At 41.0% G+C, this 205,267-nt stretch carries 190 protein-coding genes, 1 tRNA gene, 1 pseudogene and 1 riboswitch; of the genes and pseudogenes, 108 read left to right on the top strand and 84 right to left on the bottom strand.

Going from position 1 to position 205,267, the window contains the following annotated elements; all coding sequences use genetic code 11:
• Nucleotides 1-301: 301 nt before the first annotated feature.
• The 18 genes from PSE69_RS04720 to PSE69_RS04640 all read left to right on the top strand — a co-directional run bounded on the left by PSE69_RS04720 (nucleotide 302) and on the right by PSE69_RS04640 (nucleotide 13,330).
• Nucleotides 302-643, top strand: a complete 342-nt coding sequence (locus tag PSE69_RS04720) for a phage holin family protein (protein ID WP_014656238.1) — start codon at nucleotides 302-304, stop codon at nucleotides 641-643.
• Nucleotides 643-1,038, top strand: a complete 396-nt coding sequence (locus PSE69_RS04715; RefSeq protein WP_004921025.1) for a M15 family metallopeptidase — start codon at nucleotides 643-645, stop codon at nucleotides 1,036-1,038. The genes PSE69_RS04720 and PSE69_RS04715 overlap by 1 nt, the downstream gene beginning before the upstream one ends.
• A 62-nt stretch (nucleotides 1,039-1,100) precedes the next feature.
• Complete coding sequence (locus tag PSE69_RS04710; RefSeq protein WP_014656237.1) at nucleotides 1,101-1,412, top strand: hypothetical protein; 312 nt, start codon at nucleotides 1,101-1,103, stop codon at nucleotides 1,410-1,412.
• A complete protein-coding gene (gene lysC / locus PSE69_RS19840; protein ID WP_282551551.1) occupies nucleotides 1,330-1,563 on the top strand; it encodes an Rz1-like lysis system protein LysC in 234 nt (77 codons plus the stop codon). The genes PSE69_RS04710 and lysC overlap by 83 nt, the downstream gene beginning before the upstream one ends.
• A 98-nt stretch (nucleotides 1,564-1,661) precedes the next feature.
• Entirely contained in the window at nucleotides 1,662-2,162 is a 501-nt protein-coding gene (locus PSE69_RS04705) for a phage neck terminator protein (protein WP_014656235.1), read from the top strand.
• Nucleotides 2,159-3,670 (top strand): DUF3383 domain-containing protein, encoded by a 1,512-nt coding sequence (locus PSE69_RS04700; RefSeq protein WP_004921017.1) that lies wholly within the window; start codon nucleotides 2,159-2,161, stop codon nucleotides 3,668-3,670. The genes PSE69_RS04705 and PSE69_RS04700 overlap by 4 nt, the downstream gene beginning before the upstream one ends.
• 9 nt (nucleotides 3,671-3,679) lie before the next feature.
• The gene (locus PSE69_RS04695) at nucleotides 3,680-4,114 is read left to right on the top strand and encodes a phage protein (protein WP_004921015.1); all 435 of its coding nucleotides are present in this window, start codon (nucleotides 3,680-3,682) and stop codon (nucleotides 4,112-4,114) included.
• The gene (locus tag PSE69_RS04690; RefSeq protein WP_014656233.1) at nucleotides 4,114-4,506 is read left to right on the top strand and encodes a phage tail assembly chaperone; all 393 of its coding nucleotides are present in this window, start codon (nucleotides 4,114-4,116) and stop codon (nucleotides 4,504-4,506) included. The genes PSE69_RS04695 and PSE69_RS04690 overlap by 1 nt, the downstream gene beginning before the upstream one ends.
• A gap of 144 nt (nucleotides 4,507-4,650) precedes the next feature.
• Nucleotides 4,651-6,435: a hypothetical protein gene (locus PSE69_RS04685; RefSeq protein ID WP_121874917.1), complete on the top strand. Its 1,785-nt coding sequence runs from the start codon at nucleotides 4,651-4,653 to the stop codon at nucleotides 6,433-6,435.
• A gap of 82 nt (nucleotides 6,436-6,517) precedes the next feature.
• Complete coding sequence (locus PSE69_RS04680; protein ID WP_121874916.1) at nucleotides 6,518-7,249, top strand: phage baseplate protein; 732 nt, start codon at nucleotides 6,518-6,520, stop codon at nucleotides 7,247-7,249.
• The gene (locus PSE69_RS04675; RefSeq protein ID WP_036940883.1) at nucleotides 7,246-7,584 is read left to right on the top strand and encodes a phage baseplate plug family protein; all 339 of its coding nucleotides are present in this window, start codon (nucleotides 7,246-7,248) and stop codon (nucleotides 7,582-7,584) included. Before PSE69_RS04680 ends, PSE69_RS04675 begins: the two co-directional genes overlap by 4 nt.
• Nucleotides 7,559-8,383, top strand: coding sequence for a phage protein (locus tag PSE69_RS04670; RefSeq protein WP_004921005.1), 825 nt, complete (start codon nucleotides 7,559-7,561; stop codon nucleotides 8,381-8,383). Before PSE69_RS04675 ends, PSE69_RS04670 begins: the two co-directional genes overlap by 26 nt.
• Nucleotides 8,380-9,036 carry a Gp138 family membrane-puncturing spike protein gene (locus PSE69_RS04665; RefSeq protein ID WP_014656228.1) on the top strand — a complete coding sequence of 219 codons (657 nt, stop codon included), beginning with the start codon at nucleotides 8,380-8,382 and terminating at the stop codon, nucleotides 9,034-9,036. Before PSE69_RS04670 ends, PSE69_RS04665 begins: the two co-directional genes overlap by 4 nt.
• Nucleotides 9,036-9,398 carry a hypothetical protein gene (locus PSE69_RS04660; RefSeq protein ID WP_121874915.1) on the top strand — a complete coding sequence of 121 codons (363 nt, stop codon included), beginning with the start codon at nucleotides 9,036-9,038 and terminating at the stop codon, nucleotides 9,396-9,398. Before PSE69_RS04665 ends, PSE69_RS04660 begins: the two co-directional genes overlap by 1 nt.
• A complete protein-coding gene (locus PSE69_RS04655) occupies nucleotides 9,382-10,506 on the top strand; it encodes a baseplate J/gp47 family protein (protein WP_004920993.1) in 1,125 nt (374 codons plus the stop codon). The genes PSE69_RS04660 and PSE69_RS04655 overlap by 17 nt, the downstream gene beginning before the upstream one ends.
• Nucleotides 10,499-11,155 carry a DUF2612 domain-containing protein gene (locus PSE69_RS04650; protein WP_004920991.1) on the top strand — a complete coding sequence of 219 codons (657 nt, stop codon included), beginning with the start codon at nucleotides 10,499-10,501 and terminating at the stop codon, nucleotides 11,153-11,155. The genes PSE69_RS04655 and PSE69_RS04650 overlap by 8 nt, the downstream gene beginning before the upstream one ends.
• Nucleotides 11,142-12,713, top strand: a complete 1,572-nt coding sequence (locus PSE69_RS04645; RefSeq protein WP_121874914.1) for a tail fiber protein — start codon at nucleotides 11,142-11,144, stop codon at nucleotides 12,711-12,713. Before PSE69_RS04650 ends, PSE69_RS04645 begins: the two co-directional genes overlap by 14 nt.
• Nucleotides 12,713-13,330: a tail fiber assembly protein gene (locus PSE69_RS04640; protein WP_121874913.1), complete on the top strand. Its 618-nt coding sequence runs from the start codon at nucleotides 12,713-12,715 to the stop codon at nucleotides 13,328-13,330. Before PSE69_RS04645 ends, PSE69_RS04640 begins: the two co-directional genes overlap by 1 nt.
• A 367-nt stretch (nucleotides 13,331-13,697) precedes the next feature.
• Here the strand turns inward: PSE69_RS04640 and PSE69_RS04635 are convergent, their stop codons facing one another.
• On the bottom strand, nucleotides 13,698-14,171 hold the full coding sequence (locus PSE69_RS04635) for a hypothetical protein (RefSeq protein WP_121874912.1): 474 nt from the start codon (nucleotides 14,169-14,171) through the stop codon (nucleotides 13,698-13,700).
• Between the two features lie 434 nt (nucleotides 14,172-14,605).
• On the opposite strand from PSE69_RS04635, the gene PSE69_RS04630 reads away from it, so the two are divergent.
• The gene (locus PSE69_RS04630; RefSeq protein ID WP_121874911.1) at nucleotides 14,606-15,271 is read left to right on the top strand and encodes a DUF7822 domain-containing protein; all 666 of its coding nucleotides are present in this window, start codon (nucleotides 14,606-14,608) and stop codon (nucleotides 15,269-15,271) included.
• Nucleotides 15,272-15,834: 563 nt separating this feature from the next.
• On the opposite strand, the gene PSE69_RS04625 is transcribed toward PSE69_RS04630, so the two are convergent.
• Both PSE69_RS04625 and gltP read right to left on the bottom strand, forming a co-directional pair.
• Complete coding sequence (locus tag PSE69_RS04625; RefSeq protein ID WP_036940870.1) at nucleotides 15,835-16,788, bottom strand: glycoside hydrolase family 6 protein; 954 nt, start codon at nucleotides 16,786-16,788, stop codon at nucleotides 15,835-15,837.
• Nucleotides 16,789-17,229: 441 nt separating this feature from the next.
• Nucleotides 17,230-18,537, bottom strand: coding sequence for a glutamate/aspartate:proton symporter GltP (gltP, locus tag PSE69_RS04620; RefSeq protein ID WP_004920976.1), 1,308 nt, complete (start codon nucleotides 18,535-18,537; stop codon nucleotides 17,230-17,232).
• Between the two features lie 645 nt (nucleotides 18,538-19,182).
• Between gltP and PSE69_RS04615 the strand changes: the two genes are divergently transcribed.
• Complete coding sequence (locus PSE69_RS04615) at nucleotides 19,183-19,749, top strand: DUF3828 domain-containing protein (RefSeq protein WP_230088931.1); 567 nt, start codon at nucleotides 19,183-19,185, stop codon at nucleotides 19,747-19,749.
• Between the two features lie 148 nt (nucleotides 19,750-19,897).
• A complete protein-coding gene (locus PSE69_RS04610; protein WP_121875266.1) occupies nucleotides 19,898-20,446 on the top strand; it encodes a hypothetical protein in 549 nt (182 codons plus the stop codon).
• A 592-nt stretch (nucleotides 20,447-21,038) separates the two neighbouring features.
• On the opposite strand, the gene PSE69_RS04605 is transcribed toward PSE69_RS04610, so the two are convergent.
• Both PSE69_RS04605 and PSE69_RS04600 read right to left on the bottom strand, forming a co-directional pair.
• Nucleotides 21,039-21,563 carry a pentapeptide repeat-containing protein gene (locus PSE69_RS04605; RefSeq protein ID WP_040133263.1) on the bottom strand — a complete coding sequence of 175 codons (525 nt, stop codon included), beginning with the start codon at nucleotides 21,561-21,563 and terminating at the stop codon, nucleotides 21,039-21,041.
• 588 nt (nucleotides 21,564-22,151) lie between these two features.
• Complete coding sequence (locus tag PSE69_RS04600; RefSeq protein WP_004920968.1) at nucleotides 22,152-22,814, bottom strand: GntR family transcriptional regulator; 663 nt, start codon at nucleotides 22,812-22,814, stop codon at nucleotides 22,152-22,154.
• A 386-nt stretch (nucleotides 22,815-23,200) separates the two neighbouring features.
• On the opposite strand from PSE69_RS04600, the gene PSE69_RS04595 reads away from it, so the two are divergent.
• Genes PSE69_RS04595 through PSE69_RS04575 form a run of 5 tightly spaced genes read left to right on the top strand, consistent with a single transcriptional unit; the run spans nucleotide 23,201 to nucleotide 29,381 of the window.
• Nucleotides 23,201-24,439: an NRAMP family divalent metal transporter gene (locus PSE69_RS04595; protein WP_014656216.1), complete on the top strand. Its 1,239-nt coding sequence runs from the start codon at nucleotides 23,201-23,203 to the stop codon at nucleotides 24,437-24,439.
• 15 nt (nucleotides 24,440-24,454) lie between these two features.
• Nucleotides 24,455-25,228, top strand: coding sequence for a LamB/YcsF family protein (locus PSE69_RS04590; RefSeq protein ID WP_060561101.1), 774 nt, complete (start codon nucleotides 24,455-24,457; stop codon nucleotides 25,226-25,228).
• Nucleotides 25,225-26,031 carry a putative hydro-lyase gene (locus tag PSE69_RS04585; protein ID WP_004920961.1) on the top strand — a complete coding sequence of 269 codons (807 nt, stop codon included), beginning with the start codon at nucleotides 25,225-25,227 and terminating at the stop codon, nucleotides 26,029-26,031. The genes PSE69_RS04590 and PSE69_RS04585 overlap by 4 nt, the downstream gene beginning before the upstream one ends.
• Before the next feature lie 10 nt (nucleotides 26,032-26,041).
• Complete coding sequence (locus PSE69_RS04580) at nucleotides 26,042-27,649, top strand: 5-oxoprolinase/urea amidolyase family protein (protein WP_121875267.1); 1,608 nt, start codon at nucleotides 26,042-26,044, stop codon at nucleotides 27,647-27,649.
• Nucleotides 27,642-29,381, top strand: coding sequence for an acetyl/propionyl/methylcrotonyl-CoA carboxylase subunit alpha (locus PSE69_RS04575; protein ID WP_121875268.1), 1,740 nt, complete (start codon nucleotides 27,642-27,644; stop codon nucleotides 29,379-29,381). Before PSE69_RS04580 ends, PSE69_RS04575 begins: the two co-directional genes overlap by 8 nt.
• A gap of 44 nt (nucleotides 29,382-29,425) precedes the next feature.
• Here PSE69_RS04575 and PSE69_RS04570 read toward each other — a convergent pair whose 3' ends face one another.
• Together PSE69_RS04570 and fumC are read right to left on the bottom strand one after the other, a co-directional pair.
• A complete protein-coding gene (locus tag PSE69_RS04570) occupies nucleotides 29,426-29,695 on the bottom strand; it encodes a hypothetical protein (protein ID WP_014656212.1) in 270 nt (89 codons plus the stop codon).
• A 665-nt stretch (nucleotides 29,696-30,360) separates the two neighbouring features.
• Complete coding sequence (gene fumC, locus PSE69_RS04565; protein WP_053110985.1) at nucleotides 30,361-31,812, bottom strand: class II fumarate hydratase; 1,452 nt, start codon at nucleotides 31,810-31,812, stop codon at nucleotides 30,361-30,363.
• 694 nt (nucleotides 31,813-32,506) lie between these two features.
• Between fumC and PSE69_RS04560 the strand changes: the two genes are divergently transcribed.
• Nucleotides 32,507-33,049: a DUF924 family protein gene (locus tag PSE69_RS04560; protein WP_004920950.1), complete on the top strand. Its 543-nt coding sequence runs from the start codon at nucleotides 32,507-32,509 to the stop codon at nucleotides 33,047-33,049.
• Nucleotides 33,050-33,822: 773 nt separating this feature from the next.
• On the opposite strand, the gene PSE69_RS04555 is transcribed toward PSE69_RS04560, so the two are convergent.
• From PSE69_RS04555 to PSE69_RS04535, 5 genes are all read right to left on the bottom strand, one after another.
• Nucleotides 33,823-34,599, bottom strand: coding sequence for a dimethyl sulfoxide reductase anchor subunit family protein (locus tag PSE69_RS04555; protein WP_004920946.1), 777 nt, complete (start codon nucleotides 34,597-34,599; stop codon nucleotides 33,823-33,825).
• A gap of 1 nt (nucleotide 34,600) precedes the next feature.
• Entirely contained in the window at nucleotides 34,601-35,218 is a 618-nt protein-coding gene (locus PSE69_RS04550; RefSeq protein ID WP_014656207.1) for a DMSO/selenate family reductase complex B subunit, read from the bottom strand.
• Between the two features lie 11 nt (nucleotides 35,219-35,229).
• On the bottom strand, nucleotides 35,230-37,659 hold the full coding sequence (locus PSE69_RS04545; protein WP_004920940.1) for a DMSO/selenate family reductase complex A subunit: 2,430 nt from the start codon (nucleotides 37,657-37,659) through the stop codon (nucleotides 35,230-35,232).
• Nucleotides 37,660-37,956: 297 nt separating this feature from the next.
• Entirely contained in the window at nucleotides 37,957-39,222 is a 1,266-nt protein-coding gene (locus tag PSE69_RS04540; protein ID WP_014656205.1) for a mechanosensitive ion channel family protein, read from the bottom strand.
• A gap of 671 nt (nucleotides 39,223-39,893) precedes the next feature.
• Complete coding sequence (locus PSE69_RS04535) at nucleotides 39,894-40,469, bottom strand: DUF308 domain-containing protein (RefSeq protein WP_004920937.1); 576 nt, start codon at nucleotides 40,467-40,469, stop codon at nucleotides 39,894-39,896.
• A gap of 321 nt (nucleotides 40,470-40,790) precedes the next feature.
• Between PSE69_RS04535 and PSE69_RS04530 the strand changes: the two genes are divergently transcribed.
• Entirely contained in the window at nucleotides 40,791-41,639 is an 849-nt protein-coding gene (locus PSE69_RS04530) for a D-amino-acid transaminase (protein ID WP_004920934.1), read from the top strand.
• A gap of 9 nt (nucleotides 41,640-41,648) precedes the next feature.
• Here PSE69_RS04530 and PSE69_RS04525 read toward each other — a convergent pair whose 3' ends face one another.
• The 3 genes from PSE69_RS04525 to PSE69_RS04515 all read right to left on the bottom strand — a co-directional run bounded on the left by PSE69_RS04525 (nucleotide 41,649) and on the right by PSE69_RS04515 (nucleotide 44,366).
• On the bottom strand, nucleotides 41,649-42,239 hold the full coding sequence (locus PSE69_RS04525; protein ID WP_004920932.1) for a cysteine hydrolase family protein: 591 nt from the start codon (nucleotides 42,237-42,239) through the stop codon (nucleotides 41,649-41,651).
• Between the two features lie 98 nt (nucleotides 42,240-42,337).
• Nucleotides 42,338-43,699 (bottom strand): sensor histidine kinase, encoded by a 1,362-nt coding sequence (locus PSE69_RS04520; protein WP_004920930.1) that lies wholly within the window; start codon nucleotides 43,697-43,699, stop codon nucleotides 42,338-42,340.
• On the bottom strand, nucleotides 43,689-44,366 hold the full coding sequence (locus tag PSE69_RS04515; protein WP_014656200.1) for a response regulator: 678 nt from the start codon (nucleotides 44,364-44,366) through the stop codon (nucleotides 43,689-43,691). The genes PSE69_RS04520 and PSE69_RS04515 overlap by 11 nt, the downstream gene beginning before the upstream one ends.
• Before the next feature lie 175 nt (nucleotides 44,367-44,541).
• Here PSE69_RS04515 and PSE69_RS04510 point away from each other — a divergent pair, with 175 nt between their 5' ends.
• Both PSE69_RS04510 and PSE69_RS04505 read left to right on the top strand, forming a co-directional pair.
• Entirely contained in the window at nucleotides 44,542-44,784 is a 243-nt protein-coding gene (locus PSE69_RS04510) for a hypothetical protein (protein ID WP_004920926.1), read from the top strand.
• A 22-nt stretch (nucleotides 44,785-44,806) separates the two neighbouring features.
• Nucleotides 44,807-45,607, top strand: a complete 801-nt coding sequence (locus PSE69_RS04505; RefSeq protein ID WP_004920924.1) for a MipA/OmpV family protein — start codon at nucleotides 44,807-44,809, stop codon at nucleotides 45,605-45,607.
• Between the two features lie 74 nt (nucleotides 45,608-45,681).
• Here the strand turns inward: PSE69_RS04505 and PSE69_RS04500 are convergent, their stop codons facing one another.
• Nucleotides 45,682-45,942 carry a DinI-like family protein gene (locus PSE69_RS04500; RefSeq protein ID WP_004920922.1) on the bottom strand — a complete coding sequence of 87 codons (261 nt, stop codon included), beginning with the start codon at nucleotides 45,940-45,942 and terminating at the stop codon, nucleotides 45,682-45,684.
• Nucleotides 45,943-46,156: 214 nt separating this feature from the next.
• Here PSE69_RS04500 and PSE69_RS04495 point away from each other — a divergent pair, with 214 nt between their 5' ends.
• The gene (locus PSE69_RS04495; RefSeq protein WP_071886617.1) at nucleotides 46,157-46,732 is read left to right on the top strand and encodes a GNAT family N-acetyltransferase; all 576 of its coding nucleotides are present in this window, start codon (nucleotides 46,157-46,159) and stop codon (nucleotides 46,730-46,732) included.
• Between the two features lie 43 nt (nucleotides 46,733-46,775).
• Here PSE69_RS04495 and PSE69_RS04490 read toward each other — a convergent pair whose 3' ends face one another.
• Together PSE69_RS04490 and PSE69_RS04485 are read right to left on the bottom strand one after the other, a co-directional pair.
• Nucleotides 46,776-47,087, bottom strand: coding sequence for a GNAT family N-acetyltransferase (locus PSE69_RS04490; RefSeq protein WP_197742363.1), 312 nt, complete (start codon nucleotides 47,085-47,087; stop codon nucleotides 46,776-46,778).
• 96 nt (nucleotides 47,088-47,183) lie between these two features.
• Nucleotides 47,184-47,861 (bottom strand): DUF1345 domain-containing protein, encoded by a 678-nt coding sequence (locus PSE69_RS04485; protein WP_014656196.1) that lies wholly within the window; start codon nucleotides 47,859-47,861, stop codon nucleotides 47,184-47,186.
• 300 nt (nucleotides 47,862-48,161) lie between these two features.
• On the opposite strand from PSE69_RS04485, the gene PSE69_RS04480 reads away from it, so the two are divergent.
• From PSE69_RS04480 to PSE69_RS04465, 4 genes are all read left to right on the top strand, one after another.
• Nucleotides 48,162-49,433: an MASE1 domain-containing protein gene (locus PSE69_RS04480; RefSeq protein WP_004920914.1), complete on the top strand. Its 1,272-nt coding sequence runs from the start codon at nucleotides 48,162-48,164 to the stop codon at nucleotides 49,431-49,433.
• Nucleotides 49,434-49,460: 27 nt separating this feature from the next.
• Nucleotides 49,461-50,771 (top strand): MFS transporter, encoded by a 1,311-nt coding sequence (locus PSE69_RS04475; RefSeq protein WP_121874541.1) that lies wholly within the window; start codon nucleotides 49,461-49,463, stop codon nucleotides 50,769-50,771.
• 78 nt (nucleotides 50,772-50,849) lie between these two features.
• Nucleotides 50,850-51,182, top strand: a complete 333-nt coding sequence (locus PSE69_RS04470; protein WP_376738364.1) for a DMT family transporter — start codon at nucleotides 50,850-50,852, stop codon at nucleotides 51,180-51,182.
• A 199-nt stretch (nucleotides 51,183-51,381) separates the two neighbouring features.
• Entirely contained in the window at nucleotides 51,382-51,840 is a 459-nt protein-coding gene (locus PSE69_RS04465; protein ID WP_004920908.1) for an Hsp20 family protein, read from the top strand.
• 293 nt (nucleotides 51,841-52,133) lie between these two features.
• Here PSE69_RS04465 and PSE69_RS04460 read toward each other — a convergent pair.
• From PSE69_RS04460 to PSE69_RS04450, 3 genes are all read right to left on the bottom strand, one after another.
• Nucleotides 52,134-52,210, bottom strand: a tRNA-Pro gene (locus tag PSE69_RS04460).
• A gap of 73 nt (nucleotides 52,211-52,283) precedes the next feature.
• Nucleotides 52,284-54,002: an LPS biosynthesis-modulating metalloenzyme YejM gene (gene yejM / locus PSE69_RS04455; protein ID WP_121874542.1), complete on the bottom strand. Its 1,719-nt coding sequence runs from the start codon at nucleotides 54,000-54,002 to the stop codon at nucleotides 52,284-52,286.
• A 22-nt stretch (nucleotides 54,003-54,024) separates the two neighbouring features.
• Nucleotides 54,025-54,252, bottom strand: coding sequence for a YejL family protein (locus tag PSE69_RS04450; protein WP_014656193.1), 228 nt, complete (start codon nucleotides 54,250-54,252; stop codon nucleotides 54,025-54,027).
• A 242-nt stretch (nucleotides 54,253-54,494) separates the two neighbouring features.
• On the opposite strand from PSE69_RS04450, the gene yejK reads away from it, so the two are divergent.
• On the top strand, nucleotides 54,495-55,496 hold the full coding sequence (yejK, locus tag PSE69_RS04445; protein ID WP_004920902.1) for a nucleoid-associated protein YejK: 1,002 nt from the start codon (nucleotides 54,495-54,497) through the stop codon (nucleotides 55,494-55,496).
• A gap of 88 nt (nucleotides 55,497-55,584) precedes the next feature.
• On the opposite strand, the gene rplY is transcribed toward yejK, so the two are convergent.
• Nucleotides 55,585-55,866, bottom strand: coding sequence for a 50S ribosomal protein L25 (gene rplY / locus PSE69_RS04440; RefSeq protein ID WP_004920900.1), 282 nt, complete (start codon nucleotides 55,864-55,866; stop codon nucleotides 55,585-55,587).
• 162 nt (nucleotides 55,867-56,028) lie between these two features.
• Complete coding sequence (locus PSE69_RS04435; RefSeq protein WP_121874543.1) at nucleotides 56,029-57,789, bottom strand: DEAD/DEAH box helicase; 1,761 nt, start codon at nucleotides 57,787-57,789, stop codon at nucleotides 56,029-56,031.
• A 225-nt stretch (nucleotides 57,790-58,014) separates the two neighbouring features.
• Between PSE69_RS04435 and rsuA the strand changes: the two genes are divergently transcribed.
• The 3 genes from rsuA to PSE69_RS04420 all read left to right on the top strand — a co-directional run bounded on the left by rsuA (nucleotide 58,015) and on the right by PSE69_RS04420 (nucleotide 61,025).
• Nucleotides 58,015-58,719 carry a 16S rRNA pseudouridine(516) synthase RsuA gene (rsuA, locus tag PSE69_RS04430; RefSeq protein ID WP_004920895.1) on the top strand — a complete coding sequence of 235 codons (705 nt, stop codon included), beginning with the start codon at nucleotides 58,015-58,017 and terminating at the stop codon, nucleotides 58,717-58,719.
• A gap of 98 nt (nucleotides 58,720-58,817) precedes the next feature.
• Nucleotides 58,818-60,005: a Bcr/CflA family multidrug efflux MFS transporter gene (locus PSE69_RS04425; RefSeq protein ID WP_272675047.1), complete on the top strand. Its 1,188-nt coding sequence runs from the start codon at nucleotides 58,818-58,820 to the stop codon at nucleotides 60,003-60,005.
• Nucleotides 60,006-60,683: 678 nt separating this feature from the next.
• The gene (locus PSE69_RS04420) at nucleotides 60,684-61,025 is read left to right on the top strand and encodes a hypothetical protein (RefSeq protein ID WP_004920891.1); all 342 of its coding nucleotides are present in this window, start codon (nucleotides 60,684-60,686) and stop codon (nucleotides 61,023-61,025) included.
• An 86-nt stretch (nucleotides 61,026-61,111) separates the two neighbouring features.
• On the opposite strand, the gene mepS is transcribed toward PSE69_RS04420, so the two are convergent.
• Together mepS and PSE69_RS04410 are read right to left on the bottom strand one after the other, a co-directional pair.
• Nucleotides 61,112-61,693, bottom strand: coding sequence for a bifunctional murein DD-endopeptidase/murein LD-carboxypeptidase (gene mepS, locus PSE69_RS04415; protein WP_121874544.1), 582 nt, complete (start codon nucleotides 61,691-61,693; stop codon nucleotides 61,112-61,114).
• 589 nt (nucleotides 61,694-62,282) lie between these two features.
• Entirely contained in the window at nucleotides 62,283-62,900 is a 618-nt protein-coding gene (locus PSE69_RS04410) for a YrbL family protein (protein WP_004920888.1), read from the bottom strand.
• Nucleotides 62,901-63,224: 324 nt separating this feature from the next.
• Here PSE69_RS04410 and PSE69_RS04405 point away from each other — a divergent pair, with 324 nt between their 5' ends.
• Nucleotides 63,225-63,572: a hypothetical protein gene (locus PSE69_RS04405; RefSeq protein WP_036940824.1), complete on the top strand. Its 348-nt coding sequence runs from the start codon at nucleotides 63,225-63,227 to the stop codon at nucleotides 63,570-63,572.
• A gap of 98 nt (nucleotides 63,573-63,670) precedes the next feature.
• On the opposite strand, the gene yeiP is transcribed toward PSE69_RS04405, so the two are convergent.
• The 3 genes from yeiP to PSE69_RS04390 all read right to left on the bottom strand — a co-directional run bounded on the left by yeiP (nucleotide 63,671) and on the right by PSE69_RS04390 (nucleotide 66,227).
• Nucleotides 63,671-64,243, bottom strand: coding sequence for an elongation factor P-like protein YeiP (gene yeiP / locus PSE69_RS04400; RefSeq protein ID WP_004920883.1), 573 nt, complete (start codon nucleotides 64,241-64,243; stop codon nucleotides 63,671-63,673).
• 130 nt (nucleotides 64,244-64,373) lie between these two features.
• Nucleotides 64,374-65,624, bottom strand: coding sequence for a tryptophan permease (mtr, locus tag PSE69_RS04395; RefSeq protein WP_053109893.1), 1,251 nt, complete (start codon nucleotides 65,622-65,624; stop codon nucleotides 64,374-64,376).
• A gap of 165 nt (nucleotides 65,625-65,789) precedes the next feature.
• Complete coding sequence (locus tag PSE69_RS04390) at nucleotides 65,790-66,227, bottom strand: nucleotide triphosphate diphosphatase NUDT15 (RefSeq protein ID WP_004920878.1); 438 nt, start codon at nucleotides 66,225-66,227, stop codon at nucleotides 65,790-65,792.
• A gap of 161 nt (nucleotides 66,228-66,388) precedes the next feature.
• On the opposite strand from PSE69_RS04390, the gene fruK reads away from it, so the two are divergent.
• Nucleotides 66,389-67,324: a 1-phosphofructokinase gene (fruK, locus tag PSE69_RS04385; RefSeq protein ID WP_004920877.1), complete on the top strand. Its 936-nt coding sequence runs from the start codon at nucleotides 66,389-66,391 to the stop codon at nucleotides 67,322-67,324.
• Nucleotides 67,325-67,382: 58 nt separating this feature from the next.
• Here the strand turns inward: fruK and nfo are convergent, their stop codons facing one another.
• Nucleotides 67,383-68,225: a deoxyribonuclease IV gene (gene nfo / locus PSE69_RS04380; RefSeq protein ID WP_004920874.1), complete on the bottom strand. Its 843-nt coding sequence runs from the start codon at nucleotides 68,223-68,225 to the stop codon at nucleotides 67,383-67,385.
• Nucleotides 68,226-68,331: 106 nt separating this feature from the next.
• Nucleotides 68,332-69,411, bottom strand: a complete 1,080-nt coding sequence (locus PSE69_RS04375; protein ID WP_121874545.1) for a YeiH family protein — start codon at nucleotides 69,409-69,411, stop codon at nucleotides 68,332-68,334.
• 226 nt (nucleotides 69,412-69,637) lie between these two features.
• On the opposite strand from PSE69_RS04375, the gene yieE reads away from it, so the two are divergent.
• From yieE to dld, 9 genes are all read left to right on the top strand, one after another.
• Nucleotides 69,638-70,501, top strand: a complete 864-nt coding sequence (yieE, locus tag PSE69_RS04370) for a DNA-binding transcriptional regulator YeiE (protein ID WP_040133253.1) — start codon at nucleotides 69,638-69,640, stop codon at nucleotides 70,499-70,501.
• Nucleotides 70,502-70,716: 215 nt separating this feature from the next.
• Nucleotides 70,717-72,207, top strand: a complete 1,491-nt coding sequence (locus tag PSE69_RS04365; protein ID WP_004920869.1) for an amino acid permease — start codon at nucleotides 70,717-70,719, stop codon at nucleotides 72,205-72,207.
• Between the two features lie 347 nt (nucleotides 72,208-72,554).
• Nucleotides 72,555-73,679, top strand: a complete 1,125-nt coding sequence (locus PSE69_RS04360; RefSeq protein ID WP_154598944.1) for an ABC transporter substrate-binding protein — start codon at nucleotides 72,555-72,557, stop codon at nucleotides 73,677-73,679.
• Between the two features lie 18 nt (nucleotides 73,680-73,697).
• Nucleotides 73,698-74,792 carry a FecCD family ABC transporter permease gene (locus tag PSE69_RS04355; protein WP_004920866.1) on the top strand — a complete coding sequence of 365 codons (1,095 nt, stop codon included), beginning with the start codon at nucleotides 73,698-73,700 and terminating at the stop codon, nucleotides 74,790-74,792.
• Complete coding sequence (locus PSE69_RS04350; RefSeq protein WP_014656187.1) at nucleotides 74,789-75,577, top strand: ABC transporter ATP-binding protein; 789 nt, start codon at nucleotides 74,789-74,791, stop codon at nucleotides 75,575-75,577. The genes PSE69_RS04355 and PSE69_RS04350 overlap by 4 nt, the downstream gene beginning before the upstream one ends.
• Nucleotides 75,578-75,841: 264 nt before the next feature.
• Nucleotides 75,842-77,815: a ligand-gated channel protein gene (locus tag PSE69_RS04345; RefSeq protein WP_004920862.1), complete on the top strand. Its 1,974-nt coding sequence runs from the start codon at nucleotides 75,842-75,844 to the stop codon at nucleotides 77,813-77,815.
• A gap of 388 nt (nucleotides 77,816-78,203) precedes the next feature.
• A complete protein-coding gene (locus PSE69_RS04340; protein ID WP_004920859.1) occupies nucleotides 78,204-78,419 on the top strand; it encodes a hypothetical protein in 216 nt (71 codons plus the stop codon).
• Nucleotides 78,409-79,791, top strand: a complete 1,383-nt coding sequence (locus tag PSE69_RS04335; protein ID WP_004920857.1) for an APC family permease — start codon at nucleotides 78,409-78,411, stop codon at nucleotides 79,789-79,791. The genes PSE69_RS04340 and PSE69_RS04335 overlap by 11 nt, the downstream gene beginning before the upstream one ends.
• Before the next feature lie 226 nt (nucleotides 79,792-80,017).
• Complete coding sequence (gene dld / locus PSE69_RS04330) at nucleotides 80,018-81,751, top strand: D-lactate dehydrogenase (RefSeq protein WP_004920852.1); 1,734 nt, start codon at nucleotides 80,018-80,020, stop codon at nucleotides 81,749-81,751.
• A 46-nt stretch (nucleotides 81,752-81,797) separates the two neighbouring features.
• Here the strand turns inward: dld and sbcB are convergent, their stop codons facing one another.
• Nucleotides 81,798-83,225 carry an exodeoxyribonuclease I gene (gene sbcB, locus PSE69_RS04325; RefSeq protein WP_121874546.1) on the bottom strand — a complete coding sequence of 476 codons (1,428 nt, stop codon included), beginning with the start codon at nucleotides 83,223-83,225 and terminating at the stop codon, nucleotides 81,798-81,800.
• 374 nt (nucleotides 83,226-83,599) lie between these two features.
• Here sbcB and PSE69_RS04320 point away from each other — a divergent pair, with 374 nt between their 5' ends.
• From PSE69_RS04320 to tmaR, 3 genes are all read left to right on the top strand, one after another.
• The gene (locus PSE69_RS04320; RefSeq protein WP_036940804.1) at nucleotides 83,600-83,794 is read left to right on the top strand and encodes a hypothetical protein; all 195 of its coding nucleotides are present in this window, start codon (nucleotides 83,600-83,602) and stop codon (nucleotides 83,792-83,794) included.
• A gap of 272 nt (nucleotides 83,795-84,066) precedes the next feature.
• Complete coding sequence (locus PSE69_RS04315; RefSeq protein WP_004920844.1) at nucleotides 84,067-85,338, top strand: MFS transporter; 1,272 nt, start codon at nucleotides 84,067-84,069, stop codon at nucleotides 85,336-85,338.
• Between the two features lie 162 nt (nucleotides 85,339-85,500).
• Nucleotides 85,501-85,833 (top strand): PTS system regulator TmaR, encoded by a 333-nt coding sequence (gene tmaR / locus PSE69_RS04310; RefSeq protein ID WP_004920843.1) that lies wholly within the window; start codon nucleotides 85,501-85,503, stop codon nucleotides 85,831-85,833.
• 43 nt (nucleotides 85,834-85,876) lie between these two features.
• Here the strand turns inward: tmaR and PSE69_RS04305 are convergent, their stop codons facing one another.
• Both PSE69_RS04305 and rne read right to left on the bottom strand, forming a co-directional pair.
• Nucleotides 85,877-86,503 carry an SDR family oxidoreductase gene (locus tag PSE69_RS04305; RefSeq protein WP_121874547.1) on the bottom strand — a complete coding sequence of 209 codons (627 nt, stop codon included), beginning with the start codon at nucleotides 86,501-86,503 and terminating at the stop codon, nucleotides 85,877-85,879.
• Nucleotides 86,504-86,682: 179 nt separating this feature from the next.
• Entirely contained in the window at nucleotides 86,683-89,934 is a 3,252-nt protein-coding gene (gene rne, locus PSE69_RS04300; protein ID WP_272675045.1) for a ribonuclease E, read from the bottom strand.
• A 544-nt stretch (nucleotides 89,935-90,478) separates the two neighbouring features.
• Here rne and rluC point away from each other — a divergent pair.
• Complete coding sequence (rluC, locus tag PSE69_RS04295) at nucleotides 90,479-91,432, top strand: 23S rRNA pseudouridine(955/2504/2580) synthase RluC (RefSeq protein ID WP_121874549.1); 954 nt, start codon at nucleotides 90,479-90,481, stop codon at nucleotides 91,430-91,432.
• Between the two features lie 48 nt (nucleotides 91,433-91,480).
• Here the strand turns inward: rluC and PSE69_RS04290 are convergent, their stop codons facing one another.
• Nucleotides 91,481-92,065, bottom strand: coding sequence for a Maf family protein (locus PSE69_RS04290; protein ID WP_004920837.1), 585 nt, complete (start codon nucleotides 92,063-92,065; stop codon nucleotides 91,481-91,483).
• A gap of 143 nt (nucleotides 92,066-92,208) precedes the next feature.
• Between PSE69_RS04290 and yceD the strand changes: the two genes are divergently transcribed.
• From yceD to nagZ, 18 genes are all read left to right on the top strand, one after another.
• Nucleotides 92,209-92,733 (top strand): 23S rRNA accumulation protein YceD, encoded by a 525-nt coding sequence (gene yceD, locus PSE69_RS04285; protein WP_004920836.1) that lies wholly within the window; start codon nucleotides 92,209-92,211, stop codon nucleotides 92,731-92,733.
• 12 nt (nucleotides 92,734-92,745) lie between these two features.
• Complete coding sequence (gene rpmF, locus PSE69_RS04280; RefSeq protein ID WP_004920835.1) at nucleotides 92,746-92,916, top strand: 50S ribosomal protein L32; 171 nt, start codon at nucleotides 92,746-92,748, stop codon at nucleotides 92,914-92,916.
• 23 nt (nucleotides 92,917-92,939) lie between these two features.
• Nucleotides 92,940-93,986 (top strand): phosphate acyltransferase PlsX, encoded by a 1,047-nt coding sequence (plsX, locus tag PSE69_RS04275; RefSeq protein ID WP_014656180.1) that lies wholly within the window; start codon nucleotides 92,940-92,942, stop codon nucleotides 93,984-93,986.
• Nucleotides 93,987-93,989: 3 nt separating this feature from the next.
• A complete protein-coding gene (locus PSE69_RS04270; protein WP_004920833.1) occupies nucleotides 93,990-94,940 on the top strand; it encodes a beta-ketoacyl-ACP synthase III in 951 nt (316 codons plus the stop codon).
• Nucleotides 94,941-94,958: 18 nt separating this feature from the next.
• Nucleotides 94,959-95,891: an ACP S-malonyltransferase gene (fabD, locus tag PSE69_RS04265; RefSeq protein ID WP_121874550.1), complete on the top strand. Its 933-nt coding sequence runs from the start codon at nucleotides 94,959-94,961 to the stop codon at nucleotides 95,889-95,891.
• A 7-nt stretch (nucleotides 95,892-95,898) separates the two neighbouring features.
• Complete coding sequence (gene fabG, locus PSE69_RS04260) at nucleotides 95,899-96,633, top strand: 3-oxoacyl-ACP reductase FabG (protein ID WP_004920831.1); 735 nt, start codon at nucleotides 95,899-95,901, stop codon at nucleotides 96,631-96,633.
• Nucleotides 96,634-96,788: 155 nt separating this feature from the next.
• Nucleotides 96,789-97,025 (top strand): acyl carrier protein, encoded by a 237-nt coding sequence (acpP, locus tag PSE69_RS04255; protein WP_004920830.1) that lies wholly within the window; start codon nucleotides 96,789-96,791, stop codon nucleotides 97,023-97,025.
• An 80-nt stretch (nucleotides 97,026-97,105) separates the two neighbouring features.
• Nucleotides 97,106-98,356 carry a beta-ketoacyl-ACP synthase II gene (gene fabF, locus PSE69_RS04250; RefSeq protein ID WP_014656177.1) on the top strand — a complete coding sequence of 417 codons (1,251 nt, stop codon included), beginning with the start codon at nucleotides 97,106-97,108 and terminating at the stop codon, nucleotides 98,354-98,356.
• 160 nt (nucleotides 98,357-98,516) lie between these two features.
• Complete coding sequence (gene pabC / locus PSE69_RS04245; RefSeq protein ID WP_014656176.1) at nucleotides 98,517-99,347, top strand: aminodeoxychorismate lyase; 831 nt, start codon at nucleotides 98,517-98,519, stop codon at nucleotides 99,345-99,347.
• 18 nt (nucleotides 99,348-99,365) lie between these two features.
• Nucleotides 99,366-100,394, top strand: coding sequence for an endolytic transglycosylase MltG (gene mltG / locus PSE69_RS04240; RefSeq protein ID WP_121874551.1), 1,029 nt, complete (start codon nucleotides 99,366-99,368; stop codon nucleotides 100,392-100,394).
• A 1-nt stretch (nucleotide 100,395) separates the two neighbouring features.
• Nucleotides 100,396-101,022 carry a dTMP kinase gene (gene tmk, locus PSE69_RS04235; RefSeq protein WP_272675042.1) on the top strand — a complete coding sequence of 209 codons (627 nt, stop codon included), beginning with the start codon at nucleotides 100,396-100,398 and terminating at the stop codon, nucleotides 101,020-101,022.
• Between the two features lie 9 nt (nucleotides 101,023-101,031).
• Nucleotides 101,032-102,024, top strand: a complete 993-nt coding sequence (holB, locus tag PSE69_RS04230) for a DNA polymerase III subunit delta' (protein WP_036940789.1) — start codon at nucleotides 101,032-101,034, stop codon at nucleotides 102,022-102,024.
• A 13-nt stretch (nucleotides 102,025-102,037) separates the two neighbouring features.
• Nucleotides 102,038-102,829 carry a metal-dependent hydrolase gene (locus tag PSE69_RS04225; RefSeq protein WP_014656172.1) on the top strand — a complete coding sequence of 264 codons (792 nt, stop codon included), beginning with the start codon at nucleotides 102,038-102,040 and terminating at the stop codon, nucleotides 102,827-102,829.
• Between the two features lie 28 nt (nucleotides 102,830-102,857).
• A complete protein-coding gene (gene hinT / locus PSE69_RS04220; RefSeq protein WP_004920823.1) occupies nucleotides 102,858-103,208 on the top strand; it encodes a purine nucleoside phosphoramidase in 351 nt (116 codons plus the stop codon).
• 9 nt (nucleotides 103,209-103,217) lie between these two features.
• Entirely contained in the window at nucleotides 103,218-103,634 is a 417-nt protein-coding gene (locus PSE69_RS04215) for a YcfL family protein (protein ID WP_014656171.1), read from the top strand.
• Entirely contained in the window at nucleotides 103,634-104,218 is a 585-nt protein-coding gene (gene lpoB / locus PSE69_RS04210; RefSeq protein WP_121874552.1) for a penicillin-binding protein activator LpoB, read from the top strand. The genes PSE69_RS04215 and lpoB overlap by 1 nt, the downstream gene beginning before the upstream one ends.
• Nucleotides 104,208-105,068 carry a phosphotransferase gene (locus tag PSE69_RS04205; protein ID WP_004920820.1) on the top strand — a complete coding sequence of 287 codons (861 nt, stop codon included), beginning with the start codon at nucleotides 104,208-104,210 and terminating at the stop codon, nucleotides 105,066-105,068. Before lpoB ends, PSE69_RS04205 begins: the two co-directional genes overlap by 11 nt.
• Before the next feature lie 63 nt (nucleotides 105,069-105,131).
• The gene (nagZ, locus tag PSE69_RS04200) at nucleotides 105,132-106,151 is read left to right on the top strand and encodes a beta-N-acetylhexosaminidase (RefSeq protein ID WP_004920819.1); all 1,020 of its coding nucleotides are present in this window, start codon (nucleotides 105,132-105,134) and stop codon (nucleotides 106,149-106,151) included.
• Nucleotides 106,152-106,490: 339 nt separating this feature from the next.
• On the opposite strand, the gene PSE69_RS04195 is transcribed toward nagZ, so the two are convergent.
• From PSE69_RS04195 to PSE69_RS04170, 6 genes are read right to left on the bottom strand one after another with little or no spacing between them, the layout of a single operon-like run.
• Nucleotides 106,491-107,741, bottom strand: coding sequence for a lipase/acyltransferase domain-containing protein (locus PSE69_RS04195; protein ID WP_121874553.1), 1,251 nt, complete (start codon nucleotides 107,739-107,741; stop codon nucleotides 106,491-106,493).
• A gap of 1 nt (nucleotide 107,742) precedes the next feature.
• Nucleotides 107,743-109,161, bottom strand: coding sequence for an AmmeMemoRadiSam system radical SAM enzyme (amrS, locus tag PSE69_RS04190; protein ID WP_121874554.1), 1,419 nt, complete (start codon nucleotides 109,159-109,161; stop codon nucleotides 107,743-107,745).
• 12 nt (nucleotides 109,162-109,173) lie between these two features.
• Entirely contained in the window at nucleotides 109,174-111,405 is a 2,232-nt protein-coding gene (locus PSE69_RS04185) for a penicillin acylase family protein (protein WP_102780487.1), read from the bottom strand.
• Nucleotides 111,402-112,433, bottom strand: a complete 1,032-nt coding sequence (locus PSE69_RS04180; protein WP_004920815.1) for an NAD-dependent epimerase/dehydratase family protein — start codon at nucleotides 112,431-112,433, stop codon at nucleotides 111,402-111,404. The genes PSE69_RS04185 and PSE69_RS04180 overlap by 4 nt, the downstream gene beginning before the upstream one ends.
• Nucleotides 112,420-113,511: an acyl-CoA reductase gene (locus PSE69_RS04175; protein WP_004920814.1), complete on the bottom strand. Its 1,092-nt coding sequence runs from the start codon at nucleotides 113,509-113,511 to the stop codon at nucleotides 112,420-112,422. Before PSE69_RS04175 ends, PSE69_RS04180 begins: the two co-directional genes overlap by 14 nt.
• The gene (locus PSE69_RS04170; RefSeq protein ID WP_040133242.1) at nucleotides 113,508-114,548 is read right to left on the bottom strand and encodes a LuxE/PaaK family acyltransferase; all 1,041 of its coding nucleotides are present in this window, start codon (nucleotides 114,546-114,548) and stop codon (nucleotides 113,508-113,510) included. The genes PSE69_RS04175 and PSE69_RS04170 overlap by 4 nt, the downstream gene beginning before the upstream one ends.
• A 1,309-nt stretch (nucleotides 114,549-115,857) precedes the next feature.
• Here PSE69_RS04170 and PSE69_RS04165 point away from each other — a divergent pair.
• Both PSE69_RS04165 and umoD read left to right on the top strand, forming a co-directional pair.
• Nucleotides 115,858-117,162 (top strand): NAD(P)/FAD-dependent oxidoreductase, encoded by a 1,305-nt coding sequence (locus PSE69_RS04165; protein WP_004920811.1) that lies wholly within the window; start codon nucleotides 115,858-115,860, stop codon nucleotides 117,160-117,162.
• 812 nt (nucleotides 117,163-117,974) lie between these two features.
• Nucleotides 117,975-118,583, top strand: coding sequence for a UmoD family flagellar biogenesis regulator (gene umoD, locus PSE69_RS04160; RefSeq protein WP_004920810.1), 609 nt, complete (start codon nucleotides 117,975-117,977; stop codon nucleotides 118,581-118,583).
• Nucleotides 118,584-118,654: 71 nt separating this feature from the next.
• Here umoD and mfd read toward each other — a convergent pair.
• A pseudogene (mfd, locus tag PSE69_RS04155) lies at nucleotides 118,655-122,103 on the bottom strand (transcription-repair coupling factor).
• A gap of 195 nt (nucleotides 122,104-122,298) precedes the next feature.
• Between mfd and lolC the strand changes: the two are divergent.
• Genes lolC through lolE form a run of 3 tightly spaced genes read left to right on the top strand, consistent with a single transcriptional unit; the run spans nucleotide 122,299 to nucleotide 125,442 of the window.
• Nucleotides 122,299-123,501: a lipoprotein-releasing ABC transporter permease subunit LolC gene (gene lolC, locus PSE69_RS04150; RefSeq protein ID WP_014656160.1), complete on the top strand. Its 1,203-nt coding sequence runs from the start codon at nucleotides 122,299-122,301 to the stop codon at nucleotides 123,499-123,501.
• Entirely contained in the window at nucleotides 123,494-124,195 is a 702-nt protein-coding gene (lolD, locus tag PSE69_RS04145; RefSeq protein ID WP_004920807.1) for a lipoprotein-releasing ABC transporter ATP-binding protein LolD, read from the top strand. Before lolC ends, lolD begins: the two co-directional genes overlap by 8 nt.
• Nucleotides 124,195-125,442, top strand: a complete 1,248-nt coding sequence (gene lolE / locus PSE69_RS04140; protein ID WP_272675038.1) for a lipoprotein-releasing ABC transporter permease subunit LolE — start codon at nucleotides 124,195-124,197, stop codon at nucleotides 125,440-125,442. The genes lolD and lolE overlap by 1 nt, the downstream gene beginning before the upstream one ends.
• A 36-nt stretch (nucleotides 125,443-125,478) precedes the next feature.
• On the opposite strand, the gene PSE69_RS04135 is transcribed toward lolE, so the two are convergent.
• Together PSE69_RS04135 and PSE69_RS04130 are read right to left on the bottom strand one after the other, a co-directional pair.
• Nucleotides 125,479-126,036 (bottom strand): class IV adenylate cyclase, encoded by a 558-nt coding sequence (locus tag PSE69_RS04135; RefSeq protein WP_121874556.1) that lies wholly within the window; start codon nucleotides 126,034-126,036, stop codon nucleotides 125,479-125,481.
• 131 nt (nucleotides 126,037-126,167) lie between these two features.
• Nucleotides 126,168-126,665, bottom strand: a complete 498-nt coding sequence (locus PSE69_RS04130) for a TIGR00645 family protein (protein WP_004920804.1) — start codon at nucleotides 126,663-126,665, stop codon at nucleotides 126,168-126,170.
• Between the two features lie 305 nt (nucleotides 126,666-126,970).
• Between PSE69_RS04130 and cobB the strand changes: the two genes are divergently transcribed.
• Nucleotides 126,971-127,807 carry a Sir2 family NAD+-dependent deacetylase gene (gene cobB, locus PSE69_RS04125; protein WP_014656156.1) on the top strand — a complete coding sequence of 279 codons (837 nt, stop codon included), beginning with the start codon at nucleotides 126,971-126,973 and terminating at the stop codon, nucleotides 127,805-127,807.
• A 63-nt stretch (nucleotides 127,808-127,870) separates the two neighbouring features.
• Here cobB and PSE69_RS04120 read toward each other — a convergent pair whose 3' ends face one another.
• Nucleotides 127,871-128,581, bottom strand: a complete 711-nt coding sequence (locus tag PSE69_RS04120; RefSeq protein ID WP_014656155.1) for an SDR family oxidoreductase — start codon at nucleotides 128,579-128,581, stop codon at nucleotides 127,871-127,873.
• A gap of 399 nt (nucleotides 128,582-128,980) precedes the next feature.
• On the opposite strand from PSE69_RS04120, the gene ssuE reads away from it, so the two are divergent.
• From ssuE to pepT, 6 genes are all read left to right on the top strand, one after another.
• A complete protein-coding gene (gene ssuE, locus PSE69_RS04115; RefSeq protein WP_004920800.1) occupies nucleotides 128,981-129,571 on the top strand; it encodes an NADPH-dependent FMN reductase in 591 nt (196 codons plus the stop codon).
• 2 nt (nucleotides 129,572-129,573) lie between these two features.
• Nucleotides 129,574-130,353 (top strand): aliphatic sulfonate ABC transporter permease SsuC, encoded by a 780-nt coding sequence (gene ssuC, locus PSE69_RS04110; RefSeq protein ID WP_004920799.1) that lies wholly within the window; start codon nucleotides 129,574-129,576, stop codon nucleotides 130,351-130,353.
• Complete coding sequence (locus tag PSE69_RS04105) at nucleotides 130,350-131,105, top strand: ATP-binding cassette domain-containing protein (RefSeq protein WP_004920797.1); 756 nt, start codon at nucleotides 130,350-130,352, stop codon at nucleotides 131,103-131,105. The genes ssuC and PSE69_RS04105 overlap by 4 nt, the downstream gene beginning before the upstream one ends.
• Nucleotides 131,106-131,129: 24 nt before the next feature.
• Entirely contained in the window at nucleotides 131,130-132,278 is a 1,149-nt protein-coding gene (ssuD, locus tag PSE69_RS04100) for an FMNH2-dependent alkanesulfonate monooxygenase (RefSeq protein WP_121874557.1), read from the top strand.
• A gap of 106 nt (nucleotides 132,279-132,384) precedes the next feature.
• The gene (locus PSE69_RS04095) at nucleotides 132,385-133,314 is read left to right on the top strand and encodes a sulfonate ABC transporter substrate-binding protein (RefSeq protein WP_004920794.1); all 930 of its coding nucleotides are present in this window, start codon (nucleotides 132,385-132,387) and stop codon (nucleotides 133,312-133,314) included.
• 205 nt (nucleotides 133,315-133,519) lie between these two features.
• The gene (gene pepT, locus PSE69_RS04090; protein ID WP_004920791.1) at nucleotides 133,520-134,752 is read left to right on the top strand and encodes a peptidase T; all 1,233 of its coding nucleotides are present in this window, start codon (nucleotides 133,520-133,522) and stop codon (nucleotides 134,750-134,752) included.
• A gap of 67 nt (nucleotides 134,753-134,819) precedes the next feature.
• Here the strand turns inward: pepT and PSE69_RS04085 are convergent, their stop codons facing one another.
• The 8 genes from PSE69_RS04085 to rluE all read right to left on the bottom strand — a co-directional run bounded on the left by PSE69_RS04085 (nucleotide 134,820) and on the right by rluE (nucleotide 142,800).
• On the bottom strand, nucleotides 134,820-135,944 hold the full coding sequence (locus tag PSE69_RS04085; RefSeq protein WP_036940747.1) for a ribosomal protein uL16 3-hydroxylase: 1,125 nt from the start codon (nucleotides 135,942-135,944) through the stop codon (nucleotides 134,820-134,822).
• Between the two features lie 86 nt (nucleotides 135,945-136,030).
• Nucleotides 136,031-137,488, bottom strand: coding sequence for a two-component system sensor histidine kinase PhoQ (gene phoQ, locus PSE69_RS04080; RefSeq protein ID WP_169342236.1), 1,458 nt, complete (start codon nucleotides 137,486-137,488; stop codon nucleotides 136,031-136,033).
• A gap of 1 nt (nucleotide 137,489) precedes the next feature.
• Nucleotides 137,490-138,164 carry a two-component system response regulator PhoP gene (phoP, locus tag PSE69_RS04075; RefSeq protein WP_004920785.1) on the bottom strand — a complete coding sequence of 225 codons (675 nt, stop codon included), beginning with the start codon at nucleotides 138,162-138,164 and terminating at the stop codon, nucleotides 137,490-137,492.
• Between the two features lie 210 nt (nucleotides 138,165-138,374).
• Nucleotides 138,375-139,745, bottom strand: a complete 1,371-nt coding sequence (purB, locus tag PSE69_RS04070) for an adenylosuccinate lyase (protein WP_121874560.1) — start codon at nucleotides 139,743-139,745, stop codon at nucleotides 138,375-138,377.
• Nucleotides 139,746-139,763: 18 nt separating this feature from the next.
• Nucleotides 139,764-140,396, bottom strand: coding sequence for a high frequency lysogenization protein HflD (gene hflD / locus PSE69_RS04065; RefSeq protein ID WP_072502356.1), 633 nt, complete (start codon nucleotides 140,394-140,396; stop codon nucleotides 139,764-139,766).
• 2 nt (nucleotides 140,397-140,398) lie between these two features.
• A complete protein-coding gene (mnmA, locus tag PSE69_RS04060; protein ID WP_121874561.1) occupies nucleotides 140,399-141,502 on the bottom strand; it encodes a tRNA 2-thiouridine(34) synthase MnmA in 1,104 nt (367 codons plus the stop codon).
• Nucleotides 141,503-141,683: 181 nt separating this feature from the next.
• Nucleotides 141,684-142,133, bottom strand: coding sequence for an NUDIX domain-containing protein (locus tag PSE69_RS04055; protein ID WP_072502355.1), 450 nt, complete (start codon nucleotides 142,131-142,133; stop codon nucleotides 141,684-141,686).
• A complete protein-coding gene (rluE, locus tag PSE69_RS04050; protein WP_014656147.1) occupies nucleotides 142,126-142,800 on the bottom strand; it encodes a 23S rRNA pseudouridine(2457) synthase RluE in 675 nt (224 codons plus the stop codon). Before rluE ends, PSE69_RS04055 begins: the two co-directional genes overlap by 8 nt.
• 806 nt (nucleotides 142,801-143,606) lie before the next feature.
• On the opposite strand from rluE, the gene icd reads away from it, so the two are divergent.
• The 5 genes from icd to PSE69_RS04025 all read left to right on the top strand — a co-directional run bounded on the left by icd (nucleotide 143,607) and on the right by PSE69_RS04025 (nucleotide 148,108).
• Nucleotides 143,607-144,860 carry an NADP-dependent isocitrate dehydrogenase gene (gene icd, locus PSE69_RS04045; RefSeq protein ID WP_004920773.1) on the top strand — a complete coding sequence of 418 codons (1,254 nt, stop codon included), beginning with the start codon at nucleotides 143,607-143,609 and terminating at the stop codon, nucleotides 144,858-144,860.
• A 289-nt stretch (nucleotides 144,861-145,149) separates the two neighbouring features.
• Nucleotides 145,150-146,166 carry an HNH endonuclease gene (locus PSE69_RS04040; protein ID WP_223854796.1) on the top strand — a complete coding sequence of 339 codons (1,017 nt, stop codon included), beginning with the start codon at nucleotides 145,150-145,152 and terminating at the stop codon, nucleotides 146,164-146,166.
• Between the two features lie 63 nt (nucleotides 146,167-146,229).
• The gene (locus PSE69_RS04035) at nucleotides 146,230-146,505 is read left to right on the top strand and encodes a hypothetical protein (protein ID WP_104873540.1); all 276 of its coding nucleotides are present in this window, start codon (nucleotides 146,230-146,232) and stop codon (nucleotides 146,503-146,505) included.
• Nucleotides 146,506-146,766: 261 nt separating this feature from the next.
• Nucleotides 146,767-147,408, top strand: a complete 642-nt coding sequence (locus PSE69_RS04030) for a type A-3 chloramphenicol O-acetyltransferase CatIII (RefSeq protein WP_004920769.1) — start codon at nucleotides 146,767-146,769, stop codon at nucleotides 147,406-147,408.
• A 310-nt stretch (nucleotides 147,409-147,718) separates the two neighbouring features.
• On the top strand, nucleotides 147,719-148,108 hold the full coding sequence (locus PSE69_RS04025) for a nuclear transport factor 2 family protein (protein WP_121874562.1): 390 nt from the start codon (nucleotides 147,719-147,721) through the stop codon (nucleotides 148,106-148,108).
• Nucleotides 148,109-148,257: 149 nt separating this feature from the next.
• Here the strand turns inward: PSE69_RS04025 and PSE69_RS04020 are convergent, their stop codons facing one another.
• A complete protein-coding gene (locus PSE69_RS04020; protein WP_014656144.1) occupies nucleotides 148,258-149,100 on the bottom strand; it encodes an MBL fold metallo-hydrolase in 843 nt (280 codons plus the stop codon).
• Between the two features lie 144 nt (nucleotides 149,101-149,244).
• Entirely contained in the window at nucleotides 149,245-150,882 is a 1,638-nt protein-coding gene (locus PSE69_RS04015) for a methyl-accepting chemotaxis protein (RefSeq protein ID WP_036940590.1), read from the bottom strand.
• Between the two features lie 361 nt (nucleotides 150,883-151,243).
• Between PSE69_RS04015 and PSE69_RS04010 the strand changes: the two genes are divergently transcribed.
• Together PSE69_RS04010 and PSE69_RS04005 are read left to right on the top strand one after the other, a co-directional pair.
• On the top strand, nucleotides 151,244-151,582 hold the full coding sequence (locus tag PSE69_RS04010) for a GlpM family protein (RefSeq protein WP_004920759.1): 339 nt from the start codon (nucleotides 151,244-151,246) through the stop codon (nucleotides 151,580-151,582).
• A 149-nt stretch (nucleotides 151,583-151,731) separates the two neighbouring features.
• Nucleotides 151,732-152,178 (top strand): hypothetical protein, encoded by a 447-nt coding sequence (locus PSE69_RS04005; RefSeq protein WP_041704994.1) that lies wholly within the window; start codon nucleotides 151,732-151,734, stop codon nucleotides 152,176-152,178.
• Here PSE69_RS04005 and PSE69_RS04000 read toward each other — a convergent pair.
• Both PSE69_RS04000 and PSE69_RS03995 read right to left on the bottom strand, forming a co-directional pair.
• Entirely contained in the window at nucleotides 152,175-152,957 is a 783-nt protein-coding gene (locus PSE69_RS04000; RefSeq protein WP_121874563.1) for a class I SAM-dependent methyltransferase, read from the bottom strand. The two genes, PSE69_RS04005 and PSE69_RS04000, sit on opposite strands and share 4 nt — an antisense overlap.
• Nucleotides 152,958-153,084: 127 nt before the next feature.
• Nucleotides 153,085-153,570, bottom strand: a complete 486-nt coding sequence (locus PSE69_RS03995) for a GNAT family N-acetyltransferase (RefSeq protein WP_121874564.1) — start codon at nucleotides 153,568-153,570, stop codon at nucleotides 153,085-153,087.
• Between the two features lie 162 nt (nucleotides 153,571-153,732).
• Between PSE69_RS03995 and PSE69_RS03990 the strand changes: the two genes are divergently transcribed.
• Nucleotides 153,733-154,077, top strand: a complete 345-nt coding sequence (locus tag PSE69_RS03990; protein ID WP_036943916.1) for a DMT family protein — start codon at nucleotides 153,733-153,735, stop codon at nucleotides 154,075-154,077.
• Nucleotides 154,078-154,128: 51 nt separating this feature from the next.
• On the opposite strand, the gene PSE69_RS03985 is transcribed toward PSE69_RS03990, so the two are convergent.
• Nucleotides 154,129-155,280 carry a pyridoxal phosphate-dependent aminotransferase gene (locus PSE69_RS03985; RefSeq protein WP_014656137.1) on the bottom strand — a complete coding sequence of 384 codons (1,152 nt, stop codon included), beginning with the start codon at nucleotides 155,278-155,280 and terminating at the stop codon, nucleotides 154,129-154,131.
• Between the two features lie 266 nt (nucleotides 155,281-155,546).
• Here PSE69_RS03985 and PSE69_RS03980 point away from each other — a divergent pair, with 266 nt between their 5' ends.
• Nucleotides 155,547-156,050: a DUF1543 domain-containing protein gene (locus PSE69_RS03980; RefSeq protein ID WP_014656136.1), complete on the top strand. Its 504-nt coding sequence runs from the start codon at nucleotides 155,547-155,549 to the stop codon at nucleotides 156,048-156,050.
• Nucleotides 156,051-156,113: 63 nt separating this feature from the next.
• Here the strand turns inward: PSE69_RS03980 and PSE69_RS03975 are convergent, their stop codons facing one another.
• Nucleotides 156,114-156,470, bottom strand: a complete 357-nt coding sequence (locus PSE69_RS03975) for a hypothetical protein (RefSeq protein ID WP_004920739.1) — start codon at nucleotides 156,468-156,470, stop codon at nucleotides 156,114-156,116.
• A gap of 306 nt (nucleotides 156,471-156,776) precedes the next feature.
• Nucleotides 156,777-156,998: a hypothetical protein gene (locus PSE69_RS03970; RefSeq protein WP_004920733.1), complete on the bottom strand. Its 222-nt coding sequence runs from the start codon at nucleotides 156,996-156,998 to the stop codon at nucleotides 156,777-156,779.
• Between the two features lie 336 nt (nucleotides 156,999-157,334).
• Between PSE69_RS03970 and PSE69_RS03965 the strand changes: the two genes are divergently transcribed.
• Complete coding sequence (locus PSE69_RS03965) at nucleotides 157,335-157,709, top strand: hypothetical protein (RefSeq protein ID WP_014656135.1); 375 nt, start codon at nucleotides 157,335-157,337, stop codon at nucleotides 157,707-157,709.
• A gap of 67 nt (nucleotides 157,710-157,776) precedes the next feature.
• Here PSE69_RS03965 and PSE69_RS03960 read toward each other — a convergent pair whose 3' ends face one another.
• Nucleotides 157,777-158,151, bottom strand: coding sequence for a hypothetical protein (locus tag PSE69_RS03960; protein WP_004920727.1), 375 nt, complete (start codon nucleotides 158,149-158,151; stop codon nucleotides 157,777-157,779).
• Nucleotides 158,152-158,511: 360 nt separating this feature from the next.
• Complete coding sequence (locus PSE69_RS03955) at nucleotides 158,512-158,748, bottom strand: DinI-like family protein (RefSeq protein WP_004920724.1); 237 nt, start codon at nucleotides 158,746-158,748, stop codon at nucleotides 158,512-158,514.
• A gap of 651 nt (nucleotides 158,749-159,399) precedes the next feature.
• Here PSE69_RS03955 and PSE69_RS03950 point away from each other — a divergent pair.
• On the top strand, nucleotides 159,400-160,857 hold the full coding sequence (locus PSE69_RS03950) for an alanine/glycine:cation symporter family protein (RefSeq protein ID WP_004920719.1): 1,458 nt from the start codon (nucleotides 159,400-159,402) through the stop codon (nucleotides 160,855-160,857).
• Between the two features lie 183 nt (nucleotides 160,858-161,040).
• Nucleotides 161,041-161,949, top strand: a complete 909-nt coding sequence (gene yddG / locus PSE69_RS03945; protein WP_121874709.1) for an aromatic amino acid DMT transporter YddG — start codon at nucleotides 161,041-161,043, stop codon at nucleotides 161,947-161,949.
• 26 nt (nucleotides 161,950-161,975) lie between these two features.
• On the opposite strand, the gene brnQ is transcribed toward yddG, so the two are convergent.
• The 3 genes from brnQ to PSE69_RS03930 form a co-directional block, all read right to left on the bottom strand.
• On the bottom strand, nucleotides 161,976-163,307 hold the full coding sequence (brnQ, locus tag PSE69_RS03940; RefSeq protein ID WP_004920713.1) for a branched-chain amino acid transport system II carrier protein: 1,332 nt from the start codon (nucleotides 163,305-163,307) through the stop codon (nucleotides 161,976-161,978).
• 214 nt (nucleotides 163,308-163,521) lie between these two features.
• Complete coding sequence (gene yidA / locus PSE69_RS03935; protein ID WP_004920710.1) at nucleotides 163,522-164,337, bottom strand: sugar-phosphatase; 816 nt, start codon at nucleotides 164,335-164,337, stop codon at nucleotides 163,522-163,524.
• 262 nt (nucleotides 164,338-164,599) lie between these two features.
• Nucleotides 164,600-164,983: a helix-turn-helix domain-containing protein gene (locus PSE69_RS03930; RefSeq protein WP_004920708.1), complete on the bottom strand. Its 384-nt coding sequence runs from the start codon at nucleotides 164,981-164,983 to the stop codon at nucleotides 164,600-164,602.
• A gap of 623 nt (nucleotides 164,984-165,606) precedes the next feature.
• Between PSE69_RS03930 and mgrB the strand changes: the two genes are divergently transcribed.
• The 3 genes from mgrB to PSE69_RS03915 all read left to right on the top strand — a co-directional run bounded on the left by mgrB (nucleotide 165,607) and on the right by PSE69_RS03915 (nucleotide 167,760).
• On the top strand, nucleotides 165,607-165,717 hold the full coding sequence (mgrB, locus tag PSE69_RS03925) for a PhoP/PhoQ regulator MgrB (protein WP_376738365.1): 111 nt from the start codon (nucleotides 165,607-165,609) through the stop codon (nucleotides 165,715-165,717).
• A 196-nt stretch (nucleotides 165,718-165,913) separates the two neighbouring features.
• The gene (locus PSE69_RS03920; protein ID WP_004920703.1) at nucleotides 165,914-167,296 is read left to right on the top strand and encodes an amino acid permease; all 1,383 of its coding nucleotides are present in this window, start codon (nucleotides 165,914-165,916) and stop codon (nucleotides 167,294-167,296) included.
• Nucleotides 167,297-167,349: 53 nt separating this feature from the next.
• Nucleotides 167,350-167,760 (top strand): GFA family protein, encoded by a 411-nt coding sequence (locus tag PSE69_RS03915; RefSeq protein WP_036940567.1) that lies wholly within the window; start codon nucleotides 167,350-167,352, stop codon nucleotides 167,758-167,760.
• A 79-nt stretch (nucleotides 167,761-167,839) separates the two neighbouring features.
• Here PSE69_RS03915 and pagP read toward each other — a convergent pair whose 3' ends face one another.
• On the bottom strand, nucleotides 167,840-168,415 hold the full coding sequence (gene pagP / locus PSE69_RS03910) for a lipid IV(A) palmitoyltransferase PagP (RefSeq protein ID WP_014656133.1): 576 nt from the start codon (nucleotides 168,413-168,415) through the stop codon (nucleotides 167,840-167,842).
• Nucleotides 168,416-168,689: 274 nt separating this feature from the next.
• A riboswitch (TPP riboswitch) is annotated at nucleotides 168,690-168,780 on the top strand.
• A 52-nt stretch (nucleotides 168,781-168,832) separates the two neighbouring features.
• On the opposite strand from pagP, the gene thiD reads away from it, so the two are divergent.
• Nucleotides 168,833-169,630: a bifunctional hydroxymethylpyrimidine kinase/phosphomethylpyrimidine kinase gene (gene thiD / locus PSE69_RS03905; RefSeq protein ID WP_004920698.1), complete on the top strand. Its 798-nt coding sequence runs from the start codon at nucleotides 168,833-168,835 to the stop codon at nucleotides 169,628-169,630.
• Between the two features lie 46 nt (nucleotides 169,631-169,676).
• On the opposite strand, the gene fbaB is transcribed toward thiD, so the two are convergent.
• From fbaB to purM, 15 genes are all read right to left on the bottom strand, one after another.
• Entirely contained in the window at nucleotides 169,677-170,726 is a 1,050-nt protein-coding gene (fbaB, locus tag PSE69_RS03900) for a class I fructose-bisphosphate aldolase (protein WP_036940565.1), read from the bottom strand.
• Between the two features lie 46 nt (nucleotides 170,727-170,772).
• Nucleotides 170,773-171,678 (bottom strand): lipid kinase YegS, encoded by a 906-nt coding sequence (yegS, locus tag PSE69_RS03895; protein ID WP_004920694.1) that lies wholly within the window; start codon nucleotides 171,676-171,678, stop codon nucleotides 170,773-170,775.
• Nucleotides 171,679-172,106: 428 nt separating this feature from the next.
• Nucleotides 172,107-173,486, bottom strand: a complete 1,380-nt coding sequence (gene trhP / locus PSE69_RS03890; RefSeq protein ID WP_004920692.1) for a prephenate-dependent tRNA uridine(34) hydroxylase TrhP — start codon at nucleotides 173,484-173,486, stop codon at nucleotides 172,107-172,109.
• A 145-nt stretch (nucleotides 173,487-173,631) separates the two neighbouring features.
• On the bottom strand, nucleotides 173,632-174,327 hold the full coding sequence (gene baeR / locus PSE69_RS03885; RefSeq protein WP_014656131.1) for a two-component system response regulator BaeR: 696 nt from the start codon (nucleotides 174,325-174,327) through the stop codon (nucleotides 173,632-173,634).
• Nucleotides 174,324-175,718 carry a two-component system sensor histidine kinase BaeS gene (gene baeS / locus PSE69_RS03880; RefSeq protein WP_014656130.1) on the bottom strand — a complete coding sequence of 465 codons (1,395 nt, stop codon included), beginning with the start codon at nucleotides 175,716-175,718 and terminating at the stop codon, nucleotides 174,324-174,326. The genes baeR and baeS overlap by 4 nt, the downstream gene beginning before the upstream one ends.
• Before the next feature lie 13 nt (nucleotides 175,719-175,731).
• Nucleotides 175,732-178,809: a multidrug efflux RND transporter permease subunit MdtC gene (mdtC, locus tag PSE69_RS03875; protein ID WP_061063939.1), complete on the bottom strand. Its 3,078-nt coding sequence runs from the start codon at nucleotides 178,807-178,809 to the stop codon at nucleotides 175,732-175,734.
• Nucleotides 178,809-181,931 (bottom strand): MdtB/MuxB family multidrug efflux RND transporter permease subunit, encoded by a 3,123-nt coding sequence (locus PSE69_RS03870; RefSeq protein WP_121874710.1) that lies wholly within the window; start codon nucleotides 181,929-181,931, stop codon nucleotides 178,809-178,811. The genes mdtC and PSE69_RS03870 overlap by 1 nt, the downstream gene beginning before the upstream one ends.
• A complete protein-coding gene (locus PSE69_RS03865; RefSeq protein ID WP_004920679.1) occupies nucleotides 181,931-183,160 on the bottom strand; it encodes an MdtA/MuxA family multidrug efflux RND transporter periplasmic adaptor subunit in 1,230 nt (409 codons plus the stop codon). The genes PSE69_RS03870 and PSE69_RS03865 overlap by 1 nt, the downstream gene beginning before the upstream one ends.
• A gap of 273 nt (nucleotides 183,161-183,433) precedes the next feature.
• Nucleotides 183,434-184,789, bottom strand: a complete 1,356-nt coding sequence (locus PSE69_RS03860; RefSeq protein WP_004920676.1) for an MFS transporter — start codon at nucleotides 184,787-184,789, stop codon at nucleotides 183,434-183,436.
• Nucleotides 184,790-185,386: 597 nt separating this feature from the next.
• On the bottom strand, nucleotides 185,387-186,847 hold the full coding sequence (mgtE, locus tag PSE69_RS03855; RefSeq protein WP_004920674.1) for a magnesium transporter: 1,461 nt from the start codon (nucleotides 186,845-186,847) through the stop codon (nucleotides 185,387-185,389).
• 184 nt (nucleotides 186,848-187,031) lie between these two features.
• A complete protein-coding gene (gene ppx, locus PSE69_RS03850; protein ID WP_004920671.1) occupies nucleotides 187,032-188,561 on the bottom strand; it encodes an exopolyphosphatase in 1,530 nt (509 codons plus the stop codon).
• A 6-nt stretch (nucleotides 188,562-188,567) separates the two neighbouring features.
• A complete protein-coding gene (ppk1, locus tag PSE69_RS03845) occupies nucleotides 188,568-190,637 on the bottom strand; it encodes a polyphosphate kinase 1 (protein WP_014656128.1) in 2,070 nt (689 codons plus the stop codon).
• 183 nt (nucleotides 190,638-190,820) lie between these two features.
• The gene (gene speG / locus PSE69_RS03840) at nucleotides 190,821-191,408 is read right to left on the bottom strand and encodes a spermidine N1-acetyltransferase (RefSeq protein WP_004920666.1); all 588 of its coding nucleotides are present in this window, start codon (nucleotides 191,406-191,408) and stop codon (nucleotides 190,821-190,823) included.
• A 264-nt stretch (nucleotides 191,409-191,672) separates the two neighbouring features.
• Nucleotides 191,673-192,308: a phosphoribosylglycinamide formyltransferase gene (gene purN / locus PSE69_RS03835; RefSeq protein WP_121874711.1), complete on the bottom strand. Its 636-nt coding sequence runs from the start codon at nucleotides 192,306-192,308 to the stop codon at nucleotides 191,673-191,675.
• The gene (purM, locus tag PSE69_RS03830) at nucleotides 192,308-193,348 is read right to left on the bottom strand and encodes a phosphoribosylformylglycinamidine cyclo-ligase (protein WP_076914057.1); all 1,041 of its coding nucleotides are present in this window, start codon (nucleotides 193,346-193,348) and stop codon (nucleotides 192,308-192,310) included. Before purM ends, purN begins: the two co-directional genes overlap by 1 nt.
• A 439-nt stretch (nucleotides 193,349-193,787) precedes the next feature.
• On the opposite strand from purM, the gene upp reads away from it, so the two are divergent.
• The 3 genes from upp to hda all read left to right on the top strand — a co-directional run bounded on the left by upp (nucleotide 193,788) and on the right by hda (nucleotide 196,606).
• Nucleotides 193,788-194,414, top strand: a complete 627-nt coding sequence (upp, locus tag PSE69_RS03825) for a uracil phosphoribosyltransferase (protein WP_004920648.1) — start codon at nucleotides 193,788-193,790, stop codon at nucleotides 194,412-194,414.
• A gap of 66 nt (nucleotides 194,415-194,480) precedes the next feature.
• Nucleotides 194,481-195,782 carry a uracil permease gene (gene uraA, locus PSE69_RS03820; protein ID WP_004920645.1) on the top strand — a complete coding sequence of 434 codons (1,302 nt, stop codon included), beginning with the start codon at nucleotides 194,481-194,483 and terminating at the stop codon, nucleotides 195,780-195,782.
• 62 nt (nucleotides 195,783-195,844) lie between these two features.
• Nucleotides 195,845-196,606, top strand: coding sequence for a DnaA inactivator Hda (hda, locus tag PSE69_RS03815; RefSeq protein ID WP_004920642.1), 762 nt, complete (start codon nucleotides 195,845-195,847; stop codon nucleotides 196,604-196,606).
• Between the two features lie 31 nt (nucleotides 196,607-196,637).
• On the opposite strand, the gene arsC is transcribed toward hda, so the two are convergent.
• Both arsC and PSE69_RS03805 read right to left on the bottom strand, forming a co-directional pair.
• Nucleotides 196,638-196,994 (bottom strand): arsenate reductase (glutaredoxin), encoded by a 357-nt coding sequence (gene arsC, locus PSE69_RS03810; RefSeq protein WP_040133229.1) that lies wholly within the window; start codon nucleotides 196,992-196,994, stop codon nucleotides 196,638-196,640.
• Between the two features lie 12 nt (nucleotides 196,995-197,006).
• Nucleotides 197,007-198,470 (bottom strand): beta-barrel assembly-enhancing protease, encoded by a 1,464-nt coding sequence (locus PSE69_RS03805; RefSeq protein WP_004920633.1) that lies wholly within the window; start codon nucleotides 198,468-198,470, stop codon nucleotides 197,007-197,009.
• A gap of 139 nt (nucleotides 198,471-198,609) precedes the next feature.
• Between PSE69_RS03805 and PSE69_RS03800 the strand changes: the two genes are divergently transcribed.
• Together PSE69_RS03800 and PSE69_RS03795 are read left to right on the top strand one after the other, a co-directional pair.
• Nucleotides 198,610-199,683 carry an AI-2E family transporter gene (locus tag PSE69_RS03800; protein ID WP_004920629.1) on the top strand — a complete coding sequence of 358 codons (1,074 nt, stop codon included), beginning with the start codon at nucleotides 198,610-198,612 and terminating at the stop codon, nucleotides 199,681-199,683.
• An 11-nt stretch (nucleotides 199,684-199,694) separates the two neighbouring features.
• Nucleotides 199,695-200,216: an O-acetyl-ADP-ribose deacetylase gene (locus PSE69_RS03795; RefSeq protein WP_121874712.1), complete on the top strand. Its 522-nt coding sequence runs from the start codon at nucleotides 199,695-199,697 to the stop codon at nucleotides 200,214-200,216.
• A 230-nt stretch (nucleotides 200,217-200,446) separates the two neighbouring features.
• Here the strand turns inward: PSE69_RS03795 and bcp are convergent, their stop codons facing one another.
• Both bcp and PSE69_RS03785 read right to left on the bottom strand, forming a co-directional pair.
• Nucleotides 200,447-200,917, bottom strand: coding sequence for a thioredoxin-dependent thiol peroxidase (bcp, locus tag PSE69_RS03790; protein ID WP_004920623.1), 471 nt, complete (start codon nucleotides 200,915-200,917; stop codon nucleotides 200,447-200,449).
• 14 nt (nucleotides 200,918-200,931) lie between these two features.
• Nucleotides 200,932-201,489 (bottom strand): glycine cleavage system transcriptional repressor, encoded by a 558-nt coding sequence (locus PSE69_RS03785; RefSeq protein ID WP_004920620.1) that lies wholly within the window; start codon nucleotides 201,487-201,489, stop codon nucleotides 200,932-200,934.
• A 274-nt stretch (nucleotides 201,490-201,763) separates the two neighbouring features.
• Here PSE69_RS03785 and dapA point away from each other — a divergent pair, with 274 nt between their 5' ends.
• The 3 genes from dapA to purC all read left to right on the top strand — a co-directional run bounded on the left by dapA (nucleotide 201,764) and on the right by purC (nucleotide 204,841).
• Nucleotides 201,764-202,672, top strand: a complete 909-nt coding sequence (dapA, locus tag PSE69_RS03780; protein WP_004920614.1) for a 4-hydroxy-tetrahydrodipicolinate synthase — start codon at nucleotides 201,764-201,766, stop codon at nucleotides 202,670-202,672.
• 16 nt (nucleotides 202,673-202,688) lie between these two features.
• Entirely contained in the window at nucleotides 202,689-203,738 is a 1,050-nt protein-coding gene (gene bamC / locus PSE69_RS03775; RefSeq protein ID WP_004920611.1) for an outer membrane protein assembly factor BamC, read from the top strand.
• 389 nt (nucleotides 203,739-204,127) lie between these two features.
• Complete coding sequence (purC, locus tag PSE69_RS03770; protein ID WP_004920604.1) at nucleotides 204,128-204,841, top strand: phosphoribosylaminoimidazolesuccinocarboxamide synthase; 714 nt, start codon at nucleotides 204,128-204,130, stop codon at nucleotides 204,839-204,841.
• Nucleotides 204,842-205,267: the final 426 nt, after the last annotated feature.

The following is a 205,267-nucleotide window of genomic DNA, read 5'->3' as shown; positions in this document are numbered from 1 at the left end:
GAATAGCTAGAAAGCCTTAGTAATAAAATTTGTGCGCGCGCAAAAAAGGAATTAATCTGTTAATGCTGAGCGTTTTCAATCAGGTCAATTATGAATGAATCCTTAATGAATAGGAATGATATTTTTTACTGATTAATGAAACTATGTTTATGAAAAGAGTATTTTACTGAATGAAAACTTTATCTCTTTGTTATATGCCTTTTATTTAAAATAATGCCTATTAATTATTCAGTATGGTTCAATAAAGTTATCATGGTAAAAGAAGCTTTTATTAGAACACTTATATAAAGTGAATAGATTTATGCCTGACAAATATGAATGGTGGGAGCCAATTTTGCGTTGGCTACAATATTATCTTCCGCTTATTGGCGGATTTTCTATTGCAACAACGATTGCCTATATTCGTGAACGACGCGAAGGGATGCTTTGGAAACAATCTTTATTGGAAGCGTTGATGTGTGGTTTGCTGAGTGTGGGCACAATCCGGTTTATTGAATGGTGGTTAGCACAAAATGGCAATACCGAGTCTTGGAGCTTATTAGCCGAATTTTGTGGTGTTGTGATCGGTTTTTTAGGAACAAAAAAACTCTATGGCATCTTTGAGATGATCATCCAATTTATTAAAAATCGATTTGGAGTTTAATGATGAATCAATTTTTTCTTAGCCAGCGTAGTGAACAAAACTTACGGGGTGTTCATCCTGATTTAGTCAAAGTGGTGCGCCGAGCGATCAAATTGAGCCGTGTTGATTTCATGGTTATTGAAGGAAAACGCAATGAAGCTCGCCAACGGCAATTAGTGGCTAATGGACAAAGTCAAACGATGAATAGTCGGCACCTAACAGGGCATGCCGTCGACTGCGCTCCATTAATTCACCGTCAAATTCCATGGAATGATTGGTCTAAGTTCGAGCTGGTTGCTCGAGCAATGAAAAAGGCCGCGGCGGAATTAAACGTGGAAATTGAATGGGGAGGTGACTGGGTTAATTTTAAAGACGGACCACATTTTCAATTGTCATACCGCGCTTACCCTCTATGACATCGCTAACCAAGGTATTTACGGCAACCAGCCTGGTCCTAGCTTTTTGGTTGTGGTGGGTAATGCGTGATTATGACAAGTTAAATCGCCAATATATGTCACTGAATCATCAAATGGCAGCGCAACAGGCTTTATTTAATGGGTATTTAAAATTTTCAGCACAACTCAATAAAATTACCAAAAATCATCTTAACCAACGAAATGAGGTGGATCTTAGTTCTGAACAAACCAAAGAAGTTATTAAAAAGAGGCTTTCTGACACTATTTGTGCCACTCATCGTGTGCCTAGTGATGCTACTGTCCAGTTGCACAAACATTCAGAAAGAATACGTTCCACAGCCGCAAATGGCGATCCCAGCTTATTTACTCGATGATTGTTTACCCCCGATTATTCCTCTCGAATTAACTTGGGGTGATTCGCTTCTACTGAATGAGACATTATTAACTATTATCGAACAATGTAATTTAGATAAGCAAGCCATCAGAGTGATTGAACAACAACGCCATGCCCTCTTTTTCAAGTAAGCGTTTATTACATCTTTAACTAATTGAATAGCAGATAAAACAACCGACTATCACCGATAGCGCGGAAGATTGTCTATGCCTAATTATTGGGAATTCACATGGAAACAACAACGCTTTCACGGCTCAACCTAGATAAATTGCGCCAAATTATCGTGCTGCTCACACGACTACCGGAAGAACGCGTTCTTGATGGCAGTGTTTATACCGATGTATCGAAATGGGATGACTTTATCACTGTCACGCCATTGGTATCTCATTCTATCGGTACGGAAGTTAAATTCGAAGCAGAAAACAGTAGAGAAGTGGTGACGACGACACGGGAAACCACGGTTTCGATTACCGCACAAGGTAAGCAGGCGTTCTTATTGATTGAAGACTTAGCCGCGCAAATGCACACATACCTTGCTTTGCAACAACTTAAAGCCATGGGGGCGGGATTAGTTCACGGATCAGAAATTCAATATTTCCCCGAGGAGGAGCCTGAAGGAAAGCAACAAAGAGCACAGCTCAATTTAACACTATCACATATTCATCGTATCGAATCATCACTGACTTATGGTGAATCGGTCGTTATAACCACGCTAAAGGAACCATTATGAGTTTATCTATTAAAGAGATCATTAATGCACAAATTTTACCCCAAGCGGCAGCCGTGCAACGTCGTGATCTAAGTATGATTGCGATTTTTACGTCTGAAATGGGCAATGCGTTTGTTGATGCATCTTCGCGTTATGTATTTGTTTCTAATGAACAAGATGTTGCTAATTTATTTGGTACAAAATCGTCAACCTATAAAGCAGCACAAGCACTGTTTTCTGCGCGCCCTAAATTGAAGCGTGCGATGATCGCGCGTTTTGCGAAAGAGAAACAGACAATTGCCGCAACCGCGAATGCGCTAAAAGGCTCAACGATTTCTGTTGGACTGAATGTATTAAAGGCGATTACTGATGGTGCAATGACTTTGAACCTTGCGGGCTCTGATATTTTACTGTCGGCCCTCGACTTTAGTAAAGCTATTGATTTTTCAGACATTGCAAAAGTTATTAATCAAAAGCTACCTAGTGATGCCAACGTACAAGCGGTGTGGGATGCCATCGGTAAGCGCATGATCATTCAATCGAAAACGGCAGGAGTAGATGCAAAAACGCGTTTCGGTTATGTGAAGCCATCCACTAGCGGTACTTATGTGGGTAATTTACTCAAATTGGAAGAAGGCCAAGCTACGCTAACGGTGGGAGCCGCCGCACAAACTGTTAATGCTGAGCTACCTTCCGAAGCCTTGCATAAACTACAAAATGTCTATCAAAACTGGTATGGCGTCTATTTCGCAGACTCTCTCACCGATGAACAGCTTGATGATGCTCATGCATGGGTGACCGCGGCTGACTTAAAAGTTATGGCCTATACCGCGACGCGTGATGAGCAGATTGAGTGGAACAACAGTAACATACTGAAAAAGCTGTTTGATAAAAACAGTGGTCGGTTGATGGTGCAATTCAACAAAACGGGAGATAACCATGCCGGTGCTGAGTTGTTGGCGATTGCCGTTTCAACGGTTTGGCAAGGACAGAACACCGCAAAAACTGTCAAATTTAAGCAACAAACGTCGGTACGCTCTGACGATCGCGTGACTCAAGATGCGGCACAAAAATGCCGTCGTTTGGGGATCAATTTTTATACCGATTATGACGGTATCAATATGTTAGCTGAAGGCACGATGCTCGGCGGCACATTTATTGATGAAGTGATGGGGCTGGATGCGTTTATCGATGCGTGCCAAAAACAAGCCTTCACGACTTTACAAGCAAGCCCTACAAAAATTCCTCAAACCGATAAAGGCCAAGCGATGCTAATTGGCTCCTTGATTGTCATTGGCAACGAATTTAAACGCAATGGCTTCTTAGCAGGGGGGATCTGGCGTGGCAGTGATATTGGCGAGGTGACTTTTGGTGACCGCTTAGATGAAGGTTTTTATTTTTACTCGGATAGCTTTGATGTTCAGTCACAAGCGGATCGAGAAGCACGCAAAATGATGCCGATTATGTGTGCAATCAAGCTCGCGGGAGCGGGTCATTCAGCAGATTTATTAATTCAATTCAACCGCTAAGAGGTCACTATGTCTGTTTATAATCACAAAAGTCTTATGGTTAGTATCAATGGTTATGAAATCACAGCCTTTGATGAATCTGCAGATGCGCTATCAATTGCTCCTGTAGGCGATGATGGTGCTTGGACGTTCGGCGCTAATGGGCGTGGGGTTTATGTTTTTAGTGGTAACCAGTCGGGAATATTAACACTGAAGTTACTGCAACACTCTGCAGATAATCATTTTTTATCGAATCTACGTAATCAAATGCTCAGCAGCCAATCTGCTCCCGCACCGCTTGAATTGTATATCAAGGATACGTGGAACGGTGATGAGATTGTGGGGCATGTTGGCTTTTTCACAACACCGCCGACGCAAACTCGTGGGGCTGGCCATAATGCGCAGTCATGGGTGATCCAATTTGAACGTGTGATCACTAAATTGGGTAAAGGAGCCTTTAACTGATGGAAAAAGATAACATCACTTATGAGCATCGTCATAGCAACTTTATCGAAGCGAAAACCCATGCCATGAAGCTATTGGGGATGCTAAAAGGTTGCATTGCAATGAATGGTGAACAGGTTGATATCGATGTGGGGGGCGTACTTGCCAATATTGGCTCCACAGAAATGCAAGGTGTCGAAAAATTCATCTTAAAATGGGTGATAGCAAAAGATGCCGATGGCAATGTTATTCAGCTTGATAAAGTGGATGTGTTTAATACCCATTTTAATACTTATCGTTCCCATTATTATCCACTTATTGTTAATGGCCTAGTCTTTCATTTTGCTGATTTTTTGCCCGATGGAGTCGCATCCAAGGTAAATATGCCCAGTTTGGTCAATCTGACGGCATAACAGATGTAGATTGGTTAAAAATGCTGCCCATTATGGAAGGCAAATATACCGGTCATGATCTTAGAACGACAGCAACGCTCGGCGATGTGCTTGATTTTCATGAGGCCTATGTCGAGCGTTTGTTGTCTCAGCAGAGGGCAGAAGATGGGAATCGAACAACTTCTAACCATTATCGGTCTTAATGAAGAGCAAGTGGTTAAACTAAAAGGTGTCGTCACTGCCCTCGGCGCGGCGGCGACTTCAACGGCAACAGTTATTGGCCAATTAGGTGAGAAATTAAGTAATGCGGGTTTAACGATTGATAATTTGAAAGCAGTGGTTTCTGGTCTCGTGACGGCTATTGATTTTATGTCGAATAAATTCTTTAGCTTTATTGGTGGCGCGGTAGCAGGGGCGAGAGAGCTCTCTCAGGAAAAAAGTGTGTTATTTACCATTTCTGAGAAAGAATTACAGCAAGCTGATGAATATCAATCAGTCACGAAGAAAACTAGCTTATCAATAGAGTCAATAAAAACGAAACTCGTACTAGGGCTACTCCCTAACTTAACGGAGGTGATTAATCGCTTTAATGAATGGCTAGATGCGAATAAGACACTGATATCAGAGGGATTAACTCAGCTGGTCGTGTGGGGGAGTAAAGGCATACAAGCGATAGGGAATGCGGGTCGTGCCATTAATCTCTTAGTCGAAAAAACCATAGGGTGGAAAGCGGCAATCATTGGCGTTATAGCGGTGTTAGCGGCCTTTAAAAAAGCCGCTTTAATAGCCTTTGCCGCGAACCCTGTCATGTGGGTTGCGGCTGCGGTGGCTGGACTGATGGTGCTGCTCGGGGATCTCATGGCTTATCTAGACGGTGGTGAGTCACAATTTAGTGAGTTTTGGGCGCCAGCCATTGAATGGATACAGTCAGTATTAGCTTGGTGGAATACTTTTTATGCTGAAAATAAACTGATTTTCGATGGCATTGCTCAAGCATGGGCGCTCACTATCGATAGTGCTGTGATGATTTTCCGTGGCTTCTTTAAATATATAGGTAATGCCTTAAAGCTACTCTTTGGCTTATTCAGTGGTAATACGGCGATGATGGGGGAAGCATGGGAGGGCATGACCGAGGGATTGAAGGAGATTTGGGCAGGATTTGAACACTACTTTCATGGTTTTGCCACTGCATTTTTAGCATTATGGCAAGTGCTTATCCAAGGGGTTATTCAGGCTTGGGATGTCATTAAAAATGCAGCGAAAATGGCTTTTGAATGGGTATTGAGTGTTGCAAAAACCTTTATTGATGGTTTAAGTACAGTATTTTTTGCGATTATCGATTACCTATTGGCACCATTTCAGTCAGCGTTTGATTTGATACAATCGTTATATGAAATATTCACCGACGATTCAACGTCATGGACGAAAAAACTTAATTTAGCATTTGCCGCAATTCAGGAATTCTTAACCGCACCATTTAAAGCGGGATGGGAATTTATTAGAAATCTTTTTGATCTCAGTGATACCGATATTGGCAAGTTTATTCATGATCTTGCGAATACGTTTAATGGGGTGACTGAATTAATTAAAAAGCCTTTCGAGTTGGCATTTAATTGGGTAAACCAAAAGCTTGATGAGTTGACATCGGGTATTATTTCAATATTAAAAGCACTGGGTGTTATTGACGATAAATATCAAAGTGAAAAAAAATTAGTACAAATCTCAAATCTTGCTGGCGGCTTAATTAAGCAAAACCTAGCTGATCCCAATTTATCTAATGTCACAACTAGCAATCATAAGAGCATTGTTGTTAACCAAGGGGATGTTAATGTGAAACAAGATATTCATACCATGGATAGCCGACAAGCGGGTGTATTGGCGGTAGAGGGGATCAATCAATATGTTAATGAGATTGCATACCATTCCTTAAAGAGTGCGAATGCTGATTAACCCGCCGTTTTAAAGAATGAGTTGGGTTCAATTCAACTGATAAGGTCACTTAATGTGGCCTTTTTTATTTAGGCAATAGATTATGGATATTACAAGCGGAATATTTACTGGTCGAGCGTCTGTTATTACAAGAACGATTGGTCAGTTTGAACTTGATTGTACGATCCGCGAGACTCATACCTCTGCATTAAGGATCACAAAAAACCCCGTTGAATCGGGGGCTGATATTGCTGATCACGCATTTCTTGAGCCGAAATCACTGAGTATTACGGGAACGGTAGTGGGCTATGAACCTGCGAAATATTTTAATGATTTTTTAGGGTTCGATACCGAGGCTATGGGGGAATACCCTCTGCCGTTAGAAATATCGTCATCAATACGGCAAGCGGAAGCGATGCTGGGGCAATATATAATGATAGGACGGGTGTTAGCCAATAAAGTGCAGAAGGTGATTGCACCTTGGTATCCGGATGTATTGAAACCTTTTGCTGATAGTTCGCAGACATTAGATCGTGCTGGTCGTGCTTATGAATCATTATTGGCAATACAAAAAATGGGGGAGCCGATTGATGTACAAACAGGGCTTCGTTTGTACAAGAATATGATGTTAACCAGTATTGGCGCGACACAGGATAAGCCTGGGGCGGTTGAATTTAGTTTAAATTTAGAGGAAGTGTTTATTGTCGAGAGTCAGACGGTAAAAGGATTACACCCTGATTTAAAACAACAACCTCAAAAAAGTAATATGGGAAGAACTCAGCCTGAGGCCAAATCTGCCCATACTTTCCGTGAAACATTAGGGGGACGTTCATGATTTATGAAATACCCGTATCTAACGAGCCGATCCAAGAGCAATTATTTACCTTATTTGGTAAGGCCTTAAAGCTAACTTTGTACTACAACAAAATTTCAAAAAATTGGCAGTTTGATTTATTCGACATCAATGAGAATAAAGTTATTACACAAATGCAAGGATTAGCTGTTAATGCTCCTTCATTAATAGAGAAAAATCTCCCCTTTATTTTGACGTTAAGTGATAAATCACGTTTTGGTATTAATTCAATATCACAAAGTGAATTAGGTGAAAGGCTTTTGCTCTATATTGTTGATAAAGGATTTTGGTATGAAACAATTAGGCAGACAACTTAAGCTTGTTATTGGTAATGATGATGAATCTTTCGAAATAACACAATTACGCGTCACGTTTGATATCAAAAAAACATTAACACCAGAGCCTAACCCTGCTGTTATCCGTATTTACAACCTTAATGCGTCACATCGAAACTTATTAACCAGCAAGGTATTTAATCGGGCAGCACTTTCGGTTGGTTATGAAGAGCTGCAACTAATTTATGCAGGGGATATTATTGAGGTTAAGGTAACTGAAAGTGCGGAAGATATTATTTGTGAATTAATTTGTGGCGATGGATTTAAGGCTTATACCTGTACGTTAGTTAATAAAACATTATCTTCGGGTAATCGCGATCGTGATATTTTAACAGAAAATGCGCAGGCGATGGATATTGATATTGGTGTTATAGAGTTGCCAAATGATCGTCAACTTCCGCGTGCAAAAGTGATGTTTGGTGATGCAAGGGAATTACTGCATAAAATCGCGAAAAATAACCAGTCAGATTGGTCTATTCAGGATGGGCAACTCATGTTATTGCCAAAACAAAAGGTGATAACGGATAACGAAAGTTTTGTTTTATCGCAAGAAACGGGGCTAATTGGTAAACCCGAAAAAAGTGAAGATGGCTTGACGATAACCTGTTTATGTCATCCTACATTAAAAATTGGTGCCCTCATTCGGCTTCAATCCATTACATCTGAATTTAATGGTGACTATAAAATTACGCAGCTAAGTCATACGGGCGATTTTATGGAGAGGGATTGGTATAGCAGGCTCGTTTGTGTTGATGGTACGTTTGATAAGGTGAAACAATGAAACAGCCAACACTTCTTGATGTGATGAATCAACACGCTCAGAACCAGCGCTACGATATTCATACTGCGTTGCCTGGTAAATTACTGTCTTGCAATGGGCATAGTGCGACGGTTGAATTAATGATCAGCCATGTCACTAAAGAGGGAAAAGTGATTGCGTTGCCGCCGTTAGTTGATGTTCCGGTTGGATTTTATCGGGGAGGTGGTTTCTGTGTCACAGTGCCTGTACGTGAGGGGGATGAGGGGCTGGTGATTTTTGCCGAGCGTTGCATTGACGGCTGGTATGTTTCCGGTAAACAGTCGCAACCGCTTGATCACCGTTTTCATGACCTATCCGATGCCTTCTTTTTACCTCAAGGTAGTAGTCAACCCAATAAAATTCCTAATTATTCGAGTGATTCACTATCGCTACAAACGGATGATGGCTCGACGTTTATTCGTATGCAGTCGGGAAAGATCATGATTAAAGGCGATATTGAACACCAAGGTAATTATCAGTTAACAGGTAATGCGTTGATTAAAGGTAACCATTCAGTGAATGGTAATAGTGAATCATCCGGCGGCACACTTAAACATAATGGCAAAAATATTGGCGATACCCACACGCACAGCGGAGTGCAAACGGGAGGAGGCAATACAGGAGGTCCTAACTAATGAAAGTACGTCTGCTTGATGATAACCATGATTGGTGTTTTGGGCGAGGGAGAGCAGATTACAACATTCGCTCGGAAGCTATCGCACAATCGGTGCTAACTCGCCTATTGTCATTGAAACAGGATTGGTTTCTTAATCGCGAACATGGCATTAAATGGTTCGATTATTTACGCAAAAACCCTAATTTGATAGCGATGGAGGCTGAAATAAAAGCGAGTGTATTAAATACGCAAGGGGTTGAGCAAATTACCGAATTTGATATTCAACTCAATCCTGATACAAGGTTGATGGCGATATCAGTCACTTATATTGATATTTACGGCCATAAAAAAGAGGTAATGACAGATGCTCCAAATTACTGAAACGGGCATAGTGATTGATAAGCTGACTGACGTTCACCAACGCTTAACGGAAGGGTTTAAACGTATCTATGGGGATGACATTAATCTGGATGCGGATAGCCCTGACGGCCAAATGATCGGCCTATTTTCTCAAGAGATAGATAATATTAATCAAGCAATTGCCCTGATAGCGCAGATGCTTGACCCCTATAAGGCCATTGGATCATGGCTAGAACAACGCGCAATGTATGCCGGCATTGTTCGCCGAGGGGCCGATTACAGTTATCTCAATGAGGTGGTGATCACAGGTAAACAGGGCGTTACCGTACATAAAGGAAGCTTATTGTCTGATGATAATCGCACCAAGTGGGTCACATTGGCGGATGTCACGTTAGGGAGTAACGGCTCCGCAAGAGTGGATCTACGAAGTCAGGAGCTTGGCGCTTTTTCGTTGCCAGCAAATCGCCCCTTAACCATGGACACGGTGACCATTGGGGTTGATAGCATCACAACCACAAAAGCGGCAAAAGAGGGCGCTTTTGAGGAAACGGATGGCAATTTGTTATTACGTTTTATGCGTTCGCATGCCATCAATAATCATGATGATTATCAAGGACTAGAAGGCGCTCTGCTTGATTTACCGGATGTAAAACAAGCTAAGGTCTACGAAAACTACACCAATCAAACGGATGAAAAAGGCATTCCACCGCACACATTAAATGCCGTTGTTATTGGTGGCCATGATAATGATATTGGGCGAACGATTTTAAGTAAGAAAGTGGGCGGGTGTGGGGTATTTGGGCGTATCAGTAATACACAAACGTATGCTGGCGCACCGCGAACCGTCTATTTTGATCGCGCCGCTTTGGTGAATGTTAAAGTCAAATTACTACTTGAACGAGTGGGAGGCTTCCATGATATCGATACCGATGCCATTAAAGCCGCGTTAGCCGCCACTGAATTTGATATTGGTGAATCGGTTTATGCGATGCGTTTAACTTGCCAAGTAAATGCAGTACAAGGCTTTTACATTAAATCAATTACCGTAAATGGGCGCGATGCTGTTTCAATAGGGGTTCGCCAATGCGCACAAATCAGGCCAGAAGATGTGGAGGTGCTGATTGAGTAAACCACGCGAAGACTTTTTGATTTGGCAGTACCGAGGAAAACCTAAAGCCCGACAAACCGTCGGGCTTTTGCTTTCTGAAACAAAGCAACTCTTTGAATCGGTCATTACGTTATCGACCATTTTAAATATCGACACTGCTACGGGGTATGGACTCGATTTAATCGGCAAACATGTCGGTCTTCATCGGGTCATGAAGTCATTGGTGCCGAAAGACTATTTTGGCTTTCGGGGGATTGAAGGCGCGCTAGGCTTCAATATTGGGGCCTTTTATCGTTATGGTGATTCACTCAAAGGATCATCGGTATTGGGGGATGATGATTACCGCTTTTTTATCAAAGCCAAGATCATTAAAAATTACCAAAAACCCGATATCGCCAATATTACCTATTCCTTACGTCACTTATTGGGGGAACAAGCCTTTATTATCGACAATTATGATATGTCGATGAATGTGGTTATCCCTGCCAATTATTTAACACCGTTTCGGATCCATGCCATCAAAGATCTCGATATTTTATCGAGGCCTATAGGGGTTAATTATCAATATCTCGTTATTACCGATGCACACCCATTTGGTTGGGTGGGGGATCAATCGGCATTTGGTTTTAACGATGGAAAATTCACGAGGTTAATGAATGTCAGTCATTAAAAAGCCAGACTTAAAAATATTCGCGCAAGATGCGAAAACGGGGGAAATTGAAACATTCCCAGATGTATTGCGTGGGTGGGGGATTACTTTAGACAAAACCGCTGGCAAGCCGCCATTGGAATGGTTTAACGCCATAGGTAAGCGTGTTGATGAGTGGTTGATGTATCTTACTCAACGTGGTGTCGCGGAGTGGGATGCGGCGCTATCTTACCCGAAAACGGCCATCGTTCAGTGGAATGGGGTTATCTATGTTTCCAATAAAGAAACGAAAGGGGAGCAACCGGATAAATCGCAAGCTGCATGGTCTACGCTGGGTGTGTTTTTGGGGTTGGGTAATTATTACACTAAAACAGATACGGACACTAAATTTCAACTTAAAGGTAATTATGCACTAAAAGGGGAAAGCTACACTAAAGTTGAATCGGATACTCGATTCCAACCTAAAGGTAATTACCTCCCGTCAGGCTACAGTTATTCAAAATCAGAGTCTGATACTAAGTATCAACCAAAGGGGAATTATGCCCCAGCGGGAGACTATGCAACAAATACGGCGCTAAAAAATGGGTTAAATGGAAAGTTTGATAAAACTGGGGGAAATATTGAAGGGCTTACGCGAGTAAAAAATACACTAGATGCAAATATGGTTCAAGTAACAGGAAAAGATGATGCATATATGCAACTTGACATGTCTGTAGCTAATGTTGCAAGAATCAATTCAAAAAGAGCAGGAAAGCAATGGTGTAATCATATTTTACCCGATGTCAGCGGAACGATAATGCAGGTTGGTGATTATGGATGGGGTGGAAAAGGGGCTGTAATTAATCTAGATGAGAAGTCCTATGTTTCATTTTTAAAGGGATTAAATACAGAGTCTCAAATATTTAGGAACTCTGCTACTACATCAAAATATCATTATCAGCATGGTGTAGCGATATACGGAAAGTCTCATGACACATATACTGTAATTTCAGCAGACTATGTAGGAAAGGGTGTTATTGCTATTGGTGGCAATTCAAATACTTTTTATGAATATAATTTATATAGTGATAGAAACACAACAAAAGACCACAACGGAAATTTAAAAGTTTCAGGTTCATCATCTGAATTAAGTGATTACCCCGTGGGAGCACCTATCCCTTGGCCTCAAGCCACGGCTCCTAGCGGATATTTAATCTGCAATGGTCAGACATTTAATAAAACGACTTACCCCTTGCTTGCTAAAGCTTATCCATCTGGCGTATTACCTGATTTACGCGGTGAGTTTATTCGCGGCCTTGACGCTGGGCGGAATATTGATAACGGGCGAGTAGTTTTATCTGCTCAAACTGATGCAATTCAAAATATTAAAGGAGAAATTTCAATTTCTTCTGAAAAAACACCATCAAGTGGTTCGAGCGGAGCTTTTACATCAATAACAGCAAATGGAACAGTTGTCACATCATCATTTGTAACACGACAAATTCAAAAATTCAGCTTTGACGCTTCAAATAGCGCAAGAACAGCAAATGAAACTCGCCCCCGTAACATTGCATTTTTATATATCGTGAGAGCAGCATAATGAGCAAATATAATTTAGATATTATTACTGGTGTAATTGGCCAAGATGGTTACGTGTCAAACAATGGCTGGCTAAAAACGTATTACATCAATGAAGCAACGCGCGAGTATATCGGCGCGACAATGGAGTATGTCACGATTGGCGGTGGTTTACCTGCCGGCGCTTATTTAGACGCACCGGAATTACCCGAAAAGCCTGACGTTGCAATTATACGAAGTGCTGATGAACAATCGTGGTTGCATGTTGCTGACCATCGAGGGAAAACGGCTTACAACACAGAGACCCGTCAGCCTGTTGAAGTCGATTTTATGGGCGATTTACCTGAAACACTCACACTCTTAGAGCCAAAAACAGAATTTGATAAGTGGAACGGTAAAAAATGGGTCACTGACACAGAAGCCCAAAAAGCCGCATTAATCGCGCAGGCTGAACAGGAGAAATCACAACGACTGGATGAAGCAAATAATATGCTGACTTATCTGCAAGACTCCATCGATACAGGACTGGCAACCGATGAAGAAGCCGCAGCGCTGCAAGCGTGGAAAAAATACCGCGTTTTACTAAATCGTGTTGATACTTCTTTAGCACCTAATATTGAGTGGCCGGAAAAACCGTAATTTTTACTTATCCATAGCCGCTTTATGAAAAGCGGCTATTTTAAAATGCATCGGCTATTCTATTTCATAAAAAGCCTTGTTATGTCCGTTTAGTCACATTGAGAGAAGCAGCTTTATTCCTAATATAGGCATTCCGATAAATTATTTTTTATTTATGCGGAGTGTAATGACATGGTAGTGAAAGCCACTGATAACCCCTTTAAACAAGAATAAACTGGACTTTTTATCAAATACACACTAAATATTTTTATATGTCCACCATACTAGTATTACGCGTATCATTTTCCAGTGATTACCAATTAACAGAGTATTGCTAGTTATTCAATTCATAAAATGGCTGATATATTAATTGATTAGCTGGCTTATTTTATAAATATAGCCTTTCTGCATTATTAGGCCAGTCATCATATAGATGGTCAGTATAAAGTAAAAAGCATTCTGTGATGGCCCTATTAAGTACCTTATGGTGCACAATATCCCCTTCCGTTGAACGAACTTCCCAAATATTGCTTTTATAAAGTTTTGTGACTGTCATTGAACAACCGCCCATCACACTCATCGCTTCTTGAGTATCGTTAATAAGATCAAATAGCTCCCCCATTGAGTCGTAAACCTTCATTGTATCGATATGATAATAGTATTCAGAACCGTTACGTCGAAATCCGCAAGTCACATTAATTTGAAAACTAGTGTAATGGCTATATTTATTGGTTAATTGCTCAAAATCATCCTGATAAAGGTCTTTATTGTTATTTATTTGGGCATTGTGTTGCGCTGCTCGGATATAAGGAGCCTCATCGAACTCAAGTAATGTTGCAGATATCTCTAGGGTTGAGTTCACAATAAAAGCGTATAAAACTGTACCGTAATATTTGCCTTGAGCTGTTTGTACCGTTGCATTTTCTTCTATTTGAAAAGCTTGTTTAGGGTCAAAAGATGCTTTATCGGGGAAAACAGCGCCTATACTTTCTGTTATTTTTATGAGCTGAGCGCCTGTAAGTTGTATCGATGCCCTTAAAGGATCCTTTAAAAAAATACGTATATTGATTATAAAGTTAAGAAGTGATCAGCGATACGTATCACCGTATTTATTCTCCACTGAAAAATAGTGTATTGCGGTAGGAAATAAGTAAATCATCAGATAATTCCTGAAAATATTTCTAATGATATTCAAAAATAATTATCGGCTAATAAAGTTAGGCCTAGTTATTGCTATATCACTTTGAGATTGCTAGAGTCATTTCGCTTAAGCATTTTTATATAAAAGGATATTTTATGGCAAACCGCTCTTACCTTTACAGTATATCTAATCAACCAAGCTCTTATTATGACCGACCAGATATTGCGAATGGACTTTCTGAATGGTCATATGCAATACCAATGACCTATCGTATATTGATGTCTGGAAACCCAAAATTATGTGAGTCACTGCTATATCATGGGTACGATCATGAAGAAGAAGGGGAAAAAACACCTTTTTATGCGTTGACAAGTGATTTTGATATCGGGTTTGCAAGATTAAAGAAATTTTTTACCTCAATTGAACCGTTATTTTTAGAAAATGGTTATGATGCGAGTAAAGAAATCAAAGAAGCCCTTGAATTTTTAGAGCAGCATAAACAGCCATTTTTGCTATTAGAAACGATTGAATTAGATATGATGCTGACGGAAGGAGCGGATAATTTACGTCAAGCAGTTGAAGATGAAATACAAAGATGTTTACTGGTGGGGCGGGGCATTGATGCAATACCAGATGATAAAGAAACGGCAATTGAGGTAATTAAATGGGCAGCATCTGACTCAGAAAATTTATTTTCTGCTATCAATTTTAATAGCGAATGTGACTATGTTGATGCAGGTTATCCGATGGGCTTATCTTATTGGGAATCTAGCCTATATTATAGGATCTTGAATAAAAAAGAGTTCGAAGAAGAGTCATAGTACTATTGAAATATCATGCTATTGGGGGATTAATATAGATATTTTCGATACAATCCCCCTATTATCTGCGATTAACGCCGCGTAGCACAGTGTTTTTTTATGCTTAACGAAAGATAATTGATAGTGAGTTAACTTTACGATAAAGAGAGCAAATAGGCTCACTCAAATAGCGTTATTGCCTTTGTTTCAATTTCCGATAGATGAATGGGCTATATAAAACGATAGCTAGAATGATATAGCCTAATACCCATTTGAGTTGAAACCCATGAAAATATAGGCCAATAAAAGCAATGAGTAATATTGTAATTCTAATACCGAAAAGTTGAAAAAGATTTAACAAGAGTTCAATACAAAAAGCAAAAAACCTAGCGACGGCCTCGAAAAGAGCATCCATATTTTATCCCTATTCTCCACTGTTTTTATTGGCACTCATGGTACAGCATTAAGTTAAATTATCGTAGTGATAAATTGACACAAAATAATTTATCGGAAAAATGCCAATACCCATAACCTATTATCGGCACTTCTCCTGCGCTGACTTTCTCGCCTTGGTCTTGTATCTATTATTCCCCTTTAATCAGGCGTATCGCTAAATCAGGGCTAAAAACCCCTGCTTTAGGGCCGCCATGGCAATTAGCTGTTGGAGAAAAGTCGCCATCTGATTCCCCCGGTGGCTTTATCCAAGCGGTTTTAACGGTTGCTGAAATATCTTTTGGGCCTTCACCTATCTTACGGCCAAGTGGATTGCACCATTGATTTGGCAATGCTGGTGCACCATGACCATTGCGTGAGGTATCAATAATCATATTGGATTTTATCCCTATCAGCGCCATTAAAAATCGATTAATGTCTTCACCATATTTTATAGTGGGCTCGGTCGCATAGTAATTAGAAATATTGAGTGAAAAACCTGATGCATCTTTTATTCCCGCTGCAATGAGTTGTTCTGCCATTGTTTTTGCGGGTTGCCACTTCATATTGCCAGCATCAAGGTATACATGCGCATTAGGGCTTTTTATTTTAAATTGAGTCACAGCATATTTGAGTAAATCTGTTCTATCTTTGCGCTGCAATGGCGTTAGGCAACTCATATCCGCTAAGGCGTCAGGCTCTAAAATAATGGTAAGCTCAGTGTTTGAAATTGTTTTTGTTAATTGATTAATCCATGTTCGATATTTTTGGCTATTAGTAGTGTTGCTGGCGGAGGCTTGGCCTGAGCAATCGCGGTTAGGTAGAGCGTATAACACAAACATAAGCTGAGTTTTTTGCTTATCAGCTTGTGAAATATAACTTGTTATTTGCTGGGCTAATTCAGTCTCATTTTCATGGATTTTAGAAAGCCAAATAGCCGTAGGCACAGACGCTATTTTAGCCCGAATAGCCAGTGCTCTGGGATCGCTCTTGTTTTTTTCTACCCACAATGCGGCAGACGAGGTGGGATCAACGAAATACTCAGTTGCCATTAGGTTTCCGGTATAGCAAGCTGTAATTAAGCTTAAGAAAAGTATTTTATACATAAAATCGACTCCGGATTTAATAAGAAAAAATGGCTATTAATTATTAATATTGGTAAATAGCTTAAATTAATTTCTGCCACAGTTAAAACGATATAAATAGATCGTTATTTAACGTGCCATACTAAACCGGATTGAATAATTCAAATTAACAGCGATATGTTAATAAAACAGTAAGTTAGAAAACAAATAATAGAATATATTTATATTATAATTTGAATAAGCTGATTTTTTAACATGCCTAGTTAGTAAAGTAAATATACTTACTCGCTGTTATTAAAAATTGTGTTGTTTATCACGGTTTTACATTAATAATTTAAGATGAAATTTAATCAATATATTAATAAGATCTCAATCGATGTTAGATTATAATTTTTAGGAAATAGATAAAAACACACCGAGTCGTTGCTCGGTGTGTGGAAAGGGATTGTGGATTATCAACCGTTAAAAGGTTTGCTCATACTCACGTGCTTTTTCTTCATCATAATTATGTTCCCACTTGGCAATTACCAAGGCTGCGAGGGCATTACCGACAACGTTTAGTGCAGTTCGAGCCATATCGAGAATACGGTCAACCCCAGCAATAAAGGCTAAGCCCTCCAGTGGAATACCGACACTGCCTAAAGTGGCTAAGAGAACGACGAAGGAGACACCAGGTACGCCTGCAATACCTTTAGAGGTGATCATTAAGGTAAATACAAGGATAAGCTCCTGGCCAATAGACAGTTCAATTCCATAGAGCTGAGCAATAAAGATGGCGGCAATACTTTGGTAGAGTGTTGAGCCATCAAGGTTAAATGAGTAGCCAATTGGTATAACGAAACTGGTTACTGATTTAGGTGCACCGTATTTTTCCATTTTATCCATGATACGTGGAAGCACGGTTTCAGAGCTTGCGGTGGAGTAGGCTAAAAGTAGCTCGTCTTTTAAAATTTTCATTAAGGTAAAAATATTAATTTTGCAATAACGAGCGACAATGCCAAGTACCACAATGGCAAAGAACAAAATTGCACAGTGAACCAGAATCACTAATTTTAGTAGTGGTACTAAAGAGGTAAAACCAAAGTTGGCGACAGTCACGGAGATCAGTGCAAAAACCCCGATAGGGGCATACAACATGATCATATTAGTGACGCGGAACATGGTTTCAGAAAAGGTTTGCAAAACGTCTAATAATGGTTGCTTCTTCTCTTTAGGTAATGAGGAGAGGCCCAAACCAAACAGGACGGCAAAGAAAATGACGGGTAGCATTTCCCCACTGGCCATAGAGGCAAAAATATTGCTCGGCACCATGGTTAAAATGGTATTGATAATACCCGAAGGGTGGCTTTCAACTTCTTGGGTGGTTTTTTCATATTGGGAGATATCAACTTGTGTCAACTGTGACATGTCAATACCAACACCAGGTTGGAAGATATTGGCGAAGCTTATCCCGACAACGATTGCAATAGTGGTGATAATTTCAAAATAGAGGATGGTTTTAAACCCGAGCGACCCAAGTTGTTTCGTATTTCCTACCCCCGCGATACCGACAATTAATGTTGAAATAACAATCGGAACAACGATCATTTTAATTAATTGTATAAATATTTTACCCGCGGGTGATAGAACATTAACGATTAACCAATCTTTATATTCTACGCTTTCATGCAAAAAAGCGCCTACGATAACACCTAAAATCAGTGCGACTAAAATTTGCCATCCTAGGCCAAATTTAAATGGTTTTTTTGTCGAAATGTGGTTTGAAGTCATAATGAAATCTCAAATATATTAATAATTTTTATGTTTGTACTTTTTCTATCGCAATTTTTATAGCGAATATTCGTTAAAACTACAACTGTTAGATCGTAAATATTGAGTTGTTTAGTCGATTAATTGAGCATGGCAATCATTATTCATCGTTGATTTGTATTAAATTGTAATAATTCTTTTCATAATTGATTTGCCACGGTGGAGTAAGAATGGGCTTGGTAGTAAAATGCTTAACCATCAATATTAATTAATTGTTTTCGTGGTGTAACTAAAATGTTAAATACTGAGTGAGGATCATTCTAAATAAAACGAATGAATAGATTGTTTCTATTTATCTATTTAATGGATAAGGAAAATAAGTTATAGGCAGAAAAAGGCAATTATAAAAAACTAATTTTTTAAAATGATGTAAAATCTAAGTCAAGGAATTGTGTGATAGAGGCACTTGATCAACAGGGGAGGATAGAGTACCTATTGTATGAGAAAGAAACATAATAGATTATTGATTGAGCTTTGATTAGCCCTGATATGGGTTGACAACTTTTCGGGTGCTGTTTAGAACTTCATTGAGCATTTAGCACCACTGAGATTATGTGTATTTTATTCATTGGGAAATTTTAAGATTAATTGGTGATGGTACTTGGTATGTTTAATCGAATTAACATTTTTATCTTCTCGATAGTATTACTTCCACTAATAGGCATAGCTAATGGGCATGTTAACGACAATTCTAGGACAAATAATGTTTCATCAACTGCAAGTTCAGGGTTATCTCCCGAAGAAGTTGTTGTGAATTTTTATGAAGGCTATCTCAAAAATATAAATGAAGAAAGTCTAGTGGAGAACTATGTAACCCCTGAATTAGCATTAAAATTATACTATTCGTCAATATGTCACTATGATTCGGATGTAGATGAAAAAGAGTTGGAAAAAATTTGTAAAAAAGAACAAGAGTGCAGAAAAAATAGAGGGAATATTGTTTGTAACTGGGATGGAACTTGGATTGAGACAGATATTAATTATTTTATAAAATCTCAGGGTAATTATCCCTCTTGGGAAAAAAGTATAAAGATATTAAAAATTAAGCAAACTGATGCTTACTCAAAAATAAGTTTAATTTTAGGTGACGGCACTGAGCCAAAATTAAATTTACAGATTATCTTAGTTAAACAGGGAAATAACTGGAAAATAAATCGAGTTACAAAGGTTTAAAGAAAAGAAAGGGGAAGTTATACATGGAAAAACAAAAGCAATCTAGAAATAAAAATAAATCATGATATGGAAGAAATAATATATACATTAAAGCCAAGTGAGGGTAGTATGGTACTCTTATCGGTATATGAGACGGGCTATTAATAAAATGAATTATAAATTGTCAATTTTATTTTTATTCAGCAGCATGACATTTGCAATGGATAACAATATCTTAAGTGCTGGCTTCTTATCCTATTTTCCTAATGAAATCATACTGTATTCAACTGAAAGTAATTTAAACAACAAAACGGTCACGGTTTGTATAAATAATGAACGCAATAATAAAGTCAAGTGTTACCATATGAATGGGCGTGACTTTCAAAAGACTGAAAAAGGTAATGATGGATATAACTCGATAAATAGCGATTTATTACTTAAATATAGTTACAAAAAAGAATTGCATGATAACAATAATGGTCTGTTTTTTGCTTTTATTTATGACGAAAACAATAAGATGAATATTCATTTTACAGCCCAAGATGCATCAAATTTCACTGTAAGTTACAGTCATCACACTTTAAATCTTGCGACTTGTTTAAGTACTGAAGGGCTTTATTTTTATGATAAAATAAACTATAAAGGTCTTAAACTATATTACTCTCTCGGTTATGGCGTTGAAAGTAACTGTCCTGAATACTTATATTCAGAACAATAAAATAAGACGCTGAATATCCAAATTTTACTTCGTCCTAGTAAGGTATCTATACGAGCAAAAAGTAAAAGCAGCAAGCGATATCTCATTAGCGTTATAGATAAAATTAATTTATCTTCTTTTATGCTGCTTGATGTAGCTAAAATTATTTACAAGAGGAAATACAGATTAAAAGTCAATTTAATTCGTTATTTTAGGTGCATGAGATGGTGAGCCCTCTAATAACCTGTGATTCTATTTTTTAAGTACTATTCGATTGTTAATCATACAAAGTTTGTAGGGATAGTATACTTTATTTAACGGATTATTAGATCAATTTAATAACTAAAAAGAACTTGAAATATAATAATATCATTGGATATGCATACAATTTATTTTGTGTGACTATATATTGAATGCTTAACCTAATTTTAAAATCACATAATTTCAAAATATGACATGTAAAAGATTGAGTTTAATATTATAGGTAAGCTCACCCATCTGATCTCATTCGTGCGAATGTAAGAATACATGAAATCAGGATCAGTATGATGCTTACACCATACTGATAAATCATGATTTGCAAGCAAATGATGATTTTTTTCTTTATAAATCGTTAACCTCCGCTTGGCTCCTCGCCTTCAGTGTCTTGCCAATCTATTTGTTCTTTTTGCTGTATTGAAAGAGGAAGAGCTTCTCCAGCTGTTTTAGTCAGCTTTGCTCCTTGCATATTAGCTAAGGTAAATATGCAATTATTAAATTCAGCTAGCCTTAAGTCGGAACCGGATAAGTTACACTCTGTAAAATTTGTATTTTCATAAATAGACGCACGAAGATCCGCACCTGCTAGATTAGCGCGTGTAAAATTGACGCTTATAAAATCATTCCAACACATATTTGACTCAGCTAAGTCAGTGTCTGTGAAGTTACAGCCGACTATTTCTGAACGAGAAAAAAATGTCCTTCTCATGTCTAAGGCGCTTAGGTCTAAGTCTGCTATGCCCATTCGAAAAATACTGAATCCACATGGTTCAGGATCATCAAACTTGGGCATAGCCTCAGGAAGTCGTGGAGATTGGTCATCATAAATTAAGCCTAATTCCCGCAAGGTATTTATAGTTTCATCGAATGTTTTCTTCATGTAATTTTTCCTTGAAAACAAAGTTAAACAAATAAGATTAGAAAGAGCGTAGTCTCAAGAACAATTCGTTCAACTAACATCACTAGAACTATTCAGCGAATTGAAGATAATAAAGTCCCAAATATAGAGACAATTAGTGCATTGGCTTCTGTTTTTAATGTCAGTGTATCTGAACTTGCTTCTATGTCGCTAGTAGAAAATATAGAGTTAGATAACCAAATAGCAGAAATTAGAAAACGGGTAAAGATGAAACTAAGTTACTAAAAAATATAATAGTCGCCGTCATAGTATACTCAACAATATATCATTGTAATTACCCTATTTAGGTTATTACTATCTAGGGAAGTCTTCTGCTCGTAAAATCATTCAAGCTATTCCTTTTAGATAAGTTTTTCTTTAAATCGCAAAAAATAGATTAATGCCTCTTGCCAGAAAGAATTAGCACTGAGTTATTGAAATCTTGCTCCTATTTACCAATATAGTTGATAACAGAAAAGCAGGGGATCCTATTTGTGTAAACAGGCTCTGAATTCCTCAGGATTGACCAGTACTGGATTGATGGCTTTCACACTTTATTAATAAAGAGAATTAATAGCCGGCTTGTTTTCGTTTAAAGGCGGCGAGCAAGGTTCGCTCTGATAAATCTAAATAACGGCTCAATGTATCAGCCGCTTCAAGGTTACGCCCGGCGTCTAATAACTCTAATATCGATTGGTTTTTATCGATATAAGGGGCATATAGAATCTTAGGATCATTAAGATGACCAAAAGCTAGCCGTAACTCAGCGGCGATATTACGGTAAAGCTTAATTAGCCTTTCGCTATCAGACAACTCAACAATGGCAGTGTGAAATTTCATATTGGCTGTTCCCACACCAATCCAATTTTCCATCTTTTCTTGTTCGCGAGCTTCGTTGACGGCTTGCTTCATTTTCTGTACGGCAGGATGCATGGCATAGGCTTGCTTCAATGCATCACATTCAATTAATCGGCGTACTTGGTAAATGTCGATGATAGCAGCCATATCGGGTACTGAAACAAATACGCCCTTATTTGGTGCATAAGTAAGTAACCCTTCTTGTGTCAAAACACGAAATACTTCGCGCAGAGTATTACGAGAAATATCTAACTCTTCACTAAGAGCGGCTTCCGACAAACGTTGGCCTGGCGTAAGTTCCCCAACCGTGATTTTGTAGCGGATCGTTTCGGCGATAGTAACAGCTAAGGTCTGAACAACAGGTTGTTTAGTCATATCAATAGGTTTTAGGTATGAGCCAATGAGGAACAGTGTAAGAGTTTATCTTCACATATTCCCTAGTCGGCTTCAAGGCTCCTTTTGGTGCATGCTCAGCACAAATCCATCGTTTCTTGCACTCATATGGTGCATTTAACCGTAATTAGCATTCAAAAAATGTTAATTATTTATGTGTTTTGTTAAAAAAGTGATCGGTCTTTGATTTTTAAATCGCAAACCACGATTTTGATTGCTTGTTAATTCGCCATTCACTATTAATTGTTCAACAATATATTAAAGATAGATTAACAATAATGTGTATTGGTAGAACAATGGCATGATTATTGCCTTTATAACTAACACAACATCGATAACGACAAAAACAATCCGAAAGGAGTATGCACATGGCAGCTCAAGAAAGTACCAGCACAGCAGAGTTCATAAAAAATAGGCGTACCTCATTGATTGGGGCAATATTTTTAATGGCGACATCTGCAATAGGGCCAGGTTTTATTACTCAAACAGCAACCTTTACTGTCACCTTAGGAGCCGCGTTTGCTTTTGGGATCTTGGCATCCATTATTATTGACTTTGTGGTGCAACAGAATATTTGGCGAGTGGTTACTCTAACCAAAATGCATTCATCGGATATCGCTAATGCCACCATCCCCGGAAGTGGCTATCTGCTTGCAGTATTGGTGATTTTTGGTGGTTTGATTTTTAATATCGGTAATATCGCAGGGGCTGGATTAGGGTTAAATGCCCTTGTCGGGTTAGATCCCAAATGGGGCGGGCTGCTCAGTGCCCTGTTAGCGATATATATCTTCTCTTCCCGTAAAGCGAGTACCTTCATTGACCGCGTGATCATTTTGTTAGGCCTAGTCATGATCGGTTTAACGCTGTTTGTGGCCTTTGCTTCCAATCCACCCGTTGGTGAAGCATTACGCCAAAGCGTGCTACCAGATACCGTTGATTTTGCGATGATTACTACCATTGTTGGCGGTACGGTAGGGGGCTATATCTGCTATGCTGGTGCCCATCGTTTACTAGATAAAGGGGCTGTTGGAGTTGAAAACATCCATGTTGTTTCAAGCGCTGCAACTAAAGGGATCTTAGTTGTCGGATTAATGCGCTATATTTTATTTCTTGCCATTCTTGGTGTGGTGGCAAGTGGCGTGACAATTGATATATCAGGCCAAGCTGCTAACCCTGCCTCTCAAGCTTTCCAAGCGGCAGCTGGGAATTTTGGCTTACGCATTTTCGGGTTGATTTTATGGGCGGCTGCATTAACGAGTGTTATCGGTGCTGCTTATACCTCCATGAGTTTCATTACCGCGTTTAAAAAATCCATTACAGAAAGGCAACGTAATATTGCCACCATCTTATTTATCGCAATATCGCTGGCGGTCTACTTAATGATGGGAACCGCACCTGCCGCATTATTAGTTTTTGCTGGTGGGTTTAATGGTCTGATCTTACCGATTGGTTTAACCATCTTTGTTTATATCGGGTGGAAACGTGCCGATTTGATGTCCGGCTATCACTATCCACGTTGGTTGTTATGGTCCGGTATCATTGTCTGTGCATTAACATGGTATATGGGGGCTATGTCGGTTGAAGCAATTTTTAACTACTTGAAATAGAGGTCAAATAGAACAATGAAAAAAATCATCGATTTAAACAGTGATCTCGGGGAAAGCTTTGGTCAATGGAAAATGGGCAATGATACAGCCATGCTGAAAATTGTCAGTAGTGCAAATATCGCCTGTGGCTTTCATGCAGGCTCGCCAGAAGGTATTTTGCGAACATTAAAAGCGGCGAAATTGAACCATGTTACGGTAGGGGCACATGTAGGCTATCCAGACTTAGTGGGCTTTGGGCGGCGCAATATGGATATCGCCTCGGATGAACTGAGCGCTGATGTTATTTATCAAATAGGTGCACTTAAAGGGCTTGCAACTGCGGTTGGTTGCCAAGTCAGCTATGTTAAGCCTCATGGGGCACTGTATAACACCATCGCCCATGATAAGCGTCAAGCAATGGCTGTTATTGATGCAATATGCGCTATCGATTCACAGTTAGTTTTGGTTGCACTTGCAGGCTCGCCACTGATTGGATGGGCCAAAGAGCGAGGGCTAACCGTTATTGCAGAGGCATTTGCGGATAGGGCTTATCACTCTAATGGTGCTTTGGTTTCCCGTCGGGAAGCCGGTTCGGTATTACATGATCCTGAGCAAGTTGCACAGCGCATGCTGCAATTAGTGAATGAAGGGGGAGTAATATCAATTGAAGGGGATTTTACGCCGATCGAAGCGGGCTCTATTTGTGTTCATGGTGATAGCCCTGGGGCATTAGCGATGGCGCAAAATGTGCGTGAGTTATTACAACAGCATGGTGTTGAAATCAGAGCTTTTTCGGGAGGGGCCCTATGACAAGTTTATTTAAGGCGTCAGAAAAAGCGATTATGGCAGCAAGAGCCGCAAGAGAAGCTATTCGACAAGGTTTTGATAAACCGACGGCGGGCTTGGCTGCTGGATTGACTCAAGCCAATATGATTGCGTTGCCTCGTGATTGGGCCTTTGATTTTTTATTGTATGCACAACGCAATCCGAAAAGCTGCCCTGTACTGGATGTATGCGAAGCGGGGAGTTGGCAAACCATTTTGGCTGAAGGGGCCGACTTGCGAACGGATATTCCTCGTTATCGCGTTTGGCAACAGGGGAAGCTGGTGGATGAGATCACGGATGCCAGCAAGATTTATCATCAACACACTGACTTAGTGACTTTTTTAATCGGTTGCAGCTTTACTTTTGAAACTTCATTGATAGAAGCGGGTATTGATGTACGGCATATCACGGATAAAACCAATGTGCCAATGTATAAAACCAATCGGTTATGCCGTCCAGCAGGGCGATTACATGGAGAGCTCGTGGTTTCAATGCGGCCTATCGCTGCGGATCGTGTAGCGGATGCGGTCAGTATTACAGGGCGTTTTCCATCGGTTCATGGAACCCCTGTTCATATTGGCGCCCCTGAACAATTAGGGATTGTCGATATTATGCAACCTGATTTTGGCGATCCAGTTCGCATTGAAGAGGGAGAAATACCTGTGTTTTGGGCTTGCGGTGTAACGCCACAAGCAGCCGTGATGAAATCAGGCGTCCCATTTGCCTTAAGCCATGCGCCGGGGCATATGTTTATAACAGATATTCCTGATGCAGCCTATCATGTATAAGGGGGGTTTAATGCGATTTTTACCTGTCAATTTAAGCACTTTTATGATTGAGCTACAAAGTCTTGAAGAGACAATGGCTCTGACGGATGTGCTGCGTAACATGTCACGTCAGCTTGCGATTGAAGAAATTACACCAGCAGCAAGAACCGTTTTAGTTCGCTTTAATCCTGTTATTACGAATGCCAATATCATCATTGATGAAATTGAAAGGTTAGATATTTCGAAGGCGGATCTTAAATTAGGCCAGTTGGTGACTATCCCTGTTCACTATAACGGTGAAGATCTTGCTGATGTTGCTGAACACCTAGGGGTGTCAATTGATGAAGTAATAAGAAGACACACTAACAATGAATACCAAGTGGCTTTTTGTGGCTTTGCACCAGGGTTTGCTTATATGGTTGCAAAAAATGCCCAATTAAATGTACCACGTCGGCCATCACCACGGATCCGAATTCCGGCTGGCTCTGTTGCTTTAGCTGGCGAGTTCAGTAGCGTCTATCCTCAAGCAAGTCCAGGGGGATGGCAATTAATTGGCGTTACACCAACGGCTGTATGGGATTTACATCGCACAGAGCCTGCACTGTTAAAACCGGGGTATCGTGTCAATTTTGTTGATGCTGCGAAAACGGGGATCACCTATAGCCTACCTCAGCCAACAGTTGCGCATCATAAGGATAGCCAACGTAGTGATATCACTGTCCTTGCCACAGGATTACAAACGTTATTACAGGATATTGGGCGAATAGGGCAGGCTGCATTGGGAATTTCTGAATCCGGAGCTATGGATAAAGGCGCGCTACGAAGCGCAAATCGGTTGGTAGGAAATGCAATCCATGAAGCAGTGCTGGAAATTACCCAGGGGGGTTTTAAAGCACAGGCAAATAAACCGTTATTGGTAGCAGTCACAGGGGCATGTTGTGATATCGAAATTACGACAGCCGAAGGTGTTACCTATTGCGCACAGCAATATCAAGCGATTCATTTAGCCTCGGGGGATATTATTCGCTTAGGAACGGCAACAAAAGGCGTGCGTAGCTATTTTGCGATACGCGGTGGCATCCAAAGTACGCCTGTTCTTGGTAGCTGTTCTTTTGACACATTAGCACAGGTAGGGCCTGCACCATTAACGGTAGGGCAGACATTAGCGGTTAAATCACTTAAACAACCAACGGCTATTTCACTTGATGAACAACCTGCATTTAACTACCCAAGTACGAGTGATGTGGTGGTGCTAGATATCATTTTAGGGCCTCGAACTGATTGGTTTACTCCACAGGCGGTACAACGGTTAACGTCACAATTATGGCAGGTTACGGCAGCATCCAATCGTATCGGGTTACGCTTGGCGGGCGATACGGCTATTGAGCGTGCAATACATCAAGAGTTACCCAGTGAGGGAACGTGTATTGGGGCAATTCAAATCCCTGCGAATGGACAACCGGTCTTATTTTTGAATGACCATCCGTTAACTGGAGGTTATCCGGTTATTGGTGCGGTATGTGAATATCACTTGGATTTAGCGGGGCAGCTACCCGTTAATGCCCGAATACAATTTAACCCAATCGGGGTATTTAAAGAATATGAAGGGAGTCGGGATACTTATGCCTACAATGAATAATCAAACTAAACATAAAGTATTGATCGCAAACCGTGGCGAAATAGCAGTTCGCATTATTCGTGCGTGTCGAGATATTGGCTTCGATTCAGTCGCGGTTTACGCGGATCCCGATATTAACGCATTGCATGTTCAGATGGCGGATGAAGCATATGGATTATCGGGAAGTACACCCGCCGAAAGCTATCTGGATATGGATAAATTACTTGAGGTAGCGAAAAAATCAGGGGTAACCATGGTTCACCCTGGTTATGGTTTTCTATCAGAACGTGCAGAGTTTGCTCGTGCGGTACAAGGGTTGGGCTTGATTTGGGTTGGCCCAGAACCTGAAACCATTGACATATTGGGTGATAAAGTCAAAGCTCGTCAAATTGCAATGCAGGTCGGCGCACCTTTAGTGGCAGGAACCAAAGAGCCTGTCAAAGAGGCCAAAGAAGTCGTTGAATTTGCCCATACCAATGGTTTGCCGATTGCGATTAAAGCGGCCTATGGCGGTGGCGGTCGAGGCTTAAAGGTAGCATGGCACATGGAAGAGGTAGAGGAGCTATATCACTCTGCGGTGCGAGAGGCGACAGCGGCTTTTGGGCGAGGCGAGTGTTTCCTAGAGCAGTTTTTACATAATCCTCGGCATATTGAAGCGCAAGTTATTGCGGATAAATTTGGCAACGTGGTTGTCGTGGGAACGCGTGATTGTTCTTTACAACGACGAAATCAAAAATTAGTGGAGGAGTCACCAGCGCCATTTTTATCAGAACAATTACAACAACAAGTGATTAAAGCGTCTGTCGATATTTGTAGTCACGCCAATTATGTGGGGGCGGGAACCGTCGAATTTTTGTTAAGCCAAGATGGCAAATTGTCATTTCTTGAGGTGAATACGCGTTTACAAGTTGAACACCCTATTACCGAAGAGACCGCAGGGATTGACTTAGTCATTGAGCAATTACGGATAGCACAAGGTTTACCATTAAGTATCCGCGAAACCCCTAAACCACGAGGGCATGCTTTTGAGTTTCGTATTAACGCAGAAGATGCAGGAAATGGTTTTTTACCCACACCGGGGGTTATCCTTAAATTTGATCCCCCATCCGGCCCGGGTATCCGTTTAGACAGTGGTGTTGTGGCAGGGGCGACTATCCCAAGTACGTTTGATTCTTTAATGGCAAAACTGATTGTCATTGGCAATACACGCGAACAAGCTATCCAGCGCGCTCGCCGTGCTTTAGGCGAATTTTCGATTGAAGGCGTGGCATCCGTACTGCCTTTCCATCGTGCGGTGATGGAGCATGCTGACTTTTGTGAAAGGTTTAATGTGCATACTCGCTGGATTGAAACTGAATTTTCTGTTGAGCTTGCACCAGCAAAACGGCAATTACCACAAAATAACCCACAAATAACGCGTACCTTTATTGAAATCGATGGGAAGCGCTGTGAGCTTGGTTTACCGACACAATGGTTAGCTGGGTTAGCGATGCCATCGACAAAGCAGGCTTCAATAACGAATCATCAAGCGGTCGCACAAGATCAGCAAGTGAATGCCCCTATTTCAGGCGTACTGTTTAGTTGGTTAGTTGAAGAAGGCGACACGGTTGCTCAAGGAGAGGTTATTGGTGTCATGGAAGCGATGAAAATGGAAGTACAGGTGATCGCTCACCGTGCCGGTACGCTGAAATATATTGTCAATAAGGGTGATTATATTGATGCAGATAGCGTAATTGCAGAAATAAATGACTAGTTCACTCTGGAGCAAGTGTTTACTTGCTCCCGTTTAAATAACCATTATCGCGAAATACGTTCAGGGAGTGCACGCAATGGTGGGTTAGGGGCGGGCACACTGTGCTTATCGTCTTTTTTGATTTCTTCGCTATCGCGATAGACTTCACCACACATAAAATAGAGGTTAGGGCGCTTTGATTCGAGATAAGATTTACGGGTGATACACTGATCTTGTGTAAAAATGGTCTCAGTCACAGGCAATGCATCACAGGCATCTGTGCCACAAGGACTTACCCATAATGCCCAGCCAATGAGTACCATATGTCCTGCCATTTCGAGCCGCTCCTCCAACGAGTATTGGGTTAATACCATGCCACAGTGTGGTGGCTGAATTGACTGTTGATGATCTAAATAATGCAATGACAATTGTTAACCCGATAAATGTTGATATAAACGAGCATTAATTGGGTTTACGCGGATCTTACCATTGCATTTATCAAATGTATGTAATTGCGTGAAAAATCATTTTAAATTGGCATTAAATAGCAAATCAATAAAATTATTGGAATGGCAACCGTAAAAAGGGTTAAATCGAACGTATTTTATTTTTAACAATTTGGTTCTACAGCGAACTAGCCAACGAGTATAGGTGTATCGGCCGCGACAGCATAGTGAATAAAATGCTTGATCAAACTACCATAATACATATCGCTTCTATTATAGAACAGTGGTGTACATTGAATAGACGTCAGCGAAGGGCGAATAGTGTAAAGGGCGGATTATTCCAAAATTACGCCACACAGTTGTATTTTTTGTGGGTGAACTCAGCGAAAATAATAGGTCCAAGCCAAAATCCGGTTAAGCTAAATTTTAATGTCACTAGGTGGTAATATATCACTTATGCTATTCCCCCTGAAATATATAATAATGTTATTTCAAGGGGGTATCTTGTTTTGCTTACTGTGGTATTGCTATTTTAATCATCATAAAAAGATGGGTTAAGCACCCGATAAACCATTGCCAGTCATATCGATTGGATTCACATATTTATTAAAGTCTTCTTCACTTATTTTTCCTGAAGCAATAGCGGATTCTTTTAAAGTGATATTTTTGGCTATGGCATTTTCTGCAATATGCGCCGCATTTTGATAACCAATAATAGGTGACAAAGCGGTAACTAACATCACACTGTTATCGACATACTCAGTGATTTTAGTGGTATTTAATTGCGTACCTTCAACAGAAAACTCTCTAAATTTATGGCAACCATCAGCTAAAATACGAATTGAATGTAGCAAGTTATTGATAATAACAGGGCGCATCGCATTTAATTCAAAGTTACCTTGGCTGCCTGACATGGCGATTGCAGTATCATTGCCCATCACTTGAATACCTATCATCACAATTGCTTCGCATTGAGTTGGGTTAACCTTACCTGGCATGATTGAAGAGCCTGGTTCATTAGAAGGTAAAATTAACTCACTAAAGCCACAGCGAGGACCCGAAGCTAACCAGCGCATGTCGTTGGCGATCTTAATGAGTGCGACAGCTAATCCACGAATAGATGCGTGTGTGCGAACTAACGCATCCAGAGAGCCTTGCGCAGTAAATTTATTGGGTGCAGTAATAAAGGGTTTTTGAGTCAACTCAGCTATTTTATCGGCAACATCTTTTGAAAAACCGGCTGGTGCATTGAGACCTGTACCAACCGCGGTGCCGCCAACCGCGAGCTTATAAAGATCTAATTTACTACGTTTAATATCTTCGAGAGCATCTCTGAGTTGACCTGCCCAACCATACCACTCTTGACCAACAGTTAAAGGCACGGCATCTTCCAGATGAGTACGGCCAATTTTCACTACATTCATCCAAGTGCTGGCTTTTTTCTCAATAACATCAATTAAACTTTCAATACTTGGGATTAATTGCTCATCAAGTGCAAAAATGGCAGCAATATGCATCGCGGTTGGGAAGGTATCATTAGATGACTGCCCCATATTGACATCATCATTTGGCCCTATGGGCGATTGACTTCCTAACGTTCCACCAAGCAATTGAATTGCACGATTGGAAATAACTTCATTCACATTCATATTCGATTGTGTGCCAGAGCCAGTCTGCCAAACATAAAGAGGATAATGCTCATCCAATTGACCATTAATAGTTTCATCCGCAGCGATAACAATCGCCTCTTTTTTCCACTCAGGAAGTCGGTTAGCAGCACAGTTAACTAACGCACAAGCTTTTTTGATATAACCATAAGCGTGATACACTTCTTTTGGCATTAAATCGTTGCCAATATTAAAATGCTGTAATGAACGCTGAGTTTGTGCTCCCCAATAACGGTCGGCAGGAACATTTATTTTCCCCATACTATCGAATTCTTCACGAAAACCTGTCTCATTAATACCGATTGGTAATGTCTTATTTAGACTGTATTTATTTTCCATTATAAATTCCTAAATGATGAGAGGATGTATATCTAGGGAATATTATTTAGGATATATATTTTTTGTTCAAATCATTTATAAAAAATAAATAAAAAATCAATTAATGATGATTTGATTTCGATTTCACTTGTAAATTAACAGAAATTAACTGTGAAAAAATTCTATGCAACAAAAATAAATATTAAAAAGAAAAATAAATAGAGGGAAAAGGAGAAATAAATTTATTTAATATTAAGTCAAATAGTTTAAATGGCAAAAGTAGACTTACTTATGTTCTTCTCAAAACATTGTCTAGATAACCCATATTGGTTGTATTAATAGTGAGAATCGTATCAGTGAAGTAAAAAATCATTGAGCATGTAACAATGCCGCGATGAATACGTTATTCATAAGGGGGATAAACGGTGTCTAGTAACATTCCTTTAGTCTCAAGATTATTGGATTATTAATAATACCTATCAGAACAAGTTAACACATGGGATCTGATTATTTTTTATCAGATTTTTAATGGACTATCTATCCTTGATGATTAATTTATATGCACTATTACTCGCTGATTTTGGAAGCGCTTCGCAAAAATACAAAATATTTATCTGAAGATTGCAGTTTTAAGAAGTAGCTCATAACAATACTATAAGGTTTTATTTACGATAAAAAATAACTTATCACTAACAAATTTAGGCTTATAACGATTATGAATACCATGGAAAACGTTTTAACATTTTGGTTTGAGGAGTCAACCTCAAAACAGTGGTTTGAAAAAAATGAAAAGTTTGATGCTCTTATTATGCAGCGTTTCGGCGGAACACTAGAGCGTGCAGCAAAAGGAGAGTTAGCTTATTGGCGTATTTCTATTCGTGGGCGCTTAGCTGAGATTATCGTTTTAGATCAGTTCTCTCGCAATGTGTGGCGTGATACACCGAAAGCTTTTGCCCAAGACCAAATGGCACTGGTATTGGCTCAAGAAGCGATAAAACAAGCAGATTATAATTTGCTGCCACTATCTCAACGCAAATTTATTTTAATGCCGTTTATGCACTCTGAATCAAGCTTTATTCATCAGCAAGCGGTTGAGCTATTTCGTGGCTTAGGGGATGACAATACGCTAAATTATGAAATGCAACATAAGGCGATTATTGATCGTTTTGGTCGTTATCCACATCGAAACCAGATATTGGGGCGTCCTTCTACTAAAGAGGAAATTGCCTTTTTACAGCAACCAAATTCCGCTTTTTAGGTAGTTTCTAAACGCTGGGGTGGCTAGGTTTGCCGTGAATGGAAACACTGCAAACCCCTGTTGACAAAATGAAGAAGATTTAGTGGTATCACTTATTGATTATTGTGAGAAAAAAGGCGAATGTATTGCTGCATTCTTTCGCTTTATTAAAAGATTTATTACTAAGGTTATTTTAAACAGGTGAAAAGGACCTCTCTAATGCCTTCTAATAACCATAATGCGTTGATATCATGTCTATCACTTTGTTTTGGTATAATTTGTTATTATCTTCAAGCTGTACAGCAGCTATTTTTTCCTTTTTATAGAGAAGGGGCAAATACTTATCTGCTATTGCTAGCGTACTACAAATCAATGAGTTTATATTTACTCGGTTATTGGCTCTTTCTAATACCTGTATTTTACTTTTATCTCAAAAAAAGTTTGAATCATTTTCACCGCTACTTATTGTACTTTTTGATCCCAGGCCTTTTTTCTATACTCCTTTGGTTCATAGAACTTCTACCACACAGCCATCAAGTAGAGGGTCTAATAATTGAAATTATAGTAGCGGATATCCTCTTCGCTTATATTATAGGGGGGACATTTATTATCGCGCTAGTTGCGGTAATGTGTGATTTTTTAATGCAGAAAATTGCCTTAAAATGGAATACTGTATTGAGAAGGTTGCAGTGATGCTGGTGGCTTTAATTATTACTTTTGTGTTTATACGCTATTAAAAAAAGAGCCTACATTCGCAGGCTCTTAACGTGATTATTAAATTGATACTCGTGGAACTACATGGTGATTTGCCATAAGTTATAAAAGGCAATACGTCCTGCAAGTTCAGCCAGTAAAACAGCACCCGCACATGTCGCTAATGTCGCTTTTGGTGCACGTTGTTTTAATGCCATACCGATAAATCCTGCCAAAGCAATAACTAAGACAACGACTTGGAAACCCCAGAAGCCAGTTTGCTCAGCGCTCAATGCTGGACCGGTTTCGGATAAGAACGCTTGATACCCCGCACGGCTAGCGAAAATAACCAACGCACCGATAAGGAAAGAGGCGATCCCTAATCCACGAGCGCCAATAGCTATTGCTAAAGCACCACCGCCAACTAACATGGTCATCCACATTTGCAGCGTAGTATAGCCCGTATTCCAGTTTGCGATTGAAGCAATGTTATAAACCTGTGGAATTGACCAAACAAACGCCACACCTGAAATAACCGCGGCAATATTCGCTAATTCACGTAGTAATGCTTGTTTATAAAAGAGTGTAAAAAACAAGGTTGCAGCGGCAAAAGTGACGAAGACACCACTTAAAAAGGCTTCGTTACTCATCGGTGAGCGACCAACACCTAGCAACATATTGAAAAAGCGCAGTGGTTGGCCCACATGTAGGCCACCAATACCTAACCCAATAATCATCACAACAAAGGCGAGGATATTGGCATTTTTCAGTTGCTTTTCATCAATTGAACCTATTTTTTTACTTAAATAAGCTAATAAAAATAGCCCAGCAGCAGACTGCCCCAACACGGTGAAAAAGACTAGTGGTAATTCATGCATTTTACACCTCCGCAGGGTTTTTTAGTTCACCACTTTTATCGCCAGAAGGTTTGGCATCTTTATGTGGTTTAATAACGATGTTTGGATTGGTAAGGCTAGGGTCTGGCATAGGCGCAATACCACACTCTGTACCGTGAAGCTCACGTAGGACATTGATATCATCAAAGTCCAATGCACGTTGTGGGCATGACTCAACGCAAACGGGTTTCATACCTTTAGCAACGCGCTCGTAGCAGCCATCACATTTGCTCATCAGTTTTTTCTTCTCGTCATATTGCGGCGCACCGTATGGGCAGCGTAATTCGCAGTAACGACAACCGACACAAACGGTTTGGTCAACAACGACAAGACCATCTTCGGCACGTTTGTGCATCGCCCCTGTTGGGCAACCTTCCACACAGGTTGGATTAGAGCAATGGTTACAAGAGATAGATAAATAGTAGCTATAGACATTTTGCTGCCAAATACCATCTTGTTTTTGCCAACTACCACCACCAAATTCGTATACACGGCGGAATTTAGGGCCTAAATCGAGATCTTTTTCGTCCTTACAACTGACTTGACACGTTTTACAGCCAGTACATTTTGTGGAGTCAAAATAAAAGCCATACTGTTTCATCAATTAACTCCTTAAGCGCGTTTCACTTCAACAAGATTAGTATGTTGTGGTGTTCCTTTCGCTAGTGGTGAAGGAACTTGTGAGGTGAGGGTATTGATACAGCCTCCTGTATCTAATCCTGCTTGATCCAAAGTGCGCCATGCGCCTTGTGGAACGGCAATAACCCCCGGTAATACGCGCTCAGTCACTTTAACTCTAATCTGAATGCGACCACGGTCGTTGAAAATTTCTGCAATATCACCATTGCTTAAACCACGCTCTTGCGCGTCGATTGGGTTAAGCCAGAATTGATGAGGGATCGCTTCACGTAACATTTCAACATTAAAATAGCTTGAATGGACGTGACCTTTGTCGTGGAAACCGGTCATTAACAGAGGGTAAGTCTGTTGATTACGTTGCTGCTCAACACCTTCTTTGTTTGCACAGTACTCAGGGATGGCAGGAATACGTTGGCCCTCAGGAAGCTCCCAGTTTTTAACACGCTCTGCTAACTGCTCAGAATAGATTTCAATCTTACCTGATGGCGTTTTCAGTGGATTCGCAATCGGGTCATCACGGAAATCTTTTAGGGCAATGTGTTTTGACGTATCAGCAAATCGACGGTCAATAATGCCTGCACCATCTGTTTCACTAAATTCAGGTAGATGAGGCATAGTTTCACGGGTTTTATTGTAGCAATACTCAATCCACTCTTCATAAGTGCGACCTTCAGTAAACTGCTCTTTTACACCCATTTTTTCTGCAATTTCGGCCAATACATCATAGTTAGGGCGATTTTCCCACAATGGCTCGATAGCATTTTGTAAACGCACCAGATAATGATATGCGCCACTTGCGTAAGAGTTGTTGATCAGATCGTTGGTCTCAACAGGAGTAACATCTGGCAACAGTAAATCAGCGTATTTAGCCGATGGAGTATTATGATTATCCCAAACTAAGATAAATTCACATTTTGACTCGTCAGATAGAATTTCATGTGTTTTATTCAAGTCAGCGTGCTGGTTACCAATAACATTACTGGAGTAACACCACATGAACTTAATATCGTTGTTTAGCTTATCTGCGCCTTTGATACCGCCATTTTCTGCGGTTAACTCTTTGCCGCGCACGATCGCTTCTGTCCACATAAAGGATGGCAGCGTTGCTTTGACAGGGTTTGGTAAACTAAATCCGGCAACAGGATAAGCAATGCTATTACCCCATAGGCCAGTGTTAGTACCTGGACGACCGATGTTGCCTGACATAATAGGCAGCATCATAATGGAACGGCAAGCCTGTTCGCCATTCTCAGTACGCTGTAGACCCCAACCTTGTGAAATCCAAGCATGATTTGCGTTACCAATTTCACGAGCCAGTTGAATGATCCGCGAAACAGAAATACCTGTTAGCTTACTTGCCCATTCAGGTGTTTTCGCAATGCCATCAGGGCCATTTCCTAAAATATAATCTTTGTAGGAGCCATTACGTGGCGCTGAAGCAGGGAGTGTGCTCTCATCCCAACCGACACAATAGTTTTTCAAAAACGCTTCATCAGTTAGGCCTTCTTGGATCATCACATAACCCAATGCAGCAACCAGCGCGGCATCCGTACCAGGATAGATTGGGATCCATTCTGCGCCTAGCGTCGTCACGCTGTCAGTGCGACGAGGGTCAATAATGATGACTTTAGCTTTACTTTTCTCAAGTGCGTTCAATGTTTCATAAAATTGACCGCCACCAGACATACGCGTTTCGGCAAGGTTATGACCAAACATCACGACTAAGTCAGAGTTTTGGATCTCAGATAGGAGCGATTCTTCAACGCTACCGTATACATACGGTGTGATTTCCATTAATTGAGCATAGGAATAGGTGCCGTAGTCACCGAGAAAACCACCGGTTAGGCTTAATAAACGTTTACAGGCCGCACGACCATGTAAATTCGCCCCTGTCGAACCCGTACCATACTGATAATAAATGGCATCACTACCATATTTATCAATAGTGTATTTTAGTTTTTCTGCAATGATAGTAGTCGCTTCATCCCAACTGATTTTCTTGAACTTACCTTCGCCACGTTTACCAACACGTACCATTGGGTATTTCAAACGATCTGGGTTATAGGTTTTCCAACGTACAGAGCGACCACGTAAACATGGACGAATTTGGTGTTCGCCCAAAGTTGAGTCGTCGTACATGGTTTCGTTAGAAATACGGCTGATAACACCATCTTTAACATGGACTTTGAGTGGACAACGGCTACCACAGTTAACTAAGCAAGCGCTGTAACTGATTTTCTCGTTGACTTCATCAGGCATGATCTCTGGTGTTTTTGCTTGAGCGGTAAAAGGAAGAGTGATTGAGCCTGCAACAGCAGCAGCGGTAGCAACCGTTGCAGAGGTTTGAATAAACTCCCTCCGACTCAGCTCTCCAAAATGAGTATTTTTATTTGTTTTATGCATTGACATTGCCTATATGTAAAGTTCGACATCACTTTCTTGTTTTATATGTTAAAAAAAGTCACTCATCAGCAACATGACCTACATCAACAATATCCCTGATAAATTAGAGGAAATTAATTATTATCACATTAATTTTTAAAGGATTTTTTCTATTATCTAGAGGGGATAGTCGCATTTAAATTATCTATCGTTATGTGACTATTTATATAGGGAGGTGAGAGAAATAGAGGAAAAGAGGGGTTTCCCCCTCTTAAAAACTACTACCTAAGTTGTAATACCATAAATTAACTTAATTAATCACTGTTGGGTATTAGATCCAGTGACTGTTTGACCGATAGCTCGCATATCTGTGCCTGTTGGTGACTGGTGAACGCGCAGTTCAAACTGTGGCAGAATGGAGAAAATATGGTCAAAGATATCAGATTGGATCCCTTCATACTCAACCCAAACAGTGGTATTGGTAAAGGCATAAATTTCAATAGGTAACCCATTTGAGTCAGATTCAAGCTGCCTTACCATAATTGTCATATTTTTATGGATTTTAGGATGTGCCTTCAAATAAGCTTCAACATAGGCACGGAAAGTACCAATATTGGTTAGCCTACGCTGGTTAAGTGGTGTCACTCTATCTTCGGGAATAGACGAGTTAAAGACTTTAATTTCAGAAATTTTATCACCAATGTAGGGCTCTAAAAGATTCGCCTTAACTAAAGAGTCAATCTGCTCTTGGTCAAGAAAATGGATACTCGTGGTATCTAGGCGAATACTACGTTTAATACGACGCCCCCCTGATTCAGTCATCCCTTTCCAGTTTTTGAATGAGTCTGAAATCAAGGCATAAGTTGGAATAGTTGTAACAGTGTTATCCCAGTTACGCACTTTAACGGTTGTTAAACCAATGTCGGTGACAGCACCATCGGCGCCATATTTAGGCATTTCAAGCCAATCGCCAATGTTAACCATATTGTTTGCAGAGAGTTGGATCCCTGCGACTAACCCCATGATTGGGTCTTTAAAGACCAACATCATGACCGCCGTCATTGCACCTAATCCACTGAGTAGGATCAGAGGGGATTTTCCGATTAGCAGTGCAATGATCATAATTGCAATGAGTACGGATGCGATAAGTTTTACGCTTTGGAAGATCCCACGTAACGGCAGGTGAGCTGTTTTTGCGGCGCGCTGTAATACGCTAAGCAAAATATCGAGAATAGAGAAAAACGTAAGTAACCCAAACAGTAAGCACCAAGCCTGTGAAGCAACACTTAATATCTGTTGTGCGGTAGAGCCTGAATGAAGCCATAGAACGGCTTGGATGTTGACGACAACACCTTGGATAACAAACGCAATGCGATTAAATAGATTAAACTGGGTTAATTGACGTTGCCAGCCACTGCCTTTTTTCTGACCACTTTTCTCTATCCGAGGAAGGATAATTTTGTGCAGAATAAAATGCAAAATTAAGGCGACAACAAGAATTAAGCCTAATACGATTAACAGTGAAGCAATTTCGGCATAATCTTGGTTGAACTGGCGTACCCAGTCTAGCAGTTGCTGCTGCATGTGTTCTCCTTCTTTATTGGCATCCATTGTGCTGAAAGATGCTTTAGTTCAATTTTCCACTTTATAGACAACTTATAGATAGTAACATAAATTTAACCAAAACTCACCCATAATAGCGAAACAATCTAAGATAGCCAAAAATATAAGCCGAAAATATGAGTTTAAAGCGAAATGTGAGCCTTAAATAAACCTATAGAGGCTTAATTAGCAGGTAATAAAAACGGCTGACTGTATTGACAAGATATGGCTCGTCAATAGGCGGCATATCTCATTTAGTTATTTATGATGACTAAGTAGAGGGAGAGGAATCGGTGATATGGGGGCAACTGTGATTAACGCTATAGTTGGATAAAAAAACAGCCTTAATGAGTTAAGGCTGTATTGCAAAAAAATATGCACAGAACGCTAAAGATGAGGTAATAAAATATGCGCTGTCTTACATAAAACGTTTAGCAAGTAATTCAATAACTTCTTGAACATCACTAATAAATTCTTTAAGGGTATGCATGGGAACTCCAAATGTTAAAGTGTGATCTAGATCACTTGATGGCATTTTAACTATTGGAAAAGGAAAGTCAAGCTTGGATTAAATATTATTTTAATTTTTAAAAAATATTTGATGGCGAGTTTGTTAGGTAGGTAACAGGGGGGAACTCGCCATCAATCATGGGCTATTTATTGGTGCTTTTTAAGGCTCCAGCCAGTAGGAACAGGGTGAAAGAGCTAAAGAGCAATTCAATACCAATAAACAGGGTTAATAGGGTGATGGAAGTTTGAGCATTTCCGCTTAGTAGCATATAGGCGATGATAAAATCTAAAATACCAATCAAAATATTCATCATTCCGGCTGCTGAACTAAACAGCTTAGTACCTGCGTAGATTCGAATGACCCCGCCGAAAATAAATAAAATAGCGACAAAAATGGCGAGAAATAACAAGCTTTGTAGTGGGTCTGAGAGGAACGCATAACCTAAAATAAGGTAGGCGATACCGACGATTAAACTGAATAAAATAGACATATTCGCGTAGAGTCGGTTGAAGAAAATATTCAAAATAACGGCTACGCCACTGACTAATAACACCACGCCAATGAAAGAACTGAATACGATCCCAGATACAAGCGGATTAGTAATACAGACAATCCCCCCAATGAGCAATAATAAGGCAACGAGATAAATAATCGTTCTATGACCTTTTAATTGTGACTCTGCAAGGTTTTTAAGTTGATCTGGATTGATATTAAGCATGATAAGGCTCTCCCTTATGTCAAATAAAGAGTAGTTGACGGGGTTGATTTGTATTAATTTTAAAAATATAGGGCATTAGCATTTAGTTCAATAGCTATTTCACAAAAATAACAAAAATGACTATTGTTAATACTAGAGAATCAATCTAAAAGTGATGAATTTTGATCTCACATTAATATTCATCAATAAAAAACACTCAACTAATGAGCGTCTAAAATAGATTTTATTGCAACAATGACGTTTTTATTGTGTGGCATGGCTGTCGATCTCTATTTCATCACATAACTTGGTGTGTGCAATTTGAAAAGGAAAAGTAACGCTATGATGACTTATATCAATGGGCGGTTTATCCCAGAGGAGCAGGCCTCGATATCAATTTTTGACCGTGGGTTTTTATTTGCCGATGCTGTATATGAGGTAACAGCTGTCATTAACGGGAAGTTAATTGATTTTAAAAACCATATAGCAAGGTTAAAACGGTCATGTCATGAATTGGAATTAGCACTACCTTATACAGAGGATGTATTATTTGATATTCATCGGCAACTTATTGAAAAAAATAACCTCACTGAAGGCCTCATCTATTTACAATTAACACGTGGAAATGCAGGGCAGCGTAATTTCTTATTTCCTGATAAAACGATCCCCCCAACATTGGTTCTTTTTGCTCAGCAGGCATCTATTATTGAGAACCCTCGTGTAAAAACAGGGATTAGAGTTGTGACATTTGAGGATATTCGTTGGCAGCGTTGTGATATTAAAACAGTTGCATTACTTGCAGCATGTTTAGCAAAAGAATATGCCCGCTCTCAGGGAGTTGAAGATGCCCTTTTTGTCAAAGATGGTTTTATAACAGAGGGCAGTTCCAGCAATTTTTTTATTATCACCGCTGAAAATAAAATTAAAACACGTAGCTTAAGCCATGAAATATTGCCTGGTATCACAAGGCAAGCCATTTTAACCCTTGCGCAAGAACAAAACTTAGCGGTTGAAGAAAGTGCATTTACTGTTGAAGAGGCAATAACTGCTAAGGAAGCGTTTATTACTTCATCAACAACGCTTGTTTGGCCGGTGATTGAAATTGATGGGCAGAAAATTGCTGGGGGCAAGCCAGGGCAGTTAGCACTCCGGCTTCGCGATATTTATATCCAGAAAATGTTAGCACTATAAAAACAATAATCAGTAGGATGGTTTGACGTTTCCTTGCAAAAATTCGGAGAGTGAAGAAACGGTGGCCATTCCTTGTAATGCTTGCATACTTTGTTGATGCAACTCTAAGCTTGCTGCTGCACAAAGTTCATCAATGACGGTAACTTGATAACCAAGATCATGGGCTTGACGAGCGCTGCTTTGAATTGCGAGTAGTGAACTCACTCCGCCAAAAATAACCTGTTTAATATGATTTTCTTGTAACCAATGTGCAAGTTGATTTCCAGTAAATGCACTAACGCCTTTTTTAATCATAATGAGGTCTCGGAGCTGTACATCAAGATCTTTAACCCAATGACAACCAGAACTACTTAATTTTAATGCGTTAAGCTGTTTTGCACGGTGAAACATCGGAGAGCCTGCTGGGATATCTTGATAATCATCAGCAAACCCAACCTTGACCCAAATAACAGGGATGTTGTGGCTACGTGCAAAAGCAGCCGCTTGATTAGCGTTCTCAACAACATGACGTTCTTGCGCTTGTAGGTAACTGGTATTTGATAATCCATTCTTACCTATAATATCTTCAATGAGATCGATAATAATTAATGCTTGAGACATGAGCCTTCCCTTTAACAAAATAAGTAAAAAGACTTATAGAATTAAATTATAGCCCAAAAAACGGTCTAAGCTCTATGATCTTAATGGCAAAATTATTATTAAGGTAAATCAATAATAAATCCAACACCTTTCTTATCTAACCCATCTGTCACTCGGATAGTCGCATCAATTTTTGTCGCAAGATTATGGACAATGGAAAGCCCAAGGCCACTTCCTGTTTCCATTGTTCCGGGTACACGATAAAAACGTGAAAAGATCAGTTGGCGACTTTCTTCAGGGATCCCTCGACCATTATCTTGCACGGTTATAGTGGCACCGAACGGACTTAAATCTCTAATGGTGATCTTAATTTTGCCTTTTTTGTCACTATATTTAATCGCGTTTTCCAGCAAGTTGGTAAAAATAGTGGTCAATGCAAGTTTATCGGTGGTAATAAAAACATTATCAGGACTTTGTAATTCAATATCGATATCTTGGCTGATCGCATGGGGAACATGTGATGAAGTGATATGGGAAATTAAAGTAGGTATATTAATTTGCTCTTTATTGACAGAAAAGTCTTCAGCTTCTAAGCGTGCTAAATCAATAAGTTGGTGAGACAATGAAGCGGCCCGATTTAAAGCGGCTTGCATATCTTTGACAATCTCTTCCCTCTCTTTGACATTGTCTATTTGCATCAATAAATGCAATTGTGCAATCACAGCAGCGATAGGGGTTCGGAGTTCATGGGCGGCATCTGCCATAAAACGTTTTTCGCGCTGGTTGGCGGCATCGACCCGCAACATGAGATTATTGATAGCAGTAATAATAGGGCGGATTTCTTTATATTGCTCTTTGACTTCAATTGGCGTCAAATTCCCCGGCTTACGGCTGGAGATTATAGTTGCAGCTTGTCTGAGTGGTCGCAAACTGAAATAAGCGGTGACAATAATAGCGATTAGCATGATACCTAATATAAATAATAAAGGTATTGCGGTGCCTTCTGCGGGGCTGCCAATTATTGATTTACGGTCAAAATAGGATTCACCAAGGATCACCTCAATGGTGTGCGCGTCATTCCATGACACAGTAAAGTGCCAATTTGGTTGCTGTGCTTGTAATTCATTGAACGTAATATTGTCAGTTATATTAATTTTATCGCTATTACGGTATAGCACTTCACCATGTTGATTACGGATCACAACAAAAGGCTTATAGGAGACTTCCAAGCCATTTTCCATCGCATCGGTATACATTTTTTGTAATGAGGTGGCGATACGATCAAAATATTCAGGATTATTGGTAACGGCGCCTAAAGTATCAGCAAAGCCTTTGGTAACAATTTGTTGTTGCCGGTTAAAATCATCATCAATGCTAGGTAAATAAAAAAATTGTAGCCAGCCAACGAGCAGCCCCCACAGTAAAACCACTGAGCTTATCTGTAAGAAAAAGGTGTAAATAAAAAAGGATTTAACTTTCACTTGGCTGAGCTTCTTTTTTAAGTAAATAACCAATGCCGCGGATAGTGATAATGCGATCTTTACCTATCTTGCGTCGTAAGTTGTGAATATGTACCTCAAGCGAATTACTTTCTATTTTATCATCGAAACCAAATAGGCGCTGTTCAAGATCGGCCTTGCGAACTACATTATCGGCATTTTTCACTAATTCATATAAAAGTTGATACTCTTTGCCTGATAGTAGCAAAAGCTGATCATTTAAGAGCACTTGGTGATTGATTGGATTTAATTGCAGATTATCCAATTGCCAAATTTCCGATGAAAAACCTGCCATACGGCGGCTGACCGCTTTTACACGAGAAATTAACTCTGGCATGGCAAATGGCTTGGTTAAAAAGTCATCGGCACCAGAATCTAGACTGGTTACTAAATTATCCATCTGATTACGTGCGGTCAAAATAATAATCGGTATTGATTGGCCTGAGCGGCGCCATGCGATTAATTCCTCATTACCATCACCATCAGGCAATCCTAAGTCTAGGAGCATGAGATCAAAATTACGGGAATTGAGTTGTTGTTTAGCATCCGAAAGTAACCGTACCCAAAGTGGATTAAAACCTGCAAGTTCTAAGCCACGGCAGAGTGCTTTGCCTAATTGGAGATCATCTTCGACTAATAGAATATTCATTTTATCACCTCTCTGGTGAGCAGTATAAGCAGGCAACATTTTTCCGACAATATAATCAAGGTCAATTCAACGTGAGATTTAATAAAGCCTTAAGGTTTGTTTAACCCATTTTTAAGGTATGAATGAGTAATAATATTATTATTTTAACGTCTTTGCAGTTATAGGAATAACTAAAATGAAATTACAACTTATTGAGAGCACAGCTTTCGTTACGGTTATTTTTATCTCAATGATTTTAATAGGGAAAAATTTTAATTTGCCGAAGGAAAGGTTATTTCCAGCGGTTTCAATAAACGAAATTCATGCTTGTACAAAAATAAAAAGTTGCATTGCAAATGAGAAAATCACTAAAGAAGTAAAGAATGGTACTAATCCGATGAAGGAAATCAAAACGTTTATTAGGCAGAAAATTTATTAATAAATAAGATAGGAAACTTCTAATGAAACAATTGTGTTCAGCGGTAACCTTGGTTGCGGCATTATTACCCTATAGTGCTGTCATGGCAGGGGAAACTATGCTGATATTAGGAGCTGGTGGCTCAGTAATGCCCGCTTATGAGGGATCCAATAAATACCTATTTTCACCGACAGTTGATATTAACTATGGCTATATATCCGATGATTATGGTGTATTTAGTATTGGATTAGAAGGGGCGGAATGGGCAATTGGTTTAACAGATAACTTCACGTTTTCTAGCCGAATTGGCTATGATGCCGGACGAGATGAAAAAATAGGGATTTTGGGCAATAAAAATGAAGATCTCAAAGGGATGGGCGATTTAGATGGTTCAATGACCGTAGGAGCCACAGTCAACTACTCAATCAATAACTACCAGCTTTATGTTTCAGCAGACATGGCAACCAAAGATCGCCACTATGGGGGGCGAAATATTGGTAGAACAGTGAACGTTGAAATCGGTGGTATTGGTAATTACCAAATAAATAGCAAGTGGGATATTGAATATACGTTAGCGACGGTCTGGGGAAATAAAGCTTATAATCAAGCTTATTTTGGCGTATCAAAACAGCAGGCAAGTCGCTCACGCTTTAATGAATATGACGCGGGAAGTGGCTTTAAAGATATTCACGGTGGTGCCATATTAAATTATAACCTAAATGAAGACACCGCGCTTTATACTGGCGTTGGTGCTTATTACCTAGTTGGAGATGCTGCGAAAAGCACGCTTACTGAGCAGCGTTTAGGATGGGTTGGTTTAGCTGGAATAAAATACACTTTTTAAAACGTATTATTTTAGATAGTGGCAAAGGAATGCTGAGCTAATTTAGCCAGACATTCCTTTAATTGACCACATGCCTAATCCATTGAATTTTGTTCAGGGATCCAGCCATCGTCCAGCCAAATTTCCTCTAATATCTCTTCAATACGAGCCTTATCTTGCGCAAGTTTGGTGCCTGAAATATTAATTCGCTGGCTAGAGCTAAAAGCAACCCGCGTTATCATGTCTGGATATTGTGGGCTAAGTTTACGAGTAATTTCAGTTTCAAGTGCTTGCAAGATAATATCACTAGGTTTTTGTGGTGCATTTTTATCAAATAAAATCTCAATGCGTAACATAATCGCCTCTACCTAACACTGTATTCATATACAGTATTTTTAGATTGAGAGAGGGATAAAGTCAATATCAGAATGATAATATTTTTTAAAAGACCAAAGGATTGTTATCCTAAAGAGGTAATTATCTTTTTTTATCTATGAAAAACAAATGATTATATTAGCTTCTTACCCTAAGAGAAAGTGAAAATCAGTTGCCGAGTAATAGGTAATAGGTATGCTAACAGGGTTTGTTTGTAAAATAATGGATTTTAGTTTAATGCTGACCGTCACGAGATTAACAGAGAAAGATTCGATAGAAATAGAAAAGGTCAATGGCCTCTACGATTTGTCATTCCCAGCTTATGAAAAAAGAAGTTATCAAGGACGACAAAGTATACTTAAACATAAAGATTATTATTTGTACTCTTTTTCTGATGAAGGTGTTTTTATTGGTTTTGTAGGAAGTTGGAAAATTGGTGATTATTTTTATATTGAACACCTTGCTATATCGCCTAATTTACGGGGAAAGGGATACGGTCAAAAAGTGCTAAGCGGCTTCTGTGAACAAGTGAGTCGGGTTATTCTGGAAATCGACCCTGTTATCGATGAAATTAGTGAGAAAAGGCTGCGTTTTTACCACCATTGCGGCTTTAAGCAAAATGAATATCAACATGCCCATCCAAGCTATCATCCTGAATATGCACCACATCAATTGGAAATTTTAAGTTATCCAACGAAGATAAATCCGCAAACCTATCAGCAATTTAATGAAAAATTGACAAATGTAGTGATGCACGCTTCTTTGTTATAAGGTTTTAAATTAAACATTATGTTTGCTCAGTGGTAGAAGGTGTTCATCGGCAAAAATAGATCAATTCAGGATCGCCTTCGTCAAGGTTCTCTATTATTCCACTCGGAATAAACTGAGCATTCGCGAGTAATCTTTGCATGGAAACATTTGATTGATTGGTTGAGGTGAATAGTTTTGGAGTCACACAAGTTAATTTAAGCTGTTCTATTAACTGTGAGCCTATGCCTTGTCGCCGAAATTCGCTATCAACCATCAACATTTCAATAAATCCACATCCAAAAAAGCGGTAATGTAAAACGCCATAGGCAATAATTTGGCTCTGGCGTTCGATGAGATAGCAATTCTTCTCATTAATCCAATCATTGTTCCTTTTTAATAATTATCATGCCGCTGTCTTTGTGCTATTAGCGTGTAACTGATTCAGACGGCGTGAAAATCAGCCTCATTAACGTTAGAAAAAACTTGCCGAGATATTGATACATAACCCTAAGATTGCCATGTTAAAAATAAAAGAAATAACGGACTGTAGCAATACCGCACGACGCATAGGAGTTGAGGCAACTTCAACATCCGCTGTTTGTGACGCGACGGCAATAGTAAAAGAGAAATACATAAAATCGGAATAACTCGGCTCAAGCAATTTATCAGGAAACCGCAACCATGGCTGTTGTTTATCTGAATTACTGTAATACAAATGTGCATAGTGCATGGTAAAGCCGGTAGGAAGCAGTAACCACGAAGAAATTAGTGTTGAAGCCGTTAGTGCATAAGAAACAAATTTATCATCTTGCGAAAAATCGCCATGGCCCCCTAACGCAAAAAATAACACCAATAAACTGACACAACAGCCCGCGACGAGAAAAAATATAACCATACGCGCACTTTCATCCTCAACTCTGGTTATTTTGCGTATATCTTTGACTTTATGATTAATAATTCGAGCAAAGAGAAAAAGTAAATAGATCCAAGCAAAGGCGTTCCAACTTAGGATCAAACACATCATAGTGCCTTGATATGGCAACAGAGCGAAAAAGGTAGTCAATGCAACAAGCAAAGAGATAATAAAGCGAGGCCGTGAACGAAATGCATGACGGAGAATATGTGTAATATGAGCAGGGTAACGTAACATCGACTAAACCTTCGACAGACTAGAAAAATAATATTCACTATATCAAATAGTTGTATATTTGTTCTAAGTAAATTGCACTATGATGGAAACCTTTGCACGATAGGTGCGTTGTCGCGGCGCAGTTTTTGCGATATTTCGTTATTAAGTGAGGTATGGTTAAGATACTATCGAACATAATAAATCAGTGTAATTACTATACCTGAGGCTCTAATTTTGCTATTTTTTGCCAGCGAAAAGGGGATTTGTTCTTTTTTTATTGAGAAACACCAGAGATAACTTTTACTGAGCCTGAGATAATATATGAAAACATCTCTGTTATCACAGAAAATGCCATTCGTTGCCATAATAGGCTGGCTGTTGCTTTATTATGTGACAGGTGAGATTTCAGAAATTCTCACGCCACCTAACGCTGAAATTTCCGTTGTCTGGTTTCCTGCCGGAGTAGCAACGACGGCATTTCTATGTATGCATAAACGCCAATGGCCAATATTGTTATTTGGCTTCATTGTGTTAAATCTTTTTTTAGATGGCTTTGATAGTGAAGCTATTCTAATTTCAGTTCTTTACTCTATTTTAGGGGTACTTTCCTGCATTATTATTGCTTGGATTGTACGCAAATATGCCCATCAAGATGATGATTTGCATATTATCTTATTATGGCTATTTACCATCATCATCGTCAGTTTGTTAGATGCGGTATTGTTTTCGGTCAGCATGTATTGGTTGGATCATACTTCGATTAAAAATATCTTTTGGGATGGATTTATTGCTGATATTACGGGGAATATATTTGCTACAACAGTGATGATGGGGTTAATAAATACCCGATTTAAAACGATAACTAATTTGCGGATGCATTTAATTTGGGGCGTCGTCGTTCTTGGCTTACTGATTATGAGTACTATCTTGATATTTAATGATAGTGCAATACAACTGTATAACGCCTATTTCCACCATCAACGTAATCTTATTCGGCTATCTTTGCTGTGTATCCCTGTTTTATTTGCCGTTATTTTATCCTTGCTCTGGGGGAACCGTGGGGGGTCATTAGCATTATTAGTGCTTGCCACTATCACTATCTATTATACCAGTAATCGACAAGGGCCTTTTTATCTTCACGGCTTGTTTCGTCATGAGTCTCTTTGGCTTATTCAAGGTTATTTGACAGTAATATCGCTATTAATGGTATTTTTGCGCGTTGTGACGCGTAGCACTCAACGGATCGATGAAAATCAAGGCATCTATACTCGACAGCATCTTGTTTATCAATTGAATTTAAGCGATGGAACGATTGAATGGGGAAACTCAAATAACGGTATTCCTGATACAGATATTACTGCATGTTCCAATATTAAGCAGCTTATCGAGGCCATTCATCCTGAGGATCAGGAAAAACTTAATCAGCATTGGTATTCACAGCAGCATCATGCTGTTCTTCCCACAATACTATTTCGTTTTGCGGATAGCGATGGCCACTGGTGGACGATAGAAGATCGTGGCAGTGTATTTTTTGGTAGCAGCGATCCCATGATGGTTGTTGGTAATTGGTTTATTTCAAGTGAAGTTTCTTGAAATTGAGGTCATAACAAGGGATAGGTGATGCTACAAATTGCATTATTACTCTTTGGTGCGGAGTTCATCAGAGGAAAAGCTCATTACCTTTGGGGTATAGGGAGCCTTTGGTGTTTGATGGGTATTTTTATTTTTATTGATGGCCTTGATGGGAATGCTTTCTTCCCGATACATCTCTTTGGTTTGTTATTATTACTAGAAAGTTTGGTGACATTAAGTGTCGCTTCGAGTGGGGTTGGTACCCAAAAAGCAATACTCTTTTTTAAAGGTTGCCTATTTCTGTTTTGCGCACTGGTTATATTAATCAATCAAAAATTTAGTAATGTACTGCTATCAGCAATGTTTGGCTTTGCTTACTTTTTTACTGGTTTATTTGTGGTCGTGTCTGCATGGGTTGTTCGTTTCCCCGGATGGCAATTGGTCATGATATGGGGAGGAATTGAAATATTTTTTGCATTCTTTCTGTTTACGCATCATCAAGCCACTATCTCCTTTTTTCTCGGATTTTTAATGATAGGAAGTGGTTTAGGTTGTTTGCGAATTGCATTGCGCGCACGTTATATTCGGCGGGGAACAGCAATATTTGAGCTTATGCGTCCGAGGCCTATGTCATTTAAAAAGACAGGCGCTACCGCAACGAATACGACGGCTTCAACGGCAGATACTTTGAAGCAAAAAATAGATCCTAACTCAGTTTTAACGGTCCATATATGGACACCGGAAGGCTCTGCTAATCAGCGTCCTGTGCCACGCCCAATTATTAATCGCTATATTGCCGCAGTTGATGCCGATGGCGTTATTTCAACAGGGCATGCCGCATTAGAACTTTATCCCTATATCTATATTAGTTTATATCCAGCGGAAGATATTGACCGTTCTCCTTCAGAGTTTTTTAGAATATTGAAGGCAACGGCTGCTAATAATGTGCCGGGGCGTTTCTTACCTGATTATCAAACAGAAGCTTCAGAATGGTGTGATTCAGATAGGAGGATCACTTTCGAGGTTTATAACTCAGCATCATTGATAGCTTTTTGGGAAAAATATCGGCAGCACCCAGTTTATAATCTGACATATCAAAATTGCTCTAGCAGCGTTGCGTATGCGTTAGAGGCTGCATTGGATGGAGTTTTATCTATCCAGAAAAGAAGCAGTTTTTTGGGAGTATTAAGTGTACTTTGTATGCCTGAATTATGGATAGCCGCTCAGATACGGCGTCGCGCACGGATGATGGCCTGGACTCCAGGATTGATGATGGATTATGCACGAGCATTACGCGCTATCGTCCATCCAGCGCCTATACCGTGGTACAAGCGCATACCATGGCGGCGCACGTCATAGCATTATGATGAATCAATAATCTATTTTATTTAACAAGGGAGCGATGAGCTTCCAAAATGAGTCAAAGAGGTCTTTATGCTGAAAGTATACGCAATCTTAATGGTGTCTATATTAGCTGAAACAGCAGCGACAACCATGATGAAAGCGTCTGATGGATTTACCCGCTTGGTGCCGAGTATTATTGTTATCGTAGGTTATGCCGTCTCTTTTTATGGCTTATCGCAGGTCGTAAAAAGTATGAATATTGGCATCGCATATGCGATATGGGCAGGAGTTGGGATATTCCTTGTTTCGGTATTATCGTTCTTTGTTTACAAACAGAAACTCGATCTTCCAGCATTAATTGGACTAGGGTTCATTGCATTGGGCATTATTATTATCCAACTGTTTTCAAAATCGGTTATTCATTAAGCCAGTCTGGTCAAGAGCAGTATGCGGAGGTACTGTATCTTCACGTTAAGAGACTACGATTAAACGACTGATAATAATAAAAAATAAATTTTTCTATAAAATTTGAGCTGGCAGGGTTGAAAAGTGATGAGTCGTCCCTATGTATATTTATGGGTGATAGGTACATCCACTTAATCTCATTAATACTGAAGGAGGAATTATGGCTAACATTAAACCTTTTTCATTATTTCCAACAATTTCTGATAGCTTACTATCTAATCGGTTTGATCAGATAGACCGTTTATTCAGCCAACTCACCGGAAGCAGGCCTATTGCATCACCGGTTCAGACCTATGATCTGAAACAGATTGATGATAGCCATTATGAGCTTACGGTTAGTGTTCCTGGATACCAAGAAAGCGATTTAACTGTTTCATTAAAAGGTGGTCGATTATTGGTAGAAGGGAAACGAGAAGAAAAATCTCAGGAAGATAACGAAAAGTGGCTTCACCGTGGAATATCCTACGGTCAGTTTACGTTGCAGTTTGACCTAGGTAAAAATGTAAGGATAGAAAAAGCGGATCTATCAAGAGGGCTTTTAACGGTGGCCATTGAGTATGAATTGCCGGAAGAAGAGAAACCGCAACTGATAGCAATAGAAAATAAAGATAAAAATTAAGTAATTGATATAGAGTTAGGTTATTAGGCTACACATAAGGTGTAGCCTCAATCTGCAACCCTACCAGCTGGTAGGGTTTTTTGCATTTTATTGTTGCAACTATTTACTCATATTCACTCATTGATAATTAAAAAGTATTGATGATGAAAAGAATATTTTTAGTTGCGTCTCTATTTCTATTGGCGGGAAAAGATACAGCCAGACTTTGAAGACTCCAAAAGCAAACTTTTACCCCGCTTAAATTTTAGATACAAAAAAACCAACCATAACAGGTTGGTTTTCTTAGGGAATTCTGGTCGGCATGAGAGGATTTGAACCTCCGACCCCCGACACCCCATGACGGTGCGCTACCAAGCTGCGCTACATGCCGAACTGCGATTAATACTACTCATTTTCCCCATGAAAGCAAGACATTGATTGCACGACTGATTGATTTTTAAACGTTAATTTTCATTAAAACGCTTAAGCTCTGTGAAAATCTTCAATAACTGTGCAAGATCAGGTTTTTGGTCTTTAACTTCTCGACCTTGCAGGTCATAGATACTAAATTGACCGTTATGATCCATATATAGGGTCGCACTATTGGTCGTGATCACTACATCATTGTCATCGCCGGTAATAACCCACGGGTATTTACGTTCTGGGCTAAATAAATCTTCCCCTTGGCTATAATCCTCAGGCGAGTTAGACACATGCAGTAACCGTTGCATAATCGTCGTCAATACGTCTTGGTGGCTTGTCAGCTTATCAATTTGTTGACTCGGTGTATTAGGCCAATAGATAAGCAGTGGAACCTGCATTTTTTCCCGCTCAAAACGTTTATTACTAAACCAGTTTGTCGTGTCAGATTGTTCAGCATTATTATAATTTGCTGTAATAATAACAATCGTATTTTTCAAGCGACCATCACGTATCAGTGACTCTATTACTTGATTGATTTGTTGATCCGTCTGGTTACTTCCCGGTTTACCTTTAATATTTAAGAAGGAGAACCAAGGCGATTCATTTTTTAAACCTTTTAACCAGGAATCCCACTGAGAAATTGTTTGTGTATCACTATCAGCCGCTTTTGCAGGTAATGAATAATCGGCCAAGATAGCTTGACGGAAAAGCGGGGAATTAAAGCCATCGGTAGAGAATAGGCCGAATTGATACCCTTGTTTCTGCAATGCTTGGATAAGCACAGAGGCATACCGCTCATTAAGAATATTATCAAAATAGCTGGATGAGATACCATAAAATAGGCCAAAGAGAGCAGTATCGTTACGTAAACCCGTCGTATAGTGGTTGGTGAATTCGGTACTCATCTCTTTAAATGATTTCAGCGATGACATGCTATTTTGCTGTGTTTTATTGCCTAAATCATCAACAACAACTAACAGCAGGTTATAACCCATACCTTGGTCATAGTAGCTGAGCGGTTTTAATGGATACTGGATTTTTAGTGCAGTAGGGCTACCTTGTTGGAAAACACGATTTTGATGTTCTGATAAGTCCAGCAGACCGTATTTATCAAGCAGTTTCCTTGCCGTCATAGGTTGTGACAGCGGGTAATTATAACGCTGCATGGTAATGGGGCGATAGAAATTAGCATCAGACCATGCATACATTAGGTGCGACATAATAAAGGTCGCAATAAATATCCCCGCAAGTGGCTTACCAAAAGTTTGCCTGTTCAAACTGCGTAACTTTTGCCAACTCCACGTTGCAAATAGCATTTGAACGAGAAAGATAATTGGGATGGTGATAAACATGAGTTGCCACTCGCGAGCCATTTCACCTTTGTCAGGGTTGATGACAAGATCCCAAACTTGTGGCGTTAGGTGTAGGCCAAATTGGCTAAATACCCGAATATCAAAGAGTAATAATGTGGTGCCAACGGTGGCAAGGGCAACACAAATCAGCCTCAGCAGCCGCTGAGACATCACAATAAAGGTCAGAGGAAAGACAATGAGCAAGTAGCAAGCAAAAACGACAAAGCTAAAATGGCCAATCCAACTGACGAAGGCAAAAATACGCCCAGCTAGCGTATCAGGCCAATCGAAAATAAACAGATAGCTACTGCTTAGCCCAAGGCTAAGCAGTATATTGAAAAGTGCAAACCAGTGCCCCCAACTTATCATTTGGGAGACTTTGTCACGGTAGCGCTGCTGGGTCACCATACTGTTTATTTCATTAGTCTATTTAGTGAGATTGATCTTCTTTAACAGAAGACAACAAAGCGTTGGCGAAAGAGTCTGCAATCATTTTACGTTGAGTTGGCGCAACAGACGTATTAAGCAGATTGGTCACCATATTGCCTAACACCATAAGTGAAAGATCTACAGGAGTATGGTTTTTTTCTAACACGCTGACAAGTTCAGCAAGCAAAGTTTCAACTTTTTCATCACTATAGCGAGATGACTGTGGCATAAATTTCGACATCCTAAATTAGTTAAAGCTCACCTATGATAGCGTATAGCGGGATGTTTTTCTTCATTCTTCGCAAGAAATTTATATTCAAGTGAGAATAATGCTTATTAAGATAATTTGAATGAGTATTAGTTCAATTTTGCTAAGTAAAAATAGGTAGAGATGACGGTTTCAGTTGCAGATAAATAGCATCGGTGTTTGAATACGCGCGACAATATTTCTGCTTGAACAAGGAGCCTACAATGAGTCTGGAAATTACCCAGATAGCTTTACATCAGTTGATCAAACGCGATGAACAAACACTCGAAGTGATGTTACGTGATTCTCTGTTGTCAACCGATAACGTTGTGCAAGACATGATGGCAGAATTACACCGAGTATACAGTGCGAAGAGCAAAGCGTTTGGCGAGTTTAACGAAGAGAGTGAGCTGGCGGACGCATTGAAATTATTGCGCAAAGGTGAAGAGGAGTTTCTCGGTTTTAGCCGTGCAATGACCGTGCGCTTAAAAGATGAATTGGCAAAATATCCCTTTGCTGAAGGGGGCGTGGTGCTCTTTTGTCAATATCGCTACCTCGCGGTTGAATATTTATTAATCGCGGTATTAAGCAGCTGTGACAGTATGTTCGTGACAGATAACCTCGATTTATCGACGACACATTATCTGGATATCCCTCATGCAGATATTGTAGCGCGTATTGATTTAACTGAGTGGGAAACGAACCCAGAGTCAACCCGTTACTTGACCTTTTTAAAAGGGAGAGTAGGGCGCAAAGTCTCTGACTTTTTTATGGACTTTTTAGCGGCGTCAGAAGGTCTAAATGCAAAAGCTCAAAATAAAGGCTTAGTACAAGCGCTAGATGATTTTTGTGATAATGCTCAGATGGATAAAAATACGCGTCAAGCGTATCGTCAGCAAGTCCATAATTATTGTACTGAGCAGTTGCAATCAGGGGAAGAAATTGAATTACAAGCGCTATCGAATGAGCTGCCGGTAGTTGAGGAACAAAGCTTCAGTGATTTTGCTCGCCAAAATGATTATCAATTAGAAGATAGCTTTCCCGCAGATAGAGGTACGTTAAAGCAACTGACCAAGTTTTCTGGTAGTGGTGGTGGAATAACGATCAGTTTTGATGCATTACTGATGGGAGAGCGTATTTTTTGGGATCCAGTCACAGATACATTAACGATTCGAGGCACTCCGCCAAATTTGCGGGATCAACTGCAACGTCGTAGTGGCAAATAAGGTAACCACTAAAAATAAATAACGCCGCAATTGCGGCGTTATTTACTCGGCGTCCCGATAAATTCTAAAGCTCGGCTTGTGGCTTTAATTAAACGCGCAGGAAGTCAATGTGCGTCACTTTTGGCTTGAATGGGTGACGTTGAATTGCCTGAACTTTGACTTTAGTTTCTTTACCATCGATAACCAGGCTCAGAACTTCATAAAATTCTGCTTTGCCTTCTTGGTTAATCACTTCATCATGGTTAAGAGTAACAGAGATAGCTTCTTGGTTGCCACCGTAAACGATAGCTGGAAGCTGGTTTGCTCTGCGCAGGCGGCGGCTCGCACCCTTACCCTGCTCTTTACGTGCAATTGCATTAATAGTTAACATTACTATTTCTCTATACAAGAAAAAAATAAAATCCTGCTACAGGCGACCCAGCAGCAGGTTCGAGATTTGGCTTGTTGATGTGTAATTCGCTGACGCGAAACATCCAAGCGGGCGGCATTTTAACGGAAAACCGTCTTTACAGCAATCATAATCTAATCAATATCAGGAGTAGAGTTGGTCGGCAACTCGAAAACGCCCTTGATAATCAAATATTTTTTGGCGGATCTCCCAATAACTTTCCTTCTTACGAGCCACTATAAATTGAGGATAACGTAATAAAGCCTGCTGAGAGATAATGTCATTAGCCGAAGACCAATGAAAAGGAACGCCTGGCGCACGGAAATGTTCCCGCAAGAAATGGTATTCAAAAGCACGGCGTTGCGCCTGCGTATGCAAACGAAAGCGTTCCGAAACGGAGGTGCCATCTTCATCATAGTACGTGATTTTTAGCCATTCACCTTTGTTATCAGCACCATTGGTTAGTGCCATGCCGCCGCAACGTAAGATCAACGCATCTTTTAATTTCAAAGCCGCTTTTAGCATATCGTCAGGATCAGATAATACCCCATCGCATTTTTGGCAGCGGCGAGCGGCAATATCGTTTTCTGCACCACAATGAGGACATTGTTTAAAACGAAAACGGTACTCACATTGCTGCTTTTGACCTAATTCATTCTCTTCCCAGCCTTGGCAGCGGCGACCATAATGCTCGATAATTTGCCCATCTTCGGTGCATTTTCCCCAAAAAGTATTAGCAAACTGACAAAGAGGGCAGAATACCTGAACGGGAACACTGTTGGTGTTAGGCTTAGTTGAACCTACTTCAGGGCGAAAGAGGTCGTGAGGATTCCCTGCATAGTCTAAGATCAGGCACTCGGTTTTTCCCGGTGAAAGGCGCAAGCCTCGGCCTACAATTTGCTGGTATAAACTAACAGATTCTGTTGGGCGTAGAATGGCAATAACATCGACATGCGGGGCATCAAACCCTGTTGTCAGAACAGAAACGTTGACTAAAAAATGCAGCTTTTTCTGCTTAAACTGCTGAATAATAACCTCTCGCTCTATCGCGGGCGTCTCGGCGGTAACTAAGGCGGCGGTCTGTTCAGGTAAATAGCCGAAAATTTCTTTTGCGTGTTCAACGGTAGCGGCAAAGATCATACAACCTTGCCGCGGTAAGGCGTATTCAACAATTTGAGCGACAATTTTAGGTGTAATACGTTTTTGTTTCTTAATAGAAAGGTTTAATTCTTGTTCATTAAAAATGCCGGCGGAACTGAGAGAAACTTGGCTAAAGTCATACTGTAATACTGGCATATCAAGGCGTTCGGGGGTGACTAAGAAATGATTTTTAATCATGTAATGCAAAGGTAACTCATAAATACATTCATGAAAAAAGCAGTTCTCATCGCCTCTTATCATGCCGTGATAATGATATTGATAGATCCATCCTGAACCGAGTCGATAGGGAGTGGCGGTTAAACCTAGGATCTTCAATGCAGGGTTGTACTGACTAAGGTTATTGATAATTTGTTGATATTGGCTTTTCTCATTCGCGCTAATACGATGACATTCATCAATGATAATTAAGGAGAAATTATCATTAAAACTGTCTAAGTTTCGCGCAACGGATTGTACGCTGCCAAAGACGACTTTGCTTTGGGATTGTTTGCGATTTAAGCCAGCAGCGAAAATATCAGCCTCAAGGCCATAAGCGATATATTTTGCATGGTTTTGTTCTACTAATTCTTTGACGTGAGCAAGAACCAATACTCTTCCTCGAGCTAAGCGAGCAAGTTCGGCAATGACCAAGCTTTTTCCTGCTCCCGTTGGTAGCACAATCACGGCAGGTTGCGTGTGTTGGCGAAAATAACGAACGGTCGCATCGACAGCTTCTTGTTGATAGGGACGAAGGACAAAAGGCATATTATTCAGTATTAATTAAAAATAGTGAGTCGCTTAATGTAAAATTTAGGTTAACACAATGGGTTGAGCTAAAAACACGTGTTAATTTTGAGACGCTATCACTTGTAGTTAGTTATTGATATAATAAAAGATGTGAGCACAATCACAATAACCTTTCAATTTTATTTCTAACAACTTAGTTGTCTTTAGGCACTAAGTTACTATTCCATCAAATTAAGAGTGTTTATGCGACTGGATAAGTTTTTGTCCCAGCAATTAGGGATTAGCCGGAGCCTAGTGGCGCGAGAGCTGCGTGCCGGAAAAGTCACTGTAGATGATGAAATTGTCAAATCAGGTGCGGTACAAGTCAGCCCTGAACAAGTTGTCGCTTATGAAGGCAGTGTTTTAGTGCATGTTACAGGCCCGCGTTATTTTATGTTGCATAAGCCTCAAGGCTATGTTTGCTCAACAGACGATCCTGCACATCCCACCATTCTCTATTTTATTGATGAGCCGCTGGCAGACAAATTGCACTCAGCAGGGCGCCTTGATATTGATACCACAGGGTTAGTATTGCTAACCGATGATGGTCAGTGGTCACATCGCATAACCTCTCCCAAGCACCACTGCGAAAAAACGTATCGAGTTGAGTTAGAAAACGACATTGCTGACGATGTTGCAAAACGCTTTGCCGAAGGCGTCATGCTAAATGGCGAAAAATATCCAACCAAGCCAGCTCAGTTGGAGGTCATCTCTCCAAAAGAAGTGCTATTGACCATCAGCGAAGGGCGCTATCACCAAGTAAAAAGAATGTTTGCAGCAGTAGGAAATCATGTTTGTGGGCTACACCGCGAGCGTATTGGTGATATTTGGCTCGATGATGATCTTGCTCCCGGCGAGTATCGTGAGTTAACTGAAGACGAAATCAACAGCGTTATCGTTCCGCGCTAACGATAAATTATTAATAAAAATAAATAAAATCGTTTCTGGTGTGCGACATATCTTTAAGGTGTGTCGTATCAGGCGAGAGCGAGATAGGAGTTTAAAGAGTGCAACAGCAAAAATCATCCTACATAGGGTTGATATTAATATTAGGCTTATTATCAATGCTTATGCCTTTAGCCATTGATATGTATTTACCTAGCTTTTTAGTGATGGGTGAGTACTTCAATGTCGATGAAGGGCGTATCCAGATGACGCTTAATAGCTATATTTTTGGCTTTGCAATTGGGCAGCTATTTTATGGTCCAATGGCCGATAGTCTGGGTCGTAAGCCTGTGATTTTAGGCGGCGTCATCGTATTTGCCATCGCCTCAGCAGCATGTGCGCTTTCTGAATCAATCGAATCACTCATCTTGTTTCGCTTCCTACATGGTTTTGCTGCTGCGGCGGCTAGTGTTGTGATCAACGCATTAATGAGGGATATGTTTACGCGTGATGAGTTTTCACGCAGTATGTCATTTGTTGTTTTAGTGATGACAATAGCTCCACTATTGGCACCGATTTTAGGTGGCAAGGTGATGTTATGGTTCTCATGGCATGCCATTTTTTGGAGTATTTCGATAGCGGCCGTGATTGCGGTTATTTTAGTGAGTTTATTTATACGTGAAACGTTACCTGTTGAGAAACGGCAACCCTTTCATTTAGGTAATACATTAAGGCAGTTTGCAACCCTTTTTCGTGCCAAAAAAGTGCTGTTTTATATTTTAGCGAGTTCATTTTCATTTGCGGGAATGTTTTCATTTTTGAATGCGAGCCCGTTTGTTTATATTGAACTGAATGGCGTGGCGCCAGAAAATTTTGGTTACTTTTTTGGTATTAATATTATTTTCTTATTCATTATGACCACATTTAATGGTCGTTATGTTAGGCGCTTTGGGGCAGAGCGCATGCTCTACCTAGGGATCATTGTCCAATTCACCATGGGAATTTGGTTACTGGCGACTACGGCAATGGATGTTGGCTTCTGGGCTCTGGTGCTTGGTGTGGCGATTTATGTCAGTGGGATTGCAATGATAACCTCAAATGCAATGGCGGTAATTTTAGATAATTATCCACATATTGCAGGTACGGTTTCCTCATTAGCGGGAACAATCCGTTTTTCCATTGGGGCTTTGATAGGAACTTTACTATCGATGATCCCCGCTAAGTCAGCATGGCCGATGGTTGGCTCTATGGTTGCGTGCGTGGCTTGCTCAATGCTATTTGTTTTATTGGCGAAACGCGCCAAAAAATAAATTAATCCAATAAGACTGGCTGTTTCATGGATGAAACAGTGGTTTCCTTCGTACTTATTTCATTTCGTGACCATCTCTTTTTATATAGTGTTAAGCAAAAATTAATTACTCGGTAAAACCGAATTTTTTGCCAGTAAAATTGGAAAGTATGAATAAAAATGATCTAAATCAATAATCATTTGATAGTGATTTGTTAAATTTGTGTATTAAACTCAGGTAATTGCAGTTAAGTCATAAGTTGGTGGAGTTAGTGAGTTTTCTTCAAAATTACTCAGCTTATTATTAATGCCCGTTTAATAATGTAAAAAAAATGACTAATAGTTAGTCTCGGTGTTGAGTTTTAAGATCAAAAAAAATTTAAAATTTAACATTCATAGTAAAAAAATGTGCATGCAAGGATTTATGTCACAAAAATTTAACGACACGAGTAATGTTTAATGTTATATTTAGGTATGTATATTTAACAAACCCGTTACTTTTGGGCTTTGTCGCGAATTCGGTTTGAACGAAGTTTGATATCGTTTACTGACCTCTAAACATTTATTTAGAGGAGGGAGAGTCAAAGCTTAAGGCTCGTAGGTATCTCGCCATAAAGGCAGCCTCAGCGAAGCGTTGATTAAGTAAATAGCCTTCGTTCAACGAACACTATGATGGTTTAGGTAGCAATAGGAATTTGTTGTGGAAAAATCAGGTCTTTCGGTTGTGCACAGGCTGCCGCAAAGTTACCGCTGGTTATCTGGGAAAATAGGCACGGACGTTGAAGTCGTACCTACAGATGACTTCGATAGCGATAAACTTGTGGGGCTGAAATTACTCAGCCATGACTGTGCTACAGATTGCATTGCAATGAAGCAGTTGTCAGAATCATTGTCTGAATTGCAAATTGAAAGTGCGATTTTAGAATGGCAAAAAGAAATTTGCCTCTTTATTCATGCTAGTGATGAACTTGCCGCCATGTGCCGCTTAAAGGCGGCTGGTGTTGCTATCGCGGAGCTTGAGTCAGGTTTTTATTCATCCTAACATCGCTATTGAACGCAATAAAAAAGCTTCCAGTTTTTAACTTGGAAGCTTTTTTATTGGCAAGGAATTTAAAAAGGTATTATCGGTTATGAACCATTAATGATGCGGCGACCAGCGTAGTACCGTTTGCTCCAATACTCATTAGTCATTTCTGATACGATAACACCACTGCTGGTAGAGGCGTGAACAAACTTATTGTCACCAATATAGATACCAACATGCTTCATGCGGCGACCGGTTTTAAAGAGAACCAAGTCACCTGCTTTTAAATTGTTACGGTTAACACTCTTACCGGAAGACTCTTGCTCTGAGGTCGTACGTGGTAAGGCAACACCAAATTGTTCAATAAAGGTACGTTGCACAAAGCTTGAACAATCAATACCACTTTTTGTTGTACCGCCAAGACGATATCTCACACCTTTCCAATTTGCATATTGATTCATGATCTTCGATTTGGTATCGACGCTTTGAACGAGTTGTTCGAACTCATCTTGAGAAGCCATTGCTAACGAATCGGAAGAACCATTTAACATACGTGGTTCAGAATGAGTGGTACGTTGAGCATTTCTTGAAGAATCAGGGGCAGTACAAGCTGACAGTGTCGCGGCAATTGCTATTGCTGGTATGATGCGAAAAATGTTGCGCTTAAATTTTTCAGATGTTGCCATTATTGTTAATATCCCTTGCCATTTCTTATTGTGTTTTTTTCCACACAACAAACGTAAACTTATCCCTGTGAAAAGCGCATTTTACAAAATGCGACACTGGCTTTTCACAGAAAGCGTTTAATACAGAACAACTAAAACTTGTATATGAGCAAAACGACGATTTGCTGCGTTGGCGACACATCTGTTATGTCAACATAACAACAAACTGTTAAACACTCACCGTTAGAGTTTGGCAGTTGCATACTTATTTCGCCAAACATAGAGAGCATACATAAACGAAAGCAAAATGGCGAGTTAATAAGGTAATAATTTACAAAACATTATATTAAGCATGGATGTGTATCATCTTTTGTACATTTAGAGTTAAAAAAGTGTGTGTGTTATCGTTAGGTACTCAAATAATCGAGTAAAAATAACGATCTAGATCACGCTTTGAGTGAAACAACATTTGCTTAATAGCATAACAGCGTCTACAGGCTTTTTTGAATTGTAAAGAAGTTTAAATTTTTCTAAATTGAATAATCTAATACGATGGTGAAGCATACGATATTGCGCCGCAAGATCAAAGCAACGCAATATCGTTTTGCCACTAGTTTATTTGCATATTAGCCAGTTTGACGTGATATTCTCTTAGCATTCGCTGTTCAAAATCGGTAAATCGACGAGTGAGTGTGGCTCGAGCGATTGTAGATGAAAAGTAGTCGACGGGAATTAAGGTCGCACAACCTAGATTATCAATGATAAAAAATTGGCCGTGGGGTTTATAGCCTAATTGATAAACAATATTGTAAGGCTTTAATGCCATTGTCACTATTGCATCTTTAAAAACAGTCTTTTTAAAAATATCATAGGCAATTCTCATATTTTTTTGATGTTTTAAAAAAGCATTTTTATTTTTTAAATAATAATCCAGCGTATTGGATACATTTCCCGCTTTATCTTTTATTAACTGAAATACGTAGCCTGTACCTAACGTGGTTTTTTGAATGCCATAATAATGGGCAATCGCATCTGATGATGATTTATTTCGGTAAATTCGTTTGTAATACTTAATTTCACGTATTGTTTCTCGATCATCTCTATTTGAATGATGAACTTTGACACATAAATCATCACGCTCAGGATGCTGATAACATGCACGTTGCCGACCACTTGCAATCAAGAGGGATGGCGTCAATTCGATGGTTTTTGAAAGTAATGTTTTCATAGTGAATTAGGTTATAAGTCTATTAGTGATCATAACGATTATTGTTAAGGCTTCTATTTCTAAAAATATCCGTACTAATTTTAATAGATTAAACCTAATGGGAGTTGCAATATGTGTGATCGTCTCAAATTTGTGATCAACTTAACTAATTATGTGTTATTTCTTAGAGTTTGAGAAAAATAAAAAACTACGACTGTAAGTTAAATATTGTTTCATTCATTCAAATTAAGATTCGGTTATTCAGTAATAAAAAGTAAAAAATTATTACAGATATAAATAATTCATCGCAGATGACGATAACCTAATTTTAAGCGGATGACTTTTATGAAACTTACAGCAAATAAAATTTCTTTGACAGCGCTATTAGCAATAACCATTTTTAGCTTTTTTCCTTTTGGTAGTGTTCAAGCAAAAGAAAAAAACTATGTTGGCGGTGGAACGATTACCTTTATCGGTGCAATTGTTATGCCTCCATGTCAAATTGGTGCAATTGATGGGCATATTGAAACCACATGTTGGTCTAGCAATAAAGGTAAACCAGAAATAACAAAAACGTCTTTAAAAAAATTGAGAGTAGGCATCCATGAATTGCCTAATAGTCAAGGCACTCAAAGCTTTAAATGGATAAATAAAGAACAGACGTTGGGTGTGTATACACTGACATATAACTGAATAAAAAAACTTAAGCGGTTTATTAGGTAGGAAGTTAGTTTAATTTGTTTAAGAAAAAGAAAGCCCTATGGGCTAATGCCCATAGGTGATATATCTAATTAATCGCAGCGGCCCATATAGCGGCGTTCAGGAATATGAATACGAATTTTTTCACCACTCGTGAGGTATTCAGGGACTTGAACCGTTAGGCCTGTTGCCATTGTTGCAGGTTTTGTTCGCGCACTGGCTGAAGCACCTTTAATTGCAGGTGTTGTTTCTACAATAACCATATCAACGGTTTGTGGAAGTTCGAGCGCCAATACTTGCCCATCCATCGTGAGCACCTGCATGCCAGGCAATCCCTCTTCAGGGATAAATAACAGCTCCTCTTCAATGTCTGCACGTTTAAAGAGATAAGGCGTATAGTCTTCATTATCCATGAAAACATATTCATCACCGTCGATATAAGAGAAGCTAACAGCGCGACGAGTTAAAGAGATGGTTTCTAAAATATCATCACCTTTAAAGCGTTCTTCGACTTTTTGGCCAGTCTTAATATCAGTAAAGCGCATTTTATATAAAGTACTGGCGCCACGAGCGCTTGGTGCCTGAATATCGATATCTTTAACCAAGAGCAGCTTGCCGTTGTAACTCACCGCAAACCCGCGTTTGATCTCATTGGCTTTTGCCATAAATAACCTTCTTTATTATCGTCAGAAAAGAGTGCGACAAAATTACTCGCAGATAGGCGATTAGGCAAGATAGGAAACGTACTTTTCAATAAAAAAAATCTCCCCAACGGTGATGTTGGGGAGGGTATCATCAGTAAACAGGCAGTAAACCAGATAAGGAGAGTATGTGTGCTACGGCATTAATGACACCAAACAAGATAACAAATAGGATGATACCAATGCCGCCAGGCGCCCTATAACTGTTATTCGGGAAACGCTTACGACTTGCCCTTGCCATCAGCGCGGGCACAATCACTGCCCAAATAGTGGCAGCGAGGCCTGCAAAGCCAATGGCATAAATAAAGCCATTAGGAAAAGCTAGGGCAAATACAGCCGGTGGCAGGAAAGTGATTAAGGCAGATTTTAAACGGCCTTGTTTGCTATCGTTGAATTTAAAGAAGTCAGCAATAAAGTCAAACAGCCCCAAAGATACACCTAAGAATGAACTTGCCAGTGCCATATACGAGAACAAATTCAAAAACTTCGAAATAAAATCGCTGTTGGTAGACAAATTCATTTGCTTAAGCAGTGCACCAATATTATTGCCGTCCTCACGAATTTGGATAAAGGCAGAGCGTGGAATATTCCCTTGGACCGCATACTGCCACAAGATATAAATGGCAACGGTGATAATCGCACCATAGACAAGGCTACGAACCACAGAACGGCTATCTTTATTATAGTATTTTACAAGCCCAGGAACGTTACCGTGATAGCCGAACGATGTCAGCAAATAGGGCAGTGCAGCGAGGGCATAAGGTAAATAATGTGTATTGCCTTGATCGACTTGGTTAAACAGAATCGAAGGTGAGGCTGTGGTGACCATACCGCCAACTGACATAATAAAGGTGATAACCATACCACCAATTAAAATGGTACTTAAACGGTCGACGGCACGCGTAGATAGCCAAACAACAAAGGCAACCAGAAGTGCGAAGAACAATCCAGAAACGGCTTGTGGAACGTCCATTTTTATATAGGAAGATAAATTTTCCGAGATAATCGAGCTACCCGCGGAAATATAAGCATACGTTAAAATATAAAGGACAAAAGTAATGGATAGCCCATTAATTGAGTTCCATACAGGCCCAAGTAAATCTTTAACCATGGTATGAAAACTTGCGCCAGCAGGGTAATTCATATTGGCTTCTAAAATCATTAATCCTGAAAGCAGCATACAAAAAAAGGTATACAGCAAAAGTAGGATAGAGCCTGTAAACCAGACACCGGAGGTCACCATGGGGATTGAAAACATACCAGCGCCAACGGCTGTACCCGCGATGATCATCGCCCCACCTAAGATGGAGGGCTGCTTATTTGTTTTTACTGCATCAACAGACATGGAAACTCCCGATTAATGTTTCTTTGTACTAGCTTAATGATACAGTTGAGACATGTTGATGTAAACAATAATTAAAGCACAAATAGGTAAAATTAAGAGTAGTAATAATAGGTTGGGTGATTATTGTACAAATAGCCTTGAGCTATTTGTACCTGAGTAAAGCGATTAAGCGGGGTGATGATAAAATTGTTGGTTTAGCCAAAGGTCAATGGCATTACGGCTAGCCTCAAAATGGGGTTCTGGGAGTTCATTCGGGGATACCCACATCAAGCTTTCGCACTTATCTTTTTCCATGATTTGCGGCTCGATATCGCCATTATATTCAACATGCATGCAGATAGAGACAGTATGTTTACCTTCTTGGTGATAGGTATTTATATTGTTACTAATACCAAAAACCGTTGGGGCGGTAATATCAATACCAATTTCTTCTTTTATTTCACGAATAGCACAGGTTTCGAATGATTCCCCAGCATCGACATGCCCCCCAAATATTGACCAATAAGGTGCGTGCTTGCTGCTGCGTTTGCCCATTAAAATTTGGCCTTGTGAATTCGTGATAATTACGCCAACACCAACGACAACGCCATCAACAGTAGACATCAACTTCTCCTTTCTTTTTTTATTCTATTCGGTGCGATTCTGCCAGTTTATAGCAGAAAAACAATCAGGAAAAACTACAAATATCACTGAAGCCATTGTGTTTTAATGGTATAACTATGGCTGCATACACATGACGATAATGATAAGGGAGATTCGAGGTTATGACTCGCCGGGTTGCTACAATTACATTAAATCCTGCCTATGATCTTGTTGGGCTATGTCCATCAATCGAAGTCGGTGAAGTCAACTTAGTGAAGACGGCTAGCCTCAATGCAGGAGGCAAAGGCGTTAATGTCGCGAAAGTTCTACGAGATCTTGGTATTGATATCACAGTTAGCGGCTTCATGGGGAAAGATAACCAAGAAGAATTCCAACACTTCTTTAGTGATAATGGTATGGCAAACCGCTTTTATATGGTGTCAGGACGCACAAGGATCAACGTAAAGCTGACAGAAGATAATGGTGAATCGACAGATTTCAACTTTTCTGGCTTTGAAGTCAGTAAAGAAGATTGGAACCGTTTCTCAACGGAGTCACTCAATTGGTTAGGCCATTTTGATATGGTGGTGGTGAGTGGTAGCCTACCAAATGGGATTGATCCCGAAGAATTCACTCGTTGGATGAGCCGCTTGCGTCAATTATGTCCATGTATCATTTTCGACAGTAGCCGTGAAGCATTAAAAGCAGGGTTAAAAGCCTCGCCTTGGTTAGTAAAACCCAATCGCCATGAATTAGAAATGTGGGTGGGTCGCAAGTTACCTGAATTGAAAGATGTCATTGCGGCAGCACATGAATTACGCGATAAAGGCATTTCTCATGTGGTTATCTCGCTTGGTGAAGAAGGGGCATTATGGGTGAATGCTTCAGGCTCTTGGTTAGCTAAACCGCCTCGTTGTGAAGTGATCAGCACGGTGGGGGCTGGTGATTCAATGGTTGCAGGCCTCGCTTATGGCTTACTGAATGGTGAATCTAGCGCACACACATTGCGTATGGCCACGGCTATTTCAGCGTTATCCGTATCACAGCCTGATGTTGGCTTAAAAAATCGTAATAAGCTTGCCGATATGATGGCAAAAATTGAGATGGAATCACTGTAAAACGATAAAGGCGGAGGAGGTTAACTCGCCGCCTTTATGCTTTATAGATAGTGACTGGTTATTTTTGCTGTGACTTTAGCCAAGCAATTTCTTGGGGCCAAATATCTGGATTAATGGTTTCAAGGATCAGAGGGATACCATCGAAACGAGGGTCTTTCATTATGTAACTAAAAGGTGTGTAGCCTATATTACCTTCCCCTAAGCTATGGTGACGGTCGACTCGGCTGGCAAACTCACTTTTGGCATCATTTAAGTGCATACCTTTGAGGTACTCAAAACCAACAATGTCAGAAAACTGTTTGAAAGTCTCTTCACAAGCCTCCTCTGTTCGCAAATCATAGCCTGCTGCAAAGGCGTGGCAAGTATCAATACAAACACCTACTCGGCTTTTATCATCTACATCTTCAATGATTTTTGCTAAATGTTCAAAACGATAGCCTAAGTTTGAACCTTGCCCCGCCGTATTTTCGATGACGGCAATGACGCCTTGAGTTTCATTTAGGGCGATATTGATAGATTCGGCAATACGAGCTAAGCAATCATCTATATCGATTTTTTTCAGGTGGCTGCCAGGGTGAAAATTGAGTAGATCAATACCAAGCTGCTCACAGCGTTGCATTTCGTCAATAAATGCGATGCGTGATTTTTCTAACGCTTCTTGCTCTGGATGACCTAAATTAATTAAGTAACTGTCATGCGGTAAAATTTGGTGCTTACCATAACCGTACTTTGCACAGTTAGCCTTAAATTTTTCAATCACCTCCTCGCTAAGAGGTGGGGCTTTCCACTGGCGCTGATTTTTGGTAAACAGCGCGAATGCCGTAGCGTTAATTTCATGAGCGCGAATAACAGCTTGATCAACGCCTCCAGAAGCGCTGACGTGTGCTCCAACATATTTCATTCTTGACTCCTTCTTTTATGAAGAAGTATGCCATTAATAGGCGAATAAATGAAATCAACAAAAAGGCCGCATTAAATGCGGCCAAATTAAAAAATGAACAAAGAATTTATAGGATAGTCTGGATAATGGCATTGATGGCGAAACCACCAATGATTAGCCATACAAATAAGATAAGCGCCATCAATAATGGTTTGATCCCCGCCTGACGTATTGCACTAACATGAGTTGTTAAACCGAGGGCAACCATGGCCATCGCCAACAATACGGTATCTAACGTGATAATGTGTTTTACTATTTCTGTCGGTATCAAATTGAACGAGTTGAACGCAGCGACCAGAATAAAGATAACGGCAAACCAAGGGATCGTGATTTTGCTTTTTTGGGCTGTTTGTCCTTTAGCGATCGCAGAGCGGCGGCTCAAATAAGCAGATAAAATAATTAAGAAGGGTGCAAGCATCATCACTCGGATCATTTTGGTGATCACGGAAGCATTCTCTGCGTCAGGGCCGATAGTGTGACCGATAGCGACGACTTGAGCGACTTCATGCACTGTTGAGCCAATATAAATACCAAAGGTGTCTTGGGTCTGTGTGAACCAACCAAAATGTGCATTAAGTTGATAAAGCCATGGATACACAAAAATGGCGATAGTACCAAAAATCACCACCGTTGAAACGGCGACGGCAACTTTACTGGCAGAGGCTTTGACAACAGGCTCTGTCGCCATAACCGCTGCGGCTCCGCAAATACTGCTACCTGCACCGATTAAAAAAGTGGTTTCATCATCGAGTCCAAACACCTTTTTACCTAACCAAAAGGCCAACAAGAAAGTGGATGCGAGGGTAAGTGCATCAATGAGCAACCCTGTGGCACCAACATCAGTAATTTGTTGGAATGTTAGGCGAAAGCCATAAAGTATGATCCCCGCACGTAAAAAATAGTGTTTGGCAAATTTGATCCCCTCATCGCAACGATGACTAATAGCAGGGTAGATTGTATTCCCGACGATGATGCCTAATAAAATTGCCAATGTCAGGGCGCCTAAACCGACATCAATAAACCATTGCTGCTCTCCAAGATATATCGAAATTGCGGTTAAAACTCCCGCTAAAATAATACCTGAAATTAGTTTTAGAGCTGGGTGCTGTGCGCTCTGTACTAACGTTTTTGTATTGCTTTTATCCATAACTTTACCTTTAGTTACGACTAATACCCTTCATAAAAGCAGTTTATTCAGGGTATAGATAATTTTGGAATAAGCATATAACAAAAACTATAATAATTTAAATTGATTGTTTATATATAATCCATCTGAATTTCTGGTTATAAGTTTCTTCTGGTAAGTTGGTAATAAATCGTTAATATTAACAATATTATTACAAACTCTAGTGAACAATGTTGGGGCTACCTGTATGCGAATAACACTTAGGCAACTCGAGGTATTTACGGAAGTACTAAAAAGTGGCTCCACGACGCAAGCATCCCAATTACTCGCTTTATCGCAATCTGCTGTAAGTGCGTCGTTGACCGACCTTGAAGGGCAACTTGGAGTACAACTGTTTGATCGAGTAGGCAAACGGCTTGTGACTAATGAGCATGGTCGGCTGCTCTATCCCAAGGCATTGGCGTTGCTTGAACAAGCGTTGGAAGTAGAACAATTATTCAAAAAAGAGATGGGGGCGGTGCGTCTCGCTGCCAGTACCACAATTGGTAATTACATGCTGCCATCACTGCTGGCGGAGTATCGTCGTGACCACCCGACGATCCCATTAGAGTTAAATATCAGTAATACAGAGGAAGTTATTAAAGCGGTGATGGAATTTCGCGCTGATGTGGGTCTTATTGAAGGCGTGTGCCATAGCCCCGAGTTAATTACCGAACCATGGCTAAAAGATGAATTGGTGATATTTGCGGCTCCTAGTAATCCATTGGCGGGAAGAACACTCACCTTAAAAGAGTTACGTGATGCGCCTTGGGTGCTGCGTGAAAGAGGCTCAGGTACACGAGATGTGCTCGATCAGCTGTTATTTGCTCATTTACCGGGTTTTCATATTTTTATGGAGCTTGGTAATTCGGAGGCCATTAAGCATGCAGTTCGCTTTGGTATGGGGATCAGTTGCTTATCAAGACGCGTTATTGAGGAGCAATTGACGAACGGGTCGTTAGTAGAGCTAGAGGTTGAAGGGCTACAGTTACAGCGAACACTGTATTTGATTTATCACCGCCAAAAACATTTATCTAATGCAATTAAAAACTTATTAGATTATTGCAAGTAATGTGTTGCTGATTTAACAAAGTTTATGGTTCGTATAAACCCAAATGGTCAACAAGGTTGTTATTTGAACTATGATGCATAGGATATAAGTGTTTTACTAATAATTCCGTTGGGATTATGAAGGTATCTTATAACTGCCAAGAGTTACTTAGTTCTGACAGGATGTTTTGCTAGAATTCCTTCAATATTGATTAAATAAAGAAAAACAGGGAACAGATGTCAGAACAACAAACCACTACGGTACAAGGTAGCGGACAAAGCAAATTACGTCGTGAGTTGAAAGCTCGCCATCTTGCAATGATTGCCATTGGCGGCTCCATTGGCACCGGCCTCTTTGTTGCATCCGGTGCAACCGTTGCACAAGCAGGTCCCGGCGGGGCGCTTCTTTCTTATGCAATTATCGGCTTAATGGTCTATTTTTTGATGACCAGCTTAGGTGAACTTGCGGCTTATATGCCAGTGTCAGGTTCTTTCGCGACCTATGGCGCTAAATATGTTGATGAAGGTTTTGGTTTCGCATTAGGCTGGAACTATTGGTATAACTGGGCTGTAACTATTGCTGTCGACTTGGTTGCCGCGCAACTGGTCATGACTTACTGGTTCCCTGATACGCCAGGTTGGATTTGGAGCGCAATATTTTTAGCCGTCATTTTCTTACTGAACTATATTTCTGTTAAAGGGTTTGGTGAGGCAGAATATTGGTTCTCACTCATTAAAGTGACAACCGTTGTTATTTTCATCGTTGTCGGCGTATTGATGATTTTTGGTATCATGAGTGGTGCTGAAAATGCGGGATGGCATAACTGGACCATCGGGGATGCACCATTTGCTGGTGGTTTCTCTGCCATGATTGGTGTGGCGATGATTGTCGGCTTCTCTTTCCAAGGAACCGAACTGATTGGTATCGCCGCGGGTGAATCTCAAGACCCTGCGAAGAATATCCCTAAAGCAGTACGTAAAGTATTTTGGCGTATCCTTTTGTTCTATATCTTTGCAATCTTGATCATTAGTTTGATTATTCCATATACAGATCCTAATCTACTGCGCAATGATGTTAAAGATATTAGTGTTAGCCCATTTACCTTAGTATTTGAAAATGCTGGGTTGCTATCGGCAGCAGCAGTAATGAATGCGGTTATTTTAACGGCGGTACTATCGGCAGGTAACTCAGGGATGTACGCCTCAACACGTATGCTGTATACCTTAGCCCGTGAAGGTAAAGCACCACGCATTTTTGCTCGCCTCTCAAAAGGTGGGGTACCGCGTTATGCGCTATTTGCCACTACGGTAATTGCTGCTCTGTGCTTCCTAAGTTCAATGTTTGGTAACCAAACTGTCTACTTATGGCTACTGAATACTTCAGGTATGACAGGGTTTATTGCTTGGTTGGGGATTGCAATTAGCCATTATCGTTTCCGTAAAGGTTATATTGCGCAAGGTAAGGATATTAATGACTTACCTTATCGTTCGGGCTTCTTCCCAATTGGTCCTATCTTTGCTTTTGTTCTCTGTTTAGTGATTACATTAGGGCAAAACTATCAAGCGTTTTTAGAAGATAAAATTGATTGGGTAGGGGTTACAGCCACTTATATTGGTATTCCATTATTTTTAGCAATTTGGTTTGGCTATAAAATAGCCAAAAAAACGTCAATTATTCGTTATAAAGACATGGAATTCCCAAGCTACCGTGAAAATCTGAATAAATAATTGCTTAAATTATTTACACATATTCAATAACAGTAAGTTATAAATAAAAATGCCAATCAACAATGAACTGGGGTCAGTTCGAACGTTGATTGGCATTTTTTATAATGGGAAAAACCGAATAATCGGGTCGTTTCCTCATGATATGCTTTGCATGCTGAGTCTGGCGTTATCTTCTTTTTTAAAGACGAAATAGCCAATTTATCAATTGATTAACAAAAATTTTCGTCCACGATCACAATTCAATACATAGATGGAATTAAATCAGCAATCGTATTGATAAGTATTCTTATTTGCTTTATTGTTATGGGCACCAAAATAAAGGGGATAAGAGGTTTGATGTGAAGTTGATGGCAAAGTCGTTAGCAAAAGGGATAGGTTTAGCATTATTTGCAGGCTCTGTGATGAGTATCAGTATTAGCTCATTGGCTGCAACAGTTACTGATGTTGCTGGTAGAACGGTTGAAGTACCTGATAATGTTAATCGTATCTTACTTGGTGAAGGCCGTTTGTTGAGTGCAATTGCTTTACTTGAAGGCGATAAACCGCTTGATAGAATTGTTGGCTGGCAAGGCGACTTACGTAAACTTGATCCACAAACTTACGCGGCTTATAAAGCTAAGTTCCCTCAAATTGATAATATTCCATTAATTGGTAATACCAGCGCTGATAGTGTCAGTGCCGAAAAAGTATTAACACTGAATCCAGACATTGCGATTTTTGGCCTCTCTGGTCATGGCCCCGGTAAAAATAGTGAGTTAGTAGGGCAGTTAGAAAAGGCGGGTGTGCCTGTTGTGTTTGTTGATTTTAGAGACAATCCACTGCAAAACACGCTACCGAGTATCCGTATGCTTGGGAAAGCATTAAATCGCGAACAGACTGCAGAAAAATATGCTGATTTTTACGAAAAAAATCAAAAATTAGTGACTGATATCACCAGTAAAATCCCTGAAGATAAAAAGCCTACCGTGTTTATTGATTTACGTGCTGGTGCATTTGAAGATTGTTGTGGAACCGCAGGCAACGGGAACATGGGGAATTTTATCGACCTAGCGGGTGGGAAAAATATCGCCAAAGATGTGCTACCCGGTGCTTTGGGTAATATGAACCTAGAAAAGGTTATCGCTGTTGACCCACAAATTTATATCGCAACAGGTGCTAAAGCTCCCGGCAGTAAAGATGTCGGAGTGCAATTAGGGGCACAAGGCACTGTTGAAGATGCAAAAAGTAGCTTGAAAAAAATTACTGAACGCAAAGGAATTAGCTCTTTGTCAGCGGTGAAAGATGGCAAAGACTATGCAATTTGGCATAACTATTACAATTCTCCCTACAACGTATTAGCGACTCAAGTATTTGCTAAATGGTTCTATCCGGAGCAGTTTGCTGATCTGGACCCGCAAAAAACCTTGAATGAATTACATAGCCAATTTCTTGCAGTTGAGCCAACCGGCATCTATTGGGTAAGTGAGAAGTAAATTTTGTAGGTAATAATAATGAGTCTTACTACCGAGTCTATATCAACTGTTAAGCCGTCAGTGAGAGAAAATGATAATGGTGTGAAGCAGCATTATCAAAAAATGTTACGTCGTAGGGTAGCATGGATTGCCGTGATCATCGCTGCAATCGTATTATCATTGGTTATTGATTTCACATTAGGCCCATCCGGCTTATCGCTGGAAAAATTATGGCAAACCATCGTATCCCCTGAATCTGTAGAAGCGGGAACTCGTGTGATTGTTTGGGATATCCGTTTGCCTTATGCCCTTATGGCCGTTGTGATTGGCATGTCACTTGGCCTTGCTGGTGCCGAGATGCAAACTATCTTGAATAACCCGTTGGCAAGTCCATTTACCCTCGGTGTTTCCAATGCCGCTGCTTTCGGTGCGGCATTAGCGATTGTTTCCGGTATTGCTATTCCTGGTGTGCCTGATCAGTGGGTAATTTCAGCGAATGCCTTTATTTTTGCACTATTGGCTGCACTGATGTTAGATGCGGTGACCCGTTGGACGCGCGTTGCAACATCGGGTGTCGTATTGTTTGGGATCGCATTGGTATTTACCTTTAATGCTTTAGTTTCAATGATGCAATTTATTGCCACAGAGGACACTCTGCAAGGTCTAGTATTCTGGACAATGGGGAGCCTTTCAAAAGCAACATGGGTAAAACTCGGTGTGATGACACTCGTCTTTGCTCTAATTTTCCCATTGGCGATGATGAGTTCATGGAAACTGACTGCACTGAGGTTGGGCGAAGACCGAGCGATCAGTTTTGGTATTGATGTCCGTCGGTTACGTTTAACCACATTGTTGCGTATCAGTATCTTATCAGCGTTGGCAGTCGCATTTGTGGGGCCTATCGCCTTTATCGGTCTGGTTGCTCCTCATATCGCGCGCTTGATGTTTGGTGAAGATCACCGCTTTTATTTGCCAGCAAGCGCATTAATTGGTGCCTTAGTCTTATCCATGGCATCTATTGCATCTAAAAATATTATACCGGGTGTCATTATTCCTGTTGGTATTGTGACCTCACTCGTTGGTGTACCGTTCTTCTTAAGTATTATTTTACGTCATAGAGGTAGTGTGTCATGACAGATGGCCTGATTATTAATCGCTTTAATGCAGGTTATCCTAAAAACCCTGTGATTGAAGGGCTGACAACAGAAGCTTTACCAAGAGGTCAGATCACTGTGTTATTAGGGCCAAATGGAAGCGGCAAATCGACTCTGCTGCGCTCTTTGGCTGGTTTAAATAAAGCTACAGGGCAATTGCTGTTAGATGGAATGGATTTAACACAGCAAAACTTTGCTCAGCGTGCGCAAAATGTTGTCTATTTACCTCAAAGCTTACCAGCAGGTGTTCATCTTTATGTCTTGGAATCAGTGATCGTTGCTCAAAGAGCATCGGGTGGTCTGAGTCATGAAAATAGTAAAGATGAAGTGATGCATTTATTGCGTCAATTAGGTATTGAACATTTAGCATTAAGTTATTTAGACCAATTATCAGGTGGTCAAAAGCAATTGGTTGGTTTGGCACAATCATTAATTCGTCAACCAAACTTATTGTTATTAGATGAGCCATTAAGTGCATTAGATTTAAATTACCAATATCACGTTATGGATTTAGTGGCGAAAGAAACAAAGCGTCGCAATATTATTACGGTGGTTGTGGTTCATGATATCAATATTGCGTTAAGACATGCTGAACATGTTTTAATGCTAAAAAAAGGCAAACTGATTGCTCAAGGTGAACCAGAGGCCGTGATTACGCCAGATAGCTTGGCTGATGTGTACGGTGTTAGGGGGCGAATAGAGCGCTGTTCTCAAGGGGTACCACAAGTTTTAATTGATGGCTTAGTGGATAAGTTAGCGAGCTAGTTTTGATATAAATTAATAGTGTCAATGAAATTTAGATTGGCACTATTAATTGAATAAGAGAATAAAGGTTATATTTTTCTAGCGATAATTAGTTATAGAAAATTTCAATATATACAAATAGTATTTACCATAAATTTTCTATGGGTAATTTTTATTATCTAATAACCAAAAAAATAATAATAGTAATGATAGGGTTATAGACCCGAATATTGAGCTTATGTCATATCAAAATTCAAATCAAAATTATCTCTTGGAGAGTTGGGAATGGTAGTTTTCAATAAAAGAAAAATTGCAATAAGCGTTATTGCGGCAATCACAGCAGCCCCTGTATTTGCGGATGATAGTAAAGACACGATTATGGTTACCACCGCATCTGGCTTCCAACAAAAAATTGAAGATGCGCCGGCGTCTATTTCTGTGGTAACGCGTGAGCAACTAGAAAATAAAGCTTACCGTGATGTCACCGATGCATTGAAAGACGTTCCGGGCGTTCTAGTCACCGGCGGCGGTAGTAGTTCAGATATCAGTATTCGTGGTATGGATGCAAAATACACGATGATCTTGATTGATGGTAAGCGTGTTGATACGCGCAGTACGCGCCCAAATAGTGACGGTTCAGGTATCGAACAGGGATGGCTGCCACCACTACCTGCAATAGAACGTATTGAAGTTGTTCGTGGGCCTATGTCTTCCCTCTATGGTTCTGATGCTATGGGTGGGGTAATTAACATTATTACTCGCCGTGTGCAGCAAGAGTGGACGACAAGTTTACGTGCTGATACGACAATTACTGAGCGTAGAAATTCAGGAAACACTGGACAAGGCAGTTTCTATACTTCTGGTCCACTGATTGATGGCTTGTTAGGCGTGAAGCTTAGCGGTCAATATTCACACCGTGGTGAAGATAAAATCGTTGATGGTTTCGGTCGTCAAATCGTTGCAAGTGGTGGTGGAACACTGTCATTAACACCAGATGAAAAGAACACCTTTGATTTGGATTTCAAAAAAGATAGCCAGCATAGGGACTATCGTGAAGGCTATACGTATAAAGAAGGTGATAGTAGCAGCTTTAGTAAATATGAGATGACGCATACTGCATTAACTCATACAGGGGTTTATGACCTAGCTAACACTGATACTTATATTCAATACGATGAAACTAAGAACCCAACTCGTAAGATGAAATTTGATGATCTCATCATACGTAATCAAAGTGTCTTCTTAATTGGTGATCACAGTTTAAGTTTAGGTGGCCAATATCGTAAGGAAAAATTAGAAGCAGGTGATAATAAATTTGCACTAAACAAACTTGACCGTTATAGCTGGGCGCTGTTTGCGGAAGATGAATGGTTAATGACCAATGATTTCGCTTTAACCGGCGGTATCCGTATGGATAAAGACGAAAACTATGGTACTCACTGGACACCTCGTCTTTATGGTGTTTGGCATGCTGACGACCAATGGACCATCAAAGGTGGTGTGTCTACAGGTTATAAAGCACCTGACTTACGTCAATCTTCAGCAGACTGGGGGCAATCAACGGGTGGGCGCGCAGGTAACGCAGTGATTTACGGTAACCCGAATTTGAAACCGGAGAAAAGTGTTACAGAAGAAATTGGTGTAATTTGGAATAACCAAGACAATATTACCGCAGGGATCACGATCTATAATACCGATTTCAAAGATAAAATTACAGAAGTTAGACGCTGTGATAATAGCAATGCAAATATCAGAGACTGTACATTAGATGATGGTATTGGTGATAATGGTAAGCCATACCGTTTTGTTAGTGACCGTGAAAACGTTGATAAAGCAAGAATGCGTGGTGTTGAGTTAACGTTTAACTGGGGCATTCTGGATAATTTAGCGTTTTCGGCGAACTATACTTACACCGACACCGAACAAAGAAGTGGTGTCAATAAAGGTAAGCCGCTAAACAAGCAACCAAAACATATGGGTAATACGACATTGACATGGGATACAACTGAAGAGTTGCAAACATGGGCACGCATGAACTTCCGCGGTAAAACGTCTGATTACCAAGGCCGTGGTGAGACAATGAATAATGGTACGGCGTCATATGCATTGTTTGATTTAGGGGCAAGCTACCAGTTGAACAAGAATGCAAATATTGTCGGTGGTGTCTATAACGTGCTAGATCGCCGCATTGACTCAACAAACTATGGTGCTGAATTAGAAGGTCGTCGATACAATATAGGTATCAACTATAACTTCTAATGAGTTTGATAACTGACTGAATTAAGGCCCTCTTATTGAGTTAAGAGGGCCTTGTTTTTTGGCGTGCGAAAAAGAGTAAAAAATGTCTTTTAATAGCAAAAATTTATAGAAGAAAACAAGTTATTAGCTACCAGCGCAAAATCGGCAAATTTATCAAAAATTCTCATCAAATATTGTCTGTTTTTTTAACAATACCTATTGCTATTTGATAACTTGAAGTGCAAAATGCGCGAACTAAAAAAATGACTGATACCTCAATTTCCGGTATCGGTTTTTTTTTGCTTTTTAAGTTCGTTTAATTTTATGGGGCCGGATAATAGGCCGGATAGATAAATTATATTTTTACGTGTAGCAAACATTTTATGCTACCGATTTGAGGAATGCTTGCATGGCTTACTTTTTCGCATTCGCAGCAGGGCCTGGTGGCCGTGGCTGCCGCATCGATGATTACGGAGCAATTGGCTGCTTCGCAACTTCACCATTTAACCTTTCATCTTTCTTCTCTGCCTATAGGCAGATGCAAAGTCTTCCCAGTAACTGTCGATTAAGTAGGTCAAATAGTACTCAATCGAAAGTTATGGGAGGGCTTTATCATGCCAAATAATTCAGTACCATTATCCATCGGTAGCAACCAAACTGGTGCAAACAACCGCGTAGAGCTGGCAAAAACGCTCACCCTGTTACAAGTGGTGATGATTGGTCTTGCTTATATTCAGCCAATGACGATTTTCGATACTTTTGGTATGGTATCGGATAAAACCGGTGGTCACGTCCCGACTTCCTATATTATTGCACTTGCTGCGATACTATTTACTGCTCTGAGCTACGGCAAATTGGTAAAACGTTTTCCATCTGCTGGCTCGGCGTATACCTACGCTCAAAAATCAATGAGCCCACATATTGGCTTCCTTGTAGGATGGACCTCGCTGCTGTCTTACATCTTTATGCCAATGATCAACATATTATTAGCGAAGATTTATTTACAAGATATCTTCCCAACGGTTGAGCCTGCTATTTTTGTTGTGGGGCTAGTTATTCTGATGACTGCCGCTAACTTACGCGGTATCAACGTCATCGCTAATCTAAGTACCGTGATTGCCATTATTCAAATAGGGGTCATGGTTGTATTTACCTTGATTGTGATTCATGGTGTATCGAATGGCGAAGGAACGGGTGAAGTTTGGACCTTCCGACCATTTGCTGATGAGCACACGGAATTGATCCCTCTGATAGCCGGAGCGACAATACTCTGCTTTTCATTCTTAGGTTTTGATGGGTTAAGCTCTCTGTCAGAAGAGACACCAAATGCAGGTAAAGTGATCCCGCGTGCTATTTTCCTGACAGCACTTATCGGTGGGATTATTTTCATTACCGTGTCATTCTTCTTACAACAATTTTTCCCAGATGTTTCGCGCTTTAAAAACATCAATGAAACACAACCTGACATTATGAGATTTGTTGCTGGGGCATTCTTCCAGTCCATTATTTTGGTTTTCTCATGTGTTACCGTATTAGCTTCAGGTATGGCTGCACATGCAGGTAGTGCTCGCTTGATGTATGTGATGGGGCGTGATGGGGTGTTCCCAGAAAAAATCTTTGGCCACGTAAGTCCAAGATGGCGTACTCCGTCTTATAACGTATTAATGGTCGGTGTGTTAGCACTTGGCGCTATTTGGTTTGAGATGGACTTTGCAACAGCATTAATTAACTTTGGTGCACTGATTGCGTTTACGTTCGTTAACATTTCAGTTATCAGCCAGTTCTTCATTCGTGAACGCCGTATACATGGGATTAAGAATATCCTTAACTATTTGATTTTGCCTGTCATTGGTACGCTGACCGTTTGTGTACTATGGTTAAATATCGAAGAGGATTCAATGGTATATGGCTTAATTTGGACGGCTGTCGGTCTGGTCTATATGGCGATATTGACGCGTATGTTCCGTCGTCCAATGCCTCAAATGAGCGATTATTAATTTAGTCGATTGAATAAAAACAGCACCTCAGAGTGCTGTTTTTTTTTTGCCTATTATTCAGGCTGTTAGTCTATTATTTGTTTTAACCTTCCAATCAGCTAATTGTGACACTGCACCGATATCTCAATCTAAAACGCTTTATAATGTGATATGGTTGTTAAATGATTATGACATTACAATTAATTGAACAGTTTATTGATAATTACCCTGACAGGAAGGCGCAGAAATGAATGCAGTAAACAGCCCTGAAAATCAACGATTATTACTGACACTCACCAATATTGTTGGTAAAAAAAATATCCTGACTAAACCCCATAAAACAGAACGTTACCGCAAAGGGTTTCGCTCAGGTATCGGTAATGCTATTGCGGTCGTCTTCCCCACCACGTTATTAGAACAATGGTATGTTTTTAAAGCCTGTGTCGAGGCGGATAAAATAGTGATTATGCAAGCCGCGAACACAGGGCTGACAGAAGGTTCGACGCCAAGCGGTTATGATTATGATCGTGATATCGTTATTATTAGCACATTAAAATTAAATCAAATTCAAGTATTACCTGAATTTAATCAAGTTGTTGCTATGCCAGGCAGTACGCTGTATGACCTCGAGAAATTACTAAAACCATTAGGTCGTGAACCGCATTCCCTCATTGGCTCCTCTTGCATCGGGGCGTCAGTGGTTGGCGGGATCTGTAATAGTTCAGGTGGCTCCCTAGTGCGCCGAGGCCCGGCTTATACGGAGCTAGCCTTATATGGGCGAGTAAATGAAGATGGAAAAGTGGAGTTAGTAAACCACCTAGGGATTAACTTAGGGGATACACCTGAAGAAATTTTAACGAACTTGCAAAATCGACGTTATCGAACAGAAGATGTTGAACACAGTGAAAAGCTGGCGTCAGACCATGAATATGCTCAGCGAGTTCGTGATGTGAATGCGGATACACCATCACGCTTTAACGCAGATGAGCGCCGCTTGTTTGAAGCATCTGGTTGTGCGGGTAAATTAGCCGTATTTGCTGTCCGCCTTGATACTTTCCCTGCCGATACCTCAACACAAGTGTTTTATATTGGCACAAACAATCCGGATGTTCTGGAAGACATTCGTCGTCATATTCTTAGTGAATTTAAAAACTTACCAGTAGCAGGTGAGTATATGCACCGCGGTTGTTTTGATATCGCTGAAGTATACGGAAAAGATACCTTTTTAATGATAGATAAATTTGGCACTGACAAAATGCCACTATTTTTTACTATCAAAGGCCGAATTGATGCCGTATTAAATAAAGTACCGTTGTTACCGTCAAACCTTGTTGACCGCACTATGCAGCTACTCAGTAAATTATGGCCTGCACATTTACCTCCACGTATGAAGCAATTTCGTGATAAGTATGAGCATCATCTGATGTTAAAAATGGCGGGTGAAGGTATTGATGAGGCGAAAGTTTGGCTGAAATCCTTCTTTGCAACGGCGGATGGGGGGTATTTTGAGTGTACACCAGAGGAAGGGGCGAAAGCATTTTTACACCGCTTTGCCGCAGCGGGATCGGCGGTTCGTTACCATGCGGTACACAATAAAGATGTTGAGGATGTATTGCCGCTGGATATCGCTTTACGTCGAAATGATCGTGATTGGTTTGAAAAATTGCCGCCAGAAATTGAAAAATTGTTAGTTCATAAACTGTATTGTGGGCATTTTATGTGTCATGTGATGCACCAAGATTATGTATTGAAAAAAGGCGTCGATCCAAAAGAATTGAAAGAGAAAATGTTAGCGCTGTTAGATGAACGAGGTGCACAATACCCCGCAGAGCATAACGTAGGCCACTTATATAAAGCTCAGCCACAGCTAAAATCTTTCTATAAAAAAGCAGATCCGACTAACACCATGAACCCCGGTTTAGGCAAAACAACGAAACGTAAAAATTGGGAAGGGGATTGTGGTTGCCATCACGATCACTAATCAGTGCAAGCGTTGTTTTTGGGCAGGAAACCCTGCCCAACCCATATTAGCTGGCTAATTCAGCCGCGTAATTGACCAGTGCTTTGAGCTGCTTACAGCGTTCAACATCGTTTTGATGTTCAATCATTAACGACTCAATAGATTGCATATATTCCATTAAACGGCTTTCAGTAAAGTAGTCACGGCGGTGCTGCAACCAGCGTTGCTGCTCATCATAGGATAAGGTTGAGGGGTAATTACGTGCTTTATAACGGAAAAATAGCTCTTTCATACGTGGGTCTTCAAAAGTGAGGTCTAACGCAGGCAGGTTTTTTTCCGGTGTTTCTCTAATAATATCCATCGTCGAGCGGTCAGAGCTACTGAAAAAGCCACTGTAAATTTGAGCATCAACATCATCCGGCTCTTCAAATGGTTGCGCTTGGGCAAAAATTTCAATCACTTTATGACGAATATCGGGGTGCTTACGTAAGATTTCCAAATTGCGTAGGCAGAGATCGCGGTCAACCCCCGTGCGTTCAGCATCTTCTGTACGCAATGTTTTCTCAGGCGCAAGAATAGGGCATTTATTAATGTGTACTAATTTAATCGGAACCGGTAATTCGCCATCTAATTCCGTTTTAGGGGTATATAAGCGCTCACGCAAAGTCTCAACGGGCAAATCAACCAGGGGTGAAATATCCGCCGCTAAATCACACATAATAACCGCATTACGGTTGTCTGGGTGCCATGCTAATGGTGCAACAAGGCTAATATAGGAGCGTAGAGCGCCAAACATGCCAGAAACATGCACCAACGGTGTCATATCGACAATGTCGATTAATTGGCTAACTTTATTTTTATTTCTTAGCTGGTAGAAGTAGTTGAACATTCTAGGTTGAGCGGCTTTGAGCAGCTTCGCCATATTTATGGTGGCGAGTACATCGGACATCGCATCATGAGCATTTTCATGGGCGATACCATTCGCTTTTGTTAGATGTTCAAGGCGCATACTAGGTAAGCCTTCATCATTTTCAGGCCAAATAATCCCTTCAGGGCGTAGCGCAAAACACGCTCTCACAGTATCTAATAAATCCCAACGCGAATTACCTTGCTGCCAGCTATAAGCGTAGGGGTCATAAAAATTACGATAAAAAATATTTCGAGTCACTTCATCATCAAAACGAATATTGTTGTAACCCATAATACAGGTATTCGGTTGGCTAAATTGCTGGTGGATCCGTTTAGCGAATTCAGCCTCATTGACCCCTTGGGCTAAGGCGAGCTGTGGTGTAATACCGGTGATCATCACCGCTTCTGGTTGGGGCAAATAGTCGTCTGTTGGTGCGCAATAAAAGACTTCTGGCTCATCAATAATATTAAAATCGAGATCGGTTCTAACACCTGCAAATTGTGCGGGGCGATCAAGTGCGGGGTGTTTACCAAAGGTTTCATAGTCATGAATAAAAAAGGTAGGCTGCTTTTTAGTCTCTTGCAACGTTATTCTCCGTAAGCCTTTGCTGCTATTTTTGTGATGATGAGGTTTTGTGATGGTTACTGATAAGGGGCAAATAATTTAGGCTAATAAACACAAAAATTGCTCCAGAGAATAGGCGGTAACTTCTCACAAATAGTAGCGACTATCATACCTGATAGATGTGAAAACCTGAACAGAGGCCCTTAAATGGTTGGCGTTGCAATTTAAATATGTAATAGGCACAAACTGCTATCTAATTGATATTTATATCAATCATTTGATATAAGATGCCCTTTTTTCTTGGAAAAACAGGTAAATCAGCGTAAAAATTTGCCTAATAAAGGATGTTTTGATCTACTCTTTTAAATGTGACTAACAAAAAAGAGGATGTGAATATGAATACATATGATGAAAGAACACGTTTAATTTTATCTGAAATAGGTCATGTGACACTAGAGCTATTGGGTAATAGCGACGTGACTAAACAAAGTATTATTGATAAGTTGAAAAAGGACGCAAAAGAAGAAAACAACCCAGCGCGAAAAAGCATTCTTGATGATGCAGTGACCTTTCTAAATAGCCAAGTTTAGATAATACGAGCCCTCGTTTGAGGGCTAGTGACAGCAACATTTATCATTTCATTACGTGACCTTTCTTTCGTTGATCAGAAGATCAACCCGCAAGTTGATATTGCTAAAACAACGGCTCCATACCGACACTGAAGAGTGATTTGCTTCATAAATCAGTAATGTTAACGTTAACAAATGTGCTTAACATCACAATTTGAGTGCGATTTACTGGTTTAGAAAAAATGTTAACCTTAACATTTTTGGCATTTAGGGGAATATGCAGGCGAATAACAATGAATAATGAATCAAGAAAGTACTACGTGTCATTGAGTGCGTTGCTGTTTTTTTTCTTTTTTACTTGGTCGTCAACATTTTCAATTGTTGCTATTTGGCTTAGAAAATATGTTGGTTTAGAAGGCACTGAAACGGGGATCATTTTTTCATGTATTTCCATAGTGGCGCTTTGCGCGCAACCTCTTTATGGCTTTTTACAGGATAAGCTAGGTCTACGAAAGAACTTATTACTGTTTATTGCGATACTCTTGATATCATCTGGCCCATTTTTTATGGTGTTTGGCTATTTATTGCAATGGAATGTGGTGGTAGGAAGCTTAATCGGTGGTCTTTTTATCGGTATGACTTTCCATGCCGGAATTGGGGTACTTGAGTCGTATACGGAACGCGTCAGTCGCTTGCGTGATTTTGAATATGGCAAAGCGAGGATGTGGGGCTCATTAGGTTGGGCGATTGCGACATTTTTTGCTGGTCGCAATATTAACGTTGACCCTAATTACAATTTTATCATGGCGACCCTCTCCGGTGCGATTTTTCTCGTTATTTTATTAAAACTAAAAACGGCAAAACCAAACGCATTTAATAGCCTAGAGCATGGAAAACCTTCTGGCATAACCCTTGATGACGCCTTGCAATTGTTCACACTTCCTCGTTTTTGGGCGCTGATTTTATTTGTGTTGGGCACATGCATATACAGTGTTTATGATCAGCAATTTATGGTCTATTTCGCACACCAATTCCAAGATGAGAAAACAGGTAATGAAATGTATGGTTATCTGAATTCATTGCAGGTTTTCTTAGAAGCAGGAGGTATGTTTTTAGCTCCATATATTGTTAACCGCATAGGAGCCAAAAAAGGGTTATTGTTTGCGAGTAGTGTGATGGCATTGCGGATTATTGGCTCAGGTTTAGTCGAAGGACCTGTCATGATCTCTATTATGAAATTACTTCATGCTGTAGAGCTGCCAATATTGCTGATTGCAATTTTTAAATATAACAGTCGCCATTTTGATAAGCGTTTATCATCGACACTGTACTTAGTGGGTTTTAGCTGTATTACCTCGATTGTGGGGAGTATTTTATCGCCGTTGGCGGGCTGGGGTTACGATAAAATCGGTTTTGCTGATACCTATCTGGTAATGGGGGGCTTTGTCGTGATCACCACAATTTTATCTGCTTTCTGTTTACGCAGCGATAAAATAGCGCTTGCCAAACAAACTTCCAGAGTTGCTCAGGAAATAGGCGTTAAGGACGAGGTACAAAAGGTATAACTGAAACAATTCAGCTCGTGAGTGGAGTCGATTGAGCAAAAATGCCTTTTTATTTGTTTTTATATCAATGAATAGATGAAATAGGGTTGTAACACGGTGCTGTTAGAAGGTATTGTGTAACGAGTGAATGCGTTTTGTTTTTCTAACAGAGGGTTTTTAAACATGGACAACGCTAACAAACAATCTTTCCATAATGTTTTGGAATTTGTGCGTATGTATCGTCGTAAGAATAAAATTCGTCGTGAAATTACCGACAATGAAAAGAAAATTCGTGATAACCAAAAACGTGTTTTATTGCTTGATAACTTAAGCGACTATATTAAACCGGGTATGACCATCGAGGAAATTCAAGCAATTATCGCGAATATGCGTAGCGATTATGACGACCGTGTTGATGATTACATCATTAAAAATGCGGAACTGTCCAAAGAGCGCCGTGAGATCTCGAATAAATTAAAAGAGATGGGCGAACTCAATAAAAAAGACGTGAAATAATTGAAGACTAGAGCCGAGGTTAGCTCGGCTCAATGTCATCGCATCAACCCCAGTGTGGTTTTAAATCTGGGTCAATAACAGTGTAAACCTGCCTATAGCTACTTTTATCTTCAGCGAGCTTCGCTAATATTCTCGCGACATCCTCTCGACTAACGACACCATGGGCTTCCCCTGTTAATAAAGTTGCGTTACCCGTTGCCGCGCTATTCATTAAGCCCCCAGGTCTTAAAATGGTGTAATTTATTTCGCTAGTCTGTAAATAGGACTCTGCCATTGATTTTTGGCGTACAGATTGCCCAAAAAGGGCTTTTGCTCTTGGTGATAAGGTTGACCAACTGTCGCCACAACCAATTGAAGTGACAAATAATAAACGATGTATCTGATGCTGCTCTGCTTGGCGGATAATATGGTAATTACCAACAAAATCGGCTTGCCCGCCGCCAATAGTGGTGAATATGACGGTATCAGGTGTCATGTGTGCAAAAATCGCCTCTAAAGAAGACGGGTCGGTGGCATCGCCAATAAAGGCTTGTATGCCTTCAGCCGTTAGCCGCTCAGCATCCGTTTGTTGACGCACTAAGGCTGTGACTTGGTGGCCTTGTTGAATGCCAATGTTGGCTAATGCGAGGCCTATTCCTTTTGTTGCACCAAAAATTACCCAATGAGCCATCATATTTTCCTTTCAATTAACGATCAGTAAATAGAAATAATGATGGTTTTTATTTTTATTATCAATAATAGGTTTTGATTTATTGTTCTGTCAAATAAGTGGGAGAGCTATTCAGTGCAGAGAGATAGATATAAAAAAGCCCTGCGAGTTGCAGGGCTGTTTGACGTATTTAAAGAATACTATTCAAAATGAGCCGGTTTTGCCATTTGTGATGTCGCATAATTGGTTGCTACATGCCCACCGGCACCTTTACTGACAAAGTTTGAGGCTTCACGCTGGTAAACCTTGATTTCGAATGTTGATTCGACCACTTCAGGCGCTGGTGCTTTGGTCATTGGTGAGTAAGCATGACGTGCTGCCTTACTTGCAACAATAACCGTTGATTTCGCTACATAAGGCACTTCAACAGCTTCAGCCTTAGGCTCTTCAACTGCATCTGTGCTGGTTTGCGGCTGATCATCTTGTTCGGCTGTCTCTGCTGTAGGCTCCACTTTAGGTTGCTCAATCACAACGTCTTCAATGATCGCGACCGGTGCTTTAGGTTCAACGGTTGGTGCCGTTTCAACAACAGGCTCTGGTTGAGTGTCTTCTAGAGCTTGCTCTGTATGAACGACAGCCGGTTCAGCTTGTGGGGCAATGGCAGGTTCAAGAGAAACTGCATGCTCATCTGCGGATTCAGCCACAAGATTAACGTTGGTTTCAGTGACGGTTTCTACTGGTTCGATAGCGACAGTTTCAACCGTTTCATTAGCCTGCTCGATGACCTGAGAAGGTGTGATATCGGTGGTTTCAACGGCCTCTACACTAACAATACCTTGTTGCTCAAGCATCTCTTCATTGGTCATGATAGCGATGGTTTCTTGTTGTGGTTGAACAACAGGATAGCTGATAAACACCTTACCTGACGCTAACTCAGGTGAGGCTACGGCAGCGAACAGAGGCATTGGTGATTTTGTCAGATGACGCTCATCACGGTAACGACGACGACGCTGACCACTGACACGTAGGTGACGTGGTGAACGACGTGAGCGACGTGGAATGATGGTATCTTGCTTATCTTCTTGGTTAGCAACTTGAACATCTTGTTGTTCTGAGCTATTTACCTCAGCCACTTGCTCATCAACATGAGTCGGAGCAGGGAGTGCTGCGATAGGCATAGCATCATTTTCAACGGCAGTTGCAACTTTAACCACTTCATCTTCTTGCGCTACGGCTTCAACGTTATCAGTGATACGAATTTTTTGTGTCAATTGACGACGTTGACGACGAGGCGTAACAGGGCGCGCTTGAGGCTCTTCTTTCTCTACAGGTGTATTATCAGCACCTTGAACTGCCTCTTGTTGTGCCTTAGCTGCTTGTTGTTGACGTTTTTCATCTTGACGACGACGGCGTTTCAGCACGTTGTTCGCGGCGCGCTGTTGCTGCGCTTCACGGCTATTGCTATCAACGTTTTGCTCATCTTGCTGATTAACGTTCTTATTATTGCGGCCTTTACGATTGTTAGCTTCGTCAGATTGCGCATTACGGTTAGAACGATTATCACGATTTTCGCGGTTGTCACTGTTTTCATCACGATCACGGCGATTATTACGACGATTATTGCGGCGTTCATTGTTACGGCGCTTGTCGTTACCGCTATTTTGGCGATTTTTCTCAGCAGGTTTTTCAGCAACTTTTTCTTCTTCACCAGCGAAGAGTTTTTTGAAGAATTCAGCTACCTTGCTAAAAAAGCTCGGCTGGGCATCCACTTTAACCCCTTGTTTTGGTGTTTCAGTGCGTGCTTTGTTCTCTTTAGACTTAACAGTAACAGGCTGTTCTACAGGCTCTTGTAACGCGAAAGCAGAGATAGCTGGTTGCTCAGGGGCTTTACGTTCAGCGGCTGGATCTTCCGTACTGTTTAAGGTTTCCGTTTCATGGTAGTGAGCTAAGTTATAGCTCAGCGTATTTACTTCTTCACCTTTACGAATACGGATCACGTGAAAATGAGGCGTTTGCATTTGGTCGTTTGGCACAATGACCACGCGAACATTGCGTTGACGCGTTTCGATTTCGCTGACTGCTTTACGCTTTTCGTTAAGTAGATAGGAAGCAATTTGTACCGGAACGATAGCATGAACTTCATGTGTATTCTCTTTTAATGCTTCTTCTTCAATAAGACGCAAAACAGAAAGAGACAATGATTCATTATCACGGATGGTTCCTGTACCCGAACAACGAGGGCACACATGGTGGCTAGATTCACCTAATGATGGGCTTAAACGCTGGCGCGACATCTCTAATAAACCGAAACGCGAGATACGGGCGATTTGAATACGTGCACGGTCTTGACGCACGGCCTCACGTAGGCGGTTTTCAACTTCACGTTGATGCCTGACTGGCGTCATATCGATAAAGTCGATAACAATTAAGCCGCCAAGGTCACGCAGACGTAATTGACGTGCGATCTCATCGGCCGCTTCAAGGTTTGTATTAAATGCGGTCTCTTCAATGTCTCCGCCGCGTGTTGAGCGTGAAGAGTTGATATCGATAGCCGTTAACGCCTCGGTAGTATCAATCACTAATGCACCACCAGATGGAAGGCGTACTTCACGTTGGAAGGCAGATTCAATTTGTGATTCGATTTGATAATGGCTAAATAGCGGAACATCGCCGCTATAATATTTGATTTTGCTGGCAAAATCACCACGGCCAATCGCTTCAATATGGTTACGTGCCATTTCGACCACTTTCGGGTTATCGATAAGGATTTCGCCGATATCTGGGCGTAAATAGTCACGGAACGCACGAACAATGACGTTACTTTCTTGGTGTATTAAGAACGGAGCAGGGCGGTTTTCAGCCGCTTTTTTGATAGCTTCCCAGTGGCGTAAGCGGTAGAGCAAATCTTGTTGTAAAGATTCTGCGGATTTACCCACGCCCGCGGTGCGAACAATCAACCCCATCCCATCCGGGATCTCAAGGGAGGAGAGCGCTTCTTTTAATTCTGTACGATCTTCACCTTCAATACGGCGAGAAATACCACCCGCACGCGGGTTATTTGGCATCAGTACTAAATAACTTCCCGCTAAGCTGATAAACGTGGTGAGTGCAGCACCTTTATTGCCACGCTCTTCTTTATCAACCTGAACGATAACTTCTTGGCCTTCCTTAAGGACATCTTTGATATTGGGGCGGCCTTGAGAGTGGTAATTGCTTGGGAAGTATTCGCGAGCGATCTCTTTGATAGGGAGGAAACCGTGTCTTTCAGCACCGTAATCAACAAAAGCAGCTTCAAGACTTGGTTCGATGCGAGTTATTTTTCCTTTGTAAATATTCGCTTTTTTTTGTTCATGACCTGGACTTTCGATATCCAGATCATAGAGTCGTTGCCCGTCAACAAGGGCAACACGCAACTCTTCCTGTTGAGTCGCGTTTATTAGCATTCTTTTCATATTGTTACTTACTCATTATTTTTTACTTTCAATAAAGAGCAGCGAAAAAGGGAGCTATTGTAAACCGATGGCCTCGTGATTTTTACAAAGCCGCCTGCCTCCCGGCAGTCGTCCGTATAGAGACGCGCAGTATTCGGTGAACCTGATTTTTAGATTAAAAATTCAGCGTTCTTAATCAGGAAGCCGTCATAATTTTGTTAACGGAAGTTCCTAACCCAAAAAGCTAATATTCGTTGCTCGCTAATTATTTGATTTTGCGAAGCGTCTTACGCCATTGCCGCGCTTTTACTCAATCAAATAGCAAATCTGTATTTCATGCCAATTATCGTTTTATCAAACATTATGGCAGTTACATATTATCCCACTGCCAATGACATTATAGCAAGTCGATACATGCGTTATATGAAAATTTTATTTAGAAATATGACTAACGAGCTATTCTTTGACCAAATAAAAAAAAATGATAAAAAAATTTGTGGAGTCGGTATGATATATCCCGCATATAAGGTCGTAATTTAATCAATCAGAGTTAACACATTTTTGAATGAAAACACAAAATCAAGTTCAGTTTATCGATATTAGCGATGACGAAGCCGGACAACGTATTGATAATTTCCTGCTCGCAAAATTAAAAGGTGTTCCTAAGAGTATGATCTATCGCATTATTCGCAAGGGTGAGGTGAGGGTTAATAAGGGGCGTATTAAACCTGAGTATAAACTTATTGCAGGTGATCAAGTCCGTGTACCACCGGTAAGAGTCGCTGAGCGTGAAGAAGCCCCTGTTTCGGCAAAACTGGATAAAGTTTCTGCGTTAGCTGATTGCATTCTCTATGAAGACGACGCAATACTGGTCATTAATAAACCATCAGGCACCGCAGTTCATGGCGGCAGTGGCTTAAGTTTTGGGGTGATTGAAGGGTTAAGAGCGCTTCGCCCAGAAGCACGCTTTTTAGAGTTGGTGCACCGTTTGGATCGCGACACATCTGGGATTTTGCTGGTGGCTAAAAAACGTTCAGCATTAAGAGCGTTACACGAACAGTTGCGCCTTAAACAGATGCAAAAAGATTACCTCGCATTAGTGCGCGGGCATTGGCAATCACATACCAAAGTGATCCAAGCTCCGTTATTAAAAAATATCTTGCAAAGTGGTGAACGTGTTGTTCGTGTTAGCCCTGAAGGTAAACCGTCAGAAACGCGCTTTAAAGTTGAAGAACGTTTTGATAATGCCACTTTGGTTAAAGCAAGCCCAGTAACGGGGCGTACTCACCAAATTCGTGTACATACATTACATGCAGGGCATCCGATTGCGTTTGATAACCGCTATGGCGATAAACAATTTGATAGCCAATTAGCAGATACAGGCCTAAAAAGATTGTTCTTGCATGCCAGCGCATTAAAGTTTATTCACCCTAAAACGGGGGAGGAAATGCGGTTACAAGCGCCGCTTGATAAAGAGCTTAATCAATGCTTAAAGGTTTTACGTTCACGTAAAAACTAAGCATATTAAGTTACCGGCAGACAAATTTGCCGGTAACTTATTGCGTTGTTAATTATCTAATGGATTGTAGCCATGATGGCGTAGCATCTCTAATAGCAGGATCAGAGGCAACCCAATCAATGTATTAGGATCACGCCCTTCAAGCCTATCAAATAAGGCAATCCCTAGCCCTTCCGACTTAAAACTTCCGGCGCATTGGTAAGGCTCTTCTTTGCGCAAGTAAGTCTCGATTTCTTTATCACTTAAAGAACGAAAATAGACATTAAAGGGTTCACACTGCACATGGTAGTTTCCCGTCGTTGAATCTAATAAACATAGACCGGTATAAAATGTGACTTGTTTTCCTGAGGCTCTTTTCAGTTGTTTAAAGGCATTGTCATAATTGTATGGTTTGCCTGCAATTTCACCATCAATCACACAGACTTGGTCCGAGCCGATGATGAGATGTTGTTTATGCTGTTCACTGATGGCATGTGCCTTAGCATGCGCTAAGCGAGTGACCAATGCCTCTGCGGATTCATTTAACACTGGGGTTTCGTCTACATTCGGCGCTACGGCTAAAAAGGGTAATCCCAGCTTTTTTAACAATTGCTGCCGATAGGGAGAGGTTGATGCCAAAATAATCGATTTCATATTTTTTCTCGAAACTCATAGCCAAAAGGGTTAACTCATTTTAAACTATCTGACGCTTAACAGGCGATTTTTTGGTGAAAAGGCGAGTTTTGCCCGCCTTTTTCTTTGACTATAGCTCATTACAAAGTTAATATGCGCGCCTTATGCAAAAGGTAAAATTACCCCTGACTATCGATGCGCAGCGTGCAGCTCAAAAAAACCTCGACTATGTCGGGAGTTACACACCTGAGCAAGTAACACGTATTGCTGAATCAGTAGTCAGTGTAGACAGCGATGTTGAGAGCGAATTATCATTTAAAATTGATAATCAGCGTCTGACGGTCATAGAGGGGCATTCTGATGTGGATGTCACCCTACAATGCCAGCGTTGCAGAAAAGATTTCAAGCATCATGTTTACGTATCGTATTGTTTTAGTCCTGTCGTCAGTGACGAAAAGGCCGAAGCATTACCGGAAGGCTATGAGCCAATTCAAATTGATGAATTTGGTGAAATAGATTTGCTGGGAATGATAGAAGATGAAATAATTCTTTCCCTACCAGTGGTTCCGGTTCATGATTCTGAACACTGTGAAGTGTCCGAAGCGGATATGGTTTTTGGTGAACTACCGCCTGAGGCGGAAAAACCAAACCCATTTGCCGTATTAGCCAGTTTAAAGAAAAGTACTTAAGGAGTAAGGTCAATGGCCGTACAACAGAATAAACCAACTCGTTCAAAACGCGGTATGCGTCGTTCACATGATGCACTGACTGCTACCCTAGTTTCTGTAGACAAAACTACCGGTGAAACTCACCTGCGTCACCACGTGACTGCAGATGGTTACTACCGTGGCCGTAAGGTTATCAACAAGTAATTATAGATTTACAAGTTGATACTTTGGCTAATCTAACCATTGCGTTAGATGCTATGGGCGGGGATGTTGGTCCCCGCGTCACAGTGCCTGCTGCATTGCAGGCTCTGGCATCTAATCCAGCACTCAAATTACTGCTAGTCGGTCAACCTGACGCCATTCAACCACTGCTCGCACAACAAAGTGTTGAGCTGACTTCGCGTGTCGAAATTATTCCTGCTGAAAATGTTATCGCTAATGATGCCAAACCATCAACGGCAATACGTCAAAGCAAAGGAACATCCATGCGAGTGGCGCTTGAGTTAGTGAAGACTGGGCAGGCACAGGCGTGCGTGAGTGCAGGTAATACGGGTGCTTTGATGGGGCTAGCTAAGTTGATGCTTAAATCAATTGATGGCATCGAACGGCCTGCTTTGATGACCATTTTGCCTAATCAACAAAAAGGTCAAACCGTGGTGCTAGACTTAGGAGCTAACGTCAATTGTAGTAGTGATATGCTAGTGCAATTTGCTGTGATGGGATCTGTCGTCGCTGAAGAGGTGGCCAAAATTGCTTCACCAAAAGTGGCACTACTAAATATTGGTGAAGAAGAGAGTAAAGGGCTTGATAATATCCGCGAAGCCGCCGCAATTCTTAAAGAAACCGCGGCAATAAATTACATCGGTTATGTCGAGGGCAATGAGTTGCTGACTGGCAAAACGGATGTATTAGTGTGTGACGGCTTCGCAGGTAACGTCACGCTAAAAACAATGGAAGGGGTGATCCGCGTCATACTTTCCTTGTTGAAATCAACAGATGAAAGCAAAAAGAATAAAAAACCTAGTTGGTTGATTCAATTGGCCAAAAAGTGGCTTAAAAAACGGCTGATGAAGCGTTTCGGGGAGTTGAACCCCGACCAGTATAATGGTGCAACTCTGTTAGGATTAAAGGGAATTGTCATAAAAAGTCATGGCGCTGCAAACGAAAGTGCATTTAAAGCTGCGATTGAACGGGCTGTTCAATCGGTAGATAGACAAGTTCCGGACAGAATAGCAGCTCGGTTGAATATCGTATTACCCAGGAGTGATCAATAACCTATGTATAGTAAAATATTAGGCACAGGCAGCTATTTACCCACACAAATTAGAACAAATGCTGACCTGGAAAAAATGGTTGATACTTCTGATGAGTGGATTGTAACTCGCACAGGTATTCATGAAAGAAGAATTGCTGGTGAAGATGAAAGTGTTGCCACAATGGGGTTTCATGCCGCACAAAAGGCCCTTGAAATGGCGCAAGTCGATAGCAGTGAGATTGGGCTAATTGTTGTCGCAACGACCTCTTCAACACACGCGTTTCCAAGCGCAGCGTGCCAAATTCAACAAATGTTAGGCATTAATGATTGTGCTGCATTTGATGTTGCCGCAGCGTGTGCAGGTTTTACGTATGCGATAAGCATCGTGGACCAGTTTATTAAAACGGGAATGGCAAAAAAAGCATTAGTGATTGGTGCAGATGCACTGTCAAAAACGTTAGACCCAAATGATCGCGGTACTATTATTCTGTTTGGTGATGCGGCAGGCGCGATGGTGCTCGGCGCATCGCAAGAGCCGGGTATTATATCAACACATCTGCATGCCGATGGGCGTTATGGCGAGTTGTTAGCGCTGCCGAATCGTGAACGAGGCTCAGAAGATCAAGCCTACTTAACCATGACAGGCAATGAAGTCTTTAAAGTGGCTGTGCGTGAATTAGCGCACATTGTTGATGAAACATTGGCTGAAAGCGGTATCGCAAAAGAAGAACTCGATTGGTTAGTTCCTCATCAAGCAAATTTGCGTATCATCTCCGCAACAGCGAAAAAACTTGATATGGCCATGGATAAGGTGGTGGTTACGTTAGATAAACATGGTAACACCTCGGCTGCATCCGTGCCGACCGCCTTTGATGAAGCGGTACGTGATGGTCGAATCCAACGTGGTCAGTTAGTGCTCTTAGAAGCATTTGGCGGCGGCTTTACTTGGGGCTCTGCACTTGTTCGTTTTTAATTTACTGAGAAAATAGACATGACACAATTTGCTATGGTTTTTCCCGGTCAGGGATCTCAGTCTCTTGGTATGTTGTCTGCATTAGCGGCGGAAAGTCCGTTAGTAGAACAAACATTCGCTGAGGCGTCTGAAGCATTAGGTTATGACCTTTGGGCTCTTGTTCAGAACGGGCCAGAAGAAGAATTGAACAAAACATGGCAAACCCAGCCAGCGCTGTTAGCTGCATCTGTCGCTATCTTCCGTGTTTGGCAAGAAAAAAAAGGCGCGATGCCTACGATGATGGCAGGGCATAGCCTAGGTGAATATTCAGCTTTAGTGTGCGCGGGTGTTCTTGATTTTAAAGCGGCAATTAAACTGGTTGAGTTGCGTGGTAAATTGATGCAAGAAGCCGTTCCAGAAGGAACAGGCGCGATGTATGCGATCATCGGTTTAGATAACGAATCAATCGAGAAAGCTTGTCAAGATGCCGCTCAAGGCCAAGTCGTCTCTCCTGTGAATTTTAACTCACCAGGTCAAGTGGTGATTGCAGGTGAAAAAGCGGCGGTTGAGCGCGCTGGTGCAGCATGTAAAGAGGCGGGCGCAAAACGTGCATTACCATTATCGGTTAGTGTACCGTCACACTGTGCGTTAATGAAACCAGCGGCTGAAAAATTAGCAGTTGCGTTACAAGAAATAACGTTTAATCAACCAAATTTCCCAGTTATTAACAACGTTGATGTGAAAATTGAGCAATCAGCGGAAAATATTCGTGATGCTTTGGTTCGTCAATTGTATAATCCAGTTCGTTGGACTGAGACGGTAGAATTCATGGTAAATCAAGGTATTGAGCATCTTGTTGAAGTGGGTCCGGGTAAAGTATTAACTGGTCTTACCAAGCGTATTGTCTCTAATTTAACTGCCGTTGCAGTCAATGATCCTGTATCATTAGGCACTGCATTAGAAAACCTCTGAGGACGATATGAGCTTTGAAGGAAAAATTGCACTTGTAACAGGCGCTAGCCGCGGTATCGGGAAAGCGATCGCTTTAACGCTTGCTGCGCGTGGTGCGACGGTTATTGGTACAGCAACCAGCGAAAAAGGAGCAGAAGCGATTTCTGCTTATTTAGATGGAAAAGGCAAAGGTTTTGCTCTTAATGTGACAGACCCTGCATCAATTGACGAAACCTTGAATAATATTCGTCAACAATTTGGCGAAATTGATATACTGGTCAACAATGCAGGTATCACACGTGATAACCTTTTGATGCGTATGAAAGATGATGAGTGGCAAGATATTATTGACACTAACCTCTCATCCGTTTACCGTTTATCAAAAGCCGTATTACGCGCCATGATGAAAAAACGTTGTGGACGTATTATTTCAATCGCATCTGTTGTAGGTGTGATGGGAAATGCGGGTCAAGCGAACTATGCAGCAGCGAAAGCTGGGCTAATTGGTTTTAGCAAATCATTAGCACGCGAAGTCGCTTCCCGTGGCATTACCGTTAATGTCGTTGCACCTGGTTTTATTGAAACTGATATGACCAAGGCATTGACAGATGAGCAGCGTGCAGGCATTTTATCTCAAGTTCCTGCCGACAGGCTTGGTGATGCACAAGAAATTGCCAGTGCTGTAGCGTTTTTAGCTTCTGATGAAGCTGGTTACATCACAGGTGAAACATTACATGTCAATGGCGGCATGTACATGATCTAAAGAAATGATGGAACCATTTGCATTATTAGTGTTAATTAGCGCAAAATAATGCAAAATTTAGGTTTCAACAGCCGGGATTGGGTTGTATCTTTTCCTGTATTTTATAAACTACGAAAACCATCGCGAAAGCGAGTTTTGATAGGAATTTTAATAGTATGAGCACTATCGAAGAACGCGTTAAGAAAATCATCGTTGAGCAACTAGGTGTTAAAGAGGAAGAAGTTGTAACAACAGCTTCGTTTGTTGATGACTTGGGCGCTGATTCTCTTGACACAGTTGAGCTGGTTATGGCTCTGGAAGAAGAGTTCGATATCGAAATCCCTGACGAAGAAGCTGAAAAGATCACAACAGTGCAGGCTGCGATTGATTACGTCGAGAACGCATCTAACTAATTGTTTTAAAACTTGTCTAGGCGGTCACTCGACCGCCTATGTTTCTTTGATAACTTTTTTTCCCTCCTTGGAGGATTTACGTGTCTAAGCGTCGTGTAGTCGTAACCGGACTGGGCATGTTATCTCCTGTCGGCAACACAGTTGAATCATCATGGAAAGCTGTTTGTGACGGACAGAGTGGTATCAGCCTTATCGAACATTTTGATACTACCAACCACGCAACTAAATTTGCTGGCGTAGTTAAAGATTTCAATTACGAAGATTATGGTATCTCCCGCAAAGATGCACGGAAGATGGACCCTTTCATTCAGTATGGAATTGCTGCTGGTAATCAAGCTATCAAAGATTCCGGGCTGGAAGTAACAGAAGCCAATGCTACTCGTATAGGGTTAGCGATTGGTTCTGGTATTGGTGGTCTAGGCCTAATTCAAGAGAACTGTGAAGCATTACAAAATGGCGGTCCTCGTAAAGTTAGCCCATTCTTCGTTCCTTCTACGATCATTAATATGGTCGCAGGTCATTTAAGCATTATTTACGGTTTCCGTGGCCCAAGTATTTCGATTGCCACAGCCTGTACTTCAGGTGTCCACAATATCGGTCATGCCGCACGTATGATTGCTTATGGTGATGCTGATGTAATGATTGCTGGTGGCGCTGAAAAAGCGACAACGCCATTGGGTGTTGCAGGTTTTGGCGCAGCGCGGGCTCTTTCTACGCGTAATGATGATCCGCAAGCGGCTAGCCGCCCATGGGATAAAGACCGTGATGGCTTTGTACTGGGTGACGGTGCGGGTATTATCGTACTTGAAGAATATGAACATGCTAAAGCTCGCGGCGCAAAAATTTACGCTGAAGTTGCTGGTTTCGGCATGAGCAGTGATGCTTATCATATGACATCACCGCCTGAAAATGGTGAAGGTGCTGCTCTGGCGATGGCAAATGCTCTGCATGATGCAGGTATTGAAGCTAATGCAGTGGGCTATATCAATGCTCACGGTACTTCAACACCAGCAGGTGACTTAGCGGAAGCGCAAGCGGTTATTTCGGTCTTTGGTGAAGGAACCGACGTATTAGTTAGCTCAACAAAATCGATGACAGGTCATCTATTAGGTGCCGCTGGTGCCATTGAGTCTATCTTTACGATCCTTTCACTGACAGAGCAAATCGTTCCGCCTACGATCAATCTGGAAAACCCAGATGAAGCTTGCAAACTGGATTTTGTTCCAGGCAAAGCAAGAAAAGTAGAAAATATGGAATATGCTCTGTGCAACTCATTTGGTTTTGGTGGTACAAACGGTTCATTAATTTTCCGTCGCTATCACGAAGAGTAACCCAGACGTATTACTTTACGTTGTAAAGGGTAAAAGCCTCAGTGTTTACAATACTGGGGCTTTATTTTTAGTGTCGTTTTGCAGTCTATGTCAGTTTAGTTTATGATAGTTAATATCCTGTTACTGACTGATTTATCAGCCATTATTATAAGAATTATCAATGCTATACTGGGTTAATGGAGTTGAGTGCCGTCATATTGACGTGACTGATCGGGCTGTGCAATTTGGTGATGGCTGCTTCACCACGATCCATGTGTTTAATCATCAACCAAAAATGCTTGATATGCATATTAGGCGTCTCATGCAGGATAGTTCTCGCCTTAAATTACCCCAACCAGATTGGCAAATGTTAGAGAAGCAGATCCACGCGATTTGCCAACAGCATAATGATGATGAATTCGTTGTTAAAGTGATTATTAGCCGAGGCACGGGAGGCAGAGGCTATAGCACTTTAGGGTTTAATCAGCCAACGGTAATAATGTCTATCGCGCCTTTTCCACAACATTACCAAGCGTTGCAGAAATCAGGTATCCAACTGATATTAAGCCGTATTCCAACGAGTAAAAATCCCTATTTAGCAGGGATCAAACACCTTAATCGCCTTGAGCAGGTGTTAATACGCCAAGAAATTGATGAAGCTCAGGTTGATGAGGCTTTAGTTGTTGATTCTGATGGTATTTTAATTGAATGTTGCAGTGCCAATATTTTTTGGCGCAAAGGCGATACGGTATTTACGCCAAATTTAGCATTTTCTGGCGTAAATGGATTAATGAGACAAAAGATCATAGCGCTTTTAGCTGCTAGTCAGTACCATCTTCGGGAGGTTGAACGTTTTCCCGATGTATTGGGGAACTGTGATGAAGTGTTTATTTGTAATACGTTGATGCCAATACTGCCGGTTGCTACGATCACCTTGGGTAACAATAAACCTCAATGGCAATATTCATCAAGGGAACTGTTTGAATATTTGTTTTTACGTTGCCAACTTTAGTCACTGAATGGTTAATGAATGAAACTCGCTAAAAAAATCTCTATCGCAATTGTCGTTATTCTGTTGGTAATAGGCGTAAGTGCCTATGTGATGTATCAACAGTTTTTGAACTATGCAAAAGAGCCGCTAAATCTAACACAAGAGAAAGTTTTTACGGTTCCTGCTGGAACAGGCCGCGTTGCGCTTGAAGCATTGCTGGTAGACGAAAAAGTGATTAATCAAAGTAACAAATTTCAATGGTTACTAAAATTGCGCCCAGAGTTAGCTAAAATGAAGGCTGGGACTTACCGCCTCCAGCCAAATATGGATATCGCGCAGATGTTAGCATTAATTTCCAGTGGCAAAGAGGCGCAGTTTTCCATTCGTTTTGTCGAAGGTAACCGACTCTCTGATTGGACAAATATCTTACGTGATGCGCCTTACTTAAAACATGAGGCGGAAGGGAAAACACAAGAAGAGTTATACGCGCTAATTGGTTTTGATGGAACGACCACCCTTGAAGGCTGGCTATATCCGGATACCTATCTGTATACGGCGGGAACGCGTGATATTGATATATTAAAACGCGCTCACCAACAAATGAAAAAAAATGTCGATGAAGTTTGGCAAGGGAGAGATAAAGATCTACCTTACAAAAACGCGTATGAGATGCTAATCATGGCTTCAATCATCGAAAAAGAGACGGGTATTGACAGTGAAAGAAACCAAGTGGCGTCGGTATTTGTGAATCGTTTGCAGAAAAATATGCGGTTACAAACAGATCCTACAGTTATCTATGGTTTAGGCGATAAGTATCGCGGGAAAATTTATCGTAGCGACTTAGACAACTATACACCATATAACACCTATCGCATTGATGGGTTACCGCCAACGCCGATAGCAATGCCAAGTCTTGCATCAATTAAAGCCGCGGCACACCCTGCGAAAACGAACTATTTATACTTTGTTGCAGATGGTACAGGTGGGCACACATTCAGTAGTAGCCTTAATGACCATAATCGAGCTGTCAAAGTGTATCGAAAAATTGAAAAACAGAATGATAAGTAAGATGAAAAACGCCTATATCGTTATTGAAGGGTTAGAAGGGGCAGGTAAAACCACTGCGATTAAAACCGTTATTGAAACATTAAATCAAGCAGGGATCCAAGACATTGCCTTTACCCGAGAGCCAGGGGGAACCCCATTAGCAGAAAAGCTACGTGAACTCATTAAACAGGGGATCAGCGGGGAAAAAGTCACTGATAAAGCCGAGCTTTTGATGTTGTATGCCGCACGTGTCCAACTGGTTGAAAACGTCATTAAGCCAGCCTTAGCGGCGGGTAAATGGGTTGTTGGTGATAGGCATGATTTATCTTCACAGGCCTATCAAGGGGGCGGACGTGGTATTGATCGCCAACTTATGCAGTCATTGCGTGATCTGGTTTTGGGGGAATTTAAACCAGCGTTAACACTGTATTTGGACCTACCTCCTGCATTAGGGTTACAGCGTGCACGCGCTCGTGGTGAGCTAGACCGAATTGAGCAAGAGTCTCTGGCATTTTTTGAACGCACTCGTGCACGTTATCGTGAGTTAGCGGCCTCCGATGAGACTATTTTAACGATTGATGCAAGCCAGAATATTGAACAAGTTCAACATGATATTCGCCAAGCTTTGCAGCAATGGTTGGCAAAATAAGGTGATACAATGAATTGGTACCCTTGGTTGAATGAAACGTATCGTCAACTAATTACCTCCTACCAGCAAGGTCGTGGGCACCACGCATTGTTATTGCATTCACTACCGGGTAACGGAGTGGAAGCATTATGCTATGGTATTAGTCGCTGGTTAATTTGCCAAAATACAGACGGGCTAAAAAGCTGTGGGCAATGCCATAGCTGCCAATTGATGTTGGCAGGGACGCACCCTGATTACCATGTTTTAGCGCCAGAGAAGGGCAAAACAACGGTTAGCGTGGAAGCGGTAAGGAAACTGACAGAGACCTTAAGTAGTCATGCACAGCAAAATGGGGCTAAAGTCGCCTATATTCCTCGAACAGAAGCATTGACCGATGCAGCGGCCAACGCGCTCTTAAAAACCTTGGAAGAGCCAACAAAGCAGACCTATTTTTTATTAGGTTGCGAGAAACGTGAAAATCTATTAGCGACGCTACGAAGCCGTTGCTTATATACCTTTTTATCACCACCTGAATCGCAAATTGCGTGGTATTGGTTGCAAAAGCAAATCGTTGGCGTCAACTATAACGACGCATTGACCGCGTTAAAGTTGTGCCAAGGGGCTCCAGTCGCGGCGATGTCATTGTTGCAACCTGAGCATTGGCAACAGCGTAGTGTGCTATGCCAGAAACTCGCTCATGGGATACAACATAATGATATGTTGTCGTTATTACCTGCGATTCATCATGATAAGGCGATTGAGTCGATGGGGTGGCTGCTCGGACTATTAGCCGATAGCATGAAACTGCAACAACATGCAGCCCAATTTTGTTTAAATCAAGACCAATTGCCACTTGTGAGCGTACTTGCATCACGAATGACAAATACACAATTGTTTGAAGTTTATGAGGCTTGGCAAAATTGCCGCCACCAATTGATGACAGTGCCCGCACTGAATCAAGAGTTACTTTTGACAAATCAATTATTACAATGGGAAGCATTAATTGTTACCCCAACACCATAAAAAAGAGTGAAATATGTTTGTAGTTGATTCACACTGCCATCTCGATTGCCTTGATTATGAAAAATTACATACAAGCGTCGATGATGTGATCGCAAAGGCGTCGCAACGCGATGTCGGATTTATGTTAGCGGTTGCCACAACGTTACATGGTTTTGATAACATGAAAACCATGATTGGCAAGCGTGCTAATGTGGCATTTTCTTGCGGTATTCATCCACTTAATTTGGATGAAGGGTATGATTTTGAACGCTTAGCGCAATTAGCTGCTGGTGAAGAAGTGGTCGCGTTAGGGGAAACAGGGCTAGACTATTATTATCAGAAAGAAAATGCAGCACTTCAGCAAGCGTCTTTCCGTCAACATATTCGTATTGGTCGTCAGGTTAATAAACCTGTGATAGTTCACACGCGCGATGCGCGAGAAGATACACTGACTATTTTACGTGAAGAACAAGTGATGGATTGTGGCGGTGTTTTGCACTGCTTTACGGAAGATAAACAGACAGCCATGGAATTGTTAGATCTTGGTATGTATATCTCTTTTTCAGGGATAGTTACCTTCCGCAATGCAGAGCAAATTCGTGAAGCTGCAAGGGTTGTTCCACTAGATAGGATCTTAGTAGAAACGGATTCACCTTATTTAGCCCCCGTGCCGCATCGTGGGAAGGAGAACCAACCTGCTTATGTGCGGGATGTGGCAGAGTATATGGCAGTATTAAAAGGGGTTAGCCCTGAAGAAATGGCACGTATTACCACTGAAAACTTTAACCGCCTATTTCATTTGAATGTCGGCGAGAATAAAGCGTAATAATTAGTCAATATTAAAGGAATTCGCAATGGCAGAAGAAACTATTTTCAGTAAGATCATTCGACGTGAAATCCCGGCAGATATCGTTTATCAGGATGAACTGGTTACCGCATTTCGTGATATTTCGCCACAAACTCCCTCACATATCCTGATTATTCCCAATAAACTCATCCCAACAGTGAATGATGTGACTGCGGAAGATGAACTGGCATTGGGGCGCTTATTTACCGTTGCAGCAAAAATTGCCAAACAAGAAGGGATTGCTGAAAGCGGTTACCGTTTGATCATGAACTGTAATGAACACTCCGGGCAGGAAGTGTTTCATATTCATATGCACCTTGTTGGCGGTCGTCCTCTTGGACCATTGCTGGCAAAATAAGGTAATGATGTGAAAAAGATTTGGGGAACATTGATACGTATATTAACACTCAGTGCTGTGGTGTTTGCGCTGAGCGCTTGCTCATGGGGTAAGCGTGATGGGTTAGTATTCAATGATCAACAACGAGTGATTATGGAGCCTGCGGTTCTTGCGCAAGGTATCATTGTAGAGCAACCTGTAGTCAGCGTTGAGAACTATGCGACGGTGGCTAAGATCAATATGAGCAATAGCCAGCCAAATCCGATGACTGTCATGTACCGTCTCTATTGGTACGACGATAAAGGATTGAAAATCGCAACAACCCATGATTTGCAGCAGATGATACCTGCAAATTCAGTGATTAGTGTTAATGCTGAAAGTACATCATCACTCGCGCGTAATGTACGTGTTTATGTATTTTTACCGCAAATGCTTGGAGACAAATAATGAAACGGATCTTGTTCGTTGCAGCGGCAGCGATGATGCTGGCAGGATGTCCTTCTTTTCAGCAGGATAGGCCTAAAACGCCTCCGCCAGTTGTCCCTGTAGAGCCAACTGAACCCACTGAGCCTACAACTCCACCACCAATCGATAAGGTGCCTACACCACCTAAGCAAAAAACCACAGATTGGTCTGCAGCTGTCTCGCCTTTAGTCGGACAGATGACAGGGGCAAATGGTGTTGAGAGCGGCAAAGTTCTGTTGGTGGATTCAGTTAAAAACAATACGACAGGTTCATTTTCTGTACAAAATGTGACCTCAGCCATCGTAAAAGCGGTTGATGACAGTCATCGCTTTAAAGTCGTACCACAATATGTGGTCAATGCCGCGCGTAGAACGTTAGGTTTATCGCAAGACGATAGCCTTGTTACACGCAGTAAAGCGATTGGCTTAGGGCGTTACGTACAAGCTGATTATGTATTGTATAGTGTGATTTCAGGCTCTAACGACCAACGCGATATCGAAATGCAGCTGATGGCAGTGCAAAGCGGTGAGATCCTTTGGTCAGGAAAAAACGATATTGAGCAATGACAGTGCATTATTGGCACTGCTGGCAGGTTGCTTCCCAAATATTAACGTTAAAACGTGGGAAGTAACCCCATTAGCAGGGCTTTCAGGGGGAACCTATCACTTACGGTCACATACTCTCAATCTGATTGCGCGTGCTCAAAGTCAGGCGCAAACGGCTCTATTCGTGAATAGACGTAAAGAGGCGCGGGTACTACATCAATTACAACACTTTGGTCAAGCGCCCAAAGTGTTAGCAAGAAATTCAGATTGGTTATTACTATCATGGTGTGATGGTCAGCAACCCAGTGATACTCAATTTTTAACACCAACATTTCAATCTTTATTAGCGGCAACAATTGCTAAATTACATACTCAACCCTTACTCACTTATCGTCTACAGCTTAGGCAAGAAATTGCCCATTACGGGTATTTAGTTGATCCAAAACGCCAAGGGCCTCGGTGGCATCGATGGCACCAACATTTTTTATCCGCACCTATGCCAAGGGTTCTAAAGTTAGCCCCCGCCCATATGGATATTCATAAAGGCAATATTGTCTGTACTGAGAGTGGTCAACTGGCTTTATTGGATTGGGAGTATGCGGCAAATACCGATATTGGATTGTCATTGGAAACCTATTTTCAAGCGAACCAATTGAATACCACACAACGTGATTTTTTCTTATCAGAGTATTGCAATAAATACCATGCTTATGGCGATGTTGAACGCTTGGCTCACCAATGCCGGCTATGGACGCCATGGGTCAAATATATGATGTTAATGTGGTATGAAGTGCAATGGAACCAAAGTCAAAATAATGATTTTTTGTTACACTCAAGGTCATTAAGGCAATACTTTAGTTTGCCTAGTTAATTAAATTCGTATAACGCAAGTGCGAGCAAAAATCGTAAAACCGTTTTAAATAGTGAGGCATGTATGGGTCCGATAATGCTAGACGTTCAGGGCTATGAGCTGGACAGTGAAGAGCGTGAAATACTGGCACATCCGCTGGTGGGCGGGTTAATTTTATTTACCCGTAATTTTCATGATGCAGCACAATTAAGGGAGTTAGTTCGCCAAATTCGTGATGCATCCCGTCATCGCTTATTGATAGCGGTTGATCAGGAAGGCGGGCGAGTGCAACGTTTTCGTGATGGCTTTACGGCATTACCTTCCGCTCAAGCATTTGCAGCACTTAATAGCCAATCTGAAGGGGCAAAATTAGCGGAGGAAGCTGGTTGGTTAATGGCATCTGAAATGATTGCTATGGATATCGATATTAGTTTCGCGCCGGTGCTAGATCTTGGGCATCAAAGTATTGCGATTGGCGAGCGCTCGTTCCATGAAGATCCTGAAATTGCCATGATCATGGCGGAACGGTTTATTAAAGGTATGCGTAGTGCGGGGATGAAAACGACAGGGAAGCATTTTCCTGGGCATGGGGCAGTGAAAGCGGATTCTCATAAAGAAACCCCTCGTGATGACCGCGACCTTGAAACTATTCGTAAAAAAGATATGTCAATCTTCAGAGACTTTATTCAGCGCGATTTGCTTGATGCCGTGATGCCTGCACATGTCATTTATACACAAGCAGACGACCGCCCTGCAAGTGGCTCACCATTCTGGCTCAAATCGATTTTACGTGAGCAGTTGGGCTTCAATGGTGTGATCTTCTCTGATGATTTGTCGATGGAAGGGGCGGCTATCATGGGAAGCTATCCAGAGCGTGCAGCCGCTTCGTTGTCAGCCGGTTGTGATATGGTGTTGGTTTGCAACAACCGTGATGGTGCGGTGAGTGTATTAGATAACCTACCAAAGCAGCAAGGGAGCCTAGCTTCATCACTGTTCCATAGTGGTCGACAATATAGCTTGAAAGACTTACAAGGCGCACAACGCTGGCAAGAGAGCCACAATAAACTGGTAGAACTGCATCGTAAATGGCAAGAACAGCGTTAATTATTACCGGCCGTTAGTAAAAAAGCCGTAAACTGAACAGCCCCCAAAAGTTGGATGCTTTTAGTCTCACTTGAAGGGGCTTTTTCTATGGTAAAACAGTCCTTAAAACGTCAGTTTTAAATTACTTAAGCTTGAGCGTTTTTGCGGCAAAAAGTTTAACTCGATTGTTAAACAGGGGAGTCGTGAATGAAGGTATCCATGATTATCACTATGAAAGATGCAAGGTTAAATGAAAAGGACTAAGCCCTGTTGAATACAGAACTCAGTGCTTGAAGACCGCTTAATTCACGGTCAACTTTATGGGAGCGTTCAATTGGGGGAGGAGCCACAGGGGCAAGGCTATGCCGCTTTATCTCTATGTAATCGCCTTGTGGTGGCAATATCAAAAGCAAGACTGCGTAAATTCGGCGTATGATTAATCAATGCACGGTGAGTAGATGCTTGGCTGATAAAGACAAAACTTTCCCCCCAAGGCTGTTGATAATTATCACGGACAATAGGCCCACAACGATGTTTAAGTAAGCCTGCAAGTGGTAAATGGTCATCGCCTTTAGCTAACGTCTTATCAGCTAAATGGGCAAAATCTCGTTTTATCTCTTTGGCTTTCAGATACCAGCGATCACGCGCCCAGATTGCAGCGGTTAAAGCGGTATTGTTATCACTCAGATACCAAACCTGTGGAACAGACTGCTCATGAGGGCATACACCAGAAACCGCATGGTTAAATGTTTTCGCACTGTGTAAGTAACTTGCTAGATTATCGCGTACACGTTGGCATTGCTCTGAAATGATGGAGGTTTTGTATGGGCCGATACGTAACCGCTGCCAGCAGTCGGCATCATAGATATCAAACGGTTCAATGACTTTGCCATGATGATCGATAACGGTTGGATTAGCAGGAAGTAACTGGTAAGCACTCGGGTATCCGGCAATATCATCGGGAGAAAAGCCATAAAAATAGCGACTACCGGCGTAATAGCCAGTTTCCATCATTGACCACGCATGAAACGTTCCTTCCCATGGCGGGCCGAAAGCATACCATTTGGCAATAAGCTGCCGATTCTCTTCACTGGTTTGACGCAACCAGTAGCGTACAGCCAAATTAGATGCCGATTGCGCAATGATAATACATTTTTGTTTGTCACCAAAAAGGGTCTTTATGCGGTTAATCTCGGCATCTAATATTGTAACAAGCTCTCGGTGATCCGCTCGCCAATCATGGGCTAAAAAGAAGAGGTCTTGGCCTTCTCGATAACCTAAACCAACGTGCAAAACATCTTTCAGCTCCTGTGTGACCAATGTTGTGATGAGCTTAGGAACAATCGTGAATTCATGCAGTTGCTCTGTGGCTAAGATATTACAAGGGGTATCGGGAGAAGGAGCCTGATACTCATAATCGCTTTTCGTGAAAACGCCACGATAATCCCCCCAGATAAATGCTTGTTTGGATCTATCAAACAGTTTACTGCCTAAAATACCCGGTAGATAAATAATGGGTAAATTAGGGCTTTTATCATTGAGTTTGGCACGACGTAGCTGCGTGGCGATGGATTGTGCGCGTAGATATGACCATCCACGATTTAACGGCATATTAGCGCCCCTTTAACGGTATAAAAGTCACCGGCACATTTTCACTACCAAGATGGGTTTTCTCTGCTTCCGTGACAGGAAAATGGGCACGGTCATAAACTTCAAATAGTTGGCAAGGTTCATTTAAATGATGATAGAGGCGAATACCTTCCGCGTTAGGGTTACTTTTAGAAAGCATAAAACGACCGCAGTTATTCATATTGATATCGCTAACAGGAGTGCCGTCTTTTGAGACAAATTGGTAATAAATATCCGATTCATGCTGTTGCTCAATATGGCAGGCCTGAATTGGGCCGCGGAACATGTGGGTAATACAATGTAACCCATCTGGTATGCTCAAGACTGTTTTATCGGTGTTCGCATCTTCCCATGGTAAAATAATTGGAGGATGGAAATGACAACGAGGGCAATAGCCTTTATCCATATAAGGTTCTGCAATGAGTCCACTACGTTTTACTAACAGTGTTTGGCATTCAGGGCAGTAGGTATTGGCGCTTTGCGTATCGAATACATTACCGACATAAACATAACGCATTCCATCATTGAGCGCTTGCAAACGTGCTTGTTCAAGGAGTGGGATAGCGGTGCGCTCGACATGGGTATATTGGTAGTCGGGATGAAAACGTACATAGTGTAGCGGGATTTCAGCATCAAGATGGGTTAGCATCCAATCAGAGACTTTTTTAGCCTCTTCTAATGTGTCATTGCGGCCTGTCACACACAGATTGGAGATTTCTAAATGTGGGTAATTACCTGATTTTCGAGCATCATAAACTTGTTTGATCCCATCAAGGATAGGTTGAAGGCGACCACCGGTGTGTTTGCGATAAAAGCTATCCTGCATTGATTTTAATGAAATACTAAAAATATCCATGACGGTGAGTAATTCATCAATCCCTTTTTCACTGATATAAAATGCGCTTTTATAGAGATTTTTTAAGCCTTTTTCACGTGCCAGTTTCGCGGTATCCATGACAAACTCGTGCCAAACAACCGGATCGTTATAAGTCCAAGAAAGAACACGAATATTGTGTTTTAAGGCATAATTCACCACATCTTCTGGGCGATAATATGCCACATGGCTGTCTTGAACATAGCGGGCTTGACTCGTTGTCCAGTTTTGGCAAAAGTCACAACGCAGCATACAACCAATATTACCTAAAGAAAGAATGCGTTCACCGGGAGCGTAATGATAAACGGCTTCGGTTTCAATGGACTCTTGTGTCATAGGAACGGATTTGCCGTAGTTAAGCGTCACTAGGCGACCATTTTCATTGCGACGGACTTTACAAGTCCCGACTCGACCTAGGTTAATTTTACAGGCTCGAGGGCATAATTCACATTGAATACGTGAATTAGAAATCGGGTGCCAAAGGCGAGCAGGATGACTAGTTTGCTGCCATTGCTTCAATATTGCCATTGATCTAAATCCTCACTCATTATTATTTTGCTTATTTGCCAGTCTTGTCGTTTTTCTTTTACCTGCTTGCCAATCGTTAAGTGTTTTCCTTAGTTGCCAAAAAAATGGGGAGCCTTTTGCCGGTGTATTGATTAAATACACACATTCCCCTCGATTTGCTAAATTTGAGATTAGTTTGAATCCAGGACCAAAGGTATAGGGTTTAGTCTTAATAGACTTATTTTTACCCGCTTGGGATTGCGTCAGAAAATCGGCATTTTGTCGTGTGGCATGGACTGTTTCGCGATTACCGCCTTGATAAGGAAAATGACCTGTTAACAGTTTATTGAGCCATATTGGTTTTTTGATGCTGTGTTGAAACTCAACTTGGGGGTGGGCCATTTTTTGGCTAGCGACTAACGCAGTGGCATAACATTCACGGATCAGATCAGGCAAAGCATCGGCTTCATGCTGCCAATCCTCAATATGGTGTTGCAGGATATTGAGAATACTCCAGCGGCAACTTGGCCAAAAATCGGTATATAGCGTTCTGGAACCTCGTTTGAGTACTTTGCCAAGTAATTTATCGGTTAAATGTTGGAACCATACATCAAGTAAGCGCGAAGCTTGGATATTCTCTGTGTTACCATCCCACTGCGATAACATCTTGTCTTCAGGGACGAAAGGTAATAAAAAATGTTTTGCCTGCTGGGCAAAATAATCTGTTTTATCATCCTGAATAGCGGTCAATGTTTCGGTGGTGTGTTGGTCGGTGTGTTGGATCAACGCCTCGATACGTCGTGAACGGCTAGGGGGATGCCAGCGATTAGATAAAGCCACTTTTCCCGTAAACAGTGACTCACTATATTGATTGGCATAAAGAGTATAGCCTCGTTCAGGATTATGTTCGCAAGGTAATTCATCAAAAGGCACATAACCCAACCACTGGTGCTGTGGCTCTGTTAGGCTTAGTACCAAGCTACCGATTTGTTGATGACGCTTTGGAATATATCCCATGGTTTGCAGACCAATATCCCCATGAATATCAGCATAGCCAACCATCATTGGTGAGTTTTTTACATGCTTAAGGGCATCTCTAAATGAAGGCCAATCTTGGCATTTGGCGAGCTGATAAAAGGTAATGTCACCACTTGGGTCATCCAGTGCAGGCCAACGTAAAAACATACCGTAGCCATTTTTTTCTGACACTAACCGCCCTTGAGCAAAGCTATAAGTTGTGAAACTGTGTGATTTACCATTTTTCAGTTTGATTTCATGGATATTTTTAGTTAAAGGCAGATTCCCTGATGCCGTTTCAACCTGCTCATTTTCAAGGTCGAGCTTACCCCAAAATAAGTCTTGGTTATCCGCCATGATACCAACCATTCCCCATGCAGCATGGTTATTACGACCGACGATAATGCCAGGAGAGCCTGGAAAATGAGAGCCGACGACATTGAGTCCTTCATCACTTTCAAGGCGGCAAAGTAGATTAAAATTAGGATTCACATGCCCCATATGAGGGTCGGTAGCCAATAGCGGTTTTCCTGATTGGGTTAATGACCCACTGATGGCAATGACATTCGAGCCCGTATCGGGTGAAGCTAGCCCTAAATACTGCAATCCTTTTAATCCATCTTTGAGTGCCTTAACCACTTCTTGGTGCCAATCCCCATTTTCATTTAGTGGTAGTGGGGGAATTTGATGGCCTTCATGGCTAAAGGTTGCCAATAACTGTTGATGCTGTTTTGGCGTCAATCGATTTGCTATGCGCGTGTGGAATAGTTCATATTGCCAAGCGGAATTAATAAAATATTTCAGTTGTCCTAATAAATAACTGTCTGAGATTGAAAAAATTTCAGGACGATAGTGCAGTAATAAGCACTCGATGGGTAAAACTTTCATTTCACTAAGTGCTTGGTTGATACCGGCAGTATAAGCTTGAATATGTTGATATTGCATAGCCTGCCAAGAGTGAGTTGGTGCGGCACAATCAATGTTTGTCGCACGCTCAGCCAGCTCCACTAATCCTAATCGTCGCTGAAAAACATCGGTACGTAAGGCCCCATTTCCCATAATTTCAGATAAGCGACCACTGGCGACACGGCGGGATAAATCGAGTTGCCATAAACGTAGTTTAGCGGTGCCATAACCTTGACCAAAAAAAACCGCATTATCGCTATTCCCTTTAACGGAAAGTAATTGTGCTGATTCGAGGGATAGAGTGACGTGCCCCCATTGGCATGAGAGATGTTTGGTTTTCATGCTACATCCTTTTTAGCAGATGACAATTGAGTCGCGAGGTGTGATACGTATTCGATAAACTCTTCTTTTGGATAGCCTGCACTCCAACCTAATTGTTGTTGGGCCTTATAGGAAGAATAAGTGTAGGAGCTGCCATCCATTATATGAAGCGCTTCGCAAGATAACGGCATTGTCAGCCCAAGGCTGGCGAGTTTATCCATTAACCAAGCAGGTATTTTCAGTGAAGAAGCCTTTTTGGCAGGTAAAGAAGGTCTGCCACAAAAATGGCTTAGCATCTGAAAAAGTTCGGGCATAGAGAAAGTCTCGCCAGCCAAGATATAGTTTTGGCGAACAATTTCCGGTGATAGTAGTGTGATGAGTCCATCACAAACATGTGACACATGACAAAGTTGAAATGTGCTTGTCGTTGCGATTTGAAAAGGGATTTTTCCAAGTAAAAAGGCGTTTACGGTCTGGGCTAATACGCTGTTATCACCTAAACCAAATACCCCACCGCTGATGGCAATATTGATAGGAGCGCCTTGGCATTGCTGTTTTACAACCAATTCGTGTGCAATATGTTTTGTTTCTTCGTAATAACTACGAAAGATGCCATTGTGCCGGTGAGATTCATCAAGTAATGCGCCTTGGGTTTCGCCTAAAGCAGCGGTTGAGCTCATATAAACGATTTTTGAAATATCAGCATCTTGAGCCGCTGCTAACAGGTTTGAGGTGCCGATGACATTAGTTTGATACATATGCTGCCGTGCTTGGCGGGTTGGCGCTAAACCGACACGGTAATCCGCAGCAAGGTGGATCACGGCATCTTGCCCTGCCAATGCTTGTTTTAAGCTTTGAGGTTGCAAAATATCACCAGTCACCACGTTCACCTTTTCAGGTAATTTGGGGCGATAGGGAATCACACGATTTTGTGGATTTCGAGATAATACAGTTAAATTATGACCTTGTTCAGCAAGCTTATGCAGCAGATGAGAGCCAATAAACCCAGTTCCACCAGTAATTAATAGGTTGCGGTTATTTATCGCCATTTTCTTCCTTACTGATAAAGTTAACGAGGGCAGATAGCATGAAAAAGCCATCATGCGGCGCATGAATAGGGCGCTGGTGCATGCGACCAATTGGGCAATAACGGGTAAAACTGTATTGTTGTAATGACAAAGAATCTAAATCGCCAAAATAACCAAGGGTCTGTAGGCGCCCAGGCCAAAGTGTTTGCGCTTGTTTTAGGCTATCTTCGATAGAAGCAACGACGAGTTGAAAGCCCTGAGTTAACCATGCTTGAGGGGCAAACTCTGTTTGATAAGTGACTCCCCAGCCTGTTTTTTCACTGTAAACACTCGGCTTATCGGGAGCGGATAGCGAATAAGTGAACCGATGTTCGCGAAATTGCGATATGCCTTGTAAGCGTAGGTTGTCAGACAAAATGGGAAGGTGATCAAGTGTGGTTATCAGTTGATGATAAAGCGCTTCTGCCGCTAAGGGGTTATCCAACAAAATGAATCGAGGTGAGCTACAGACTTGTTGGTGAAAAAGGGCGATATCGTACAAAATCAATTCAATTGCAGGAAGTTGCTTGCCAATGATTGCCATGCCACTGATTTTTGGCCCTAGTTCGACCAATTTGATATGTGGCGGTGTGATTTGACGATAGTGTTGGATTAATGCCTCGCCCCCTGCGAGTAAGACCGTATCGACGCCAGAGAGTATCTGCTGATCATTTTGTAAATGACTTTGCCAATCAATGATTTCACACTCCTCATCATCAAGTGACAGAATGCGTTTAACCTGTTGCAAATAATTGATTGATATGCGGGCTTTCAGGCGAATTTTACTGCCAATAAGGTAAGCGGCACATAGCGCTTCTAGTGTACCTAATGGATCTTTTTCAGAAACAATAATCAGCAAACGCTTCGGTGCATGCCAATATTTTCCACCTAATTCACGATGGATCTTTTGTTCCAATAACTGATTTTCAGTCAGACGCTCCAAACGCGATAAACAAAATTGTTGCGTATTTTCATCTTCCGAAAACGACCAATTAGCTTCACGCAAAGTTGTTAGGCACAGTTTGATTTTATTTACACGCGTTTGTAGTGAGTTTTTCATTTTACTTGTGCCGCACAGGTGCCCTCTGGGGTAGATGCTCGTCCTAGATAGCGCAGGAAGGGTAGCGGTTGACCACAGGCACAATTATTGCCCCAACAACCCAGATCTTGCGTTAATAAGCGATGTGAAGGTATTGAGGCAAACAGAGGGCTTTCAAGTACAATGAGTCCATTTTTATTTTCTGGTGCATGGCTCCCATCTTCAGCCATGATTGAAAAACGTGAATAAGCAGGGAGATGAAAATGACCTTCAGGACAACTAATGTAGTGAAGAGGATGTTCAGTCATACCATAAATATCGCGAATATCGACGCTAGGCGCTTGTAAAACTTGTTGCAAACCTTGAATAATCTCAGGGCGTTCAAGTTGTTTTGTCATCCCTTTCCAACCACCGCCGGTTAAGCCTTTTATCGGTGATTTCAAGGTAAATGGTTCAGGGCGTTTTAGGCATAAAAATTCAAAAAACAGTGTTAAGCCTAAAATATAGATAGGGGCAGGATCATTAGCCCAGCGTTTGAGTGTAGACCACGCTAACTCACTATCAAATTGACCTTGCTCTGACACAGTAAAAACAAGCTCTTGTATTGGGGCACATTGGGTGAACTTTAAAAAGGCAGTGGCATAACCTGCATGCTCACCTGTGGCGGGATCAGGAGATAACATTAAAAAGCGAGAAGGTGTGGTTGAAATCAAATGATTATGCAAAAAAATTTGCACCATAGCCGTTTCAATACGTTTTAAACTGAGATTGTCAAAGAAAACGCGTGTTTTCCCATGTTGCCCAGTACCTGAACTATTTAACCATATACCATCAAGCTGGGTATTTGTCGCCAAATCCATGGTTTTAAACAAATTAATAGGGATCAGAGGGTTGGCTTCTGTTTCCCATAACTTTGCATAATTAACATTACGGTTTAAATGCCAGGTATCAGCTTGTTTCATTGCGGCTGAAAATAACGCATCATCAATACTTTCTGGCGCATAGGGTTGCGGGTTATTGATAAGTAAATCAATAGGATTGCTTGTGTTCTCAGACATTTTTTTCACTTATATCAGAATGCTTAGTTATTATTAAGTTTTATTATATGACCTAACTAAAGGTAAATATTCTGAATCAAGCGTTGCAGTTATCACTTTAGGAGAATTTTAAGTTTGAAAAGTTATCATGAAAGCCGTTTTGTTAGTGGTATTTATAGCGGATTGGGGAAATATTAATCGTTGGTAAATAGAAAGTGTCACTTAATTTAGTTGTGTTATTGATTTATTTAAGTGATCAAGCAGTATAAAAAGTTAATGGGGATGACATAGCGTGCTTTTAAGTGCGAAGAGGTAAAGTGATATCTCTTCGCTACAATGTCTCACTTATCGTTTTTTTGCTTTTTATAGGCGATAAATGCTTTATATAAAGGGATTAAACATAGCAATAAAGTTGCATATTTAATGACGGTGATCGTCATATGTAACATCCAAATATTGAGGTTTTCCAAGAAGGTTGGATTTAGGCGAATGAGTAAGATGAGTAGCAAACTAAACAGTAGAGTAACGATGTAGGTGATGACAAGTGAAAATGAAAAAAGAATAAATAAATCAATTCGTTGAATATTATTTTGTTTTTTATATTTAAATAAATTAACACAAAACTCCCAGCGTTTGTTCCGTCTCGCCACTTCATTAATAACGATCACGTATAATGAAAGAAATATTATCGTTATTTTAGTTATTAAAAAATAACCACTGGACAGCTCAAAAGGCAAAGAGGAAAAGACAAGATAGAGTGTAACAAGATGATAGATACAAATAATGCTCGATACAATGCTAGTAATGATTTGATATAAAATAAATTTCATTAATTATGCCTTTCAACAAGAACGATGCCGTTTACCGCCGAAATGATAAAAACCGAGAGATTTATCAGAGAAACTAGCCAAAAATAGCCAAATGATGATCTCTAATATGGGTTGTTTTCTCTACAAAATTTACACTATCCCGCTTTTTTTGTAAGCCCTTAGTGAACAATAAGCTGTCATGGCCCCCTTAAGTCCACATATATTGACTACCAATAATAACTGATTCTCATTATCAAATAGATTGGAAATTGGCTCAAATATTGATTAATATCAATCTATGCAAGCTGACTCGTTTCATTTTGCTAATGAATCACACTTTTTTGTGATCGCTGTCATATTAATCAATTAATTTGATATACATCAATATTTGGTATGACCAAATGACCAAGCATGTTATCCTCAACAAACTTTTGGTCTTATAAGTGGTGATTAATGTTATTTAAGTTTTTTATTTCGAATAAGGCTTAAATAACATTAATTTATTTTGCAATGAGGGAAATATGGCCTTTTCTCAACCAAAAATTGTGATTGTCGGTGGTGGTGCTGGCGGCTTAGAGCTAGCAACACGACTAGGTCGTAAATTAGGGCGTAAAAAACGTGCAGAAATCACTTTAGTGGATCGTAATCCAAGTCATTTATGGAAACCTCTGTTACATGAAGTAGCAACAGGCTCTTTAGATGATGGTGTGGATGCCTTGAGCTATCTTGCCCATGCTCGCCACAACGCATTTAACTTCCAATTAGGCTCTTTGACACAAATCGATCGTGACAATAAAAAGATCATTTTGGGTGAATTACGGGATAAAAACGCGGAGTTATTGGTTCCTGAGCGTGAAATTGATTATGACATTTTAGTCATGGCACTAGGTAGTACTTCAAATGATTTTGGTACGCCGGGTGTTAAAGAGCATTGTATTTTCTTAGATAATCCGCAACAAGCCCATCGATTCCACGATGAAATGCTTAATCTATTTTTACGTTATTCTGTTCGCGACAATGCAGAAGAGAAAGTGAATATTGCGATTGTTGGAGCTGGAGCTACAGGTGTTGAGTTGTCGGCTGAGTTGTATAACGCGGTAGAGCAGCTAACCAGTTATGGATTTAAAGGATTAGATACTGACGCGTTAAATGTGACATTAGTCGAAGCCGGTGAACGTATTCTGCCTGCATTACCACCACGTATTTCTGCGGCAGCGCATCAAGAGTTAAATAAGTTAGGTGTAAAAGTGCTAACTAAAACGATGGTGACCAGCGCTGATGACGATGGCTTGAATACAAAAGAGGGTGAGAAAATTCGTGCTGACTTAATGGTATGGGCAGCCGGTATCAAGGCACCTGATTTTATGAAAGAGATTGCGGGGTTAGAAACGAATCGTATCAATCAGTTGGTCGTTAAGTCGACATTACAGACAACCCGCGATGATACCATTTTTGCGATTGGTGACTGTGCCTCATGCGCTAAGCCTGACGGTGGTTTTGTGCCACCTAGAGCGCAATCTGCACACCAAATGGCGAGCCGCTGTTATGATAATATTTTGGCGATGATAAAAGATAAGCCACTAAAAGATTATATCTATAAAGATCATGGCTCTTTAGTCTCTTTATCGCGTTTTAGTACCGTGGGTAGCTTAATGGGTAACTTGATGCGTGGGGATATGATGGTGGAAGGGCGTATTGCACGTTTTGTGTATATCTCATTGTATCGAATGCACCAAATTGCGCTTCATGGCTATGTGAAAACAGGGTTAATGATGTTAGTCGGAAGTATTAACCGCATTATTCGTCCGAAATTAAAACTTCACTAACGTTTTAGTCAGTCGCAATAAATAGGAAAAATCCTCGTTTTTCATTAAACGGGGATTTTTTTATAAGTATTTTTAAATATAAACTTTAATCAATTGATTGATTATTTATGAATAAACTATTTTGAGCGAACCCCAACGATTAAATACATTATAGGAGGTACACTATAAAGATGCCTGATATGAAGCGGCATTAATTTAAATATGCCATTTTAATTAAATTCTGGATTAGCTTATAAGCTAATATACTTATTATTGGCAGTTGCTACCTTCTATTATGTGGAATTTTTGTTTTATATAAAATTATAAAAGTATCCGTTGAGTCATGCGAGTATCAACCTCATAGTGTCACTTAAAACCGCTCTCAATGGGCGTTGCCGCTAGGTAAATAGAAATGGGGTGAAATCATGTTAAAGCTGTAGGTAAGAAAAGGTAATATAAAAAATGCTAGTCATGTTCTCTGGTGAAAATTAAAAAGGTCGTTTGCATTCATTGAATGAGAAATAAAAAAATAAAGGGGAAAATTGATAGAAATTAATAAAAAGACATCTTCGTGTTATTACTTAAAATAAGTGTAAAAAAGACTTTTTTATAATTATAATTACCAAAAATTGATCGTAATCAATATGTGAAAATAGATTAAAATTTAATTTATTGACTTAACAACCAACAGGAGTAAGTTAAATTTTTATTGACTTGTTCTTGATTAAGAAAACTCTAAATCTTTTGATTGTTTTGCCAGTAACTATCGAATTATTAAAGCGAAAAGTTACAATGGGACTATTCACTAACATTGTCATTAATAAGGGCAGCCTATGAAGCTAACATATAAGGTGTTATTAGCAGCAATAGTTATTTGCCTTATTATTATTGTATCAATAACTTCGCTGCGTTTCTCCAAGGATGAAAGTCGGTTGGCGACGGTAATTTCGATAGAGCCAATAAAATCGCATCGGCTGATTGAACAGGAGAATTGTTCAGTTATGGGGATATTTGATGGATTTAATCAGGAATATCTATCGCGCTATCACCCAGCTCAAAGTGAATGTAAGATGGTATTTATGATTGAGGCACTCCAAAAGGACTCCTTATCATCACTACTTGAACGTGACAATCGTAAATGCATAGTAACAGAAAAAGTAGAACAAATTATTGTGGGTTATGATGTGGTATACCGTATTGGTAATACCCTAGGCAAAGTACGCACCGTTTATGATCCAGGCCTATTTATCCCCCTTGATGAAAATGGGCGATTAGATTTAAGTACCTCTAGTAGTCAACTTTGTAAAGCGGCACGTAACCAGACTGATGCATTAGTGCCGTTTTATTGCGTCAAACTTGATGAAGCTAGCCGAAACTCGCTGAATATGAATAATGCCGTAGAGATTTATGCGGGAAAAAACACCTACGCTTATTTTGAATAAAAATGAGCGGAAAAGCCCCAGTAACATCATTATGTGGCTGGGGCTTTTCATTTGTTCTAACGCATCATAAATTATGCTTCTAGTAAGTTATCCGCACAGTCACGCAACAACTGTTTGATAAACTCAATGCGTGTCACGCGCTCGCTGAGGTCATGCACAAATTTCAACCTTACAGGACCATCGAGGCGGAAGGTTTTCGGTTGATTTTGTAATAGACTGATTAAGAAGTTTGGCGAGACTTTATGTTTTTCACCAAATTCAATAAATCCACCTTGCTCATGAGCTTCAATTCGCTTGATACCTAATTTTTCCGCTTCGAGCCTGATAGCGGCGCTGGCAAGTAAGAAACGTCCAGCATCGGGTAATGTGCCAAAACGGTCAACCAGCTCAGTACGAAGATCATTTAACTCATCTTCATTATGAGCACTGGCGATACGCTTATAGAACGATAAACGAATATTAACATCATGAATGTAATCGTCGGGAAGCAGCACGGGCATGCGCAGTTCAACTTCTGTTTGCTGATTAACTAAGTCCTCTAATGAAGGCTCACGCCCATCTTTTAATGCCTCTACCGCGCGCTTTCCAGTAACTCCATATACAGCGTAAACCCGATCGTCGTCATCTGCCCGCTTTGATCTTCACCGAGCAATTCTCCTGCACCCCGAATTTCCAAATCATGAGTGGCAAGGGCAAATCCCGCACCAAGATCTTCAAGGGAAGAGATAGCTTCTAAACGTTTATGTGCGTCAGCAGTCATCGCTTTTGGATGTGGCGTTAATAAATAGGCATAGGCTTGATGATGAGAGCGGCCTACACGACCTCGTAGCTGGTGTAGCTGCGCTAAGCCAAAATGGTCTGCACGTTCAATAATGATGGTATTCGCTGTTGGAATATCGATACCCGTTTCAATGATGGTCGTACAAATCAGGACATTGAAGCGTTGATGGTGGAAATCGGTCATCACACGCTCCAGTTCGCGCTCACGCATTTGCCCATGACCGACCACAAAGCGCGCTTCTGGTACTAATTCTTCCAGACGTTTTTTGGCTTTTTCAATATTTTCAACATCGTTGTAGAGATAATAAACTTGGCCTCCACGTAATGTTTCACGCAAAATGGCTTCACGAACCACAAGGTCATCATATTGGCGTACAAAGGTTTTCACGGCTAAACGGCGAGCAGGAGGCGTTGCGATAATCGACAGATCCCGCATGCCACTCATGGCCATATTGAGTGTACGAGGGATAGGGGTTGCGGTGAGCGTTAAAATATCCACATCCGCACGCATAGCCTTAATACGCTCTTTATGACGAACACCAAAACGGTGCTCTTCATCGACCACGAGCAACCCTAAGTCATGCCACACTAAGTCACTTTGCAGTAACTTGTGGGTACCAATCAAAATATCGACTTTCCCTTGAGCGGTTTCTTCGAGTATCTGTTGCTGCTCTTTGGCGGTTTTGAAACGAGAGAGCATTTCAATTCTTACCGGCCAATTTGCGAAACGGTCACGGAAATTATCGAAATGTTGTTGAGCCAGCAAAGTGGTAGGCACAAGCACCGCAACCTGTTTATTATTATTGATGGCTAAGAAAGCTGCTCTCATAGCGACTTCGGTTTTACCGAAACCGACATCACCGCACACAAGGCGATCCATTGCGATAGGTTGACACATATCGCTAAGCACGGCATTAATTGCCTGCTCTTGATCGGGGGTCGTTTCAAAAGGGAAGCCTTGACAAAACTCTTGGTACTGCTCTTTGTCATGTTTGAAGGCAAAGCCGGGTTTGGCGGCTCGCTGAGCATAGATATCAAGTAGTTCAGCCGCGACATCACGGACTTTTTCTGCGGCTTTATGTCGCGCTTTCCCCCAACTATCGCTACCAAGGCGGTGTAGCGGGGCATTTTCATCTGCACCACCGGAGTAACGGCTAATAAGATGCAAGGATGAGACAGGAACATATAGCTTGTCGTTACCCGCATAGGTCAAAATCAAATATTCCGCTTTAATTCCACCTGCTTCAAGTGTTGTTAACCCTTGGTAACGACCCACTCCGTGCTCAATATGAACAACTGGCTGCCCAGGACGTAGTTCGGCTAAGTTACGGATCAGCGTATCAGTATTGATGGTTCGGCGGTTATCTGTGCGGCGACGAACAACACGTTCCCCTAATAAATCACTTTCACATATCAACGCACGGTGTTGTACTGATTGAATAAAACCGTGTTCAGCAGCCCCGATCATGATGGCAAAACGGTTGCTTACTGGGCTGGAGTAGTGACTAATAGTCTCAGGGCGAATTTTGATCCTTCCCAATAATTCAGTGACTGTCTCGCGCCGGCCTTCACTTTCAACAGAGAAAATGACGGTGCCATCAAAATGTTCAACAAATTGACGCAATTTTTCAAGCGGCTGTTTACTTTGCCCTTGTGTACCGATATCTGGCAACGGTAGGTAATCTAAATTAGTGTTAGCTGCCTTATCGGCTAATTTTTCAACAGATAGCTGTACTCGCGGCCATTTTTTTAATGCCTGATTGAGTTGCTCGACGGTCAGCCATAAATCTGTCGGTGGCAACAAGGGGCGCATCGGGTCAACACCGCGGCTTTCGAAACGTTGTTGGGTATCACTTTGGAAACGTTCGGCAGCTTCTTGATAATGCTGTGAGATAAACAACGTATTTGTTGGTAGATAGTCAAATAGCGATGGCAAAGGTTGACTAAAAAAGAGCGGTTGCCAGTATTCAATCCCTGTGGGAAGTGTTTTTTTGCTGACTTGTTGATAGATATGTTCAGGGTCGCGCCTGACTTCGAATCGTTCACGCCACTGGCTACGGAAGCGTTCGATGGCATCTTTGTCTGTTGGAAACTCGTGTGCAGGCAACAGGTTGATGCTCTCAACTTCTTCAAGCGTTCTTTGGCTATCGACATCAAAGGTACGCAGACTATCAATTTCGTCATCAAAGAAATCAATTCGGTAAGGGAGTGCGCTCCCCATTGGGTACAGGTCTAATAATGCGCCACGTGTAGCGTATTCCCCGTGTTCCAAAACTTGTTCAACATGGCGATAGCCTGCCTTATCTAGCTCGTCGCGCAAGTTATCGCGCGAAAGTTTGTCACCTTTAGCCATCACGAGTGCATGGCTAGCCAGAAATTCAGATGGGCAAACCTTCTGCATTAAGGTGTTGACCGGAAGGATCAAAACCCCTTTTTGCATAGTAGGTAAGCGATACAGTGTTGATAAACGGTGTGAGATAATTTCTTGATGTGGTGAAAAGTTATCGTAAGGCAAGGTTTCCCAGTCGGACAATGTTTCAATTGGCAGCTGCGTAAACTGTTGAATTTCATCTCGGAGACGCAAGGTGTTTTGCATGTCTCTTGTGATAATGACCACAGGCCCTTGATGACGCTCTATCATCTCTGCACATTCAAGTGCACCCGCGGCCCCAATCAAGCATCCAAGATGACGGACATCACCACCGCGTGTAGGAAGTTCATAACGAAATTTTGAAGACATAAAAATATTCGGTTTCTCAAAGCATAATGGCTAAACGACCTGTTTTACCCCGTACAATTGTCTGAAAGTAAGACAAACAGGCCGTGCCAATAAGAAAAAAATCCACAAAACCGGGGCCGGGTGGTTCCATTCATCATTCGTACCCTTTATTATCGCTGAACACTTCGCTTTGGCAACAGGGGCGTTACAGATTTCATGTCTCAATCTGTCTCAATATTTATAGGTCTGCGTTACATGCGCGGACGAGCTGTCGACAAATTCGGCCGTTTTGTATCCAGTTTATCAGCCATTGGTATCACGCTAGGGGTTGCGGCATTGATCACCGTGACCTCCGTCATGAATGGATTCGAACGATCGTTACAAGATAGCATACTCTCTTATATGCCGCAGGCCGTTTTAACGTCGGCAACGGGGCATATTGACCCACAAAAATACCCCATTGCAGATCTACAGGGCCTGCAAGGTGTTTCTCATATTGCACCGCTTGTGCAGTCGGATGTTGTTTTGCAAAGCCGCTCGAATGTCGGGGTAGGCATGATGCTTGGCATCACTTCTGACGAACGATCACCACTATTAGATAACTTGATTGACGGGCAGCGCTCAGAATTAGTCGAGGGGCAATATCGTGTCTTCTTGGGGAATAAGCTGGCGGAAAATTTAGGTTTAAAGCGTGGCGATGAAGTTCGTTTGATTATCCCTGGAGTCAGTCAGCTTACGCCAATGGGGCGTATTCCTAGCCAACGTTTATTCACGGTGGCGGGGGTGTTCCAAACCAATGGTGAGGCCGATGCCAGCGAACTGATTGTTGCGCAAAATGATGCTGCTAGGATGATGCGCTATCCCGCAGGGCATATTACAGGCTGGCGGTTATTTCTGAATGAACCGTTAAAGGTCGATACGTTGAGCCAACAAAATTTACCTGACGGACTGATTTGGACCGATTGGCGTGAACGCAAAGGTGAGTTTTTTCAAGCGGTCAAAATGGAAAAAAATATGATGGGTCTGTTGCTCAGCCTCATCATTGCTGTCGCGGCTTTCAATATTATTACTTCACTCTCTTTATTAGTTATGGAAAAGCAAGCTGAGGTGGCCATTTTAAAAACGTTAGGTTTAAAGCGTGGGCGCATTTTGGCGATTTTTATGATCCAAGGGGCAGGTGCGGGGATTATTGGCGCATTAATAGGCTCACTGCTTGGTATGTTAATTTCCAGCCAATTGAATTTCTTGATGCCGCTATTTGGCATGTTGCCAAAAGGGGTTCACTTACCCATTGTACTTGATTTTTATGGTATTTTAATTATTGCGGTATCCGCAATGCTCATTTCGCTGCTTGCGACGCTTTATCCTTCTTGGCGTGCGGCGGCTGTGCAACCTGCTGAGGCGTTACGTTATGAATAAACAACCACTTCTTATCTGTGAACATTTAAGCAAGGTCTATCAGGAAGGCGCATTGTCGACGCAAGTATTAAAAGATGTCTGTTTTTCGATTAATGAAAGCGAAATGATGGCAATTGTTGGTAGTTCAGGCTCCGGGAAAAGTACCTTACTGCACCTATTAGGTGGCCTTGACACCCCGTCTGAAGGCGAGGTGATTTTTCGGGGGCAACATATTAACCGCCTCTCATCGGATCAGCGTGCCGCCATCCGTAACAAAGATTTGGGGTTTATTTATCAGTTTCACCACTTATTACCTGATTTCACGGCATTAGAAAATGTGGCTATGCCATTACTGATTGGTGGTATGAATAAATCAGAAGCCTTTGATAGAGCGACTAAAATGCTGGATGCGGTTGGCTTAGCCCACCGTTCAGGGCATAGGCCATCCGAGCTTTCTGGTGGTGAGCGGCAGCGTGTGGCGATTGCTCGAGCATTAGTTAATCAGCCTGCATTGGTACTTGCGGATGAGCCAACAGGGAACCTTGATTTACGTAATGCAGATGCGATTTTTGAGTTACTCGGTGAGTTAAATAAAACCCAAGGCACCGCATTCTTGGTGGTGACTCATGATATGAAGCTAGCGCATCGTTTATCGCGCCAACTTGAGATGCGTGACGGGCACCTTCAACAAGATATCACACTGGGGGCAGTGTAATGTCTGGATTACCGCTGACTTTACTTACAGCGTTACGGTTTAGCCGTGGTCGCCGCCGTACAGGGATGGTATCACTGGTTTCTATCGTTTCAACACTTGGTATTGTTTTAGGTGTGGCCGTCTTGATTATAGGTTTGAGCGCCATGAATGGGTTTGAGCGCGAACTTGAAAATCGCGTTTTATCGGTGGTGCCACATGGGCAAATCTATGCGGTGAAAGCCCCATATCAAGATTGGCAATATGCTGAGAATGTGATCCGCAATACTCCCGGGGTCAAAGCAGTGAGCCCGTATGTTGGGTTTACTGGCTTGCTAGAGCGCGGAGCTAATCTCAAAGCAATACAGATTATGGGGGTTTCGCCGAAAACCGAGTCAGAAGTCAGTGCATTGCCTAAATTTGTACTCGATGATGCGTGGAAAGATTTTAAAGCAGGGAAACAATCGATTATTTTAGGGCAAGGTGTTGCTGACTCACTGAATGTTAAAGTTGGGGATTGGGTAACCATCATGATCCCCAATACAGATGCGAGTTTAAAAATCCAACAACCTAAACGGATCCGTGTTCAAGTTTCAGGTGTTTTTCGTTTAAGTGGACTATTAGATCACCAATTAGCGCTGATCCCTATTGCCGATGCGCAAGCGTATTTAGGCTATGGTGATGGCATTACAGGGTTTGAAATAAAAGCCGATAATCCATTTAATGCGGATAAAGTTGTTTATGATGCGGGCCTGAAAACCATGCATCATGTGGTTGTGAAAAGTTGGATTGGCGACTACGGCTATATGTATAACGATATTCAGATGGTACGTAGTATCATGTACTTGGCTATGATCCTCGTGATAGGGGTTGCTTGTTTTAATATCGTGTCTACGTTGGTCATGGCGGTCAAAGATAAGAGTAGTGATATTGCTGTATTGCGGACACTTGGTGCTAAAGACAGGCAAATTCGGGCGATTTTTTTGTGGTATGGTTTGCTAAGTGGACTCGTTGGCTCCTTAATAGGGGCAATACTTGGCGTGGTTGTTTCATTAAATTTAACCACCATAATCAAAGGACTTGAGTATGTTATCGGGCATCCTATCTTGTCTGGCGATGTCTATTTTATCGACTTCCTTCCTTCTCAATTGCACCTATTAGATGTGGTGTATGTGTTGCTGACAACGGTGGTATTAAGTTTGTTGGCAAGTTGGTATCCTGCACGCCGAGCAAGTAAACTTGACCCAGCTCGTATCCTGAGTGGTCAATGATAACTAACTGGGTAGCCTATCGTTACCCAGCTTGTTTTATTGTTCCCCATTGCGACGCGCAAGTTGTATCTGCTTATAACTGCGCGTTTCTATCAATGTGTCATTGAAATCATATTGTTGAGCGAGAGACATCAACTGCTGTGTGAGCTGAGGGAGCAGTGAAAGCGTGTCTGTCATTATGGCAAATTCAGCAAACCAGCCAATACCCTCTAAATAATCAATAGTGATATGTACATCGCCAAGAAAATAGATGCTACGTTGTTTGCTGGTGGCGAAATAGCATTGATAGCCAAGTGTTGTCAGCATATTTTTGACGTGAGCACAATCTTCAATATTAATCGCTTTACATTCTGAACTACCAGGGCCTTTGACTATCCATAATTTAATGCCTGAAGGGGACATTTCACGGACTGACAGACTTATTCCTTGCTGCGCAAGCTGACCATCAGGCATATCAAAAAAGTCATCTTTTTCCGTATTATTTTCCGTAAAGACTTCAGCGCCATCAGCCATGATCCGTTGTAAAAAACGGTTTGGGTCAGGCAATCTAAATTTAATTTCGGCTTCATATTGACCAACAAAATGTTCACTCATGGTAATTCCTAGTTTTATTTATGGGGCAAGGTATTTTCTTCTAAGCTGTGGAACAATGCAGGTATTTAAATGCGAAAGAGTACAACTTATAAAAAGAGGGAAAAATAGTCTTTCCCTCCGATTTAGATGTGCTATTTGCTTTTTTTCATAATAGATTGATCAAGGTAACCCATCACAAATGCGGATAAAACAAATGTTAAATGGATAATGACATACCACATTAATTTGTTATCAGGGATATTCTGTGAGTTCATAAAAACTTTTAACAAATGGATTGATGAAATGGCTACGATAGAAGCTGCTACTTTATTTTTTAATGAGGTTGCATCCATCTTACCTAACCAACCCAATTTTTCGCTATTCTCAGGGATATTGAGCTGGGAAACAAAGTTCTCATAGCCTGAAAACATCACCATTACGAGTAAACCACCGACTAACGCCATATCAATTAATGATAATAGTATCAGAATTAAATCTGCCTCAGGGATTGAGAAAATATTGGGGATCACATGCCATAGTTCTTGAAAGAACTTAATCGTTAATGCAAATAGAGTCAGTGATAGGCCAAAGTAGATAGGGGCAAGTAACCAACGTGATGCATACAGCGTCTTTTCAAACAATTTTTCCATATAAACCTTTTACTGTGTGATGAATTAATCGTGTTAAAAGTAAACTCGTCTATTTTAGCGAGTCTAAATTCAGACTGCGATATTTAGTTTGGTTATGAAGATATAATCACTGAGAAAAACGTATTATTATGGTTTAGTGGCGTTTAAGATAAGTGATAGATAAACATTTAGCCTCACAATTCCTTTTGTTATTTGTTGCGTTATACTGACATTCGAATTAGGTTTGGGTAACGATTATGATCATTGCGAGTAAGGTATAAAACTCGCGGCGATAACAACATGGAAGAAAAAGGTATTTATTGATGTTGCGATTTCGTCATAGGCTAAAGAAACTTAAAAAAATTAAAATGTTACGTCGTCAACGAGCTCGCGATCGTTTTTTTTACAGTGAAAATAGAATAACCAATATGAAAAATGTGAAAGTCGTCGTACTAACTGGGGCGGGTATTTCTGCTGAATCAGGCATTCAAACTTTTCGTTCTTCGGATGGTTTATGGGAAGAACACCGCGTTGAAGATGTGGCAACACCGGAAGGGTTTGCTCGTGACCCACAATTAGTGCAGCGTTTTTATAATGAACGCCGCCGCCAACTCCAACAAGAGAATATTAAACCAAACCCTGCACATTATGCTTTAGCGCAATTAGAAGATTTGTTAGGGGATAATTTTCTGCTAGTGACTCAAAATATCGACAATTTACATGAGCGTGCGGGTAGTAAGCGTATTATTCATATGCACGGTGAGTTATTAAAAGTCCGGTGTAGTTGGTCAAATCAGGTATTAGAGTGGAAAGGGGATTTATCCACAGATGAACGCTGCCATTGTTGCCAATTTCCTCAACCGCTAAGGCCGCATATAGTTTGGTTTGGTGAGATGCCATTAGGTATGGATGAAATTTATCAGGCTATTGAGAATGCGACACTCTTTATCGCAATTGGCACGTCTGGTCACGTCTATCCTGCGGCAGGTTTTGTGCATGAGGCAAGGCTAAATGGTGCACATACTGTCGAGCTAAATTTAGAGCCAAGTCAGGTTGAGAGTGAATTTGAAGAAAAACATTATGGTTTGGCTAGTGAGGTCGTGGTTGATTATGTGAAGCATCTTATTGCCGAACTGACGATGGCGAGTGAAAGCAAGATTTAACACGCGATTTAATGAAGGGGGGTAAAACCCCTTCATCATATCACTTTCTTGCATGGCGTGATGTTAGACGTTTTCATCTAACATAGCAGGCATCGTAATCTCTTTTACACAAGTTGCGTTACTCGTACTTAAAATAAACTTGACGGCATTAAGGACGTCTTGCAAGGGGATTAATGCACCTTCAGTGCGTGAAATAACGTCATCGACAGGCACTGATAGGGGGTATTCCGTTGCTAAATAACCGAGATTAATCACAGAAATAGCTATTTTATCTTGGCGTAATGTCTCCCTTAGCGAGTGAACAATACCGCGTAGTGCATACTTTGAGGCAGAAAAAGCCACTTCATGACCGTTATGGTTATCTAATCCCCACGTTGAGCCAATTAAGATGATTTTGCTATTTTGGCCAAGTCGTAAATTAGGCAACATTGCCTTGAGGTGCAAGATACAGGCACTGATATTGGTTTGGATCATCGTGAGCAGTTCAACATCATCCGTTGATTCAAATCGATAATCGTCGGTGAACGCATATTTTTCCCAAATGCCGACATTATAAATTAGGCAGTCAATCGGGCTATCTTGCAGGGTGCTCTTTACGGTTTGTACAGAATTCGTTTCCGATAAATCAGCTTGGATCCAATGAAAATTGTTATTGGAGAAAGAAGGCATAGAGCGAGAAACGCCATAAATAGTATCTTGTGCGGTAGGAATACCTTCAATTAATGCTTTTCCCAACCCTTTACTGACACCATAAACTAAAAATTTTTTTGTCATCGATATTCTCTTTATTTTAAGCTGAATGAAATAGATACCGTCGCGATGGTTTGCTTTGCATAGATAATAATAGAGGAATAAAAATAATGCTATTGGGAAGTATAAGCTTTAATTCAGCGATGGCTAAAATAAATAATAGGCAAAGTTAAACAGTTGACTAAAAAATAATAATCCCCTGATAACTGGATAATAATAAGTATAAGAATAGTTTTATTTTGTTGAATGCTGCTATCAAAAATAGGGTTAGGCGATTTATTTTATGGAATTTATTATTTGTTATTAGATATAAATAAATATGCTTATGATAAATATGTTCTGACTAAGAACAAATAATTATTTCTGTTTATCAGAGTAACTCGATAAAGATTAAGGACGGTTAGTTCTTAATGCGAGATAAATATGAATGTCTTAATCATTTCAGGTAGCCCCGCGCTAAAGTCGCGTTCGTCAGCATTGCTTGATTATGCTCAACAATGGCTGAGTCAGTTTAATTTGATAATTCAACGGATAAGTGTGAATGAATTTGATGCGAGTGTGCTGTTACAGGGTAAATATCAACATGCACAAATTCAAAAATTTATCCAACAAGTCAAAGAAGCTGACGGTATTATTATTGCGTCGCCGGTTTACCAATCCTCATACAGCGGCGTACTTAAAGCCGTGATAGACCTATTACCTCAACGCTCTTTATTACATAAAACAGTATTACCCATCATGACAGGGGGGAGTGAACATCATCAGCTAGCATTAGATTATGCCTTTAAACCATTACTTACCGCATTGAAAGCAGAAGAGATTATTAGTGGCATCTATACTAGTGACCAGCATTTTCAGTATTCAGAAAATACGCATCAATATCTTATTTCCCAAGAAATAATTGAGCGACTAAATAGTAATTTACAGGCTTTTTATCACACGTTAAATAAAAATTATTTTCAGCATATTAACTATCAGACTCAATTACCATTAATCAATGAAATGAGGCTTTAAGTATGGGCTACTCACGTATTGTTATTTTGAGTTGGTTAGTGCCACTGAGTTTATTAATCGTTTGGCAATTTTCAGTCAGTACAGGTTGGCTTTCGAGCCGAATATTACCTGAGCCTCTACAAGTTTTTAGTGCGGGGTGGAACCTTATAAAAAATGGTGAACTTTGGGAGAACTTAGGAATTAGTGCATTACGTGCGGGCATTGGATTTATTATTGGCAGCTCAATCGGATTAATCTTGGGATTAATAACAGGACTTTCTCGATTAGGTGAACTCTTATTAGATAGTTCCATTCAAATGATCCGTAATGTGCCCCATTTAGCATTAATTCCCTTGGTGATCCTTTGGTTTGGTATTGATGAATCGGCAAAAATATTTCTTGTCGCACTAGGAACCTTTTTCCCAATTTATTTGAATACGTTGCATGGTATTAAACATCTCGACCATAAATTAATTGAAATGGCAAAAAGCTATGGTTTACACGGTTATAGCCTATTTCGCCATGTTATTTTCCCGGGAGCATTACCTGCAATATTTGTAGGGGTACGTTTTTCATTGGGCTTGATGTGGCTGACATTAATTGTTGCAGAGACGATTTCGGCTAATGCGGGGATCGGCTACTTAGCGATGAACGCTCGCGAGTTTTTAAGAACGGATATCGTGGTTTTCACCTTAATTATTTACGCCTTATTAGGAAAAACAGCCGATACACTCACCTATTTACTCGAAAGGGTTCTACTTCAATGGCATCCCAAATGGCATAAAAAAGAGGTCACAGCATGATAACGAAAACACAATGTTTTGCAGCCAATACGGGGATCCCAATTCAATTAGAGGGCGTGATAAAAGGCTTTAGGGGAAATAACGTCTTACGGTCACTCAATTTTGCTATCCCCGCTGGGCAATTCGTGACCATCGTGGGGCACAGTGGTTGCGGAAAAAGTACCTTATTACGTTTGTTGGCTAATTTAGATTCGCCAACATCAGGGGAGATCACCGTGGCAAAACAGCCTTTATCCAATTTTCATGGGGATATTCGCATCATGTTTCAGGAGCCTCGGCTCTTACCTTGGAAAACGGTGATTGAAAATGTGGCGCTCGGGTTAAACAGAACGTCGCACAATGAGGCACTTAAGGTGCTAGCCTCCGTGGGTCTGTCAGACAAGGCGGGTGAATGGCCAGAAGAACTTTCAGGAGGACAAAAACAACGAGTCGCTTTAGCGAGAGCATTAATCCATCAGCCTCGTTTGTTACTACTCGACGAGCCTTTTGGGGCATTGGACGCCTTAACACGTATGGAAATGCAACAACTGCTGATCAAATTATGGCACCAGTATCAATTTACGGTGGTTTTGGTCACGCATGATATTCATGAAGCAGTATGGACCTCGGAGCGAGTATTGATGCTAAAGGAAGGGATGCTGCATCTGGATATTAATATCAACGAAAACTACCCCAGAAACTTAACCAATGCCTTTTTAATTGATTTGGAATCACAAGTACTCAATGCGTTGACTGAGCGAAAGTTTGCTTGATCACTGAAAATAAGGAATCTCAAGATGACGATACAACAAAAACTGCAATTGTTTTGGTTTTTACCAACGCAAGGGGAAGGGCGTTATTTAGGAACTCAAAAAGGCGGTCGAGCAGTCACACTCCAATATTTACAGCAGATTGCGATTGCAGCCGATAGCCTTGGTTTTCATGGTGTCCTGATCCCGACAGGAAAAAGTTGTGAGGATCCGTGGATAACGGCGGCATCCTTACTCTCAGTCACACAAAAATTACGCTTTTTAGTCGCGGTGAGACCCGGCTTACAGTCACCGACATTGGCGGCTCGAATGACATCAACATTGGATAGGCTCTCTGATGGTCGTGTGTTAATCAATGTGGTGACAGGTGGTGATCCTGTTGAAAACAGAGGCGATGGTATTTTTTTAAATCACAGTGACAGATATAAAGTAACTAAAGAGTTCCTTGATATATACAGACGCCTGATGAGAGGGGAAGCGGTTGATTATCAGGGTGAACATATACAGGTCGAAGATGCCAGTTTGCTATTTCCTCCGGCACAACCATACGGGCCTCCTCTCTATTTTGGCGGGTCATCACCAGAAGCAATGGAGATTGCCGCTGAACAGATTGATACCTATTTAACATGGGGAGAGCCCCTTGCGGAGGTTAGTGAGAAAATTAATGCGGTGAAAAGACATGCTCAAGCTAAAGGGAATTATGTGGAATTTGGTATTCGGTTGCATGTGATTGTGCGAGAGACGGAGCAAGAGGCCATTGATGCCGCCAACCGCCTTATTTCACACATTGCTGATGAAACAATTGCCAAGGCGCAATCGGTCTTTTCTCGGATGGACTCCGCCGGCCAAAAACGCATGCAATCATTGCACAGCGGTTCAAAAGATAACCTTTTCATTGCCCCTAATTTATGGGCGGGGATTGGCTTGGTGCGTTCTGGGGCTGGTACAGCTTTAGTGGGCGATCCTCAGCAAGTTGCGGCACGTATCAGGGAGTACCAATCGCTTGGGATCAGCAAATTTATTTTTTCAGGGTATCCACACTTAGACGAAGCCCATCAATTTGCAGAATTAGTGATGCCGCTGTTAGTGGATAAAGAGGCCGCGGTATCACCGCAACACGTTAGGTCACTTGGTGAAACGATCGGTATCCACATGCGACCAAAGCAGGCAGTGTAGGGTATTAGCCTCACTATTTTATTCGATTCTTGCCAATAATTATTGTTGGCAATGCAACACTATTTAGCGTGTTAGGAGAGCCTTGGTGAAAAAGTTTATTTTATTGATGGTATTGTGGGTTATGTATACCTTTACCAGTTTTGCTTATTCAGAAACGAAAGTGATTAATATTGGGTATCAGAAAGCGAATATTTTAGCATTGCTTAAATATCGGGGAACGCTAGAGCCGGTATTTAAAGAATATAATGTGAATGTTCGCTGGATTGAGTTTCCAGCAGGCCCTCAAATGCTAGAAGGCTTAAATATTGGCAGTATTGACCTTGCGGCAACAGGGGATGCGCCACCAATATTTGCTCAGGCGGCTCAAGCAGATTTTGTATATTTAGGCCATTCCCCCAGTAACCCTCAATCAGAAGCGATTGTCGTACCTAAAAACTCGCCCATTCAATCCGTAAGTGATTTAAAAGGCAAGCGGGTTGCCTTAAATAAAGGCTCCGATGTTAACTATTTGCTAGTTGCTGCCTTACAGCGGGCCGGATTGAAATATAACGAAATAACGCCAGTTTATTTACCACCATCAGATGCCAGAGTGGCTTTTGAACAAGGTGCTGTCGATGCATGGGCGATTTGGGACCCTTTTTTAGCAGAAGTTGAAACAAGCTTGCCTGTACGTGAAATTGTGAATGGGGAAAATTTAGCTTCTCACTATACGTTTTTCCTTGCTAGTCGGCAGTTTGCTGAAAAACAACCACAATACGCTGAAGCGATTATTACGCAATTGAGCCAGCAAAGTGAGTGGGCAAATGCCAACCCGCAAGCAACGGCTGCAATTTTGTCTGCATCAACGGGGCTCGATAAAAAAATATGGTTAAAAGCGTTACAACGCACAAATTATGGTTTTATTCGTATGAGTGATAGTGCATTTTTAGAGCAACAAAATATTGCGAATATCTTCGCGAAGATACGTTTAATACCTGTTGCTATTGATGTCAAAAAGGCACAATGGAAAGTAGAAGCTAATGCAAATAAAGCCTAACGTTATCAACAATAAGTCATAACAAGATAAATTTTATTAAATATTGATAAGGCGACAAAACTTATCAAGAAGTGGTACTCGATTTATCTTATCAGTATTATTTTATCGGAAATAAGCCACCATTAGCCCCAAAGGTGATTTAAAACAAGAATTGTTCATACGTTCTTTCTCATAATAATCTTATTGATACTTGGGGGAATTACGTATGGACAAACTTTTAGAGCGGTTTTTTGAATATACTGCTTTTGATACACAATCAAAATTAAATGCTAAAACAATACCTAGTAGCACAGGCCAGCTAAAATTTGCTCGTGCACTGGTCAAGGAACTAAGAGAGCTCGGTTTTGAAGATGTCGCCCTTTCAGAGCAGGGGTGTGTGACCGCTTGTTTATCTGCGAATGTTGATTGGGATGTTCCTACTATTGGTTTTATTTCACATTTAGACACTTCCCCGGATTGCTCTGGTAAACATGTTTCCCCCCAGATTTTAGAAAATTATCGAGGTGGTGATATTGCTTTAGGCATTGGTGATGAGGTGCTATCTCCAGTGATGTTTCCTGTATTGCATGAGATGATCGGCAAAACATTGATCATGACAGATGGTAAAACCTTACTTGGTGCGGATGATAAAGCAGGTATAGCAGAGATAATAACCGCATTTGTGCGTTTAAAGGCCAATAATGTGCCACATGGTAAAATTTGTCTTGCCTTTACTCCTGATGAAGAGATAGGGCGTGGTGCTCAATATATTGATTTAAATGTCTTTGACGCACGCTGGGCTTATACCGTTGATGGGGGGGCGGTCGGTGAACTCGAGTATGAAAACTTTAATGCCGCGAATGTAGCGATAAAAATCGTGGGTAATAATGTACACCCAGGTACGGCAAAAGGGGTGATGGTGAATGCGTTAACACTGGCAAACCGTATTCACGCTGAATTACCGAGAGAAGAAACACCGGAAAATACCGATGGTTACGAAGGTTTTTATCACCTGAACTCCATGAAGGGGACAGTTGAAAAAACAGAAATGAACTATATTATTCGTGACTTTGATAGCCAAAAATTTGAAGAGCGTAAGAAAAATATTATCCGTATTGCAGAAAAAGTAGGGCAGGGATTACACCCAAGCTGCTACATTGAACTGACTATCGATGATAGCTATTACAATATGCATAAAGAGGTAATGAAACATCCACATGTTATTGAAATAGCTCACCAAGCCATGAGAGATTGCGGTATTGAACCTATCGTGAAGCCGATTCGTGGTGGAACCGATGGCGCTCAACTGTCATACCGAGGCCTACCTTGCCCGAATATTTTTACGGGTGGCTATAACTTTCATAGTAAGCATGAATTTATTACCCAAGAGGGTATGGAGCAGGCTGTAAGCGTGATAATGCGTATTGTTGAGTTGACGGCTGAACGTGCGCGCAATTAAACCGTAGGCGTAGGCTAAGAGTCTGCACCTTATGAATTCACCATAAGGTGCAGAATGATATTATTGATTAGTCATCAAAGTACCAATAACCACTATTGATGAGCGCAGTCATTAACGCAATGAAATTCACGTCATCAATTGCATCACCAAGCTGCTGAGCATTCACAGCGTCATAACGGCATAGGCTATCTGCCGCAGCATAACAAGTCGTTTCTAAGCATTCACCATTAACAAAGAATTGATCGCCGACACGTAATGCCCTGAGGCCATTGAGTTTATACAAGGTCTCTTGCTGTGTTTTAAGCAGATCGTACACCTCATCTTGCTCATAAGGCGGCTCTGGCGGTGCAAGGTCTAGCTCATGGCGTGATTGTGAAATAAATTCACCGAGCCATTTACGGAAAAGCTCAGGGTCGTGGAGCATGGACTCCATCATTTCACGTAACTTGATTTGTTCGCCCTGCAAGATTTCAGCTGGGTTATCTCGGAATGAGAGGTCAGGGTCACTATAGCGGTAGCTCCCCAAATCATTGGAAATCAAATAATCCGCAAAGCTACTAATAAGCTCACGGGTATTCGGTGCACGGAAGCCAACAGAGTAGTTGAGAGAAGGCTCAATGGCGTAACCTTCATGTGGGAACCCAGGTGGAATATACAGAATATCCCCCGGCTCCATCTCTTCATCAATAATGGCATCGAATGGTTGCACTTGCAGAAGATCAGGGTGAGGGCAGTGTTGTTTCATCGGCACTTTTTCACCAACGCGCCAACGCCTACGACCTTCACCTTGAATGATAAAAACATCATATTGGTCTAAATGTGGGCCGACACCGCCGCCAGGAACAGAGTAGGAGATCATTAAGTCATCCATTCGCCAGTCAGACAAGACTCTAAAGGGTTTCATCAACGCCGCGCTGGGATGATGCCAATGGTCAACGGCTTGTACTAGGATAGACCAATTCTCTTCGCCTAAGTGGTCATAACTTTCAAAAGGACCATGAGCAACTTCCCATAACCCTTCTTTATGGCTGACTAAACGACTGTCAACCTCATCTTCCATCGCCAGTCCCGCGAGTTCATCAGGCGAGATAGGATCAATAAAACGTGTAAAACCATTTTTAATGAGTAAAGGGCGTTTCTGCCAATGACTATCCAGAAAACTCTGCCAGTCAAGATTCAGTTTATAATCCATCTTATTGTCCTGCGTTAACATATCTATTGATAGTATACCTGAATTTGCCGCCATAGCAGGGGTTAAACAAGCGCGATGATCACAGATTAATTATCTTGATTCACTTCTTGCCGACGAAAAGTTACTTCCACTCGTGCACCACCGAGCGGGCTGTCACTGATCGTAATATCGCCATCATATTGGTCAATAATTTCAACGGCGATAGATAAGCCAAGGCCTTGACCGGGCCTTAAGGTATCAACACGTTGCCCCCGCGCAAAAATAAGGTTACGTTGGCTTTCGGGTACACCGGGGCCATCATCATCGACAGTGATCACCAAATGGTCATCCCCAACACGGGCGGTCACTTCGACGAACTCAAGGCAGTACTTACAGGCGTTTTCCATTATGTTGCCCATCACTTCCATAAAGTCATTCGGCTGGCCTAGCCAAGTCACTTCAGGCGAAATATCAACGGTGATCGAGACACCTTTATTTTGATAAACCTTATGTAAGGCGCTAGCAAGACTATCGAGCAAAGAGGGAACTGAGGATATCTCGCGCAACATAAGGTTATTGTCACCTTGAGCAGAAGCCCGATGCAAGTAATAACCCACTTGTTGAGAAATACGACCAATTTGCTCAAGCATCACAGGCTCTGCTTGCTCAATCGTCATCTGTTTACCTGTTCTTAGTGAGCGCAAAGTGGACTGTAAAACGGCAAGAGGGGTTTTTAGGCTATGGGTTAAATCAGAAAGCGTGGTGCGATATTTGCTATAACGCTTACGCTCGTTAGTCAGCAAATTATTTAAGTTTCGAACCAAGCCACGCAACTCATAAGGTGGATTTTCATCCAACATCTCGCGTTCACCTTTTTCTAGGCTACTAATTTGTGAAACGAGCGATTTAATGGGGCGCAAGCTCCAATAAGCGGCGAGCCAAAGTAGAGGGATCACTAAAATAAGATTAGCAAGCAGTACATAGCCAAACCATTCCCAGACTAACCCCGTTTTTTGTAAGTCCTGAGGCAATGTATCAACGACCACAATAGTCAGCGGTGGGAGATTTTCTGTCGCACCATATTGATTGACGGACACTGAGTGGGTTAGCGGCTCGTCATTATGGTTCATATCATCAAGTTTACTGTTAAATTCAGGGTTGTTTTGTAACAATAGGCGAGTTTCACCGATATCAGTGTCAATTTCATACAACCCTTCTTTTTTTAACCAATCACGGCGAATGAGGTTTTCGACGTTAGGCATTTCCCGTTGGCGCCATAGGACCTGCCCGTTTTCATTGTATATTATGATTAACGTTGGATTATTTAAGGTGAAATTAGGCGGTACGCGAATATCAATTTTGTTATTTTGCCACTGCACTAAACTATAAATAAGATTGCTTTGGCTACGTAACAAGGTATAGGTCGTTTTATCAAAACTAATTAAATAGCCTAATATGGCGACAATACCATAGGAGAGCGTTAGGGCGAGGATCACCGCTGAGGTCGCACACAAAAAGCGTGCCCTCAGGGATAAAGGCTTAAATTTAAATTTCTTTAGCCGCATATTAGCCATTCACATCAAAACGATAGCCTTGCCCACGGACAGTCACTATCACGTCATTAGCATGAAACTGCTGTATTTTTTTACGTAAACGGCCCATTAACACATCAATTGTATGGCTTTCACGTAGCTCAGCATCAGGGTAGAGCTGGCGCATCAACGAATCTTTGCTAACCACTTTCCCATTGTTACGTAGCAAAGTTTCAATAATCGTGTATTCAAAAGCGGTTAATTTAACGGGTTCACCATTTACCGTGAACTCTTTTCTTGATAAATCAATGACGAAGCCATCTAATTCTAATACCTGAGAGGCGAGGCCACTATTTCTGCGCATCAGAGCTTGCATACGTGCAACCAGCTCTTCAAGATGAAAAGGCTTAGTAACATAATCATCTGCACCACTATTGAGCGCTTGGACCTTTTCTTGCCAACTTTCACGTGCAGTTAGTACCAGTACAGGAATGTTGATTTGTGTACTGCGCCAGCGCTTGATCATAGATAAACCATCTTCATCAGGTAACCCTAGGTCGACCATCGCAATATCGGGACAGCTTTCACGTAAAAAATAGTCAGCTTCTTTAGCGTCTTCGGCTGCATCGACTTGATGACCAAGCTCTTTGAGTTGAACCGTTAGGTGGTGACGAAGAAGAGCATTGTCTTCAACGATAAGAATACGCATCTAAAACCTCACATTAAAAAGAGAGAATTGCTCGATATTATTGCAACAAGAATAGCATTAGAAGCTCTATGGTAAAAAGATAAGCGCTTTACAACAAGTGATTAAGTAAACCAAAGGCAAACAAACCCAAGATATGGGCAGAAACAGTAAAAGTAGGCGGGATATTTCCTGCCTACTTTTGCTTAGAGAGAGGACTTAAAAAGGTGAAAATTATTTTAACTCATCAATAAAAGTGACAGCGTAACCAATGTAATTAGCTGGCGTCATCCCTTTCAAGCGCGTTTTTTCTTCTTCTGGAAGGGCAAGTCCGTCGATAAATTGCTGCATGCCTTCAGCCGTGACGCGTTTACCGCGAGTAAGCTCTTTAAGCTTCTCATAAGGTTTTTCAATGCCATAACGGCGCATAACGGTCTGAATAGGCTCAGCAAGTACTTCCCAGTTTTGGTCTAATTCATCGAGCAGGTGTTGCTCATTAACTTCTAATTTATTTAAACCTTTTAGGGTAGATTGATAAGCGATTAGCGAATAGCCAAGACCAACCCCCAGATTACGCAATACAGTCGAGTCAGTCAGGTCACGTTGCCAACGTGAAACCGGCAGTTTGCTCGCTAAATGGCCCAATACTGCATTCGCTAAACCTAAGTTACCCTCTGAGTTCTCAAAATCAATAGGGTTAACCTTATGTGGCATGGTTGAAGAACCAATTTCACCAGCAATGGTTTTTTGTTTGAAGTGATTCAGTGCAATGTAGCCCCAGATATCACGGTCAAAATCTAACACAATGGTATTAAAGCGTGCGACACAATCGAACAGCTCGGCAATATAATCATGCGGCTCGATTTGCGTGGTGAATGGGTTCCAAGTAATACCTAAAGAAGTGACAAATGTTTCGCTAAACTCGTGCCAGTTAACTTCTGGGTAAGCTGCGATATGCGCATTATAGTTACCAACCGCACCATTAATTTTACCTAAGATCTCAACTTGCTCTAACTGACGGTATTGGCGCTCCATACGGTAAGCAACGTTCGCAAACTCTTTACCGATTGTTGACGGTGTTGCTGGTTGACCATGGGTACGTGACAGCAAAGGTAGGTGACGATATTCCTGAGCCATTGCTTTAACTGTGTCAATAATTTGACGCCATTGTGGCAGTAGCACTTCTTCTCGCGCTGTTTTTAGCATCAGCGCATGAGATAAGTTGTTAATGTCTTCAGAAGTACAGGCAAAGTGAATAAATTCAGAAACAGCGTGTAATGCAGGTACTTGCGCCACTTTTTCTTTTAGAAAGTACTCGACGGCTTTCACATCATGGTTAGTTGTACGCTCGATCTCTTTAATGCGCATAGCATCTTTTTCGCTGAAGTTCGCAACAATTGCATCTAGGTAAGCGTTTGCGTCATCATCAAATGATGGAACTTCTTTGATTTGAGCGGTTGCCGCCAGTTTTTGTAGCCAGCGAACTTCAACTTGCACGCGAAATTTCAGTAAGCCAAACTCACTAAAAATAGTGCGTAGTGCGCTGACTTTATCACCGTAACGGCCGTCAATCGGGGATACAGCGGTCAGTGAGGATAATTCCATTGGTAGCAACTCCAAATTTTAAAAGTGAGACAGAATTTCTTTCGCCTGATTACTCAGACGGCTTCGGGAAAACATTAATTGCAGACGACTTCCCCCAACTTGCTGCCAGAGTACAGCACTACGGATACCACTGAGCAAAAGTGTTCTGACTTTCGCTTGAACCAGTGAATTTTTTAAAATATCAGGGGAGCCAGTCACTTGAATCCGAGGGCCTAGTGGACTAATTACATCCACGTAGATCCCCGCTAATGCGTTAAAAACACCGTCAGACATAGGGTCAAAATAGCTTGCTTGACGCTCAAACTGTTCGATTCGTTGCCCGAGCTTATCCATAGCTTGTTGATTCTTATTGAGGCGGCGTTCTAGTACGATAATACTGAGCATATAGCGGGTCACTTCAGCGGATAATGCGCTTGCGTTATTGCCGCCAGATAACATGCCAAGCATCGCACCAAGACCTGTTTTTAGGTTGATAGGGTCATTCCCATAAACATCGATGGTGGAAGATGGATTCATGTTGGTTAAGCTATTGACCATGACTTCAAGATCATGGTCGTTACAACTACCTTCTTGTGCAAGTTTTTGAACCATGTAACTGGCTTGGCAGATGCCCGCGAGCGCAAGTGTGATATCGCGATAATTTTTAGCCACAACTACTCCTGAATACGAGATTCGATAATACCGCCACCTAGACACACTTCATCAAGGTAAAATACGGCTGATTGACCTGGAGTTACTGCTGCAACAGGGTAATCAAAAATAACTTCAACTTTCCCGTCATTAAGTGGCGTGACAGTACAGGGGATGTCAGCTTGACGATAGCGGGTTTTGACAACACAACGCAGTGTTTGTGTTAAAGGCTCTCTGTCGACCCAATCTAATTGTTGGGCGATCAAACCTGTTGACATCAGACGAGGATGTTCATGCCCTTGTGCAACAATTAGGCGATTATTTTCAACGTCTTTATCGACAACGTACCAAGGTTCATCCGAGCCTTCTTTCATACCGCCAATACCCAGCCCTTTACGTTGGCCTAGCGTGTGGTACATCAAACCTTCGTGTTGACCAATGGTTTCACCATCAACGGTCACAATAGGGCCTGGTTGTGCAGGTAAATAGCGCCCAAGGAAATCACGGAATTTACGCTCACCAATAAAGCAAATCCCCGTAGAGTCTTTTTTCTTTGCGGTGACTAAACCGACTTCTTCTGCAATACGGCGGACTTCTGGTTTCTCTAATTCACCAACAGGGAATAGGCTTTTAGCAATTTGCGCATAGCTGAGGGTATAGAGAAAATAGCTTTGGTCTTTATTGCTATCTAAGCCTCGAAGCAATTGGCTTTTACCATTCACATCGCGGCGGCGCACATAATGGCCCGTTGCGATATAGTCGGCACCGAGATCTTCTGCGGCAAATTCAAGGAAGGCTTTGAATTTGATCTCTTTGTTACACAAAATATCAGGGTTTGGCGTACGGCCTGCTTTGTACTCGGACAAAAAGTGTTCAAACACATTATCCCAATATTCTGCTGCAAAATTAATGGTATGAAGTTCAATGCCTAATTTATCGCAAACAGATTGTGCATCAGCAAGATCGGTCGCGGCGGAACAATACTCTTCGTCATCATCCTCTTCCCAGTTTTTCATGAACAGACCAACAACCTGATACCCTTGCTGTTGAAGCAAATAAGCTGAAACGGATGAGTCTACACCTCCGGACATACCGACGATGACTTTTTTTTGGCTGTTATCTGACATGGAATACTCTCACTGCGGAAAAATTAAGCCCCATACTTTACCATGTTGTACCCTTGTTACGCCAGCGTTAGCAGGGGGAATATTCTAATCATGATTTCTGCTCGAAATGGGTATTGGCATACCCGCAAACGATAAGTATCTGTTAGCGCTTAGAGCCAGCCGTGTTGTGACACAACGTGAATCAGCCAAAGTGCTCCCCAAATGCGGATAATACATCAAGTGGATATTGGGTGCCTTCGAGAAAACAGCGTATGCTTTCGGCGACAAGCGGTGAACGCAAGCAATCACTGTTCAAAATATCCTGCGCGCTCACCCAATGGCAGCAAGTGATATCGCTATCTTGTGGCTGGGTATCACAACGCTCAGGCAGTTCCAATGCAAAGAGAAAGCGAATAAAGGGGGTGTTATCGGGAGCTATCCATTGGTGAATTTTAAGCAGTTTTTGCGGTCGCCCTTTAATGCCCGTTTCTTCGAATAATTCACGTTCAGCAGCGGCTAATAGTGTTTCATCTGCTTCTAGGTGACCTGCGGGTTGGTTCCACGTCGGTTTGCCATTAACCCATTCTTCAACAACCAAAAACTTATCCTTCGCATGGACAATCGTTGCGACAGTAACATGAGGTTTAAACAAGAGTGATCTCCTTCCATTCACCAGGTGCTAAATTATTAAGAGTATACTCACCAATTTGATAGCGAATTAGCCGCAAAGTCGGATAACCAATATGCGCCGTCATGCGCCTAACTTGACGATTTCTTCCTTCACTAAGTGTGATTTTTAGCCAGCTAGTCGGGATGTTCTTACGTTCACGAATTGGTGGGGTTCTCGGCCATAACCAATCAGGTTCATTGACTCGTTCTATACCAGCAGGGCGTGTCGGACCATCTTTAAGAGTCAGACCTTGGCGAAATTTCACAAGAGCCGCGTCATCAGGGATACCTTCAACTTGCGCATAATAGACTTTATTAGTGTTTTTTTGCGGTTGTGTTAAACGCGCTTGTAATTTCCCATCATTAGTCAAAATGAGTAATCCTTCGCTGTCACGATCTAACCTGCCAGCCGCATAAACATCGGTTATTGGAATATATTTTTTTAGGGTATCTCGGCCTTGCTCATCGGTAAACTGCGGTAATACATCGAAAGGTTTATTAAATAAGATCACTTTACGCGACGTAAGGGGCTTAGATTGAGTCCGAGATGACAATGAAGAACGAAAATGCTCAGAGGTGGCTTTTGACCCAAACTTGCGCGGCGCTTTCTTACTGGCTGGTGGTCTAGCTTTATAATTCGATGTAGACATGAGAATCCATTTTAACAGATTAACTAAATATTGATAAAAACAGGCCAACAAAATGTAGGCTGAGCTTTCAGTGTAGTTGATTTTTAAGAAAAATGACACAAAAGAGCAAGGAGGGAGATGAGGTTTATTGTCAATCACAAAGAGAAGATAAAAAATGTCATTTAAAGAGGGGCATTTAAAAAAGTTCAAAATGAAAGATATAAAAGTATAAGGAGACGGAGATAGTTTATTATTTATTAAGCTTGAGAATAATTTTTTATATTTAAAGTTGTATCTCTATCTAGAGATGTTAATTTTATACATCTAAGGCGTATGAGCTTATCTTATTGATAAACTTAACAGAAGAATAATAGAGCTTATTTTTATCAATGGTTATTAATTAAAAAAACCAAATAACATAATAAAAAACTTTAAAATCATTAAATCTGTTAAAACCTATTAATTTACAATGATAAATTGCTTTAATAAACCTAGTTTATGTGAGCAAAACGAATTTTTCTTAATAGCATTTAAGATAAACTGCAAATAGTCTCTTTTTTCAACAACTATTCATTTATTCACTAAATCATCGAAGCAACATCTTGGTTACGTAATTTCTTTAAGATTAGACTTTTATCGTACCTTGTTGATTTAATGGGAAATGTGTTAACTAAATCAACAAAAAATGTGAGTCAGTTAGTACGTTTAATGCGATCCGCATAAAACCTTGAACGACTAACCATTGGCGTTAGAGAAAGTTTGAAGTAGTATTGACAGGTCTCTTACAAAAAATTAACAAGCAAATGCGCAAGTGAAAGGAGAGGTTAATGGAAAGCAAAGTAGTAGTTCCGGCAGAAGGCGCTAAAATTACCATTGATGCTAAAGGCAAACTGAATGTTCCGAACAACCCGATCATTCCTTACATCGAAGGTGATGGTATTGGTGTTGATGTGACGCCAGCGATGTTGAAAGTGGTTGATGCAGCAGTTAAAAAAGCCTACAACGGCGAGCGCAAGATTTCTTGGATGGAAATCTATACCGGCGAAAAATCTACTCAAGTTTATGGTAAAGATGTTTGGTTACCGCAAGAAACTCTCGATTTAATCCGTGATTACCGTGTTTCAATTAAAGGCCCTCTGACAACCCCAGTTGGCGGTGGTATTCGTTCTTTGAACGTAGCGCTACGTCAACAACTCGACCTCTATATCTGTCTACGCCCTGTGCGTTACTATAAAGGTACGCCAAGTCCTGTTAAGCAACCTGAACTCACTGATATGGTTATCTTCCGCGAAAACTCAGAAGATATCTATGCGGGTATTGAATGGAAAGCAGGTAGCGCAGAAGCAGATAAAGTCATTAATTTCCTGAAAAATGAAATGGGTGTAACTAAAATCCGTTTCCCAGAAAATTGTGGTATTGGCGTTAAACCTTGCTCAGAAGAAGGAACAAAACGTCTAGTTCGTGCTGCGATTGAATATGCTATCGATAACGGTCGTGATTCAGTGACTTTGGTTCATAAAGGCAACATTATGAAGTTCACTGAAGGTGCTTTTAAAGATTGGGGTTACCAACTGGCATTAGAAGAGTTCGGTGGTGAGCTACTTGATGGCGGCCCATGGGTGAAAATTAAGAATCCAAAAAATGGCAAAGACATCATTATCAAAGATGTGATTGCTGATGCGTTCTTACAGCAAATTCTTCTGCGCCCAGCGGAATATGATGTTATCGCATGTATGAACCTAAATGGTGACTATATTTCTGATGCATTGGCGGCACAAGTTGGTGGTATCGGTATCGCTCCTGGTGCAAACATTGGTTCAGAATGTGCACTGTTTGAAGCAACACATGGTACAGCACCTAAGTATGCAGGTCAGGATAAAGTGAACCCAGGTTCAATTATTCTTTCCGCAGAGATGATGTTACGTCACATGGGCTGGACAGAAGCCGCTGATCTAATCGTTAAAGGTATGGAAGGCGCAATCGAAGCTAAGACCGTAACTTATGACTTCGAACGTCTGATGGACGGCGCTAAACTACTGAAATGTAGCGAGTTCGGCGACGCAATTATTAGCCATATGTAATTTGTTGCGTAATATAATTAATAACGGGAGCGTAATGGCTCCCGTTTTTTGTTGTCTTAAATTAATTTGATTGTTCTTTTTGGGTTACCTGCCTTAAGGTAGGTATTATATTATTTCTACCATAAACGCGTATTAACTTAGATATATTTCCTCAGCTGATATTATTAAGATGAGTTTTTACTACATGTTAAAATTTCACATATAGTAAAATAATAAGTTAATAATTCATTGTTATATTAATTAATCGAATGTGTTAAAGTTACCTCCTTTATATAAAGGAGAGTTTTTAATGCTTTACGATGTATTGAATAGAATTTGTGAATATAGGCAGGATACATATGGGGATATTTTTAAAACATCTTCAACTGAAGCTAATAAAGTTAAGAAATTATTAAATGATTTTAAAAATAAGATTGAGGAACAACTTTCTGAAGAATTGTTTTTAAATAAAATATCTATAGAAATATCAAAAGGAGCAGGTAATTTTCCTGTAGTATGGCATGTTTGTTTGTTGCCTGAAAATCAGAAAGTTTCCAATGGGATATATGTCGCTATATGTTTTGATAAGGAAGGAAAGGGGGCAGTTGTCGGTTGTGCTGAGTCAAAAACAAATCCGAAAGGTTTAGATACGGTAATCAGAAAGTCTAAATATACTAAATTTTCGGGGTTAAATGTGGATGGTAAGGGGGATGGAACAAAGTATAACAATGTTTTTTATAATCCAATGTCATTTTACTATAAAGTAAAACCTACAAAAGAAGATGAGGAAAGTTTATTAAATCATTTGGTTGTATCTATAAATGATGCTATTTCGATACTAAGTAGTTATAATAATGGATGTAAAATTAAGCAAAAAACAAGTATTAGGACAGCAGTAAATACACATCTCACTTCTGATACTAATCATCATGAGTCATTACCGGAATATGTAACTCGATCTATTTTATATCGTAGAGGGCAACGAAAATTTCGGCAAAGCCTACTCTATGCTTATGAAGGAAAATGTGCAGTTACTGGATGCTCTATTCAGGAGTTACTTGAAGCTGCTCATATTAATCCTTTTTCAAAGTCAGGAAGTCAAGGAGATATTGTTAACAATGGGATTTTACTTAGGGCGGACATACATACATTATTTGATTTAGGCCTATTAAAGATCAATAGTAATTATGAAGTGGAAATTTCCGATGATTTGAATATTGACCCAGTATATAGTGTGCTGCATGGATCCATAATTAATTTACCAAAAGACAAAAGTGATAGACCTAGTATTGAAGAGCTTAGAAAAAAATATATGGGGAAGATATAAAAATATTTGTTGGTTTGTATTGGTATAAAAGTAATACAATAACATATTAATAACAGGAATTTTATGGATGGGCTAATTGTTATTACATTCTCAATCATTATCGGTTTTATTGCTCTGGTCCTTATCCTTCCGGTTATTATTTTGTCACTGTTTGATAAAAGCAGGGAAGCAAAGAAGCACTCAGTAACAAAGTATCAACGTGAAATGGAGAAAATAGAGAAGCCAGAGGTAATAGCAAAACAGATTGATAATGAAGAAAGGATGACCTTGATAATTTTTAGTATAGTTATTCTTATCGTATTGGTAGTAACAATTTATATTCTCTTTTGCTACAGATAACCCGCTTCTTAAGGCGAATTACTCGGGAAATGTAGCTGATTATAGTGAGCAACAGCGATAAAAATGACGGGATCATTTAGACATGCTAGAAATATGATGGATGTTTTTAGTTAGGGTTTAGTGTTTGTGCAGAATTTTGCTATTATTATTACCTATCGTATTTTGAGCTAAAAGTGGAGGGAAAATGTTATCCATCCAGACAGAGAGAATGCCCTTCTGATTAAAGTCATTTAGTAAATAAAAATTCAGAAGGGATATGTTATGAACTATACAAAATTTGATGTAAAAAATTGGGTTCGCCGTGAGCATTTTGAGTTTTATCGGCATCGTTTACCATGTGGTTTTAGCTTAACAAGCAAAATTGATATCACGACGTTAAAAAAGTCATTGGATGATTCAGCGTATAAGTTTTATCCGGTAATGATCTATCTGATTGCTCAGGCCGTGAATCAATTTGATGAGTTGAGAATGGCGATAAAAGATGATGAATTGATCGTATGGGATTCAGTCGACCCACAATTCACCGTATTCCATCAAGAAACAGAGACATTTTCAGCACTGAGTTGCCCATACTCATCCGATATTGATCAATTTATGGTGAATTATTTATCGGTAATGGAACGTTATAAAAGTGATACCAAATTATTTCCTCAAGGGGTAACACCAGAAAATCATTTAAATATTTCAGCATTACCTTGGGTTAATTTTGATAGCTTTAATTTAAATGTTGCTAATTTTACCGATTATTTTGCACCCATTATAACAATGGCAAAATATCAGCAAGAAGGGGATAGACTGTTATTGCCGCTCTCAGTACAGGTTCATCATGCAGTTTGTGATGGCTTCCATGTTGCACGCTTTATTAATCGGCTACAAGAGTTGTGTAACAGTAAATTAAAATAAGCTCAGGTTAAATTAAAGGGTTTCATATCTAGTGAAGCCCTGTTTTATTATGTTTTGAGTTAACTTATCTTCAATGGCGGTCATAGAACCGACTGTTTACCCTCAAATAAATGTGTGAGCCGAATTATTATATCATCCTTCCGTAAAAGGCTAAAAACCATAAACAATAAAATATTTTTTGTCGGCTTTTGTTCGCACTTTTTATCTGTTTCTAGGTATTTTATGATAATTTTTAAAGGTAAGCTTGAAATAACACGTCGATGCCAAGATATCTATCAAATCATGATATATAAACTAAATGGGATAAAGAATGAATAAGATAAAATTTGTTGAACAAGCTCTAACGGATGTGCTTGGCAAAGAGATTGGTTCAGAGGAAGTGATTGAACAATATTTTTCGCCAAACTACATACAAATTGTCGACGGTAAAAAAATTAATTATGAAGAATTTGTTGCGCATCTTAAGGTATTAAAAGAGGCCACGAATAATATTAGTATTACCATAAAATCCATTGCCGAAGGGCAAGACTGTGTACATACCCAACATATTGCACATGCTGAGAAAAAGAGCGGAGATGTTAGTGAATTTGAAGTATTTGCCTGCTTCCATTTATCTGAAGGGAAAATCGTGCGTTGTGAAGAATTAACACGCATGATTGCTGGTGAAAAAGCAGATGGTGACCTTGGCTCTCGAGTTTAATTATAGCACTATCATTAAATTACTAAAAACATTGAAAATAAGTCAATCATGTTAACGCCATGTTGCAATGGTGACTTTTTTACTGTTATTTCGCTGAAAAACATAAAGAGTGACGAAAAAGATTTTTATCGTCACTCAATTTGATTTAATTATGAAGGGTAAGTTAACACTAATCCAACGCCAACTTCTTTAATGGCTGCAAACTTGGAAAGATGAATTTTAGCCGCTAAATCCGTACAATGGCAGGGATGTATTTGATCGACATTAAGTTGGCTAAAATAGTGCCCAGTTTGATTTAAAACCTCATCAGAGGCTTCTTGTAAATGGAAACCGCCGATGACTGTCACTATCTTATCTATTTTTGTCACTTGTTTTGCATATTCAACAATATTGCAAATACCTGAATGCGAACATCCGGTAACTATAATCAACCCTTCCGTGGTTTTTATTGCCAATGCACTATCGTCCCAAACATAGTCATCAATAGTTTGATGGTCTGCATTAATCGTCGTTCCAATAGGTTCTTTCCCTTCAAAAGTATTATTTCTCGGGATCTGCCCTAAGAATATAACATTGTCGGAAAGGTAAAACGGCTTATCTGTTTCATAGTTATCAAAATAAGCCTTTAATACATCTTTGGGGATATTGGCACCAATCACTTTGGTGTCAAATTGCTTTGGAAGAAGTGCATCTGGATGGTAAATCAAGCGGATCTTTTGTGGAAAATAGCAATTACGTCTATCGTAGTGCTGTATTAAATGATTCAGTCCCCATGTATGGTCGTTATGTCCGTGAGACAGGGCTAAATCAGTGATCGTAGCAAGGTCTATCCCTAATGTGTGTGCGTTATCGATAAAAATATCGGAGTAACCAGTGTCAAAAAGAATTTTATGGCCATCAGCTTCGATATGGTAGCAAACACCTGGCTCACCACAAAAGTAGCTATCGATAAGGGTATTGTTATCAACAAGTACAGATATTTTTATTGTCATTTTTACTCATTATTTAATTGGTGAATAGCTAATTAGTCTTACTGTTATATCAGACAAAAAGCAATGAATATCCAATTAAAAATGCTTTTATAGACAGTCGTAAAGGCAGTTACTGAGTAACTACCTTGTTTGGACGAATATGGCTTATTCTTGGTTATGCGATTTGGTTGGTGTAGAGGTAGGTTCAATGTGAAAGGTCGCAATGATCTCCTCAAGTAATTCAGACTGAGTTTTTAAGGATTGTAATGAACCTTGCAATTCTTTCGTCATTGCCGCATTCGCTTGGGTGGTGTTATCGAGTTCATTAATTGCAATATGGATTTGTCCAACACCATGAGTCTGCTCATTAGACGCATGCGAGATGTTCTGTATCATTTCATTAATATTAGCGGTACTTCTTGCGATAGCCACAATATTATCGTTAGCATCAGCGGCTAATTGGAAGCAGTGATGAATTTTTTCATTTGAATTATCAATCAGCACTTTGATTTCTTTAGATGCTTGATTACAGCTCATCGACAGCTCACGTACCTCATTTGCAACAACAGCAAAACCTTTGCCATGCTCGCCAACTCGGGCGGCCTCTACTGCGGCATTTAAAGCCAATAAATTAGTTTGAAAGGCAATATTATCAATGGTTGATGTGATTTTGCTGATCTCTTTAGAGAAATCGACGATATCATCCATGTTCTCAACGACGTCAGAAATAAGTTCACTACTCTTATCAATAGTAATGCCGTTCTGTGCCATTAGTTGGCAGGATTCATGAGTATGGGCGCTATTAAGTTTAAAGGATGAATCTAATTCCTCTATACTTGCAGCCGTTTCCACAATAGCAGCAGCTTGTTGATCTGCACGAATAGATAGGTCCTGATTCATTTGAGTGATATCACCGATCTCATCTTTGATAGTATGGGTATTAGAATAGATATTTTTGACGATATTAATTAACTTACTCTGCATATTCGAAACATGCTGTTTCAACAGTTTAATTTCTGCTAACCCTTTATTGTCAAAATGATGGTGAAGGACCCCTTGACTGACTTTTTCTATGCCATCAATGACTTGATTAAGAGGGCGAATAAATAAATGTTGTAGAACTAAACGTACGAGTAAGGTTACCAATGTTAGGCTAATGATCACCGCGATAATACCAATCAGACTTTTGCGATACAATTCTTCGCTTGCCGCGGTGATATCATGATAACCCTGATTTAACTGCTGATGATAATAATTGAAATTTTGTTCGAAAGTATCTTGAAAACCTTGTGTAGGTTGATTTAAGAATTCATAAGTTTTTCCTTGAACTAAAAATAGAGATAGTTCCATTAACGCTGAATGTAATTGAGTATAGCTTTGTTGTAACTCATTAAATGCTAATTCGTTTTTATTTTGTGTTAATTCTGTAAAAGTTGCCCATTGTGATTCGGTTTTATTCATCTTCTCCTGAAATTGTTGAACTAAACTATCAATATCAGTATTAGCAGTTTGCATTTTGTTTATCACTAACAAATGTCTTGAGCTGGCTCTATTTAAGGTATTTCGAGCCTGTAAAAGAGATTGCCATGTATCATTTAGTGCAGACTGCTCTTGATAAATATCATCTAGTCTTTCTAGTGCCGTTTGATAATTTTTAAGATAACTAAAAAATAACCAACATGAAGAGAGTAATAGTAGGATCAGTAATCCAGATAATATCCAAATGAGAGTTGTTGTTTTAAGACCTGAAAATGAGAACCGGGAAAAAGGGGAATCAGTTTTTTGTGAAGTCGCGAACATCATTATTATTTCCTTACATACTGTCGGTAACATGTTTCAACACGTACAAATAAACGACTTATTTGATATAAGGTGATGATCAAATCGCTAAGTGATTTGCTACACACCTTATGGTGGTCATACAGAAGTCAGGTGTAGGTATTCCCTAATGGTATCGGCAGGAAATGCGTATACTTTATATTCAAACTGAATGCTAACCGAAATATAACGAGGGCTTAATCGAGGGAATTGAAATTAACTTATTGTTTCATAATGATTATTTTTTGGCGGCACAGCAATATACCTAAGCAAAAAAATAACTGATTACTTTTTTATATTTAGAGATAATATAACTGTTAATGTTATTAAATAATAAGATACCACTATGCTTTCATTGTTCTTAAAGTGTTCATTAGGGGCATTAGCCGTTTTAATTATTGCTTTACTATCAAAAAGTAAGACATTTTATATAGCAGGTTTAGTACCTTTGTTCCCAACATTTGCCTTGATCGCCCATGTGATCATTGTTCAAGAGCAGGGAGCATTAGCACTACGTAAGACCGCATTATTTGGTATATGGTCATTAATTCCATATCTATTGTATTTACTGACAGTCTATTGGCTCGCCACAAAATTTTCAGCGTGGTTTTGTTTAGGGTCTGCGACGGTTGTCTGGTGTCTCTCAGCGGCGATATTGATCTACCTCTGGAGAATGTATCAATAATTCACAAAAGACAGTGTTATATATCTACTTATCAGGAATAATTATTTTTTAATGCAAATAATTCATTCTGCGCTCACTTATTTGTCGCATTTTGTTACAATTTCAATATAGTAATTAGGTACGTTTTATAAAAAATCGCTGTGGTAAAAATGTTATTAAGAAGCCTAGTTCTGTTGCTTATGGTTGGTGGTGCTTATATTGCGGGTATTATGACGAATATCGCTCAAGTATCAGAATTCGACACTAAAAAGAAAATTGAAAACTCAGTAGAAGATTTTCTCGCTTACCCAACGGCGGCTAAGTATCGAAATGTTAATTACCATGTGCTGAATAAAACCCAGGATGGTGAAGAAACGGGTTATTATTGTGGTGAAGTATTTGGGTTTAAAAATGAGTTACCCTATGGCTTTAAACGGTTTATCGTGCGCTCCCATAAAAATGCGTCAGGTAACACGATGGTATCCATTCCTTTTGTTGAAGAAATTGATGACATTATCCCAATAGAACAATTTGAATTTGTATGGGAAAAATATTGCCAGCCAAACAAGCAGGCTGATTTATCAAAAAATCAGCTTTCATCATTTCTAAATGACTAGGCGGTTTTAATCGCAAATGTCGCTAAAAAAGTCGGCAGGTAATGGTCAATAACAAATCGAGGGTTAGGTTGCCAATCTTCATAAAACCCAGCGAGCTGAAAACCGGCCTTTATTTGTCCACCAATTAAATCGGTTAATGAATGACCAAAAACAAAAGCTTCTTGATTTTGCTGTTTCAAGTGGATTTGTTCCTGGGTTAATGCCTCTATTTCAGAAAAAGGCATTTTATAAGTCGGCTTAATTATTTGTTGCTCCTTATATTGTGGGTCACGGTCACCGACAAAAACGATTGGGTTAAAAAAGCTGGATAGTAGTCTGCCATGTGTATTTAAAACACGATGACATTCACGCCAAGCAGGATTTACATCCGGTATATAAAGATTAGAAATAGGGTGGAAAATGAGATCAAAGTGGTTATCTGGGAATACGTGTAGATCTCGCATATCACCTTGAATAGTTTCTAGTTTTAAATTCTCACGAATAGCAACTTGTCTATCTTGTTCTAATTGTTTATCTGATAGGTCAAAAACAGTGACATCAGCACCAGCAGCAGATAAAACAGGGGCTTGTTGCCCTCCTGCTGAGGCTAGACATAGAATTTTTTTCCCTTTTATATCGCCAAGCCACGCTTTAGGTAATGGCGAAGGCGTCAAATGAACTTGCCATTCACCTTGTTTTGCTTTTGCAATGGTCGGAGAGTCAACGGGAATTGACCAAGGCTGTTGCAGTAAAGCTTGCTTATCCCATGCTTTTTGATTAGCGGCTAAAAAATCAGTCATAAAAAGAACTCCTCAAAACGTTATTTTACTAATGTAACGTAAGAAACGAGGAATGAAAACAAAAATGTACTACTTGGTACATTTAATGGGGGTATTGTGGAAAATGGAACTGTAGCGCTATGATGGTTTATGGTTTAACTAAATAGTAGAGAATATGCTGGAAGGTAAATTCAGCAATTTTCTGCATACCTAATTTCTGATGTGCTTTTAAAGAGCGTATGTTACTACTATTAATAAATGCGACGGGTTGACCGGTCTGTTTAGCACATATCGTGTCATACAGGGATTTAAGAATACTTTTCCCTCGATATGCAGTATCAATACATACGGGACCGTAAAACCAATTATTTTCTATAATGGGGGCAAAGTGTTGGGTGATATATTGCGCCAATGCAGGGAGGGCTTTAGCGAGAGGGCTAAAACTAAAAACGACGCCAACAATATGTCCATTTTCATAGGCTACAACGGTATGACTTGCGCTAGCAAACATCCCTTTAACTTTACCTAAAGGGTACTCACCTAATAACCCACCACCTTGTGATTGTGCGTTAATTTGCAACAATTGGGCAACTTTTTCACAATCCGTTATTTCCATTAATCGGTACTGGATCATAATACGATTCCTCAAAATCTCTTCATTTATTGATGAATATAGCAGGTGGTTTTACCAATAAGGATCCGCAGTGTCGATAGTGAGAGTGAAAAATAAATTCTAATGAATTTTATTTGTTTTGATCTCATAATGGTCAAAATTATCTGCTCAACGTTAACCAAAATGCTTGCTAAATCTTATCCTATTTTATTATTAGTGATTTCAAATGTTTTTATGATGTTTGCATGGTATGGACACTTAAAGTTTACAGATAAACCACTGTATAGCATCATTTTTTTCAGTTGGTTAATTGCATTTGTAGAATATTGCTTTGCGGTTCCAGCCAATCGGCTAGGGCATCAATATTATAGTGCAGCTGAATTAAAAACGATGCAGGAAGTTATCACACTTTGTGTCTTTGTGGTGTTTTCTGTGCTTTATCTTGGGGAGAGTATTTCGATAAACCATATTATTGGCTTTATTTTGATCTTTGCGGGCGCCTTTTTTATCTTCAAAGGCCCATTTTAAGGGCTTAAATATGTCTCTCCCCTGTCTTAAATATAGGGGAGAGACGAGCGACTATACCCAACCTTTCTCGCGGAACTGTTTTAATACAATAACAAATTGCTCCATCTCTTCGGGGGTACCTAGCGTTAAACGGCTCCAACCCATTGCTGGTGGAAATTCACGTCCAACCATAATGTGCGCATCGGCCATTCTTTTTTGGTATGTTTTGACATCACCTTTAACTTTATGAAAGATAAAATTCGCTTGTGAAGGGGCATAGGTAATACCGAGTTCATCTAATGCGGTTTCAACGATTTTTCTAGATAAGTTATTGGATTTCAGACTATATGCAATAAATGATTTATCCTGCAAAGAAGCAAGAGCGGCAACGGCGCCAGCCGTATTGGTATTATCTAAAGGTAAAAACGCATCAATGGCAGCAATAACTTCAGGGGTTGCGATACCGTAACCAACACGCAGTCCTGCTAACGCAAAAATCTTTGAAAAGGTGCGAGTGACAACAAGGTTATTTTTACCCTGTTTCACAAGCTCAATGGCACTGATAAATTTCGGGTCTTCAACGAATTCAGCGTAGGCTTCGTCTACGATGAAAAATTGTTTATCTGAAGATTTATGCATCCATTCGCTTAATTCGCTTGCTGGTGTGATCATCGCCGTTGGGTTATTTGGGTTACAAATATAAATGATTGATAACCCATCAAATTCATCAGCAAGTTGTTCCATTTTTTTTAGGTCGAATGACAAATCTTCTTTTAACGGAACTTTAGTGATTTTACCTGCAAATGATTGAGTATATAACTCGGCGTAATTGAATGTTGGGTCGGGCGTAATAAGTTGAAGTCCTTGATTTTGTTGGCGTGCTTTTGCTGCTAGCATCGCAACGGCAGCTTGGATGGTTTCTGAAGAGCCATTTCCCAATGTGACATGCTTGTCGGTCAAGGCATAGTGTTTACCTAGTGCTGCAATTAGGTCAGCTCTAGCATCATCAGGATAGCGGAATGAACCGGGTAGAGCGGCAATAACGGCATCTTTTGCTTTTGGCGACATGCCGAGTGAATTTTCATTAAAATTAAGCAGCAAAGGGTGTTGCGCATCAAGCAAAAATTGCGTTTTTGTTTCCGCAATAGCTTGATTGAAAAGAGAGTTTACAGCTAATCCGCCCATAACGGCTGAGCTTGTTTTTAGAAAAGAACGACGATCCATGGTGTTTCCTTGCAAAAAAATAGTAATCATTAGATTACTGAAAATAGATTTGTTGTAAATAATTATTTATCACAAGTGATTATTTATTCATTTTGTTAAGATCGGACTTTAAGCAAAATACAGGTTAATTATTACTTTAATATATTGATAAATATAAATAATCACTCAGAATTTATGGTTTGTTGTGATAAAAAATTTCTTTTCATACATCAATGGTTGTATAATGAATTACATATCGAAGGTTGTATAATAATTTGGATGATAAAATGAAGTTATTTATGTTTTATGTTGGTGGCAATGCAGGGAAGTCAAATATAGAAGTTCATGATATTCAATTCGTTGTAGCCGAAAAACCGACAGATGCTTGGCCTGCATTGCGGGAAGCTTGGTTTGGCGATAAGGATAAGATCCATATCGACGGCTATGCAACGATTAATTGGGTGGATGGATTTAAAATCGAACTACATCAGGAGCCTTCTTTAACGACACAGCGGCTATACTTTATTAATGTTGGAGGGTATCAGCCATCTACTCTGGCCGAACTGCATGAGTTTGATCTATTCGTTGCTGAATCGGCGGCGGAAGCAAAGCAAAAAGCGATTAATGCATTATTAGTTAATTGCCAACAGCAGCATAAAGACAATTTAAAGGATGTTGATGATTGTCTCTTATTGGATCAAATTGGCAATTATTATATTCACCTTATCCCTCAGCCAGACGGTGAGCATTTTAAGCCTGAATGGCAAGGCTATCAGCCTATCGGTATATGATTTTTATCTCGTAGGTCGTTTGATGATGTGAGTTGTAGGGCAGTGTTAACTGCCCTAATTCGTTTATCGCTGTTGAGGGGTATTATTGTTTGAAATTTCAATAACGGAGACTCGAACAACGTATTGTTTACCACTTTCTCCCTTTGGCGCATCAGCTGCAATTTTTTTCAGGGTCTCATCTGGCTGAGTTGTCTGAATTGACGTTGAATATTGCATAGCTCCATTATGGCGACCATAGTGACGTCCAGAACCGTTGTAGTGACGGTTATTATCACAAGGGCGGTCATTATATTGTTGCTGATTGTGATAACCATTTTTATGCCAAGCACCATCACAATAATTATTATCGTTATATGCGAAAGAAGAAAAGCTAATGGCAAATAAACTTGCTGAAATAAAAAGAGGCTTTAAATAATTCATATTTATACTCCTGTTGGGTACCGACTAATAATTATTTTGGCTCTTTTATTTATTATTTCAATGTTATTTACCTAAATAAAGAGATATATCATAGTTTCATCACTAACTACTCTTATTTCCTTCACAATGAAAAAAAGTTGTATTGATCTTTAAAATAAAGTAACTATTTTTATTTTTTATAGGCAGTAATACGTAATAAATATATTGGTATTTTGAATATGCTTCTTCTTTCAATCGCAATTAATTGATTTGTAAGTAATTTTTATGTTGATTGGCACGGGTTAAATTGGTTATGGCATGCTACCGTTATAGATCAGAGAAAAACTTCGCTAATTTACTCAATGAACTAATTGAAGCGACGGCAATCTCTTTATTATAATCGTCACATAAAACTAACAATCTATCAATAGCGTCTTCTTGCTCGATTGAACATTTATAATCACCTAAAGCATTAATTGCCGCTATTTTTACATCGTTGTTAGTACCATAAGTAAGCTCAACAAGATTTTTTACGATCCTCTCTTTCATTCTATTCCCATATTTAAATGATAATCATTTCTCAATTATAATATTATGAGTGAAATTAGAAAACGTTTTTTTTATTAATGAATAATGAAAAAATATAAAAATTAAATATCAAATTAATGTGATGGAATATTATATTGAATGAAAAATTAATTAAATTGACAATATTATAAGTTAATTAATAAAAGATAAGATATCCTTAATAACGGCTTATAGAACACGCTTGTTGTATTCACCAATAAATCAAATTTTAGCGAACTTGGCTCATTTTGTTCACATAAAACAAGTTAATATCGTTATAATTAGTCTGACTAGCTAAATGCCAAGAAGGATTATGTATTGAAACGTATAAAAACCAAACTGTTTATCGTCATTTTGATTATTATTGCTGGCTTTGTATATCAATATGTTACAGCAATTCATGACTCCGACATTCAAAAAATGGCTCAGCAATTGGTCGAAAATAAACTCGCCTCACAGCAACCTGTGAACTTCAATGACGTTAAGGTTGTTAAGCGGAATCAATACAAAGAAGGTGAAAGTGTAGGCGTATGCGGCACATATCAGGTCGGTAATGATGGTCGTGCACTACTTTTTGTTGCTAATATTGATATTCGTGACGGGCAATTTTCAGGGAAGAATCAGTTATTGTTGAGCGATAACGAGGACATTCAGGCCTCTATCAAGACGATATGCCAAAAAGAGCAACCATAACAGCTCATGAGATAATAGAATGTGCCCAGTTTCGATAGAGACTGGGTACATTTTTATAGATTGATGCTTATTTCGTTTTGTTCAACAGAAGCTCAGTTTGGATTTTGCAAGCGGAGATTGAGTCATTTAGCGATTTCGCGAATTCGTCCTGGCTCTTAAAGCTACCTTTATTATCGCGGATGGTTTTAATGACAACAGCCAAGTTCTTTTGTAAATCAGCTTCGTTTGTCTCTAATTTAGCGAGATCAACATTTTTACTTTTTAGCTGAGTAAGTGCATCTGCTGCTAATTCGTTGCTGCTTTTATCTGAACGATAGGCATCATTGAGTGTTTGGCCTGTAATATCACAATAATCAATGGCAGTTTGGCTAATATTTAGTGGTTCATTAGCGCCTAGTGCGATAATCGGTGTAAAGCATACAGCAAGTAAAAGACGTTTCATGGCAGTACCTCTAGTTTTACACTAAATGAATTTTAACTTTATCGGATAATAGACAGAGACTATAGCAGAATAGGCCGAAAAGAGGGTGTCCTAAGTATTATTTCGCATTTTGAAACAAAAAAAGAGCCAGTAAAAACACTGGCTGCCATATTGAGCAAAAGCAATGTAAATGAAAATTACGTTATATAATTTATCATATAACGGTAATAAGAAAAGCGGTTTTGTGACTAAGATTAGCTTATTTGTAACAAATATGATCTTGATCAGCAATTGCCACTATGGAGAGATGGAGGAGGAGAGAGTAACCAGCCTTTAATTTAATGAATATAAGTAAAGGCTGGCTAAAACATAGGCGAATAATTATTTTGACCAATGCCCATGATGGAGAACGTCTTCAACTAATTCATGAAGAACGATATGAGCTTCTTTGTCATCATGAAAACCAGAAGTTTCAAATGTAGTTGCTCCAGTATCATGAATAATATAGAGATCGCTACCTGGATAAACTTCTAATACCCTTGCTCTTAGTTCTGAAGCAAATGCGTCATAAAGGCTTTGGGATACAGCATCATCAGAGATTTTAATGGTGATTTTCATTTTTTAACCTTAAATAGGGTTTCGATTTAATTGTAAATTTTATGGTGATGTATAAATAGAAGCAATAATCATTTTTCAATGCTCTTTTTATGATGTTTTTTTTAAATGTTCTATTTGCTTGTTTAATAAACAGTTTGAGGGTATTCACTCTTAATATAAGGCGATAAATTTATTGAATAATAAACTGAATATGTTGGTGAAATTAAATTATTCATTTTATTAGTAGAGCAGGAATTATTAATAATAAAGAAATATGTATTTATAAAAGGGAATAATATAAAATTTTGATTATTATATAACCAAGTTGGTGAATAGAGCGATAATATCATAAAATCAAATGATTAACTTTATGATTTCACTCTTGTTGTGTATTTAATTTGTTGATTTTAAATAAAAAGTATTATCTAGTACACATCTTTATATTAGGTGTTTATATAACAAATATCAATCTCAAAATTTAAACTTAAAAAATGTTTTACACGGAAGATAAAAAAATATAGTTTTATGACTCTTTGTTTTGTATTTCATTGTGCACGTTTAGGGATTGGTTTCTTATAATCGAAAGGGTGCTTGGTGAGATGAAACATTACAAAGATTATCATTAATTATACAGCGATCTTTATTTACATATAATAAAGTAAGGGGAATGGTTTGGTAGAAATCGTAAATTATCTAAACGACATTGTTTGGGGGTCGCTCCTCATCTATTTATTACTTGGCGTAGGTGTTTACTTTACACTTCGTACAGGATTTATTCAGTTTCGCCATTTTGGTCATATGTTTGGTGTTTTAAAAAATAGTAATCAAGCCGATAAAGCAGGGATATCGTCTTTTCAAGCATTGTGTACCAGCTTAGCGGCTCGGGTGGGAACAGGGAACTTAACCGGTGTTGCCATTGCGATAACGGCAGGAGGCCCTGGAGCCATTTTTTGGATGTGGGTGGTTGCGATGTTAGGGATGGCAACCTCATTTATTGAATCAACCCTCGCTCAATTGTACAAAACAAAAGATGACCAAGGAAATTATCGAGGCGGTCCTGCCTACTATATGCAAAAAGGGTTAAACCGCCGTTGGATGGGCGTGTTATTTTCCATCTTTTTAATTATTGCATTTGGATTGGTATTCAATGCCGTTCAAGCAAACTCAATTGCACAAGCAACTGCTGTAGCATTTGATTTTAACCCTCTATATGTTGGCATTGCGCTTGTGGTGATGAGTGGTGTTGTTATTTTTGGCGGATTAAAATCAATTGCAAAGGTTGCTGAGCTAATCGTTCCTATTATGGCATTGGCTTATTTACTGCTAGCATTTTGGGTACTTGGACATCATATTGAACGCTTACCTGACGTCTTTATGATGATTATCCGCAACGCTTTTGGGTTACAGGAAGCGGCAGGGGGGGCAATTGGTTACGGTGTTGCTCAAGCGATGACTCAAGGTATCCAGCGCGGGTTATTTTCGAATGAAGCGGGGATGGGGTCTGCACCGAATGCAGCCGCTTCTGCCGCTCCATATCCCCCACATCCTGCTTCACAAGGTTATGTGCAAATGCTGGGTGTTTTTATGGATACGATTGTTATTTGCAGTGCGACGGCGATCATTATTCTCTCGTCTGGTGTACTTGAAAACCCAATGGATAAAATCAGCGGAATTGAATTAACGCAGCAGGCCTTGTCATCTGTCGTGGGAAGTTGGGGGTCAACCTTTATCGCAATCGCAATCTTTTTCTTTGCATTCACTTCAATTATTGCCAACTATGCTTACGCAGAGAGCAATATGATATTCTTAGAAAATAATCACACCGCAGGTTTGCTTATCTTGCGCCTAGCTGCATTAGGCATGGTGATGTTTGGTGCCTTAGCCGAGATGCCATTGATATGGAAAATGGCGGATTTATCGATGGGGCTGATGGCAATTACTAATTTAATTGCCATCTTGCTACTGTCTGGTATCGCGTTTAAATTAACCAAAGATTATAACTTGCAAAGGAAAGCAGGAAAAATTCCTACATTTGATATTGCTCAGCACCCTGAATTAAAAACGCAGGTAGAAGAGGGGATTTGGGATAAGGAAAATGTAGCCCAGTGGGATAAGCAAAAATCTATTTAATCATCATAAAAATAAGAGTCATGTCATTCTGGCTGGCTCTTATTTCCCTTTTATTGACGCCGATGTCAGCTAGCCCATTTTCACTCAATTTAATAAAGGTTATCAATAATACTTGCTTTCTAATAGGCTGAGCTTTAAGGTTTTTCTCATAAATTCAAAACTAACGGTTAAATTGAGTAAACAATGAAATTAGGGCAACATGCAGCAACATTTTATGGCGTAGTCTCTATTTTACTGTGGAGTACGATTGTTGGTTTAGTGCGAAGTGCGAGTGAAAACTTTGGTGCTGTTGGTGGAGCCGCATTAATTTATAGCCTTGGTACTGCCATTCTGGTTGTATTTATGGGGTTTCCCAAAATTCGTGCTTATCCTAAGCGCTACTTAATTTGGGGAACATTACTCTTTGTTAGTTATGAAATGTGTTTTGTATTAGCTCTGGGGTTGGCAAAAGACCGACAACAGGCTATTGAATTAGGGATGGTGAATTATTTATGGCCCAGCTTTACGATAGCATTAGCTGTTTTGTTTAATCGCCAGCGGTTTACTCTATTGCTTGGTATTGGGCTACTGTTAGCATTTGCTGGGTTAATATGGGTCATTTCGGGTGATCAACCTATTTCAGTTGCGGTAATTGCGGATAATATTTCAAGTAACCCATTAAGTTATTTACTCGTTTTTATTGGAGCTGTCCTCTGGGCGTTATATAGCAATGTGACTAAGCGTATTTCTGGGGGGCATAATGGAATGGTGCTATTTTTTCTACTCACTGCGATAGGGTTATGGATACTTTTTGTGTTTGAACCTAATAAGCAATTCAATATTTCATGGCACAGTATCACATTGCTGTTAGTGGCATCCTTAGCAACAGGCGGTGCGAATGCGTTATGGACGCTCGCTGTGATCCGAGGCAATGTCGCTTTATTAGGTACGTTATCTTACTTTACACCTGTCATATCAACGGCGTTTTCGTCAATTCTATTAAGCACTGCGCTGACATTAGGTTTTTGGCAAGGAGTGGTAATGGTAACTCTTGGGTCGATTATCTGCTTTCTTGCAACTCGGCGGCCATCTAAGGTAAAAAGCGCCCAATAAAGTAGGGCGCTATCGTTGGTAATTAATTATGCTTTTTCATCGGTTAATTGCACGGTTTTGTTGCAAAAGAGGTTGCCAACAAACAGTGAAATTATGAAAGCGATAACCCCCGGTATTAACCAGCCCATACCTTGTTCAAATAGTGGTAAGTTTGAAACAAGGAAGCCCTTCACATTATCACTTAGCAACGTCATATTATTTAATGTATCTAATAGGCTCATAAAGACGATAACAGCGATAGTAATACCGTAAGTGACTCTTGGTGCAGCCATATAACGTCTTGCAAATTGCAGGAATACAATGGTGACCGAAGATGGGTAGATCATTAATAGCGCAGGAATAGTCACTCTTAATAATGTGTCTAGGCCGAAAGTAGAGACAATGGTGGTCAGCAATGTGAAAAAAACCACCCAAAAACGGTAACCTAAGCGATGGTGGAAAGTCGCAAAGTAGTCAGCACAAGCACTCGTTACGCCAACAAGGGTTGTCATGCTAGCTAATAAGACAATCCCACACATGATCCATGTGCCAATTGAGCCGAATAATGTATCCACGTAACGTGAGAATATTTGACCACCATTGGTTGCTGTATTGGCTACAAGTTCACTGGTTGCGCCAAGATAGAATAAGCAAATATAGAGTGCAGCGAGTAAGCTAACAGAGATTAAGCCTGCTTTGATGGTAATAAAAGCCACTTGGCGAGGCTGAGTGATATTTTTTGATGCTAAAGCACGAGCGACAATCCCACCAAAGGCCATGGCAGATAGCACGTCCATGGTTTGATAGCCATCAATTACCCCACCAAAAAAGGCATAATCGGCATATTGTTTTACTGGTGCATTAATCGGAGATAATGGCTCTGCCACCACAGCGATCCCGACCACAACCAATAGAATAAGCAAGGCTGGGGTCATAAACTTGCCGATTGCGCTGATCATCGTGCCTTGTTTAAGCATAAAGAACAAAGAGCACACGTTAAAAATCAAGGCAAAGGTAAGGTGTGAGGTGGTGCTTTTTTCAATGAAACCTAATGGAATGAAGCCCATTTCAAAAGCCGTATTTGTCACCCTTGGCATCGCAAAGGTTGAACCTACAATTAAGTATAGCGCCACCCAAAAAATGACAGCAACCCACTTAGGTAAATCCACAGACAGGCGCTCACCACGGCCTTTAACGGCGACGGTAACCAGAGTCATAAAGGGCAGGATAACACCCGTAATAATAAAGCCAAGCGATGTGCTGAACCAATCTGTACCCGATTGGTAGCCTGCCATAGGAGGGAAAATAATGTTTCCTGCGCCTAAAAATAGCGCGAAGACCATCATCCCAAGAATTACCATATCTTTAGTCGAAAACATGTTACTACCTGTTTGTAATGTATATTTTGCAATGAATATTTTAGTATTACAGTATTTTTAAGGGGGCAGATAGTATCAAATTTAGAAAGCTAAGTAAGGTTTTAGTCATCCATTTGGCTTTTGAATGTAGGGAAATAGGGAAGGGAATGGGTAAACAAGTAGTCTGATTCTGTAAGATATGATTAATTGGCAGTGAATATCACTGCCAAAAAGATTATTGTTGGTTAATAAATTTATTTAGCGCAACGGCGACACCGTCTTCGTTATTGGTGGCAGTGACAAATTTTGCAATATCACGAACGTTATCGATAGCATTTCCCATAGCGACGGGAAATTTGGCGTATTGCAGCATTTGTATATCATTATTTTGATCGCCAATACTCATGACTTTATCAGGTGTAATGCCGAGTTTTTCACAAATTAGCTGTAGTGCTGCGCCTTTACTTGCCGTTTTACTGGAGATTTCTAAAAAGTAAGGGCTGGTTTTTATGAGAGAATAACTTTCAAAAGTATCTTCAGGAATATAACTGATCCCAACGCTCAGCTTTTCAGGCTGGTCTATCATCATCACTTTAGTAAATTTGAGACTGGGATCCATTTCGTTTGCTGGACAATATACGAGTGGAGTATTTGTCAAATAAGCATCATGGACGGTGTAATGGCTAATGTGACGGTTGGCGGTGAACATGGTGTTTTGTGCAAGTGCATGCATATGCACACCAACATCGTTAGCGAGAGAAACAAAATATTGGTAATCCTCAAAATCGAGAAGGTTTTCAATTAAATGGGTACCATCATTGGCTTGATGTATCACACTACCATTATTGCTGATGCAATAATCTGATGCATTATCTAGCCCAAGTTCTTGAAGGTAGGGGAAGATCCCAGAAAATGGCCGCCCAGATGCAAGTACGACACGGACACCTTTATTTTTTGCCTGAATAACCGCCTCTTTAACAGCAGGGGTGATTTGGTGTTGAGAGTTGAGTAAAGTGCCATCTAAATCAATCGCTACCAGTTTGATAGACATCAACGCCTCCGGTTAATGATGTTTTATTGAAATACCTTACTCTATTTACACAAAATGTAAATTAGCTAAAAAAGAGCAATAACGAGAAACCGGTGCAACATGAGCCATTTTATCGTTCGCCACGATCTTAAAATGATTAAGTAAATGATTTTTGCCGCTTATTGATAACCTAACTGAGTTAGAAAATAAAACGGCATAAGTGACAATGGCTTATGGCATTGGGTGATGTAGGGGGAGGGGCCTCAACGCAAATAAGGCATCTTCACTCACCGTTATGGGTTAAATGCAGTGGCTCCTTTACATCTAAATCAATATCAACATTTTGTCTGAAATCAAACGGTGTAATGCCGTATTCCTTCCTAAACATATAGGTAAAATGTGATTGTGAGCCAAATCCAAAGTCTAAGGCGATATCAAAAATAGACTGATCGCTATTTCTTAATAGGTTGACTGCACCCGCCAGTCGACGTTGGCGAATATATTTACCTAATGAAATCCCTGTGACTTCCTTAAAGATTTTCTGCATATGCCAGAGGGAGTAGCCTGAGTAGGCGGCAAGCTCTTCCAAATGGATAACACGACCTAAATGTTCTTCGATCCATTTGCTTAGAGCATCAACAAGTGCTAAGTGGTTGTCTTGTGGCATCTCGATTCAATTACTGAGGTCGTTGACCTTTTGGTGTTAGATTTTTGTTCAAAATACATCTGTTTTGTCGAATTGAGTCAACGAAAGCATTATTCCTCAATCACGTAATAGAAAACAATAGTAAAACAGATTGCATCCGAACCCCATAGGGCGAGTTTATACCCCTTTTAGCATGGTACAGCGATCTCGCATAAACGTATCTACCCAGCTTCATTTATTTAGAGATTAGCTAAGTATTTATTGGTAAGGCTAAAAAATAAACACGAATAGCTAATGGGCTAAATAAGGTAGCTGAAGTATACACAACTTCATTTGATCATGACAAAGGCCGCTTGTGCGGTATTACGATTAAATTGATGAAAAAAAAGCCAATTAAACACAATTTTTGGCAATGAGTAGGAAAAATAAGCATAAAGACGAAAATTGACATGAACTGCTTATTTTCCTCAAATTTTATTCTGATGGCTGAGGTAACATTTGGCATCAAAACATAGTCTATCCGCCAATAGTATCATTCTGTTTATCTTAGCTTTACCGTAATTTATTGATAATTAATAATTATGGTGCTGTTTTTTTAAGGGAGAGTATTGTTGAAATACAAATTGATCATCGGTGTATGCATCGTGATAACCTGTATTTTTTTATATCTTTTAGCCATGGATAGCCTTTGCGACCAAGGTGGTGAAAATTTTATATTTGGAATATGTCAAATAACTGACTTGTTACCGTTTTGATTTTATCCTTTAATACGCCATACTGTGCGTCTTGCGCATCTTTATCAGATAACATCAATATTTAATATGATAAAGGCTCAAGATAGGGCAGAGTATGTGTTTCAGTAGTGTTAATAATAAAATTCAAATAAACTTGTATGCTTAGCTCAATCAATAGAGATAACAAGCAAGTACATAGGATGATAAGGGTAAAGTTATGGCGCAAGAGCAGCAAACGCTAAAGCGTGGATTAAAGAATAGGCATATCCAATTGATTGCTTTGGGAGGTGCCGTTGGCACAGGGCTGTTTCTTGGAATAGCAACAACCATCAAAATGGCAGGCCCTTCGGTATTGTTAGGGTATGCATTATGTGGGGTTATTGCTTTTCTGATCATGCGCCAGTTAGGGGAAATGATCGTTCAAGAGCCTGTTGCAGGTTCATTTAGTCACTTCGCATTTAAGTATTGGGGAGGCTTTGCAGGCTTCCTCTCCGGATGGAATTATTGGTTTATGTTTATCCTCGTTGGGATGACGGAACTGACTGCCGCGGGGAAATATATGCAAGGGTGGTGGCCTGATTTACCGATTTGGGTTTCTGCCATCGTCTTTTTTATCGTTGTAAATGCGGTCAACTTTATTAATGTGCGCGCTTATGGTGAAACTGAGTTCTGGTTTGCCTTAATCAAGGTGGTTGCAATTGTTGCGATGATCCTCTTTGGTTGTTATTTACTGTTTAGTGGGCGAGGTGGTTCAGAATCTGGGCTGTCTAACCTATGGGAATATGGCGGTTTCTTTGCTAACGATTTTCTTGGTTTATTAATGGCTCTTGCTATTATTATGTTTTCATTTGGTGGCTTAGAGTTGGTCGGGATCACCGCCGCAGAAGCTGAAAAACCTGAACAAAGCATTCCTAAAGCGATTAACCAAGTTGTTTATCGTATCTTGATTTTCTATATAGGCTCGATATTAATTTTATTGCTGTTGTACCCATGGGTTAAATTAGATAACGATACAAGCCCATTTTATATCATCTTCCATAATTTAGGTGATGCTCTGGTCGCCAACGCATTAAATGTGGTTATGTTGATAGCGGCGCTGTCCGTTTATAACAGCGGCGTATACTGTACCAGCCGTATGCTATTTGGCCTTGCTCAACAAGATAATGCACCTAAGTTTCTGGCGAAAGTCAATAAAGGTGGTGTACCTATTATGGCATTAATTGTTTCAGGTATTGTGACTTCGGTAGGTATCTTGATCAATTTTGTGATGGAAGGGAAAGCCTTTGTATTTTTAATGTCATTAGTTGTGACAACGCTAGTCATTAACTGGATTATGATTTGTATTTCTAACTTAAAGTTTAGAGCGCAAATGAACAAGCAAGGTATTGAAACTAAGTTTAAAAGTATCTGGTATCCGTTCGGCAACTACTTGTGTCTCGCTTTCTTGGCATTGATCTTGATTGTGATCTTGATGATGGAGAGTTTGAGAATTTCTGTACTGATTATGCCATTATGGATAGGCGTCCTGTGGATTGGCTATCAATTCTCAGGTGCGAAAAAACAAGGAATGGCGAAAAAGAAGGCATCGACAGCTAATTAATTAGCACTCATATCAATTAGTGTAATTTATTCAATACATTGATAGGAGACACTATGGATACACGGTTTGCTCAGTGCCACTGTGGCAGCGTTAAATTCAAAGTCACACTATCCGATGGATTGAATACCGCAAGAAGATGCAATTGCTCCTACTGTCGTATGAGGGGAGCAATTGCGGTCTCTGCTCCGTTATCAGGTATTGAAATTATCGAAGGCAAAGATAAATTGACGGAGTATCGTTTCAATACACGCCAAGCCGCCCACTTTTTCTGCTCAATGTGTGGCATTTATACCTTTCATCAACGACGTTCAAACCCTGAACAATATGGGGTCAATGTGGCTTGCCTAGAGGGTGTTTCACCTTTTGATTTTGAGACAGTCAATGTGATGGATGGCGTAAATCACCCAAAAGATGGCGGTGGTGGCGTTATCGGGTATTTAACTTATCGGAAAGTTGCTGAATAACTTCATTTAAACAATAAAATAGCCAGTGACAGAGCGTTGTGACTGGCTATTTTTTTAGGTGCTTAATAAAAGGTTGGTATTACCATTGCCAACGTAACCAAGCAAAGAGCACGTTACCGTTGTTATATGTTCCAGGGATATAGGTTGCTTGCAGTGCTAATCTGTCATACTCCATAGAAACTAATGGAAGAGGAAGTGGCAGCGGGATGTAATAATAATCATCACGCGCGGTTACACTCAAGGTGAAGCCAGCCCCCATTTTAAAACCGTCTAGTTCCCCAGGGATCCACATTTTTTGATAAGCATAGCCCGCGATTGGCTCTACTTTATTATGAGAGTCCATGAATGCCATAGCATATAGTGCATGCCAGTCATTGTCTTCATCATAGCGATATTTACCTAGCCCAAATCCCCATGGGGTTTCGTTATAACTATCGGTTTTCTCTTTATCGTAAGTAAAGCGGTTATGCCATGTTAAAACGGGAACATAGATATCGTATTGATTTGAATCCCAAGTGGTACTGACATTTCGGGTAAATTTATCCCATAGCCCCTCAGACTCCTTATCAGTAGAAGGGGATGAAGCAAAGCAGAAGGCGGTCATCATTAAGGCTGATGCCCCTACAACTTGCTGCAATTTTTTGTTAACTCTCATGGTAAATCCGACTCAGGTTAATGCATGTTTTGGATATTGTAGATTGAGGTAGTGAGCCAAAAATATCACTGCTCACGAAATGATTGTGCTCATTAATTATTTTAGATTACCTAGGTGCGATATAACAGCATTAATTGATATTTACTAATATTGGCAATAGTCTTAATTATTTAGATACTAATGCGAGTATTATTCGGTTTTTCCTGAATAACAGGCGTCAGCAAGTGGTGGATAGGCTGGTTTGTAGCAAGGAAAAATGCGATACTCTATAAGTATTTTTGGCTCGGGGCGTCGATAAAGACTGAGAAGCACCCGTATTACCTGATCTGGATAATGCCAGCGTAGGGAAGTCGGAAGCGTCAATGATAAACCTTCCAATAAGACCGCTCCTTACGTTGTGCTTAGGAGTGAGATTTCATGAGAATCAATGCGTTAACCATCGCGGGAACAGACCCATCGGGTGGAGCGGGGATCCAAGCAGATTTAAAAACCTTTTCGGCTCTTGGTGCTTATGGCACGAGTGTCATGACGGCGTTGGTGGCGCAAAATACCCGTGGTGTTCAATCAGTTCATGAACTCCCTGAGACGTTCGTGGCAGCACAACTTGAATCCGTACTCAGTGACGTACGCATTGACAGTGCTAAAATTGGCATGCTGTTTAATCAGAAAGTGATTGCGGTCGTTGCTCAGGCTTTAGAGCAGTACAACATCCCTCATGTGATTTTAGATACGGTCATGATTGCCAAAAGTGGCGATCCTCTACTACAGCCTGATGCCGTTGATGCAATGAGACGAAAGCTGTTGCCATTGGTATCATTGATTACCCCGAATTTACCTGAAGCTGCCTCGCTATTAGGTGAACACACTGCCAAAACAGAATCTCAAATGTTAAGTCAAGGGCATCGATTACTGGATATGGGGTGCCAAGCTGTTTTGATGAAAGGGGGGCATCTTAGCGACAGTGAAAGCCCTGATTGGTTAATAACTTCAGAAGGTGAATGGCGTTTTACCTCACCAAGAGTGAATACTCGTCATACACACGGTACGGGATGTACATTGTCTGCTGCACTCGCTGCATTAAGGCCACGCTTTAAGGATTGGCAACAGACTGTTCCGGAAGCAAAAGCTTATTTACAAGCGGCGTTAGAGCAAGCAGATAGCTTAGAAGTGGGGTCGGGGATTGGGCCGGTTCACCATTTTCATGCATGGTGGTAATGCATAGATTGAAAATGCCCTCGTATGAGGGCATAAGCGAGGCGAATTAAGCGATAGTCACGTCTTTACTGAGGTAAACATCCTGTACGGCATTGATCAATGCCACACCTTCTTGCATGGATTTCTTAAAGGCTTTACGGCCTAAGATGAGCCCCATGCCGCCTGCACGTTTATTGATAACCGCAGTGCGTACTGATTCGCTCAGATCATTTTGTCCAGAAGCGCCACCTGAGTTGATAAGACCTGCACGCCCCATATAACAGTTCGCTAATTGATAACGAACAAGGTCGATTGGGTTATCGGTTGTGAGTTTGGTATACACGCGCTCATCGGTGTGACCAAAGCCAATCGCTTTATAGCCGCCGTTATTTTCAGCCATTTTTTGTTTTACGATATCCGCACCGATAGTTGCCGCGATATGGTTTGCTTGCCCCGTTAAATCGGCACTTGCGTGGTAATCAACGCCATCTTTTTTAAATGCGGAATTGCGTAAATAAGCCCATAGAACGGTTACCATGCCGAGTTCATGTGCTCGTTCAAATGCCGCAGAAATCTCTTCAATTTGGCGACGAGACTCAGGAGAGCCGAAATAGATAGTCGCACCGACCGCAACGGCACCCATTTCAAACGCTTGTTCAACACTGGCATATAAGGTTTGGTCGTATTGAGTAGGGTAACTGAGGGTTTCGTTATGGTTCAGTTTGACTAAGAAAGGAATTTTATGCGCGTAGCGGCGCGAAACGGCAGCTAAGACACCATAGGTAGAGGCTACGCAGTTACAACCAGCCTCAATCGCTAATTCGACAATATTTTTAGGGTCAAAATAGAGCGGGTTGGCAGCAAATGAGGCAGCGGCTGAGTGTTCAACGCCTTGGTCAACGGGAAGAATAGACAGATAACCTGTGCCAGCTAAGCGACCATGGTTAAATAAAGTCTGCATTGAACGAAGTACACTATTGGGGCGGTTATTATCGATCATCACACGGTCAACAAAATCTGAGCCAGGCAGATAAAGGTTTTCACGAGGGATAGTTTGGCAACGATGGTCTAAAAGAGTTGAAGCTTCGGAACCTAACAGCTTAGCGATATCAGTCATGACTTCCTCCATTTAACAAAAGTCTAGGGGATGTTAATCATAAAATTTAAGATAACAAGCCACATTGAGGCGGTAACCGGCAGTGGATCGCTTCAGGTAGTAATTCAAAGGTGAAAGTTTCACCAGAAAGCGGCTCTCCGTCCAAATTAAATACCATTTCATGGGGCGATGAAATTTTTACCCAACGAGTTGTTTTTTCAATTAAATGCTGATTTTTATCATTGCTGAACAAATTGGTCAGTAGAGCGGGTATCACATCGCGAGCGGGTATGATGAGCAAATTCAATTTACCATCATCGATTAATGCATCGGGGGTTAATTGTTGTCCACCACCCGCCTGTATTCCATTACCGATAGCAACAACCAGAGTTTCGCCTTCCCAATGAAAATGCTCTGTTTCAATCCGACAGGTATCCGTTTTTAGTGTGTCAGGGCGCAACAAGCCATTAATAACATAAGCTGCGCCACCCAGTGCTGACTTAAGAGCATCCGGCGTTTCTGTTGTGATCCGAGTGCCAAACCCCCCCGTGGCCATATTCATAAAAAAAGCATCATGATTGACTCTAGCAATATCTATCGCCACTGATTTGCCTTTTACTGCTAATGCTAAAGCAGCATGGATATCCATAGGGATGTTGGCGCCAGTAGCAAAATCATTAGCTGTACCTAGCGGTAAGATACCAATCGCGGGGCGTTGCTTTTCAGGTAAGCGCATTAACGCACTGGCTACAGCGTTAATTGTGCCATCGCCGCCACCGGCGATAATTGTTTCTGCACCTTCGCGGATTGCTTCATCAATAAAAGTAGGTAATTCACTGGTTTCCCATGGGATCCTCACCAAAATTGTATGACCTTCTTCACGTAGCTGGTAGATGGCTTTTCTTAGCTCAGGGTTGGCAGATTGTTTACCGTTGAGGATGATAAGTGCGCGATGAAGTTTATCGATAGCCATTTTGATCCTTGTAGTGATAACAACAGTGATCACAGTATAGACACAACGGAGGGATAAATGACAATAATTCAATAATCACATTGATAGATTAAATCATTCTATAGGGGAGATAAAAAAGAAATGGCTAGCTCAAGGGAGATTGAGCCAGCCAAGGAGGTGGTTCCTAGTCTTATTTTATGACTTTCTAGTTCTTCATTTTCGATTGTGACTATACGACATTGAATAGCTAATTGTTGTGATCTATTGCATAAAAATGGATATTAAATACATTTTTACGGTAAAACACTATTTATGAGAATGATTATCAATTGAAGTTGATGTTTTATACTGAGATAGTTTGAAACGGAAAAATAAAAAATGCTAGAAATTCAATCAATTAAATTAATGAATTCTAGCATTATAATCAATTAGCTTAATGCGTAACGAAATTAAGCCGTAGTTGATGATTCAGTTTGATGTGGTGAGCGAGTCGTTGTGCCTGATAGGTTACGTATTAGCAGGCCAAAATTTAGATCAACATCATCAGGAACAGGCAGATAAACAATATGACCGTTGCCCGGTGCCACGTCAATGGCTTCCCCTTTACGGTTATGGAGCGCATCAAGGGTAAACACAATGTTTCCAGCTGGAGTCATTAATTCTAAGCTATCACCTAGACTAAATTTATTTTTGACGTCAACTTCTGCGAGGCCGTTAACACGTTTACCCGTAAATTCACCCACAAATTGCTGAGTTTCAGAAACCGAATAGCCATATTCATAGGTTTGATAGGCATCATGGGTGTGACGGCGTAAAAAGCCTTCGGTATAGCCACGGTGAGCTAAGCCTTCTAAGGTCGAAAGGAGAGTTGGGTCGAATGGCTTACCGGCAACCGCATCATCAATTGCACGGCGATAGACTTGTGCTGTACGTGCACAGTAATAGAATGATTTTGTGCGTCCTTCAATTTTTAAGGAGTGCACACCCATTTTAGTCAAGTTTTCAACGTGTTCTATCGCGCGTAAATCTTTGGAGTTCATGATATAAGTGCCATGTTCGTCTTCAAAGGCGGTCATATACTCACCCGGACGTTTAGCCTCTTCGATCATAAACACTTTATCGGTCGGGGCACCTTCACCTAAAGTTGGCGCTATGTTTTTGACAGGGATAGGCTCATGCATATGCACGATATTTCCCACATCATCTTCTTTGCCTTCTTCAACTTTATATTCCCAGCGGCAGGCGTTGGTGCAAGTACCTTGGTTTGGGTCGCGTTTATTGATATAACCTGACAGTAGGCAACGGCCAGAGTAGGCCATACACAGTGCACCGTGAACGAATACCTCTAATTCAATATCAGGCACCTGTTTACGAATTTCAGCGATTTCTTCAAGTGAAAGCTCACGTGATAAAATGACGCGAGTCAGACCCATTTGCTTCCAAAATTTTACCGATGCCCAGTTAACTGCGTTTGCTTGTACGGATAAATGAATATCCATGTCAGGGAAGGCTTCGCGAACCATCATAATCAAACCAGGGTCTGACATGATCAACGCATCTGGCCCCATTTCAATGACAGGGGTTAGGTCGCGAATAAAGGTTTTCAGCTTGGCATTATGCGGTGCGATGTTAACAACGACATAGAACTTTTTGCCAAGTTCGTGGGCTTCTTGGATCCCTTTAGCAAGGTTTTCGTGGTTAAATTCGTTGTTACGCACGCGAAGGCTATAACGAGGTTGCCCTGCATAAACGGCATCTGCGCCATAAGCAAAAGCATAACGCATGTTCTTTAATGAACCTGCGGGCGATAATAATTCTGGTGTAAACATGTTGCTTCTCAGTCTGATATCAAGTCAGTACTTACCCTAGGGCGGATAAGCATTTTAAAGGGAGCTGATTTTAACTCTATTTTTCAGGAAATCAAAATATTCCCTACAAATAGTAAGTATAACTGACTTGCCTCAATGTCTAGGATTACACCTCATCCCAGCGATAACCTAAACCATAAATAGAGCGAATAAATGTTTTCTCGTTATCGAGTAATTCGAGTTTACGCCGTAAGTTTTTAACATGGCTATCAATTGTTCTATCGGTGACGATGCGGTGATCGTCATACAGAATATCTAATAGCTGGTCACGGGAAAAGACGGTGCCAGCGTTGTCCGACATAAACTTGAGTAAACGGAACTCGGCGGGAGTTAACTCAAGCAGTTGTTCGCCATAGCGGACTTGAAACGCATTTTCATCGATAATGAGCTGGGGCCTGCTTTTATCCGGAGAAGCCGCGCGTTGGCAACGCCGTAAAATAGTCTTCACCCTTGCGACTACTTCGCGAGGACTAAAGGGTTTACAGATATAGTCATCGGCACCAATTTCTAACCCTAACAGGCGGTCAATTTCTTCCGTTTTAGCCGTCACCATAATGATCGGTATCTCGCAAAATTTGCGCAGTTCACGGCAGATTGTTAGCCCGTCCATCCCCGGTAGCATCAAATCAAGGAGGATAATGTCGGGTTGTTGCTGACGCACATAGTCAATGACCTCATCACCACGCTGCAATATTGAAGGCTGATAACCTGCCGCCTGAAGGTAATCATAAAGCAGTTGCCCAAGTTTTGGCTCATCCTCAACAATTAATACGTTGGCACTTGAAGGCTCTAACACTGTCACTGTTCATTTTCCTTTTGATTGAGCGGTAAGTGGATAGCAATGCACACGCCGCCTAAAGGGGAAGGGCTAGCGTGTATGCTTCCCTTATGCGCTTCAATGATATTATAGCAAATCGCTAACCCTAAGCCAGAGCCTCCGCTAGCGCGGTTACGAGACCCTTCGGCTCGATAGAAACGCTCAAATAGGTGGCTACACTGCTGGATAGTTAACCCCGGTGCACTGTCTTCCCAATAAATAGAAAATTGATTCTCTTCAACCAAGGCTCGAATGACTATTTCACCTTGCGGGTCGGTATAACGTAGGCTATTTTCCATCAAATTGTAAAATAGCTGCGTGATTCGGTCTGGGTCAATATTGATGATCTGCTGCTCAGGTAAATTTAGCGTAACTGAAAGCTGTTTTTCTTCGAGCCGCCAGCGTGATTGCCCAACGGTCATATTAATTAAAGGCACAATATCAGCAGATTGGATACGATACACCAACGAGCCTCTATCCGACAGGGAAAGTTGATGTAGGTCGTTGACTAATTTGATTAATGTGTGTGTCTCTGCCAGTAATGAATTGATGGTCTCAGGTGTCGCTTGGCGAACGCCATCCTGAACGGCTTCGAGTTCACCTTGCAAAACGGATAGAGGAGTGCGCAGTTCATGAGAAATATCTGCCATATAGTCTCGGCGCATATGCTCATTTTTTTCCAGCGTTGATGCGAGGTGATTAAAGTCTTTTGCTAGCTGACCGAGTTCATCGTGACCGACTTCAGGAACGCGGGTTGAAAAGTCGCCATTGGCAAGTTGGTTCGTCCCATCTAACAGCCGTTTGATGGGTCTTAAAAAACCACGTGCTAAGAAAAATGTAGCAATCAAGGCAACGATTAATGATAAGCCAGCAATAAACCAACTGGTGAGCATCTGTTGATCATCAAAACGGCGGTCAATTTCATTGCTAATCCCATCTCCACTACTTGCAATGACCCAACCTACCGTTTTGCCATTAGATGAGATGACGGGTTGTCGGATAACATCATCCGGTAAAGGAACATCGCGGCCTAATATTCGGCGGTCTTGGCTATCATAAACCCAAAAATATGAGCGCCACCCCTTTGGTTTAGTCGGCGGTAGGGTGCGCTGGTGGTGTTCAATGCTGCGTAAAATATGAAAGAAAGCACGTTCATTACGGATCAAGAAGCGCCAACTCCCCGTTTCATCGTATTGCTCAGCAAGAGCGTCAGCGATCAGCTCAGCACGCTGTTGGTCATTTTCTTTAATATAGTCGGTAAAACCATGCTGGAAGCTTAAACGTACTCCTTGGTGCATGATCACAACGAGGAGTATGCATGTTGCAAAGATAGCCAAAAATAATCGAGTACTGACGCTATTAAATCTGAGTTTCATTATATATAAGCCCTTATTCGTTTAGAGCTACCGCTTTTTTGGTATAGCGCTGTCTGAGTTGATCGAAACATAAATAGACGACCGGTGTTGTGAATAAGGTGAGTAGTTGACTCATCACTAAGCCACCAACAATAGTGATACCTAATGGTTGGCGTAACTCCGCGCCATCACCACTGCCTAAAGCAAGTGGTAGGGCACCAAAAATTGCTGCCAGCGTCGTCATTAAAATAGGCCTAAAGCGCAGTAAGCTCGCACGCAAAATCGCCTCACGTGCGGTTAAACCATGCTGACGTTGTGCTTGGATAGCAAAATCCACCATGATAATGGCATTTTTCTTCACAATACCAATCAGCAGCATAATGCCGATTAGAGCAATTAAACTAAATGGGGTATCAAATAACTCTAAGGCGAGGAGAGCGCCGACCCCCGCCGAAGGTAGTGTGGATAAAATGGTTAGTGGATGAATATAGCTTTCATACAAAATGCCTAAAACAAGGTAGACAGTGACAATGGCCGCTAAAATTAAAAACAATTGTGATTTTAAGGTATCTTGGAATATCTGAGCCGTACCCGCAAAAGTGCCTCGTATTGTTGATGGCACACCAAGTGTGGTCATGGTTTTTTCGATAGCTGAAATGGCGTCATTGAGGGTATAACCTTCAGCGATGTTAAATGCGATAGTGGATGATGCCGATAACCCTTGGTGGTTAACACTCAAAGGGGCATTGGCGGGCTGCCAACGGGCAAAATAAGATAATGGAATAGCGTCTCCACGACTATTGATAACAAACATTTTGTCGAGAGAACTGACATCCTGAGTATATTCAGGCGCCACTTCCATCACCACCTTGTATTGGTTCATGGGTTCATAGATGGTGGATATTTGACGTTGTCCGAAGGCATTATTCAACAGGTCATTGGCGGCTCGCACATCAATACCAAGTTGGGCCATTAAATCCCTATCATAGGTAATGGCCATCTCAGCACCTTTATCCTCTTTATCTGAGTTTACATCAGTCACTTGCGGGAGTTCGGCAATGGCTTTACGTACCGCAGGCTCCCATTCACGTAACGCATTGAGTTCATCGGCAAGTAATGAAAACTGATAACTGGAATGCGCTTGACGGCCACCAACACGGATATCTTGCACGGGCATCATAAATAAATTAGCTCCCGGCTCTTTAGCTAACTTAGCTCGAAGTCGGTTGATTACCGCGTTGGCACTCTCTTTACGTTCATCAATCGGTTTCAATGAGATAAACATGGAGCCGCTGTTTACACGGCTTCCGCCAGTAAAACCTGTCACGCTATCCACGGCAGGATCGGCATTCACTTGCTGCATAAAGCGCGTCATTTTCTCTTTCATTGCTTGAAATGAAATGCTTTGGTCGGCACGAACAAAGCCAAGTAAACGGCCTGTATCTTGTTCAGGGAAAAATGTTTTTGGGATAGCGATATACAAATAAATGTTCAATCCGATAGTGGCGAACAAGATAGCGAGTACACTGCGTTTATGAGACAGTACCCAATTTAATGTCGCACCGTAACCGTTTTGTATACGGTGTAAGTAGCCGCCGATAACACTGGTTTTTTCAGCCTGTTTGCCTTTGTGTCGTTTAAGCAAATGGGCGCACATCATGGGGGTGAGGGTCAGCGAAACGACCAGCGAGATGCCAATTGCCGTGGCGAGGGTAATCGCAAACTCACGAAATAGCCGGCCAACTAACCCCTCCATTAATAATAAAGGAATAAAAACGGCTACGAGGGAGATGCTCATTGAAACAACCGTAAAACCGACTTCACTCACCCCTCTGACCGCAGCAATAAAGGGTTTACAGCCATTTTCGATATGACGTGAAATGTTTTCGAGTACCACAATCGCATCATCGACAACAAAGCCTGTTGCGACGGTCAATGCCATTAATGACAAGTTATTTAAACTGAAACCGCAAAGATACATGGCAGTAAAGGTGCCAATGAGAGATACAGGAACCGCAATTGCAGGGATCAGGGTGGCGCGACCAGAGCGCAGAAATAACAACACAACTAATATGACTAACGCAATAGCGATCATCAATGCGCGCTCGACTTCAACGAGTGAAGCGCGGATCGTCGGCGTTCTGTCCTGCGCTACTTTTAGGTCAATCGCGGCAGGGATCATCTCTTGGAAGTCAGGAAGCTCTGCGCGAATGCGATTTACGGTTTCAATGATATTAGCTCCCGCTTCGCGACGGATGACAATCAAAATAGCGGGCTCACCACCTGACATCCCTGCTGCACGTACGTCTTGAACCGAATCTTTCACATTCGCCACATCACTGAGTTTGACGGCATTGCCCTCTTTGTAGTGGACGATGATAGGTTGATAGTCCACTGCTTTTTTTAGCTCATCATTGGTTTGTACCTGCCAGCGGCTGTCATCGTTGTTAATGTAGCCTTGAGGTTGGCGCACGTTGGCGCTACTGATTGCGGAGCGCACCTTATCTAAGGAGACGCCTTGATTAAATAGAGCCGTTGGATTGAGCTCAACACGTACCGCGGGCAGGGAGCCACCACCAACGGAGACTTCACTGACCCCTTCAATTTGCGCTATACGCTGTGATAAACGGGTTGATGCAATATCATAAATCTCACCTGTACTCATCGTCTTAGAGGTTAAGGTTAAGATCATAATAGGGGCGTCGGAAGGGTTCGATTTATAGTATCGAGGCTTGCTTGGCATTCCGCTCGGTAACAAGGTTTGTGCCGCATTTATCGCGGCTTGTACTTCACGGGCAGCGTTGTTAATGTCTTTATCAAGATTAAATTCGAGGGTGATGGTGGTACGACCAAGCGAACTGCTGGAGGTCATTTCACTGATACCCGCAATACTTCCCAATGAACGCTCTAACGGCGTTGCAATAGACGATGCCATGGTTTCTGGGGATGCCCCAGGAAGTGACGCTGTCACGTTTATTACGGGGTAGTCAACTTGTGGCAGTGGTGCAACGGGCAAAAAAATGAAGCTCAGCGCACCACATAGCGAGATTGCAACGCTAATCAGTGTGGTTGCAACAGGGCGACTAATGAATAAGGCAAAGAAACGCTTCATTATGACACCTGTTGTTTGCGACTTTGGCGGCGTGCTTTTAAGTTATTTGAAAGGCTATCAAATAACAGATAAATCACCGGTGTCGTAAATAGGGTTAAGATCTGACTCATAATCAGCCCTCCCACCATACAGATCCCAAGTGGTTGACGAAGCTCTGCACCTACGCCGCTACTGAGCATCAGCGGTAATGCGCCGAGCAGAGCCGCCATGGTGGTCATCAATATTGGGCGGAATCGTAATAAACAGGCTTGGTAAATAGCATCTTTAGGAGACATGCCTTGCTCACGTTCGGCGGCAAGTGCAAAGTCAATCATCATGATTGCGTTCTTTTTAACTATCCCGATTAACAAAATAATACCAATAACAGCAATCACATCTAATTCGCTGCCAGCCATCATCAGAGCTAATAATGCCCCTACGCCAGCAGTAGGGAGTGTTGAGAGGATGGTAATAGGATGAATAAAGCTTTCATATAAAATCCCAAGAACGATATACATGGCGATGATTGCGGCGGCAATTAACCAAACCGTACTACTCAGTGCGGCTTCAAACGCTAAAGTAGCGCCTTGGAACTGAGTCGTAATGGATTTTGGCATATTAATTTGCGCTTCTGCATTTTTCACCGCATTAACCGCAGACTCAAGAGACGCATCGTCAGCAAGATTAAACGAGAAGGTCGCTGCTGGGAACTGATCCAAATGGTTAATCGCAAGCGGCCCATAGCCTTCCTGAATATTGACTAACGTGCTTAATGGCACAATGGCGCCATCGGTGCCTTTGAGACGAATATCATTCAGGGCGTTAATACCATCGCGAGTTTGCGTATCATGCTCAATAATAACGCGGTACTGATTCGATTGGGTATAAATGGTCGAGATCATGCGTTGACCGAACGCATTGTATAGGGCGTTATCAATTGCAGCCATCGTGATACCAAAACGACTCGCCGTATCTCTATCAACATTAACGTAGGCGACAAGTCCTTTATCCTGCCAATCACTGCTGACATCCACTAACTCGGGCTGTTGTTTTAATTGGCTCAATAGCTTAGGCACCCAAAGAGAAAGTTCATCTAGCGAGCCTGCTTGCAGCGTAAATTGATATTGGGTGCGAGCCAATTGGGTATCAATCGTGAGGTCTTGCATCGGTTGCAAATACAAATTGACCCCAGAAACGCTATCAGCTAAACGTTGCAAGCGTGGAATAATCGTATTGACGCGATCTGGACGTTCATCTAAAGGCTTCAAGGTAATTTGAATGCGCCCATTATTGAGAGTCGGATTGGTTCCATCTATCCCAACATAAGTGGTGATATTTTCTACCGCAGGATCAGTCAGTAATTTTTCAGCCACTTCCTGCTGTTTCTGTGACATAGCCACAAAGGAGATGGATTGGCGGCTTTCAATGGTGCCTTGAATGATCCCGTTATCTTGTAATGGAAAGAAACCTTTCGGGATCCACATATACAGTAATACGGTTAAAACCAGCGTGCCGATAGCAACGGAAAGTGTTAGCCAGCGGTGATTTAATATCCGCTTTAACCAAATGGCATATCCTGCAATCATGCGGTCAAAAAAGCGCTCGCAGGCGATTTCAAAGCGGTTATGTTTATGCTCTGATTCAGGTTTTAACAAGCGAGCACACATCATTGGTGTGAGTGTCAAGGACACTACCGCCGAGATCAGAATGGCAACGGCAAGGGTGATGGCAAATTCCCTAAACAACCGACCAACAATATCGCCCATAAACAGTAATGGGATCAGTACTGCTACCAAAGAAAATGTTAATGAAATAATGGTAAAACCAATTTCTCCCGCGCCTTTTAAAGCGGCGACGACAGGCTTGTCACCTTGTTCAAGGTAGCGCGAAATATTTTCAATAACCACGATGGCATCATCGACCACAAACCCTGTGGCGATAGTGAGAGCCATCAAAGTGAGGTTATTGACAGAGAAACCACAGAAATACATGACGGCAAAGGTGCCGACAAGGGAAAGAGGAACGGCAATACCGGGAATGAGTGTCGCGATACCGTTGCGTAGGAACAGGTAGATCACCATGACAACCAGTGCAATCGCAAGCATTAATTCAAACTGCACATCGCTAACGGAGGCACGGATTGTGCTGGTTCTATCCGTTAAAATTTTCACATCCACCGATTTAGGCAGTGTTTCAATTAGCTCAGGAAGCAGGTTGCGAATGGTATCAGTGGTTTCGATAACGTTAGCGCCAGGTTGGCGTTGTACATTAATAACAATAGCCTGTTGTGCATTTGCCCACGCGCCTAGATAGGCGTTTTCCGCCCCTTGCTCAATAGTGGCGATATCACCTAAACGGACGGGAGCACCGTTTTGAAAGGCCACAATTAAGCGGCGATAGTCCTCTAAGGATTTCATTTGGTCATTTGCAGAGAGGGTTACCGCGCGTGTTGGGCCATCAAAACTGCCTTTTGCTGAGTTGACGTTAGCATTGTTTATCGCGGCTCGGATCGTCTCGCTGTCTAATCCTTTTGCTGCCATCGCTTGTGGGTTTAAGTTCACTCGCACCGCTGGGCGTTGCCCACCCGCAAGGGTGACAAGCCCCACGCCATTGACCTGTGATATTTTTTGCGCAATACGGTTCTCAATCATGTCTTGAACTTGTGTCAAAGGCATGGCGTCAGAAGTGACGGCGAGAGTGAGTACCGGTGGATCCGCTGGGTTGACCTTATTGTAAATAGGCGGATAAGGTAAATCTGAAGGCAGTAAACTTGAGGCTGAATTAATGGCGGCCTGAACTTCCTGTTCTGCAACCTCCAAGGGGAGTGTTAGCTGGAACATCAAGGTGATCACAGATGCGCCCCCTGAACTTTGGGAAGACATTTGTTTTAGCCCAGACATCTGCCCAAACTGGGTTTCTAGCGGTGCGGTTACCGCGGATGTCATGACTTCAGGACTCGCCCCCGGATAGAGGGTGACCACTTGGATCGTTGGATAATCGACTTCTGGTAAAGCCGATACAGGTAGGAAACGATAGCCAATGATCCCTGCAAGCAGAATGGCTACCATAAATAAGGTGGTAGCGACTGGACGTAAAATAAATAAGCGGGAAGGGCCGCCACCTTTTTGGATCCCGGGTTGCATCAGGCTTTCTCCGCTGTATTTTTATTTTTTTGTGGTTTTGCGGATTTAGAAGCCGTTTCGGTGTTAACTACTTCCACGCTGGTGCCATCTGTTAAACGGTCGACACCGTCAGTAATCACTTTTGTATTTGCAGTTAGCCCACTTTCAATCACCACCTGCTGGCTATCTTGCATACCTACCGTCACAACATGTTTACTCACACGATTATCATCGTTCAGTACCCAAACATAATGACCTTCGTTACCCATCTGCAATGCCGCAGTAGGGATAACGACGGCATTTTGCAAGGTTTCGATCTGCATTTTGATGTTCACAAATTGATTTGGAAATAAAGTTTGTAGCTCGTTCGTAAAACGTGCTTTCATTTTTAGTGTGCCAGTAGCAGGGTCTATCTGATTATCTATACTTAACAAATAGCCTTCGCTGATCATCGCGATATTATTTCTATCCCAAGCTTCCACTTTTACCGGTTGATTTGAGGACTGAGCTTTTTGTACGGCAGGAATGTCTCCCTCGGGAAGGGCAAAAAGCACATCAGCAGGTTGAGTCTGTGTGATAACCACGATTGGGGTTGCTGTGCCCGCAGAAATAAAATTACCGACGTCGACCTGTTTTAAACCAACACGGCCTGAAATAGGGGCTGTGATTTTACTGTAGGTTAATTGTAGCTTCGCATTATCAACGGCGGCTTGATCGACCTTAATACTGCCTTCTGCCTGTAAAACGAGCGCTTTTTGGTTATCTAGCTCTTGCTGTGAAATCACTTTTGTTCCCGCAAGCTTTTGATAACGATTTAAGTCTAATCGAGCATTTGCCAACGTCGCTTTATCTTTAGCCAGTTGGCCTTCTGCCTGAGCTAATTGGACTTCAAAAGGGCGAGGATCGATTTCAGCAAGCAAATCGCCCGCTTTTACCTGTTGCCCTTCGGTAAAATGCAAAGACATCAATTGCCCTTCAACACGGCTCGTGACCGTGACTACATTGGCAGCTTGTACTGTGCCGAGACCAGTTAAATAGCGAGGAACCACTTTTTCTTGCGCATTAGCGTATTGAACGGGGGCAAGCATACGGTGTGGCGCACTATTTGATCGTGTAGGACGAGCACTGTTTTGTGCTGTATCAGATGGCGTATTTTGAGAATAAAAATACCAACCGGCACCTGCAGCGACAATGATGGCAACGAAAATGGCTGAACGGGTTAGAGTGGTACGGCGTTTTTGTTTATTCATTTATATTTTCGCTTAATTCAAAGTCGAGTAAAAAAGCATCATATTATGATGATTAAATTAGCAGAGATGAACCTGCTATATAGTTAAAAATTAGTCAGTTGCGATATGTTAATAGTTTAGCGTGGGGGTTACACGTAAAAATGAAGGAAATATGAAAAAAACGTCAACTAGTGTGCAGAATCGGCAGATTAGTTGACTAACATTGTATAAAAAAACCTGTGGGAATTAATCACCACAGGTTTATACGTTAATGGATTAAAGAAATGAGGTCAATTAGCGAGTTGTACTGGTGTTTAATGCCCCTAATGTTTCTTTGTCTTGCTCAGCATTCACTGTCCATCCTTTCCATGCTAAAGGAATATAGGCGACAGCGACAGCCAGTAAAGAAACCGCGGCAACATAGTAGGCAGGTGCCATATGAGATTGTTGCAACCATGTTCCCGTTAACATTGGTGTCAGACCCCCAAAGACTGCATAGGCAATATTGTAGGCAAATGATAAGCCGGAATAACGGATTTCAGGTGGAAACGCGCGCGTACTGACAATTGGTGTCGTTGCAATCGCGCCAACAAAAAAGCCCATTAAGCCATAGTTAAAAATCAAAGTCGTTGCTGAAATCTCTGGCGACAAAGATGAATAAAAATACAATGCAGTCACCGCCAGACCACCCCATGACAAGGTCATTGAAGCGCGCGTTCCCATCTTATCGCCGAACCAACCCCAAAAAATACAGCCTAAAGTTAATGTCAATGTTGCTGCACAGTTAGCTTGTAAGGCGATATTTCGGTCAATTTGATAGATCCCTTGAAGCACGATATCAGGCGTCATCAAAATGGTTACAACGATGGCTGTTGATAATGACCATGTCAGTGCCGCGGTGATCAAGCAGGCTTGTTTATGAGACTTCACAACAGTCTTAACGGGTAACTCATCCGCTAAAGCTTTTTTAGCAGCCAACTCTTTAAAAATAGGTGTCTCTTCCAAAAAACGGCGTAAATAAACAGAAATAAAGCCAAAAATACCACCAAGAATAAATGGAATACGCCATGCAAAGTCATGGATCTCTTGTGAGGTATAACTGTTCTCAATGATGATAGCGACGATAGACCCTAATAAAATACCGCCTGTGATACCAGAGGTTAATGTTCCAACACCGAGGCCGTAGCGCTGTTTTGGGGTATGTTCAGCGATAAATACCCATGCCCCAGGCATTTCGCCGCCAATCGCGGCGCCTTGCATAATACGCATCAATAACAGCAATATTGGTGCGGCAGCGCCAATAGACGCATAGGTTGGTAAGAAACCGATCACGAATGTCGGGAATGCCATCATGAAAATACTGAGGGTGAACATTTTCTTACGGCCGAGTTTATCACCAAAGTGTGCCATGATGATGCCACCGAGTGGGCGCGCGAGATAACCGGCCGCAAACAAACCGAGCGTTGCCAAGAGGGCGAGAACTGCGTTACCACTAGGGAAAAAGAGTTGTGAAATAATTTTCGCGTAAAAAACGAAAATAACAAAATCATAAAATTCAAGAGTTCCACCTAAAGATGACAACCCTAATGTTTTATAATCCTCTTTTTTCAATGGCCTTGCCGAGGGCTGGCTGGTTGTTTGCGATGTCATAATATTATCCTTTTAAAATACCGAATATATTTTTTTGTTTTAAATTCGGAATAACAGCTATATTTACCGACTACGCGTCAGTAAATAATATTAAGTATGTGCAGATAAATGGTATAAAACGTTGGATGGAATAACCTAGTTAATACTCTGTATCTTTATGCATACCCTCATTTATAGCAGGAAATTCCATATTTTGTAAACCGCAACTCTCAAAACAAGATGAATATTCTATTTGTATTATATTGATTGATTTTATCATCTATTGCTTAAAACAATAACATTATTTGATGTTAATAAATGATTTTTTGCAGCAGATCATATAGTTCTTTTTCAAAAAAGGCAGGGGAATTGGTTATTTCACATCTGTTTTCGCCGATTAATTCATCGATAAAGTAACAAATTATTAATTTGATTATTCGTAATTAATAATCTTAATAATAGTAATGAAAATTAAAAATAGCTGAAAAATGAAATAGCATTCATTGAGTCGTTATTTAGGAAATTTTCAGTCTAAATATGTCGGCAAAGGCGAGAAGGGCGGAATATTATCATTAGGCATACCCAGCGTATTATTTTCTGGGTATGCCAAGTAGGCGGTTAAACCAAGAACAGGGTGGCTAAGCCTAAGAAGATAAAGAAACCACCTGTGTCAGTGATAGCGGTGATCATTACACTGGAGCCGATGGCAGGGTCTTTACCAAGTTTAAGCATAATGAGAGGGATAAGTACCCCCATAATTGCCGCCATGAGTAAGTTTAAGATCATCGCGAGCGTCATTACGGCTCCCATTGCAAGGTCGCCATAGAGGAAATAGGTGATAACCCCCATGATCCCCCCCCAAACAACACCGTTAATAAAGGCAACGCCTAGCTCTCTGAGCATTAAGAATGAGAAGCTTCCGGTTTGGATTTGGTGTAACGCAATCGCACGTACGATCATGGTAATTGTTTGGTTACCCGTATTCCCCCCAATACCTGCAACAATAGGCATTAAGGTGGCTAAGGCAACTAATTGGGAAATGGTATCTTCGAATACCCCAATCACCCGTGATGCGACGAACGCAGTACACAGGTTGATGGCTAGCCATGTCCAACGCGTTTTGACGGCTTGACCGACAGGGGCGAACACGTCTTCTTCAGGGCTTAACCCCCCCATACGACGGATGCTGTTATCGTTTTCTTCATTTAAGTTATCAACGATATCTTCAACGGTTAAACGACCCATCAATAGACCACTGCTGTCAACCACCGCGGCGGAGATCAAGTCATAACGTTCGAACGCACTGGCTGCATCTTCGCCTTTTTCATCTGGCAAGAAAGTGACCGTGTCTGTTTTCATCACGTCAGCCACAATCCGCTCAGGGGATTGCGTTAATATGGTTGTTAGAGGTAATTCACCCTGCAAATAGTTATTATTGTCGACAACAAAGATTTTATCTGTTGCTTCTGGAATTTTACCGCGCTGGCGTAAATAGCGTTGAACGGTTTTTAGCGTGACATTTGGACGTACGGTGACAAATTCGAAATCCATCATTTGACCGACGCTGTCTTTTGCATATTGCAGAACTTCACGAATACGACTTCGTAAGCTTGGATCAAGGTAGGTCAATAACCTACGCATGGTATCTTGTGGTAAATGCTCTGCAATATACGCTTGTTCATCAACATGTAGGTTAGCAACAGCGCGTAGAAGTTCCCTGTCAGACATATCCTTAATCAGGCTATCCCAAACAGCGACAGAAGCTTCGACTAACACCTCACCGCGTTCGGTGTTATCGATCAGATGCCAAAGTGCGAGACGTTCATCATAAGGCAACATCTCTAAAATATCGGCGATATCCGCGGCATGTAAGTCAATCAATAATTCTTTTACAGCATTGATTTTTTCACTTAATGCTTTATCACTCAAACTAACATGTTGGTCGTGCTCAATCAGAGCTTGGACGAACTCCTCGTCATCCAAAAATAGTGTTAGGATTTGCTGGCGGATATAGGCCAGTTTTTGAGAGTGCGGATTGATTGTTTGTACCGCATCGGTTGAAAAAGCAGTTTGTGACATTTTAATCCTTAAAGCTTTATAGGCACTTTTGTACCTTTTATGGGTCCATTTACAAATAAATACCTTTATTTTGCCATTTATTGTCCATTAACCCAAATAAATATTAATAATTATAACAAATGGGCGAAAACCGATTCATTATGAGTAGTGCAAAAAAACGCCATGTAGTGCATTAATATTATAACTAATTTGGCTCTTCGCGGATGTCTAATTTCCAGCCAGGGACATCCTCCCAGTAAGCGCTTTCTTTCTCAAGATCGAGCTGCATCAACGCATTCTGAGTCAAATACTGGGCAGGTAGATACAGTGTCCAGTGGCCATCATCGGTTTCTAAGCGTAATGATGATGGGGTAGTTGTTGATTGTCTTTGATTATTCAGAAGTATTGATAAGCGTAAAATTTGTATCAAGGGTAAAAATTGTTTTCTTTTATATAAATTAAATTTAGGGATATCATCAAATTTAATAGCACGCCGATGGTTACGAACCAGTGTTGCAAGTAATAGCTGTTGCTCCTGATTAAACCCCGGTAACGTAGTATTTTGCAAAATATAGGCGGAGTGGCGATGTAACCCACTTTGGTTGATATGTAGACCGACCTCATGCAGCATAACCGCCCAAATAAGGATAGACTCAAGTTGCGGGTTGGCTAACTTTGGATTTTGCTGGCTCCACTGGTGATACAGCTCTTCCATGGTTTTTAATACACGTCTAGCTTGCTCTCTATCGATATTATAATGCTCGGCAAGGCTAAGTGCTGTACGTTGGCGAATGTCTTGATGACGGAAACGGCCTTCCATTTCATAAAGCACCCCTTCACGCAATGCGCCATCTGAGAGCCGTAACTCTTTAATCTCTAATGTATCAAAGACAGCACATAAAATGGCTAATCCGGGCACAAAAACATGTTTACGTTCAACGGATAAACCCGGTAGATCCACTGCCGAAAAGGTTTTATATTTCAGCGCCATTTGCTTAATTTTTTCTAGCCGATCACGCGTAATGATGCCGTCGCGCTCACCCATTTCAACAATCACGGCATGAGCCGCTTTAATCGTACCTGATGCCCCCATGGCAACATCCCAGTGCATACGCTTAAATTTTGTGGCGGTTTGCTCAAGTTTTAAGCAGGCCGTGAGGTAGGCTCGGTTGAAATTATCTGCCGTAATGGTTTCATTGGGGAAATAGTTACGCGCAAAGCTGACACACCCCATACGGCGGCTATCAATTAATAATGGTTCGAATTTCTCGCCAATGACTAATTCTGTTGAGCCACCACCAATATCTATTACCAGTTTACGGCCTTTTTCAGGCTGGGTGTGTTCCACCCCCATAAAAATCAAACGCGCTTCTTCTTGCCCAGAAATAATTTCAATGGGATAGGGAATTATTTTTTTTGCACGGTTCAAAAACTCTTCAACATTGGTTGCAACACGCAAAGAGTGAGTGCCTACGATACAGACGTTTTCTTCTGTAAAACCTTGTAGGCGTTCGGCAAAAAGCGCAAGGCAAGCCAAACCGCGTTCCATGGCTTCTTCACTAAGCTCATTGGTATCACTTAATCCGTCAGCAAGGTGTACCCGTTTTTTTAAACGCGTCAGGATTTGCAGTGCACCGTTGACAATACGTGCAATCACCATATGAAAGCTGTTAGAACCAAGGTCGATAGCCGCAATTTCTTGAGGCCTAGGCGTCGATATATTAGTTAATGGCATAGTATGTTAGGACCTTGTCTCAGGCGTTTCGAGTGATTTCAAATAGTCGTATATAGCAAGTTGCGCCTGAATTTTGCGCTTATTACCGCGGGGAACATAATGATTACTGAGATCTTTGTCAACATAACGTGCCTTGACGGTATCGTTAAATTGGAGCTCAAGGATATCTAAAACCCGTTGTTTGAGCCGGTCATCGACTAAGCGCACCGCCACTTCAATACGGTAATCAATATTTCGAGTCATCCAATCTGCCGAGGAGATAAAGACTTTTTCATCACCCGCATTAGTAAAGACATAAACGCGGTCATGCTCCAAAAAGCGGTCAACAATACTGGTGACTTGAATGTTTTCACTGTAGCCCGGTTGCCCTGCAACAAGTGAACACATCCCTCTTACTAGTAGACGAATTTTAACACCCGCATTGGAAGCATCATACAGTTTATCAGTCAGTTCTTTATCAACCAGATTATTAATTTTTAAGGTGATCCCACTGGGAAGCCCCGCTTGCGCATTAGCAATTTCTTGGTCAATTAGCGCATTGAGTCGGATCCGTGTATTTTGTGGTGAAACCATTAAATTATCAAAGGTGACAGGACGATATGGGTTTTCAATAAAGCTAAATACCCGACGAACCTCATTGGTGATCTGTTCATTTGCTGTTAACAACGAGTAATCAGTATAGAGGCGCGCGGTTTTTTCATTAAAGTTACCTGTACCGATATGGGCATAACGAATAATTTCGCCATCTTCCATTCGCGAAATAATAAAGAGTTTCGCATGGATTTTCAGACCCGGGGCCGAGAAAATGACGTGGACCCCAGCCTCTGTCAGCCGTTTCGCCCAATGAATATTCGCTTCTTCATCGAATCGAGCCTGTAATTCAACCACAACAGTGACTTTTTTGCCGTTATGGGCCGCATGGATCATCGAATCAATAATGCGTGAATCTTTTGCCACACGATAAATATTGATCTTGATAGATAATACGCTGGGGTCAAATGAGGCTTGCCTGAGCAACTCGAGCGTGTGCTCAAAGGTGTAATAAGGGTAGTAGAGCAGCACATCGCGTTCGCGAATGGCATCAAAACCGTTACGGAAGTTATCAAACCAGCGGTGGCGTAACCGTGGCAATGGTTTGTTTAAAAGGGTTTTATTGCCTTCGTTGGGGAAGTTAATAAAATCTTTAAAATTGTGGTAACGCCCGCCCGCAATAACTGAGTCATCATTGGATAATCCCAGTTTTTCACGTAAGACGGCAACCATTTCATCAGGCATATCGCGCTGATAAACAAAACGGACAGGCTCTGCGGTTAAGCGCTGTTTTAATGTCGATGACATGATTTCCAGTAAGCTTGATTCCATTTCGGTGGCGATGTCATATTCCGCATCGCGGGTCATTTTCATGGAATAAGCGTTTAATTCATCATAATCAAAGAAGCCCTTGAAGATTTCATCCAAGGTATAGCGCAAAATGTTGTCGATAAGCACCATTGATTTGCGCCGTTTGGGCATTTCCGGTGGCAGATTGACAAACCGAGGCACCTTGTCAGAGGGGATCTCTAACAGAGCATATTGCACATTACCGCCGTTAATAATTTCAACAGCCAGATAGGTATAGTCATCTTTGAGAAACTCGACTAGGTTGGTATCTGGATTAATCAAAATAGGGGTAATGTGTTGGCGCAAATGTTGGCGAAAGTATTGACGTAACCAAATTTGTTGGCGGGGCGATATTTGCCGCTCGTTAATTAAGAAAATTTGGTTGCGCGCCATTTCAAGCAAAAGGTCGTTATAGAGAATGTCGAACTCTTGATCTTGCTTGGCTACTTTATTTTGAATGCGCTTAAGTAGGTGGCGTGCACCGCTGGCGGAGCCACGCTCCTCATTGATTAAGATACGCCGTTTCACGTCTGCAAAACGGACTTTGTAGAATTCATCTAGGTTATTGGAATAAATGCCCAAAAAGCGCATACGCTCGATAAGAGGATTTCGCTTATCTGCTGCTTCTTGTAAAACGCGTTCGTTAAAAGCAAGCCAGCTTAACTCTTTTTCGTGGTATAGGCGTTCTTGGGACATTGTTGCTCCATATTGTACTAAATACATAAACTTAAAGGTGTATAACCTAGCGACAGCACACCTTAAGTTTTCGCCATATTATGGCTATTTTTATTCGCATGAGTTACAGATTTCTGTATTTCTCTGGCGACACATTTATCTTGTGTTTAGTTGCACCTCAAATAACGTCGCGAGGATAGAGCACTAAACTTGCTGTTTGATGGTCGCATGCGGGCTGACAACACTTTCAGGATGCGTTGACTGTGCTTTACTCGCAAAATATTGGTGCTGGAAAATGCACATACGGATCGCGGTATGATAACGTCCGTTGACAAAAAACTCGTCAATTAGTTCGCCTTCTGTGTGGAAGCCCAGTTTATTATAAATGTGGATAGCTTTGATATTTTCTTTATCTACAATGAGGTAAAGCTTATATAGATTGAGCACAGAAAAAGCGTAATCCATAGCCAATTTCGCAGCGCGAGTTGCATAACCGTGGCCTTGATGGCTTGGTGCGATGATGATCTGAAACTCAGAACGACGGTGAACATAATCGATTTCCACCAATTCAACTAAGCCGACTTTTTCACTGTCATTTTCAACAATAAAACGCCGCTCTGATTGGTCATGAATATGTTTATCATAAAGGTCACTCAGCTCGACGAAAGCCTCATAAGGCTCTTCAAACCAGTAACGCATAACACTGGCATTATTATCAAGTTGGTGGATAAACGCTAAATCTTCACGTTCAAGTGGGCGCAACCTAAACGGATGAACTTGCCCGGTCGTCATATAACACCTCAGTTTTGTTTAAAAAGTAGATAGTTAATTATCGATTTTGCAGATCATCACGATAAATAACAGAGCAAATTTATTTTCACTCTCAGTTGATAAGGATACCACTAATTTACGATAAAATAATGACACAAAGCAGTGACTCTTTCTAACTGGTGAAGATTAATGCACTTTATTTATACTGCGACTTTTCGTGAACAGCAAAAAGGGCAGAGATTTCTCTTTGCCCTCAACATAAATCAACGTGGAAATAACCAAGTGTTATTCATTTACATAGCCTTGGGGCGGTAAACACTGACCATCTAAGTAAGCATGGTTGCCGACCATGGTCAAACGACCACTGACGAACCATTGCACAACTTGGGGGTAAATATTGTGCTCTTGCGCCTTTACCCGCTCAATGACCTCTTTTTCGGTATCATCCGGGAAAACAGGAACTTTAGCCTGTAAGATCACTGGGCCGCCATCCAACTCCTCGGTAACAAAATGCACTGATGTTCCATGCTCGCTATCGCCGTTTTCTATCGCTTTACGATGGGTGTGTAGGCCCGGATATTTAGGCAATAGAGAAGGGTGGATATTGAGCATTCTTCCTGCATAGTGTTTAACGAAGCCCGCGGTCAAAATTCGCATAAATCCAGCTAACACAACCAAATCAGGCTGATATTCGTCAATCATCCCCATTAGTGCAGCATCATATGCTTCGCGGTTAGCAAAAGCGCTCGCGCTGAGTGATAAGGCTGGGATCCCAGCCTTCTGCGCACGAATAAGCCCGTAAGCCTCAGGTTGATTACTGATCACTGCCACAACTTGCGCTTGAAGATCATGCGAAGTGGCATCCATCAGCGACTGTAAATTACTGCCGCTGCCTGAGATAAGCACGACGATTTTTTTCATTAGCGGATAACAACCTGCTCTTCACCAGCAGGCAATTCAGCAATGGTACCTATCTGCCATGCGGTTTCACCTAAACCATTAAGTAAAGTGAGTGCCGCATCGACTTCAGCTTGTGGCAGCGCGATGATAATACCGACACCACAGTTAAATGTGCGATACATTTCGTGGGTGGCCACGCTGCCCGCCGTTTGTAGCCAATTGAATACCGCCGGCCACTGCCAGCTATTTTCATCGATTTGTGCTTGGGTGTTTTCAGGTAATACACGAGGAATATTTTCCCAGAAACCACCACCAGTAATGTGCGCGATGGCGTGAATATCGCATTTTTCAATCAGCGCTAATACATTTTTGACGTAAATACGTGTAGGCGCTAACAGGTGATCTGCCAGTGATTGGCCTTCCAGTTGCGTGACCTCTGGGTTCGTTTGACTGACTTCTAAAATTTTGCGGATCAAAGAGTAGCCGTTAGAGTGAGGACCGCTTGAGGCGAGGGCGATCAGCGCATCACCAGCACTGACTTTGCTACCATCAATGATCTCAGCGCGTTCGACCACACCAACGCAGAAACCCGCTACATCGTAATCGTCACCATGGTACATGCCAGGCATTTCAGCGGTTTCCCCCCCCACGAGGGCACAACCTGATTGTTTACAACCTTCTGCGATACCTGTGATCACGCTGGTGGCAGTATCAACATCTAGCTTACCTGTTGCGTAGTAATCAAGGAAAAATAGAGGCTCAGCACCTTGGACAATTAAGTCATTAACACACATCGCCACTAAATCGATACCGATAGTGTCATGACGGTTTAGGTCCATCGCAAGGCGTAGTTTAGTGCCTACACCATCTGTACCTGAAACTAAAACAGGTTCACGGTATTTTTGTGGCAGGGAACATAATGCGCCAAATCCGCCTAATCCTCCCATAACTTCTGGTCGGCGAGTTTCTTTCACTACACCTTTAATTCGATCAACCAATGCGTTACCTGCATCAATGTCAACACCGGCATCTTTATAGCTGAGAGAGGTTTTATCAGTCACTACGGCCCCCAAGGCAATTGCGTTTCGGAAAATAAACTTCAATAAATACTATTCTAACAGGCAAAGCAAACGTTTGCGATAGCTTTGTGAATGAAAAAATGAGGGGATTTTGGCTGGTGGGAAATAAGGCATTGCCGTTATCTGGTTCCTGCTTTTTATGGCAAGAATTTATGTCTATCACATTAGGGTAAAATAATGGGATACATCTATAATCTTAAATTGAGATTGGTGTGCGTATTTATCATGGCATTGATATTGCTGCCATGTTCAATCAAACAGATAAAATAGTGGTGGATATACTTACAGTGTAATAATAAAAATAGGTTATTTCTGATTGTTTTGACATCAATCAAACGCTGCCTAGTGGCATCTTCTGTAAAAAGAGTTATAATCCCGCGATTTTTTTGTGCGCTGGCGACTAAAATAGTAGGAGAATCCCATGAAGATCGTTGAGGTAAAACACCCTCTCGTTAAACATAAACTCGGCCTGATGCGAGATCATGATATAAGCACTAAACGCTTTCGTGAACTGGCCTCAGAGGTTGGTAGCCTACTGACTTATGAAGCAACCGCTGACCTAGAAACTGAGAAAGTCACCATTGAAGGTTGGTGTGGTCCTGTAGAAATAGAGCAAATAAAAGGGAAAAAAATCACTGTCGTACCTATCCTTCGTGCCGGTATTGGTATGATGAACGGGGTTTTAGAAAGCATTCCAAGCGCACGTATCAGTGTGGTGGGTGTTTATCGTGATGAAGAAACCTTTAAACCTGTCTCTTACTTCCAGAAATTAGTTTCAAACATTGATGAGCGTATGGCGTTGGTTGTTGACCCAATGTTAGCAACGGGTGGTTCAATGATTGCAACTATCGATCTATTAAAAGGCGCAGGTTGTAAATCTATTAAAGTACTCGTACTTGTTGCTGCTCCTGAAGGAATTGCAGCATTAGAAGCTGCCCATCCAGATGTTGAGCTATATACCGCGTCTATTGATCAATATTTAAATGAACACGGGTATATTGTTCCTGGGCTAGGTGATGCTGGCGATAAGATATTTGGTACTAAATAATAATTAGCCGACTTTAGAAGTCGGCTTTTTTTTGATTATAAAAATACATTAAGGGGATGAAAAGAAATGACACGTCGTGCAATTAGTGTTGAAGAAAGGCCACCATTATTACAAACCATACCGCTTAGTTTTCAACATCTGTTTGCCATGTTTGGCGCGACTGTAATTGTACCGATCTTGTTTGGTGTTAACCCAGCAACTATTTTGCTGTTCAATGGGATTGGCACCTTACTTTATTTATTTATTTGTAAAGGGAAAATTCCTGCCTATTTAGGGTCGAGTTTTGCTTTTATTTCACCAGTCATGATTTTGCTACCACTCGGTTATGAACTTGCATTGGGTGGCTTTATTATTTGCGGAATACTGTTTTGCATTGTGGCCTTGATTGTTAAGGTGGCGGGTCGAGGTTGGATTAACGTCATGTTTCCTCCTGCTGCGATGGGAGCGATTGTCGCGGTTATTGGCCTCGAATTGGCTCAAACGGCCGCCGGTATGGCAGGGTTACTGCCAAAAGAAGGGGTCGCGGTAGATCCTAATACGTTAATTATTTCTATCACAACACTGTCAGTGACTATTTTGTGTGCTGTCGTGTTCCGCGGGTTCTTATCCATCATTCCTATTTTGATTGGTTTCTTAGTTGGCTACGCCTTATCCTACTTTATGGGAATTGTGGACTTTACGCCTGTTATTGAAGCACCATGGTTTGCAATTCCAACGTTTTATACGCCACGTTTTGAATGGTTCGCTATTTTGACTATTCTACCTGCCGCATTAGTCGTTATTGCTGAACATGTAGGCCACTTGGTGGTAACTGCAAATATTGTTGAGCGTGACTTATTGAAAAACCCTGGCTTACATCGTTCAATGTTTGCAAACGGTTTCTCTACGGTGTTGTCAGGGTTCTTTGGTTCAACACCTAATACCACCTACGGTGAAAATATTGGTGTAATGGCGATCACTAAGGTGTATAGCTCTTGGGTCATTGGTGGGGCAGCAATCATCGCAATTTTACTTTCTTGTGTGGGGAAATTAGCGGCGGCGATTCAGTTAGTGCCAGTACCTGTAATGGGAGGGGTGTCTTTGCTGCTTTATGGGGTGATCGGGGCTTCAGGTATTCGTGTGCTAATCGACTCTAAAGTTGACTACAATAAACCCCAAAACTTGATCTTGACCTCTGTGATCTTGATTATTGGTGTTAGTGGTGCGGTTATTCATATTGGTCAAGCCGAATTGAAAGGCATGGCATTGGCAACCATCGTGGGTATTGTCATGGCACTATTATTCCGTTTTATCACTTTTGTTCGTCCTGAAAAGCAGTTTGTAACCTCAGATATTGAAGAAGTTGATACGAAACATTCCACAAAATAAAACAGTTGTCTCATTGCCGATGTGATGAAAGCATCGGCAATTAAGTTTCTTCTTGTTCATTTATGCTTGAAATTTATGGTAAACTTGCAAGTGTTAATTGTTTTGCACAGTCAGAGGTGCTTCTGAACACACCATCGCAACTTTCACTACCACTGTATCTACCCGATGACGAAACGTTTGCCAGCTTTTATGCAGGCGAAAATGAGGCGTTGCTATCTGCTATTAAACTCGCCATTAACCAATCGCATGGTAGTTATATTTATTATTGGTCTCGTGAAGGGGGCGGTAAGAGTCACCTACTGCATGCCGCATGCGCTGAATTATCAGAACAAGATATGGCCGTGGGCTATGTTCCGCTTGATAAGCGTGCCTATTTTGTACCTGAAGTCCTTGATGGTATGGAACACCTTTCACTGGTTTGTATTGATAATATTCAATGTATCGCAGGCGATCCTGAATGGGAAATGGCCGTTTTCAATTTGTATAATCGCATTTTAGAAATTGGTCGAACTTGTTTGCTGATCACCGGTGATAGACCACCAAGACAAATCGATCTCTCACTGCCTGATTTAGCCTCTCGGTTGGATTGGGGGCAGATTTATAAACTCCATCCACTTAGCGATGAAGATAAAATTTGTGCGCTACAATTGCGGGCAAGAATGCGAGGGTTTGAATTACCCGAAGATGTATGCCGTTTTGTATTAAAACGGTTAGATAGAAAAATGGGAACATTGTTTGATATTTTGAACAAACTGGATCATGCCTCGATCGTTGCACAACGCAAACTGACTATCCCGTTTGTTAAAGATATCCTCCAATTATAAAGGCAGTGATCCACTGCCTTTTTTTGAGCCATTAGAGAACATCAAGAACCTGCTCTGGTGGGCGACCTAATTTTGCCGTTTTCCCTTTGACAACAATAGGGCGCTCAATTAATTTAGGGTTGTCATGCATGGCTTGAATTAATTGCTCTTGCGTTAAAGCGTCGTTTCCAAGCCCCAATTCTTTGTAGATATCCTCTTTGCTACGCATTAATTGCCGTGCATCAGAGAAGCCTAATGCCTTTAATAACTGTTTGATTTCAGCAACGCTAGGGGGATTTTTTAAATACTCAACGATTGTTGGTGTGACCCCTTTAGATTCTAATAATGCAAGCGTTTCACGGCTTTTAGAGCAACGAGGGTTATGATAAATGGTAATTGTATCCGTCATGGTCATCATTCCTTACGGTTTAGCTTTACTGTCTCTTAATTGTAATTTTCTTAGCTCATCTATGCGAGCATCATAGCGTTGTTGCTCATAACTTCCCAGACGACTTTTTCGACTCGCTTCGCTGAGATAATTAATCGCGTTATCATAGTTACCTCGAAGCGCCATACCTTCTGCATAAGCGGCTAGCTCTTCATTACGCTTACCTGATTTCGCTGAGGCTTCAGCTAACAGATCCCAACCATTAGGATCCTCGGGATAATTGAAGGTATATTTGTTCAGTAATGAAATAGCCGTTTGATACTGCTTATTGTTAATTAAAGCGTTGGCAAGGTTGATTTGTAATACGGGGTTGCTTGGTGATTTTTTTAATGCATTTTGTAAACGAGTCACCGCTTGGGCTGCACGATTTTGCTCAATATCCAAATCTGTCATAACATCGATAAACCAAGGATTATCGGGTTGTTTTTCCAGTAGGTTGCTCATGATCTTGGTCGCTTCGGCATATTTCTTATCTTGCGATAACTTCAAAGCACGACCATAGTCAGCCGCTATCCTTTCTTGAGGAGTGCCTCGACTATAATTATCCAGAATTTGATCTAATGCATGCTGTTGTCCTGACGTATACATGGATAAAATACGAACACGGGCTAGCATAAAGTCTTCTGATGAAGGTATGGTAACCTTTGGATACTGATTAGAGCGGTTACGCGCATCCGCTAAACGGCTATCTGGTAGTGGGTGAGTCAGCAATATTTCAGGGGGTTTTGACATATAACGGGTTTGATCTGACATCACCTGCATAAAGTCGGCCATAGAGTGAGGATCAAAACCTGCTCGCCTTAAGGTCTGTAAGCCAATACGGTCTGCTTCTTGCTCGTTGGCTTGAGTAAAACTGATCATTCCTTGTTGGACGCCTGCCATGGTTCCCGTTAAAGCGGCGAACCCTGCTTGTGGGTTTGCCATAACTAATAATAACGACCCAATCGTACCGGCAATCGCAAGGGGAGTGGTGCTTTTTTGGTCTTCCATCATGCGTGCTAAGTGACGCTGCGTTACGTGAGAAATTTCGTGCGCCATGACAGAAGCTAATTGGCTCTCATTTTGGCTATAGCGAAATAGTGCGGAGTGCAGCACCACATTACCCCCAAAATAGGCATAGGCGTTAATATTGGGGTTATTCACCAAATAGAATTTAAAGGGCGTTCTCACGGAGTCGGCACTTTTCACTAACCGCATCCCCAGCTTATTGATGTATTGATTAAGCAGTGGGTCGTAAATCAATGGTGTACTGGCACGGATCTGGCGAGTGATAGCATCACCCATAATAATTTCTTGATTGATGCTCAGTGTACCACCCGCTGTCGTACCGATATCAGGAAGTGTGTCCTCAACGGCACTGTAAGCAGGGAGCACAGCGCCGTTGACGCACGCGGCTATCAATAAAACTAGAAGTGGATTTTTCAGTTTTTTATTCATGAAACAATTGCATCCCGTACAACGATTAATTTTGAGATCAATCCATGATAGCAAAAGCTACCGAAATGTCTGTTAATTGGTATAATTTTCGATAATTTAGGAACTGTCTTTAAAGCATTAATTTCCAAGGAGCTAATAAATGCTGGAAATGTTATTACAATGGTATCGGCGACGTTTTGCTGATCCACAGGCTGTTGCACTGTTTACGTTGCTCATTGTCGGCTTCTGTATCATCTTTTTCTTCAGCAATATCTTAGCCCCTTTATTGGTCGCGATAGTATTGGCTTATCTCCTTGAATGGCCAACACACTTACTTGAGCGTATCGGTTGCTCGCGTGTTGTTGCAGTCAGTATTATTTTGACCTTGTTTGCTGGAATTAGTGCCATGGTTATTTTAATTATTGCACCAACGGCGTGGCAACAAGGGATCAATCTCGTTGGTGACTTACCTAAAATGGTAACGCGTTTTAACGAGTTCGCGCAAACATTACCAGAGCGTTACCCAGCGTTGGTTGATGCGGGTATTATCGATATGATGGCAGATAATCTCCGCAGCCGTTTATCTGGAGTGGCGGAATCGGTGGTTAAAATGTCGGTGGCCTCGCTCATTGGCGTATTTACCTTGGCAATTTATACCGTACTCGTGCCTTTAATGATGTTTTTCTTATTAAAAGATAAACAAAAAATTATCAGTAGCGTTCAAAAGGTATTGCCAAGAAACCGCTTGTTGGTGGGGAAAGTTTGGGTCGAGATGAATCAGCAAATCACCAACTATTTACGCGGCAAAGTGACCGAAATGGTGATTGTCGGGGTCTGTACCTACGCTGGGTTTGCCTACTTTGATTTGCGCTATTCAGTATTGTTGTCAGTGCTGGTTGGGGTTTCAGTCTTGATCCCCTATATTGGTGCGGTGGCTGTGACGATCCCGGTAGTATTGGTGGCGCTATTCCAGTGGGGAATTGGCAGTGATTTTTGGTCATTAATTATTGTTTATCTTGTTATTCAAGGGTTAGATAGTAATTTATTTGTTCCATTACTCTTTTCGGAAGCGGTTAACCTTCATCCGTTAGTGATTATTTTATCGGTCGTGATTTTTGGTGGCTTATGGGGTTTTTGGGGCGTTTTCTTTGCTATTCCATTGGCAACGCTGATTAAGGCTGTTATCAATGTGTGGCCAGAGGATACGTCCGAGAGTCAGCAAAAATTGGAATGATGGAGAGGGAAATGCAAACTCAAATTGAACTACAGCAAGGTGATATCACGAAAACTGCCGTCGATGCGATTGTTAATACCGCGAATAGTGCTTTACTCGGTGGTAGTGGCGTTGATGGCGCGATTCATCGCGCGGGTGGTAGTGCAATCCTTGATGAATGCCGGCAAATTAGAGCAAAACAGGGTAGTTGTAAGCCCGGAAACGCGGTGATCACCACCGCAGGTAAGTTACCTGCTAAGTATGTTATCCATACGATAGGGCCTGTTTGGCAAGATGGAACCCATGAAGAGGCGCAAATCTTAGCCAATGCGTATTTATCTAGTTTGAGGTTGGCGAGCAAATATCAAATCGAAACCATCGCTTTTCCCAATATCAGTACAGGCATTTATCGCTTTCCTAAGCCATTAGCGGCACAGATTGCCTGTGAAACTGTGGCTAACTATCTCGCCGCCAATAGCTTGCCAAAGAAAGTTATTTTTGTTTGCTTCGATGAGGAAAACTACCGTTTATACCAACAACAGCTTCAACGGTAGCAAATAGTATTAATGGCTAAACAGGTTCAACAAGTCTAAGTTGAGCCTGTATTTGGCTATCTTTTCTATCTTCCCTTTCATTACCATCAGTATGCCATTTAACTCAAATGATTCAGTCAATCAGATGACTAAAAATCTTTTAGCTTTTAGGTTAGTCAGCAATGAAAGATATAAAGGGAAGGGGGATGAGAAGGGTTGCATAAAGCTAAACAACCCTATCAAATTAAATGTTAAGCGTGAGTATTTATGTACTCGAGAACAATTTCATGGTGATTGCTTGTTTTGAAATTATCGAATACATGTTCAATAGTTCCATTTGCATCAATGAGAAAACTAATGCGGTGAATGCCGTCATAAGTTTTACCCATGAATTGTTTTTCACCCCATACACCAAATTGTTCACATACTTGATGATCTTCATCTGATAACAGTGCGAAGTTCAATAGCTCTTTTTCAGCGAAACGAGACAATTTTTCGGGTTTATCTGTGCTAATGCCTAAAACTTCAACACCCTTTTCTCTTAGTGTCTCCATTTCGTCGCGCAGGCCGCATGCCTGAACGGTACACCCTGGGGTCATAGCTTTAGGGTAGAAGTAAACTAATACGCGTTGACCCTGATAATCTGAAAGATTGATGATTTCACCATCTTGGTCAGGAAGGCTGAATTGAGGCGCCTTATCACCGGCTTTCAATGGGTTCATTACATATATCTCCGTTAACTCTGCATTTTGGGATTATTTACAATGCTTATGTTGCCTTTAGCGTTGAGCATTGTACATAGTTGTTGAAATTTATTCTTTATAATTATGCCATTATCATCCAATGGATGATGTGCCGTGATTTGTATTTCAAGTTGCGCCGGCATACCATTACTTGCAGGCTGTGTTTTTGACACAAGCTCCGCGATATTACATTGCTGGGTTGTAAATAAATTCGTAAATTGTTCTACGATGCGTGGTGCATCATCGACGACGACATTGACGGTTACCGTTGATGGGTAATCTGTCGTCTGTACGCTCTGCGTCCGTTTCATCACAATGAGTAACTCTAATTCAGCCCCTTTTAGTGGCAAAATAGCCTCAATTTGTGCAATCGCATTCCAACTACCCGAAAGCATCATAATAAAGGTAAATTCTTTACCAAACATCGCTAAACGGCTGTCTTCGATGTTGCAATCACATTCACTCACCAATCGAGTGATGGTATTCACAATGCCCGGACGATCGGTACCCAGCGCAGTAATTACAAGAAATTGCTGTTCAGTCTTAGGCAAAGTCTGTTCCTTATTTTTTAATTTGCAGATTCGCTTTTTTGCTCAATGTTTTCAAGCACAAAATCTGCTTGGTGATGATGGTAAGGAAACCACAAAAATAAGAATCTGCCAAGAGGGCAGATTCACTCTTGCGAGTCATGATCGAGAATTATTACTTCTATTTAAGTTAATCCTAGCGGTATTAACAAAATTCATTAAAAACCTGTGGTTGGGTGGTTTTCTTCTTTGAAATGAAAAAGTACCATGGAGACTAAACTATTTAGGGGGTATAGCTATGTCTCACTCAAACACAAACTATAAACAATTTTTAACTGGCAGTATTGTTGCGGTAATTACACCAATGGATTCAAATGGTCGTTTGGATAAACAAAGTTTGAAAAGATTAGTTGATTACCACGTTGAGAGCGGCACTTCTGCGATTGTGTCTGTTGGGACAACGGGTGAGTCTGCTACCTTAACTCATAAAGAACATGTTGAAGTGGTGCATACAACTCTAGAACTGGCAGACGGACGCATCCCCATCATTGCAGGAGCTGGCGCAAATGCCACTGCAGAAGCTATCTCTCTGACAAAAGAGTTTGAAAATTCAGGTGTTGTTGCTTGTCTGACAGTCACACCTTATTATAATAGGCCTTCACAAGAAGGGTTGTATCAGCATTTTAAAGCAATATCAGAAAACACGAGCTTGCCACAAATTCTCTATAATGTACCATCACGTACAGGTTGTGACTTATTGCCTGAAACGGTAGGTCGCTTGGCTAAATTGGCGAATATTGTTTCAATTAAAGAGGCGACAGGGAACTTAGCAAGGGTTCACCAAATCAAAGAACTGGTTGATGATAATTTTGTGTTGCTCACCGGTGATGATGCAACGGCACTCGACTTCATGCAGTTGGGTGGTCAGGGCGTTATTTCTGTTACAGCTAACGTTGCAGCCGCACAAATGGTAAAAATGTGTGACTTAGCGCTTGCGGGCAAATATACTGAGGCTCGTGAATTAAACAAACGTCTGATGGGTCTGCATCATCAGTTATTTGTTGAGCCTAATCCAATTCCAGCGAAATGGGGCTGCCACCGTCTTGGCTTGATTGCTGACGCTACATTACGGTTACCAATGACACCGTTAACAGAGTCAGGCCAACAAAAAGTGGAGCAGGCCCTGAGATTCGCTGGGCTACTGTAAAATTTAGGGAATTTTAATGGCAACATTATTGCAAAAATCGAAGGTTATGAAGGTTGCTGGCCTGTCACTCGTTGTGTTACTGGCAGCCTGTTCCAGCGATCAGCGCTATAAACGTCAGGTCAGCGGTAACGAAGATTATCTCGATGCCGCGCCATTGAAAGTGTTGAATATACCTCAGGGAATGACATTACCATTGCAAAATGGCGAATATGACGTCCCTAAAGTTGCCTCATCTGGCCCAGTAGGTAAAGCACTCGATATTCGCCCTCCTGTACTGTCTATTTCGCAATTAGCGGGTTCACGTACTGAAGATAGCGCGGAAGCAAGCCGCTTGTTGCTTGAAAATACACCTGAGAATAGTGCGCTATGGTCACAAGTCACTATGATTTTGGAACAGCGTAATATTCCAGTCACGACAAAAGACGATGGGTCGCGCTCGATTGAAACGGATTGGGTAAAATGGGAACGTGCGGATGAAGACGTTCCATTAGAAAGCCGTCATAAAGTCACTGTGCAACCTCAAGGGGGCATGATCGCGCTGACGGTAACGAATTTAGGCCTACGTCAAGGTACAGAAGCGGTGACGGATCAGGCTGAAATTCAGCGTTATAACAAATTATTGCTAAATGAGTTAACCGATAGCCTGTATGCTTTACGTGATACATCCAATAAAAATAGTATCCAAAGTGCATATGGCATTATTGATGTTCAATCTGGCAGTGATGCCACGGGCTTGCCTGTTGTCATCGTACGTGCACCATTTGATGCTGTTTGGGAGCGTTTACCACGTAAACTGGAAAGCATCGGTATGAAAGTGGGTGATCGCAGTCGTTCAAATGGCTCTGTGATGGTAACTTATAAAGGCCTGAGCAGTTCAGAATGGCAAAATTTAGGGATTGATGACCCATCAATTCCAGAAGCGGATTATAAAATTCAAGTCGGTGATTTGAATAACCGCAGTAGCTTGCAGTTTATTAATACTAAGGGTACACCACTGACTCAGAAACAAAATGATGAGATGGTGTCTGCACTGAAAGCGGCTTTCAGTAAAGTCGGCGACAAGTAATTATTACTTTGTTATGGAGCCGCAGCCTCTATTTGAGGTTGCGGCTTTTTTGCATTTAAGTCATACCTACAACCTTTCTTTATGCCAATCGATTAATAGCTTCATTTTTATGGTCAGCGAAATGGACAAAAAACCAGTGTTTAAGCTTAAGTAATCGTTTGCGTCTGTGCGTGGATTTTATTATTATAATTAGGTACAGTAGATAAAATATTGAATATCAGTTAGTTAGCTTGTCAGGTTCTTTTATTCAATAACTTATTGAAACAGAGCAGAAAAGTAACGGTAAAAGGGTAAATTTCAACCATTTTATTGTTACTTATCTGGATCTGCAGACACAATTTTGCAGGTTGATACCCTAATTGAATAATCCCATCTCTGGAGTGTGTAAGATGCAAAAGAAAGCTGAGTTGTATCGTGGTAAGGCGAAAACGGTCTATACCACTGAGGATCCTGACCTTTTAATTCTGGAATTCCGTAATGATACATCAGCACTCGATGGCGAGCGTATCGAGCAGTTCGAGCGTAAAGGGATGGTAAACAATAAGTTTAACCATTTTATTATGAGCAAATTAGAAGAGGCGGGTATTCCAACACAGATGGAAGCGTTGCTCTCTGACACAGAAGCATTGGTAAAAAAACTGGATATGGTGCCCGTAGAGTGCGTTATTCGTAATCGTGCAGCAGGCTCTTTGGTTAAACGTCTTGGCGTCGAAGAAGGGATGGAATTAAATCCACCATTGTTTGATTTGTTCTTAAAAGATGATGCAAAACATGACCCGATGGTGAATGAGTCGTATTGTGAAACTTTTGGGTGGGTGAACAAAGAAAACTTGGCGGAAATGAAGCGCTTAAGTTATAAAGCCAATGAAGTGTTATCAAAAATTTTTGCGGATGCAGGGCTGATCCTCGTTGATTTTAAATTGGAGTTTGGCCTGTTCAAAGGCAAGGTCGTACTTGGTGATGAGTTCTCTCCAGATGGTAGTCGCCTGTGGGATAAAGAGACCCTCAATAAAATGGATAAAGACCGTTTTCGTCAAAGCCTCGGTGGCTTAATTGAAGCTTACGAGGAAGTTGCGCGTCGTATCGGCGTAAAATTAGATTAATTTGTTATCTAATCGGTTTTAAAAAGTCGCTTAGAGTGCTGACAAAGCCCTCGCTGTTTAGTGAGGGCTTTGAACTAATCAGTATGAATAATGCACTAAGCGGCAACCTAAAAAACCTTCCCCTCAATGATGTCAGTTCGAAACCATGGCATTAGGTCGAAAATCATCGCACTCGCAAAATCGATGCTGTGATGCTGTTGTACACCGACACAACCCGAAGAACGACCACCTATCAACTATCGTGTCGTAGATGAGAAACATGGCATTACAATGGACACACATGTTGCTCATTTTTCGTTTTCAAGGAATTTCCTTTTTCTAAAAATCATGGTGTAAAGGGCGAGTTGATTACGTCAGCGATGAGTTGGTTTGGTGCCTTTAGCTGCTCATCTGTTATTCATGGGCGATAAGGAGAATGATGGCTGT

Origin of the sequence: Providencia sp. PROV122 (genome assembly GCF_028482365.1) — a bacterium.
Taxonomy (GTDB): Bacteria; Pseudomonadota; Gammaproteobacteria; order Enterobacterales; family Enterobacteriaceae; genus Providencia; species Providencia stuartii.
Note: the sequence above shows the minus strand (reverse complement) of the source record. Positions and strands in the feature narration are given on the sequence as shown.

Coding starts and splice junctions, on each gene's coding strand:
- PSE69_RS04720 (WP_014656238.1), top strand. CDS start 302: ATGCCTGACAAATATGAATGGTGGGAGCCAATTTTGCGTTGGCTACAA.
- PSE69_RS04715 (WP_004921025.1), top strand. CDS start 643: ATGATGAATCAATTTTTTCTTAGCCAGCGTAGTGAACAAAACTTACGG.
- PSE69_RS04710 (WP_014656237.1), top strand. CDS start 1,101: ATGCGTGATTATGACAAGTTAAATCGCCAATATATGTCACTGAATCAT.
- lysC (WP_282551551.1), top strand. CDS start 1,330: ATGCTACTGTCCAGTTGCACAAACATTCAGAAAGAATACGTTCCACAG.
- PSE69_RS04705 (WP_014656235.1), top strand. CDS start 1,662: ATGGAAACAACAACGCTTTCACGGCTCAACCTAGATAAATTGCGCCAA.
- PSE69_RS04700 (WP_004921017.1), top strand. CDS start 2,159: ATGAGTTTATCTATTAAAGAGATCATTAATGCACAAATTTTACCCCAA.
- PSE69_RS04695 (WP_004921015.1), top strand. CDS start 3,680: ATGTCTGTTTATAATCACAAAAGTCTTATGGTTAGTATCAATGGTTAT.
- PSE69_RS04690 (WP_014656233.1), top strand. CDS start 4,114: ATGGAAAAAGATAACATCACTTATGAGCATCGTCATAGCAACTTTATC.
- PSE69_RS04685 (WP_121874917.1), top strand. CDS start 4,651: ATGGGAATCGAACAACTTCTAACCATTATCGGTCTTAATGAAGAGCAA.
- PSE69_RS04680 (WP_121874916.1), top strand. CDS start 6,518: ATGGATATTACAAGCGGAATATTTACTGGTCGAGCGTCTGTTATTACA.
- PSE69_RS04675 (WP_036940883.1), top strand. CDS start 7,246: ATGATTTATGAAATACCCGTATCTAACGAGCCGATCCAAGAGCAATTA.
- PSE69_RS04670 (WP_004921005.1), top strand. CDS start 7,559: ATGAAACAATTAGGCAGACAACTTAAGCTTGTTATTGGTAATGATGAT.
- PSE69_RS04665 (WP_014656228.1), top strand. CDS start 8,380: ATGAAACAGCCAACACTTCTTGATGTGATGAATCAACACGCTCAGAAC.
- PSE69_RS04660 (WP_121874915.1), top strand. CDS start 9,036: ATGAAAGTACGTCTGCTTGATGATAACCATGATTGGTGTTTTGGGCGA.
- PSE69_RS04655 (WP_004920993.1), top strand. CDS start 9,382: ATGCTCCAAATTACTGAAACGGGCATAGTGATTGATAAGCTGACTGAC.
- PSE69_RS04645 (WP_121874914.1), top strand. CDS start 11,142: ATGTCAGTCATTAAAAAGCCAGACTTAAAAATATTCGCGCAAGATGCG.
- PSE69_RS04640 (WP_121874913.1), top strand. CDS start 12,713: ATGAGCAAATATAATTTAGATATTATTACTGGTGTAATTGGCCAAGAT.
- PSE69_RS04630 (WP_121874911.1), top strand. CDS start 14,606: ATGGCAAACCGCTCTTACCTTTACAGTATATCTAATCAACCAAGCTCT.
- PSE69_RS04625 (WP_036940870.1), bottom strand. CDS start 16,788: ATGTATAAAATACTTTTCTTAAGCTTAATTACAGCTTGCTATACCGGA.
- gltP (WP_004920976.1), bottom strand. CDS start 18,537: ATGACTTCAAACCACATTTCGACAAAAAAACCATTTAAATTTGGCCTA.
- PSE69_RS04615 (WP_230088931.1), top strand. CDS start 19,183: ATGTTTAATCGAATTAACATTTTTATCTTCTCGATAGTATTACTTCCA.
- PSE69_RS04610 (WP_121875266.1), top strand. CDS start 19,898: ATGAATTATAAATTGTCAATTTTATTTTTATTCAGCAGCATGACATTT.
- PSE69_RS04605 (WP_040133263.1), bottom strand. CDS start 21,563: ATGAAGAAAACATTCGATGAAACTATAAATACCTTGCGGGAATTAGGC.
- PSE69_RS04600 (WP_004920968.1), bottom strand. CDS start 22,814: ATGACTAAACAACCTGTTGTTCAGACCTTAGCTGTTACTATCGCCGAA.
- PSE69_RS04595 (WP_014656216.1), top strand. CDS start 23,201: ATGGCAGCTCAAGAAAGTACCAGCACAGCAGAGTTCATAAAAAATAGG.
- PSE69_RS04590 (WP_060561101.1), top strand. CDS start 24,455: ATGAAAAAAATCATCGATTTAAACAGTGATCTCGGGGAAAGCTTTGGT.
- PSE69_RS04585 (WP_004920961.1), top strand. CDS start 25,225: ATGACAAGTTTATTTAAGGCGTCAGAAAAAGCGATTATGGCAGCAAGA.
- PSE69_RS04580 (WP_121875267.1), top strand. CDS start 26,042: ATGCGATTTTTACCTGTCAATTTAAGCACTTTTATGATTGAGCTACAA.
- PSE69_RS04575 (WP_121875268.1), top strand. CDS start 27,642: ATGAATAATCAAACTAAACATAAAGTATTGATCGCAAACCGTGGCGAA.
- PSE69_RS04570 (WP_014656212.1), bottom strand. CDS start 29,695: ATGGCAGGACATATGGTACTCATTGGCTGGGCATTATGGGTAAGTCCT.
- fumC (WP_053110985.1), bottom strand. CDS start 31,812: ATGGAAAATAAATACAGTCTAAATAAGACATTACCAATCGGTATTAAT.
- PSE69_RS04560 (WP_004920950.1), top strand. CDS start 32,507: ATGAATACCATGGAAAACGTTTTAACATTTTGGTTTGAGGAGTCAACC.
- PSE69_RS04555 (WP_004920946.1), bottom strand. CDS start 34,599: ATGCATGAATTACCACTAGTCTTTTTCACCGTGTTGGGGCAGTCTGCT.
- PSE69_RS04550 (WP_014656207.1), bottom strand. CDS start 35,218: ATGAAACAGTATGGCTTTTATTTTGACTCCACAAAATGTACTGGCTGT.
- PSE69_RS04545 (WP_004920940.1), bottom strand. CDS start 37,659: ATGCATAAAACAAATAAAAATACTCATTTTGGAGAGCTGAGTCGGAGG.
- PSE69_RS04540 (WP_014656205.1), bottom strand. CDS start 39,222: ATGCAGCAGCAACTGCTAGACTGGGTACGCCAGTTCAACCAAGATTAT.
- PSE69_RS04535 (WP_004920937.1), bottom strand. CDS start 40,469: ATGCTTAATATCAATCCAGATCAACTTAAAAACCTTGCAGAGTCACAA.
- PSE69_RS04530 (WP_004920934.1), top strand. CDS start 40,791: ATGATGACTTATATCAATGGGCGGTTTATCCCAGAGGAGCAGGCCTCG.
- PSE69_RS04525 (WP_004920932.1), bottom strand. CDS start 42,239: ATGTCTCAAGCATTAATTATTATCGATCTCATTGAAGATATTATAGGT.
- PSE69_RS04515 (WP_014656200.1), bottom strand. CDS start 44,366: ATGAATATTCTATTAGTCGAAGATGATCTCCAATTAGGCAAAGCACTC.
- PSE69_RS04510 (WP_004920926.1), top strand. CDS start 44,542: ATGAAATTACAACTTATTGAGAGCACAGCTTTCGTTACGGTTATTTTT.
- PSE69_RS04505 (WP_004920924.1), top strand. CDS start 44,807: ATGAAACAATTGTGTTCAGCGGTAACCTTGGTTGCGGCATTATTACCC.
- PSE69_RS04500 (WP_004920922.1), bottom strand. CDS start 45,942: ATGTTACGCATTGAGATTTTATTTGATAAAAATGCACCACAAAAACCT.
- PSE69_RS04495 (WP_071886617.1), top strand. CDS start 46,157: ATGCTAACAGGGTTTGTTTGTAAAATAATGGATTTTAGTTTAATGCTG.
- PSE69_RS04485 (WP_014656196.1), bottom strand. CDS start 47,861: ATGTTACGTTACCCTGCTCATATTACACATATTCTCCGTCATGCATTT.
- PSE69_RS04480 (WP_004920914.1), top strand. CDS start 48,162: ATGAAAACATCTCTGTTATCACAGAAAATGCCATTCGTTGCCATAATA.
- PSE69_RS04475 (WP_121874541.1), top strand. CDS start 49,461: ATGCTACAAATTGCATTATTACTCTTTGGTGCGGAGTTCATCAGAGGA.
- PSE69_RS04465 (WP_004920908.1), top strand. CDS start 51,382: ATGGCTAACATTAAACCTTTTTCATTATTTCCAACAATTTCTGATAGC.
- yejM (WP_121874542.1), bottom strand. CDS start 54,002: ATGGTGACCCAGCAGCGCTACCGTGACAAAGTCTCCCAAATGATAAGT.
- PSE69_RS04450 (WP_014656193.1), bottom strand. CDS start 54,252: ATGCCACAGTCATCTCGCTATAGTGATGAAAAAGTTGAAACTTTGCTT.
- yejK (WP_004920902.1), top strand. CDS start 54,495: ATGAGTCTGGAAATTACCCAGATAGCTTTACATCAGTTGATCAAACGC.
- rplY (WP_004920900.1), bottom strand. CDS start 55,866: ATGTTAACTATTAATGCAATTGCACGTAAAGAGCAGGGTAAGGGTGCG.
- PSE69_RS04435 (WP_121874543.1), bottom strand. CDS start 57,789: ATGCCTTTTGTCCTTCGTCCCTATCAACAAGAAGCTGTCGATGCGACC.
- rsuA (WP_004920895.1), top strand. CDS start 58,015: ATGCGACTGGATAAGTTTTTGTCCCAGCAATTAGGGATTAGCCGGAGC.
- mepS (WP_121874544.1), bottom strand. CDS start 61,693: ATGGCAACATCTGAAAAATTTAAGCGCAACATTTTTCGCATCATACCA.
- PSE69_RS04410 (WP_004920888.1), bottom strand. CDS start 62,900: ATGAAAACATTACTTTCAAAAACCATCGAATTGACGCCATCCCTCTTG.
- PSE69_RS04405 (WP_036940824.1), top strand. CDS start 63,225: ATGAAACTTACAGCAAATAAAATTTCTTTGACAGCGCTATTAGCAATA.
- yeiP (WP_004920883.1), bottom strand. CDS start 64,243: ATGGCAAAAGCCAATGAGATCAAACGCGGGTTTGCGGTGAGTTACAAC.
- mtr (WP_053109893.1), bottom strand. CDS start 65,624: ATGTCTGTTGATGCAGTAAAAACAAATAAGCAGCCCTCCATCTTAGGT.
- PSE69_RS04390 (WP_004920878.1), bottom strand. CDS start 66,227: ATGTCTACTGTTGATGGCGTTGTCGTTGGTGTTGGCGTAATTATCACG.
- fruK (WP_004920877.1), top strand. CDS start 66,389: ATGACTCGCCGGGTTGCTACAATTACATTAAATCCTGCCTATGATCTT.
- nfo (WP_004920874.1), bottom strand. CDS start 68,225: ATGAAATATGTTGGAGCACACGTCAGCGCTTCTGGAGGCGTTGATCAA.
- PSE69_RS04375 (WP_121874545.1), bottom strand. CDS start 69,411: ATGGATAAAAGCAATACAAAAACGTTAGTACAGAGCGCACAGCACCCA.
- yieE (WP_040133253.1), top strand. CDS start 69,638: ATGCGAATAACACTTAGGCAACTCGAGGTATTTACGGAAGTACTAAAA.
- PSE69_RS04365 (WP_004920869.1), top strand. CDS start 70,717: ATGTCAGAACAACAAACCACTACGGTACAAGGTAGCGGACAAAGCAAA.
- PSE69_RS04360 (WP_154598944.1), top strand. CDS start 72,555: ATGGCAAAGTCGTTAGCAAAAGGGATAGGTTTAGCATTATTTGCAGGC.
- PSE69_RS04355 (WP_004920866.1), top strand. CDS start 73,698: ATGAGTCTTACTACCGAGTCTATATCAACTGTTAAGCCGTCAGTGAGA.
- PSE69_RS04350 (WP_014656187.1), top strand. CDS start 74,789: ATGACAGATGGCCTGATTATTAATCGCTTTAATGCAGGTTATCCTAAA.
- PSE69_RS04345 (WP_004920862.1), top strand. CDS start 75,842: ATGGTAGTTTTCAATAAAAGAAAAATTGCAATAAGCGTTATTGCGGCA.
- PSE69_RS04340 (WP_004920859.1), top strand. CDS start 78,204: ATGGCTTACTTTTTCGCATTCGCAGCAGGGCCTGGTGGCCGTGGCTGC.
- PSE69_RS04335 (WP_004920857.1), top strand. CDS start 78,409: ATGCCAAATAATTCAGTACCATTATCCATCGGTAGCAACCAAACTGGT.
- dld (WP_004920852.1), top strand. CDS start 80,018: ATGAATGCAGTAAACAGCCCTGAAAATCAACGATTATTACTGACACTC.
- PSE69_RS04320 (WP_036940804.1), top strand. CDS start 83,600: ATGAATACATATGATGAAAGAACACGTTTAATTTTATCTGAAATAGGT.
- PSE69_RS04315 (WP_004920844.1), top strand. CDS start 84,067: ATGAATAATGAATCAAGAAAGTACTACGTGTCATTGAGTGCGTTGCTG.
- tmaR (WP_004920843.1), top strand. CDS start 85,501: ATGGACAACGCTAACAAACAATCTTTCCATAATGTTTTGGAATTTGTG.
- PSE69_RS04305 (WP_121874547.1), bottom strand. CDS start 86,503: ATGGCTCATTGGGTAATTTTTGGTGCAACAAAAGGAATAGGCCTCGCA.
- rne (WP_272675045.1), bottom strand. CDS start 89,934: ATGAAAAGAATGCTAATAAACGCGACTCAACAGGAAGAGTTGCGTGTT.
- rluC (WP_121874549.1), top strand. CDS start 90,479: ATGAAAACACAAAATCAAGTTCAGTTTATCGATATTAGCGATGACGAA.
- PSE69_RS04290 (WP_004920837.1), bottom strand. CDS start 92,065: ATGAAATCGATTATTTTGGCATCAACCTCTCCCTATCGGCAGCAATTG.
- yceD (WP_004920836.1), top strand. CDS start 92,209: ATGCAAAAGGTAAAATTACCCCTGACTATCGATGCGCAGCGTGCAGCT.
- rpmF (WP_004920835.1), top strand. CDS start 92,746: ATGGCCGTACAACAGAATAAACCAACTCGTTCAAAACGCGGTATGCGT.
- PSE69_RS04270 (WP_004920833.1), top strand. CDS start 93,990: ATGTATAGTAAAATATTAGGCACAGGCAGCTATTTACCCACACAAATT.
- fabD (WP_121874550.1), top strand. CDS start 94,959: ATGACACAATTTGCTATGGTTTTTCCCGGTCAGGGATCTCAGTCTCTT.
- fabG (WP_004920831.1), top strand. CDS start 95,899: ATGAGCTTTGAAGGAAAAATTGCACTTGTAACAGGCGCTAGCCGCGGT.
- acpP (WP_004920830.1), top strand. CDS start 96,789: ATGAGCACTATCGAAGAACGCGTTAAGAAAATCATCGTTGAGCAACTA.
- pabC (WP_014656176.1), top strand. CDS start 98,517: ATGCTATACTGGGTTAATGGAGTTGAGTGCCGTCATATTGACGTGACT.
- mltG (WP_121874551.1), top strand. CDS start 99,366: ATGAAACTCGCTAAAAAAATCTCTATCGCAATTGTCGTTATTCTGTTG.
- tmk (WP_272675042.1), top strand. CDS start 100,396: ATGAAAAACGCCTATATCGTTATTGAAGGGTTAGAAGGGGCAGGTAAA.
- holB (WP_036940789.1), top strand. CDS start 101,032: ATGAATTGGTACCCTTGGTTGAATGAAACGTATCGTCAACTAATTACC.
- PSE69_RS04225 (WP_014656172.1), top strand. CDS start 102,038: ATGTTTGTAGTTGATTCACACTGCCATCTCGATTGCCTTGATTATGAA.
- hinT (WP_004920823.1), top strand. CDS start 102,858: ATGGCAGAAGAAACTATTTTCAGTAAGATCATTCGACGTGAAATCCCG.
- lpoB (WP_121874552.1), top strand. CDS start 103,634: ATGAAACGGATCTTGTTCGTTGCAGCGGCAGCGATGATGCTGGCAGGA.
- nagZ (WP_004920819.1), top strand. CDS start 105,132: ATGGGTCCGATAATGCTAGACGTTCAGGGCTATGAGCTGGACAGTGAA.
- PSE69_RS04195 (WP_121874553.1), bottom strand. CDS start 107,741: ATGCCGTTAAATCGTGGATGGTCATATCTACGCGCACAATCCATCGCC.
- amrS (WP_121874554.1), bottom strand. CDS start 109,161: ATGGCAATATTGAAGCAATGGCAGCAAACTAGTCATCCTGCTCGCCTT.
- PSE69_RS04185 (WP_102780487.1), bottom strand. CDS start 111,405: ATGAAAACCAAACATCTCTCATGCCAATGGGGGCACGTCACTCTATCC.
- PSE69_RS04180 (WP_004920815.1), bottom strand. CDS start 112,433: ATGGCGATAAATAACCGCAACCTATTAATTACTGGTGGAACTGGGTTT.
- PSE69_RS04175 (WP_004920814.1), bottom strand. CDS start 113,511: ATGAAAAACTCACTACAAACGCGTGTAAATAAAATCAAACTGTGCCTA.
- PSE69_RS04170 (WP_040133242.1), bottom strand. CDS start 114,548: ATGTCTGAGAACACAAGCAATCCTATTGATTTACTTATCAATAACCCG.
- PSE69_RS04165 (WP_004920811.1), top strand. CDS start 115,858: ATGGCCTTTTCTCAACCAAAAATTGTGATTGTCGGTGGTGGTGCTGGC.
- umoD (WP_004920810.1), top strand. CDS start 117,975: ATGAAGCTAACATATAAGGTGTTATTAGCAGCAATAGTTATTTGCCTT.
- lolC (WP_014656160.1), top strand. CDS start 122,299: ATGTCTCAATCTGTCTCAATATTTATAGGTCTGCGTTACATGCGCGGA.
- lolD (WP_004920807.1), top strand. CDS start 123,494: ATGAATAAACAACCACTTCTTATCTGTGAACATTTAAGCAAGGTCTAT.
- lolE (WP_272675038.1), top strand. CDS start 124,195: ATGTCTGGATTACCGCTGACTTTACTTACAGCGTTACGGTTTAGCCGT.
- PSE69_RS04135 (WP_121874556.1), bottom strand. CDS start 126,036: ATGAGTGAACATTTTGTTGGTCAATATGAAGCCGAAATTAAATTTAGA.
- PSE69_RS04130 (WP_004920804.1), bottom strand. CDS start 126,665: ATGGAAAAATTGTTTGAAAAGACGCTGTATGCATCACGTTGGTTACTT.
- PSE69_RS04120 (WP_014656155.1), bottom strand. CDS start 128,581: ATGACAAAAAAATTTTTAGTTTATGGTGTCAGTAAAGGGTTGGGAAAA.
- ssuE (WP_004920800.1), top strand. CDS start 128,981: ATGAATGTCTTAATCATTTCAGGTAGCCCCGCGCTAAAGTCGCGTTCG.
- ssuC (WP_004920799.1), top strand. CDS start 129,574: ATGGGCTACTCACGTATTGTTATTTTGAGTTGGTTAGTGCCACTGAGT.
- PSE69_RS04105 (WP_004920797.1), top strand. CDS start 130,350: ATGATAACGAAAACACAATGTTTTGCAGCCAATACGGGGATCCCAATT.
- ssuD (WP_121874557.1), top strand. CDS start 131,130: ATGACGATACAACAAAAACTGCAATTGTTTTGGTTTTTACCAACGCAA.
- PSE69_RS04095 (WP_004920794.1), top strand. CDS start 132,385: ATGGTATTGTGGGTTATGTATACCTTTACCAGTTTTGCTTATTCAGAA.
- pepT (WP_004920791.1), top strand. CDS start 133,520: ATGGACAAACTTTTAGAGCGGTTTTTTGAATATACTGCTTTTGATACA.
- PSE69_RS04085 (WP_036940747.1), bottom strand. CDS start 135,944: ATGGATTATAAACTGAATCTTGACTGGCAGAGTTTTCTGGATAGTCAT.
- phoQ (WP_169342236.1), bottom strand. CDS start 137,488: ATGCGGCTAAAGAAATTTAAATTTAAGCCTTTATCCCTGAGGGCACGC.
- phoP (WP_004920785.1), bottom strand. CDS start 138,164: ATGCGTATTCTTATCGTTGAAGACAATGCTCTTCTTCGTCACCACCTA.
- purB (WP_121874560.1), bottom strand. CDS start 139,745: ATGGAATTATCCTCACTGACCGCTGTATCCCCGATTGACGGCCGTTAC.
- mnmA (WP_121874561.1), bottom strand. CDS start 141,502: ATGTCAGATAACAGCCAAAAAAAAGTCATCGTCGGTATGTCCGGAGGT.
- rluE (WP_014656147.1), bottom strand. CDS start 142,800: ATGTCTACATCGAATTATAAAGCTAGACCACCAGCCAGTAAGAAAGCG.
- icd (WP_004920773.1), top strand. CDS start 143,607: ATGGAAAGCAAAGTAGTAGTTCCGGCAGAAGGCGCTAAAATTACCATT.
- PSE69_RS04040 (WP_223854796.1), top strand. CDS start 145,150: ATGCTTTACGATGTATTGAATAGAATTTGTGAATATAGGCAGGATACA.
- PSE69_RS04035 (WP_104873540.1), top strand. CDS start 146,230: ATGGATGGGCTAATTGTTATTACATTCTCAATCATTATCGGTTTTATT.
- PSE69_RS04030 (WP_004920769.1), top strand. CDS start 146,767: ATGAACTATACAAAATTTGATGTAAAAAATTGGGTTCGCCGTGAGCAT.
- PSE69_RS04025 (WP_121874562.1), top strand. CDS start 147,719: ATGAATAAGATAAAATTTGTTGAACAAGCTCTAACGGATGTGCTTGGC.
- PSE69_RS04020 (WP_014656144.1), bottom strand. CDS start 149,100: ATGACAATAAAAATATCTGTACTTGTTGATAACAATACCCTTATCGAT.
- PSE69_RS04015 (WP_036940590.1), bottom strand. CDS start 150,882: ATGATGTTCGCGACTTCACAAAAAACTGATTCCCCTTTTTCCCGGTTC.
- PSE69_RS04010 (WP_004920759.1), top strand. CDS start 151,244: ATGCTTTCATTGTTCTTAAAGTGTTCATTAGGGGCATTAGCCGTTTTA.
- PSE69_RS04005 (WP_041704994.1), top strand. CDS start 151,732: ATGTTATTAAGAAGCCTAGTTCTGTTGCTTATGGTTGGTGGTGCTTAT.
- PSE69_RS04000 (WP_121874563.1), bottom strand. CDS start 152,957: ATGACTGATTTTTTAGCCGCTAATCAAAAAGCATGGGATAAGCAAGCT.
- PSE69_RS03995 (WP_121874564.1), bottom strand. CDS start 153,570: ATGATCCAGTACCGATTAATGGAAATAACGGATTGTGAAAAAGTTGCC.
- PSE69_RS03990 (WP_036943916.1), top strand. CDS start 153,733: ATGCTTGCTAAATCTTATCCTATTTTATTATTAGTGATTTCAAATGTT.
- PSE69_RS03985 (WP_014656137.1), bottom strand. CDS start 155,280: ATGGATCGTCGTTCTTTTCTAAAAACAAGCTCAGCCGTTATGGGCGGA.
- PSE69_RS03980 (WP_014656136.1), top strand. CDS start 155,547: ATGAAGTTATTTATGTTTTATGTTGGTGGCAATGCAGGGAAGTCAAAT.
- PSE69_RS03975 (WP_004920739.1), bottom strand. CDS start 156,470: ATGAATTATTTAAAGCCTCTTTTTATTTCAGCAAGTTTATTTGCCATT.
- PSE69_RS03970 (WP_004920733.1), bottom strand. CDS start 156,998: ATGAAAGAGAGGATCGTAAAAAATCTTGTTGAGCTTACTTATGGTACT.
- PSE69_RS03960 (WP_004920727.1), bottom strand. CDS start 158,151: ATGAAACGTCTTTTACTTGCTGTATGCTTTACACCGATTATCGCACTA.
- PSE69_RS03955 (WP_004920724.1), bottom strand. CDS start 158,748: ATGAAAATCACCATTAAAATCTCTGATGATGCTGTATCCCAAAGCCTT.
- yddG (WP_121874709.1), top strand. CDS start 161,041: ATGAAATTAGGGCAACATGCAGCAACATTTTATGGCGTAGTCTCTATT.
- brnQ (WP_004920713.1), bottom strand. CDS start 163,307: ATGTTTTCGACTAAAGATATGGTAATTCTTGGGATGATGGTCTTCGCG.
- yidA (WP_004920710.1), bottom strand. CDS start 164,337: ATGTCTATCAAACTGGTAGCGATTGATTTAGATGGCACTTTACTCAAC.
- PSE69_RS03930 (WP_004920708.1), bottom strand. CDS start 164,983: ATGCCACAAGACAACCACTTAGCACTTGTTGATGCTCTAAGCAAATGG.
- PSE69_RS03920 (WP_004920703.1), top strand. CDS start 165,914: ATGGCGCAAGAGCAGCAAACGCTAAAGCGTGGATTAAAGAATAGGCAT.
- PSE69_RS03915 (WP_036940567.1), top strand. CDS start 167,350: ATGGATACACGGTTTGCTCAGTGCCACTGTGGCAGCGTTAAATTCAAA.
- pagP (WP_014656133.1), bottom strand. CDS start 168,415: ATGAGAGTTAACAAAAAATTGCAGCAAGTTGTAGGGGCATCAGCCTTA.
- thiD (WP_004920698.1), top strand. CDS start 168,833: ATGAGAATCAATGCGTTAACCATCGCGGGAACAGACCCATCGGGTGGA.
- fbaB (WP_036940565.1), bottom strand. CDS start 170,726: ATGACTGATATCGCTAAGCTGTTAGGTTCCGAAGCTTCAACTCTTTTA.
- yegS (WP_004920694.1), bottom strand. CDS start 171,678: ATGGCTATCGATAAACTTCATCGCGCACTTATCATCCTCAACGGTAAA.
- trhP (WP_004920692.1), bottom strand. CDS start 173,486: ATGTTTACACCAGAATTATTATCGCCCGCAGGTTCATTAAAGAACATG.
- baeS (WP_014656130.1), bottom strand. CDS start 175,718: ATGAAACTCAGATTTAATAGCGTCAGTACTCGATTATTTTTGGCTATC.
- mdtC (WP_061063939.1), bottom strand. CDS start 178,809: ATGAAGCGTTTCTTTGCCTTATTCATTAGTCGCCCTGTTGCAACCACA.
- PSE69_RS03870 (WP_121874710.1), bottom strand. CDS start 181,931: ATGCAACCCGGGATCCAAAAAGGTGGCGGCCCTTCCCGCTTATTTATT.
- PSE69_RS03865 (WP_004920679.1), bottom strand. CDS start 183,160: ATGAATAAACAAAAACGCCGTACCACTCTAACCCGTTCAGCCATTTTC.
- PSE69_RS03860 (WP_004920676.1), bottom strand. CDS start 184,789: ATGACATCGCAAACAACCAGCCAGCCCTCGGCAAGGCCATTGAAAAAA.
- mgtE (WP_004920674.1), bottom strand. CDS start 186,847: ATGTCACAAACTGCTTTTTCAACCGATGCGGTACAAACAATCAATCCG.
- ppx (WP_004920671.1), bottom strand. CDS start 188,561: ATGCCATTAACTAATATATCGACGCCTAGGCCTCAAGAAATTGCGGCT.
- ppk1 (WP_014656128.1), bottom strand. CDS start 190,637: ATGTCCCAAGAACGCCTATACCACGAAAAAGAGTTAAGCTGGCTTGCT.
- speG (WP_004920666.1), bottom strand. CDS start 191,408: ATGACGACCGGGCAAGTTCATCCGTTTAGGTTGCGCCCACTTGAACGT.
- purN (WP_121874711.1), bottom strand. CDS start 192,308: ATGAAAAAAATCGTCGTGCTTATCTCAGGCAGCGGCAGTAATTTACAG.
- upp (WP_004920648.1), top strand. CDS start 193,788: ATGAAGATCGTTGAGGTAAAACACCCTCTCGTTAAACATAAACTCGGC.
- uraA (WP_004920645.1), top strand. CDS start 194,481: ATGACACGTCGTGCAATTAGTGTTGAAGAAAGGCCACCATTATTACAA.
- hda (WP_004920642.1), top strand. CDS start 195,845: ATGCTTGAAATTTATGGTAAACTTGCAAGTGTTAATTGTTTTGCACAG.
- arsC (WP_040133229.1), bottom strand. CDS start 196,994: ATGACGGATACAATTACCATTTATCATAACCCTCGTTGCTCTAAAAGC.
- PSE69_RS03805 (WP_004920633.1), bottom strand. CDS start 198,470: ATGAATAAAAAACTGAAAAATCCACTTCTAGTTTTATTGATAGCCGCG.
- PSE69_RS03800 (WP_004920629.1), top strand. CDS start 198,610: ATGCTGGAAATGTTATTACAATGGTATCGGCGACGTTTTGCTGATCCA.
- PSE69_RS03795 (WP_121874712.1), top strand. CDS start 199,695: ATGCAAACTCAAATTGAACTACAGCAAGGTGATATCACGAAAACTGCC.
- bcp (WP_004920623.1), bottom strand. CDS start 200,917: ATGAACCCATTGAAAGCCGGTGATAAGGCGCCTCAATTCAGCCTTCCT.
- dapA (WP_004920614.1), top strand. CDS start 201,764: ATGTCTCACTCAAACACAAACTATAAACAATTTTTAACTGGCAGTATT.
- bamC (WP_004920611.1), top strand. CDS start 202,689: ATGGCAACATTATTGCAAAAATCGAAGGTTATGAAGGTTGCTGGCCTG.
- purC (WP_004920604.1), top strand. CDS start 204,128: ATGCAAAAGAAAGCTGAGTTGTATCGTGGTAAGGCGAAAACGGTCTAT.